The organism is Luteibacter anthropi (assembly GCF_023699965.1).
Classification (GTDB): Bacteria; Pseudomonadota; Gammaproteobacteria; order Xanthomonadales; family Rhodanobacteraceae; genus Luteibacter; species Luteibacter anthropi.
Map to the genome: position 1 here is coordinate 980,596 of NZ_CP077072.1, position 228,604 is coordinate 1,209,199.

Sequence of the window (228,604 nt, forward strand, 5' to 3'; positions counted from 1 at the left end):
TCGGTATATGCGCGATACCGGTGACAGGATGTACGTGTGCCACGACGCCATGGCTGCCCGCATACGATAAGCCTGTCGCGGCCAATCGTGAGAAGCTCGCGCACACCGACCGGATCCCCAGGAATCTCCCACCGAGGGTTTGCGCTAGTGCCAAACCCGGGTTACATGCGTTCGGGAACGCGGATGCCCAACAGATCCAGTGCTTTCCCCAGGACATGGCGTGTCAGCGCCACCAGTGACAGGCGTGATGCGCGCACCTCGGCGGAGCTGGCGGCCAGCACGGGGCACTCCGCGTAAAAGCGGCTGAATGCCTGGGCAAGATCATAGGCGTAGTCCGCCAGGTCGTTCGGTGCGTACCGGCGTGCAGCGGATTGCACGGCTTCAGGGAAGCGCGAGCACAACAGCACGAGCGTACGTTCACCGGCTTCGGCGATATCCATGGTGCCCATCGCTGCCGACTCCGCATCGGCCCTGGCCAGGATCGAAGTCACGCGCACGCATGCGTATTGCATATACGGCCCTGTACGACCTTCAGTGGCCACCATGCGCTCGGCGTCAAAGACGTAGCCCGAGGTGCGATAGGTGGAAAGGTCGGCGAACTTCACCGCCGCCACGCCTACGGCGTGGGCCAGTTCGGCACGGTCGGCGCGTTCGTCCAGACGACCGGCCGCGCGTTCGATGGCTTCGTCGAGTAATTCGTGAAGCTTCGCCACGCCGCCTTCGCGCGTCTTGTACGGCTTGCCGTCCTTGCCGTTGACGGTACCGAACCCGACATGCACCAGTTCGATGCCATCGGCATATCCGGCCTGCCGTGCGGCTCGGAATACCTGCTGGAAATGCAGTGCCTGGCGCTGATCCACCACGTAGACGATACGCTGCGGATGCAGGCGGTCGCGACGCTCAAGAATGGTGGCGAGGTCGGTGGTGGCATACAGCGCGGCACCATCGGACTTTTCCAGCAGCAACGGCGGCATCGGCGAGTCGTCGCTTTCTTTCGCCACTTCGACGATCAGCGCGCCTTCGCTGCGCTTCGCCACACCGCGCGTCGCAAGGTCTTCCACCATGCCCGGAATCAACGGCTGCACGAGGCTTTCGCCATTGAGTTCGTCGAAGTGGGCATCCAACGTGTGGAAGTCCGCCGTCTGCGCATCGAGCGATACGCGCCGGATGGTTTCCCACAGGCGCATATCGTCGGCGTTGCCAGCTTGCAGGCGCGCGGTGGCTGCGCGGGCTTCCGTCATGCGCCCTTCGTCAGCCTTGCACTCGGCGGCCACGCGGGGATAAATGGCCTGGAGATCGTTCATGGAGAACGGCGGATTCGCCGTCCACTCACCGTCGCTGGTCAGTTCAGGCCACAGGCGCGGCAGCTCGGAAATGAGCATGCCCATCTGCAAACCCCAGTCGCCCAGATGCACGTCGCCGATCACGCGATGCCCCTGCGCCAGCAGGATACGGCGCAGGCTTTCGCCCAGCACCAGCGAGCGCAGATGCCCAACGTGCAACGGCTTGGCAACGTTGGGACCGCCGAAATCGATGACGATGGTTTCCTGGGTTTCACCGGCGATACCCGCCTGCGGATCGGCCAGCTGTCGCGCGGCCTGCGCGGCCAGCAGCGCGGGCGACAGGCGCATGTTGATGAAACCCGGCCCGGCGATATCCACGCTGGTGAATTCCACATGCTCGCGCAGCAGGAGGGCCACGGCCTCGGCAATCTCACGGGGCGGTCGTTTTGCCGCGCCGGCCAGCGCCATCGCGGCATTGCATTGCAGGTCGGCGAGGTCCGGTCGCTGCGCCGGCACCGCGCGCACCCCCCGGCCTTCCAGGCCTGCGGCCTCGAACGCGGCGACGAGCAGGCGCTCGACATGGGTGGCAAGGGTGTCGCTGGACCGGATCTGCATGGGTTCTCCCTGGGTGAATGATCCGCCGTGCCCGGGCGGCCGGCAGATCATAAGGAAAGCGTGCGGGCTTGTAAGCATCGATCCGCCTGCACCGGTGCTAGGCTAGGGTCATGAAACCCAGGCTGGCACCCATCTCAGGAGAGATACAAGGATGTCGCAGTATGTGAAGTCACTGCTGTTTCTCTGCATGCTTTTAGTGCCCGCATTGACATCGGCAGAGGATGCCGATGCACAGCACAAGCGCATCGATGCCATCCATCACGATCATTCCCTCAGTGAAGCGGAACGCCGTGATGCCCTGCTGGCCGCCTACCCGGCGGATAACTATATGAGCAGGGAATCGCTTCACCGGATGCCGGAGAATGAGCTTCGCACCCGCTTCCGGACGGTGGACGGCGTGATGTACATCACGGCCGATCCACGCTATCTGCGCGACATGTACGCGATCGCGGATGAAATGCGCACCCGGGGCGTGCTGTCCGTGGACGAAGACCAGGGCATCTATCGTTCGCTGGTACAGCTTCGCCGCTTCAGCGAGGCGCGTACCTTCGCCGAAGGAAAAAAGGGCAGTTTCGAAGCCATACCCAGCGTGCACAACGTGAACGACGAACCGCTTCATCCGATGCGCTACTTCGCGCTGGCGGATGACGGGACATCGATGGACTTGAAGTCCGTGACCCTGAATGCGGATTACACCGTCATAGTCGTATCTCATCCGCTTTGCCATTTCTCGCGGAGAGCATCACGACAGATACCTGATCAACCGGATCTTGTGACATTGCTTGACGGTCACAGCCTGTGGCTTGAACCACCCGGTCAAGAACTGGACGTTCACCCGACGCTGGAGTGGCAGAAAGAGGCTCCAGGCATGCCCATCGGCATGATGTATGCCACGTCGGACTGGCCGATGTTCCGGTCGTTTGCCACTCCCAGCTTCTACGTCTTCAAGGGAAAATTGCTTGTCGGCATGAAAACAGGCTGGGGTGGTCCCGAGGACGGTGTAGAGCTGAAGGCCCTGATCGAGAAGGCAGCCAAACGGTGAATCAATGACGAGCGCATTAGTCGCTCATTTACATTGCGAACAACAGGCTGGGAGTGAGGCCCGTTCATTCACGCGATGAGCCTCTTCCCGTTACCTGAACGCTCCCCCGGACACGGGACTGGAATTCTGCCAGCACCCGCCCCATAATTGAGCGAGCACTCAGCTATATCAGGTTTGTCCGTGGCCCGCCCCCTTAGTCCCGAAAAACGCAAAGCCCTGCTGCTGTCCGCGGTGAATGCCGTGGCAGAGCTTGGCGTGCTCGCCAGCACGGCCAGCATCGCGCGGGGTGCCGGCGTGGCCGAGGGCACCCTGTTCACCTATTTCGAGACCAAGGAAGTGCTGCTCCAGGAGCTCTATCTGCATGTCAAGCAGGGGCTCGCGGATGTGGTGATGCCGGGTTACCCCCATAAGGCGGATTACCGCGATCGCGTGCAGCACGTGTTCCAGCGCTATGTGGACTGGGGCCTGTCGCACCGGGCGGAGCGGTCGGCCCTGGGCCGGCTTTCGGCCTCCGGCCTCATCCTGGAAGACACCCGGATCAGGGGCATGGAGTCCATGCAGACCATCGCCACGATGATGGAACAGGCCGTGGAAGACGGCGCCTTCATAGATGCCCCGATGGGCCTGCTTTCCTCGGTGATCGAGGACATCGCCGGGCGCACCATCGAATACGTCGAGCGCTTTCCCAAGGACACGGCACGTCACCGCCAGCTCGGTTTCCGCATGACATGGGAGGCCATCAAGGCCTGACTTTTTTTGTTTATTTAATTGCGTGCGTACTCACGCATCATAATGAGGACAGACAGATGTCGAAGCAGAAGTGGTTCATTACGGGTGCCTCCAGCGGTCTGGGGCTGGCATTGACGAAGAAGGTGCTGGAACAGGGCCACGGCGTGATCGCCGCCGTGCGCCGTGTCGAGGCCATGGATGCATTGAAGGAGGTTTACCCACAAGCGCTGGTGGTGGAGTCGCTGGACGTGACCGATCCGGTCGCCATCCGCAACGTCGCCGCGCGGCATACCGACGTCGATGTCGTGATGAACAACGCGGGCGGCGCGGTGATCGGCGCGATGGAAGAAATGAGCGAGGACGATATCGAGCAGCAGATCGCGCTCAACCTGCTGGCACCCATCCATGTCACGCGTGCTTTTCTGCCTGCCCTGCGCGAGCGCAGACACGGCACGCTGATCTATGTGAGCAGCATGGGCGGTCGCGCGGCCTTCCCCAGCGGTTCGCTCTATCACGCCGCGAAATACGGCCTGGAGGGCTTCGCCGAGTCGCTGAGCCAGGAGGTGGGCGGCTTCGGCATCCGCACCGTCATTATCGAACCGGGCTCCATCAAGACCGATTTCATCGCCAATATCCGCTGGACCACGCAGCACGACGCGTACAAGGACAGTGTCGTCGGCAAGCTGCGCGAGCAGATCCGTGAAATCGCTGACGAGCAGATCTCCGGCGACCCGGCAAAGATGGCCGACGCCATCTACACCGTCAGCCAACAGCCGGAACCGCCGCTACGCACGGCCCTGGGCAGCGATGCGTATGCCGTGCTGGAAGCCGGCTACGGCAAGAGCCTGGATGCCCTGCGCGCCCAGAAGGATCTGGCGCTTTCCGTGGGCATCGAAGGCAAGAGCGGCTTCAACCCTACGTAAGCCCCCCGTATCCCTCCCCTCTCCCAAGGCAGAACGATCATGTCAAAGACCTGGCTTATCACCGGCGCAGCCCGCGGGCTTGGCCGCTCCATCGTCGAAGCCGCATTGCAGGACGGCGGCAAGGTACTGGCAACGGCGCGCGATACGCGTGGCCTGGCCGATCTTCAGGCGCATCATGGCGATGCGCTCGCCACCTTCGCGCTGGATGTCACCCACGAAACGCAGGCACGCGATGCCGTCGCCGAAGCGGTGAAACGCTTCGGCCAGTTGGATGTGCTGGTCAACAACGCTGGCTACGGCCATATCCAGCCGTTCGAGCACGTGCCTTCCGATGCGTTCCGCGCACAGATCGAAACCAATTTGTTCGGCGTGGTGAACCTCACCCGTGCCGCCATCCCGGCGATGCGTGCCAGCGGAGGCGGGCATATCTTCCAGGTGTCGTCGGCCGGTGGCCGCATCAGCACGCCAGGGCTGTCGGCCTACCAGGCGGCCAAGTGGGCGGTGGGTGGTTTCAGCGATGTGGTGGGCAAGGAGGTGGCGCCGTTCGGCATCCACGTCTGCACGCTGGAACCCGGTGGCATGCGTACCGACTGGGGCCACGAAGCGCGTACCACGCTCGAACACCTGCCGGAAGGCTACGAGGCCTCGCTGGGCGAGTTCAAGGCGTTGATCGATGCGTATGCGGGGCATGAGGTGGGTGATCCCGAGCGCATCGCGAAGCTCATCGTCGCGCTCGCCTCGCGCACGTCGATTCCGTCGCGACTGGTGCTGGGCTCGGATGCGTGGCACGTGATCGAAGCGGAAGAGCGCCAGCGCCACGCGACGATGCAGCGTTGGAAGCCGGTCACGCTATCCACCGACTTCGATGCCGCACCTGCGGCGTGGCCCACCGAGTAACCCCGGCCCCATCTCCGGGCAGCAAGGTTCCGCTGCCCGGAGGTCGGGCTTGATTCCATCAAGACCGGCGTTTTCGCGCCGGATAGATTGCGCCCGGACTGTTTCCATCATCATGACGTGATACCGGGGGTCGCATGTTCGTTCGGCGGATGGGCCAGGCACTGGCCTGGGGCGTGGTGAGCATGGCGACCCAGGCAGCGACGCATGCCGATGGCGGCGATATCGCCGGCCATGTAGAGCTGGCGGCCAACCCCGGCCAGACCCTCGCCACGGGCGAAGTGACGGACACGGTGGTGTACTTCGTGCCAGCGGCCGGTGCGCCGCGCCTGCATCCGGGCGCCTATACGGTGAACTCGGTCGACATGGATTTCCGCCCGGGCGCCATGGTGGTGCCGGCCGGTAGCAAGATCAGATTCGCCAATCTCGACCAGGTGCTGCACAACGTTTATTCGTCCACGCCCGGCTCCGTGTTCGACTACCAGTTCCAGAGGGTGGGCGATGTGGTGGAGCGCCGTTTCACCACCCCGGGTCCGGTACTTGTGAGCTGCAACGTGCATCACTTCATGGAATTCGACCTGCTGGTGCTGCCCACGCCTTACGCAAGCTCCGTGGGTGCCGATGGAAGCTTCACCCTGCGGCATGTGCCTTCCGGTCCGGGCACGCTCTATTTCTGGAATCCGCGCACCCAGATCAGGACACAGGCTGTCACCGCGCATGGGCAGAACGTTACGCAGCGACTGGTTGCGATCAAGCCGCGTGTCACTACCGAGCTGCATCTGGGAGCCGGATCGTGAAGCTTGCGACGAAAGCCCTTTGCAAGGGCGTAGTGCTAGTGGTGGCCGGCGTGGCCATCGCCATGGCAGGTGTGTTGCTGAATGCGCAGCATGCCGCTCGCGAGCGCGCCCAGACGAACCTGCGCATGTCGAGCGAAGTGGTGCATGACTTCGCGGACCAGTCGTGGGAGCTGTTGCGCCTGCGCGGTCAGGTGCTGGCAGGCGATCCGGCCTTTGTTGATTACGTCACCCAGTCGCTGGTGCCCGACGCGAAGCTCGGAGGCGTGGTGGACAAGCTTTCCATCAGCCGGCTGCTCAACGAGCGCCGCCAGGGCGACGACATTCTCATGCTGCTCGATGCCGAGGGCATGGAAGTTACGGGCATCGGCGTGATCGGCAAGACGCCGGAGGTGATCCAGCACGATCCGCTGGTGATCGCAGCCATCAGTGAAGGCAAGACCGCGCAGGGCATCTGGCTCGATAACGGCGCCATGGCCTGGGTAGTGATCCATCCCTTGATGCGTGGTCGCACGCCGCAGGGCTATCTGGTGACGGCATCGCGTGCCACCGATGCTTCATTCGCGAAGCTTGCGCGGCTGGTGCATGGTGATGTTGCACTCCTGACGTCCCTCGCTTCGCATTCGCTTTATTCGGGCGGGCTCGATGCGCGTTACGTTGATCTTCTCGGTGCGCACCAGCGCGATGTGCTCGCGGTAAAGACCCCGACAGGCCAGGCACTCGCGCTGGACAACGAAGCGACCGCTATCGATACGTGGATCACGCCGTTCGACACGGCGCAGGGGCATGCCGCGTGGGTGGTGCTCAATTCACGTACCGGCTTCCTGCACAGCCTCGATACGGAAACGCTCCATCTTGTGCTGGGCATCGCATTCTTCGGCCTGTTCGCCCTGGCGTGCGTCATCGTGCAGTGGGCCAGCACATGGCGCCCCCTGGGCCAGCTTGCCGACGCCTACGACAGCGGTCGCGGCACGATCGGACGCGTGAAAGGCAGCGCCTTGCTGCGCGATGTGCGCGACCGCCTTGAACTGGCGAGCCGCACCCGCCGCTGAGGTGGTTCAACCGAGCGGCAAGGGACGCGGCGGCACCACCTCCTTCATGACCAGGGTGGAGGTCAGGCGTAACACGCCCGGCAACCCTGAAAGGCGCCGGTCGTAAAGACGCTGGAACGCGGCAAGATCCTCGGTCGCGACATGCAGCAGGTAATCCGGCTCGCCGAACAGGCGCTGCGCATGCACCACCTCGCGCACATCGGCCAGCGCTTCCTCGAACGCATGCACCGTGCGCTCCACGGTTTCCTTCAGCGTCACGAACAGCACCGCATAGAAACGCAGGCCTACGGCGTTCGGGTCGAGGTCGGCGTGGTAGCCGCGGATGACACCGGCGTCTTCCAGCGCGCGCAAGCGCCGGTGGCAGGGCGACAGGCTGAGCCCCACCCGCTCGGCTAGCTCGGTGACCGTGAGGCGTCCGTCGGCCTGGAGCTCAGAAAGAATCTTCTTGTCGAATTTATCCATGGGGAAGAATCTTCCAAAGAGATCATTCATAAGCGCCAATAATAGGCGAATGTCACCGCCACGAGGGACATAAGCTATGGGCCAGTCGCCGGGATGTACGCCCCGGCATGTCTCCATTCCCGGCGTCCCCGCGCCACTGGCAGCCCCCATGACCGCAACCGCACTCCTGGCCTTCTGGGCCGTGGCGATCCTCCTGATCCTCACCCCCGGCGCCGACTGGGCCTATGCCATCGCTGCCGGCATTCGCGGGCGAGGCATCCTCACCTCGGTCACCGGACTGATCCTGGGCCATCTCACCATGGTGACGGTGGTGGCCATCGGCGCAGGGGCCATGCTCAACGCCCACCCCTCGGCCATGTCGGCACTGACCTATGCCGGCGCGATCTACCTCATGGTGCTCGGCGTGCGGATCAGCCGGAGTCCCCCCGTACCCACTGCCGAGGATGGCGAACAAGCCACTTCGGCCAGACGCTGGCTCGTCGGCGGCTGGGGCGTAAGTGCGCTCAATCCCAAGGTCTTCCTGCTGTTCCTCGCCCTGCTTCCGCAGTTCGTGCTGGCCGACAGTCCGCTCTCGCCGGGCATGCAGATGATGCTGCTGGGCATCGTCGAAGTGGCGACGTGCATGGTGGTGTACCTGGCGGTGGGCTACGGCGCGAAGGCGATCCTGGGGTCGCGGCCAGCGGCAGCACGCTGGGTGGGCAGGGTGTCGGGGGTGCTGATGGTGGTGGTGGGTGTGTTGCTGGTGGTGCACCAGGCTCGGCACCTGGCTTGGCTTCTCACCTCAACGAGAGGATAAGGTGCATTAAAGCAGCCCTTATCTTAGTTAAGGGTCATTATGCCAAGATGGTCGTCGAGGCAGGCCGAATCATCGATGCTTTTTGCCAGGCGAAACGTGTAATCAAGCACGTGTTCGTCAGGCTTCCTTCCTGGCACTCGTCCAAACTCAGGAGCCAAGCCAGTAAACAGGATGTCCGGCAAGGTTGGAACGAGTTCGTCTACTTGAGCCGCTCGGACCTTGCTGAATTCCGTCCATGCTCCTTCTACTGCCCTTGATCTTCGCTCAAAACTGCATGTCGTAGTCGGCCTGTGCGGCCATTTCGCGCTTGATGACCTTGAGCCAGGACTTCAGTTTTCTGGGATCATCAAACACACGCAAGTCTTCTTCGAAAACGCGCACCCCGTTGCGCAGCTGGTTGATGTTCGTGTTCAACGCGTACTTGACGTTCCTTGGCGAAACGGGATGCCCTGGCCTCATACCGCTCCGTATCGCGTACTCGATCTTAATCTCGGACAGCTCCTGATCGAGGCCACGCAACTGCTCTTTCAGAATCTTGTTCCAGCGGTTGAGCCTCTCCTCGCTTACGCTTTCCAGTACGGACCGATCGATGTGTTCCAGCTCCAGCTGTAACTCGAGCAGGTCGAGGAGGCTCTTGTTGGCGTAAGCATGGTTGACCCGTTGCATCAGGACGGCCTTACGCTCCCGTTCGACGGGGTCGGGCTCGCGATCGGGATGAAGCAAGCTGGCCAGCTTGCGGTAGACCTCCCGGATCGACAGGTGCACCTCTGCCTCCTCGGCGCGTGCCCGCTCCTCGGCTGCTGCCTGCTTGGGTGACTGCTTGCGCTTCGCGTGGTGCGCTGCTTTCGCCTCATGACGGGCGCGTTCACGCTCCCCGTCCTGGCCCAGCTGCTCCTTAAAGTGGAGACGCATGTCGTCGATAGAAGCGAAGTTGACGTCATCCGGGATATCGACGCGGAGTACATCCTGTAGCGCATCGCGCATCATCTTGATCGCAGCCGCCTCTTCCTCGGCACTTGCCGCGTTGTAGCGCTGGAAGATTTCCTTGATAGCGGGGTCGTCGACGACGGCGAGTAAATCGCCGGCGACATGGGTGATCAGTTCCTCGACTATCTGTCGCTCTGCATTCGTCAGGCCTTTGGTACCGTGCGCCTGATCCAGGCGCTTCACCATCTGAATCCGCAACGTGTTGAAGCTGCCCCGCAACGGCAGCAGTTCGTCGTTGAATTTGCGCCGGAAGTCGGCACCGAAGGCTTCCCAGTCGGCCAGCGTCGCGCGGCGCTTCTCGATCTTCTCGATCAACCTGTTGAAAGCCTGTTGGCCCTTTGACGGGGTATGCGCGAGTTCGTGTCTCGCGATACCTAAAGGGCTAACGATATTCTTCGTCATGAAACAGATCTCTTGGGCGTAGAGGCATGGAGAGCGACTGTCAGCTTAAATAGCGCGAACCGGCCCGTCCTTCGGTCATTTACGGACCGCCCGAGACTCTGAGATACATCACTCGATATTCTGCACCTGCTCACGCATCTGCTCGATCAACACCTTCAGCTCCACCGCCGCATTCGTCGTACGGGAGTCCACCGACTTCGAACCGAGCGTGTTCGCCTCGCGGTTGAATTCCTGCATGAGGAAGTCGAGACGGCGGCCGATGGGCTCTTTCAGCGCCAGCACGCGGCGGGCTTCGAAGATGTGGGTGGCGAGGCGGTCGAGTTCTTCGTCTACGTCGATGCGGGTGACCTGGAGCACCAGTTCCTGTTCCAGGCGGCCCGGTTCCACCGGCTGGCGGATGTCGGCCAGGCGGGTTTCGAGGCGGGCGCGCAGGGCGGCGCGGATTTCAGGGAGCCAGCCGCGCACGTCGGAGACGATCTTCTCGATGCCGTCGAGACGTTCGCGGAGGATTTCTCCGAGCTTGCTGCCTTCGCGACCACGGGTGTCGGCCAGGGCATCCAGCGCGCGGTCGAGCACGTCGATGAGTGCGGCCTGGAGGGCGTCGGCATCCGATTCGGGCTGCTGGAGCACGCCGGGGAAGCGCAGCAGTTCGGTGAATTCGATGGACATGCGCGGGAAGCGCTGTTCCAGGTCGAGGGCCAGTTCGGACAGGCGCGAGAGCATCGTGCCGTTGATGCGCAGGGCATCGCCGGAGCCGGCTTCGCCGCGCAGGCGGACGGTCACGTCTACCTTGCCGCGCGACAGGCGGGTGGCGATGCGCTCGCGCAGGGCACTTTCGAAACTACGCAGATCGTCCGGCAGGCGCGGGCTGATCTCCAGGTAGCGGTGGTTCACCGTGCGGAGTTCGCAGGTCAGCGTGCCGGACGGGCCCGCGCTTTCGGCGGACGCGTAGGCGGTCATGCTACGGATCATGGGGAGGTCGCTCGCGCGGTGACTGGGGGCGCAATGGTAAACTGACCCACCGCCCGCGCCCAAATCAGGCCCACCCATGTCCTTTTCCCGTCCGAGCGGCCGCGCCGCCGACCAGCTGCGCACCGTCAGCATCGAACGCCACTTCACCCGCCATGCCGAAGGCTCCGTGCTCGTGAGCTATGGCGACACCCGCGTGCTCTGCACAGCCTCCATCGAAGAGCGCGTGCCGCCGTGGCTGCGCGGCAAGGGCGAGGGCTGGGTCACGGCCGAATACGGCATGCTGCCGCGGGCCACCAGCGACCGCACCCAGCGCGAAGCCGCCCGTGGCGGCCAGGGTGGCCGCACCATGGAGATCCAGCGTCTCATCGGCCGCTCGCTGCGCGCCTGCGTCGATCGTGCCGCCCTGGGCGAGCGCGTGATCACGCTCGACTGCGACGTGCTCCAGGCCGATGGCGGCACCCGCACCGCCGCCATCACCGGTGCCTATGTGGCGCTGGTGGATGCCATCGCCACCCTCACCCGTCGCAACGCCATCAAGCGCAACCCCATCCTGGGCGCCGTGGCCGCCGTTTCCGTGGGCATCTACGAGGGTGTGCCCGTGCTGGACCTCGACTATGCCGAGGATTCCAACTGCGATACCGACATGAATGTCGTCATGAACGACGGTGGCGGCCTCATCGAGGTGCAGGGCACCGCCGAAGGGCACGCCTTCCGCCGTGAAGAAATGAACGCCATGCTCGACCTGGCCGCCAAGGGCGTCGACGAGCTGGTGGCCGCGCAGCGCGCCGCGCTGGAGTCCACGCCATGACTGACGTGCGCCCGGCCACCGCCGCCGACCTCGATGCCATCGTGGCCCTGCACCACGCCGCCTTCGGCCGCCCGGCCGAGGGCGATCTCGTGCGCCGCCTCGTGGATGCCGGCAAGGCCAGCATCTCGCTGGTGGCCGTGGATGACGACGACACCGTGCTGGGTCACGTGCTGTTCTCGCCGGTCACGGTGGAGAACGGTGACGACGGCAAGGCCCTCGGCCTCGCCCCGGTCGCCGTGCACCCGGATCACCAGCGCCAGGGCATCGGCCGCGAGCTGATCGAGGAAGGCATCGGCGCCTGCTTCGTGGCCGATGCGCGCGCGATCTTCGTGCTGGGCTCGCCTGCCTATTACGCGGGTTTCGGCTTCGGCAAGGCCTCGGCGCACGATCTGCACGATGCCTTCGAAGGCGGCAATGCCTTCCAGGTGCTGCCGCTCACCATCGACGGCCTGGCGGGCTATGCCGGCCGCGTGGAATACGCCAGCGAATTCGCCGGGGGCCTGTGATGCGCATCGTTCTCGCGTCGAGCAATGCGGGCAAGGTGGTCGAGCTGGAGCAGCTCCTGGCCGGCAGCGGCGTCGAACTGCTGCCGCAGAGCACCTTCGGTGTCAGCGATGCCGATGAAACCGGGCTCACCTTCGTCGAGAACGCACTCATCAAGGCACGCCACGCCTCCCGTGCCACCGGCCTGCCCGCCCTGGCCGACGACTCGGGCATCTGCGTGGACGCGCTCAACGGCGCTCCGGGCCTGTATGCCGCGCGCTATTCCGGCGTACACGGCGACAGCCCCGCCAACAATGCCAGGCTGCTGCGCGAACTTGACGGCGTGCCGATGGAAAAGCGCAGCGCCTACTTCATCGCCGTGCTGGTACTGCTGCGTCATGCGGACGATCCGGCGCCGCTGATCGCCGAAGGCCGCTGGCATGGCCGCATCCTCGAAGCCCCACGCGGCGAGGGTGGTTTCGGGTACGACCCGCTGTTCCTGCCTGACGGCTCCGACCTGGGCGCCGCCGAGATCGAACCCGCCCTGAAAAACCGCATGAGCCACCGCGGCCAGGCCCTGGCCGTGCTCAAGGCACGCTTCGCCGAGCTGGCATGAGCCTTATCCCGCCACCGCTGTCGTTGTATGTGCACATGCCATGGTGCGTGCGCAAATGCCCGTACTGCGACTTCAACTCGCACGGCGTGCGTGGCACGCCCGAGTACGAACGCTACGTCGATGTGCTGCTGGCCGACATGGATGCCGACCTGCGCGACTTCGGCGATGCCATCGGTGGCCGCAAGATCGAAACAGTGTTCTTCGGCGGCGGCACGCCCAGCCTGTTCATGCCGGAGCTGATTGCGCGCTTCCTCGATGGCGCACGCGAACGCCTGCCGTTCGCGCATGGCGCGGAAATCACGCTGGAAACCAATCCCGGCACCGTGGAACACGGCCGTTTCGACGGTTACCTTGCTGCGGGCGTGAACCGCATCTCGTTCGGTGTGCAGAGCTTCGACAACGACAAGCTGCATCGCCTGGGCCGCATCCACTCGGCCAACGAAGCCGCCGATGCCGTGCGCCACGCACAGGACGCCGGCATCGAGAACATCAATATCGACTTGATGTACGCATTGCCGCAGCAGGATCTGGCCGGTGCGCTGAACGATGTCGATCGAGCGGTAGCGCTCTCGCCCACGCATATCTCGCATTACCAGCTCACGCTGGAACCGAACACGGCCTTTGCCGCCAACCCACCGCCGCTGCCGGACGACGACGCGGCATGGGGTATCCAGGAAGCCTGCCAGGATCGCCTGGCAGACGCCGGGTATGCCCAGTACGAGGTATCGGCCTACGCACGCGACGGACGCCGTTGCGCGCACAATCTCAATTACTGGCGCTTCGGCGACTACCTGGGCATCGGCGCCGGTGCCCACGGCAAGATCAGTGACGCCAACACGGTGCGCCGCCGCTGGAAGACCCGCCTGCCCGCCGCCTACCTTGCCACCTCGGGTGATACAAAGCGCATCGGTGGCGACTCCATCGTGGAAGCGGCTGACCTGCCCTTCGAATACATGCTCAATGCGCTGCGCCTGATCGACGGCGTGCCGATGGCGGATTTCACGGAGCGCACGGGGCTGAACCACTCGATCATCGAGCCGGCCCTCACGCAGTGCCTGCGCAAGGGCTGGATCGAAGACAATGCAACGTTGTTGCGTACCACTGCGCTCGGTCAGCGCTTTCTCAACGACGTGATCGAGGCGTTCATGGAGATCGCGCCGACCGGCGAATGATGGTCAGGCGCTGAGACGCGTCTTGCGACCGCCGCTGGCGAATGCCTCGAACAGGGCGACGATGGCGTGGTGTTCCCCGCGCTCGGCGTCCTGCACGGCGGAGTTGCCCCAGCGATCCACCCGGTCGAACTGGCCGCCGTTCTGCAGGATGTAGCGCACCGATTCCAGCTTGCCTTCCGACGCAGCGATGTGCAGTGCCGTACGGCCGTCGTAGTCGGCACCGTTGAGATTCACGCCACTGGCGACCAGGCGTTGCATTTCCTTGATGTCGCCGTGCATGGCGGCCCAGCACAGGTCCACATGACGCGCATTGTCGAGCGAGACATTCCGGCGCGTGGGGTCGATACGTTCGCTGCCGTCATGGCCGGTGACGATGTCGAAGTTGTGGAACGAGTACATCGAGGTGAGGCCCTTGCAGAACTCGATGCCGCGCACGCTGTTGCCGTTCTCGTCCAGCGGCGGCGACCACACGCAGAAGCCCAGCTTCTCGGGCACCACCACCATGATGCCGCCACCTACGCCCGACTTCGCCGGCACGCCGATGAGGAAGGCGAATTCACCCGAGAAGTCGTACATGCCGCAGGAATGCATCAACGACAGGCAGTGCTTCACCGTTCCCGACGAGAACACGCGTTCGTTGGTAAGCGGGTTGACGCCGCCATTGGCGAGCGTGGCAGCGACCACGGCCATGGAATCGCAGTTCATCTCGATGGAGCAGCACTGGAAGTAGAAATCCAGCGTCGCGGCCACGTTGGTCTCCTTGGAGAACGCGCCGTTCTCGCGAAGGAAATAGGCCAGCGCAAAATTGCGATCGGCCGAATCGCGCTCGGAGAGAAACACGGTGTTGTTGAACGATACCGCACCGTTGGCCGCCAGCTTCTTCCAGGTATCGAAGACATGCGAGAAACGCGCAGAGGCCGAATCCCCGGGCCGTATGAGCGAACAACTCACGATGGCACCGGCGTTGATCATCGGGTTATGCGGACGACGGCGGGGATCGAGCGTGATGGCATTGAACGAGTGGCCGCTGGGCTCGCGTCCGATGCGCTCATGTAGGCGCTCGTTGCCAGCTTCTTCCAGGGCGATGCAGTAGCTGATCGTCTTGGAAATGGACTGGATGCTGAACATCTCCTGCGCGTCACCGTAATGCGCGCGCTGGCCATCCACGCTGCACATGCTGAGGCCGTAGCGATCAGCCGGCACGCGCGCCAGTTCCGGGATGTACGCCGCCACCTTGCCGCCATTGCTGGAGCGGCGTTCGTTGAAGATCTTTCCCACCGAACGGGCGAAATCGCTCCACGCGGGAACCACCATGGAATCTTCCGCGATGCGCATGAACAGGCTTGGGTTCATGGCAAACACCACGGCGAACTCGGTCACCGACAGGCTGGTTTCGTTGCGCTGGCGTGCCTTGTCCAGGTAATCGTAGATACCTGCCGCGCGCGGGTCGTCGGCGAGAATGCCGGAACGGCGGAAATGTTCGCGCAGTTGCTCGGGAGAAAGACTGGTTTCACCCGGCTCCATCAACAGGTTGTAGAGGCGCGCCTCGTCGGGCACGAGCTGGACCACCGAGGGCCGGTCGTCGGCCGGAGCGGGGGAGTGTCGCTTTGACATGGGGCATGCTCGATAGAAGGAAGTGATGGCATCCCGGCCAGCGCGCAGCCATCTCCACCGCCGACTGCGAGCGCAACGTAACATTGGATATGCGCATCCATCTTGGACACAAACCCTGACTGAGCTGCCGTAAACGCGCGTCCGTTCATGTTTGTGATGACGAGCGTCACACATCGCCAAAGAACGATAGTCCGGTCCATAACCGTTTTCGTATGGACGTCCATATGCATATTCGCGCCATTGGCCGAATGTGCGCCATCCGCCATCCGGCGCAACGCGTACGCTGCCTCCAGACCCGGACCCGGTCCGGGGGAGGAACTGTCATCGATGAGCCCTGGCACATCGCCTCCGGACGAACGGACGGTCTCACCCACCGTGCCTGCCTCCCCGCGCGTGGAGCGCGAAGTACAGCAGGGTCTTTCGCTGTGCCTTGCGTGGCTGGATGCGCCACTGCGCGAAGCCCTGCGTGATACCGACCGCCGGCTCTTCGCCATCGCCGATGCCAGCCGCAACCATCTGGACCAGCAGCACTGCTTCGAAAGCCGGGCCATCCTGGAGCGCGAAGGGCCGGCCTTTCGCAATCGCTTTGCCGCCGGGGTGGCGGAACGCTTCCGGCGCCTCGGGGCGCATTCCGGCGTCCATCCCTCGCATGACGATCACCCCTCCCTGAGCCTGCTCGACGCCAGTGAGCAGGAGCAGGCTGCCACCTTGTCCAGCATGGCCTCGCGGGCCGAGTCGCGCAGCGCCGGCAGCCTGTTCGAGCTCGGCTATCGCATGGCGGTGCTGGCTGGCGCGGCGCCCCTGGAGGGAGCCGCGCTGCCCTTCGGTCCCCGGGCACTCGTGGCCGCGCTGGAGGACGCCGCCAAAGCGCTGACACTGCCGGCCGCGCATCGGATCATCCTGTACCAGGCCATCGACGCCCAGGTGCTGGCCCACAGTGAAACCTTCTACGAGGCCTTGAACGGGCACTACCTCTCCCACGGCATTCTTCCCGGCTTCCGGATCTACCCCACCGTTCGCGTGGTACAGCCGCCTGCCCTGCGGGCCACGGGGGAAGCCTCATCGGATACCCACCGGGCACATGACGCCACCAGCGTGCTCGAAGGGCTGCGCACGCTGCTCGCCGATCATGTGGAACACGACCACGGCACCCGCATACGTGCCCGGCTTGCGACGAGCGCCGAATGGCAGGCGGCGTTGCATGCTCTTCAAGGCAAGGCCATGCAGGGCAGCCAGGTCGAGCGTCGCGACATCCTCGATGCCCGCAGCCTGCACGATGAACTGCTGGCGGCGATCGACCGTACGCGCCCGGCCGGCGCCCCGCCCGCCAGCCTCACCGAGCTACAGGACGACACGGTCACCCTCGTCGCCCTGCTGTTCGACAACCTCGCCCGGGAGCTGCCCCGGCAAGGTCCTGCCCTGGCCGTGCTGGGCAGTCTGCAATGGTCCGTGCTGCGCTCTGCCATGGACGACCGGCGCTTTTTCGACGACCCGACCCATCCGGCACGCCAGTTGCTCGACACCGTGAGCCGGGCGGCCCAGCCGTGGCTCGACCCGGCGGAAGGCGAAGCGGACGAGGCACTGAGTGCAAGGCTGGAGCGCCTGGTGACCGATGCGGGACAGGCGCAAACCATCGATCCGGCCTGGCGCGAGGACATCGAACAGCATCTGGCCCAGCTCACCCGCAAGGCGCATGTCGCCGAGCGGCGGCAGATCGAAGCGATGGAAGGCCGCGACCGCCTGGAACGCGCGCGCCAGCACGCCACCGAGCTGATGGCCGAACGCATGACCGAACGGAACGAACCCCGCGGCGTGCTGCGCATCCTGCTGGAACGGACCTGGACGGATGTCCTTGCGCTTCACCTGCTGCGCGGTGGCGAAACAGGCGAATCCTTCCTGCACTGCCTCGGCATCACCGAGCAGTTGCTCGCAAAGCAGGGCGACCCGCAACGCCTTCGCCACGATATCGAACGCGGGCTGGAACACCTGGGCATGTCCACCTCGGAAGCCGCACAGGTGGTGGCCGGCGTTTTCGATGCGCCGGGCCAGGACACGCCCTCGCAGATGGATATCGCCATGCGCCTGAAGCAGAGGCCGCGCCTCGGTGAAGGCACGGCACATGGCGAACCGTTGCCGCCCGTGCAACCGGTTCCGCTCGATCCGGCCGCCCAGGCCATCTACGAGGGCTTTGCTCGCACGCGCTTCGGAACGTGGTTCGAGTTCCGCAGGCCGGACGGCCGCCCCGTGCGGCGCAAGCTGGCCTGGTTTTCCCCGCCCACGGCCCGCTGCCTGCTCGTGGATTCGCGTGGCGTGCGCGTGGACGACATGGACCTTACCCGCCTTGCCACGCAGATAGCGCGCGGTGATGCCCGCGAATGGAACGAACATCGCACACCGCCGGTTGATCGCGCATGGCGTGCCGTGGCCCGCCACCTGCGCCGCGACGGCGCACACTCGGCGGGCCACGCATGACACACGATGCCGAACAGCGCCGCTCGCCGCGCAAGCGTGTGACCAGTCCCATCACCGTCACCGATGCGATGACGGGCGTGGAACTGGGGCAGTTGTGCGACCTGTCGGTGGGTGGGCTCATGCTGCTTGGCGTGGGCGATACGGCTCCGGGCGCGGTGCGCCAGGTGCGTTTTTCATTGCCTGCCCTGCGCGAAAGGGAGCGGACGCTCGAAGTGGGTATCCACGAGCTGTGGCGCGAACAGGCGTCCTCGGCGACCCAGTGCTGGTCGGGACATCGCATCGTCGCCATCGTGGATGCGCATCTGCACCTCATCGAGGAATGGATCGGACCGCAGGCGGACTGAACGAATGACGTGACACGTGCTTTACGTAGACCGGCGCGCGCCTCACCATCCACCCATGAGCGATGCCACCACCATCCTGGTCGATTCACGACTCCAGCGCGACGACGCCGCAGCCGCAGCCACCGACCTGTACCTGCGTCTGGTCGGCAAGGGCGTGATCTCGCCACATCTGTTCGGCGCCGGTGAGCCGCGTTTCCGCACCATCGACGAGGACCTGCGCGAGCAAGGCATTCTCGCCATCGGCCTGCACGCCGCCGGCAATCGCTGGGTCGAGGGCGAGGAAGGCGCGTATCTCGTCGAAGGCGGCCCGGAAAACGGGATCTTCTGTCGTTACGACGCCGGATTCCGCATCCGCTGCCCCGATTGCCGCGCCGTGCTGGCCCCGGGCGAGGAAGGCAGCGATGCCCTGGAAGAAGCCCTGGCCGTGTGGTGCGATGCGCCGGACTCGGCCTATGTCGCCTGCCCCGCCTGCGCCAGCTGGACGCCGCTGGCCGACTGGCGCTCGCCCGATCACGACTTCGCCGTGGGGCATTTCGCCATCACCCTCTTCGGCGCCCACCTGCGCAGCCTGGCCGGTCACAGCGACCACAGTGCCACGGCACTGCGCCAGAGCCTGGGTGACCTCGCGGGTGACTTCGTACTGGTGTTTGCCCGCGCCTGATCCGGCGCGCGGGGTTGGCGTGGCGGCGGCATGAGCGCACCATTGGCGTTTCCCCCCGCCCCACTTCTCCCGGAGAACACCGATGAACGACGCGCTGGCAGCGCTTTATCCCCAGCACCTTGCCACCCTGCGCGAGCGCACGGACACGGCGCTGGCCCGGGGTGGTTTCGACCACCTGGTGATACCCGCCGGCCAGCCGATCACGAAGTTCCTCGATGACCAGGACTACCCGTTCGTGGTCAACCCGCATTTCAAGCACTGGCTGCCGCTGGTGGATGCCCCGGGCAGCTGGCTGGTGTACACCCCCGGGCACAAGCCCAAGCTGGTGTTCCTGCAGCCGCGCGACTACTGGCACGTGGTGCCCGAAGCGCCTACCGGCTACTGGGTGGAGCACTTCGATATCGTGATCGTGCGCAAGCCCGTCGACGCCCTGGCCGAACTACCGGCCATGCAGTCGCGCTGCGCGATCATCGGCGACACGATGCTGGATTCGGTGGTGCCGAACAATCCATCGGTAGTGGTCGATCACCTGCACTACCACCGCTCGTTCAAGACGCCGTACGAGCTGGAGCTGATGCGCGAGGCCAGCCGTCGCGGCACGCGTGGGCATCGTGCGGCCGAGCAGGCTTTCCGTGATGGCCAGAGCGAGATCGGCATCCACCAGGCCTATCTGGCGGCCGTGGGCCAGATCGACGCCGAGCTGCCTTATTCCAGCATCGTCTGTCTCAACGAGCATGGCGCCGTGCTGCATTACACGCACTTCGATCGCAGCGCCCCGGCGGAAAACCGCTCGTTCCTCATCGACGCCGGTGCCAGCGCCTCGGGTTATGCCAGCGATATCACGCGTACCTATGCGGGCAAGGATGCGGGTGAGTTCCAGGAGCTGATCGATGCCATGGACGCCGCCGAGCGTTCGTTCGTGGCGAAGGTGCGTGCGGGGCAGAGCTATCCCGAGCTGCACGTGCATGCGCACCATGTGATCGCGGGTGTGCTGCGCGAGCACGGGTTCATTCGCATGAGTGCGGAGAGTGCCGTGGAGTCCGGCGTGTCATCAGCCTTCTTCCCGCACGGCCTGGGTCATGGCATCGGTTTGCAGGTGCACGATGTGGCCGGCTTCCAGGCCTCGGAAACCGGTGGCACCATCGCCCGACCGGATGGTCATCCCTACCTCCGCCTCACCCGTCAGCTCGAACCGGGCATGGTGGTGACGATCGAACCGGGCCTGTACTTCATCGACATGCTGCTGGCCGAACTGAAGGACAAGCCGGTGGCTGCGGATATCGACTGGGCCAGGGTGGATCGCTTCCGCAAGTACGGCGGCATCCGCATCGAGGACGATGTGGTGTGCACCACGGGCGAGCCGGAAAACCTGACGCGGGATGCGTTCGCGCTGTTGAAGTAAGCGTCGCGCACATAGGGACGACGGCTGGCACGTTGGGAAAACGCCCCCGAAGCCGTCGTTCCAGCGAAAGCTGGAACCCAGCGCGGTGCAGACGGTTGTCGCGATAACACCCCCTACGCCAACGCCGATGCAACGCCCTCGCCGTGCTGGCAAACCGGGGCGCTGGGTTCCTGTTTTCACAGGAACGACGGGTAGGGAAGGTAACGACAACCCCGCCCGAAGCCGTCGTTCCAGCGAAAGCTGGAACCCAGCGCGGTGCAGCCGGTTGTCGCGATAACACCCCCTACGCCAGAGCCGATGCAGCGCCCTCGCCTTACTGGCAAACCGGGGCGCTGGGTTCCTGTTTTCACAGGAACGACGGGTAGGGGAGCTAACGCAACCCCGCCCGAAGCCGTCGTTCCAGCGAAAGCTGGAACCCAGCGCGGTGCAGACGGTTGTCGCGATAACATCCCCTACGCCAGAGCCGATGCAGCGCCCTCGCCTTACTGGCAAACCGGGGCGCTGGGTTCCTGTTTTCACAGGAACGACGGGTAGGGGAGCTAACGCAACCCCGCCCGAAGCCGTCGTTCCAGCGAAAGCTGGAACCCAGCGCGGTGCAGACGGTTGTCGCGATAACATCCCCTACGCCAGAGCCGATGCAGCGCCCTCGCCTTACTGGCAAACCGGGGCGCTGGGTTCCTGTTTTCACAGGAACGACGGGTGGGGAGGTGGCGGTCGCTTTACACCTTCAGGTAGATACGGCGGTGGTCCATCCAGCGGACCACCAGCCACCACACGGCGACAAACGCCACGCCCCAGGCGGCCGAGGGGACATACGGCCCGAAGAGCGGCGTCATCCATGACGCGAAGACCCAGTGGTACAACGGCTCGGTGATGCCCAGGGCGATCAGGATGTAGACCATCAGCCCGGACCCCGCATACGCCGCAATGGCATTCACGCCGAATGCCCGGCCCGGCAGTCGCCAGCCGCGACGGTCCACCAGCATGTGGGCTGCCGCCAGCAACAGGAACGACCAGCCCCCGGCCCACAGGACATAGCTCGGTGTCCACAGGTTCTTGTTGAGCGGCCACACTCCCTGCGCCAGCCAGCCTGCCGCCAGCAACACCACGCCAGCGATCACCAGCCGGCGGACCTCGCCCCGCACCAGCCACGCGCCCGCCCGCATACCCAGCAGGGTGCTGGCCAGCGCCGGCAGGGTGGCCAGTAGCCCCTCGGGGTCATGCCCGCGGCCGGTCGCCGGGTCGGTCATATAGACGAAGGGCCCGAACACGGCCGTATCCACCCGGCTGGGCAGGTTGGTCCATGGCTCCATGCCGCCGATCAACAGCAAGGCCCCATAGCCGGCCAGCAACCCCAGCGCCAGCAGGTCCCGGGTCCATGCCCCCACATGGATCGCCAGCAGCGATGCGGCGGCGAAACACAGGCCGATCCGTTGCAAGACCCCGGGCAGGCGCAGGTGCGCATCCGGTATGGCCAGCCACGCAACCACGTTCAACAGCAGCCCCAATCCGGCAATGCGCAGCGCGCGGCGTATCGCCGCATGCCGAATCGGTGCCTTCGGTGCGCCCGCTTCGACACGCGGCACGATGGCGAGCGAGACCGACACGCCCACGATAAAAAGGAACAGGGGAAAAACCAGATCGGTGGGAGTGAAGCCATTCCACCCGGCATGCTCCAGGGGCCACCAGACATGGCCCCAGTCTCCTGGATCGTTCACCAGCAACATGGCGGCGACGGTGATACCGCGTAGTACATCGACTGAGGCGTAACGCACTTTACTCTGGGTCATCGAAGCGTATGCTGTGGCGACAGGGGAAAACGCAAGGATACGCGGTCAGCCCGTTGCGACAATCGGCCATGGCTCGCGTCGGAACCGCCAGGCTTACGATGCCAGGCGAATATTCAAGGGAATTGCTGGAGTCGTACACATGGTTGACGACATTCCGACCAAACGCCGCCGATGGCGCGACAAACCACTAAAGAAGCTCGTTTTCGAGCTTTCGGTGATCGTCGTCGCCAAACTCGCGGTGCTCATGCTCATCTGGTACGTGGCCATACGCCCGCTGCCCCGGGCCGATGTTTCGCCCGCCGGCGTCAGCCGCGCACTCGCACCCGCTTCTGCCTCTACCCAGGGAACCCAGCCATGATTGTCGACCCCGATGTCGTCGGCTTATCGCGCCTGCAATTCGCGCTGACCGCGCTCTATCACTTCCTTTTCGTGCCACTGACGCTGGGCCTGGCCTTCATGCTTGCCATCATGGAAAGCGTGTACGTCATGACCCGACGCGAGGTATGGAAGCGCATGACCCAGTTCTGGGGCGTGCTCTTCGGCATCAACTTCGCCATGGGTGTCGCCACCGGCGTCACCATGGAATTCCAGTTCGGCACGAACTGGGCCTACTACTCCCACTACGTCGGCGACATCTTCGGTGCCCCGCTGGCCATCGAAGGCATGATGGCCTTCTTCCTCGAAGGCACCCTCGTCGGCCTGTTCTTCTTCGGCTGGGATCGCCTCTCGCCGCTGAAGCACATGCTGGTGACCTGGTTCCTCGCCCTGGCCACCAGCCTGTCGGCGCTGTGGATCCTCATCGCCAACGCATGGATGCAGAACCCGGTGGGCGCAGCCTTCAACGCCGAGACGATGCGCATGGAGGTCACCTCGTTCAAGGAGGTGATCTTCAACCCGGTCGCCCAGTCGAAGTTCGTGCATACCGTAAGCGCGGGCTACACCATGGGTGCGATGTTCGTGCTGTCGATCAGTGCGTGGTACCTGCTGCGCGGGCGCAACATCGACTTCGCCAAGCGCTCCATCACGGTCGCGGCCAGCTTCGGCCTCGCCGCCTCGTTGTCCGTGGTGGTACTGGGCGACGAGTCGGGCTACACCGTCTCGGAAAACCAGAAGATGAAGATGGCCGCCATCGAGGCCATGTGGGAAACCGAACCGGCACCGGCGGCGTTCACGCTGTTCGGCCTGCCCGACGTGAAGAACCACCAGACCCACGCGGCCGTGAAGATTCCCTGGGTGATGGGCCTGATGGGCACGCGCTCCATCGACGAGCCGATCCTGGGCATCGCCGACCTCGTGGACGATGCCAAGGTGCGCATCGCCGATGGCATCAAGGCCTACGATGCGATGCTGATCCTGCGCGAGAACAAGAACGATGCGCAGGCCAAGGCCATCCTCGCCGCGCACGACAAGGACATGGGCTACGCGCTGCTGCTGAAGCGTTTCATGGATGATCCGCGCAAGGCTTCGCCGGACGACATCCAGAAGGCGGCCGACAGCACCATCCCCAACGTGCCGGTGCTGTTCTGGTCGTTCCGCATCATGGTCGCCTGCGGTTTCTGGTTCATCTTCCTGTTCGGCTACGCGTTCTGGCGCGCCAGCAAGCGCCGCCTTGAAGGCCGCCGCTTCCTGCGCGTGGCACTGTGGAGCCTGCCGTTGCCATGGGTAGCGGCGGAGCTGGGTTGGATCGTGGCCGAGTACGGTCGCCAGCCGTGGGCCATCGAGGGCGTGCTGCCCACCGCATTGGGCGCCTCGTCGCTCACCAGCGGACAGGTATGGATCTCGCTCGGCGGCTTCGTGCTGTTCTACACCGCGCTTGCCGTGATCGACGGCTACCTCATGGTGAAGTTTGCCCGCAAGGGACCGGACGGCCTCGGCATGTGGCCGAAGAAGCCGGATGCCATTCCTACCACGGCGCAGACGGCGTAAAGGAGAACGACATGTTCGATTACGAAACCCTGCGCATCATCTGGTGGGCCCTGATCGGCATCCTGCTGATCGGCTTCGCCATCATGGATGGCTTCGACTTCGGCGTGGCCGCCCTGCTGCGCGTGCTCGGCAAGGACGAACACGAACGCGTGGTGCTACTGGAAACCATCGAGCCCACGTGGGAAGGCAACCAGGTGTGGTTCATTCTCGGCGGCGGCGCGGTATTCGCCGCGTGGCCGCTGCTCTACGCCGCCTCGTTCTCGGGGCTGTACGTGGCGATGTTCGTGCTACTGGTGGCCTTCATCATCCGACCGGTGGGCTTCAACTTCCGCGAGAAGGTGCACAACGCCACGTGGAAGGCCGTGTGGGACTACGCCCTGGTCGCATCGGGCGTCATCGTGATGCTGGTCTGTGGCGTGGCCTTCGGCAACCTGTTCCTGGGCCTGCCGTTCCACTTCGACGGCGACCTGCGCATGACCTGGGATGGCACGTTCTTCCAGCTGTTCCGTCCGTTCGCGCTGCTGAGCGGGCTGGTGAGCCTCAGCATGCTGCTGGCGCACGGTGCGGCATGGGCGGCGATGAAGGCCGACCACGTCATCGCCGAGCGCGCGGTGCGTGTTTCGCGTATCGCTTCGCTGGTGTACGTGGTGTTGTTCGTGCTCGCCGGCGTGTGGCTGGCCTACGGCATTCCCGGCTATGCGGTGGCCGGTCCGGTGGTGACCGATGGCGTGTCGAATCCGCTGGCCAAGCAGGTGGCCATGGGTGGCTCGTGGTTTGCGGGCTACCTGACGCACCCACTGTTCTGGGCCGCTCCCGTGATCGCCTTTGCCGGCGCGCTGGGTCTTCAGGTGTTCATCGGTCGTCGCGGCTTCATGGGTTTCTTCTGCAGCAGCCTGGCGGTGGCCGGTACGATCCTCTCGGCGGGCTTCGCGCTGTTCCCGTTCCTGATGCCATCGGCCACCAGCCCGACATCGAGCCTCACGGTGTGGGATGCCTCGTCGAGCGAAGGTACGCTGTTCCTGATGCTCTGCGTGACCGTGGTGTTCATGCCGATCATCCTGCTCTACACCGGCTGGGTCTTCCGCGTGATGCGCGGCCGGGTCACTCTCGAACACGTGCGCAAGTCGCACAGCATGTACTGAAGGAGCGCCGCCATGTGGTATTTCGCCTGGATTCTCGGCCTCGGCCTCGCCTGCAGCTTCGCCGTGCTGAATGCGATGTGGTACGAGGTGCATTCGGATGACGAGGCACATCGACGCAAGGATGTGCTGCCGAAGGGACCGTGAGATGAAAAGGCCGCCGTGAGGCGGCCTTTTTCTTTGCCACAGATCGCGATCACCTACTTCTGTAGGAGCGCGCCTGCGCGCGACCGGCTTTGCGATAATCCCGGTCGCGCGCAGGCGCGCTCCTACAGGGTGTCGGGGGACTTGGGGACGATCGCCGTCATCACTTCGGGGGTGCCGCGGGTGACGATCACGTCGTCTTCGATGCGGATGCCGATGCCACGCCAGCGTTCGGGTACCGTGCGATCGTCCGGTGGCACGTAGATGCCCGGCTCTACCGTGAGCACCATGCCCTCTTCCAGCACGCGCGGTTCGCCGTCGATGCGGTAATCGCCCACGTCGTGCACGTCGAGGCCGAGCCAGTGGCCCGTCTTGCTCGGGAAATACGGCTTGTAGGCGCCCTCGGCGATTACACGATCCACACTGCCCTTGATGAGGCCCAGTGCGCACAGCCCGCTGGCAATGACCCGCACCGCGGCCTCATGCGAGTCGGCGAACGAGCGACCGGGACGCACGGCGTCGATGGCCGCGAGCTGCGCTTCATGCACGATGTCGTACAACGCGCGCTGTTCTTTCGAGAAGCGACCACCTACGGGGAACGTGCGCGTGATATCGGAGGCATAGCACTCCACTTCCGCGCCCGCATCGATCAGCAGCAGGTCGCCATCGCGCAGCGTGGCGCGGTTCTGCTGGTAATGCATGATGCAGGCATTGGCACCGCCCGCCACCGTGGGCGGAAACGCAGGCACCGCACCACGACTGCGAATGGTGCGGAGGATTTCCCCTTCGATCTCGTATTCGGCGACACCGGGTCGCGCCATGGCCATGGCCGCAAGATGCGCGGCACCGGCCACCTCGGCCGCGCGGCGCATCAGGGCCAGTTCGTCGCGCGACTTGAACAGGCGCATGTCGTGCAGAAGATGACCCAGTGCCACCAGGTCCTTCGGTGCCACGCCACCGCCGCGCGCGGTGCGCAGCCGGCGCATCCAGGCCAGCAGGCGGGCGTCGAAGTCGGGCTCCTGGCCGAAATGGCAGTACACCCGCGAACGCCCTTCGATCATCCCGGGCAGGATGTCGTCGATATCGTCGATGGGAAACGCGTCGTCGAGTTTCAGCTCGCGTGCGGCACGATCCGTGCCCATGCGTTCGCCGTCCCAGCGCTCGCGTTCGGCGTCGCGCTCACGGCAGAACAGCACCGTCTCACCGTGCGCGCGACCGGGCAGCAGGGCCAGCACCGCCTCCGGCTCGCCAAAGCCGGTGAGGTAGTGAAAATCGGAGTCCTGCCGGTACGGCCACGGCGCATCGGCATTGCGCATGCGCTCGGGAGCGGCGGCGAGGATCAGTACCGCATCCTCGCCGACCATGCGCATGAGCTCCCGGCGCCGCCGGGCGTATTCGGCAGGCGCTATCAATGCAGCGTGTCGCTCGTGGGGTGCGGGCCCGTCGCCAGCTCCGCATGCAGCAGCATGGCGCCCGCGCGGACGAATTCTTCCAGCTCGATCAGGCTTTCGTCGTTCACGTCGTCGTCGGCGTCGAATTCGAATTCCGTGGCGGCGATGGCGGCCATGTCCTTCAGGATCTCCTTCGCGTCGTCGCTCATGTTCTGGTTGCGCGCGACCGAGCCACCGAGGCCCAGCCCGCCGAGGAAGCCGCGGATCCAGTCCGTCAGGCCATCGGCACGCTCGGCGATGGGGGCGTCGTCGTCCGGCAGCCAGGGAGAGAACGTAAGCTCCGGATCGGCGAGCCATTCCTGCGTCTGGTGGCGCAGGCGCACCAGCATGGCCGTCTCATCGGCGCTGGGAGCGGGATCCGGCTCCAGTTGCAGCGCGCCGAGCACGGAGTCGCCCGGGAAATGACCGCCCGAACTGATGAAGCCCACCAGGGAGCCGTGGAACTCGCTGACGTTGGTGGCAAGCTTGCAGCGCCCGATCAGCTCGGCGATGTCTTCTGGATCGACGGTGAGGTTGGCCGACATGACAGGGGCACTCCTTCAGGATACGACCATGAATTCTAATGCACCCGTCATCGCATCGGACCTGCCGGGCTGCCAACTCCCCTGTTATAGTCCGCCTCATGACGACCCCGGACGCCTTCAAGACCGAACTGGAAGCCCTGAGCGCTACGCTCGACCGGCTCGTCGATACCGTTCGCCGCCTCTCCGAGGAAAACCGCAGCCTGCGGCACAGCCAGGAACAACTGGCCGGTGAACGGGCCAGCCTCATGGCGCGCAACGAACAGGCGCGCAGCCGTGTGGAAGCGATGATCCAGCGCCTCAAGGCGCTTGAGAACACGGGCTGACAGACCAAGCATGAATGCCATGACCAGCGAACCGGTGGCCTTGCGCCTGCTCGATCGCGAATTCCATATCGCCTGCGCGCCCGATGAGCGCGCCGGACTCGTCGCCGCGGCCCAGTTCCTCGACGGCAAGATGCGCGAGTTGAAGTCAAACGCCAAGGTGCCCGGCTTCGACCGCATCGCCGTCCTGGCGGCCGTGAGCATCGCCCACGAGCTGCTTACGCTCCGAAAGGAGCAGACCTCGCAGGAACAGGTGCTGACCGACGGACTGGCCGCCCTGCGAAAGAAGCTTGATGCGCTCGTCGACGGCTCTGTAAAATAAGCGTCGGGCGTTCTCTGCGCTGTTCGACAGTGCACTTTACATTTGCCTTGTTCCTACATACGACCCCGGGTCGACCTTACGTGACGGTTGCGCATGTCCGCCAAGTGCGGAAAGCCTTGAAGTCACGTGGTTCTCCCACCTGATCCTTTGGATCAAGGTCGTTTGGTGCGCAACGGCAGGGCGGAGGACGCCTCCCTTTTCTTCGCCGGCCGGTCTCACGCGACCGGTCAGCGTTCCCTCCGCGGCACCGGAGGGAGCGGCTCGACGGCAATCCCGCCTGTGCCGTTCGGCTGAACCACCCATGTCAAAGCTCCCCGAGAGACGTGAACTGCGCGCGGACCTCGTCCAGCGGCGCCGTGAGCTGAAACCCGCCGAGCGCGTCGCCGCAGCCCAGGGCCTGCGTGCCTCGCTGGAACAGCTCCCCGAATTCCTTACCGACAAGCACGTGGCTGGTTACTGGGCCACGGGCGGCGAGCTGCCGCTGAACCTCGCCATCGCGCCGCTGGCCGAGCGCGGGCAGACCTTCTACCTGCCCATCGTCACCAAGGTGGGCGGCAAGCGCCGTCTGCGCTTCGCCCCGTGGACCACGGGCGAGGATGTGGAGGCCAACGAGCTGGGCATTCCCGAGCCGAAGGCCTCCGAGCGCATCATCGAGGCCGACAAGCTGGAGCTGGTGCTGGTGCCGCTGCTCGGCTTCGACCGTCGCGGCAATCGCCTGGGTTTTGGCGGCGGCTACTACGACCGCAGCTTCGAATTCCTCCGCGACAAGGAGCGCCCGGCCCAGCCCCTGCTGGTGGGCGTGGGGTATTCGTTCCAGGAAGTGCCTACCCTCGAAACCGCGGAGTGGGACATCGCCCTCGACTACGTGGCCACCGAGAAAGAGCTTATCGACTGCACGGGCGTGAAGGCATGAAGTACTGGCTCATGAAGTCCGAGCCGGACGCCTTTTCCATCGACGACCTGGAACGCAAGGGCACCGAGCCCTGGGACGGCGTTCGCAACTACCAGGCGCGCAACTTCATGCGCGACGGCATGAAGGTCGGCGACAAGATCTTTTTCTACCACTCCAATACCGACGTGCCGGGCATCGTTGGCCTCGCCACGGTGGCCTCCACGGCCTATCCGGACGAAAGCCAGTTCAACCCGAAGTCGAAGTACTACGACGAGAAGAGCAAGCGCGAAGAACCGCGCTGGTTCCTCGTGGACGTGAAATTCGAGCGCAAGCTCAAGCGCACCATCTCGCTCGACGAGCTGAAAGGTCGCGACGAACTGGTGGACATGCCGCTGGTGCGCAAGGGCAACCGCCTCTCCGTGATGCCGGTCGCCAAGGGCGACTGGGATTTCATCCTCACGCTGGAAAAACGATGAGCCAGGACAACGAGAAGCGACTTGCCGCCGAAACGGCTGCCCTGAAATACGTCGGCAACGGCGCGTTCAAGGGCGGTATCATCGGCGTCGGCACGGGTTCCACGGTGAATTTCTTCATCGACGAACTTGCGCAGTATCGCGACAAGATCAAGGCGGCCGTGTCCAGTTCCGAGGCCTCCAGCGAGCGCCTGCGCAAGCTGGGCATCGACGTGCTCGACCTGAACGCCGCCGGCCGCCTCGACCTGTACGTGGATGGCGCCGACGAGTGCGACCCGCACAAGCGCCTCATCAAGGGCGGTGGCGCCGCGCTCACGCGCGAGAAGATCGTCGCCGCGGCGTCCGACAAGTTCGTGTGCATCATCGATGCCACCAAGCAGGTCGATGTGCTGGGCAAGTTCCCGCTGCCCATCGAGGTGATCCCGATGGCGCGCAGCCTCGTGGCGCGCGAGATCGTGGCCATGGGCGGCCAGCCGGTGTGGCGCGATGGCGTCACCACCGATAACGGCAACTGGATCATCGACGTGCACGGCTGGCGCATCGCCGATCCCGTGGGCCTGGAAACCAAGCTCAACCAGATCACCGGCGTGGTCTGCGTGGGCCTGTTCGCCAGCCGCCCGGCCGACGTGGTCATCGTCGGCAACCGCGAAATCTAGTATCCCTGTAGGAGCGCGCCTCGCGCGCGACCGGTGTTCGCGATGATGTGAAGATTATCGCCATGCCGGTCGCGCGCAAGGCGCGCTCCTACAATATTTAGCGGGTAACCTTGGGGCATGACGCTCGAATCCCTTCTCCTTATCGCCCTTCTTGTCATCGCCCTGGCCTGCCTGGGCCTGCTGGTGGTATTGCTTACCCGCAGCCGCGCCACCGATGACGGCGCCGCTCGCTTCGACGCCCTGCGCGACGATTCCCGCCGCCTCGAAGCCGTGCTGCGCGAAGAACAACGCGCCGGCCGCAGCGAACTGGGCGACAGCTTCGGTCAGTTCCGTGGACACGTGCAGGAACAATTGCAGGCCGCTTCCACCCTGCAGCAGGAACGCATCGAAGGCTTCAGCCGTCGTCTCGACCAGCTCACCGAGCGCACCGACAATGGCCTGCAATCGCTGCGCATGGGCCTGGCCGACGACTCGCGCAAGACCCGCGAGGAATCCTCGCTCACGCTGAAGCATTTCGGCGAACGCATCGACCAGCGCCTGGCGGCACTCACCACGGATAACGAGAAGCGTCTCGCCGATGTGCGAGCCACGCTGGAAACCCGCCTCGCCGCCATCCAGCAGGACAACGCCGCCAAGCTGGAACAGATGCGCGCCACGGTGGACGAAAAGCTCCAGTCCACGCTGGAAACCCGCCTGGGGCAGTCGTTCCAGCTTGTTTCCGAGCGACTGGAAGCCGTGCAGCGTGGCCTGGGCGAAATGCAGGCACTGGCCGCCGGCGTGGGCGATCTCAAACGCGTGCTCACCAACGTAAAGACCCGCGGCACGTTCGGCGAAGTGCAGCTCGGCGCCCTGCTGGAGCAGATCCTTATCGCGGAGCAGTACGCGTCCAACGTGGCCACGGTACCCGGCTCGGCCGAGCGCGTGGAATACGCCATCCGCCTGCCCGGCACCGACGACGGCGAGCCCGTGTGGCTGCCGATCGACGCCAAGTACCCGGTCGAGGACTACCAGCGCCTGCTGGACGCCCAGGATGCCGCCGATGCCGATGGCATCCTCAGCGCCGGCAAGGCCCTGGAATTGCGTGTCCGCGAGGAAGCCAAGCGCATCCGCAGCAAGTACGTGGCCCCGCCGCACACCACCGATTTCGCCATCCTGTTCCTGCCCACCGAAGGCCTGTACGCCGAGGTGATCCGCCGGCCGGGCCTGTCCGACCAGCTCCAGCGCGAGCACCGGGTCACCGTGGCCGGCCCGACCACCCTCACCGCCCTGCTCAACAGCCTGCAGATGGGCTTCCGCACCCTGGCCATCGAGAAGCGTTCATCCGAGGTCTGGCAGGTGCTGGGGGCTGTGAAGAACGAGTTCGGCAAGTTCGGCGTGGTGCTGGAAAAGACCCGCAAACAGCTCGATACGGTGCGCAAGAGCATCGACGGCGCCGAGGTCCGCACCCGGGCCATCGAGCGCAAGCTGCGCGGCGTGGAAACCCTGGGCGGCGACGAGTCGCAGCGTGTACTCGACCTGGTGCCCGATGAGGAACCGGGCGAGGGCGATAGCGAGTCGGAAGGCCTCTAACCCCGTCGTTCCTGTGAAAACAGGAACCCAGCGCCCCGGTTGGCCAGTAAGGCGAGGGCGCTGCATCGGCTCTGGCGTAGGGATGTTATCGCGACAACCGCCTGCACCGCGCTGGGTTCCAGCTTTCGCTGGAACGACGGCTTCGGGCGGGGTTGCGTTAGCTCCCCTACCCGTCGTTCCTGTGAAAACAGGAACCCAGCGCCCCGGTTGGCCAGTAAGGCGAGGGCGCTGCATCGGCTCTGGCGTAGGGGGGTGTTATCGCGACAACCGGCTGCACCGCGCTGGGTTCCAGCTTTCGCTGGAACGACGGCTTCGGGCGGGGTTGCGTTAGCTCCCCTACCCGTCGTTCCTGTGAAAACAGGAACCCAGCGCCCCGGTTTGTCAGCATGGCGAGGGCGCTGCATCGGCTTTGGCGTAGGGGGGCGTTATCGCGACAACCGGCTGCACCGCGCTGGGTTCCAGCTTTCGCTGGAACGACGGGGGTGAGGTAATCGGGTGGTGGGCGGGCTACAATACGCGATTGTCTCTTGTAAGGAATTCGCCCCGATGAGCGACGAGTCCAGGTCCCGTCCGGTCACCCGCGAACAGGCCGAGGAAGCCGTGCGCACCCTGCTCCTGTGGGCCGGCGAGGATCCGAAACGCGAAGGCCTGCTCGATACGCCAAAGCGCGTGGTCAAGGCCTATGGCGACTGGTTCAAGGGTTACGACGAAGATCCGGCGGAATACCTGCGCCGCACCTTCGAGGAAGTGGCCGGCTACGACGAGATGATCGTGCTGCGCGACATCGAGTTCGAAAGCCACTGCGAACATCACATGGCCCCGATCATCGGCCGCGCTCATGTCGGTTACGTGCCTACCGACCGCGTCGTCGGCATCAGCAAGCTCGCCCGCGTGGTGGATGGCTTCGCCCGCCGCTTCCAGGTGCAGGAAAAACTCACCGCACAGATCGCCCACTGCATCGAAGACACCCTGCGTCCTCGCGGTGTCGGCGTGGTGATCGACGCCAGCCACGAATGCATGACCACCCGCGGCGTGCACAAGCGCGGCGTGTCGATGGTCACCAGCCAGATGCTGGGCAGCTTCCGGGAAGACCCGCGCACACGCGGCGAATTCCTCCGGTTCGTCGGCGTCGACCGCCGCTGAACTTGAACGGACCCACTGACACTACCGTCCACGACGAACGCCTGCAGGATATCTTCCGCGACGGCGTCGTCGCAGAGGATGTTCCCGAGTTTTTCCCGCTGCTGCGGGGGCGTCCCCTGCTGCGCACCTTCTCGGCGCTGTTCCACGGCACCGAGGAACAGGTGCTGCTGCGCCTGCTGGTGCTTCGCACGCTGGGCAACCGCCCGCATGCACCGGACTGGGCACCGCAGGAAATCCGCGACCAGTTCGCCTATGTCGAGCCGGTGAAGCTCGAAACGGTGGTGCAACGCCTCAAGGACCACGAGCTCATCGCGTGGGAAAACGAGACGATGCGCTACCGGATCAGCACGATCGGCCGCAAGGCGCTGGCCGCGCTGGCGACGATGCTGGAATTCGAGAACGGTGACGACGACGGCCTGGGCTACCTCACCGCCCAGCTCGCCGCCGGACAGGCCGTGGGCCGCATTTCCACCGATGAACTGGGTCACCTGCTCTCGCGCCTCACCGAGCTGAAGGACGACTTCGACCGCGCCGTGCTCTCCGGTTCCGAACACCGCATCCGCCGCGCCGCCGAGCGCCTGGAATCGGTGTGGACCTGGGTGGAGAAAGGCACGAGCGTCGTCGCGGCCATCACCGAGGGCGACGAGATGGAACCGGCCGCGCATCGCCTGGCCCAGGCCGTCGGTCGTGCGCAAAGTGCCCTGCTCCGCCAGGCCGGCACCTTCCAGCGCGAACTCAACAAGATCGACCAGCACCGCGTGCACCTGGGCCGTACCGGCCTGTCGTCGTCGGACCTGGTCGGCTGGCTGCGCGCACAGGATGCCGACACGCTGGCCGGCTTCGAGGACGGCCAGCTCCTGCTGCCCCTGCCCGCGCCCTTCATCCACGACCAGATCGCGCTCGACGTCGCGGAATTCGAACTGCTCGAACGCGAACGCCTGGCCGCCGAGGTCACCACCCTGCCGGGCGCGGAAGAACCGCCGGACACGGCCGACCTGCCCATGGGCGAGGAAGACCTTCGCCACCTCGAAGACTGGCACGCGGAACTGGCCGGCATCGCCGCGCCGCGCGAGCTGTCCGAGACCCTGATCGGCGACGACTACGCGCTGTCGGCCTACCGCCTGTCCCTGCTTGGCCTGCTCGGCGACCCCGAGTCGGCGGCGCTGGAAGGCGGCACGGCCGACCTCGCCCGCCTGCCGCTGGCGCTCGAAATCGAGCCCGTGCTGATCGATCCCGACCTGCCCCAGATCGCGCTGGTCAGCGCCGGACGCCTGCGTCCGCGCGGCGACGCGAAGGACACCACCGATGCATGACGATACCGCCAGCCTGGTAACCCGGCTGCTCGCCCAACGCTGGCTGCCGCGCGATGACGTACAGGCGCGCAAGGCGCTGCTCGACCCGGCGTACCGCGATGAACTGGACCGCCGCCTCGACGCCGTGGGCCTGCAACTGCGCGAGCACCCCTACGCCGCGTATATCGGCCTGGCCGTGGCGCGCAAGAGCGAACGCGCCGTGTTCGGCGGCAGCGACAGCTGGATCTCCAACACCTTGCAGCTCGACCGTGACGGCGTTGCCCTGCTCGTGGTGATCTGGGCGCTCATCGTGCTGCCCAAGCGCCAGCGCCAGGTGGAACGACAGGATGCCGATGCCGCCGCGTCGCAGAGCCAGATGTTCGCCGAAGAAAAACCCATCCCGCGCGATCCCACGCTGTCCCCGGTGATCGCCGAACGCACGCTCATCGCCGACTTCGCTGACAAGCTCGGCGGCAAGACGCGCGTGAACTTCAACCTGGGCACGCTGAACCGCCTGGGCTTCATCGTGCGCCGCAAGGGCGAAGTGGCGGAAGGTCCGCTGCTCGACCTCGCCTTCGACTACGAACGCACCGCCCGCCGCATCCTCGATGGCGCGCTGGGCGACCTGCTGGCCGATGCAGCCTCGCGCGCCGCATCCGCCGGCCCGGTAGACGACGCCGACGACGAGCCGCTGGACGACACCGGCGTGGAGGAACACACCGATGTTTGATTTCCGCAGCCTCGAAGTCGTCCACTGGGATTACTGGCAGCGTTTCAGCCTGCCGCTGGACACCAACATCGTCACCGTCGTGGGCCCCAACGGCTCCGGCAAGACGACCTTGCTCGATGCCCTGCGCACGCTGCTCACCATCGACTGCGCCGGCAACCGCGACTACAAGAGCTACCTGCGTCACAACGGCAAGCCCTTCGCGTGGCTGCGGGCCCGTGTCGGCAATATCCCCGGCCCCAACGGCGAGCGCCCGTTCTTCCCGATCATGGACCGCGAGGTCACCCTCGCCTGCCGCATCCAGAAGAAGGGCGGCGAGTGGACCCGCCAGTACGCCGTGCTCGGCGGCGACGTGAGCGTGGAAGAGATCGAGGCACGCAACGACTTCATGGGCCTGCGCGACTACCGCGTGCGTCTGGAAGGCGCGGGCCTGTCGCAGGCGATCCGCCGCGTGCTCACCCTGGAACAGGGCGCCACCGACAAGCTCTGCCAGCTGCCGCCCAAGGCGCTGCTTGATCTCGTGTTCGACGTGTTCGGCGACAAGGTGGTACTCGATGACTACCAGCGCGCACGCAACGAGCAGGACGAAGCCGACCGCGAGCAGCACGGCCTGGAACACCAGCTTTCGCTGATCGGCGTGAGCCTGCAGGAAGCCGAAGCGCGCGCCCGTTCCTTTCAGGAATGGAACGCACTCAAGAGCGAGCGCGTCACGCTGGTAGCCGATATCCTGCCGCGCACCGAGCTGGCCGATCTCGGTGCGAGCGTGCGTGGTGCGCGTCCGCAGCTCAACGGCGTAAAGCGCCGCGCCAGCGAGCTGGAACAGCGCGATGTCGAACTCACCCGCCAGCTGGCCGAGCTGGACGCCACCGGCGAAGCGCTGCGCGGCGAACAGCACGAAGCCGACATCGGCCGTCAGGCCACGCAGAAGAGCCTCGACGCCGCGCGTGCCGCGCTGGCCCAGAACGACCTGCTGATCCGCCAGGAAACCCGGTTGCGCGACATGATCGCCGCACAGGGCGGCGCCGATCACGAACGCCTGGCCGATATTGCTCGCGAAGCCCGCGCCAGGATCACGGTGCTGCAAGGCGAGGAAACCCACCTTCGCCAGTCGCTCACCACGCTCACCACGCAGCTCGCCGCATGGCGTAGCGGGCGCCGCTACACCCCGGATTTCGAAGCCGCGTTCCGTCGCGCGCTCGACGAGGCCGGCATCCGCCACAGCATGCTGAGCGAGATCGTCGAAATCGTCGAGCCGCGCTGGCAGCCCGCCGTGGAAGCCGTGCTGGCGGGGTATCGCCATGTCGTGCTGCTGGACGACCCGCGCGACCGCGAGAAGGCCTGGAAACTCGGCGAACAGCTGCGCTACAAGCATTTCGTGGTGGCCGACCGCGCGCCGGCCGATGCGGCCACGCGCGGCTCGCTGCTGGAAGTGGTGGAATTCTCCGCCGCCGCGCCTGACTGGCTGCTGCGCAATCTCGACCGCATCCGCCGCGTCGACGATATCGCCGAAGGCTCGAAGTTCGGTCGCGAGCAGGACTGGATCACGCCGCAAGGGTATTTCCGCGAACGCCGCGGCGGCCGCCACCTTGGCGTGGACGACATGTACTTCGGTGCAGCGGCACGCGATCGCCAGTTGCGCGATGGCGAAGCGAAACTGCGCGAGGTCGAAACCCGCCTGCGTGAGATCGCCGAAGAGCGCAAGCAGGCCATGGCCCAGGCCAGCGATGCCGAAGGCGTGCTGCGTGGCGCCAGCGCCAGCAGCCAGCTCGCCGATCGTGCCGATGAATTCAACGAAGCCCGCGAGCAGCAGCCGCGCTTGCAGGAAGACGTGCAGCGCACGGCCGACAGCCATGTGGCCGCCGAGCAGCATTACGAAGATGTGCGCGAGAAGCGCCTGAAGACGTCCAACGCGCGTGACAACGCCGCGCGTGAACAGCGTTCCGTGCAGAACCAGCTCGCCGAGGCGGTGCGCCAGCATCATCAGCTGCGCGGTGAGCAGGTGGATCGCCTGAAGGCTTTCCGCAGCAAGCGCAAGCAGGTGTCGCTTGCGCATCGCACGCGCACGGCCACCAGCGAATTGCGCGAGCGCTACGAATCACCGGCCGCGGTGCGCCGTGAAATCGACCGCATCGAGCGTCGTCTTGAAGAGGGCCACTGGGAACAGGATCCGAGCGTCGTCGCCCTGCGCGAAAAGCTCTGGGCCGATCATGAGGGCCTGAAACACGATCTCGACAAGCGTCGCCTCCATCTGGAACGCGCGGGCAAGATCACCCACGAAGCACGCGGCGCGTATATCCAGGTGCTGCGCAATACGGTGCGCCGTTACGCGAAGAACCTGAAGGTGCTCGCGGAGCTTGCGGGCATCGGCGTGGACGTGGACCTGCCGGAACTCAGCAACGACGACCTCGCGCTCGCATCCGCAGCGTTGCAGGTGCGTTTCGAGTTCGACAAGAAGGGCTGGATCGGCATGGACGACGGCGAGGCGTCGGGAGGCCAGCAGGTGATGAAGTCGCTGTTGCTGCTGGTGGCGCTGATGCGCGACGAGGATCGTCCCGGCGGCTTCGTCTTCATCGACGAACCGTTCGCGCACCTGGATATCTTCAACATCGACAAGGTGGGCGCGTTCCTGAAGTCCACCCGCGCGCAGTACATTCTCACCACGCCGGCTACGCACAACGTCAATGTATTCCAGCCGTCGGAACTGACGCTGGTGACGAGCAAGCGTCGCCCCGGGTCTACCTGGGCACAGCCATTGGCCGTACTACGCCGCCGCGCCGAAGTCGCCTGAGATCATTGTAGGAGCGCGCCTTGCGCGCGGCCGGTATATGCGAGGTGTATCGCATGACCGGTCGCGCGCAAGGCGCGCTCCTACAGGGTGTGGTTGGCGCGAACCGGGGTGTCAGCGCGTCGGATCGTATTCGTCGTAGACATCCTGCTCGGCGCGATGGCGACGGGCCAGAAGCCACGCGGCGGTGAGTGCCGCGATGCCCAGTCCTGCGCCGATGGCGATGCCGGTACGCGGGTGACGGCGGACCTGGGTCAACGCACGGCTGGCGACAACGCCGGCGTGGCCGGTGTACTGCCGGGCGGCGCCCTTCAGTTCATGCGTGCGGTTATGCGTGATGGAGCCCGCCAGGCGCTGCGCACGGCCGGTCAGTTCGCGGGTGAGGCTTTTGCGGAAGAGGGTCATGGCGTGTCTCCTTGAGGCATGGAGACCACCATGAAGCCCAGGGCGTGACGAAAACGCGTTGAGCACGTCACGGCTGCAGGAGCGTGCTGTGCGTGCGGGCACAGGGTGGGGGAGCGTACAGGTTGCTGTATCACCGGTCGCGCGCGAGGCGCGCTCCTACAAAGGCTTACGTTGCCCCGCGCCCCCCACAGAGGCTTGCCCTGCCCCTGTAGGAGCGCGCCTCGCGCGCGACCCCTGCCTGACGCCACGCACAAGTAAACGCAGCAGCGCCCCTCGCAAAGACCTCAGAGCGCGTTCAACCACTCATCATCAGAACCCTCATTCACCCCCTCGAAGAGGAAGGTGGAGAGATACCGCTCACCCGTATCGGGCAGCATCGCAAGAATAACGCTTCCCGCTTCAGCCGTCTCGGCGAACCTGAGCGCCGCCGCCACCGTGGCTCCCGCCGAGATGCCGACGAACAATCCTTCTTCCGACGCAAGGCGACGCGACGTATCGCGCGCCAGCACTTCATCCACCGGAAGATCGATATCGAACACCTTGCGATTCAGCACCTCGGGCACGAAGTCCGGTGTCCAGCCCTGGATCTTGTGGGGGTTGAATCCCTGCTCTTGCAACAGCTGCGCATTGACCGGTTCGGAGACGACGATCTTCACCTCGGGACGCGCCACCTTGAGCACCTCGCCCACACCGGTGAGCGTGCCGCCGGTGCCCCAGCCCGTGACGAAGGCGTCCAGCCGGCGCCCGGCGAAATCCTGGATGATTTCCGCTGCCGTGGTGCTGCGGTGATAGGCCGGGTTGGCGGGATTCTGGAACTGCCTCGGCAGGAACCAGCCGTGCTGCTTCGCCAGTTCTTCCGCACGGCGGACCATGCCGGTGCCACGCTCGGCGGCCGGCGTGAGGATCACCTTGGCGCCGTAGGCGCGCATCAGCTTGCGCCGCTCCACCGAGAAGGTCTCGGCCATCGTCGCCACGAACTTGTAACCTTTGGCCGCGCAGACCATGGCCAGTGCGACACCCGTGTTACCGGAAGTGGCTTCCACCACGGTGTCGCCGGGCTTCAACAGGCCCTTGGCTTCCGCATCGAGTATCACGCCGATCGCGAGACGGTCCTTCACCGAACCGCCCGGGTTGAACGATTCCACCTTCGCATACAGGCTGACGTGCGACGGTGCCACGCGATGCAGGCGTACGATGGGTGTACGACCGATCGTGTCGAGGATGCTTTCGTGGATCATGAGCGGTTCCCGTGACTGGAAAGGACAAGGGTTCAAAGGTACTCCCACCATGGCTGGCATCACAAACCCCCTTTCGGTGTATTCGCATGTTTAGACGTCCATATGGAATGCTTGCGGATGGACCTGAACCACGACGGCTACCTCGTGACCCACCCTCCCCTGTAGGAGCGCGCCTCGCGCGCGACCGGATCGAAGCGGGTGGTTCACGGCGTTGATCCGGTCGCGCGCGAGGCGCGCTCCTACACAAGGGAGTTGCGGTCTTGCCGGGTTCGCGCCGGTCGTGGCGGTTTCCGGCCTGATAATGGCCGGCCTGGGGGGAGGGAATTCCCGTCAGCACGAATGTCATGCCGGCCGGGCAGACTGGCCGGGCATACCTTTATCGCCGTATTGCACGGTGCCGAGCGTGGCGCCACGACCTGACTCACCCTACGACGGGAACGCCAAGGCCATCATGGACACGATCCTCCCCCGCCCCGCCCGCGCTGCCGCGGTGACGTTCATCTTCGTCACCATCCTGATCGACATCCTCGCCTTCGGCATCATCATCCCCGTGCTGCCGCACCTCATCGAGGAAATGGCCGGCGGTGGCGTCTCCCGGGCCGCGTGGTGGGTGGGCGTCTTCGCTACCGTCTTCGCGGCCATCCAGTTCTTCTGCGCGCCGATCCAGGGCGCGCTCTCGGACCGCTTCGGCCGGCGGCCGGTCATCCTGCTGTCCAACCTGGGACTGGGGCTGGATTTCATCTTCATGGCGCTCGCCCCGTCCGTGTGGCTGCTGATGGTCGGTCGCATCATCTCGGGCATCACCTCGGCCAGCTACACCACCGCCACCGCATATATCGCGGACACCACGCCGCCGGAGAAGCGCGCCGGGGTGTTCGGCCTGATGGGTGGCGCATTCGCCCTGGGCTTCATCGTCGGCCCCGCGCTGGGCGGCCTGCTCGGCGAGATCGACCTGCGCCTGCCCTTCTGGGTCGCGGCCGTCCTCGCCTTGCTCAACTTCCTCTATGGCCTGTTCATCCTTCCCGAATCGCTGCCGCCGGAGAAACGGGCCAAGCGTTTCGAGCCGCATAGCGCCCACCCCATCGGCGCGCTGAAGATGCTGCGCCGGCATCGTGAGGTGGCCGGCCTGGCCATCGTGATCTTCCTGTTCTATCTCGCACACTATGTCTTGCAGACGGTCTTCGTGCTGTACGCGGACTTCCGCTACGCCTGGGGGCCGCAGGCGGTGGGCCTGGTGCTCGGCCTGGTGGGCATCAGCGACGGTGTGGTGCAGGCCGTGCTCACCGGCCGGCTGACCGCGCGCTTCGGCGAGCGCCCCGTGCTTCTGGCTGGCATGTGTTTCGGCGTGGTGGCGTTCCTCATCTTCGGCCTCGCCCCGACCGGCTGGATGTTCCTGGTGGGTATTCCCATCATGTCGCTGTGGGGACTGGCCGGACCGCAGATCCAGGCGCTCATGACCCGTCACGTGGCCCATGACGAACAGGGCAAGCTGCAAGGCGCCATCGCCAGCCTGGGCAGCTTCGCGGGCATCTTCGGGCCGTTCCTGTTCGCCCAGATCTTCGCCTACTGGATCTCTCCCGAGCGCACGGTGCACCTGCCCGGTTTCCCCTTCCTGCTGGCCGCCTCACTCGTCGCGGTTGGCATCGTGGTGGCGGCCAGGGCTACCCACACGGATGCGGTCGCGGTAACGGAGCAGTAAGCCAAAACACCCTTTATCGGCGTAAGATGTGCCGGATTTCGGCATATCAATGCAACGGTGTTGGGGCAGGCGTTTGGACAACCCGCAGTGGGAAAGCAAGTATGTCGAGGCCGTCGAGCGGCTGCGCCGTGAAGAGGCCCAGTGGCGCGACGCCGAAGGCTTGCTGCGCGAGCTGATCGGCTGCCTGTCGCGTGTGGCCCTTGGCGCCAACGACGGCATCGATCCGCATATCGAACGACTCAATGGCGCCATGCAAGGTGCCTCCGAATCGCTTGAGCCACTCGTGCGCGAGCTGAGCGACGCCATCGACAATCTCGGCGCCCAGCGCGAGGGTGTCCGCGAAGCGCCTCCGATTCCCATCACCCGCCCCCAGCGCACGGAGCATGGTTCGTCCGTGCAGTCGTCGCTGAGCCGCCTGGTGGATCGCATCGTCGTACTGCCCAAGCTCGCCGACCGGGCCAACGACCTTCGCCACGACGTGGCCGATGCCGGCGACCTGGTGGCCCTGGCGGCCTGCGGCGACCGCCTCGCCGACCTGGTCAACGAGCAGCGCATCGGCCTGCAACGCGAGATCGACGCCCTCCAGGCCGTGCTGCGCCATGTCACCGGTCGCCTGGACGAGATGACCCAGTACATGTCGCGCGAGCTGGTCGACCAGTCCACCGGGGAAGCCAACGGCCAGGCACTGGATGCCTCGGTGGCGCACGAGATGCGCCTGCTGGGCGAAGCCGCGCTGGAGCTGGACGACGTGCACGACCTGCGCGAGCGCGTGAACGAAAGCCTGGAAACCATCTCCGAATGCTTCCGCGAGTTCCGCGACCGCGAAGGGGCGCGTCTTACTGCCTACCGCGAACGCGCGGAGGCGATGCGCCTGCGCGTGGAGCAGCTGGAAACCGAGCGCAATGCATTGCAGCGCTCGCTTGAGCGTGAGCACGAGCTGTCGCAGACCGACACCATGATCGGCATGCCCAACCGGCTGGCTTACGAAAAACGGATCGAGACGGTGTTCGAGAACTGGGTGGCCACCTCGCGCCCGCTCAGCATCGCGGCCATCGATATCGATCACTTCAAGAGCATCAACGATACCTACGGCCATACGGCGGGCGATGCCGTGCTGCGCATCATCGGACAGGCACTGGTGAAATACGTGCGACCGGTGGACTTCGTGGCGCGCTACGGTGGCGAGGAGTTCATCGTGATTTTCGACGGCGCCGACGAAACGGAATCGTTGCAGGTGTGCGAGCGGTTGCGCGGCAAGGTGCAGCATCTCAATTTCCACGCCGCGCGCCAGCCGGTGCGGGTAACCGCCTCGATCGGGCTGGCCCAGTTCCGGCCCGGCGACACGCCGCGCTCGGTGTTCGACCGCGCGGACCTCGCGCTCTATACGGCGAAGAACGGCGGCCGCAACCGCTGCGTCATCGGGTAGGAGCGCGCCTTGCGCGCGACCGGTCATCGCGAAAATCATCAACTCGCCCGTCACCCCGGTCGCGCGCGAGGCGCGCTCCTACAGTTAGACGCCGAAGAGGCGGCCTACCAGGGCGGTGAGCGCCATGGCACCTGCGCCCCAGAAGACGATGCGCAGGACCGAACGCGGCACGCTGCCGCCACCCATGCGGGCGGATGCCGCACCAAGGATCGCCAGGGCCACCAGTGAGACGGCCACGATGGCGACGGTGACGTAGTCGCGTGGCGCCAGTGCCGCTGCCAGGATGGGCAGCACCGCACCGCTGGCAAAGCTCACCGCCGAGGCGGCGGCGGCCTGCACGGGACGCGCGGCGGTTTCGTCCGACATGCCCAGCTCGTCGCGTAAATGCGCACCGAGGGCATCGTGCGCCATCAGCTGCGTGGCGACCTCGCGAGCGAGGTCGCGCTCCAGCCCGCGATGCACGTAGATTTCAGTGAGCTCCTTCAGCTCGCCCTTCGGGTCTTCGCGCAGCTCGCGCGACTCCAGTGTTCGCTCGGCGTGCTCGCTGTCGGCCTGCGAGCGCACGGAGACGTATTCACCCGCTGCCATCGACATCGCTCCGGCGACGAGGCCGGCAACGCCTGCGATCATGACGTTGGCGGGGTTGGCCTCGGCCGAGGCCACGCCCACCACGAGGCTGGCCGTGGACAGGATGCCATCGTTCGCCCCAAGTACGGCGGCGCGTAGCCAGCCCAGTCGTCCGACGCGGTGTACTTCACTGTGACGTGGATTCACGCCTGATCCTCTTCCTTCCGTTCCACCCGCTCTTCGAGGCGGGACACCAGCCAGCCGATGGCCAGCGCGCACAAGGTACCGAACAACACCTCGCCCAGTCGCCAGGCTGCCATTTCCCAGCGTGGCCCTTCGGCCGGCACCAGCAGGACAATGGCCGAGGTGATGCCGCCCACGCGCGCCGCCGCACCCGCGCCGGCCAGCCAGCAGGCCACCGTGACCAGGCACAGCGCAAGCAGGAAGGAAAACAGGTCGCCGGTACCGCCCACCCAAAGGCCGAGCAAGCCTGCGACGGCGCCGAACAGGGTACCAAGCACCCGGTCGTGCCCCGCCCCGCGGGTATCGCCGAAATGGGGCTGGGTCACCGCGATGGCGCTGATGGCGGCCCAGTAGGCCTGTCCGGGGTGCGCCAGCCAGCCCACGCCGTAGGCCAGGCCGGCCGAGGCCATGGTCTTGAACGCCATGAACAGGCCCAGGCGCGCGCGCCGTCGCAGGGGCAGGTCGCGGAACAGGTGATCGAGCAAACGCTGCGCGCGACGCAGGCGCAGGATGCGGATGGCATCGGAACGCGGGGTCTTCGGATCGGGTGGGCTCATGGACGACATCCTACCGTCGAAGGCCGTCGACGGGCCGCCAACGAGCCCCCACAATAGCCGCCTTCCGGCCATACCGGCCGTTCCCTCGCAGAGAGTCCCACCCATGTCCATCTCGATGTACCAGGTCTCCATCCCTGTCCTCGTCCGCGCGCTCAACAACCTGTCCGCCGTGCTGAAGAAGGGCGCCGAGCATGCGAAGGAGCGTCACATCGCCGAGGAAGTGTTGCTGCATACGCGCATCACTCCCGACATGTTTCCGCTGGTGCGCCAGGTGCAGATCGCCACCGACATGGCCAAGGGTGCCGGCTACCGCCTCGCCGGCCAGGACGTGCCGTCCATGGCCGATGACGAGACCACCTTCGAGCAGCTCCAGGCGCGCATCGAGAAGGTCATCGGCATGCTCAACGCCTTCACCCCCGCACAGATCGACGGCAGCGAGACGCGCGAAGTCGTGGTGAAGTCGCGCAGCGGCGAAACGAAGTTCAACGGCCAGGATTACCTGCTGGGCTTCGTGATGCCCAACGTGTATTTCCACTGTACGACCGCTTACGCCATCCTGCGCGGCGTGGGCGTGGTGCTGGGCAAGATGGATTTCATCGGCGCCCGCTAAACCGCATTTTCTGTAGGAGCGCGCCTTGCGCGCGACCGGATATCACGTCACGTCCGGTCGCGCGCAAGGCGCGCTCCTACAGTGAATCGTCAGGCTTTTAGTTTCCAGCCGGTGCGGAATATCCACCACACCACGGCCAGGCAGATGAGCAGGAAGGCCACCGTAGCGCCTGCGCTCACGATCACGTTAACGTCGGCCTTGCCGTAGAAGCTCCAGCGAAAGCCGTTCACCAGGTACACCACCGGGTTGAACAGCGTGATCTTCTGCCATACCGGCGGAAGCATCGAGATGGAATAGAAGCTACCACCCAGGAAGGTCAGCGGTGTGATCACCATCAGCGGCACCACCTGCAGCTTCTGGAAGTCATCCGCCCACAGGCCGATGATGAAACCGAACAGGCTGAACGTGATGGCCGTGAGCAACAGGAAGCCCACCATCCAGAACGGATGCATGATCTGGTACGGCACGAACAGTCGCGCCGTCACGAGGATCAACAGGCCCAGGATCACCGACTTGGTCGCGGCCGCCCCAACATAGCCGATCACCACCTCCACGTACGATACCGGCGCGGACAGCAGCTCGTAGATGGTGCCAGCCCACTTGGGCATGTAGATGCCGAAGGCCGCGTTGGAGATGCTCTCGTTGAGCAGCGACAGCATGATGAGGCCGGGAATGATGAAGGCCCCGTAGCTCACGCCGCCCACGTCGCCCATGCGCGAGCCGATGGGCGCGCCGAACACCACGAAGTACAACGAGGTGGAAAGCACCGGCGAGGCGATGCTCTGCATCAGAGTACGGAACGTGCGGGCCATCTCGAAACGGTAGATGGCGCGGATTGCGTGGATGTTCATCCGTGTCCCCTGACAAGGCTGACGAAAATGTCTTCGAGCGAGCTTTCGCTGGACCGCAGGTCCTTGAAGTCAACGCCCAGCTCGCCGAGCTTGCGCAGCAGTTCGGCAATGCCGGTGTCTTCGCCTTGCGTGTCGAAGGTGTAGACCAGGGTCTGGCCGTTGTCGGACAACTCCAGCGGCCAGCCTTCCAGTCCGGCAGGCACTGCCGCCAGCGGCGACTGCAACTGCAGCGAGAGCTGCTTCTTGCCCAGCTTGCGCATCAGCGTGTGCTTGTCTTCCACCAGCATCAGCTCGCCGCGCGCGATGACGCCGATGCGGTCGGCCATCTCCTCGGCTTCTTCGATGTAATGCGTGGTGAGGATGATGGTGACACCCGACTTGCGCAGGCGGTGCACCATCTGCCACATGTCGTGGCGCAGCTCCACGTCAACGCCCGCCGTGGGTTCGTCGAGAAAGAGCACGCGGGGTTCGTGGGCAAGCGCCTTGGCGATCAGCACGCGGCGCTTCATGCCGCCGGAGAGCGTCATGATCTTCGCGTCGCGCTTCTCCCACAGCGAAAGCTCGCGCAGGATGCGCTCCAGGTAGACCGGATTGGGCGCCTTGCCGAACAGGCCACGGCTGAACTTCACCGTGGCCCAGACGCTTTCGAAGGCATCGGTGGATAGCTCCTGCGGTACCAGGCCGATGAGTCCACGCGCCGCGCGATAGTCTCGCGCGATGTCGTGGCCATCGACGACGACCTTGCCTTCGCTGCCGTTGACGATGCCGCACACGATGCTGATGAGGGTGGTCTTGCCCGCCCCGTTGGGGCCGAGCAGCGCGAAGATCTCGCCACGACGGATATCGAGATCCACGCGCTTGAGTGCCTGGAAACCGCTCTTGTAGGTTTTGGACAGGCCACGTACCGAGACGATGGCGTCGGCGATCGGTTCGCTGGGAGTCATGGTTTCCGAAGGGGTCAGATGATGAGGGCCGATGGTAGTGTGGGGATCAACCGAGGGAAACCAACGGCACCGTGGTCTGCGCAGCACTCACGACCCGGGTGCTTCCGACGGGGGACAGGTGAATGCCAACCCAATGAAAAACAACGATTAACAGGTTTTTTAGCCCCTCGGGAGCAGGATGTTGACCAGGGGCCGCGCAAGCGGCCTTCCTTGTCAGGCCCACTCCACGTCAGCGAGGGTCCCATGGCTTCGAGTTCCGCCCAACTGTTCATTCCGTACAGCGAATCGACACAGGGACCGTGGATCGTCCGCCGTGCCGCCCGTCCCCTCGGCCGCTATGCCACGCAGGCCATGGCCATCGCCGCCGCCGAGCAGATGGCGCCCGGCCTGTCCGATCATCTCGGCCGCCCCGTGGAGATCCACGTGCAGCAGGCGGACGGCTCCTGGGAAGAGCACACCTTCGTCGTCGCGGGCCTCGTCGGCGGCGTCATGCCGCGCAACGGCATCCATCGCCACGCGTGAATGCCACGGGCAGAGACGGCGATAAGGTAACCTTGCAAGGTTACCTCTACCGCTTTCTGCCTGCCTGATGCTCACTGACGACACCAAAGCCGCGATCCGCGCCGCCTATGCGCGGCTGAAGGACGGACTCACGGGTTTTCGTGGGCGTTCGTCGCAGCTGAAGATGATTGCCGAGGTCGCCAAGGCCCTCGCCGAGCCCACGGGTGCCGCCGTGATCGAGGCGCCCACCGGCACCGGCAAATCCATGGCGTATCTCATCGCCGGCCTGGAAGTGGCGCGTGCGCAGAAGAAAAAGCTGGTGATCGCCACGGCTACCGTGGCCTTGCAGGAACAGCTCGTCCAGCGCGATATCCCGCAATACCTCACGTTGTGCGGCATGCAGGCGAAGATCGCCCTCGCCAAGGGACGTGCGCGCTATCTTTGCCCGCGCAACCTGCGTATGGCTGGCGCGGAACCTGCGGCGCAGACCGGTTTCGATTTCGATGCCGACCTCGCCCTGTGGTCGCGGCCGCCCGCCGAGCGCGATACCAAGGCCATCGAGATTCTTGGCAAGGCCTTCGAGGCGAAGACCTGGAACGGCGACATCGACACCAGCCCCGAGCCGCTGTCCGACCTGGTGCGCGGCATGGTGACCACCAGCGCCGGCGGCTGCACGGGGCGCAAGTGCGGTTCGTTCGCCGTATGTCCCTTCTTCGTGGCACGACGCGCCATCGGCGAGGCCGACATCGTGGTAGCCAACCAGGATCTCGTGCTCGCCGACCTCACCATGCCGCGCGACGAAGATACCTTCGGCGGCGTCATCCTGCCCAAGCCGGAGGACACGCTCTACATCTTCGACGAGGCGCACCACGTGCCCTCGAAGGCTATCGACCGTGGTGCCGCCGACGTCCACCTGGCCACGACCATGCGCCGCATGGGCCGCCTGCAGAACCAGATCCACGGCGCGTATTCGCTCACCGACAAGGAGAGCATCGGCAACCTCTCGCTGGAAGCCGGGGACGCGAAAATACTGGAGCTGTCCGGTGCGCTGGAAGAGATCGAGCGCGAGATACGGATGGGCTGGACACCCTCGTCCAGTGAAACCGAGCCGGTGTTCCGCGCATCGCTGGGCCAGTTGCCCGACAACTGGAAGATGCATGCGGAGCACCTGCATCTGCTCACCCGCGACATCCAGCGCTGGATCCGTACCGTGCGCCGCACCGTAGTGGAAATGGAAGCGGGAGGCCCCACGCAGGAGGCGCTGTCGCGCGAGCTTGGCGTGGCGCTGGAGCGCCTGGAGCGCCAGGTGCGCACCTGGTATGCGTGGTCTACCGACGATAGCGAAAACGGGCCGCCGCTTGCACGTTGGGTGAGCATGACACCGGAGCAGCAGCTGGTCTGCCACGCCTCCGCCGTGTCGGCGGGCGGGCTGCTGCGCAACGTGCTGTGGGACAACGCATCGGCCGTGGTGATGACCTCGGCAACATTGAGTGCCGGTGGCAATTTCCGTGGCTTCGCCGATTCGGTCGGCCTGCCCAACGAAGCCGTGACGATCAGCCTGCCCTCGCCGTTCGACCTGGAAAAACAGGCCACGCTCGCCGTACCGGCCCTGCGCACCCTGCCGGACGACCGTGAAGGGCACGCGCGCGAAGTCTCCGAATGGCTGGCAAAGCACCTGGATTGGGACAGCGGCAACCTCGTGCTGTTCACCTCGCGCGCCAAGCTTGACCGCGTGTTGCAGATCCTGCCCATCGAATACGTGCGCAAGGTTCGTGCGCAAGGCTCTCTGTCGAAGGCCCAGCTCATCGCCGAGCATTGCGCCGATATCGAGGCCGGCAAGGGCAGCACGCTGTTCGGCCTGGCTTCGTTCGGCGAAGGCCTCGACCTTCCCGGCAAGCTCTGCGAAACGGTGGTGGTCACTCAACTACCCTTCGCCGTGCCGACCGACCCCGTAGGTGCCACTTATGCCGAATGGCTGGAATCGCGTGGGCGCAATCCATTCATCGAGGTCAGCGTGCCGGATGCCACGCGCATCCTCACGCAGTACTGCGGCCGCCTGATCCGCACCGAGACCGATACGGGCCGCATCGTGCTGCTGGACCGTCGCGTGGTCACCAAGCGCTACGGCACCGGCATGCTACGGGCCCTTCCTCCCTTCGCACGAGATATCGAGCGCGTTGCATGAAGATCATCCGTTTCGACGAACTGAAGGCCGTGCCGTGGAAGAACGGCCTGGGCATCACGCGCGAGATCGCAGTGATCCCGGAAGGTGCTGGCATGGATGATTTCCTGTGGCGGGTGAGCATCGCCGACGTGGATACAGCATCGCCGTTCTCTACGTTTCCCGGCATCGATCGCACCATTGTCCTGCTGGAAGGCGATGGTTTCACGATGACACTGGATGGCGAGCGGGAGCATGCGCTGACCGTGCCTTGCGAGCCGTTTTCGTTTGCTGGTGAGGCAAAGGTCGAAGTGCGGCTGGCCGGTGGTGCCACGCGGGATTTCAATCTGATGGTGCGACGGGGGAAAGCGCGTGGCGAGGTGCGAGCCCTGCGCGGTGAGGCCGACGTGAGCCGTGCAACACTGGTGTACCTGAGCAGCGGGCACGGCACGGCTGACGGTGAGCCCGTGGTTGCCGGCGATACCGTGTTCGAAGCGACATCGCTCCAACTGAGCGCGGATGCCACAGCCCTCGTCGTCACCCTGACCCTGTAGGAGCGCGCCTTGCGCGCGACCGGTTATCGCGAAACCCTGGTCGCGCGCAAGGCGCGCTCCTACAAGGTGATGTGTCGGGTTGTCGCGATAACCGGTCGCGCGCAAGGCGCGCTCCTACAAGGTGGTGGCCGGGTTGTCGCGATAACCGGTCGCGCGTCAGGGGCGGTGCCAGAGGTCTATCGACGTGAGCTGGTAGGGTACCGACGGCACGGCATCCTGCCAGCGCTCCACGCCCGGAAATCGCTCGCGCAGATCCAGAATAAGCATCGCAAAACCCTTGTCCGTCTCCGCCACCACCAGCACATCCCCGTCATCCAGATGGAAGAACAGGAACACGGTGTCGTAAGACGCATCATCCCGGTTTCCTGCCTCCACGCGACGCACTGTGGACACGGCCACATGCCGCACGCTTAGCGGTCCGTTCACGTGAACGATGGTCTGCTCCACACCGTCAAAGCGCACGCTGGGTCGAGTCGTGAGGCGCTCGCGCAGCCTGCCGACCAGCCCGTGAGGATCGTTTCGCTGCATGTGTCCGATGCCCTCCCCGGCACGAAAACGATGGCGATTCAAACGAGGTTCACGCCTGAGCCGCATCGTAGGGGGTCGCCCGACAGGAATCCAGCCATGCGCGACGTTCATTTTTCCCTGCTTCACGCCATGACCAGCGGTCCCGTCGCCAGCGCGCCCGTGACCGCCGTGGCCCATCTGGACCTGGAGCGCTACGCCGGCACCTGGCACGAAATCGCCCGCCTGCCGATGTATTTCCAGCGCAAGTGCACGGGCGCCGTCACGGCGACCTATACACCGCGCCCGGACGAAACCGTCGCCGTGGAAAATCGTTGCGATTCCAGCGAAGGCCCGCTGGTTGCACAAGGGGTGGCGCGTCGGCCGGAACCATTCTCGCGCGGCAAGCTGGAAGTGAGCTTCGCTCCGCTCTGGTTACGCTGGCTTCCCATGGTATGGGCCGATTACTGGGTTCTTGCGCTGGATGAAGACTATCAATGGGCGATGGTAGGACAGCCGGGGCGCAAGTACCTCTGGATACTGTCCCGGATGCCGACCCTGTCACCCGAAGTCTTTGAATCGCTCAAGGAGAAAGCGCTTGCCATGGGATACAACCTGAGCACGCTGATCGTCGCTGCCGGGCAGGAATAACCGGGAAGATATTCGGGCACTGCGATAGGATCATGAGCTTTCGAAAGTGAGTGCTTCATGGCTGCCGATCGATCACTTCCCTGCCCTTGCGGCAGCGGCAAAACCATCACGGCCTGCTGTGGCCGCTGGCATGCCGGCGAGCCTGCACCCACGGCCGAGGCCTTGATGCGCTCACGCTACAGCGCCTATGTCCTCGGGCTGGAGAACTACCTGCTGGCCACCTGGCACATCAGCACGCGCCCGGCTTCGCTCGGACTGGCCGACCAGTCACCCCAGCCCGCATGGCTCGGCCTCACGGTAAAACGCCACGAAAACCCCACGGCGGAAACAGCCGTCGTGGAGTTCGTGGCGCGGATGCGCATCGGGGGTGGCAGCGCCCACCGCATGCACGAAGTCAGTCGTTTCGTGCGTGAGGATGGGCGCTGGTATTACATTGATGGCGTGGTGAGCTGAGGGTCAGAACACCTGGCGTGCGACACCGCCGTCCACACGCATCGCCGTACCGGTGGTGCCGGAGGCCTGTTCCGATGCGAGGTACACCGACGCATTGGCGACTTCGTCGACCGACAGCAGGCGCTGGATGATCGATGTCGGACGGTGGGTCTGGATGAAATCCTTCTCCACTTCGTTTTGCGTCTTGCCCTGTTCCTTTGCGATCTTGCCGAAGAACTCGCTCACGCCTTCGGAAAGCGTCGGGCCGGGCAGTACGGAATTCACCGTGACGCCAGTACCTGCGAGGGTTTCAGCCAGCCCACGCGCCACGGCAAGCTGCGCCGTCTTGGTCATGCCGTAGTGGATCATCTCCGTCGGGATCTGCAAGGCCGATTCGCTGGAAATGAACTGGATGCGGCCCCAGCCGCGATCCTTCATGCCTTGTGCGTAGTGACGCGAGAGGCGGATGCCGGAGTTGACGTTTACTTCGAAGAAGCGCGTCCACTCGGCGTCTTCGATGTCGAAGAAACCCTTGGGCTCGAAGATGCCGAGGTTGTTCACCAGGATATCGGTCTGCGGAACGGCCTTGATAAGGGCTGTGGCGCCTTCGGCCGTGCCGAGGTCGGCGGCCACGCCGGATAGCTTTGCTTCCGGCACATCCTTGCGGATCTCGGCGATGGCGGTATCCACGCGGGCCTGGGTGCGGCCGGTGATGACCACGCTGGCGCCAGCAGCGGCCAGCCCCTTGGCGATGGCAAGGCCGATGCCGGCCGTGGAGCCTGTGACGATGGCGCTGCGCTTGCTGAGGTCGATGTTCATGGGAGTTACTCCGGAAGGGAAAGTGATTCCCTCATCGTCGGGGCACCGGTCCTCGCGATCAATCGTCGCTCAGGCAAAAGACTTTCGCCCTAAGGCGAAAGATCAGATGGCGGCCAGGTCGAAGCGGGTTTCGCCTTCAGGGATACCGTTAGGTCCGAACCGGCGTTCGATGATCGTGGCGGCATCGTCGTAATCCACCAGGATCACGGTGCTGGCGCGGGTTCCATAGTGTTCGCCAACGATGAAGGCGCTGGAAAGGAAGCGCTCACGCTCGATGCCGATGCCGGTATCGGGCAGGAGATCGTCGGCCCAGCGGCCCTGGTCGGACACCATGTCGAACAGAGTGTCGATGCTTTCGTCTGCGCTTCTTACCCAGTGTTCCAGCTTGCCAACGAGTGCCCGGGTCTTGGGCCAGGGCGCGTTGAAGTCGGCGTTGGAAAGGCCGTGGACGCCGGGCATGACTTCCTGCTGCCTGGCTTCAGGGTGATTGCCCAGGTAGTAGGCATGGTCCTGGTCGAAGGTGAGCAGGTTGAACGGACGATAGTCTTTGGCCGTGGCGAGCAGTTCGCCGGCATGGGTGGCCGCTGAGACGTTGGAGCTGAGGTAGTCAGCTACCAGCAGGCCACGGGACAGGCCGCTGTGGTCAGCCGTCAGGTCGCGTACGTTGGTGATGACGCCTACCCGACCATGCGCCGCGAGACCGGCCCAGGTGCCACCGGCTTCAAGGTCGCGCCCGGCATGGACTTCGGGTGCTTCGTCCCAGGAGGCCAGCGGTGCGGTAGGACGGGTGTGGAATTCGTCGCGATTGCCGACGAGAACGAGACGCCAGCGCGGGTGCACGCGCCAGGCGAAGGCGATGAGGCACATAGGGCGGTGAGGCCTTGTGTGGGGGCATCGTCCTATTGTGCGCCTTCGGCTTGCGGCAGGCGAATGAACGCTTTCGGCGGGTTGGTGGACCGCCGGTGCGGGGTTCCTGCGTTCGCTGGGACGACTGCAAGATGGCGATTCCCTACCTGTCCCTCACGTCGTCCCTGCGAAAGCAGGGATCCAGTGCGGTGCAGCCGGTGTTTGCGAGAGGGTTACCTGCACACAAGCCGATGTAGCGTGGCTATGTTTACTGGTGAACCGGGGCGCTGGGTTCCAGCATTCGCTGGAATGACTGCAAGATGGCGATTCCCTACCTATCCCTCACGTCGTCCCTGCGAAAGCAGGGATCCAGTGCGGTGTAGCCGGGGTTTGCGAGAGGGTTACCTGCACACAAGCCGATGTCGCGTGGCTATGTTTACTGGTGAACCGGGGCGCTGGGTTCCAGCGTTCGCTGGAACGACGTGAGGGGTAACCGACGTCAGGCGGCTACCGTGGCGTCGTGTTTTTTTGCTGCGAGCATGCGTGCGATCGACGAGGCGGCTTCGCGGCCATCGTAAACTGCGCGCACCACGAGGTCTGCACCGCGCACGTTATCGCCACCGGCAAAAACCTGCGGGTGACTCGTCTGGTGCGGAAGGTTTCCCTCGGCGCCGGTCACGATGCGGCCGCTGCGATCACGGGCGATACCGAAGGCATCGCACCACGACGGCGGGCTTGGCTGGAAACCGAAGGCCTGGATCACAACATCGGCGCGCAGGTCGGTTTCGCTGCCTTCGACATTGCGCGGGCGCGGACGGCCGTCACCCTCATCGACCAGCTGCGTCTCGACGACACGCACCGCTTTGATCCGGCCGTTATCGCCCACCAGTGACATGGGCTGGCGCTGGAAGAGGAAACGCACGCCTTCCTCACGGCTGTAACCGACTTCGCGGCGCGAACCCGGCATGCTCGGTTCATCGCGACGATAAACGCAGGTCACGGAAGCCGCACCGAGGCGGATCGCCGTGCGGTTGCAGTCCATGCCCGTGTCGCCACCACCGAGCACCACGACATGCTTGCCGGCCAGATCGTATTCCGGTGCAGGTGCCTCGTCGCGCAGCAGTCGCTCGGTGTTGGCGATGAGGAAGGGCAGCGCATCGTGCACGCCACCCAGTTCGCGGCCTTCGAGCTGCCCATCGACATAGGTATAGGCCCCGGTGCCGACGAACACGGCGTCGTAATCGGCCAGCAACTCGTCGAATTCGATGTCGTGCCCGATCTCCACGCCCAGGTGGAAACGCACGCCCATGCCTTCGAGCACCATGCGGCGTGTCTTGACGACGTGCTTGTCGAGCTTGAAGGGCGGAATGCCGAAGGTGAGCAGGCCACCGATTTCATGCTGTCGGTCGAAGACATCGGCGGCGATACCCGCGCGGCGCAGGCGATCGGCACAGGCAAGCCCTGCCGGACCGGCACCCACGATGGCAACGCGCGCGCCGGTTTCCTTCACGCGGGAAAGATCGGGGCGCCAGCCCTGGCGGATGGCTTCGTCGGTCACCCAGCGCTCCACGCTTCCGATGGTGACGGCGCCGAATTCGCCCTGTTCCAGCGTGCACGAGCCTTCGCACAGGCGATCCTGCGGACAGACGCGGCCGCAGATTTCGGGAAGCGGATTGGTCTCGTGCATCAAGGTGGCGGCCTCGAAGAGGCGACCGTCCTGCACCAGCTTCAGCCAGTTCGGAATGTAGTTGTGGACCGGACAGGCATGCTCGCAATACGGGTTGCCGCAATCGATGCAGCGCTCGGACTGCTGGGCCGCCTCCGTGGAGGCGAAATCGCCGGAAATTTCACCATAGCCGAGCACGCGCACGGCCACCGGAACGGTGCGCGGCGTCTGCCGGGGTACTTCGAGGAATCGGAAGTCCTTCGCGCTCATGCCGCACTCCGCAGTTCTTCGGCCAGGGCATCGAGGCTGGCGGCCTTGGGCTTGACCAGCCAGAAGCGTTGCAGCAAACCACGGAAATCACCCAGCACGCGCTGGCCCCATGCACTTGCGGTGAGTTCAGCGTGGCGTGCGATAAGCTGGCGAAGGTGCTGCATGTAATGTTCCATGCCTTCGTGCGAAATGCGCACGATGTCGACAAGCTCGTGGTTGTAGCAATCGACGAAATTGCGCTCCAAGTCGAGCACGTAAGCGAAGCCGCCGGTCATGCCCGCACCGAAGTTCAGCCCGGTGCGTCCCAGCACGGCAACCACGCCGCCAGTCATGTATTCGCAGCAGTGATCACCGGCGCCTTCCACCACGGCCAGTGCGCCGGAGTTGCGCACGGCGAAGCGCTCACCGGCCTGCCCTGCGGCGAACAGCTCGCCACCCGTGGCGCCATAGAGGCAAGTGTTGCCGATGATCGACGCATCCTGGCTTTCGAAGGGCGAATCTTCCGGCGGACGCACCACGATGCGGCCACCGGCCATGCCCTTGCCCACGCCGTCGTTGGCCTCGCCGATCAGCTCGATATGCACGCCACCGGCATTCCACGCACCCAGGCTCTGTCCTGCCGATCCGGTGAGATGAAGGTTGAGGGGCTTGCCGGACATGCCTGCATCACCCCAGCGTCGCGCCACGTCACCAGACAGGCGGGCACCGATGGCGCGATCCGTGTTGGTGACCGGATAGCGGAAGGTACCGCCCAGTCCATCGGTGACGGGCTGGCGAGCGTCGGCGGAGATACGGCTGGCAAGCGTGGCCGGGTCGCGCATGGGATTGCGTGCGAAGGTGCACGCGAAGTCCACCTTTTCACCCAGTCCATCAGCGGTGACCAGGGGCGTGAGATCAAGGCGCTCCTGTACCGGCGTGACACCGTCGCGACGTTCCAGCTGGTGTGCCTGACCGATCAGCTCGGCCAGCGAACGCACGCCAAGGCGCGCGAGATGACGACGGACGTCTTCCGCGACGAAGCGGAAATAATTCATCACCATGTCCGGCAGGCCAAGGAAATGCTTCTGGCGCAGCACCGGATGCTGGGTGGCGACACCCGTGGCGCAGTTGTTGAGATGGCAGATACGCAGGTACTTGCAGCCCAGCGCCACCATCGGACCGGTGCCGAAACCGAAGCTCTCTGCACCGAGCATGGCCGCCTTGATCACGTCGAGGCCGGTCTTGAGGCCGCCGTCGGTCTGCAAACGCACGCGGCCGCGCAGGTCGTTGATGCGCAGTGTCTGCTGCGTTTCCGCCAGACCCAGTTCCCATGGCGTGCCGGAGTACTTGATGGAGGTGAGCGGGCTCGCACCGGTACCGCCATCGTGACCCGACACGGTGATGAGATCCGCTCCCGCCTTGACTACACCAGCGGCAACGGTGCCGACACCGGCATGGGAAACGAGTTTCACCGATACCAGCGCCTGCGGATTCACTTCCTTGAGGTCGTGGATCAGCTGGGCGAGATCTTCGATGGAATAGATGTCGTGGTGCGGCGGCGGCGAGATGAGGCCGATGCCGGGCTTGGCATAGCGCAGCCGGGCAATCGTCGCATCCACCTTGTGGCCGGGAAGCTGACCACCCTCGCCGGGCTTGGCGCCCTGGGCGATCTTGATCTGCAATACCTCGGCATTGACGAGATACGCAGGCGTGACGCCGAAGCGACCGGAGGCCACCTGCTTGATCTTCGAGGCCTTGTCGGTGCCATAGCGCGAAGGGTCTTCACCACCCTCGCCCGAGTTGCTGCGCGCGCCAAGGCGGTTCATGGCGATGGCAAGCGCCTCGTGGGCTTCCGGCGACAGCGCGCCGAGCGACATGCCAGCGGAGTCGAAACGCTTGAGGATGTCTTCGACCGGTTCGACCTCGTCGAGCGGTATGGACGTGCCGCCGCGCGGTACCAGAAGGTCGCGCAATGCCGATGGCGGACGCGCGTCGACGTGGTGCGCGTAGATTTCGTAGTCTTTCCACTCGCCCGTGCGCACCGCCACCTGGAGGCTGGCGATCACATCGGGGTTGTACATGTGGAATTCGCCGCCGTGCACATACTTGTACAGGCCACCGGCACGAAGCGACTGGGCTTCGTCCCAGGCCTCGGCAGCGAGCAGGCGTTGTTCGTGTTCGAGGTCGGCGAAGGTGGAACCGCCGATGCGCGACGGTGTGCCGGGGAAACAGATGTCGACGACGTCCTTCGACAGGCCCACGATCTCGAAGAGCTGGGCGCCGCGATAGCCGGCGACCGTGGAGATGCCCATCTTGGAGAGGATCTTCAGCAGGCCCTTGCGGATGCCGCGACGGTAGTTGCGGCCGATTTCACGCGGGGCGCCTTCGCCATTGCGGATATGTCCACTTCGGCCCAGGTCGAACAGGCTCTGGTAGGCGAGCCAGGGATAGATCGCGGTGGCGCCGAAGCCGAGCAGGCAGGCGAAGTGATGCGGGTCGCGCGGCGTAGCCGTCTCGACCATGATGTTGCATTGACATCGCAGGCCACGATCCACGAGGCGCGCATGCACGGCACCCGTGGCAAGCAGCGAATGAATGGGCAGCAGCTCACGGCGCGGGTAGCGATCGCTCAGGAAGACGATCCTCACGCCACCGCGCACGGCGGCCTCCACGTCGTCGCATATACGCGCCAGTGCCTGTTCCAGTGTCTCGTCCGCGCCGTACATGAGGTCGAAACGCGGCGTATCGGCGTAATCGGGATTGGCGAGGATCTGGCGAAGCTTGCGCTGGGAAAGGATCGGCGAATTGAGCAGGATCTGCTTCGCGTTCTCCGGGCCCAGGTCGAAGATGTTGCGCTCCTGGCCAATCTGCGTGACCAGTGACATCACCAGCCGCTCGCGCAACGGGTCGATCGGCGGATTGGTGACCTGCGCAAAACCCTGGCGGAAGCGGTCGAACAACGGACGGATCTGCCGTGAAAGCACAGCCATGGGCGTGTCGTCGCCCATGGAGCCGGTGGCTTCGGCTTCGGATTCGGCCAGCACCTTCAGCACGGACTCGCATTCTTCGCGGGAAAGACCGTAGAGCTTCTGGTAGCGGCGCAGTTCGTCGGCCGGCAGTGGTTCGGCCGCGAGGCTGGGGTCGATCAGATCGGATTCGAGGTAGGTGACGCCATCGCGCAACCAGTCGCGGTACGGTGCACGCGCCTTGTTGATCGCATCGATGTCGGCATTGCGCAGAAGGCGATGCTCACGGAAGTCGACGGCGATCATCTCGCCCGGAGCGAGACGCCCCTTGGCAACGATGCGCGACGAAGGGACGTCCCACAGACCCGCCTCGGAACCAACGATCAGGTGGTTGTCGTCGGAGAGCGCCCAGCGGGCGGGACGAAGGCCGTTGCGATCGAGCGTGCAGGCGGCGTAGCGCCCGTCACACATGACCAGGCCGGCTGGGCCATCCCAGGGCTCGCTATGCAATGCGTAGTATTCGTAGAAAGCCGCGAGGTCTTCGTCGATATCTTCGCGTGCCGCATAAGCCGGCGGCACGAGCACACGCATGGCCGTGATGAGATCCATGCCGCCCATGAGCAGCACTTCGAGCGCGTTGTCGAGGCTTTCCGAATCCGAGCCTTTCTGCCGCACCAGCGGACCGATATCCGACAGATCGACCTTGTCCGAACGCATGACCGAGCCACGCGCCTGCATCCAGCGCCGGTTGGCGCGGATGGTGTTGATCTCGCCGTTGTGAGCAAGGAAACGGAAGGGCTGCGCCAGCCGCCACTGCGGCGACGTGTTGGTGGAGAAGCGCTGGTGGAACACCACCGCGTCGGCGACAAGCGCCTTGTGGTGAAGATCGGGGTAGACGTCGCGCAGGCGACCCGGTGCGGCCATGGCCTTGTAGCCGATCACTTCGCCTGACAGCGAGACTACATAGAAATGCGGATCGTCGGAGAGACGAAGCTCGGCGCGACGGCGTGCGCGGAACAGTGCGGCCTCGAAGGATTCCGGCGACAGGTCGCCCGGTGCATCGACGAACACCTGGCGAACGCGTGGCATGGCAGCCGACGCGAGCGGACCGCAGGCGTCGCCATCCACGGCGACGTCGCGCCAGCCGGCCACACGCAGGTTCACGGCGGCCAGTTCGTCTTCAAGAACGGACGCAGCCGTGTCGTTTCCTTCCGGATCGAGAAAGACGACGCCAGCGGCGAAGTGCGTAGCCAGGGAGATACCGGATTCGGCGGCAAGCGCGCGCAACCATTCCACCGGACGGCGGAACAATACGCCACAACCATCGCCGCTTATGCCGTCGGCGTTGACGCCACCGCGATGCGACAGACGTGCGAGTGCGTCGAACGCGGTGTCGACGAGTTTTGAACTGGCGTGGCCATCTATCTGCGCGACGATACCGAAGCCGCAGCTGTCGTGTTCGAACGCCTCATCATAGAGGCGCGGAGTGCCTTGCTTCACCATCCGCCTCCTCGTGGCATTAGGTTGTGCTGGGTCGTGCGCGCACGTGTTCCCGCGGCCCAGGACGGGCCGACCTCACGTACACGCGGATAGGCATGCGCCCCACTTTAGACATAATTGCGGCGCTGCGTCAAAGGCATTCGGACGTCCATATGAAAATCCAACGGAATGGTTACAAACGGAACGATCGCCCATGCTGGCCGACGGCTGCCGTAACGCACGTGACTCGCGCAGGAGCGCGCCTTGCGCGCGAGCGTTCCAGACCGGGCGGCTCACCGTTCCGGCCCGGTCGCGCGCAAGGCGCGCTCCTACAGGGGGAGTGGGCGGATGGGTCATAATCCGGATCATGCGCCCAATCCGACTTCTGCCCGCCCTGCTCGCCACCGCCCTCGCCCTCGCCCCCCTCCCGGCCGCGCTCGCGGCCCAGGATGGCAAGGCCCGGACCGAGCAGGACCAGGCCCGGCAGAAACTGGACACCGTGCGCAAGGACATCGAGTCGCTCACAAAGGAACAGCGGGAAACGGCCAACACCCGCGACAGCGCCAATGCCGCCCTGGCGAAGCAGGCCGAACAGGTCTCTGCCGCCGCCCGCGCCGTGCGCGACACCGACACCGAGCTGGCCCAGCGCCAGCACGATCTCGACCAGCTCGGCCAGCAGAAGGCCGAGATGCAGCGGGGCCTGGACAAGCAGAAGGGCGCCCTCGGCGACCTGCTACGGGCCACCTATAGCCTTGGCCGCGGCTCCGACCTGCAATTGCTGCTGGGTGACGAAGATGTGAACCGCATCTCGCGTGCCCTGGCCTATTCGCGCTACTTCCAGGAAAACCGCGTCGACCGCATCAAGGGATTGCTCGCGGATCTTTCGAAGCTGCAGGAGGTCGAAACCGCCATTACCGCCGAACAGCAGAAGCTGGAGGCGACCCGGGCCGAGCGCAGCAAGCGGGCGGCGGAACTCGAAAAACAGCGTGGCGAGCAACAGAAGCTGGTGGCCGAAGCGAACTCCAGATACAAGGACCAGGCCCAGCGCATGGCCGCCCTGAAGCAGAACGAGCAGGACATGAATGCCCTGGTCGCCAAGCTGCAGAAGGTGATCGACGAGGCCGCCAAGGCCGCCGAACCGGCGCCGGCCCCGAAGGGTGCACCGCCCTCCGCGCCGATGGGCAACCTTCGTGGCAACCTGCCCTGGCCCGCCTCCGGTGCGGTGCACGCGTACGGCAGCGGCGTGATCATCGTCGCACCGCGAGGCAGCGAGGTGAAGGCGGTGGCACGCGGTCGCGTCGTCTTCGCCAACTTCCTGCGCGGCTACGGCATGATGATCATCGTGAACCACGGCAACGGCTTCATGAGCATGTACGGCAACAACGAAACGCTGCTGCACGGCGTGGGCGACATGGTGGAAGCCGGCGAAGCCGTCGGCACTGCGAGTGCCCCGGTCGGCGACAGCGGCGCGTATTTCGAGCTGCGCCAGGGTGGCAAGCCCATCGACGCGCGCGGCTGGCTCGGCAAACGGCATTGATCCTGGAGAAAGGCATGCGTCAGCACCCCCTTCGCCTCGCCCTCGCGCTGGTCTTCGGCGCCGTGGCGACCCTTCCCGCCCAGGCTCAGCAGAAGCCGCTCAAACAGCCCGATGCCCCCGCAGCGTCGTCGACCACGGCGGCAAAGGTCGTCAACGAGGCCGACGATTCGGTCGATCTGGACGATATCCGCAATTTCACGCGGGTGTACCACATCGTGCAGCAGGCCTATGTCGAGAAACTCGACAACAAGACCATCATGAAGGCCGCCATCAGCGGCATGTTGCAGAACCTCGATCCGCACAGCGAATACCTCGACAAGGACGGCCTGGCCGAACTCGACGAAGACACCACGGGCCAGTACGGCGGCCTGGGCATCGAGGTGTTGCAGGTGGATGGGTCGCTGAAGATCGTCGCGCCCATCGACGACACGCCGGCCTCGCGCGCGGGCATCAAGCCAGGCGACATCATCCTCAAGGTGGATGGCATGGTGATCGACGGCCAGAACATCGACGAAGCATTCAAGAAGCTGCGTGGCGATCCGGGGTCGAAGATCACGCTCACCATCCTGCACGAGAAATCCGACAAGCCCATCGACATGCCATTGGTGCGCGAGCGCATCAACGTCACCAGCGTGAAGGTGCGCCAGCTCGACCCGGGCTATGTGTACATCCGCCTCAGCCAGTTCCAGGAAGACACCTCCACGGATCTGGAAAAAAAGCTCGGTGATTACATCAAGAAGAACGGCGCGCCGAAGGGCGCGGTGCTCGACCTGCGCTCGAATCCCGGTGGCCTGCTGACCAGTGCCGTGGGCGTGGCCGATACCTTCCTGGACAGCGGCGGCATCGTGAGCACCAAGGGCCGCCTGCCCGATGCAAACCTCAATTTCGAGGCGCATCCGGGCGACCTGCTGAACGGTGCGCCGATGGTTCTGCTTGTCGACAATGGCACGGCCTCGGCCGCCGAGATCGTCTCCGGTGCACTGAAGGACAACCATCGCGCCCTCATCATGGGCCGGCGAACCTTTGGCAAGGGCGTGGTGCAGACCGTGCTTCCGCTGGACCAGGATCACGCGGTGAAGATCACCACGGCGCGTTATTACACGCCGAATGGCACCTCGATCCAGGCCGAAGGTATCAAGCCGGATATCGCGCTGGCCGATCTTGCCGTGAGCAAGGGAGATACCGCGCCGTCGCTGATCGGGTCGGAAGCCGATCTGCCGAATCATCTGGCCAATGAGAAGGCCGGCAAGGATGACGGCAAGGGTGGCTCGGATGACGATGGCAAGCTGGCCATCGAGGATTACGCGCTGTCGCAGGCGTTGAATGTGCTGAAGGGGTTGTCGCTGGTCAGGAAGTAACCGGCGAAGTTGGTCGCGCGCGAGGCGCGCTCCTACAGGGCTACGCTTGGGGTGGCCGGTGCCTTGTAGGAGCGCGCCTTGCGCGCGACGGGATCGCAGCCCTGAGCAGGTGACTACCCCTGCTCAGGCGCCTTCAGAAGAAACCGCACCGCCAGCAGGCCCAGCTCGTAGAGCAGGCACATCGGCACGGCCAGCATCACCATCGACAGCAGGTCGGGTGGCGTGATGAACGCCGCAATGGCGAACGCACCCACGATGGCGTAGCCGCGTCCCTTGCTCAGCTTCTGGGCATCCACGATGCCTATCGCCGCCAGGATTACCACGGCCACGGGCACCTCGAAACACAGGCCAAAGGCGAAGAACATCAGCATCACGAAATCGAGGTAATGCGTGATGTCCGTCATCATCGCCACGCCATCGGGCGTCACGGCATTGAGGAACTTGAAGGCCGCCGGCAGCACGACGAAGTAGGCAAAGGCGCAACCCGAATAGAACAGCACCAGCGAGGCCACCAGCAGTGGCCGGGCCAGGCGCTTCTCGTTCTTGTACAGGCCCGGGCTCACGAAGGCCCACAGCTGGTACAGGATCATCGGCATGCTGATGAACAGCGCCACGAAGAAGGCCAGCTTCAGCGGCGTAACGAAAGGACTCGCCACCTCGGTGGCAATCAGGTGCGCACCGGCCGGCATGCGCTCCACCAGCGGCTTGGCCAGCTCTGCATACAGATGGTTCGCCACCGGTACCAGGGCAAGCAGCACCAGCAACAGCACCACGATGGCCCGCAACAGACGCGAACGCAGCTCGATCAGGTGGGAGAACAGGCCCTCTTCGATGCCGCCCTCGGTGGACGGATCGGGGTCAGCTACGGTCATGCGGCTCGTTCCTGGGCGCCGGCGGGGTGTCGCTGGCGATGGCCGTGGTCTCGGCCTGCACCGCCGGAGCGGCGGGCTGGGTGTCGGTGAAGGTCTCGCGCATGCGCTCGCCCGTCTGGCGCATGTCGGCCCCGGTGGCGCGCAGGTCGTCGCGGACGCTGTCGTGGGCGGCGCGGGCGCTCTCGGCCGTCTCACGAATAGTGCGACGGATTTCCTCGGCCTGGATCTCGCGCTCTACCTCGGAACGGACGCTGTCCCAGCCGTTGCGAACCCGGCGAAGCAGCGCGCCCGCCGTGCGGGCGGCATGCGGCAGGCGCTCGGGACCGAGGACGATGAGCGCCACCAACGCGAGCAGCAGCAGTTTGCCGAAGCTGATCTCGATCATGGCGGCGCCAGGGTCACGGGTTGCGGTCGTGAGACTCGGCGTTCTCGCGCTGGGCGGTGGAGGCGGCGGCCGGCGGCGGGTCGGCGCGCAGCTTCTCCTCGCGGCGAGCGGCTTCTTCGTCGCCGCCGTCCATGCCCTTCTTGAAGTCGCGCATGGCACCGCCCAGGTCCGAGCCGATGTTACGCAGCTTCTTCGTACCGAAGATCAGCACGACGACGAGCAGCAGGAGGACGATATGGGTAATGCTCATGGAAACCTCGAAGGCCCGCTAAAGGCCGGTGGGACGGGGCGGCACCGGGAGGGCACCGTCACTTCTGAGTGTACTCTTCCAGTTTATCGCGGAAATTCACTACTTCGTTGGGTACATTCTCAACGCCGTTTTCAAAAATCCGCCGCGCCGTGACGCCCTTGCCGTACACGGCCTCGTTGTAATCGTCGTCGATGGCCAATCGGGCGCCATCCAGCGCGATGCCCGCGAACAGGCCCTTGCTGCGCGAATACGAGTAGATTTCGGCCTTCAGCTGGCCGTCGGTGGCCGCCGTGGCAGTGCGCCCGACCGGGCCGGCCGCCGCCGAGGCGTCGGCGCCGAGCGTGAATTTGCCGTTGACGATGTTGTCCACGCCGCGGGTGGTGCGGAACACCAGGATCACGTCGGTGGACGAGATGCCGGCCTGGAAGCCCACGCTGCCGCCGGTCATCGAGATGAAATTGGGGTTGGACCAGGTGCCGTCAGCCGACTTCACCGAGATGAGCCCATTGCCGTGGCGGCCGCCGAAGATCAGGCCCGCCTTGATCATGCTGGGGATGACCGCGATGGCCTTGGCGTTCTTGAGCAGGTCGGAAGGCAGCTGCTTGTCGGGCGCGCCATCCTTGGTGTTGAACATGTCGTCGAGCACACGGACCGCGTCGCCGGACTGGTTCAGGGCTTCCTGGCGGCGGGATTCGGCCTGCACCGCGAAAGCGGGCAGCAGGGCCACGAGGCCAAGGAGAAGCAGGCGGGCAGTACGTCGGGTCATCAGGGGCTCCTATCGGTAGCGAGGGGCATCGAAGGCTGCGGCAATGGATGCGAGCGGGGCCGCGCCACGCTGTGGCAGACTGCGGCGATCCCCCGCGAACAGCCGTCACGCCGATGCCAGGTACGCCCAACTATACCGGCCTTGCCGGGTATTCCCATGACATTCCCGCCCGCACGGGGGTGCTGCTGGTTAACCTCGGTACACCCGAAGCACCCACCGCGTCGGCATTGCGCCCTTATCTTGCCGAGTTCCTCGGCGATCCTCGCGTCATCGAGTATCCCAGGCTGCTGTGGAAAGCCATCCTGCACGGCGTGATCCTGCGGGTGCGCCCCAAGCGTTCGGCGCATGCCTACGCGAAGGTCTGGACCGAGCGCGGTTCACCCCTGCGCGTGGGCAGCGAAGCACTGGCGGCCGCGTTGCAGGCCGAGCTCGACCGTCGCCTGCCCGGCCCGGTGAGCGTCGCCCTGGCGATGCGCTACGGCCGGCCCAGCGTGCGCGACACCATCGTGCGCATGCAGAGCGAGGGCGTACGCCGCCTGCTCGTGCTGCCTCTGTATCCCCAGTATTCGGCGACGTCCACCGGCAGCGTGTTCGATGCCGTGGCCGACACCATCAAGACCCTGCGCTGGCCACCCGAGCTTCGCCAGGTCAACGATTACCACGCCGAGCCGGCGTACATCGCTGCGCTGGCCGACAGCGTGCGTTCCCACTGGGAACGCCATGGTCGGGGCGAGAAATTGCTCATGAGCTTCCACGGCATCCCCGAACGCTACCTGCATGCGGGCGATCCTTACTTCTGCCATTGCCATGCGACCGGCCGCCTGCTGCGCGAAGCCCTGGGGCTCACGGAAGACGAAGCTTCGCTGAGCTTCCAGTCCCGCGTGGGCCGCGAACGCTGGCTGCACCCCTATACGGACGAAACCGTGCGCGCCCTGGGCGCCAAGGGTGTGCGTCGGATCGACGTGATCAGCCCGGGCTTCGCCGTGGACTGCCTGGAAACCCTCGAAGAAATCGCCATGCAGAATGCCGAATTCTTCCGCGAGGCCGGTGGCGAAACGCTCAGCTACATCCCCTGCCTCAATGCCGATGCAGCCCATGTGCAGGCGCTGGCCGATCTCGTCGCTCGCCATACGCAGGGCTGGCCCGAAGCATCGCCCAGCTACGATCCTGCTGCGGCCGCCACGCGACTGGCTACCTCGCGCGAACGCGCGCGGCAGGTGCGTGCCGATGCGTGAGTTGCGCTTTGAGATTCCCGGCCTCGAACTGGCCGGGTTGACCTGGGGTCAGCCTGACGCACCGCCGCTGCTGCTCGTTCACGGCTGGCTCGACAATGCGGCCAGCTTCTCGCTGCTGGCACCATGGCTCGCCGACCGCTTCCATGTGATCGCGCTCGACCTGCCCGGTCATGGGCATTCGCAGCACCTGCCGCCCGGCAGCGTCTACCAGCATGTCGATTACGTGCGTGCCCTGCTCGCCGCCGTCGACAAGCTCGCCCTGCCCCGCTTCCACCTGCTCGGCCACTCGCTGGGTGCGGGTGTCGCGACGATGCTTGCCATTGCCGCGCCTGAACGCGTGCGCGCACTGGCCCTGATCGAGGGGCTGGGGCCGCTGGGCGACGATGGCTCGCGCACGCTGGAGCGTTTTCGCGAAGGACTTGCCTCCGCCAACGGCAATAACCGCCCGTTGCGCGTGTTCGCCAGCATCGAGGAAGCCGCACGGGCCCGTGCCATCGCCAGTGGGCTCGATGCCACCCTGGCACGTCCTATCGTCGAGCGGGGACTGCGTCAGGTCATCGGCGGACACAGCTGGCGGAGCGATCCGCGCCTGTCGCGTCCCACCGCAATCCGGCTGGCCGAAACCCAGGTGATGTCCCTCCTTTTGGGTCTCGGCGTGCCGACATCGCTGCTGCTCGCTCTTCCCCATGCGCCCTATCTGGAACCGGAAGCCATGCAGGTGCGCATCGACTGCGTGGACGACATCCGCGTCACCCATATGGACGGCGGGCATCACTTGCACCTGGAACACCCGCAGGCCGTCGCCGACTGGGTCCTGGCTGCCTTCTGACATGCTGCGAATCGTCACGCGCCTGTTTCCGCTGTGGGCCGTCCTCGTGTCGCTTCTGGCGTATATACGGCCGGGTGCTTTCCTGCCTGCCGCACCGTGGATCAGCCAGCTGCTCATGCTGGTGATGTTCGGCATGGGCGTGACCCTCAGCGTGGACGATTTCCGGCGCGTGCTGTTGCGTCCGGCGCCGGTGCTTGCCGGAACCTTCCTGCATTACCTGGTGATGCCGCTTGCCGCATGGGTGCTGGCGAAGCTGTTCCGCATGCCACCGGATCTTGCCGCGGGGATGATCCTCGTGGGCAGTGTCGCCAGCGGGACAGCATCGAACGTGATCATCTACCTGGCGAAGGGGGATGTCGCGTTATCGGTCACGCTATCTTCGGTATCGGCGCTGGTGGGCGTGATTGCCACGCCGCTGCTGACCCGATTCTACGTGGATACGCGCATCGCGCCCGACACCCTGGGGATGCTGCTCAGCATCGTGCAGATCGTGGCGCTGCCGATCGGCCTCGGTCTGATCGTGCATCACACGTTCGGGCGCATGGTGAAGCGTATCGAACCGGGGCTTCCGGTGTTTTCGATGCTTTGCGTGCTGGTATTGATCGGTATCGTCGTTGCCGGCAGCCAGCCATCCATTGCCTCGGTGGGGCTGGTGACCTTTGTTGCCGTCGTGCTGCATAACGGGATCGGTCTGCTGAGCGGGTACTGGGGCGGGAAGCTGTTTCGTTTCGACGAATCGACCTGTCGTACGCTGGCTATCGAGGTGGGCATGCAGAATTCAGGGCTCGCGGCGACACTGGGCAAACTGTATTTCTCGCCGCTGGCCGCATTGCCCGGAGCGTTGTTCTCCGTCTGGCATAACCTGTCAGGGTCGATGCTGGCCGGCTATTGGTCTGGCCGGCCCGTGACAGGATCTCGCGATGACCGGTCGCGCGCGAGGCGCGCTCCTACACGATAGCGGGGACACCAACGGCCCATTCGCCCTGTAGGAGCGCGCCTGCGCGCGACCGGGTTTCGCGATGAATGGCCACGCGCAAGGCGGACGGAGACACCAACGACCCGTTCGCCCTGTAGGAGCGCGCCTGCGCGCGACCGGATTTCGCGATGAATGGTCGCGCGCGCGGCGCGCTCCTACACGATGGGGTCGAAGCGCACGGGCAGGTGTACCGGCGGCTGCACCAGCCAGTGATCGGCCAGGAGGAAGGCGAACAACACCATCAGGTAGATGATGGAATAGTTGAACATCTTCATCGGGAAATAATCATCCGGCGGATTGAACAGCTTCACCGCGTACCAGAGGAACCCTGCACCGAGCACTACGGCGCCAAACAGGTAGATGAGCCCGTTCATGCCCGTGAGATACGGCAGCAGCGTCACCAGGAACAACAGCACCGTATAGAAGAAGATGTGCCAGCGCGTGAACTTCACGCCATGCGTCACCGGCAGCATGGGCACCTGCGCGCGGGAGTAATCATCCACGCGGAAGATCGCCAGCGCCCAGAAATGCGGCGGCGTCCACACGAAGATGATAAGCAGCAGCTGCAAGGCATACGGGTGCAGCGAATCGGTGACTGCCGTCCAGCCCAGCACCGGCGGTGCGGCACCTGCAAGGCCGCCGATCACGATGTTCTGCGGTGTGGCACGCTTCAGGTAGGCGGTGTACACCACCGCATAACCGATCAGCGAGAAGAACGTGAGCACCGCCGTGAGCATGTTCACCAGGAACACCAGGATCAGCATCGAGACGATACCCAACGTCATGGCGAACACGAATACCTGCATCGACGTGAGCTGCCCCGTCGCCAGCGGCCGGTGCGAGGTGCGGGCCATGAGCTTGTCGATACGCTGGTCGATCAGGTGGTTGAACGCCGCCGCCGAGGCGGAAGCCAGCCAGATGCCCAGCGCACCGAAAATGCCCGAATGCCAGGTCGGCAACACCCGCTGCCCGTCGGAGTCCACGGCGAGGAACATGCCGATCACGGCGCAGAAGACCAGCATCGCGACGACGCGCGGCTTGGTCAGTTCGAGGTATTGGCGAAACGTATTCACAGGGACTCCATCGTCCTGGGCAGGCGCTGCGTGCGGGCAAGCGCCATGAGCAGGGTAAACAGCAACAGGGCGGCCACGCCATTGTGCGCCGTGGCCACCGGCAACGGCAGGCCGAGATGCACATTGCCGATGCCCAGCAACACCTGGGCCACCAGCACCACGCCGATGGCGATGGCTGTGCCCCGCAAGCCGGCACGACCCAGGCGATGCGCCAGCCAGGCGAGATAGCAGAAGGTCACCAGCGCACCGATGCGGTGGGCGATCTGGATGGCGCTGCGCGCCGACATATCCAGCACGCCGCCCTCGTAATTCACGCCGATACCGCGCCAGAGCACGAAGGCCTGGTGGAAATCGGTCTCCGGCCACCACTGGCCGAGGCACTTCGGGAAATCCACACCGCAGGCCAGCGCCGCATAGTTGGAGCTGGTCCAGCCACCCAACGCGATCTGGCAGACCAGCACCACGATGCCGATGGACACCGGCGCACGCAGCGCGCGGTAGCGGTCGTCCGACGAACCGATGCGCCACCAGCGCAATGCGGCCCAGGCCAGCAGGGCAAACGTCGCCAGACCACCCAGCAGATGCCCCATCACCACGATAGGCTTCAGCAGCAGGGTGACCGTCCACATGCCCAGCATGGCCTGGAAGATGATCACGGCCAGCGCCACTACCCCGACTTTCCAAGCCCCGGGGCGATCCAGCGTCGCGGCAGCGATCAGCGGCAAGGCAATGGCAAACGCCGACAGCACGGACGACACCACGTGCTCGCCCCGCATGTACATCACGACACCCACCGCAGCGAAAACGGCCGCCAGCAACACCGCCATCACGGCCATCCGCCGGCGCCATGCCGAAATCAGGGCGATCGCCAGCACCATCACACCCAGGCTGCCGGCGAGGAAACGATGCACCTGCTCACGCCAGGCCTTGTGGGTTTCGTAGGGGCGATCCGGAAAGGCCTCGTTCGCCTGCGCGATGTCCTGCGCATGACCCGGCCAGGTGGCCTTGCCATAGCAGGTCGGCCAGTCGGGGCACGACAGGCCCGCATTCGACAGGCGGACAAAGGCACCGAACATCACCACGCAGAAAGCGAAGATCGCGGCGAGCAACGCCAGGGTGCGCAGGGCTTTCACTGCACGGGGAGACATCAACGGATCACCTTCTGGAGGTCCTTGCGCAGGCCGTTCGGATCGAATCCGGCCGGATACCAGGCCAGCGCGGTGGCATTGGACTCGACCAGCACGGCGGCCACGCTGTCGGGCTCGGTCGGACGGAATTCGGCGAAGGCGTTCGCGGCATCGCTGCCGGCGGCATAGTCGCCCATCACACCCGCCGCACCGGCCGGCGGCTCGCCGAGATACAGCAGGCGCAGGCGATCGGCATTGCGATTGAGCACGATGCGCGCGTTGCGCATCAGGCCCAGCGTTGCCACGCAGCGTGCGGCACAGGAAGGCCCCGGCAGCGCCACGAGTGTGAGACGCGGCTCGCTGTCCCGCCAGGCCCACGGCTGGCCGGCCACATCCACTCGCACATCGGCCACGCTGCGCTGCGGCACGATGGGCTGGCCGTTGCCCTTGCCATCGGGCTGCCAGCCGCTCAGCGTGAGCAACCCCGCCGCGACGATCGGCGCGAGGAAGACGAGCATGATGAGCACCAGCTTGAAGCGGCCGTTGCCAGGCCTGGCGTGCGGGGCTTTCGGTTCGGTCATGGAGCGGGGCCGTCCCTTATCGTCGTTTACGGTGCAGAAGCACGAAAATCACCAGCGCGGCCAGCGCGAAGGTGAACCATTGGAATGCGTACGCACGGTGGCGCGCCGGCGGCATCACCGCAGGCGTCCAGTCGCGCGCATAAAGGCTGGCGGGGTCGGCATCGAGCAACAGCACGCGCGGATACAGCCCATGCCCCAGATCGGCACCGATCTCCTTCAGGTCGACATAGACCATCGTTTTCTGCGGGCCCTTCTGCTCCGGCAGGCGATCGCCGCCCAGACGCACGCCCACGCCCGGCGGCGGCACGTAGAGCCCGCGAAGCGTCGTCTCGCCCACCGGCAGCGGAGGCAGCCGCGGCGTGGCACCGCCTTCCTTCGGTAAAAAACCGAGATCGACCAGCAAATCGCGATCATGCCCCTTCGCCGCGAACGGCACATAGACATGCATGCCCACCTGGCCACCATGCGACTGGTCGTCGAGCAGGTACTCGTGACCTTCGACATAGTGCCCGCGCAATTCAAGGCGCGGGTAGCGATCCGGCGGGGGCACCTCGGGAATCAGGCCGAAATCCTCCACGCCGGCCGATGCGGCCGCGGCATACCGCCGCAGCAGGTCTTCCTTCTCCGACGCGCGATCCAGCTGCCACATGCCCAGGCGCACGAACACCAGCACGCCCGCCACGGTGAGTGCGACAGCGAACCACGTCGGACGGCGCAGAAAGCTCATGCAATGAGCCTCGTGGCCGCCGCTATACTCGGATTGTCGCAATGGGGCGGAACGGTCACGTGGAAACCATCTATAAATACGCGCTGGTGATCCTGCTGCTGGTGGTTTTGTTCAACCTGGGGCAGGCGCTGTTCTTCATGATGACCGACAAGGGCCAGAGCAAACGCACCGTCTGGGCCCTCACCCGCCGTATCGGTCTTTCACTGCTGCTCATCGCCATGGTGGCGCTGGGCATCTTCATGGGCTGGCTGCACCCGCACGGAGTCGGTCAATTCTAGCGCGGCCCGGGGGCAGGCCAAGGCGCGGTGCGGCAATCGGTGCCGATGGGGGCATCCGGCGGCATTGCACCGCCCGGTAGCCTGTAGGAGCGCGCCTCGCGCGCGACCCGGGCCGAAGGCACGGCTATCGCCGCGCCTGTCGCATGCAGGAGTCGCGCGCGAGGCGCGCTCCTACAGCAGCCTTAGCGCTGTTGCTGGACGTAGCCGCGGCGGTACATGCAGTCGTCCACGATGGCATCGCGGGCGTCGCCGTTGAGGTCCTTATCCGAATAGACCGGATCGTGGTACGTGCCGCTCTTCTCCTTGCAGACCTGGGTGCCGTCGTCGCGCGTCTTGCACTTGGTCTCGCCCTTCTCGTAGTAGCCGTCGCTCGACATGTAGGACACGACATTCGGCGGAATGCGGTTGTAGCCATAGGCCTTGCAGCTGGCCAGGTCCGCATCGCGGGTCTGCGGGTCGGTGCCCGGGCGCACCCATTCGGTACAGCCGGCAAGGGAGAGCGAAGCCACCGCGACAGCGGCGAACAGAAGGGGTTTGAGCGACGCCATCATGGGACGCATTCCTGAAGACCAGTCCGTAGGAGCAACGGTGGCGACTCGCTGGCTTCGGGCCGGCACCGGGGGATGGTCGCAGTATCGTGCGAATCGCCTCACGCGGGATTGACGTTTCCCGGGGCTGTTCAGGATAGGGAAATGGATTTTTTAGCTGCGGGTCAGGTTGCGGGAGCGAGGTTGATCGCCAATGTGATCGGCTCTCGCACGTCGGCGGGGCCTGTCGCACACCATGATTCGACACCCAGCTACCGAAGGGGTGGGAACCGACCGCATCGGCGATGCCTGCGGAGCGATAGACACGCCTTCGCGAGCACCCATCGCGGATGCGATCCGCCCCCACCCCTTCGGCAGCACCGTTGCGTTGTAGGAGCGTGCTTGCGCGCGACCGGATGAATCGAAACGATGAACATATTCGCGACAACCGGTCGCGCGCAGGCGCGCTCCTACAAGATCACCGTGAGATCGGGAGAGGCGGCGGGGGCGGCCCTTGGCGCGACTTGATGGAGGTGAGGGGAGTGGGCGGACAAGGCCGCGAAGCGGGGCCGGCCAGGAAGGCCGGCCTTTTTCGCCGAGGCAGGAGCCGAGTCGAAAAACCCCGCACGCTCCCCCTGCCCGAAGGGGCGTAAGCCATAAGACACTGAGCCGCGCAGCGGCTCCTCCTTTCCCGAGGGACACCGCAGGCCGGCGCGCCAAGGGCCGCCCCCGTCGCCTCGTTCGCCGCCACGCTCACGCGCCGAGCGCGAGGCCGAAAGGCGAGCCCTTCCTACGGAGCGAAACCCTTCAGCGCCTCAAAGCACGTAAACGAACAGGAACAGCGCCAGCCACACCACGTCCACGAAGTGCCAGTACCACGCCACGGCCTCGAAGCCGAAGTGGTCGTCCTTCGTGAAATGCCCCTTGGCGCAGCGCACCCAGATGATCGCCAGCATGATCGTGCCCAGGGTCACGTGCATGCCGTGGAAGCCCGTGAGCATGAAGAAGGTGGCGCCGTACACGCCGCTGCCCAGGGTGAGGTTGAAGTGCTCGTACGCCTCGGCGTACTCGTGCGCCTGGCAGAACAGGAACAGGCAGCCCAGCAGCACCGTAGCGCCCAGGCCGATCAGCAGTGCCTTGCGATGGCCTGCCTTGAGCGCATGGTGCGCGATGGTGATGGTGACGCCCGACGACAGCAGGATCAGCGTATTGAGCAACGGCAGGCCCCAGGCCGCAATGGTCTGGAACGAACCGCCGATCTTGCCTGGACCGCCACCGCCCGATGCACCCCAGGCTGCGTTGTAGTTTTCCCAGATGAACTGGTGGGTGAGCACGCCGTGGCCCTCGCCGCCCAGCCAGGGCACCGAGAAGATGCGGGCGTAGAACAGCGCGCCGAAGAAGGCACCGAAGAACATCACCTCGGAGAAGATGAACCACATCATGCCCATGCGGAACGAGCGGTCCACCTGGTCGTTGTAGCTGCCGCTCAGCGATTCGCGGATCACTGAGCGGAACCATCCGAAGAACATGCCCAGGATGGCCACCACGCCCACCCAGAATATCGTCTCGCCGAAGCCGGCATCGCCCGGCTGGGCATTGAGCCAGTGCGCCGCACCGAACACGGTGACGAACATCGAGACGGCCGCGACGATCGGCCAATAGCTCTTGCTCGGTACGAAGTAGACGTCGTGTTGCTGCTGACCCATGGTGTCTTCCCGTGGATGTTCTGTTCGTTGGCGGCCTAGATCTTCAGCATCTGCACGATCGACATCACGAAGATGCCCAGCGCGATGCCACCCGCGATCATGGCGGTGCGCTTCGCCTGGCGGCGTCGCGTGGCAAGTTCGTCGGTGGACATCGTCGTCATCGATCAGTGCTCCGTATTGCCGTGGGCCAGTTCGTCGTCATGGATGACCGGCGGCACGTCGAAGGTGTGGAACGGCGCCGGCGACGGCACGGTCCACTCCAGGCCCCGGGCGCCTTCCCAGGAGCGGTCGGCGGCCTTCTTCTTCGAGAAGAACACGCAGTGGACCACCACGCCCAGGAAGATCAGCTGCGAGGCGCCGAACCAGAAGCCGCCGATGGAGCTGATCATGTTGAAGTTGGCAAACGCCACGTTGTAGTCCGGGATGCGGCGCGGCATGCCTGCCAGCCCCAGGAAGTGCTGCGGGAAGAACAGCACGTTGACCGAGATGACGCTCGACCAGAAGTGGATCTTGCCCCAGGTCTCGTTGTACATGTGGCCCGACCACTTCGGCAGCCAGTAATACGCGGCAGCCATGATCGAGAAGGCCGCGCCTGTCACCAGCACATAGTGGAAGTGGGCCACCACGAAGTACGTGTCGTGGTACTGGAAGTCGGCCGGGGCCAGCGCCAGCATGAGGCCCGAGAAACCACCGATGGTGAACAGGATCACGAAGGCGATCGAGAACAGCATCGGCGTCTCGAAGGTCATCGAGCCGCCCCACATCGTGGACACCCAGTTGAACACCTTCACGCCCGTCGGCACCGCAATGAGCATGGTGGCGTACATGAAGAAGATCTCGGCGCCCATCGGCAGGCCCACGGCGAACATGTGGTGGGCCCAGACGATGAACGACAGGAAGGCGATGGACGCGATGGCGAACACCATCGCGCGATAGCCGAAGATAGGCTTGCGGGCGAAGGTGGGGATGATCTCCGAGATGATCCCGAACGCCGGCAGGATCATGATGTACACCTCGGGATGCCCGAAGAACCAGAAGATGTGCTGGAACAGCACCGGGTCGCCGCCACCGGCGGCATTGAAGAAATTGGTGTGGAAATACTTGTCGGTGAGCAGCATCGTCACCGCACCGGCCAGCACCGGCATCACCGCGATCAGCAGGAAGGCCGTGATCAGCCAGCTCCACACGAACACCGGCATCTTCAGCAGGTCCATGCCCGGCGCGCGCATGTTGAGGATGGTGGCGATGATGTTGATCGCACCCATGATCGAGCTGATGCCCATCAGGTGGATCGCGAAGATCGTATAGGCGATCGACTCACCCTGCAGGGAAAGCGGCGGGTACATCGTCCAGCCGCCGGCCGGGCCGCCGCCGGGCATGAACAGCGTGGACAGCAGCAGGATGAACGCGAACGGCATGATCCAGAACGACAGGTTGTTCATGCGCGGCAGCGCCATGTCGGGCGCGCCGACCATGAGTGGGATCATCCAGTTCGCCAGGCCCACGAACGAGGGCATGATGGCGCCGAAGATCATCACCAGCGCGTGCATCGTCGTCATTTCGTTGAAGAAATACGGCTGCACGAGCTGCATGCCCGGCTTGAACAGTTCCGCGCGGATCACCATCGCGAAGGCGCCGCCGATGAAGAACATCGTCAGCGAGAAGATCAGGTAAAGCGTGCCGATGTCCTTGTGGTTCGTGGACATCACCCATCGCTGGAAGAATCCGGAAGGGGCACCGTGGTGATCGTGGTGGTCGTGGGTGGCTTCATGCGCCATGGACTTACACCTCTACACTAATGCTGCGTGGATTCGGTTAACCCTGGGGAGCCGGGGCGGGAGCGGCCTGCGCGGTCTGCGCGGCCTTCTCGACGTTTGCCGCGTCCTCCTGGGACGCCAGCCACTGCTCGAATTCAGCCTGCGGCACTGCCTTGACCACGATCGGCATGAAGCCGTGGTCCTGGCCGCAGAGTTCGGCGCACTGGCCGCGATAGACGCCCGGTTCCTTGATCTTGGCCCATGCCGCGTTGGCGATGCCGGGAATGGCGTCCATCTTCCAGCCCAGCGCCGGCACCCACCACGAGTGGATGACGTCGCCGCCGACGATCACGAAGCGGATCTTGACCCCCACGGGCACGACGAGCGGTTTGTCGACGTCGAGCAGGTAGGTGGGGTAGCCGTCGACCTTGATCTTTTCAGGGTCGAGGTTGGAACGGAGCTGGCGGGTGCGGTCGGAGGTTTCTTCCAGCTTGGACATGAAGCCCACCCGGTTGACGCCCTTGCCCTTGTAGTCGACGTAGTCGTAGCGCCACTTCCACTGGTAGCCGGTGACCTTGACGGTCATTTCCGAGCCCGTGGTGTCGGCGAAGGTGGTAAGGCCACCGGTGGCCAGGTGCGCGAGAAAGATGAGGATGATGACGGGGATGACCGTCCAGACGATTTCAAGCTTCGTGCTGTGCGTCCACTTCTCGGCGACGGCGCCGCGCGATTTGCGGAAGCGGAACATGGCGATGAACATGGCGCCGAACACCACGATGCCGATGACCACGCAGACCCACAACGCCACCATGTGCATCGCATAGGGCGACCATTCGCTGACGCCCTTGGTCATGTTCAGCTGGTTGGGTTCCGGATTGGCCCATGCCGCCGTCCCTCCCAGCAAAGCCGCGGCTCCCGCAGCCCACGTCGAAACCGATCGTCCGATGCCGCCAGATGTCATGTTTGCACCTTTATTGAACCTACCTGCGCGTCTGGCCGGATGGCTTCGGACAGCAGCACCATGAGTTTCCTTGAGGCCTCGACCCGTTCCTCTTCCCCAAGGAACGCGCCGATTTCGAGCTGATTGCCGTGCGACGCAAGCAAAAGGTGCTGACGCCCGTTTCGTTGGACCAGCCTTACCCTGACCCAGTATGTCTGGAAGCGCGACATCCTGCGACCGGGCCATACCCGGATTTCCAGAACATCCCCGTCGATGGCGATACGTTCACCCCTGTCGCCGGCCCGCCAGGCCGCGCCAAGCGCGAAACCCACCGCGAAGACCTCGATCAGCGCGAACAGGGGAGCAAACACATTCCCCTGCCATGCACCGAACGCCGCCGTCGCCAGGGCGATCGCCGCCAGACCGAGGATGAGCCCCCACAGACCGCGCTTTCCCAGCGCACGGTTGGGCCTGAGCCACAACACGCGCGGCTGGCCCGCGGCGGTCGGTCGAAGCACGATCATGGAGATCCTGGCGTGCCTGGAACGCTCGGATGATAGGGCGCTCAACAGGATGCGGCAAGGTTGTCACGTGACGGATTGTCGCAGTCCATGACCTCCCGCATAGCAACACACAAGAAACCGCGCCCTACCCTACAATGACCGGTCTCCCAGTCCCCAAGCCACCCAAGTGAATCCGTCCATCCTCCGTCCCGAACTCCCGACCGGCGCCGAGCCGGCTCGCGCTCGCATCACAGCCGCCTGGCTGCGCGACGAAACCGAGGCCGTGAACGACCTGCTCGCGCAGGCCAGTCTGCCTCCGACCGAACGCGAGCACGTCATCGACGTGGCCGCCGGCCTGGTGACCCGCGTCCGCGCGCGCGCCAAGGACCAGAGCGCCGTCGAATCCTTCATGCGCCAGTACGACCTCTCCTCCGAGGAAGGCGTGCTGCTGATGTGCGTGGCCGAAGCCCTGCTGCGCATTCCCGACAAGGGCACGGCGGACAAGCTCATCCGCGACAAGCTCGGCGACGCCAACTGGAAGAAACACCTCGGCCAGAGCGAATCCGTGTTCGTCAACGCCTCCACCTGGGGCCTGATGCTCACCGGCCACCTGGTGAACCTCGCCGAAGAAACCCGCAAGGACTTCACCTCCGGCCTTCGCCGCCTCGTCGGTCGCGCCGGCGAGCCGGTGGTGCGCCTCGCCGTGCGCCAGGCCATGCGGATCATGGGCCACCAGTTCGTGATGGGACGCACGATCAAGGAAGCCCTCGACCGCGCCGAGGAAAAAGAACACGCCGTTTATCGCTATTCGTACGACATGCTCGGCGAATCGGCGCTCACCCAGGCCACGGCCGAGCGCTACCAGCAGGATTACCGCGACGCGATCAACGCGCTGGGTGCCCGCGGTCCGTTCACCAGCAACCTCGAAGCGCCGTCGATCTCGGTGAAGCTCTCGGCGCTGCATCCGCGCTACGAAGTGCCCAACCGTGCCCGTGCCCGTACCGAATTGGGCGCCAAGCTGCTCGAACTCTCGCAGCTGGCTTTCAAGAACAACATCGCGCTCTCGGTGGACGCCGAGGAAGCCGATCGCCTGGAGCTGTCGCTCGACATCATCGGCGACGTCTTCGAGCATCCCTCGCTGGAAGGCTGGAACGGCCTGGGCATCGTCATCCAGGCGTACCAGAAGCGCGCGCCCTTCGTCATCGACTGGGTGACGGAAAAGGCCCGCGCCACCGGCCGCCGCTGGTTCGTGCGCCTGGTGAAGGGCGCCTACTGGGATGCCGAGGTCAAGCGCGCGCAGGAAAACGGCCTGTCGGGCTACCCGGTGTACACGCGCAAGCCGAACACCGACGTCAGCTACCTGGCCTGCGCCCATCGCCTGTTCAACGCCGGCAGCGACCTGATCTACCCGCAGTTCGCCACGCACAACGCGCACACCATCGCTGCGATCCACCATATCGCCAAGGGTCGTCCGTACGAGCACCAGCGCCTTCACGGCATGGGTGCCGACCTCTACGCGGAAGTGATCGGCAAGGACAAGCTCAACGTCCCCTGCCGCGTCTACGCGCCGGTCGGCAGCCATGAAGACCTGCTGCCCTACCTCGTCCGCCGCCTGCTCGAGAACGGCGCCAACACCAGCTTCGTCAACCGCGTGGTCGACGAGTCGGTGCCGGTGCGCGAACTCGTGGCCGACCCGTGCGAGACGGTCCGCGCCTTCGCCTCCATTCCCCACCCCCGCATTCCCCTGCCGGTCAATCTCTACGGCGAACTCCGGAAGAACTCCATGGGCATGAACTTCGCAAACGACAACGAGCTCAACGAACTCGCCGACGCCGTCAACCGCCACACCGGTCCGTGGCAGGCCGCCCCGCTGGTCGCGGGCGCCGCGTCTTCGGGCACCAAGGTGGAAGTCACCGATCCGTCCGACCGTCGCCGCATCGTCGGCACGGTGGAAAACGCCGACCAGGCCCTGGTCGAGCGTGCGCTGTCCGCCGCCGTGAGCGCCCAGCACGGCTGGGACCGCCTGCCGGCCGCCAGCCGCGCCGCCATCCTCGAGCACGCCGCCGAGCAGCTTGAGCACCGCCGCGCCGAGTTCATCGCGCTGTGCGTGCGCGAGGCAGGCAAGAGCCTGCCCGACGCCATCGCGGAAATCCGCGAGGCCGCCGACTTCCTGCGTTACTACGCCACCATGGCCCGCCGCCTGTTCGGCCAGCCGGAACAGCTCCCCGGCCCCACCGGCGAGAGCAACCAGTTGTTCCTCAACGGCCGTGGCGTGTTCGTCTGCATCAGCCCGTGGAACTTCCCGCTGGCGATCTTCCTGGGTCAGGTCGCAGCTGCGCTGGCCGCCGGCAATGCCGTCATCGCCAAGCCCGCCGAGCAGACCTCGCTCATCGGCCACCTCGCGGTGAAGCTGCTGCACGACGCCGGCGTGCCGGCCGACGTGCTCCAGTACCTGCCGGGCGACGGCGCCACGGTCGGCGCCGCCCTCACCCGCGATCCGCGCGTATCGGGCGTGGCCTTCACCGGCTCCACCGACACCGCCTGGGCGATCAACCGCGCCCTGGCCGCCCGCAACGCCCCGATCGCCGCGCTCATCGCCGAAACCGGCGGCCAGAACGCCATGATCGCCGACTCCTCGGCCCTGCCCGAGCAGATCGTCAAGGACGTGGTGGCCTCCGCCTTCCAGTCGGCCGGCCAGCGCTGCTCCGCCGCGCGCATCCTGTTCGTGCAGGAAGACATCGCCGACAAGGTCATCTCGATGCTGGCCGGCGCCATGGCCGAGCTGAAGATCGGCGACCCGGGCCTGCTCTCCACCGATGTCGGTCCCGTCATCGACGAGGATGCCCGCAAGATCCTGGTCGAACACGCCGCCCGCATGGATCGCGAAGCGAAGAAGATCGCCGAAGTCGCGCTGCCGGAAGCCACCGCCAACGGCACCTTCTTCGCTCCGCGCGCCTACGAGATCCCGTCGCTCGACGTGCTCACCCGCGAAGTGTTCGGTCCCGTGCTGCACGTCATCCGCTGGAAGGCCGCCGACCTGGAGAAGGTCGTCGACCAGATCAACGCCACCGGCTACGGCCTCACGCTGGGTATCCACAGCCGCATCGACGACACCATCGAGTTCATCTCCAGCCGCGCGCGCGTGGGCAACTGCTACGTCAACCGCAACCAGATCGGTGCGGTGGTCGGCGTGCAGCCCTTCGGCGGCGAAGGCCTGTCCGGCACAGGCCCCAAGGCCGGTGGCCCGCACTACCTGCTGCGTTTCGCCGGCGAGCGTACGCTCACCGTGAACACCACGGCGGCCGGCGGCAACGCTTCGCTGCTGACCATCGGCGAGTAATCACTAAGCTGATTCGGCACTCGCCGCACCAAGGCCGCGTTCCGCAAGGAATGCGGCCTTTTTCATGGGCCTGTTGCAGACAGGCGACCGGCCATACATTGAAGACCCTCATGGTCAAAAGGAGTTCGCCATGTACACGATCGCCACACCGATGTCCCAGGCGACAGCATCGACGCGCACGAAGGGATATCGCAAGACCCACCTCAATGCATCCATCGTCACTTTCAATTCCTTGCAGTCGGGCACGGTCTACGAGCCTGACGTGACCGGCAATACCATCCCCGGCGTACCGGAGCTGAAAGCATTCTGCTGTTTCGGCACCCATGGATATGTCGTCACACTGAACAGTAGTCAGTGCCACAGTTTCGTATGGGCAAAATCGAATCGAACATTCAGTGCTGCCGCATTCCAGTTCAGCCGGCTTTACAAATCCGTCGACCTGGGCGTATCGAACCCATCCGGCGGCGCCATCCAGGTTCGAATCACGGCATTCGCTAGTGAAAAACAAACAGCGAACGAATACGTCATGGTGTCAGCAGGGCAGAGCACGCTCGACATCACTTCGTTGTTCAAGGGAAAACTCGATGTTTTCGAGCAGGTGACACTCGACATCGTCACTACTGGTTATCTGGGAGTGGACTTCATATTGCTGGCGTGAGTAATGGCGATGCAAAGGATTTCCAACAGAGGCAAAGGAGCGCGATCCATGCAGCACGTTGATCCAAAAACTGCGTCGCTTATGTGCATGATGATTCTGCTGGCGGCATGCCAGACCCGGAATGCACGGGAGCCTCTTCCCGCTACGACATCGAGTATCGGCGTCAGCGCCGCAGGAGTTTCGAACACGCCGCAATCCTGGGGCTACGAAACGGCAACCGCCATGACCCGGCGTTATAACGATACGAGCAGTTACTGCCCTGCAAGCGGACCAGTATTTCGCTGCACTGGCATCCTGTTCCGCGCTACGACGAATCCCGCCGGCACACACGCATGGGACCCCAGCCCCGAATCCATCAAAAGCGGCGGGGTATCATTTTCTTTCCTGCGCAAGGATGCCACGTTCCGATCGCTCGCCCCCTTGTACAGTCATGGATTCGTGTTCTACCCCTACGACGATGCGCCAGCGGGCCGCACGCTTCCCCGCGTGCTGTGTGCGTTTCCGCTGGATGCAGGCACGACGGGACGGGATATGGCCGGATGCGGCAAGCAAGTGGGTTTCTCGGTACCCGCACCGGCCAAGAGTGCGCCCTGCCAAAGCCAGAACATCACGACGGGCACACAGTGGGCCGCGCATTTCAATGCACTGGGTGGAAATGGCGACGTCAAGCGGCACGGCCAGTGCGGTTTCGACCTCGGCAGTGGTGCAACCGCCGCCTTCAACGCGACCATCGATGCCATGGCATCGATCAGCTCCTGGCTGAACTCTCTCAGCAATGAGTTGCGCCTCGCCACATGGAGCAACGGTATTGGCGCGAAGCTACCGATCGAAGGTTTTTTCTATACATCGCTCTCGGGGCTGCCGATCGCGCAACTGGATCAGAAGGACTACTGGAACAGCACGGGCATAAAACTGCCCGTCATAAAGCTCACCTTACCGACGGGCAGTGCACCGGCACGCTTCGATTACGTGCAGGGTGATCAGGCCGTACCGCCGCCGGATACGGGCCCTCTCCCCGTACCCCAGCTGAAACCTGCCGTGGTGGAAGCCACCGGCAGCGGCGGAACCCTGCTCAAGCTCGATGATTTCCGCAACCTGGACAAGGTGACCGTAAAGGTACCGCCGTACGCTGGCATGGCAGCCGGAGACAAGGCCAGGGTCCAATGGCAAAGCTCCCAGCCCTACGTAACGGCATGGCACACCGTTGGCAGCCCTGGAAGCATTAATTTCGATATTCCCCGCGTCGAGGTCGTTGATGCGATCGGACAACGCTTCAACGTGACGTTCGATGTGCAGCATCAAGGGAACACTGATAGATCGAGTGCATTGTCACTCTCGGTGGAATCCCAGACGCTCACCCTGCCGGCTCCCACCTTCAACTCGAATCGCAACGAGGTGACCGTGTCCTATCCGGGGCTCGCGAGCGGGCACAAGGTCACCGTCCGCCTGACCGGCATCGCCAAGCGCGATACCGAAGAAAAGCGGGCCAGCGGTGCATCACCCCTGGTGTTCGCCATACCCGCGGCATGGATAGCGGAAAACCAGGGTAGCCCGTTCTTCATCAATTACAGCGTTATTCCGAGAACAGGAGACCGGCGCGAATTTTCCCGGTACCTGCGACTCGGCACGAACCAGACAGGGCAATAATGTAGGGAGTACAGGGATGTTGAACTTATCCTCCAACCCACGAACGTTTCGCTTTCTGATGACGTTTTTCGGCATGCTTGCCTCGGGCTGCAACAACCACCCTGATCATGCGGCTGACCAGATAGCCGAAACACGTGGCGGTGCCGTCCTGGAACTGAACTGCAGCCCTTACATAAAGGAAGGGGTATGGATACTTCGATCCGATGGCGATAATGCGGGACAGTTGAGTCTCAAGCTGACACCAACAGCATGCGGACGCCAGATTACGCGAACCACGGAAGTCGATCACATGTTCGCGGAAATCGTACGGAAATACGGTGACGAAAGATACTTCAGCAACCCACGGGGCATGCTTCACCAGCTCCAGTGCCATCTCGACAACGCAAGTAACAACGAGACCTGGAATCTGGAGCCACATCGTCCGGACGTGGGCCTGACGGCCACGAAAGCTGCTCTGTGCAATCCGAATCAAGCCTTCCCGTTCGAACCGCCGGGCTGATCGCCCCCTCCCCCGGGCCTATTGCAATTGCGCCCGATTGGATCAAAAGTATTACCCGCAAGACAACCTACGTCGGCCGGTACCCGACGCCCACCCACCCAGGGAGGAATGCGACATGACGTCGCTACCGGCCGTTCGACTTGTCACCAGCAACCCGTCATACCCATCCAATGTATCCGCGCCCGGAAGAGCCAGGGCGCCGGCAATACCGCCTAGAACTCCGTCAAAGCCCAGACGTGGTGCAGATGACGAAACTCGCCTGCGGTCCCTGTTGGCCGAAGGCCGTGGCGCGCTCGGCACATCTGCGGTCGACATCCATTTCAACTCACTCGACTGCCGGACGCTGGACAAGCAAGGCATCTATGTCATGGATGAATTCATCATCGACACCCGCGGCTCCGCGTTGCTTATCGAGCAGCTCGACAACGAGCGGGTGCTCACCGGGGTCGGCGGCCTTCACATCGATTGCCGCATCCTGTTCCGCCGGGCCTATGGAAAAATGATCTGCCGGCTTGGCGTAGACCGGATCACCGCCGACACGTATATAGGACTCATCGAAAGCCGCAGCCTGAAGGAAGTGCAGTCCTTCAGCTTCTCGCGGCCACGGCACGTGGGACACGATGGCGGCGGATCGCTCTGGACACACCTTGAATACCGGTCAAGTCCGTTGAATGAAATCCAGGGCATCACCTGGCGTGGTGGGTCGCTACGGCTTGCCAGTATCACCCTGACCCCATGAAAACGAAGGCCCGGCATCTTTTGCAAGATGCCGGGCCTTATTGCGTCACCGGGTTATGGCGGCTTACTTCAAGCCACGATCCTTCAGCATCGGCTCGATGCTGGGCTCCTTGCCGCGGAAGTCGTGGTAGAGCTTGCCCAGTTCTTCCGTATTGCCGCGCGAGAGGATCTTGTCGCGGAATATCTGGCCGTTTTCGCGAGTCAGGCCACCGTGCTCCTTGAACCACTCGAAGGCATCGGAATCGAGCATCTGCGTCCACAGGTAGGCGTAGTAACCGGCGGCGTAGCCGTTGCCCCAGATGTGCTGGAAGTAACTCGAACGGTAGCGCGGCGGTACCTGCGGCAGGGTGAAGCCTGCCTTCTTGAGGGCTTCGGCTTCGAACTTGTCCACGTCCTGCTTCGGCGCGTCGGCCGGCAGCATGTGCCACTGCATGTCGAGCAGCGCGGCCGAGATGAGTTCGCTCATCGCATAGCCCTGGTTGAAGCTCTTCGCCTTCTTGATCTTGGCGACGAGTTCATCCGGCATCGGTGCGCCGGTCTGGTAGTGCTTGGCGTAGTTGGCGAAGACCTTCGGATCCGACGCCCACTGCTCGTTGAACTGCGACGGGAATTCCACGAAGTCGCGTGCCGTATTGGAACCGGACAGCGACACGTACTTGGTGTTGGCGAACATGCCGTGCAGCGCATGGCCAAACTCGTGGAACATGGTGGTGACGTCGTCGAACGACAGCAGCGCCGGCTGGCCCGGTGCCGGCTTGGTGAAGTTCGCCACGTTGTACACGACCGGCTTGGTACCGAGCAGCGTCGACTCGTCGACGAAGTTGCTCATCCAGGCGCCGCCGTTCTTGTTGTCACGCTTGAAGTAATCGCAGTAGAACAGCGCCATGGAGGTGCCGTCCTTGTCGAACACTTCGAACACGCGGACGTCCGGCTGGTATACCGGGATGTCCTTGCGCTCCTTGAAGGTGATGCCGTAGAGCTGGTTGGCGGCGTAGAACACGCCGTTCTGCAGCACGTTGTCCAGCTCGAAGTACGGCTTGACCTGCGATTCGTCGAGGTCGTACTTGGCCTTGCGCACCTTCTCGGCGTAGTGGTCCCAGTCCCAGGCCTGTACCTGGAAACCGCCCTTGTCCTGGTCGATGGCGGCCTGGATGTCCTTGGATTCCGACTTGGCACGGGCGACGGCGGCCGGCACCAGGCGCTCCATGAACTTCTCGGCGGCCTCGGGCTTCTTGGCCATCTGGTCGTCGAGCTTCCATGCGGCGTAGTTCGGGAAGCCGAGCAGCTTGGCCTGTTCGGCACGGACTTGCGCGATGCGCGTGATGATCTCGCGCGTGTCGTTGGCGTCGCCGTGCTCGGCGCGCTCCCACGAAGCCTTGAACAGCTTCTCGCGGGTGTCGCGGTTGTTCATGCCCTGCAGGGCCGGCTGCTGCGTGGTGTTCTGCAGGGTAACGACGTACTTGCCGTCGAGCTTGCGATCCTTGGCGGCCTGCGCGGCGGCCTGGATATCGGCATCGGACAGGCCGTCGAGCGCTTTCACGTCGTCTACCGTCAGGGCGCCGGCCTTGGTGGCGGCGAGCAGCTGGTTGGTGAACCTGGTGCTGAGCGTGGAGGACTCCTTGTTGAGTTCCTTCAGCTTGGTCTTGTCGGCTTCGGACAGCTTGGCACCGGCGTGCACGAAGTCGTCGTACTTCACTTCGAGCAGGCGGGCGGATTCCGGATCGAGGTTCAGCGAATCGCGCTTGTCGTACAGCGCCTTCACGCGCTGGAACAGCTTGTCGTTGAGGTAGATCGCGTCGCTATGCGCGGCGAGCTTCGGGGATTCCTCTTCCTCGACCTTCTGCAGCGTGTCGTTGGTGTTGGCGCCGGTAAGGCCGCTGAACACGCTCATGGCGCGGCGCAGCAGCGCACCGGACTTCTCCATCGCGACGATGGTGTTGTCGAAGGTGGGCTCTTCCGTCGAATTGGCGATGGCGTCGATTTCGGCCAGTTCCTGCTTCATGCCCTCTTCGATGGCGGGCTGGAAGTCGGCATCGACGATCTTGTCGAAAGGCGGCGCCTCGAACGGCAGCTCGCTCTTGGTCAGCAGCGGGTTCACGTGGGCGGCAGGTGCGGCGGCAGCGGTCGCGGCCGGGGCGGGAGCCGCCGTGCCGCTGGCGGCCGGGGCCTGGGCCTTGTCGGCGTCGTTCGACGACGAGCAGGCCGTGGTGAGTGCGATCGAGGTGGCGATCACGAGCGTGCGTACCTTCATGGACGGAGGGTCCCCTGGCGGTTGGTCAAACCAGGGACTCTAGCGGCCGCGTCCGGTCGGGGACAACCACCGGAAGTAACCCCGTAGGAGCGCGCCTTGCGCGCGACCGCTACGGAGCCATGTATCGCGGGCTTCGTAGCGGTCGCGCGCGAGGCGCGCTCCTACGGGGCCTTAGCGGGTGTCGCGTAGTTCCCAGCTGTTGCCGATCAAGAGGTTGAGGCGGTGCTTCACGATGCGCATCGGCAGGCTGGTGGTGAGTTTGACGTCGGTGCGGTCGTTCGACAATTCGCCCGTGGCGCTCGCGCTGGCATCGGTCACGCCGAGGCTGTCGTCCACTTCGTCCGGCTCCGGCTGCTTTGCGCGCCAGCGCTGGAACAGGTTGTCGCTGCGCATGGCGTTGGCGATGTCTGCCGCGAGCTTTTCCGGGCCGATGCCTTCGAAGGCCAGGTCCGGGTCCGGGCCCCTGGCCTTGCTCATGTCCTTGACGGAGAGGAAGTAGGTAGTCATGGCGAATTCTTTACGTCGGTGCTCGTGAAGGCGCTGTCAGGTCAGGGGACGGAGGTCGAGCAGGCGTGCGGCTTCGGCAGGCACGAGGCCATGTGGCAGCACGCCCAGCAGGGGTGCATCGAGGTGTTCACGCAAGGTGGTGATGTTCTCGTCGGCCAGCGGCATGTCCGGATCCACGCGATTGGCGATCCAGCCGGCCAAGCGGCAGCCATCGGCCTCGATGGCACGTGCGGTGAGACGTGCATGGCTGATGCAACCCAGGCGCACGCCCACCACGAGCACCACGGGGAGGTTCCAGCGCCGGGGAATGTCCTCGGCGGACATGTCCTGCGCCAGCGGCACCAGCCAGCCGCCGACGCCTTCCACGATCACTCGCTGGTGGCTCCGTGTCAGCGACTCGAACGCGGCGTCCAGTGGCTCCCAGCGCAAGGCCACGCCTTCCTGCACGGCCGCCAGGTGCGGCGCCACGGCAGCCTCCATCGCCAGCGGATTTACCAGGTCATAGGCGGGACGCGGCTCGCTGGCCGCCTGCAAGGCCAGTGCATCCTCGTTGCGCAGTCCGTCCGGCGTGCGCAACGAGCCGCTGGCGACCGGCTTCATGCCGGCCACGCGCTCGCCCGCCAGGCGGAAGGCATGCACCAGCGCCTGGGCGCCATGGGTCTTGCCGATGCCGGTGTCGGTGCCGGCGACGAAGAGATGACGGGACATGGAACGGCCTTGCATGCGTGGGGACGTGGCACCATACACGGCTTCCCTCCCCGATTCCGCCGTGGAAACCGCCATGTACGAAGCCAAGGCCATCGCTGCCGACGACAAGGCCACTCTTTATGCCGAACTGGTTCAGCAGGCCGAGGGCCTGATGCATGGCGAGTCCAACGCCATCGCCAATGCGGCCAATTTCGCTGCGCTGGTCTATGACGTGCTGCCCGATCTCAATTGGGCCGGTTTCTACCTGTTCGACGGCAACGAGCTCGTGGTGGGCCCCTTCCAGGGCAAGCCGGCCTGCATTCGCATCGCCCTCGGGCGAGGCGTCTGCGGCACGGCAGCGCAGAGCCGGCAGACCCAGCTGGTGCGCGACGTGCACGAGTTCGAAGGGCATATCGCCTGCGACGCGGCATCCAATTCCGAGATTGTCGTGCCGCTGGTGAAGGGCGACGGCAGCCTGTTCGGCGTGTGGGATGTGGACAGCCCGGTGGTGGGGCGTTTCGACGACGAAGACCGCAAGGGCATGGAAGCGCTTTGCGAGGCCTTCATGAAGGCTATCGCTGGCTGATCGGTTTCCGCATATGCCGGTCGCGCGCAGGCGCGCTCCTACCCCCTGCCCTGTAGGAGCGCGCCTGCGCGCGACCGGACCGGAGCGGCGTCTGTAGGAGCGCGCCTCGCGCGCGAATCAGGACACGGCGGCGAAGCCGCAACCTCGGAACGCGCCTTGCGCGCGACCGGACGGGCGAAAAGGCCGGCCCTGGCGCAGCCGATGTCTTACAGCTCGTGCGGTCGCGGCGTATGCAGCAATTCGATGATGCGTGCCCGCGCTTCCTCGACACCGGTCTTCGCCAGCGACGAGAAGACCTGCGCCGTACCCGCCACGCCCTGCGTGCGGAACTCCTTGCGCAGCGCTTCGAGCGCCTTGGACGCCTGCCCGCGCGAGATCTTGTCCGCCTTGGTCATCAGCACATGGCAGGGCAGCTCCGTCGCCGCGCAGAACTCGATCATCGTGCGGTCGAAGTCCTTCAGCTCATGGCGGATATCCACGATGAGCACGATGCCACGCAGGCTGCGGCGCATTTTCAGATACGCGTCGATCTCGCCGCGCCAGTGCGCGCGCATGGCCTCGGGTACCTTGGCGTAGCCGTAACCGGGCAGATCGACCAGGCGTGCCTCCAGTGGCGGCGTGCCCTCGGGCCCCTTCAGCGGCGGCAGGTCGAATACCACCATGAGCTGCGTGCGACCCGGTGTCTTCGAGGTGCGCGCCAGCCCGGTGTGGCCCGTGAGCGCGTTGAGCGCACTGGACTTGCCCGCGTTGGAGCGACCGGCGAAGGCGACTTCCGCACCCTGGTCGTAGGGCAGCTGGGTGATTTCATTCGCGGCCAGCACGAAGCGGGCGCCGTTGAGCGTATTGGAGGACATGGCGTCGATACGGGTGACACGTGGCCGGGCAGTGTATGCGATATGGCCCCTGGCCACTTGAGCTGCCGTTTGACCGGGCTCCGAACACACCCCCATAATCATTTGGATGAGGCGTGGCAGGGAGCACGCCCGGTCATGAGAAGTATCCCCTTACGGAGACGCTTATGAAGTTCCGGCACGCCGCCGCTGCCATGTTCGCGACGCTCGTCATGAGCGCCGCTGTTGTTGCCCAGTCCACCGATCCAGCCAAGCCGACCAGCGCGCCCGCGCCAGCCGGTACCGCCGCCAAACCGGGCGCCAACGCAGCCGCCGATCCGGCCACGCCGGGTATGCCGAAGACCGACGCCGCCACCGCTTCCGCCCCATCGGGCGAAGCCACGGTCGCCACCAAACCGGGCGATGCCACCGCTGGCCAGGGCAAGGCCGCCGCCTGCGGCGCATGCCACGGCATGGATGGCAACTCCACCGATCCGCAATACCCGAAGCTGGCCGGCCAGAGCGAGCAGTACATCGCCGCCCAGCTGGCCGACTTCAAGTCGGGCAAGCGCTCCAACCCGATCATGGCCGGCTTCGCCGCCGCGCTGTCCGAGCAGGACATGCACGATGTCGGCGCCTACTTCGCCACCAAGGCCGCCCTTCCGGGCGTGGCCGACCAGAAATACGTCGACGCGGGACAGAAGCTCTACCGCGAGGGCGACGTCGATCACGGCATCCCCGCCTGCATGGCCTGCCATGGCCCCGACGGGCGCGGCAACCCGGGGGCGCACTATCCGCAGCTCACCAGCCAGCACGCCAATTACATCGAGGCGCGCCTGAAGGCATGGAACGATTCGTCGCGCGACGCGTCGAAGGACGGCCCACACGTCAAGATCATGGCTGCCGTAGCGCAAAAGCTCTCGCAAGAGGACATCGGCGCCGTGGCGAGCTACATCGAGGGACTGCACAGCGCCGAGCCCGCGGCGCCTGTCGCACCCGCGTCGCCCTGAAGACGGTAAAGTTGGGAGATCGAACGGGCCCCTCGTCGGGCCCGTTCTCATTTCGATGGCACGAAAAAAAGGATACGAATCCGATGCGTATGCGCCTTCCCCTACTCTGCGCGGCCCTGATCGGCCTTGCGGCCTGCGGTTCCGGCAACAGCGATGGCGGCACCACCCCGCCTCCGGCCGCCTCCACGGCCGCCAGCGCACCCGCGGCTCCGGCCAGCGCACCGGCAGCGACGCCGGCCCCGGCATCCACGGCAAACACCGCGCCGGCCGCATCGGGCAGCAGCGCCTCGGCCGCACCGGCTCCTGCCGCAGCCGCCGACCCGGACGACGCCAAGCGCCCGGACGTGAAGCCGTTCGTCGATGAAGGCAAGTGGGTGGAAGGCAAGCAGTATTTCCGCATCGATCCGGCCCAGCCCACCAGCAGCCCGGGCAAGATCGAAGTCACCGAGGTGTTCTCGTACGGCTGCCCGGCCTGTTTCCAGTTCCACGGCGTGGTCGACGAGCTGGCCAAGAGCCTGCCCAAGGGTGCGGTGATGACCTACACCCCGGCCTCGTTCCGCCCCGATGAAAACTGGCCGCTGTTGCAGCGCGCCTACCTCACCGCGCAGGCCCTGGGCGTGGACAAGCAGACTCACGACGCCATGTTCGATGCCGTGTTCAAGAGCGGCGAACTGGGCATCTTCGACATGAAGACGCAGAAGCCGAAGCCGCAGTCCGCCTGGCCCACCATCGACGACGTGGCCAGGTTCTACGCGCAGCACGGCGTGAAGGCCGAAGACTTCGTCGCCACGGCCAACTCCTTCACCATCAACACCAAGATGAAGCGCGCCGATGAACTGATCCGCGCCTACGAGGTCGATAGCACGCCCACCATCGTCGTGAACGGCAAATATCGTTTCACCCCGGGCTCGGCCGGCGGCTATCCGCAGGCGGTCGAACTCGCCCAGTGGCTCATCAGCAAGGAAGCCGCGGGCAAGTAACCGCGTACCACGAAACCCCACGGAGATTCCCATGTTCAAGCGTCTCTCGCTGCTGCTCGTCACCCTGGCCATGGCCACGGCATGCAGCGCCAAGCCCGCCGAAGGTGCGGCCCAGCCCAGCTTCACCGATGGCACCGAATACGTGTCCATTCCGCAAGCCGGCCAGAAGCGCCTGTCGAAGGAAGGCAAGGTCGAGGTCGTCGAGGTGTTCTCGTTCGGCTGCATCCACTGCGCGCACTACGAAGACTACGTCGAGAAGCTCCAGAAGGATCTTCCGAAGGACGTCACGTTCCATCGCATCCCGGCCGCCTTCAATGACGCGTGGTTGCCGTTCGCGCAGGCCTACTACGCCGCTGAGAAGCTTGTTCCCGCCGGCAAGCTCGACGAGTCCACCGACAAGCTGTTCAAGGCCAAGTGGGATCAGCACATGCCGCTGAACGCCATCGAAGAAATGGCCGACTGGTACAAGCAGAACTACAACGTCGACAGCGCGAAGTTCGTCGCCGTCGCCACCGGCCCGGAAGTGAAGGCGCAGATCGTCGCCGACACCAAGCTGATCCAGGCCTGGGGCATCGACGGCACGCCGACGATCGTCGTCGACGGCAAGTACCGTAGCAACAAGATCAGTGACTTCGACCAGCTCAACGGCGTGGCGAAGTACCTGGTAGATCGCGAGCTCAAGGGCGGCAAGTAATCCGCGCACCGGGCCGATGCCCCCCGTTCACGCGACGGGGGGCATCCTCTGCCGCCTCGGCCCGAAGAGACCTGATTCCCCTTTCGTCATGACCCGCTCCTCGCCGCCATCGCCCGCCGCACCCGAGCGCACCCTGCGCCTGCTGAGCTGCAATATCCTCGCCGGCGCGAGCGTCCAGCGGTACAGCGACTACGTCACCCGTAGCGTCAACGCCGTGCTGCCCGGTTCGTCCAAGCTCGCGAACCTCGATTCCCTGGCCGCCCTGCTGCACGAGTTCGACGTGGTGGGCCTGCAGGAGGCCGATGCCGGCAGCCTGCGCTCGGGTTTCCTCAACCAGACCCGCTACATCGCCGAAGCCGCCGGCATGCCGTTCTGGAGCCACCAGCCGAACCGGCCGATGGCCCGTGTCGCGCATTCGGCCAACGGCCTGCTGAGCCGCATTGAACCCAGCGAAGTCATCGACTACCCGCTGCCGGGCCGCATCAAGGGCCGTGGCGCACTGTTCGTGCGTTTCGGTGAGGGTCCCCATGCCCTCGTGGTGGTAATTGCCCACCTGTCGCTTGGCGCCGCCGCGCGCATGGGTCAGCTGGGTTTCATTGCCGAACTGCTCGCGCCGTATCCGCACGCGGTGCTGATGGGCGATCTCAACACCGAGCCCTCCAGCCCGGAAATGCGTTTGCTTTTCGAGCGCACCGCCCTGCAGATGCCCACCATTGCCACGCCCACCTTCCCCAGCTGGAAGCCACGGCGTGCGCTCGACCATATCCTCACCTCGGCTGACATCGCACTCGATCGCACGTGGACATTGCCCCGCGCCTTCTCCGATCATCTGCCGCTTGCCGCCGAAATCCGCCTGCCGCTGTCGCTTGCCGAGGCGATAGGCACGGCTTCACCGAGATAGATCCATGAAACCCAGCCTGCGCGCTGCCCTGCCCTGGGTCGCCATCCTCATCGTCGCCATCGGCGCCGCCGTGCTCCGGTATGGCTTCATCGAGCCGTCCGACGCCGCGCATGCCTGCGAGGGCAAGGCTGGTCCGTGGTGGTGTGGCGTGCGCGAGCTGATCGTGCAGGGGTTTCTTACCTATGCCTATGGGTACGCCGCTATTGTCGTGGCGCTGCTGGCACTGTTCTGGCGCGGTGTCGGCACGGCTGTGCTGGCGGCATGCCTGGGGGTGATCGCCTTGCAGTTGTATTGCTACGAGGGTGGTGCACTGGCGCTGCTGATCGGGGCGTTGCGGCTGGTGCGGGTGCAGTACGAGCGCTGGGAAGCTGTCGCTGCGGCTTGATCGGAGCGATTTGCCGCGGCGGGGCGGCCGGGTGCGTTTCGCCTTGGTGCGGTCGCGCGCAAGGCGCGCTCCTACAGGTAGCTCGTTGCTTCGTGCCGGTCGCGCGCGAGGCGCGCTCTTACAACGCAGCTTGCGCGCGGCCGGGTACCTGTAGGAGCGCGCCTCGCGCGCGACCGGTACGAAGCGAATACCGAATTACCGCCGCGCCCGCTTCCACGCCGTAAGCACCGGGATCGCCAGCGCCAGGTTGAGCAGCAGCCAGCCCCAGGACACCACGTTGGCGCCGATCTCCTGCACCACCACGGCCGCACCGAGCAGCACCAGCCACACGGCGAGCAGGCGCTCCTCGACCAGCGGCATGAGGACATCCTCACGCGTGCGCAACAGACCCAGCAGGAAAAACCCGATGCACGGCAACGCGAACAGCCCGATGGGGAAATCACGGTAACGGCCGTTGAAGACCAGCAGGATGCCGTAAAGCGTCAGCACGAACATCCAGAAGAAACGCTGCGGCGTAAATGCATCGGACCAGGTGATGCCCAGGCGGCGACGCTCCTGCGGTGCCGGCGCGACGGCCGCCGGGTTCACCGGTGATGCCAGGCGCGAAGCAACGGCGCGCGCCAGCGAGAGCGAGGTGAGCAAGCCGACGATGCCCACGCCGATGCCCGTCGCCCATTCGATGTTATTGCGGCAGGCAAACAGCAGAAGGCGCGCATGGGCCGCCAGCGCCGTGCCCACGGCAAAACCCGAAAGCAGCAGGGCGAGCCAGCCCTGCACGCCGTGCCAGCGACGGCCGAAGGCACCTGCCAGCAGGAAGACAACGGCACCGATGCCACCCGCTGCGATGGCCCAGGTCCAGCGCGGCTCTTCCACCACGGGGCCGGTCATGGCGAACTTGGGCTTCGCATCCACGTCGAAGATGCCCCAGTAACCGCCGACGGTGCCTTCCAGATCACGCTTCCACGGCTGGTCGAAGGCTTCGATGACGTTGTAGGGCATGTCCACCGTGGCCGCGTAGTTCAGGAACTCGCGCAGGTAACGTGCCTCGTTCACCAGGCTTGCACTGGCGTCGCGGCGCGTGCGCCCTTCGCTGGGCCAGCCGGTTTCGCCGATCATGATGCGCTTGCCGGGGAATTCGGCCTTCATGCGCTGGTAGACGTCGGCGACGTGATGCACGGCCCGCTCCGGGGACACCGGCTCGTCTTCCCAGTACGGCAGGATATGGATGGTGAGGTAATCCGTGGCCTCGGCAAGACGCGGATGCTTCTGCCAGAACTCCCACACATCGGCGTAGGTCACCGGCACATCGGTGGCATCGTTCACCCGGCGGATATAAGCCGCAAGCGCCTTCTCGGACAGCTCGCCGCGCAGCAGCACCTCATTGCCCACCACGATGCCGCGCAGGCTGTCGTGGTCACGACGGGCCGCCTCGATCCCCAGCTTGATCTCGCGCTCGTTGGCCACCGGATCGCGACCGAGCCAGATGCCCATCAGCACCTTCATGCCATAACGACCGGCGATATCCGGTACGGCACCCAGCCCCTGCCCCATCGAATACGTACGCACGCAATCGAAGCGGGTGGAGAGGGCTTTCAGGTCTTCCTCGATCCGCTCGGGCGGAATAAAGGCGTTGACGTCGAACGGGGTCTCGCCCTTCAGCCGGAAAGGCGCATAGGACACGCAGGCGATCTTCGCCGTAGGCGAATCAGGCAAAGGGATCGGGCGACCCAGCTGCCACCAGTAGCCGGCGCCGAACAGCGCGGCGGCGATAAGGATGATCCATGCGAGCGGTCGCGCGAACCGCGCGTAGGGGCTGAGAGGCGGCATGCCGTTCCAGTAACGAAATCGAAGAGGCGAACCGGACTAGCTTAACGGCCCGCAGGCGACAGGGCGATTCCCCTGGAACGGGCCGTTCATCCGGTTTACGCGCGGGTTTCCTACAATGATGGGTACGTCCCCGTGAAGGAATCCCGATGGCCCCCTCCAAGGCATCGCGACGCATCCCCCGTCCGCTCCGCTTTCTCGCCGGCCTCGCCCTGGTCGTCTGTGTCATCGCCCAGTCCCCGGGCGCCGCCGCCGAAGGCACCGACGCGCAGCGCATGCGTTTCCGCCAGGCCTATGCGGCGGCCAGCCAGCAAGGTGGCGATGCCTGGCGCACCCAGGCCACCGGGCTGGAGAACTATGTCCTGTTCCCCTACCTGGAAGCCGCGGCGCTCACGCACGACCTGCGCACGCTGGACCGCGCCCGGGTCGACGCCTACCTCAACCGCTATCCGGGGCTGATCCCTGCCGCCGACCTGCGCCGCGATTTTCTCGGCGAACTTGCACGCCGCAAGGACTGGACCACGTTCGCCGCGATGTACCAGCCCGGCCTCGGCGATTCGCTGGCCTGCTACGCCCTGCAGGCGAAGCTGTCGCGCAACGAGCCGCTGGTGTTCGAGCGCGACCTTGCCGACCTGTGGAAGAAACCCAGCCTGCCCAACAGCTGCGACCCGGTGCTCTCCGCCGCGCACGATGCCGGCCTGCTCACCAGCGAACGCCTGTGGGCCCGCATCCAGGTAGCGGCCGACGCCGGCAAGGGCGGCACCATCGCCTCGCTGGCACCGTGGCTGCCGACGTCCGACGCATCGGCCGCGCAGCGCATCGCGCTGGCGCTGAACGACCCGGCCACCGCCCTGCGCCAGGCCGCCGACTGGCCCGATACGCCGCGCCATCGCCAGGCCGTCACGCTGGCCCTGCAACGCATGGCCCGTCGCCAGTCCAGCGTGGCCGACGGTGCATGGACCACGCTCGCACCGAAGTTCACCCTGAGCGAGCAGCAGAAGGGTGCCGTGCTCAACGCACTGGCCCTCTTCCACGCCACCGACTTCGACGAGTCGGCACTCGACCGCCTCGCCGCCCTGCCCCTTTCCGCACAGACCGACGCCAGCCGCGAATGGCGCGTGCGCGTTGCCCTGGCCCGACAGGACTGGCCGGCTGCGCTCACTGCGCTGGACGCCCTGTCGCCCACGCAGAAGGATGATGGCGAGTGGCGTTACTTCCGCGCCCTGGTCCTCGGCAAGCTGGGTCGCAACGACGAAGCAAAAAGGCTCTACCAGTCGGTATCGCAGGAAGCCACGTACTTCGGCTTTCTCTCGGCCGACCGCATCGACACCGCCTACGCCATCTGCCCGGTGACGATGCCCACCGATGAGCGTCGCGAAGCCGCACTGCTCAACGACCCGGGCCTCGACCGTGCTTTCGAGCTGTACGCCGTGGGCCTGCAGAAATACGCCCGTCGCGAATGGTCCTCCGCACTGACCGGCCGCGACGCGGACACCCAGCGCCTTGCCGCCGACCTCGCCTTCCGCAAGGGCTGGTACGACCGCGCCGTGTTCGGCCTGTCGTCCGGCGAAGCGCTGCGCCTGTACGAACAGCGCTTCCCGCTCGCCCGCCAGGATGGCGTGGTGGAACAGTCGAGCCAGGCTGGCATCGAGGCGCCATGGGCGTACGCGATCATCCGCGCCGAGAGTGCCTGGATGAGCGACGCCCGCTCCGGCGCCGATGCCCGTGGCCTCATGCAGCTGCTGCCCGCCACGGCGGCGAACGTCGCCAAGCGCAACGGCCTGTCGTGGGGCGGCGGCGAGAGCCTGTACGACCCCAGCACCAACATCGTGCTGGGTACTCGCTATCTCTCGCAGATGGCGGCCCGCTTCAACGGAGCCCCGTGGCTTGCCAGTGCCGCCTACAACGCCGGCCCGAACAAGGTCGACCAGTGGCTGTCCGCCCGCGGCACCCTTGATCCGGATCTCTTCGTGGCCAGCATTCCCTACAAGGAAACCCGCGAATATGTCGCGCGTGTCATGGCCTTTGCCGTGATCTACGACTGGCGCCTCAACGGCAATGCGCTGTCCATCGGCTCGCGCATGACCCGCATCGGCAGCACTTATTCACTGCCGTCGTCGGGTGCCGTGCGCAAGCCGGTGAGCTGCCCGGCCCCGGTCGTGAGCAAGCCCTCGCCGCCGGCCACCCCGGCTGTCGCGGAACCTGCACCTGCCGAGGCCTCCTCGGTACCCACGCCGGAGGAGCCCCAGCGCTGATGCTTGGCGGCGCGGTCCGCAGCGCCTACGCTCGGACCGACGCCGCCAGACAGGGGACCCCATGAAAGCCCAACGTATCGTCATCCTCGGTGGCACCGGCTTCGTCGGCGGCAGCCTCGTGCCCCGTCTCGCCGCGGACGGCCATTCGATCCTGCTGCTGTCGCGCAACCGACAGACCCGTCGTCACGCCACCGTCGGGCGCAACGTCAGCGTCGTCACGGCCGACGTCTATGACCCACCGACCCTGCGCCGGCATATCGCCGGCGCCGATGCCGTCATCAACCTTGTCGGCATCCTCAACGAAAGCCGTCGCGATACGTTCGAACGCGTGCATGCCACGCTCACCCGGCTGGTGGTGGATGCCTGCCGTGACACCGGCGTGCATCGCCTGCACCAGATGAGCGCGATGAAGGCAGGCCAGGGACTGTCGAAATACCTGCGCACGCGCGGCGAAGCCGAAGCCCTGGTGAAATCCTCCACGCTCGACTGGACGATCTACCAGCCCAGCACGATCTTCGGCCCCGGCGACGGCCTGGTCACCCGCTTCGACACACTGCTGCGCTTCGCACCGGTCATGCCGCTACCGCGACCCAAGGCGAAGATGGCACCGGTCTACGTCGGTGATGTGGCCGACGCCATCGCACGGGCCGTGGCAAACCCTTCGATCTCGCTACTGCAAACCTTCGAGTTGTACGGCCGAGAGACCTGGACGCTGCTCGACCTCGTACGCGCCATTCGCGATACGCGCGGCCGACGCCGCCTCGTGCTGCCCATGCCCGACTCGCTCGGTCGTCTCCAGGCCGAACTGGCCCAGTTCGCCCCAGGCAAGCCGTTCACACCGGACAACTTCCGCACGCTGCGCACCGACTCCGTCGGCAAGGTCGACGGCCTCGCGCAGCTCGGCATCCAGCCGCAGCTGCTGTCGGCATGGCTGCCCCGCCTGCTCGGCCATTCCGAACACCAGCGACGCCTCGACGAGGCGCGCGCCAAGCGGCGCCCCTGAAGGACACCATGGATATCTACCTTGTCGGCGGTGCCGTACGCGACAAACTGCTGGGCCGCCCCGTCGTCGATCGCGACTGGGTCGTCGTGGGTGCCACGCCGGAAGACATGGTTGCCGCCGGCTACAAACCCGTAGGCAAGGATTTCCCCGTCTTCCTGCACGGCGACACCAGGGAGGAATACGCCCTCGCCCGCACCGAACGCAAAACCGGTCGCGGTTATCACGGGTTCGCTTTCCACGCCGATCCGGGTGTCACCGTCGAGCAGGATCTCGAACGCCGCGACCTCACGATCAACGCCATTGCGCAAGCGAAAGACGGTCGCCTCGTCGATCCGTTCGACGGTGTGCGCGACATCGAAACACGCACGCTGCGCCATGTATCTCCCGCCTTCGCGGAAGACCCGGTGCGCCTGCTGCGTGTCGCACGTTTCGCCGCACGCTATGCGCCGCTGGGCTTCACCGTCGCCAGCGAAACCATGGCCCTCATGCGCCGCATGGTCGAAGACGGCGAAGTGGATCACCTCGTGCCGGAACGCGTGTGGGCAGAAACCCGCAAGGCACTCGCCGAACCAATGCCGCAGGTCTTCGTGCAGGTGCTGCGGGAAAGCGGCGCACTGCGTGTACTGTTCCCGGAAGTAGACGCCCTCTACGGCGTGCCGCAACGCCCGGAATACCATCCGGAAGTAGACACCGGCATCCACATCGAGCTGGTATTGCAGGCCGCCGCAAGACTCGCGCCCGGCGACGCGCTGGTGGCCTGGTGCGCACTGACGCACGACCTCGGCAAGGCACTTACTCCTGCCGACGTGCTGCCGCGCCACATCATGCACGAACAACGCGGCATCGAACCGGTACGCGAAATCTCAGCGCGCCTGAAAATCCCCACCGAATACGCCTTCATGGCCGAGATGGTCTGCAGGCACCATCTCAACGCCCACATGGCCTTCGAACTGAAACCGGCAACGATCCTCCGCCTGCTCGAATCCCTGGGCGCACTGCGCCGACCCGAACGCCTCGACACCGTCCTGCTCGCCTGCACCGCCGACAAACGCGGCCGCCTCGGCAGCGACGACGCCGACTACCCGCAGGCCGATTACCTTCGCGCCTGCCGCGAAGCCGCCGCCGCCATCACGTCCAAACCCTTCGTCGACCAGGGCCTCGAAGGCCCCGCCATCGGCGAAGCCATGAAGAAAGCCCAGACCGCCGCCATCGCCCATGTAGGAGCGCGCCTTGCGCGCGACCGATGATGAGACTCGCTAGCCGCCCATGGCAGGCCCCCTGCCGAACGGACAGGAGCCGATCGCAAGGCCATCAACCTCACGACACCGTATCCCTGTAGGAGCGCGCCTGCGCGCGACCGTTTGGATCGAAACGATGAGGGTATCGCGACAACCGGTCGCGCGCAGGCGCGCTCCTACAAGGGCACGGTGGTGCGGCAGGGTTTTCCACACGATCACCGTGAGATGGAGCGAGGCAACGGGCGCAGCCCTTGTCGCGATCAGTCGTCGGAGTGGGACCAGTTGCCACGGCGGGGTTTGCCCGGGTGCTTGGGCACGGTCTTGCGGCGGAGCTTTGCTTCCAGGGTGGCGGCCTGTTCTTCGCGCTCATCGTGGAGCTTCAGGTAATTGCGCCAGCGTTGCGTCGAGAGCTCGCCCGTCGCCAGCGCAGTCTGGATCGCGCAGCCGGGTTCGTTGGTGTGTCCACAGTCGGCAAAGCGGCATTGCGCGGCGAGGGTTTCGATGTCCGCGAACAGGTCGAGGTTTTCCTCGCCGGTGAGTTTCAGTTCGCGCATGCCAGGCGTATCGATGAGGCAGCCGCCCGTGGGCAGGCTCAGCAACGCACGATGCGTGGTGGTGTGGCGGCCGCGGCTGTCGTGCGAGCGCACGGCGCTGGTCGCCATGCGTTCCTCGCCCAGCAAGGTGTTCGTGAGCGTGGACTTACCTGCACCCGACGAGCCCACGAGCACGGCGCTGGAACCCGGGCCGAGGTAGGGCTCAAGCAACGCCACCGTGGCCGGGTCCTTGCCGTTGATCGCATGCACCGCGGCTTCGGAAGGAAGGCGTTCGCGCAGGGCGGTGACCGCCGCATCGACGTCCACGCCGGTGTCCGCCTTGCTGAGCAACACCACGGGGAGTGCGCCCGAACCTTCGACCAGCGTGAGGTAACGCTCGATGCGGGCGGGATTGAAGTCGCCATCGAGGCCGGTGAGCACCAGCACGTAGTCGATGTTGGTGGCGATGATCTGTCGCTCGTAGCGCTCGCCGGCCGCCGCGCGGGTGAGCGTGCTGCGCCGGGGCAGCACGGCTTCGATCACCGGGTGGTTCGCATGATCGAGGAAGACAAAGTCGCCCACGGCAGGCCGCAGTGACGGGTCGAGGCCCCGCTTCAGGAACTGTCCGGCCGGCTGCGCGTTGAATGCCGACGCCCCGTCGTGCACCTCGTAACCGGCACGATGCTGGGCCACCACGCGCGCAAGTCGGCGTGGGTCGTCGGGCAGGCCAGGCTCGCGCCAGCCGATACGGCGCAGGCGCGCCAGGTCCGCAGGGTCGGTCATGGCCGCGATTATGCCCGCTCGGAGACCGATTTCCGCCTCGCGACACCATGACGACGCTGTTAGGATCGGGACAGACCGCCGGGAAAGGGCCTGGCGGCACCTACCGGAAGTCTCGCGAAGTGTCCTCGATCAAGCCCAGCGCGCACCTGGCGGAAGTGCGCTACGAAATCCGCGGCGCCCTCACCCGACGGGCCCGCGAACTGGAGGCCGCCGGCCGGCCGATCATCAAGCTCAATATCGGCAACCCCGGTCGCTACGGCTTCACCACGCCGGCCCACCTGCGCGAAGCCATCGCCAGCCGCCTGACCGACAGCGAAGCCTACGGTCACGAGCAGGGCCTGGAAGAAGCCCGCGAGGCCATCGTCGCCCAGCAGCGCGCCCGTGGCGCCATCGGTGTCGAGGTGGAGCGCGTGTTCGTCGGCAACGGCGTGAGCGAGCTGATCGATCTTTCCCTGCGCGCCCTGATCCAGCCGGGCGAGGAAGTGTTGCTGCCCAGCCCGGACTACCCGCTGTGGAGCGCTGCGACGATCCTCAACAACGGACACCCGCGCTATTACCGCTGCCTCGCCGAGAACGGCCACCTGCCCGACCCGGACGAGATGGAATCCCTGATCGGCCCGCGCACCCGCGCCATCGTGCTGATCAACCCGAACAACCCCACCGGTGCCGTCTATCCGAAGGCGTTGCTGGAGCGCATCGTCGGCGTGGCGCGCAAGCACAACCTGCTGCTGCTCTGCGACGAGATCTACGACGAGATCCTTTACGACGGCACGCCGTTCCAGCCGCTGGCGGCCGTAGCCGGCGATCACCCCTGCGTGAGCTTCGGCGGTTTGTCGAAGGTGCATCGCGCCTGCGGTTACCGCGTGGGCTGGATGAGCCTGTCGGGCGATCCCAAGCGCACCGTGGATTACCGCGAAGCGCTCCAGTTGCTGTCGGCGCTTCGACTGTGCGCCAACGTCACCGCGCAGTGGGCCGTAAAGCCTGCCCTGCTCGACAAGCCCACCATCACCGAGCTGACTTCACCGGGCGGCCGCCTGCACGAGGCGCGCCGGCTCATCCTCGACCAGGTGAAGGCAAGCCCCTACTTCGACCTGGTCGCTCCGGGCGGCGCCATCTACGCCTTCCCCTGGGTGCGTGCCGACGCCGTGCCGCATTTCGACGATACGGCCTTCGCCCTGCGCCTGCTGGACGAGGAAAACGTACTGGTCGTGCCCGGCACCAGCTTCAACCTGCCCGCCAGCCGCCACCTGCGCCTGACCCTGCTGCCGGAGCTGGCCCAGCTGGGCGAGGTGTTCGCGCGCATGGATCGTGTGCTCGGCCGCATGGCCGCCGAAGACCGGCCGCTCGCCAGCGCGGTCGCCTGACGATGACGGCACCGACGTTCCTGGCCCTCGGCGATTCGTACACGATCGGCGAGGGCGTGGCCGAGGCCGGCCGCTGGCCCGTGCAGCTGGTCGCGCGTCTGCATGACGACGGCGTGGCCGTGGGCGAACCGCGAATCATCGCGACCACGGGCTGGACGACCGACGAGTTGTCGGCCGCCATGGATGCCGCGCACCTGACGCCCGGCTATGGCCTGGTCACCCTGCTGATCGGGGTGAACAACCAGTATCGCGGGCGCCCGGCCACGGAGTATCGCGAGCAGTTTCTCGCGCTGCTTCATCGGGCGATCGGGCTCGCCGGCGATGCGCGACGCGTCGTGGTGGTGTCGATTCCCGACTGGGGCATCACCGCCTTTGCCGAGGGGCGTGATCGCGCGGCCATCGGCAAGGACATCGATACGTTCAACGCCATTGCGAAGGATGAAACCCTGCGCGCCCATGCCCGCTGGGTGGATGTGACGCCAGCCTCGCGGCAGGCCGGCGCGAAGCCGGGCATGCTGGTGGACGACGGGCTGCATCCGTCGGCGAAGCAGTATGGGCTGTGGGTCGATGCCATCCTGCCGGAGGCGCGGGCTGCGTTGCGGGAATTGCCGGCGAGGTAGAGGGTCGCCGGTGGGCCGATGCATCAGCCCGTCGCGCGCAGGCGCGCTCCTACAGGTGTTGCTCTGGAGCGGGTCGCGCGCGAGGCGCGCTCCTACAGGGGGTGCTGTGCTTGTGTAGGAGCGCGCCTTGCGCGCGACCGGTACAACGTGAAACCACCCAGCCAGCAGCCACCCCCAGCTGAAACATAGGCTTACCCCCGAAACCTCACTGAAATACCCACGCCACGACGCGGTTACGTCTCAAGCAGACACTGGCGCCCCGGGACAGCCCCGGAAACCGACGCCATGGCCAAGATCACCTGCCGCAGCGCCTTCATCTCCGACGTGCACCTCGGCACGCCCGACTGCAAGGCCGCCTATCTGCTCGACTTCCTCCATCACCTGGATTGCGAGCGCCTGTACCTGGTCGGTGACATCGTCGACCTGGAAGCACTCGCCAAGCGCCACTGGTGGCACCCGGACCACAGCGCGGTGATCGCCGAGATCATCGCCATCGCCGCGCGCGGGGTCGAGGTGATCTATATCCCCGGCAACCACGACTTCCAGATGCGCGGGCTCGCCGGCTCCACCATCGCGGGCATCCGCGTGGAGCTGGACGCCCTGCACGAAGGCGCCGATGGCCGCCGCTACCGGGTGAGCCACGGCGACGAGTTCGACCCCGAGCACATCGGCAAGCGCTGGCTCACGGTACTGGGCGATGCCATGCACCGCGTCATCTGCTGGGCCAACCGGCGCATGCACGCAGTGCGCCGCCGCCTCGAACTGCCCTACCTGCCGCTGTCGATCATCATCAAGTCGCACATCCGCCTGGCCATGGAATACATCCGTGGTTACGAACAAAGAGTGGCCAAGGATGCAAAGGAGCGCGGGCTGGACGGTCATATCTGCGGCCATATCCACTTCGGCCACATGCGCCCCATCGACGGCATCCTGTACCTCAACGACGGCGACTGGGTGGAGCACTGCACGGCGCTGGTCGAGGACTTCACCGGCGCCATGGAGCTGATCCACTGGACCGAGCGGTACACGCCGTTAGGTCGCGCCAGCCGTGAGACCGTGTTGCCCTCCCCCGAGGCGGTACTCAGTTTTGCCCCGCTGGCGGACTGCCGGGCCGACCTGTCGACCCTGCGTGCCGAGGTGTCGGTAGCGGGTTGAAACGGACAGGGCCGAGCCCATGTAAAATGGGCTCCTTTCCCCACCCGCGGTGAACCAGAATGGCCCTTGATACCCCCACCCGCGAGCGCATCGAAGCCCTGCTCGCCCAGCACGAGGTCGTGCTGTTCATGAAGGGCACGCGCCAGCAGCCGATGTGCGGCTTTTCCGCCGCCGCCACCAACACGCTCAACGACGTGGTCGACCAGTACCACACCGTGAACGTGCTGGAAGACCCGGAAATCCGCGAGGGCATCAAGGAATACGGCCAGTGGCCGACCATCCCGCAGCTGTACGTGAAGGGCGAGCTGGTAGGCGGCTCGGACATCATCCGCCAGCTCTACACCAGCGGTGAGCTCTACACCCTGTTCGGCTCCAGCCCGCCGGACCGCACGCCGCCGGAAATCACCATCACCGACAAGGCCGCCGACGCCATCCGTGGCGGCATGGCCAATGCGCAGGACATGGCCCTGCACCTGGAGATCGGTCCGGACCACAGCGCCGGCTTCCAACTGGCCCCGGCCGGTGATTTCGACATCGTCACCGTGGCCAACGGCATCGAAGTGCATTTCGACCCGGGCAGTGCCCAGCGCGCCAAGGGCATCGTGATCGACTGGGTCACCACCGTGCAGGGTGAAGGCCTCAGCCTGAAGTTCCCGGGCGCCGTGGAGATCGGCACGCTGTCGGTGCACCAGCTGAAGGATCGCCTGTCTGCCGGCGACATCGTGCTCGTGGACGTGCGCCCGGCGCACGGTCGCGCCATGGCCGCGCCGCTTGCCGGTGCGCGCATCCTCGAAGACGAGGGCTACGAGGCCCTGGCCTCGCTGCCGAAGGACACGGCGATCGCCTTCATCTGCCACCACGGCATCTCCAGCCGCGCCGCGGCCGAGCGCTTCGCAGCGCATGGCTTCACGCAGCTGTTCAATGTGGAAGGCGGTATGGATGCGTGGGCCCGCGAGGTCGATCCGAGCGTCGCCCGGTACTGAGCCTGCTGCATTTTTATAAGGAAACGGCGCCCTGGGGCGCCGTTTCCTTTTGTAGGAGCGCGCCCTGCGCGCGACCACATCGTGGCGTGATGCACGATATTTCATAGGCTGTCGCGCGCAAGGCGCGCTCCTACAACAGCACGCTTGTGCCATGTCACGGCGCCCGCAGGGACGGGTCGCGCGCAAGGCGCGCTCCTACAACAGCACGCTTGCGCCATGTCACGTCGCCCGCAGGGACGGGTCGCGCGCGAGGCGCGGTCCTGCATGTCGGTCGCGCCAGCGGAGGAAGGGGCGTTCTATCGCGTAGTGCAGCACCGCGCCGCCTGCCAGCGTGGCGACGGTGAAGATGGCGAAGCGTACGAAGCGGTGGTCATCCAGCGATTCGCCGATGGCATGGTCCACGAGGGTGAAAACGCCCTTGTGGCTGAGATAAAGACTGTAGGAGGCCCGGGCCAGCCAGCCGGCGCCTGGGATGCGCAGCGTGCCGAACCATGTTGCTCCGGATGCCGCCGCGACGAACAACGCCATCGACAACGCTACAAGCGGATAACCCAGCACGCACGGCCAGAAATCCACTCGCGCCCTGTCGAACAACACGATCGACGCACCCAGGCACACCAGGCCACCCACGAAGACCATGCCGGCATGCGCATGTATGCGTGCCATAAGCACCGGCCGGTAGACCGTGATCGCGGCGATGAGCACACCGGCCAGCAGACCGTCGCAGCGCGACCAGGTGGGGTAATAGAGATAGCGCAGGTATTCAACGCCCGGCCTTTCACCCGCCGCGACGATCGGGTGGATGAAATGCGACCAGAGCCATGTGCGCAGCAGGATGCCGCCGACCAGCACCAACGAGCACGTCAGCGCAAAACCACGCACTGAAGGACGTCGCGACAGCGCGAACGCCAGAAAGGGGAACACCAGGTAGAACTGCTCTTCCACGCATAACGACCACACGTGCGAGAACGCGTAGTTGTCGCCATTGTCGTAAAGCAGGTTGAAGGTGAAGGTCGCGAACTGCCATAAGGGTTGCATGCCCGGTGTTTCCCGCCATGCGGGCCAGAAGGCATACAACGCCAGCACCACGAAGAAGGCTGGCAGGATGCGGATCATGCGGCGCTTGTAGAAGCCGGGGAAATCGACGTGTCCCGTGCGCTGCAACGAAGCCAGCACCTGCCGGCCGATCAGGAAACCGCTCAGCACGAAGAACAGATCCACGCCCATCCAGCCGGATCGTTCCAGCATCCCGAAGCCTTCGCCCAGCCCGCCGACGAGATAGCTGTGAAACAGCATCACCCATGCAATGGCAACGGCGCGCAGGGTATCGAGGCCGGGCTGGCGGTCCATGGAACGTCCTTGGGATGGATCGTGACAATCTGGGCCGCGCCCGTGGCGCGGCCGGGGTGGAAAAATGGCCGGACGCAGGCAGCGTCAGAAATTGCTGGAATAGAGCATCGCCACGATCTTCCAGCCATCGTCGGTGCGCAGCATCTGCCAGGTTTCGGCACCGTGGTTCTGCACCTTGCCGTCCATCAGGAAGTCGAAATCGAAATACACCGTGCCGATCGCACCGTCCGTCTGGATGCGGACATTGTGGAAGCGCTCCTCGATCGGCCCCTTCGCCTTGCCCACGAAATCGGTGAATTCCTGCCAGCTGCCGGGCTTGTAGCGCGGTACGTCCTTGCCCGGATGCTCCTTGCGGACTTTGACCAGCGAGGCTTCGCCGAGCGCCGTATACCAGCCCTTGCTGTCGGCCACGAAGAGCGAGCCGAGCGTTTTCGCGTCATGGGCCTTCAGCGAGGTCTGGAACGTATCGACGACTTTCTGGATATCGGCCCGTGCATCGTCAGCCAGCACCGGCAACGGCAGCAGGAGGGCAAGGGCGAACAGGCAGGGACGAAGGTTCATCAGGGCGACTCCGTTGACCAGGGAGGCCCAAGGACAGCAAAGCAAAGGCCCGCCGCATAGCAGGATGCGGCGGGCCGTGGACTTGTCGCGACGAACCGGTGGCTTACACGAGGCAACCGACCAGGCTGTCGTAGATGGACAGCCGCGAGCCCGGCAACTTCGTTTCCAGCGGATGCTCGCCTTCCAGCACCTTGTAGAAGTCTTCCACCGGGGTGTCCTTGGCGAGGGTGAGCTTGCACTTGTACAGCTTGGCGTTGACCTGCACCGCGCCCGACTTGCCGTTCACGCCGGCGTAGCTGCCGGCGAAGGTCCAGACACATTGCTTGACGCTGGCCTTGGTCGAGTCGACCGAACAGCGCAGCTGCAGGGGCCGGAGGTTGGCGTAATCGCCTTCGCAGAAGGTATCGCCGCAGACCTTGTCGAAAGCGGTACCGAGGCGAGCCTCGGCGCTGAAGAAGCGATCCATGCCGGCTTCGGACACCGGCCAGTCGGTGGCGTCGACATAACGTGCCGGAGCGGGTGCCGGGTTGGGCGCAGTCTGCGCAAATGCCGTGGCGGAAACGGTGAACAGGACGGCGACGAGGGCGGTTCGGATCATCGGGTGACTCCTTGGTTAGGGAGTCGATATCTCACCGTCAAAGGCGCCACGGGTCTGTCCCGTGGCGCCGGAAGTGACGTGTAGTCCCGTCGCGCCTGGGGTTATAGCCAGCGCCCGTAACGACGGATGTAAATCGTCTTCATCACCTGGGTCAGCACGCAGTAGCAGGCCAGGGTCAGCGCCAGCCAGGCGAAGTAGATGCCCGGCAGAGGCTGCATGCCGATGCGTGCGCCCAGGCCCGAGTAAGGGATGAGCATGCCCACGATCATGATCGCGCTGGTCAGCGCCAGCACCGGCGCGGAGGCCACGCTGCGAAGGAACGGAATGCGGCGTGTGCGGATCATGTGCACGATCAGCGTCTGCGACAACAGGCCCTCGATGAACCAGCCGGACTGGAACAGCGACTGGTGCTCGGGCGAGTTGGCGCCGAAGTAATGCCACATCAGCCAGAAAGTGGTGATGTCGAATACCGAGCTGACCGGACCGATCCACACCATGAAGCGGCCGATGTCGCCGGCATCCCACTTCTGCGGCGAGCGCAGGTATTCCTCGTCCATGCGATCGAACGGAATCGACAACTGGGAGAGGTCGTAGAGCAGGTTCTGCACAAGGATCTGCAAGGGCATCATCGGCAGGAACGGCAGGAAGGCGCTCGCCACCAGCACGCTGAACACGTTGCCGAAGTTGGAGCTGGCCGTCATCTTGATGTACTTCATGATGTTGCCGAAGGTGACGCGCCCTTCGAGCACGCCCTCCTCCAGCACCATCAGGTTCTTTTCGAGCAGGATGATGTCGGCCGACTCCTTGGCGATATCGGTGGCGGTATCCACCGAGATGCCCACGTCGGCGTCGCGCAGCGCAGGCGCATCGTTGATGCCGTCGCCCAGGAAGCCCACGGTATGGCCGCGGCGCTGAAGCGCCTTCACCACGCGGGCCTTCTGCACGGGCGACATCTTCGCGAACACGGTGGTCTTCTCCACCATGGCGTCGAGCGCATCGTCGTCGAGCAGTTCGATATCGCGCCCCTGCGCCGAGGCGGTGACGTCCAGGCCCACTTCCGAGCAGATCTTGCGGGTCACGGCCTCGTTGTCGCCCGTGATCACCTTCACCGCCACGCCGTGGTGGTTCAGCGCGCGGATCGCCGTGGCGGCGGAGTCCTTTGGCGGATCGAGGAAGGCCAGGCAACCCACGGCGGTAAGGCCCGCCTCGTCGGCCACGCCGTAGGCGCGGTCGCCCGTCGGGTCGCGGCGTACGGCCACCACCAGCACGCGCAGGCCGTCTTCGTTGAGACGACGGGTCATCGCGCGGATCTCGCGGCGCTTCTCGTCGGTGAGCGGCTCCACGACGTCGCCAGTGCGCGCCTCGGTGCAGATCTGCAGCATTTCCTCCACGGCGCCCTTGCAGATCAGCAACTGCTCGTCGCGGCCGTCGGTGACCACCACGGACATGCGGCGGCGCTGGAAGTCGAAGGGGATCTCGTCGACGATGCGGAAGCGGCTCGCCACGGCTTCGAGGTCGCGGTGGGTGAGCACGGCCTTGTCCATGAGGTTGCGCAGGCCGGTCTGGAAGCGGCTGTTGAGATAGCCCCACTCCAGTGCTTCGTCGGAATCCTCGCCCGCGAGGTCGACATGGCGTTCCAGCACGATCTTGTCGAGCGTGAGGGTGCCGGTCTTGTCCGTGCACAGCACGTCCATGGCGCCGAAGTTCTGGATGGCGTTGAGGCGCTTGACCACCACCTTGCGCTTCGACATGGCGATGGCGCCCTTGCCGAGGTTGGCGGTGACGATCAGCGGCAGCATTTCCGGTGTGAGGCCCACGGCCACCGACAGGCCGAACATGAAGGCGCCCAACCAGTCGTGCTTGTCGATGCCGTTGATGAGGAACACCACCGGCACCATCACCGCCATGAAGCGGATCAGCAGCCAGCTTACCGAGGAGATGCCACGGTCGAAGCTGGTCTGCACACGCTCGCCGGACAACGTGCGCGCGAGCGAGCCCAGGTAGGTGCGGGCACCGGTGGCCAGCACCACGGCCGTGGCCGTGCCGGAGACCACGTTGGTGCCCATGTAGCAGACGGTGGGCAGGTCGAGCGGGCCGCTGGAATCCACCGCCTGGACGTGACCGTTGGGCGCCGCCTTTTCCACCGGCAGGGATTCGCCGGTAAGGATGGCCTGGCTGATGAAGAGGTCCTTGGCCGCCAGCAGGCGCAGGTCGGCCGGGATCATGTCGCCGGCGCCCAGGTGGACGATGTCGCCCACCACCAGTTCTTCCACCGGCACTTCGATGCGCTCGGCGTGCCCGTCTTCCGCACGGCGGGTGACGGTGGCCGTGTTGCGCACCATCGCCTTGAGCTTCTCCGCCGCCATCGAGGAGCGGTACTCCTGGGTGAAGGAGAGCAGCACGCTGATGCTGACCATCACGCCGATGATCACCGGGCCGGTGAGGTCGTCGGGGTCGGTGAACAGCTGCACCACCGCCAGCACGAGCAGCACGATGATGAACGGGTTGCGGAAGGCGCGCAGCAGCTGGATCGACCAGTGCGCCGGCTTCTCGTGGCCCACCTCGTTGATGCCGTCGCGGTCCAGCCGCTCGGCAATGGCTTCTTCGTCGAGGCCGTCCGTGCGCGAGTCGAGCGAGCGCAGCAGCTCATCCGCCGGACGGTATGCGTCCGCCGTGGCGTTGGTGAAGGTCTTGGCGGCGACGGCCGCCGGCGAGGTGTGGTTCTTCATGGCTCGCTACCTTTCCGGACGCAGACTCCGGCGGCGCGAGCGGCTCTCAGCAGGTGGCTGACAGCAGGCGCGCCGGCAGGGGCCGACGGACGGTATTCCGGGTGGTCGTGACGAAGGACGGCGTGGGCCGCGCCGTACTGTCTATATCGCTGTTCATGGCTGTGACAGTTTGCCTTCCGCCCGTTTCAAAGAGCTTTCAGCGGCTTCCAGGGAACGCGGCACGGTGATCGTGCGCTTGGCGGGCACGGTGCTGGTGTTGCGGCGACGGGCAAGAGCGAATGCGAGACGGCGGCCGAACATGAGCGGACCGGTCTTTTCGAGCAGGAGGTTCATGGCTCAATCCTCGAATAACGGAAGCTCACGGCTTCCGTCGAGGTGAGCCGGACTTTCCCTAGTGAAGGAAAGCGCCGGCCGACCGGGTACGGTCGCCGCGGGCGATTTTATTTTTCAACGCCAGTACCCGATGCTTGCGGATGCTGGCGCGTCGACTAGGGTGTACGTCCATATGCCTGGATAAGCTAAGGAGGGTGCCATCCGGGCACTGAAAGCCGCTCGGGTAGCCGGCGAATTGTCGCGCCGCAACGTAGATGGGTCAAGCCCGGAAATACGGTTTGGTGGCGGGGATGTGAGGGGGCATGGCGGGCGGGCAGATGCCGCCCTGGACCGGTCGCGCGCAAGGCGCGCTCCTACACAATCCGCCCTGTAGGAGCGCGCCTGCGCGCGACCGGCCCGAAGCGGCGTTTGCAGGAGCGTGCCCTGCGCGCGAACAAGAACACGGCGGCGCAGCCGCAACCTCGAAACGCGCCTCGCGTGCGACCGGCCTGGAGCAACACCACTCAGGCCGGCAGCGGCCCGCCCTCCACCAGCCCCGCCTCATACACCGCCGCCTCGGCCAGCAGCCACTCGCGGAACTTGGTCACTCCGCAATGCAACTCGGAGCGCTTCGGGTAGGCCAGGTAATACGCCTCCGACACCCGCATGCGCTCCTTGCACAGCACCGTGAGCGCCCCGCACTCGATCAGCGAGCGGGCCATCACCAGACGCCCCAGCGCCACGCCCAGCCCCTCCAGCACGGCCCGCTGCAGGCTCTCCGTATTGTCGAAGCGCGCCACATAGCGCGACGGCAGCGGCATGCCGAATTCGGATGCCCAGTCCTTCCAGCGCCCCGAGGGATCGCCCAGCAGCGGCCAGCCCTGCAATGAGGTATCCGGCAGGCCGCCCATGCGGCGGACCAGCGAAGGACTGGCGATGGGCACGATGTATTCGCCGAAAAGACGCTCGGCCTTCGTGCGCGGCCACACGCCCAGGCCATAGCGGATGGCGCAGTCGATGGTGGGCTCGCGGTCGAAATCGACCACCTCGGCCGAGGAATGCAGGCTCAGTTCCAGCTCGGGGTGCGCGGCCACCAGCCGGGGCAGGCGCGGCACCAGCCAGCTGGACGCCACGGACGGCAGCATGCTGAGGGTGACGGCGTCCTGGTGGCGGTTCTGGTAGCGCCCCAGGGCCTGCTCGATGCCCTCGAAATGGTGCCCGATGGCATCCAGCAGTTGTGCGCCATCGGCCGTGAGCGTGACGCCGCGTGGACCGCGGTCGAACAGCGAACGCCCCAGCCGCTCTTCAAGATTGCGAATCTGGTGGCTGAGCGCGCTGACGGTCAGGTTCAGCTGCTCGGCGGCACGCGAGAACTTGCCCGAGCGGGCGACGAGGACAAATCCCTGGAGCAGGCCGAGCGGCAGACGGGACATATGAATTTTCCTCAAGTCCTGCTTGCAAACATATCGCTTTTACGGGGCCTGTGAAAGGCGCAGCCTTTAGCTCACTGAAAGTCGCAAGGCATTGCGGCGATATCTCATGGGAGGGCGTCATGGCTTCGATCTTCACCGGCCTGGCAGTACTGCACGGCCATATCGTGGACCGGGAACTGCTGTTCCGGCTGGCCCGCACGGAAACGCGCCCGGCCGCCACGGAAAAACCTGACAAGGCCCTGAAGGAATGCCCACGCCCGGAGCCGGCCGCGCCGTTGTGCCCGTCCTGTGTACCGGGCACCTGCTGACGCATCACGCCAGGGCAACCCGCCGGAAGCGATCATAGGGATTTGATCCTTCCGGAGACTCCCGCATGAATCATCGTCAACTCGGCCGCTCGTCACTTCAGGTGGCCCCTCTCGCATTCGGCGGCAACGTCTTCGGCTGGAGCGTGGACGAAGCGCGTGCCTTCGAGTTGCTGGACGCCTTCGTCGACCACGGCTTCAACCTGGTCGACACCGCCGACGTCTACGAAGCCTGGGTCCCGGGCAACGAAGGTGGCGAGTCGGAAACCATCATCGGCAAGTGGCTGAAGCGAAGCGGCAAGCGCGACAAGGTGCTGGTTGCCACCAAGGTGGGCAAGTGGGCGCGCTATCCCGGCCTGTCGCCCACGAACATCCACGAAGCGGTGGATGATTCCCTGCGACGCCTGCAAACCGACTACATCGATCTCTACCAGTCGCATACCGACGACCCGAAGGTGCCACTGGAAGAAACCCTGCGCGCCTTCGACGATCTGGTGAAGTCCGGCAAGGTGCGCGTCATCGGCGCGTCCAACTACGATGCCACGCGACTGGCCGATGCACAGTCCATCAGCGCGGCAAAGGGGCTCGCCCGCTACGAATCGCTGCAGCCGGAATACAACCTCATGGACCGGCGGGGTTTCGAGGAAGCCTTGCAGCCCGTGTGCGAGAAGGAACAGATCGGCGTCATCAGCTACTACTCGCTGGCCAGCGGATTCCTGAGCGGCAAGTACCGCAGCGAGGCCGATCTCGACAAGAGCAAGGCACGCGGTGCGAAGGTGAAGAACTATCTCAATCCACGCGGTCTACGCGTGCTCGATGCACTGGATACCGTGGCGAAGCATCACGGTGCGACCCCCGCACAGGTATCGCTGGCATGGGTGATGGCACAGCCCTCCATCGCTGCAGCCATTGCCAGCGCCACCACGGTGGAACAACTGCGGGACATCGCAAAATCCGCCACGCTGGCCTTGACCGATGCAGAGCTTGCCCGTTTGCAGGAAGCAAGCGCCCAGTAATCCCCTACATCGCCTGCGTTGCAGGATGACAAGGTTGCCGGGTTTCCCCTGCTGCCATCGAAGGGGTATCGGACGAAGATGCGCGGGCCGGAACGATCCGGCCCCCATCCCCAAGGAGGTTCCTCATGTCCAGGAAAGGACGCAAGCTCGCCGCCGCCTTCGCGTGTGCGGCATCCCTGCTCACGAGCACGGCCGTATTCGCACAGGCTCCCTTCGCCGACACCCATACGGCGACGCTACGTTGCCTGTACCAGGATCTCACTGATCCCACTGGCGCACGTACCGGCGAAATCGAAGCGCCCGGATCCATCGCCGGCACCTGGCGATATCCGAAAGTGTGGTCGTGGAGCAAGTTCTTCACCACCTACACACCGCAGGCCGAGGTGGACGCACTCTGCGAAAAGGCCGTCGCGGGGCTGCCGGACGCACGCTACGTACAAGCGCGTGTCGCCGGCACCGGGCTGCTCCAGCTTTCGTACCAGATCTGGTACACGGGCGACGTCAAGCCGGATGCGCCCATCGAACGCATCGTCTCCTTCGGCGACAGCCTGACCGACACCGGCAACATGTCCACCGTGTCGCAGACTTTTCTCAGTTTCTTCGGTGGCGCGCTCCCCAGCTCCACGTGGTTTGCCGGGCGCTTCAGCAACGGCCCGAGCTGGGTCGAATACCTGGCCTCGCGCAACGCGCTCACCCATAACAGCTGGGCGGTGGGCGGCGCCCAGACCGAAGATGCGCAGTTCGGCCTGATCAACGGTATCGAGTCGCAGATCAAGAGTTTCTTCGACAGCGTGGACGTCATCCCGGATTACAAGCCGGAACGCACCTTGTTCACCTTCCTCGTCGCCGGCAACGACTTCGTCAACGACAGCAAGTACGCCACGGACATCGTCCGCCTGCAGCGCGAAGCCCTTAACAACCTCGTGGATGGCGGTGCGCGGAAAATCCTCGTGGTGGAACTGCCGAACGTCAGCGTCGCTCCCGTGTTCGACATGGGACGCAAGGACAGGGAGGCCGTCCATCAGCGGGTGTACACCTATAACAGCGGGCTGGACGGCATCATCGCCAATGTGAAGAAGCGTGCGCAGGAGCAAGGCATCCTCGACCTGGAAATCCGCAAGGTGCCCGCCTATGCGAAGTTCGACCAGGTACTCCGCTCACCAGCCAGCTACGGTTTCGACAACATCAAGAACTCCTGCCTGGAGATCGATTCGGACAGCTTCTTCAACTACATCAAGACGCCGAAGCCACGCGACTACTGCGTCGCGGACCGCTTCATGTTCTGGGACACCCTGCATCCCTCGACGAAGATGCACGAGGTGATGTCACGCTGGGCGACGGAATACGGCGCACCGGCCTGGGAGCTGAAATAACGAGACAGGGCCACCCTCGCGGGTGGCCCTTACAGGACACATGGCGATGGACGACATAACCGCCGGGCATGCCCGACTGTCGTCCAGGTGGCTTCCGACGAAGATGAGCGGGCCGGAACACCCGGCCCCCATCCCCAAGGAGGTTCACCATGTCCAGGAACGGACACACACTCACCGCCGCATTCGTCTGTGCGGCAACCCTCTTCACGGCTGGCAACAGCCTGGCGCAGACCTACGAAAATCCCTTCGATCGCCCCATCACGGCCCAGCTCCGCTGCTGGTACAAACAGTCCGCAGGCCAGGCCAACCTCGCTACCGGTTACGTCGACGCCAGCGACTTCGCCCTCAGGGGACGGTGGCAAGGCATCAGCACCATTCACGAAGGCGCCCTGTTCTTCACCTTGCAGGAGCCTGAAGAGGTCAACCAGGCCTGTCGCCGCGCACTGGATGCGGCGGGCAAGGACACACTCGTACAGGCCAGCGCCGCCGGCGGTCCGTGGGGCAAGAACTTCCAGATCTGGTACGACGGCGATGTCGCGGCCTACCGCGGGCGACCCGTGGAACGCATCGTGTCGTTCGGCGACAGCCTGAGCGATACGGGCAACATCTACAATGAATTCAGGCAGACCTTCCCCATCCACACGTCGTGGTTTCTCGGCCGCTTCAGCAACGGCCCGGTGTGGACGGAATACCTCTCCCGCCGCACGGGTCTCCCACTCAACACCTGGGCGACAGGCGGCGCCCAATCGGACAATGCCTACGGCATCATCAACGGCGTGAAGTCCCAGGTGGACTCGTTCATCGCCTACACGCGCCGCAACGTGAACCGCTACGACATCGGGCGCACCTTGTTCACCGTGTGGATCGGTGGCAACGATGCCATGAACGGCCGACAGGCCAGGGACGTCGTGGCTGACCTGGACACCGCACTCAATGATTTGGTTGATCATGGTGCACGCAAGATCGTTCTCCTTGGCGTGCCCGACCTCACCCGGGCACCGGCCTTCCGCTCCATCGATGGCATGGACGGCACCGGGCGCCATGACAGCGACGAGGTCTATGCCACGGTGGCGCAGCTCAACGAAGCGCTACCGCGGCTCGCACAACGCGTATCCGAAAGGACGGACGCGCAGGTCGTCTGGATCGATGCCGCAAAACACTTCGACAACGTCCTGGCCGATCCGGGCGCCTACGGCTTTGCGGACGTGACCCGTCCCTGCCTGGACCTGCGTTCGCAGGGCTCGCAGGTTTATCTTTCGACGCAATCCGTGCGCAAGGACTGCACCCCGGAGCGCAACGTTTTCTGGGACATGGTCCATCCCACCACCCGCATGCATGAACTGATGTCACGCTGGGTACTGGCCGACCTGCCTTCGGCCTGGGATCTGCGCTAAAAAAAAGGGCCGCCCATGGGGCGGCCCTTTTTCATCGATGGCGACAGCGGATCAGCGCAGACCGTCGATCACGGCATTGAACGTAGCACTCGGGCGCATCGCTGCGCTGACAAGGGCCAGATCCGGGTGGTAGTAACCCTTGATCTCCACCGGCTTGCCCTGGGCGCCGTTGAGCTCGCCCACGATCTTCGCCTCGTTTTCCGTCAGTGCCTTCGCCACGGGAGCGAACTTTGCCTTGAGGTCGGCATCGTCGTCCTGCGCGGCAAGCGCATCGGCCCAGTACATGGCCAGATAGAAATGGCTGCCACGGTTGTCGATCTCGCCCACCTTGCGCGCTGGCGACTTGTTGCTGTCGAGGAAGCGGCCGTTGGCCTGGTCGAGGGTCTTCGCCAGCACGCGGGCGTGCTTGTTGTCGTAGCGCTCGCCCAGGTGCTCAAGCGAAGCGGCCAGGGCAAGGAATTCACCCAGCGAATCCCAACGCAGGTAATCCTCCTCCACGAACTGCTGCACGTGCTTCGGGGCCGAACCACCCGCACCGGTCTCGAACAGGCCACCGCCGGCCATAAGCGGCACGATGGAGAGCATCTTGGCCGAGGTACCCAGCTCCATGATCGGGAACAGGTCGGTGAGGTAATCACGCAGCACATTGCCGGTGACGGAGATGGTGTCCTCGCCCTTGCGGATACGCTCCAGCGAGTGCTTCGTGGCATCCACCGGCGAGAGGATGCGGATATCGAGACCCGAGGTGTCGTGATCCTTGAGGTAACGCTCGACCTTGGCGATCACCTGTGCATCGTGTGCACGCTGCTTGTCCAGCCAGAACACGGCCGGGGTCTGCGACAGACGGGCACGCTGCACGGCAAGCTTCACCCAATCCTGGATCGGCGCATCCTTGGTCTGGCACATGCGCCAGATATCGCCCTGCTCCACCGCATGCTCGAACACCACCGAGCCGTCGTCGGCGAGCACGCGCACGGTGCCATTGGCGGGAATCTGGAAGGTCTTGTCGTGCGAGCCGTATTCCTCGGCCTTCTGCGCCATCAGGCCCACGTTGGGCACGCTGCCCATGGTGGCCGGATCGAACGCGCCGTGGGCGATGCAGTCTTCGATCACCGCCTGGTACACGCCGGCGTAGGAGCGATCGGGGATGATGGCCTTGGCATCCTGCAGCTTGCCTTCGGCATTCCACATGCCGCCGGAGTCGCGGATCATCGCCGGCATCGACGCATCGACGATCACGTCGCTGGGCACGTGCAGGTTGGTGATGCCCTTGTCGGAGTTGACCATGGCCAGCGCCGGGCGCTGTGCGTACTCGGCCTTGATGTCGGCTTCGATGGCATCGCGGGTAGCGGCATCGAGCTTGTCGAGGCGCGCGTAGAGATCGCCGATGCCGTTGTTGGCATCGAAGCCCACCTTCGCCAGCGCATCGGCGTGCCTGACCAGCACATCCTTGTAGAACTCGCGCACCACGATGCCGAACATGATGGGGTCGGAAACCTTCATCATGGTGGCCTTCAGGTGAAGCGAGAACAGCACGCCTTTGGCCTTCGCATCGACGATCTGCGCATCAATGAACGAGGCCAGCTTGTTCTTGCTCATGACGGCCGCGTCGACGATCTCGCCGGCCTTCACCGCCACCTTGTCCTTCAGCACCTTCACGGCGCCATCGCTGCCGGTGAATTCAATGCGCAGGCTGCCAGCCTTGTCGAGCGTGGCCGACTTTTCGCTACCGTAGAAATCGCCGCCATCCATGTGCGACACATGCGACTTGGATTCCGACGACCACTTGCCCATGCGATGCGGGTGCTTGCGGGCGTAGTTCTTCACCGAAAGCGGCGCACGACGATCGGAGTTGCCTTCGCGCAGCACTGGGTTCACGGCGCTGCCCATGGCCTTGCCGTAGCGGGCATTGCTTTCCTTCTCCGCGTCGGTGGACGGCGCATCCACGTAGTCGGGCAGATCGTAGCCCTGGGACTTAAGTTCGCGGATGGCCGCCTTCATCTGCGGCACCGAGGCGCTGATGTTGGGCAGCTTGATGATGTTGGCTTCCGGCGTGGTGGCCAGCTCACCCAGTTCGGCAAGGTGGTCGCCGATACGCTGGGTATCGGTCAGGCGCTCGGGAAACTGGGCGAGGATGCGGCCGGCGAGCGAGATGTCGCGCGTCTCCACCGCAACGCCTGCGCTACCCGCGAAGGCCTCGATGATCGGCAGGAACGAAGCCGTGGCGAGGAACGGGGCTTCGTCGGTGAGCGTATAGATAATCTTGGGCGACTTGGACATGATGCGGCGAGCCTTGTGCTTGAGTGGGCCAGGTCATGGGGCCGGCCAGCGCAGGCCACAAGGGCGCACCGGCAGGCGGACAACCCGTCCATTGTGGCCCGGATGGGCCGGCAGGGGAAAGCGAGGGTGCAGCAAGACTCCCTTGACACCCTGTAGGAGCGCGCCTCGCGCGCGACCGGCTGAAACGGTGCGCTCCGTAGTAAAGCAGCCCATGTGGTGTTTCGCTCCGTAGGAAGGGCTCGCCTGTCGGCCTCGCGCTCGGCGCGTGTGGCGTGGTCGCTTAGAGGCGACGGGGGCGGCCCTTGGCGCTCCGGCCTGCGGTGTCCCTCGGGAAGGGAGGAGCCGCTGCGCGGCTCAGTGTCTTATGGCTTGCGCCCCTTCGGGCACGGGGAGCGGGCGGGGTTTTTCGACTCGGCTCCTGCCTCGGCGAAAAAGGCCGGCCTTCCTGGCCGGCCCCCTTCGGGCCTTTTCCGCCCACTCCCCTCACCTCCATCAAGTCGCGCCAAGGGCCGCCCCCGCCGCCTCTCCACACGTCGCGGCAGCTTGTTGTAGGAGCGCGCCTGCGCGCGACCGGTTGTCGCGAACACCATCATCGTTTCGATACCACCGGTCGCGCGCAAGCACGCTCCTACAGAGATGCGGTGTCGCAAGACGGATCGCCGATGCGACCGGTGCCTCCTCACGACTAACCTGGCGTAACTACAGTCATGTAGGAGCGCGCCTCGCGCGCGACAGCACCCTAGCGAAAGCACCGCTACCAAAGGGGTGGGAGCCGATCGCATCGGCGATAGCGTTTCGCGAAATGAGCCGATAAAAAAGCCGATGCAGGGAGGAGCCGCTGCGCGGCTCAGTGTCTTATGGCTTGCGCCCCTTCGGGCACGGGGAGCGGGCGGGGTTTTTCGACTCGGCTCCTGCCTCGGCGAAAAAGGCCGGCCTTCCTGGCCGGCCCCCTTCGGGCCTTTTCCGCCCACTCCCCTCACCTCCATCAAGTCGCGCCAAGGGCCGCCCCCGCCGCCTCTCCACACGTCGCGGCAGCTTGTTGTAGGAGCGCGCCTGCGCGCGACCGGTTGTCGCGAACACCATCATCGTTTCGATACCACCGGTCGCGCGCAAGCACGCTCCTACAGAGATGCGGTGTCGCAAGACGGATCGCCGATGCGACCGGTGCCTCCTCACGACTAACCTGGCGTAACTACAGTCATGTAGGAGCGCGCCTCGCGCGCGACAGCACCCTAGCGAAAGCACCGCTACCAAAGGGGTGGGAGCCGATCGCATCGGCGATAGCGTTTCGCGAAATGAGCCGATAAAAAAGCCGATGCAACGTCATCGCGCTTACTGGCAAACCGAGGCGCTGGGTTCCTGCATGCGCAGGAACGACGAGCGTGTGGTGACGATTTTTCAGAATCCTTCCATATCCAAACGCGTGCGCAATTTGGTACGGTGTGCGCGTTGTCTGCTCGTTCGTTGATGGCTCGGCAGACAACCATCGCTCGACGTATCGAGAAAGACGCGGAACAGGGGTGCTGAAGACACCCCTGCCCGCTAACCAAAACCAACCTCAGGAGTTGATATGGCTGTGCCAAATCTTAAGGCATTCTCACACCCACCGTCTGTCTCGGACGGTCCAGGGACGTCCTAAACACCTGTCAGGACGCGGCTAACGCCCGCCTTCGTCCTGATTTCTCACCGTTTCTGGCTCTGCCGTCCTACCCGGCGCGTAGCGCCCTGCCTGTGAGAAAACCGGACAAAACGCGGGAATCGTGAGATCTCGTCGCCCGAGTCGATGAGGGGCACGGCCCTTGGCGTGCCCCGCTCGGAAGGCGGCGCATCAGGGAAAAACCAAACCATGAGTGATCCGAAAGACGAAGGCGTCCTCGGCGAGGGGAGCTTTGGCCTGAATGTCGAGGCCAGCATGGATACGTTGATGAATGACGCGACCGCATGGCAGGCGTATGCCGAGGCGATGCAGTCGGTGCTGACCGAATACATGGCGGAAACCGAATTGCCGAATCAACGCTGCGTGGCCCGGGCGATGTCGGGCGTCAATGTGCTGTATCGCATGGGTCTGCAATGTACGAAGCAAGCAAACGTCAGGCGCATGTGGGACGAGGTGCGCGCGCTGGGAGGGGCGAAATGATCGTGGGGCTGTGGGAAGTGGGCGTCGCGCTGGTGTTGCTGGTGGTGAACCTGCTTGTCTACATAAGCAGTTATGGCCAGAGCTGTTCGCTGGCGACGGGGGCGCGGATGTTTTCGGTGTTGTCGTTTGTGGCGTTTATCGCCGGGTCGTTTGCCGTGGGGGATATGGCGGCGCATGGATGTTTGCTGCCGCGGGAGGTATGGCCGGGGATGGTGTTTGAAGCAGCCAGTGCGGGATTGGTGGGCGCGTCGCTGGGGGCGGTCTGGCTTTGGGGGATGTCGCGGTAGCGATGCGCCTGGCGACACCGTATCCCTGTAGGAGCGCGCCTTGCGCGCGACCGGATGCATCGAAACGATGAAGATGTTCGCAACAACCGGTCGCGCGCAGGCGCGCTCCTACAAGATCACCGTGAGATCGGTAGAGGCGGCGGGGGCGGCCCTTGGCGCGACTTGATGGAGGTGAGGGGAGTGGGCGGAAAAGGCCCGAAGGGGGCCGGCCAGGAAGGCCGGCCTTTTTCGCCGAGGCAGGAGCCGAGTCGAAAAACCCCGCCCGCTCCCCGGGCCCGAAGGGGCATAAGCCATAAGACATTGAGCCGCGCAGCGGCTCCTCCTTTCCCGAGGGACACCGCAGGCCGGCGCGCCAAGGGCCGCCCCCGTCGCCTCGTTCGCCGCCACGCTCACGCGCCGAGTGCGAGGCCGGAAGGCGAGCCTTTCCTACGGAGCGACGCACCACAAGGGCTGCTTTACTACGGAGCGCAACATCGCCGATGTGATCGCCCCCTTCGGTAGGGAGGCATCTTTCAACGGGCGACGCAGCGTTTCAACCGGTCGCGCGCAGGCGCGCTCCTACAACGGGGGGTCAGGTGCGGAGGGCTTTGCGTTCCTGGCGGCGGGCCTTGCGGGCCTTCCAGCGGTCGGAGAGGCACGCGAAGATCACGTACAGGGCCGGGGTGGAGAGGAGCGTGAGGCTCTGGGAGATGAGCAGGCCGCCGATCATCGCGATGCCCAGCGGGCGACGCAGTTCGGAGCCTTCGCCCAGGCCGATGGCGAGGGGCAGCGCGGCAAGGATGGCGACCATGGTCGTCATCATGATCGGGCGGAATCGGACCAGACAGGCTTCGCGGATGGCTTCCTTCGGCGGCAGGTGATGTTCGCGCTGCGCCACCAGGGCGAAATCGATCATCATGATGGCGTTTTTCTTCACGATACCAATCAGGAGCACCAGTGCGATCATCGCCACGACCGATAGCTCGGTATCGGTGATGACCAGGGCCGCCAGCGCGCCGACACCCGCTGCCGGTAGTGTCGAGAGAATCGTCACCGGGTGGATCAGGCTCTCGTAGAGCATGCCCATCAGCAGGTATACGGTGACGATGGCGGCGAGGATCAGCAGCGGCATGTCGCTCTGCGACTGCTGGAAGCGGCGGAAATCGCCGCCGGCTTCCAGCCGGATATCACCTGGCATGCGCAGGCCGTCGATGGTTTTCTGGATGACCACCATCGCCTCGCCCATGCTGGCGTTCGGCGCGAGGTTGAAGCTCACGTCCATCGTCGTGTACTGGTCTTCGTGCACGATCTGCACGGGTGCAAGACCCGGAATCTGCCGCGCCAGTGCCGACATGGGCACCATCGCGCCGGAGGTGCTCGACTTCACGTAGAGCTGATTCAGCGCTTCGGGCGTCGCTGCCATCTGCGGCAACGAGTTGACGATGACGCGGTACTGGTTGATATCCGAGTAAATGGTGGACACCGCACGCTGGCCGAACGCGTTGTACAGCGCGCCGTCGATATCGCCGATGCCTACCCCGAGACGCGCGGCCGTGTCGCGGTCGATCACGATGTTCTGGCGAAGACCAGCTGCATCGATATCGCTGCCGACATCCTTCAGCACCTTGCTCTTCTTCAGTGCATCGACGAGCTTCGGCAGCCACACCTGCAATTCGCCGACATCATTGCCCTTGAGCGACACGGAGTACTGACCACCCTGCGACGAACCACCGCCGCCACCGGTCGGCAGGTCCTGGATGGGGCGCAGACGCAGGTTGAGGTCTGGATACTGGTTGGCCTTGGCCGACAGACGCGCCAGCGCATCGAACGTGGTATCCGTGCGCCCCTCCGCCATCGTCTTCAGTTCGATGTTGAAATTACCGGTGGAACCGGTACGACTGGTGCCCAGGCGCGAGCCGACGGCTTTCACGTCCGGATCGGCCAGTAGCATGTCGGTAAGGCGCGCCTGGCGGCTCATCATTTCGCCGAACGACACCGTGGAGCTGGCCGTAGCGCGCGCGGCGATCAGGCCCGTGTCCTGCGGCGGGAAGAAGCTGCCCTTTACCATGCCGAACAGGAAGAAGGTGATGACGATGAGGCCCAGCGGCGTCAGCGCCATGAGCAGGGCATGGCGCAAGGTCCAGTCGAGCGCCGTGGCATAGGCCTTCACCATGCGCTCGTGCATGCGCTCCAGTGTGCGGCCCAGCTTCGATTCCGGTTCGTCGTTCTTGTGCGAGGTGAGGAAATGGCCGCACAGCGATGGCGTGAGCGTCAGCGAGACGACGGCCGATACGGTGATGGCCGCAATCAGCGTGACGGTGAATTCCTTGAAGAACATGCCGATGATGCCGGGCGCCAGCAGCAACGGAATGAACACGGCCACCAGCGAACCGGTGATGGAGACGATGGTGAAGCCGATTTCTCGCGCACCAAGCAAAGCCGCCTCGAAGCGAGGGATGCCTTCGTCCATGTGACGGATCACGTTCTCGATGACCACGATGGCATCGTCCACCACGAAGCCGATCGCAATCACCAGCGCCAGCAGGGTGAGGTTGTTCAGCGTGTACCCGAACGCGTACATCACCACGAAGGCACCGGCCAGGGACAACGGCACGGCAAGGCCGGCGATCACGGTGGGTGCGAGGCGACGTAGGAACAGTGCCATGGTCATGATGACCATCGCCAGGCTGATGAACAGCGTGGCCTGCACCTCGTGCAACGAAGCGCGGATGGTGGGCGTGCCGTCGAAGAAGGAATGCAGGCGCGCGCCTTCGGGCAGCCAGCTCTGCATGGTGGGCATGAGTGCCTTGACGCGGTCCACCGTGTCGATGACGTTCGCGTCCGACTTGCGGTACACATACATCAGGATGCCAGGGCGGCCGTTGAACCAGGCGGCCTGGTAGGCGTCCTGCTGGCCGTCGTAGACCTTGGCCACGTCCGACAGCCGCACCGGCACGCCGTTCTTGTTGGCGATGACCAGTTTCGCGAACTGGTCGGCCGTGTACAGCGAATCATTCGCCGTGACGGCGATATTGGTGTTGCCGTCGGTGAGGAAGCCCTGCGGCGACGTAACGTTGGCGGCGGTGAGCGCGTTGCGCAGCTGGTCCGGCGACAGGCCCATGGCGTTCAGCGCGCGCAGGTTCACATCGACGCGAATGGCCGGCGTGGCGCTGCCGGCGATATCCACCGTGGCAATGCCCTCCTGCTGGCGAAGCCGCTGCGCGAGGATGGAATCGGCGACGTTATAAAGATCCGTGCGCGCCATCGTGTCCGAGGTGAGCGCGAGCACGATGATGGGGTCATCGTTCGGGTTGGCCTTCGTGTACGACGGCGCATTGAGCAGGCCCGTCGGCAGGTCCGGCTGTGCGGAGTTGATGGCCGACTGCACGTCGCGTGCCGCCGAATCGATGTTCACACCGTTCTGGAAGAACAGCAGCACGAAGGTGGAACCTTCCGAGCTGTTGGAACGCATCGACTCCACGCCCGGCACCTGGCCCAGGTGTCGTTCCAGCGGCGCAGCCACCGTGGACGCCATCGTGCTGGCATCCGCGCCCGACTGCTGGGCCTGCACGAAGATGGCGGGAAACTGGATGCCCGGCAACGCGGCCACGCCAAGCAGCGAATAACAGATAAGCCCCACGACAAAGATGCCGATGGCAAGCAGGGACGTGCCGATCGGGCGGCGGATGAAGGGGCCGGAAATATTCATCGGGGACGCTGGGTGGGGAACGGGTGGGTACGCATCACGTTCCTACGAACGCACCAGTCGCAAAAAGGTTTCGCCGGGTGCTTGCGCACCCGGCGAGAAGGTCAGGAGTCTGGTCTCGGCGCCTTGCGCCATCAGCTCGCCGTCCGCGGCTCGGCGTGCGCCAGCGCTCGTCGGCGCTTGCGTTCTGCCAGCCAGTCGGAGAACCGCTCCATGTACAGATAGATGACGGGCGTGGTGTACAAGGTGACCAGCTGCGAGAGCAGCAGGCCGCCCACGATGGATACGCCCAGCGGCTTGCGCAGCTCCGAGCCGATGCCGTTGCCGAGTGCCAGCGGCAGTGCGCCGAGCAAGGCGGCCGCCGTGGTCATCATGATCGGACGGAAACGCAGCAGGCAGGCGCGGCGGATGGCATCGGTGGCGTTCATGCCGGTGCGCTTCGCCTCGATGGCGAAGTCGATCATCATGATCGCGTTCTTCTTCACGATACCGATCAGCAGCACGATACCCACGATGCCGTCCACCGACAGCGTCATGCCGCACATCAACAGGGCCAGCAGCGCGCCCACACCGGCCGGCGGCAGGGTGGAGATGATCGTCAGCGGGTGGATGTAGCTCTCGTAGAGCACGCCCAGCACGATGTAGATCACGATGATCGCGGCCAGCAGCAGGAGCACTTCGTCACCCACCGACGTGGAGAACTCGGCGGCCTTGCCGATGAACTGGCCACGCACCTGCGGCGGGAAGTTGAGGTCCTTCTCCACTTCGTGGATGGCGGTCACGGCTTCCGACAGCGAGTAGCCCGGCGCCAGGTTGAACGAGATCGTCACGGCGGGCAGCTGCTGGAGATGGCTCACCACCAGCGGTGCCGTGGTGACCTTGGCACTGGCCAGCGACGCGATGGGAATGGTGCCGCCACCACCTACCTGGAAGCCTACGTTGCCCGTGTTGCCGATGCCCGATGGCGTGGCCGAGTTGCTCGATGCCAGCTGGCCGAAGCTGGTGGCATTGGAACCGGTGAGCGCTCCGTTGCCGTTGCCGCGCACGGTGAGCTTGTTGAGCAGGTCGGCGCTAGAGCGGAACTCCGGCGACACCTCAAGCACCACGCGGTACTGGTTAAGCTGGGTGAAGATCGTGGAGATCTGGCGCTGGCCGAAGGCGTCGTACAGCGTGTCGTCGATGGTCTGCACCGGTACGCCGAGACGGCTGGCCGTATCGCGGTCGATGGTGAGCTTGAGGGCGGTACCCTGGTCGGCGAGGTTGTTGTCGACGTCGGCCAGTTCCTTGCGCTTGCGCATCGCGGAGGTCATCTGCTGCGCAAAGCCCGCCACTTCCGTCGAGTTCACGTCGGAGAGCGAGTACTGGTATTCCGTGGCGGATACCTGGCTGTCGAGGGTCACGTCCTGCACCGGCTTCAGGTACAGGGCCACGCCGGCAATGTTCGACACGGCCTTCTGCAAACGCGGCAGTACCTTGTCGAGGCCATCGCGGTCGCTGCGATCCTTCAGCACTAGCGAGATCTGGCCCTGGTTGAGCGTGGGGTTCACCGAACCGGCGCCGATGAAGGCAGCCACGCCGGCCACGTCAGGGTCTTTCGCCAGCGCATCGGCCACGGCCTTGGTGCGTTGTTCCATCTGCGGGAAGGCGACGTTCTGGTCGGCCTGGACCACCGCCGTGATGAGACCCGTGTCCTGCTCGGGCAGCAGGCCCTTGGGGATCACGATGTAAAGCACCACGGTGAGCGCCACGGTCAGGGCCGCCACCAGCATGGTGAGCGGGCGATGGTCCAGTACCCAGTCGAGACTGCTGCCGTAGCCTTCGACGATGCGCGACCACGTGGTGTGCTTGCCCGCCGCAATGGCGTGCTCGTGGGCGTCTTCGGCTTCCGGCAGCTGGTCGGCCTTCAGCAGGTAGGCGCACATCATCGGGGTGAGGGTCAGCGAGACCAGCATCGAGATCGCCACCGCGATCGTCAGCACCCAGGCGAATTCGTGGAACAGGCGACCGGTAACGCCCGGCATCAGCAGCAGCGGCAGGAACACCGCGATCAGCGAGACGGTGAGCGAGAGCACCGTGAAGCCGATTTCCTTCGCGCCGATCTCGGCGGCCGTCTTGCCGTCGTAACCCTGCTCGATGTAGCGGACGATGTTCTCGATCATCACGATCGCGTCGTCCACCACGAAGCCGGTGGCCACCGCCAGCGCCATCAGCGAGAGGTTATCGAGCGACATGCCCGCGAAGGCCATGACACCGAAGGTGCCCATCAGCGACAGCGGCACCGCCACCGACGGAATCACGGTGGCCCACAGGCGACGCAGGAAGACGAAGATCACCGCCACGACGAGGCAGACCGTAAGGATCAGCGTGAACTGCACGTCCTCCACCGACGCGCGGATGGTGATGGTGCGGTCGGCGAACACCTTCAGGTGCACGTCGGCCGGCAGCACCTTCTGCAGGTCGGGAATGGTGGCGCGGATCTGCTTCACCGTCTGCACGATGTTCGCGCCGGGCTGGCGGCGGATATCGAGCAGCACGGCGGGCTTGCCGTTGGCCCAGGCGGCGAGCTGGTCGTTCTCCACGCCGTCGACCACGTTGGCCACGTCGGACAGACGCACCGGCGCGCCGTTCTTGTAGCTGATGATGGTGCCCTTGTAGTCGGCGGCATCGGCCAGCTGGTCGTTGGTGCCGATCGAATACGACTGGGTCTTGCCGTTCAGCGTGCCCTTGGGCGCGTTGACGTTGGCCTGGGTGAGCGCGCTGCGCACGTCCTCCATGGTGAGGCCGAGGTTTGCCAGCTGCGCGGGGTTGATCTGGATACGCACGGCCGGACGCACGTTGCCGGCGATGGACACCAGGCCCACGCCCTGAACCTGCGACAGCTTCTGCGCGAGGATCGAGTCGGCGTAGTTGTTGACGTCACGCAGCGGCAGGCTGTCCGAGGTGAGCATCAGCGTCATGATGGGCGCGTCGGCCGGGTTCACACGGTTGTACACCGGCGGATACGGCAGGTTGTTCGGCAGGGTGCCGCGCGCCTGGTTGATCGCCGCCTGCACGTCCTGCGCCGCGATGTCGATGTCGCGGTCCATGTTGAACTGCAGCACGATCGTCGACAGGCCCGCCGACGAGTCGGAGCTCATCATGCTGAGGCCGGAGATCTGGCCGAAGTTGCGTTCCAGCGGCGTGGTGACCAGCGCGGCCATCGTGGTGGCGCTGGCACCGGGATACTGGGTGGTGACAACGAGGCTTGGCGCGTCGATTTCCGGCAGCGCCGAGACCGGCAGCTGGCGGTAACCGAGGATGCCCAGCAGCAGCACCGCCACCATGAGCAGCGAAGTTGCGATAGGTCGGCGAATGAAGAGTGTCGAAAAGCCCACGTTCTGGTCCTGGTGTGGCGGGTCCCTTGGGACCCGTGGGCGGCGCACCCGTGCCGGGCGCGCCGCGCGCTATCAGCCGCCGCGGCGTCCGCCCTGGCGCTTCTGGCCGTCCTTCGCCTTCTGCAGTTCCTCCGCCGTGGGCGCGGCCGGCACCTGGCCCGGCGCCAGCGGCTGCACCTTCGAGCCCGGCTTCAGGCGGAACTGGCCTTCCGTGACCACCTTGTCGCCGAGCTTCAGGCCCTTGCTGATCATGACGTGGCTGTCGCCGACCTCGGTGGCGGTTTCCACGGTCTGCATCTTGACCGTGTTGTCGCCCTGCACGAGGTATACGTAGTCGCCATCGGGACCACGCTGCACGGCCTGTGCCGGCACCACGAGACCGCCCTTCACCGTGCGTACGCGCAGCTGCACGTTGACGAACTGGCCCGGCCACAGCTGGGTCTTCTCGTTGTCGAACAGCGAGCGCAGGCGGAAGGTGCCGGTGGTGGTGTCGATGGTGTTGTCGAGCACATCGAGGTGACCGGTGGCCATCACATGCGCATCCACACGATCGAGCGCCTGCACTTCGAGCGACGACACCGACTCGTTACCGTCCGAGGAAGCGGACCGCACCATGTCGAGATTTTTCTCAGGCAGGAAGAACATCACGTAGATCGGATGCAGCTCGGTCAGCGTGACGATGGAATCGGTGGTGGCGACGATGTTGCCCACGTCCACGGCACGGATACCGGCGAGGCCGTCGATGGGCGCGATCACCTTGGTGAAACCCAGCTGCACCTGCGAGGCGCGGATCGCGGCCTGATCTGCCACGACGGTGGCGTTGGCCTGGTCGAGCGTATTCTTCAGGTTGTCGAGGTCCTGCTTCGACACGTACTGCTGGCCGCCCTTGCTGACCAGGTTCTGCGAACGGTCGAGGTTGTTCTTCGCCGTGGCCGCGGAGGCCTGGTCCTGCTTGAGCTTGGCCACCGACTGGTCGTACTGCGACTGGATGGTGCGCGGATCGATCTCGGCGATGACATCGCCCTTTTTCACTTCCTGGCCTTCCTTGAAGTTCAGCTTCATCAGCTGACCGCCGACCTGCGGCTTCACGGTGACCGTATTACGTGCCTGCACCGTGCCCAGCGCGGTGAGATAAACCGGTACGTCCTGGCTCACCGCCGGAACGACGGTGACCGGTACGGGTGGCTGATCCTTGCCCTGCCCTTCGCCATTGGCCTTGCCTTGTGCATCGGCCGCAGCCTCGCCATGCCCCTTGCCGCCGTGCAGGCGGGGAACGACGACGATGCCTGCGATCACCACTACCACGATGACGGCCAGCGCGATTTTCCAGAAACGCGACATGAAACACTCCCAGATGAATAACCGGTCGAACGCGGCGGTGAGGACCGGGGCGCGCCGTGCGCCATGGGTTTATACCCGTAATACGTCAGGATTCCACGGCGCCAATATAGGTGTAGGGGAACGGGATTGAACAATGCCGGTTGACAGGGGTACACCATGACTGACGACATGTTTCCCCGGGCTTCTCCCCGTCTGATTCAGCGCCCGTTCCCAGACCGCTGACGTACGCCGAGGTTCCGCTATACTCGGGAAGGTTCGATCGCCGCATCGCGGCTTGCAGGCACGCCGGTCCCCGGGGAGGGGGACGGCACACCCAAACCCAGTGGAGTGAATGCGTGAGCGGTTCTCCAAGCAAGTCCGACCAGAACTTCATGCGCCAGTTTTCCTGGCTGACCGCCGGCCTCAGCGTGCTGGCCATTGCCTTGATGGTGCTTGCATACACCATCTACAGCCACATCCCCAAGGAGCAGGACCCGGCCGTTGCCAAGCGCACCGAGGCCCGTATCGCTCCCGTGGGCGGTGTCTACGCGGGCGATACCGGCCGTGCCGCCATGCAGGCCGCCCAGGAAGCCGCGGCCAAGGCCGCTGCCTCGCAGGTGGCCTACGGTGGCAGCACCGACGGCAAGACCATCTACGACAACCTCTGCCACAGCTGCCATACGGCGGGCGTGGCCGGTGCGCCGAAGCTCGGTGACAAGGGCGCCTGGGGCTCACGTATCGCCGAAGGTGCCGCTGTCCTCGTCAAGCACGCCATCGAGGGCTATACGGGCCCCGACGGCAACCACATGCCCGCGAAGGGTGGCAATCCGGCCCTCACCGACGAACAGGTCGGCAACACGGTCAAGTGGATGATCGACCAGGCGAAGTAACGCACGGCAACATTGCAGGAAGGTTGCCTTGCCGAAAAACGCCGGAAGGCCGCGAGCGATCGCGGCCTTTTTCGTGCCCGGTCCCACCCTGTAGGAGCGCGCCTTGCGCGCGACCGGCACAGGGCGACGCGTGTCAGGGTGGATATCGCGATCCCGGTCGCGCGCAAGGCGCGCTCCTACAAGGGTCTGGATGCCTCGCTCGTGCCGGTCGCGCGCGAGGCGCGCTCCTACAAGGGTCTGGATGCCTCGCTCCGTGCCGGTCGCGCGCAAGGCGCGCTCCTACAAGGGGTGGGTGGCGATCCAGTGGGCGGCGAAGGCGCGCAGGTCGGGGAAGAAGCGTTCGAAGGTGCCGCGCAGGGCCTCTTCGTCGGCCAGTAGTACCGGCATGGCGTCGGCCACCGGATTGGCACGGGACAGGCGCGACGACAGCCCGGCCAGCGCATGCTCCACCCGCTCCAGCCGTGCATAGCCCGCCGGCAGGTCATGGGTATCCATATATATAAGGAACCGCTTCAGCCGCTCCGGCAGCAGGGGCATGGCCGCATGCAGCTCGGCACGGTAGCGGTCGGAGAATGCCGCCAGCGGCTCGTCGCTCCAGCGTGCGAAATCCCTCGCCAGGCAGTGATCGAACCACATGTCGAGCAGGATGCCGCCGTAGCGACGAAACCCCGCAGGCAGGCGCTCGCGCGCCGCACGTACCTCATCATGAGAGTCGGTGAAGCCATCGATGGCCCGATGCAGGTAAATCCCATCACGCACGCGTGCCGGCAATGCCTCATCGGGCGTGCCATGGGTGAAGTCGCCGAGGATGCCGCCCAGGCGCAGGGCCGCGTCGTCACCCGCCAGCAGGGCGTGGGCGAGCACGTTCATGGTGCGCGCCCGGCGCGGGGTCCCGGGGCAGCGGTTATCATGGTGGGCATGAGCGATCTACTACCTGATGCGCCGGAACACTTTCCGGCCGAAACCCTGAGCTTCGCGCTCGCCGGCCCCGCGGGCAAGCTCGAATGCGAAGCCAAGCCCGCCACCGAAGGCCGACGCAACGCCGTCGCCGTCATCTGCCATCCGTTGTCCACCGACGGCGGCAGCATGCACAACAAGGTGGTGACCATGATCGAGCGCTCGCTGCGCGAGTCCGGCCTCGACACCGTCATCTTCAATTTCCGCTGCGTTGGGCGCTCCGAAGGGGCCTTCGACCATGGCAACGGCGAAAGCGACGACCTTGCCGCCGTCGTGGCCTGGGCGCGCAAGGTGCGGCCCGGTGCGAAGCTCTGGCTCGCCGGCTTCTCCTTCGGCAGCTATGTGAGCTTGCGCAATGCCGTGGCGCTGAAGGCCGATGCCCTCATCAGCATCGCGCCGCCCGCCGCCGGTCGCGGCTGGGACTTCTCGCCCATCGCGCTGCCCTCCTGCCCCTGGCTGGTGGTGATGGGCGATGCGGATGAAATCGTCGAACCGCAGGCGGTGTACGACTGGGTTGCCGCCCTGCCCGAGGGCCACAAGCCCAACCTGGTGAAAATGGAAGAAACCAGCCACTTCTTCCATCGCCGCCTCATGGACCTGCGCGGCGTCATCAAGCACGCCGTGCTGCACTGGCCACCTGCTCCGGAACACGCATGACCTGTAGCGAATCCACGCCGGGCGAGCGTTATCGCGACGGCATCGCGGGCCACCGCTGGGAGTCCGACCCCGCCCAGCTCGGCGTCATTGCCGAGTTCGATCGCATGCATGCCGCGCTGTGCACCGCGGAGCCCACGAGTGGCAGTGGCCTGTTCGGCCGCCTGCGCAGCATGCTCGGCAACGAACAGCGCAAGGCCGTGCAAGGCCTCTACCTGTGGGGCAGCGTTGGTCGCGGCAAGACCTTCCTGATGGATCTCTTCGTATCCAGCCTGTCGCCGGGCCTCGCACTGCGCCGGCATTACCACCGCTTCATGCAGGAGATCCACGCCACGCTGCGCGAGCTGAGCGAACGCCAGAACCCGCTCGACGAAGTGGCTGCGCGGCTCGCCGCGAAATGCCGCGTGCTCTGCCTCGACGAGTTCCTGGTCACCGATATCGGCGACGCCATGATCCTCTCCGGTCTGCTCGACGGACTGTTCCAGCGTGGCGTCACGCTGGTCACCACCTCGAACACGCCGCCGCAGAACCTCTACAAGGATGGCCTCCAGCGCGCCCGCTTCCTGCCGGCCATCGCCGCCATCGAGCAGCATTGCGTGGTGCACGAGATGGTGTCGCCGCGCGACTGGCGCCTGCGTGCGCTCAGCCAGGCGTCGGTCTACCTCGTGCCGCCGGGCCAGGAGTCCGAGCGCTCGCTGGCGAAGATCTTCAGCGGACAGGCGCAGGGCAATGTGACCGAAGGTGGCAGCCTGCACGTCAATGCGCGCGATATCCCCGTGCGCAAGCGCGCGGAGAACATCGTGTGGTTCGACTTCGCCGCGTTGTGCGAGGGCCCGCGCGCGGTCACCGACTACATCGAACTGGCCAGGGCCTTCCCGGCAGTCATCATCTCCAACGTGCCGCAGTTCACCGTGTACAGCGAGAACGAGGCCAAGCGCTTCGTGTTGCTGGTGGACGAGTTCTACGACCGTCACGTCAAGCTCGTGCTGTCGGCCGCCGCACCCATCACCGAGCTATACGACGGCAGCAAGGTACGCGCCGAGTTCGGCCGTACCGAGTCACGCCTGATCGAAATGCAGAGCGAGGACTACCTCGGTCGTGACCACAAACCCTGAAGGACATGGCAAGGGGATGGCTGGTCGTCCACCCCCGGTTTCCATCATGCTTGCCGGGCGGGTATCCCGCGCCATCCCACGAGGTACGCCATGGAACATTGCGAACTGATTCCCGGCCGCGGCATCCGCCGGGGCGACACCGATATCTTCTTCGGCATGCGGCGCAAGGCACTGCGCGATGCGCTGGGCTACAAGAGCGCCGGCGACAGCATGTGGGACGACGAAGACGAATACGCCGACAGCCATGGCGATGACTGGCTTCTTCTGCGCTTCCTCGACGACAAGCTCTGCGACATCGAAGTGCGCGGCGGCCATCTCGTGCATGAAGGCATCGAGCTGAAGAACACCGACGTCAATCTGCTGAATGCCGCGCTGAAAAAGACCGGCATGGAACTGGAGAAAACCCAGTGGCTGTCCGAGGGACGCGACTGCGTCGACCTCCAGGTGGTGGTCGCATCGAAGGAAGACGCCGGCGACGTCGGCGACGAGATCGAATGGGTCATCGCCAGCAGCGACTTCAAGGTCGAGTGAGTCGACAGGCCATGGCACTCCTGCGCGCATTTCGCTTCGGCATCGTCGCCACGCTGCTGCTCGTCCTGGCGGGCTGCGCCAGCGCGCCCCTCAAGGCACCCCAGCGCAGTGCCCTGGCCCAGTGGTCACCGTCGCCGAACTTCAATGCACGCAAGGCGCAGTTCATCGTGCTGCACCATACCTCCACGGTGAATGCCGCGGAGGCACTCAAGGTGCTGAAGAGCCGCAACAGCGGCGGCCCGGTGAGTGCGCACTACCTGGTCGAAGCCAATGGCCATATCGACCAGCTGGTGGACGACGCCGATCGCGCCTGGCATGCCGGCGCGGCACGATGGGGCGACCAGACCGACCTCAATTCGTCGTCCATCGGCATCGAGCTGGACAACGACGGCGTGGCGCCCTTCACCCAGCCGCAGATCCAGGCACTCATCAGCCTGCTCAACGATCTCACCACGCGGCTGGGCATTCCGAAGCAGGCGGTCATCGGGCATGGCGACATCGCACCCGGACGCAAGACCGATCCGAGCGTGCGCTTTCCGTGGGCGACGCTGGCGCGCTATGGCTTCGGGCTCTGGCCCGACCAGCCGCTGATCCCTGCCCCGCCGGGCTTCGACAGCCTAGCGGCGATGCGGCTGGTGGGTTACGACGTGTCCAACCCGCGCGCCGCCATCGTCGCTTTCCATCGCCACTACCGGGCGATGGAAAGCGACACGCTGGACGAACAGGACGCCTCCATCCTCTACGCCCTCCAACGAAAACTGATGGCCCCCCTGTAGGAGCGCGCCTGCGCGCGACCGGTGTTCGCGAAAACCATCAACCATTTCGCAAAACCCGGTCGCGCGCAGGCGCGCTCCTACAGGAAAGATCGATTCTTCACCTGGGATCGCGCATCATCGTCGGCATGATCACCATCGTCATGGGCGTCTCCGGCAGCGGCAAGAGCACGATCGGCGAAGGGCTGGCCACGCGGCTGGGCATTCCCTTCATCGACGGCGACAGCCTTCATCCCCAGGCCAATCGCGACAAGATGGCCCGTGGCATTCCCCTCGACGATAACGATCGCCAGCCCTGGCTCGCAGCCATCGTGGCGGAGATGGACCGCCACCGCGCCAGCGGCCAGTCGCTCGTGCTGGCCTGCTCGGCGCTGAAGAAACGCTATCGCGATTTCCTGCGCAAAGGGCATGACGACGTGCGCTTCGTCTATCTGCACGGCACGCGTGACTTGCTGGCCGACCGCCTGGGCCATCGCAGCGGTCACTTCTTCAACCCCGCCCTGCTCGACAGCCAGCTCGCGACGCTCGAAGAACCCTCGCGCGACGAAGCGCTATGGGTGGACATCGGCGACTCACCCACCGACACCATCGAAAGCGTGATCCGCCGTGGCTGCGCTCAGGCGCGCGGCACCGCATCGCGATAAGTGCTGGGCGCACGGCCGAGGGCACGACGAAACATCGTCGAAAAACCCGTGGGGTTCTCATACCCCAGATCCATGGCGATATCCGTCACCGGCTCGCCTGCCGACAAGCGTGGCAAGGCATGCAGCAGGCAGGCCTGCTGACGCCACTGCGCAAAGCTCATACCCGTTTCGCGGCGGAACAACCGGGTGAAACTGCGACGGTGCATGGCGAGATCGTCAGCCCACGTATCGATATCTTCGGTCACCGTCGGGCGTTCAAGGAAACGCGCGCAGCGCCTGGCCAGTGCCGCATGCTTCGGCAGCGGCAAGGCCAGCGGCACTGTAGCGGCCCGACCGATCTCGGCGATAAGCAAGCCCATCAGCAGCCCGTCGCGTCCCGCCGGGTCGTATTCGCGCGGCACGTGCTGCGCCTCGACCAGCAAGGCGCGCAGCAGGGGCGACACGGCCAGCACCCGGCAGGCATCGCCCAGCATCGCCGTCACCGCCGGCTCCAGATAGGCACTGCTCGTGGTCACCACGCCGATCATGCGCACCGAATGCGGCATCGTCGGTGGAATCCAAACGGCACGCTCCGGCGGTGCGATCCAGGCTCCCAGCGGCGTGGTCACCGCCACGGTGCCCTGCGAGGCATATAGCAGCTGCCCCCGCCGGTGCTGGTGGGTGGCCAGCTCATACGAGGCGGCATAGACGCTGGCCCGCGTGACCACGGGCCGGGCCACCGAATCGAAGGCATCTGGGCCGTTGGAAGCCATGATTGTCCCGTTTGCGAAGGGTTTTGACCCATATCCTAGCGCGGGACAGCTTTGCGCATGTTCTCATATTGCATCCCGAGCCTTTCCCCAGGACCGTCCATGCAAGCTCCCACCACCAGCGCCGCGGTGGAGACCCCTCGCGCCGCCACGCCCACCGTCTACGGCGTGATCTTCGCCATCAGCTTCTGCCACCTGCTCAACGACATGATGCAGTCGCTGCTGCCCGCCATCTATCCGGGCCTGAAGGCCGGATTCCACCTCGACTTCGGGCAGATCGGCCTGATCACGCTGACCTACCAGATCACCGCGTCGATCCTGCAGCCGCTGGTCGGCCTGTACGCCGACCGTCGGCCCACGCCGCTGGCGCTGCCCGGCGGCACGCTCTTTTCCCTGGCCGGCCTGATGGTGCTGTCGGTAGCGCACACCTACGGCATGTTGCTGGTTGGCGCCGCCCTGCTGGGCATGGGCTCGTCGGTGTTCCATCCCGAATCCTCTCGCGTGGCGCGCATGGCCGCCGGTGGCCGGCATGGCCTGGCGCAATCGCTGTTCCAGGTGGGCGGCAACGCCGGCCAGGCGCTCGGCCCGCTGGCCGCCGCCGTGGTGGTGGTGCGCTGGGGCCAGTCGAGCCTGGCCTTCTTCGCACTGCTGGCCCTGCTTTCCGGCGCCATCCTGTGGAACGTGGGCCAGTGGTATCGCCACCACGGCCTCACCCGCCTCAAAACAGGTGGCGGCAGCCATGACATCACCCCGCCCAGCAGTGCGGAAGCGCGTCGCGGCATTACGGTGCTGCTGGCGCTGATCTTCTCGAAGTATGTGTACTTGGCCAGCCTCACCAGCTATTTCACCTTCTACCTGATCCATCGCTTCGGCGTGTCGGTGGAAAACGCGCAGCTGCACCTGTTCGTGTTCCTGGGTGCGGTGGCCGTCGGCACGATCCTCGGCGGCCCCATGGGCGATCGCTTCGGCCGCAAGCACGTCATCTGGTTCTCCATCCTCGGTGCCCTGCCCTTCACCCTGCTGCTGCCGCACGCCAGCCTGTTCTGGACGGCGCCGATCACCGTCGCCATCGGCCTGATCCTTGCCTCGGCATTTCCCGCCATCGTGGTCTTCGCCCAGGAGCTGGTGCCGGGCAAAGTGGGCATGATCTCCGGCCTGTTCTTCGGCTTTTCCTTCGGCATGGGCGGCCTCGGTGCTGCGGGCCTTGGCGAACTGGCTGACCATATCGGCATCGAGGCGGTGTACCAGATCTGCGCGTTCCTGCCACTGATCGGATTGCTCGCGGCCTTCCTGCCGAACCCACGACGCAAGAAAGCCTGACGACGAAAGTACCGGCGTGATACCCGCACGCCCCTCACCCCCGCTTGTTGTAGGAGCGCGCCTGCGCGCGACCATTCAAGGCGATGAGTTCAAGGCTTTCGCGATAACCGGTCGCGCGCGAGGCACGCTCCTACAGGAAAAGCGTCATCGCCAGGTTGACCCATCCGTTGTAGGAGCGCGCCTGCGCGCGACCGGTGGAACGGGAACGGTGATGTACATCGCCATGAACGGTCGCGCGCGAGGCGCGCTCCTACAGGGAAAGCGTCATCGCAGGTTGACCCGTCCGTTGTAGGAGCGTGCTTGCGCGCGACCGGTGGAACGGGAACGGTGATGTGCATCGCCATGAACGGTCGCGCGCAGGCGCGCTCCTACAACACGCCACGATCACGTGGGTAGAGGCGGCGGGGGCGGCCCTTGGCGCGACTTGATGGAGGTGAGGGGAGTGGGCGGATAAGGCCGCGTAGCGGGGTCGGCCAGGAAGGCCGGCCTTTTTCGCCGAGGCAGGAGCCGAGTCGAAAAACCCGCGCGCTCCCCGTGCCCGAAGGGGCGTAAGCCATAAGACATTAGCCGCGCTAGCGGCTCTCCTTTCCCGAGGGACACCGCAGGCCGGAGCGCCAAGGGCCGCACCCGCCGCCTCGTCCACCGCCACGTACCAGCGCCGATGCGAGGCCGGAAGGCGAGCCCTTCCTGCAGAGCGAAACCCGACAAGGGCCGCGTTCCTACGGAGCGCAACATCGCCGATGCGATCAGCTCCCACCCCTTCGGTAGGGAGCATCCTTCAATCGGAGACGCCACGTTTCAGACGGTCGCGCGCGAGGCGCGCTCCTACAGGGGGGCGTGGGGTTATTTGGGGAGGGCGTAGGCGATGACCCAGTCGCCTTGTTTCGTGCCCAGCGAACCATGGCCGCCTGCGGTGACCAGGATGTACTGGCGACCGCTGGCATCCGCGTAGCTCATCGGCGTGGCCTGTCCGCCTGCCGGCAGGCGGGCCTCCCATACCTTGCGGCCGGTGCGGACGTCGTAGCCACGGATGTAGTAATCCAGCGTGCCACTCAGGAACGTGACACCGCCGCCCGTGGTGAGCATGCCGCCGAGGCTCGGCACACCGAGCGGCATCGGGATCGGCAGCGGTGCGCTGTCGATGATGGTGCCGTTGCGGTGACGCCACATCATACGGCCCGTGCCCAGATCCACGCCCGCTACGTAACCCCACGGCGGTGCCTGGCAGGGGATGCCCAGCGGGGAGAGGAACGGCGACAGCTCGATGGCATAGGGAATGCCCTTGGCCTGCTTGATGCCTTCCGTTTCGCTCTTGGATTCTTTTACTTCCATCTTCGCCAGCTCATCCTTGGGGATCAGCTTCGACTGGAAGGCCATGTAGCTCGGATTGAGCAGCAGCAGCTGGCGCGTGGGATCGACCGAGATGCCGCCCCAGTCGAACACGCCGAAGTTGCCCGGAAACACGAGCGAGCCCTGCAACGACGGCGGGGTGAACATGCCGTCGTAACGCAACGAGCGATAACGGATGCGGCACCACAGCTGATCCAGCGGTGTCGTGCCCCACATATCTTTCTCGCGCACATCCGGCGGTGCGAAGTTCAGGTCCGACAGGGGCTGCGTGGGCGAGGTATGGTCGCCATCCACCGCACCCTGCGGCCGCTCCACCTCGCGGATCGGCACGATGGGCGTACCGTCGCGACGATCGAGTACATAGATGCTGCCCTGCTTCGTCGACGCCAGCAGCGCAGGCTTCATGCCGTCGGCCGTCTTCATGTCCATCAGCGTCGGCTGGCCACCCACGTCCATATCCCACAGGTCGTGATGGGTGAACTGGTAATTCCACTTCACCTTGCCGGTAGCGATATCCAGTGCAACGACACCTGCGCCGTATTTCTCCGAGGTGGGGGTACGGCCGCCGGCAAACTGATCCGGTGTCTGGTTGCCCATGGGCAGGTAGACCATGCCCAGGTTTTCGTCGACGCTGAAAATCGACCACACGTTCGGCGAGTTGCGCGTATAGACCTCGTTCGGGCCGATGGGCGCGGTGTCATCCGGCTTGCCCGGGTCCCAGTTCCACACCAGGTGGCCATCGTGCACGTCGTAGGCGCGGATCACACCCGACGGCTCGTCGGTGGATTCGTTGTCGGTAACGTGGCCGCCGATGATGACCAGGTCGCGGGTCACGGCCGGCGGCGAGGTGGAGTAATAACCGCCCGGCGTGAACGGACCGATGTTGGTGCGCAGGTCCACCGTGCCGTCCTTGCCGAAGTCCGTGCAGGGCTTGCCGCTGTCCGCGTCCAGCGCAATCAGCCGAGCGTCGGCGGTGGGCAGGAAGATCCGGCGCGGGCAGGTGGCAGAAGCCATGGCCGGCGGCGGCAGCGGCGCGGTGGAAGCCACGGCCGGTGCACCGGCCGCCGTGGTGGCGGGCGCGGGAATCACGGCCGACGCGTACTTCGTATCGTCGTGATAGGACACGCCACGGCAGGTCATGTGCTCCCAGTGCTTGAAGCCCACGGGGCTCTGCAGCTTCGGATCGAACTCCCAGCGCTTCTGGCCGGTGGCGGCATCCACCGCGATGACGCGGCTATGGGGTGTGCACAGGTACACCGTATTGCCGATCTTCAGCGGCGTGTTTTCCGCCGTGGTCTCGGTCGGATCGTCCGGGCCAGGCACGTCACCGGTCTGGATCTTCCAGGCCACCTGGAGCTGGCCCGCGTTGTCGGGGGTGATCTGGGTGAGCGGCGAATAGCGCTGGCCGTACGGCGAGCCGCCGTAGTCGGTCCAGTCGCCATCCGGACGCATGGCGCGGTCGCCCTGCGGACCGGTCACGTCGGCCATCGGTAGTTCACCGGGGATATCGCGCTCAGGACGCAGTGCACCCGCCACACTCACCGCCGCCATGACCAGCAAGGCAAGAAACAGGACACCACCACCGGTGCCGCGTGCGCTGGCGTAGTAGCGCTCGCGATTCAGGCCGCGACGCGGCCAGGGCAGCAACAGCCACAGGCCCAGGGCAAACCACAGATCGAGCCGAGTCAGCAGCTGCCACCAGTCCAGGCCCACTTCCCAGAAGGCCCAGCCCGTGGTGCCGATCAGCAGCAAGGCGTAGATCGTTACCGCCGAGCGTTGCCGCAGCAGGAGCAGCAAGGCCACCAGCAAGGTGATCACGCCGGCCACGATGTAGTAGACAGAGCCGCTTTGCCGGAGCAGCACGATGCCACCCCAGGTCAGCGCGGCACCGTACAGTGCGAAGACGAACGCGGAAAACAGCGTCGCCGGATGGAAACTCCTGGTTCGATTCATGGCCTCACCTTGGAACGGCCCACCCCTGGACGAAAGGTTGGCGGTCGGGGCGTGAACCCCAGGTGGAGAGCCGGGCCCGTCAGCCTGTCGCGTTTCCGGCCAGTTCCGCGGCCATGGCTTCACGCATCAGGTATTTCTGCACCTTGCCGGTGACGGTCATCGGGAAGTCGTGCACGAAGCGCACATAGTGCGGCACCTTGAAGTAGGCAAGGTGATGGCGGCAGTAATCCTGGATGCCACCCTCGGTGACGGCGGCCCCATCGCGCAGGCGGATCCAGGCGCAGACCTGCTCGCCCAGGCGGCGATCCGGCACACCGAAGACCTGCACGTCCTGGATGTCGGGATGACCGTAGAGGAATTCCTCGATCTCGCGTGGATAGATGTTCTCGCCACCGCGGATGATCATGTCCTTCAGGCGACCCACGACGCGGCAGTAGCCGTCGTCATCGAGCGTGGCGAGGTCGCCCGTGTGCATCCAGCGTGCCGCGTCGAGGGCGGCATGCGTGGCGGTTTCATCGCCCCAGTAACCGCGCATCACCGAATACCCACGCGTGAGCAGTTCGCCGGTTTCGCCGCGCGGCACGATGAGGCCGTTCTCGTCCACGATCTTCACCTCGACATGCGGATGCACGCGACCCACCGTGGATACGCGCATGTCCAGCGGATCGTCCGTGACGGTCTGGAAGCTCACGGGGCTGGTCTCGGTCATGCCGTAGGCGATGGTCACCTCGGCCATGTGCATCTCGTCCACCACGCGGCGCATGATCTCGATGGGGCACGGCGAGCCGGCCATGATGCCGGTGCGCAGGCTCGACAGGTCGAACTCGCGGAAACGTGGGTGTTCCAGCTCGGCGATGAACATCGTCGGCACGCCATGCAGGCCCGTGCAGCGTTCCTCGGCTACCGTTTCCAGCGTGGCGAGCGGATCGAAGCCCTCGCCCGGGATCACCATGCAGGCGCCGTGCGTAACGCAGGCGAGGTTGCCCAGCACCATGCCGAAGCAGTGGTAGAACGGCACGGGGATGCACAGGCGGTCTTCTTCCGTGAGGCGCATGGCTTCGCCGATGAAGAAACCGTTGTTGACGATGTTGTGGTGGGTGAGCGTGGCGCCTTTCGGCGAGCCGGTGGTGCCGGAGGTGAACTGGATGTTCACCGGGTCATCGAAGGTAAGGCCGCGTGTCACCGCCGCGAGCCTGGCACGTGCCGCATCGTCGGCGGTGATATCGGACCAGCGCAGCGTGCCGGGTTCGGCGGTGTCGTCGAGCAGGATCACATGACGCAGGTCGGGCAGGCCCGGCTTCACCGAGGCGAGTACGTCAAGGTAATGCGAGCTTTTGAAGGCGCGCGGCAGGATCAGTGCGCGGCAGCCGACCTTGTCCAGTGCGTAGGCCAGCTCGTGCGAGCGGTAGGCGGGGTTGATGTTGACCAGCACGAGGCCGGCTTTCGGTGCGGCAAATTGCGTGACGACCCATTCGGCACGATTGGGTGCCCAGATGCCCACGCGATCGCCCGGCTCCAGTCCCAGCGCCAGCAGCCCGGCGGCGATGCGTTCCACTTCGGCATGGAATTCGCGGTAGGTCCAGCGGATGCCCTGCTGACGGACGACGAGCGCAGGGCGTTCCGGCCAGCGGGTGGCGACGCGGTCGAGCAGTTCGCCAACGGTTTCGCCGAGCAGCGGGGTGGCGCTGGCGCCGTGGACGTAGCTGGGGGCGTGGGGCATGCAGGGCATCCTGGGGGCGATGCCTTGAAGATACTGATTCGGGGGTGGAGGTGCAGGGGGTGCGGAAGGGGGCGGTTTCGCCGGTCGCGCGCAGGCGCGCTCCTACAACAGCCTCGCTCGCGCAGGGCGGCTTGTGTAGGAGCGCGCCTGCGCGCGACCGGCGAAGCCCCAGAACCCTCAGCGAGCCACCAGCTCCGCCACCACTGCATCCACACCCGTCTCGCCCTTAATCGACGTCGTGCCGAAATCGATCCAGCCTTCGTTGAACCCGTCGATCATCCGCATTCGCGGACCGGGATGACGCATGCCCTGTGCCTGGAAACGCGCTTCCCACGTGTCACGTGGCACCACGCGGGCCACCACGTCGCGACCGAGCGCACGCGAGAACGCTGCCGCCAGGTCGTTCGGGCTGGTGCGCACCGGCCCTTCCAGTTCGACGATGCGCACGCCGTCCCACGACTCGCCCAGCAGCTTCGCGGCAAGGCGGCCGACATCCCGCGTGGCAACCATCGCAATGGGACGATCGAGCGGATCAAGATAGCTGTCGATCACACCGCTCTCGCGGGCCGATGTGACGTCCCACTGAGAGTTTTCGAAGAACCAGCCCGCGCGCAGGAAGGCGACGGGCATCGGCAGCGTGCCCAGCTTCTTCTCCATGCGGCCGAGCTGGGAAAGCAGGTTCTCCTCGGTGGCTTCGGCGCCGATCGTGGAGAGCACCACCACCCGCTGCGGCCGTGCGGCAAGCAAGGCTTCATGAATCGAGGTGATGGTGCGGTTCGATTCCGGGAAACCCGGGGATGGATCGAACACGGGCGGCAGCAGCACGAAAACGGCCTCGCAGCCGCGGAACGCCTCCGTGAGGGCGGCCGTATCGTCGAGTTCGGCCACGGCGAGCGTGGCACCGCGCTCCAGGAAAGCACGTGCTTTCTCAGGGTTGCGCACGACGGCGCGGAAAGGGCGACCGGCGGCGAACAGCGCCTCGGCGAGCGAGGCACCGACCTGGCCGGTGATTCCTGTGATGGCGTACATGGCGTGTCTCCATTGGGGGATGGAGAAAGGCTACGCAGTCGTCATTCGTGACTGAAGCGACGGGTGGTAACGGGATTTATGATCTTTTGTCACCACTACCCCGCCGACATACATCTCCATAACAAGCGTGGCGGTATTTGTTGGCCCACCTCACCACCGGAGCCACCGTCATGAAGACCCGCTTTGCCGCCGGCCTCGCCTTTGCCCTCACCCTCGCCGCAGGCAGCGCCTCCGCCGGGCAGCTGGACAAGCTCGGCGGAATGCTGGGCGGAGGGGGTGGCTCGTCGCTCACGTCCGGCAGCATGGGCAACGCGGCCGGCATCATCCAGTACTGCCTCAACAACAACTATCTTGGCGGCGAAAGCGGCGCCAGCGGCGTGAAGGACCAGCTGATCTCCAAGCTCGGCGGCGATTCGAAGCAGAAGCAGGACATGGGCTTCGTGGAAGGCCAGCGCGGCCTTCTCAACGACGACAAGGGCAAGACGATCCTGGACCTGGGCAAGGAGAACAAGGGCGGCGGCGACCTGAAGGCGCAGCTCACCACCAAGGTGTGCGATGCCGTGTTGAAGCAGGGGAAGAAGTGGGTGGGGATGTAGTTCTCCCTCACATTCCGGCTTCGCCGGTCGCGCGCAGACGCTTCCCTTGTAGGAGCGCGCCTTGCGCGCGACCGCTTATCGCGAAAACGTTTCTGCGTTGACGTTCCAACCGGTCGCGCGCAAGGCGCGCTCCTACAGGGGGTTTTGGTTACGGGCGGGTGATCCTTGCCAGGGCTTCCGTCAGTTCCGCCACGCCGTACGGCTTCACGATGATCGCCGTACGTGCGTCGCGGCGGATGTCGTTCGCCGTGTGGTCGCCGGTGGCGTAGATGACCGGCAGGTCGGGTCGGGTCTCGCGTGCGCGCTCCACCACTTCCACACCGCTCATGCCGGGCAACGCCACGTCGGCCAGCATCACGTCGATGGTCTCGGCGGCGAACACGCGTAGCGCCTCGTTGCCGTCGGCCGCCTCGAACACGGCATGCCCACGGCTCTCCAGCATCTCAGCGATGGACAGCCGGATCAGCGCATCGTCTTCCAGCACCAGTACGCGCAACGGACCATGCCGCGCCGGCAGCGGCACGGCCGGGGCGGAGGCGTCGGTGGAAGGCACGCGCGGCACGCGGCCGGACAACACATGGCGAACCCGCCGCGCCAGCGCCTCACGAGTGTAGGGCTTGCTCAGCAGTTCCACGCCTTCGTCCAGGCGGCCGCCGTGGACGATGGCGTTTTCGGTATAGCCGGAGGTGAACAGCACCGCGATGCCCGGCTGGCGCTCCACGGCCTTGCGCGCCAGCTCGGGGCTGCGCAGGGGGCCGGGCATCACCACGTCGGTGAACAGCATGTCGATCGCGATACCGCTTTCGATGATGGACAGCGCGCTTTCGGCATCGCGCGCCCGCAAGACGCGGTAACCCAGGTCGGCGAGCATGCCGACCACGGTCTCGCGCACGGCGTCGTCGTCCTCGGCCACCAGGATGGTCTCGTCGCCACCGCGCACCTCGCCCACGTCGAGGGCCACGATGCGGTCCTCGGTCTGCGTCGAGCGCGGCAGGTAGATGCGCACGGTGGTGCCGTGACCGGCCTCGCTGTAGATCTTCACGTGGCCGCCGGACTGCTTCACGAAGCCGTAGACCATCGACAGGCCCAGGCCCGTGCCCTGCCCCTCGGGCTTGGTCGTAAAGAACGGCTCGAACACATGCGGCAGGACCGCCGCCGGGATGCCGCTGCCGGTGTCGGTCACCGCCAGCATCACGTACTGACCGGCGCGCAGGTCGCCGTGGGCCGCCGCATAGGCGTCGTCCAGCAAGGCGTTGCCGGCCTCGATGGTGAGCTTGCCCTGCCCGTCCATGGCATCACGCGCGTTGATGGCAAGGTTGAGCAGGGCGTTCTCGACATTGGTCGCGTCGATCAGCGTGTTCCACAGGCCGCCCGCGATGACGGTTTCGACCTCGATCGCCTCGCCCAGGGCACGGCGCAGCAGCTCGTCCATGTCGCGGACGAAGCGGCCGATGTTGACCACCTTGGGTACCAGCGGCTGGCGCCGGCCGAAGGCCAGCAGCTGCGCCGCCAGGCGGGCCCCGCGGGTGACGCCCGCCATGGCGTTGGCCACGCGCCGCTCGGCGCGGGGATTGCCGCTGACGTCGGCGGCGAGCAGTTGCAGGTTGCCCCCGATCACCTGGAGCAGGTTGTTGAAATCGTGCGCGACCCCGCCCGTGAGCTTGCCGATGGCATCCATCTTCTGCGCCTGGCGCAACTGGTCCTGGGTCATGTCGATGGCTGGGTCCAGCGACTGGGCAGGTGGCGAGTGGTCCTGCGGCTCGAGGGGATGGCGCATCTAGCCTGGTGTCCTGTGGGTGGCCGCAGAGTCTAGCCTCGCTCGAAGACCAACTTTGTGTAGACGATCTTCACAAAATCTTGACCGCCGAGGGTGTTTGCGGGTGTCCGAGGGGGCCTTCCACCCGGCTGTCACGGTGTCAGCCCCTGCGATCAAGGACATACGAACGTACCCTACATATTGTGTTGACCTACCCCCTCCCCGCCTATATCGTGTGTCTCGCTGGTCACCGACGGAACGCTATTTTCCGCCGGACGAGAGGGAATCCGGTGCAAATCCGGACTGCTCCGCAGCGGCGAGTGGAATCGACCCTTCGTGCACCGCACCTTCCCGGGGGGGAAGGCGTCGCGTCCGACGGACACGCTCCATGAAGGCCGATCCCCATACCAGTGTGCGGTGGCGACTTCCGTGGGAAGGCGCGTCGCGGACCCGGTGGCCCCCTGTCGCCCCCGTGCCCCGACCCATCCGCGGCGCCACCGCGTCGAGCCCCGTTTTCAGTAACGGGGGGTTTGGAACAGGCCCTGGGGCATGCCACATATGACCACGATGGATTCCGCAGCGCGCGAGCGCACCGAGACGGCCGCCGAGACGACCGCCACCCCCAACCCCACCGCCGAGAAGGCGCCCGCTGCCGGCTACCGCAATGACGCCCCGCCGGCGTTCACCCTGACTCCTCCCCACAACCCCGGCCAGATGCGCGTGAAGAAGCGCAACGGCGGCCAGGAAACCGTTGACGTCAACAAGATCGTGCGCGCGGTGACGCGCAGCGCCGATGGCCTGTTCTCGGTCGATCCGATGCGCGTGGCGCTGAAGACGATCGGCGGCCTGTACGACGGTGCCACCACCCAGGAACTCGACCAGCTGTCGATCCGCACCTCCGCAGCGCTCACCGCCGAAGAGCCGGAATACGGCCAGCTCGCCGCGCGCCTGCTCTCGGCCTTCATCGACAAGGAAGTGGCCGGCCAGGAGATCCAGTCGTTCTCCCAGTCGATCGCCACCGGCTCCGAGCTGGGCATCCTGAACGAGCGCCTGCGCGACTTCGTGCAGACCAACTCGCGCAAGCTCAACGACGCCATCGACACCAACGCCTCGCGCCGCTTCGAGTACTTCGGCCTGCGCACGGTGTACGACCGTTACCTGCTGCGCCACCCGACCAAGCGCTTCGTCATCGAGACGCCGCAGTACTTCTTCATGCGCATCGCCTGCGCGCTCGGCGGCAACGATGTCACCGAGACGCTTGAGCTGTACCGCATGCTCTCGTCGCTGGAATACCTCGCCAGCTCGCCGACCCTGTTCAACGCCGGTACGGCGCATGAGCAGCTGTCGTCGTGCTTCCTGCTCGACTCGCCGCAGGACGCGCTGGAATCCATCTACGCCAAGTACGGCGACGTGGCCCAGCTGTCGAAGTTTGCCGGCGGTATCGGCCTGGCCTACTCGCGCATCCGTTCGCGCGGTTCGCTGATCAAGGGCACCAACGGCCACTCCAACGGTCTCGTGCCGTGGCTGAAGACGCTCGACGCCTCGGTCGCCGCCGTGAACCAGGGCGGCAAGCGCAAGGGCGCGGCCTGCGTGTACCTGGAAAGCTGGCACGCCGACATCGAGGAATTCCTCGAACTGCGCGAGAACACCGGCGACGACGCACGCCGCACGCACAACCTGAACCTTGCCAACTGGGTACCCGACCTCTTCATGCGCCGCGTGGAGACCGACGGCGACTGGTCGCTGTTCGATCCGAAGATCGTGCCGCACTTCGTCGACACCTGGGGCGCCACCTTCGACGCCGCCTATGAAAAGGCCGAAGCCGAAGGCCTGGCCGTGAAGTCGATCAAGGCACGCGAGCTCTACGCCCGCATGCTGCGTTCGCTGGCCCAGACCGGCAACGGCTGGATGACCTTCAAGGATCGCTCCAACGCCACCAGCAACCAGACCGCGCGTCCGGAAAACGTCATCCACCTGTCGAACCTGTGCACCGAGATTCTCGAAGTCACCAACGAGAACGAGACCGCGGTGTGCAACCTCGGCTCGGTGAACCTCGCCCGCCACGTGGTGGACGGCGTGTTCGATTTCGACAAGCTCGCCACCACGGTCCGCACGGCCGTGCGCCAGCTCAACCGCGTCATCGACCTCAACTTCTACCCGATCGCCACGGCGAAGACGGCCAATGTGAAGTGGCGCCCGGTGGGCCTGGGCGTGATGGGCCTGCAGGACGTCTTCTTCAAGCTGCGCCTGCCGTTCGATTCCGACGAAGCCCGCACGCTGTCCACGCGCATCCAGGAAGAGATCTACTTCCACGCGCTGTCGCAGTCGAACGAGATCGCCGAGCGTGACGGCGCCCACCCGGGCTTCGACGAGAGCCGTGCCGCCAACGGCGAGCTCCAGTTCGACTACTGGCCGGCCGCCACCCCGAACGGCAAGGACGAGCGCTGGGCCGAGCTGCGCGCGAAGATCAAGCAGCATGGCCTGCGCAACTCGCTGCTCATCGCGATCGCGCCCACCGCCACCATCGCCTCGATCGCCGGTTGCTACGAGTGCATCGAGCCGCAGGTGTCCAACCTGTTCAAGCGCGAAACGCTCTCGGGCGACTTCCTCGTGGTGAACCGCTACCTCGTCGACGAACTGAAGACGCTGGGCCTGTGGACCGCCGAAGTGCGCGACCAGATCAAGCTGGCCGAAGGTTCGGTGCAGGGCGTGACCGCCATCCCGGCCCAGCTGCGCCTGGTGTACCGCACCGTGTGGGAGCTGCCGCAGAAGGCGCTGATCGACCTCGCCGCCGCCCGCGGTGCATACATCGACCAGAGCCAGTCGCTGAACCTGTTCATGGAAAACCCGAACATCGGTCAGCTGTCGTCGATGTACATGTACGCCTGGAAGTCGGGTGTGAAAACCACCTACTACCTGCGTTCGCGTCCGGCCACCCGCATCGCCAAGACCACGGTCAGCGCTTCGGTGTCCGCACCGGTCGCCCCGGTGGTCGATGCCCAGGAAGAAGCCACCGCGGCGGTCTTCTGCTCGCTCGAAAACCCCGAGTACTGCGAAGCCTGCCAGTAACACGCTGTTGTAGGAGCGCGCCTCGTGCGCGACCCGCCCCGGAGCGGAGCCACCGCTCCGGGGCCACTTCAAGATCCACCCTTCGATAGCGCTGTCGCTACACCCCATTCGATGCAGGCGCGCCTCTCGCGCCGCTCATTCCAAGAGGTACCCTCCATGTCCGCCGCCCCCATCACCCGCGATGCCCATCTCCTCGACCCCGGCTTCGAACTGACGCTGCGCCCGATGCGTTACCCGAAGTTCTACGAGATGTACCGCGCTGCCATCCGCAACACCTGGACGGTGGAAGAAGTGGACTTCTCGCTCGACGTCACCGACCTGAAGTCGAAGATGTCCGATGCCGACCGCCACCTCATCCATCGCCTCGTGGCCTTCTTCGCCACGGGCGACACGATCGTGTCGAACAACCTGGTGCTCAACCTGTACCAGCACGTGAACTCGCCCGAAGCGCGCATGTTCCTTTCGCGCCAGCTGTACGAAGAAGCACTGCACGTGCAGTTCTACCTCACCCTGCTCGACACCTACATTCCGGAACCGTCGGAGCGCAACAAGGCCTTCGCCGCCATCGAGAGCATCCCCTCGATCCGCCAGAAGGGCGAGTTCTGCTTCAAGTGGATCGACTCCATCCAGGGTCTCAACCGCCTGGAAACCCGCGAGCACCGTCGTCAGTTCCTGCTGAACCTCATCTGCTTCGCCGCGTGCATCGAAGGCCTGTTCTTCTTCGCCGCCTTCGCCTACGTGTACTACCTGCGCTCGCGCGGCCTGCTGCACGGCCTGGCCTCGGGCACCAACTGGGTGTTCCGCGACGAGTCCGGCCACATGGCCTTCGCTTTCGACGTGGTGCGCACCGTGCGCGAGGAAGAGCCGGACCTCTTCGACGAAGAAATGCGCATGCAGGTCGAGGAAATGCTGGAAGACGCCATCGCCTGCGAAACGCAGTTCGCGCAGGACGTGCTCTCCGGTGGCGTGGCCGGCCTGTCGGTGAACGACATGCGCCAGTATCTCGAATACTGCGCCGACCAGCGTCTCGTGCAGCTCGACATGCCGAAGAAGTACGGCGCCAAGAACCCGTTCGACTTCATGGACCTGCAGGACGTCCAGGAACTCACCAACTTCTTCGAGCGCCGCGTCTCGTCGTACCAGGTGGGCGTGCAGGGCGAAGTGGCATTCGACCAGTCGTTCTGATCCACGACAAAACCCTGTAGGAGCGCGCCTTGCGCGCGACCGGATTGGCAACGCCCTGCGACTTGTGCGCGGGGCGTTGTTTTATTTGGGACGGCCTCGTTCTTCCGGTCGCGCGCGAGGCGCGCTCCTACAGGGGATCGGGTCATGCGGCGGTGCAGCATCCGGGATAGAATGGGCGTTACCATGTCCGACCAATCCCCCATGCTCCCCATCGCACGTCCCACCGAGGCCCGTCTCCTCGAAATCGTCTTCCCCGACCACACCAACCACCTGGGCACGCTGTTCGGCGGCCAGGCGCTGGCGTGGATGGACAAGGCCGCCTTCCTCGCCGCCTCGCGCTACTCGCGCAAGGTGGTGGTCACCGCCCGCTCCGAGCAGGTGGATTTCCACGTACCGGTGCGTACCGGCCAGATGGTGGAACTGATCGCCACGGTGCTTTCCGTGGGCCGCACGTCGATGAAGGTCGACGTGGCCATGTACACCGAGGATCTCATCACGGGTGAGCGGGAGCTGTGCACGCGCGGCACGTTCGTGATGATTGCGCTGGGCGCAGACCACAAGCCGACGCCGATCGACCAGCCGGCCTGATATTCCCCGGTCGCGCGCAAGGCGGCCTCCTGCAAACGCCGCTTCGGGCCGGTCGCGCGCAGGCGCGCTCCTACAAATGCTGCTTGGGGGCCGGTCGCGCGCAGGCGCGCTCCTACGGGGCGGTTTGTGTAGGAGCGCGCCTGCGCGCGACCGGTGCAGGGCCTCCCTCGCCCTTCGATCATCTCGATCCCCCCCTGTTGACTTAGAGCGCACTCGAAGGCGTACGCTTTCGTGCATGCCCATCGCACTCACCATCGCCGAGGCCGCGCAAAGCAGCGGCCTTACCGCGTATACGTTGCGCTACTACGAGCAGATCGGCCTGATCGATCCCGTGCCGCGACGTAGCGGACAACGTGTCTACGGCGATGCCGAGATGCGGCTCATCACCTTCGTGCAGTGCCTGCGTGCCACCGGCATGCCCATGCGCGACATCCAGGAATACATGCGCCTGCGCCGCCTCGGCGACACACAGGAAAGCATCCGCCTGCGCGGTGAACTGCTCGGCCACCACGCCGCCCACCTGCGCAATGAACTGGTCCTGCTTACGGAAACCATCGAGCGCCTCGACGCCAAGATCGCGCGCTACCACGCACGCTACGAGAGCGACGTACCCCCTGTTGCCTCCTGCCAGACCACCGGCACATCCCCCTCGAAACGAAGGAGAAACGCATGAAGACCCGCAAACTCGGCAAACACGGTCCGGAGGTTTCGACCCTCGGTCTCGGCTGCATGGGCATGAGCGAGTTCTACGGCCCGGGCGACGAGAAGGAGAGCATCGCCACGCTTGAGCGTGCGCTGGAGCTGGGCATCACCTTCTGGGACACCTCCGACGTCTACGGCCCGCACACCAACGAGGAACTGCTCGGTCGTGTCCTGCAAGGGCGTCGCGACAAGGTCTTTCTCGCCACCAAGTTCGGCATCGTGCGCGATGTGAACGATCCCTCCGTGCGCGGCGCCAACGGCCATCCGGATTACGTGCGCAAGTCCATCGAGGGCAGCCTGCGCCGCCTGAAGACCGATCACGTGGACCTTTATTACCAGCATCGCGTGGACCGCACGGTACCCATCGAGGACACCGTGGGTGCGATGGCCGAGCTGGTGAAGGAAGGCAAGGTTCGTTACCTGGGCCTTTCCGAGGCCAGCGCCGACACCATCCGCCGCGCGGCGAAGGTGCATCCGATCACCGCCCTGCAAAGCGAATACTCGCTGTGGACACGCGATCCGGAAACCACCGGTTCCCTCGCCGCCTGTCGAGACAACGGCATCGCCCTGGTGGCCTACAGTCCGCTGGGCCGTGGCTTCCTCACCAGCGCCATCACGAAGCCCGACGACTTCGCCGAAGACGACTATCGCCGCAATAACCCGCGTTTCATGGGTGAAAACTTCACGAAGAACCTCGCCATCGTGGAGAAGGTGAAGCAGTTCGCCGCCGACAAGGGCTGCACGGCAAGCCAGCTTGCGCTGGCGTGGGTGCTGGCCAAGGGCGACGACATCGTTCCGATTCCCGGCACCAAGCGCGTGAAATACCTGGAAGAAAACGCCGGGGCGGTCGATGTCGTGCTCAGCGCGGCCGAGGTGGCCGAGATCGACGCGGTATTCCCCGCCGGCTCCACCGCCGGCGAGCGTTACCAGCCGCACATGATGGGCTCGATCAACGCTTGAGCCCAGGCGACCTATAATGGCGGTTTGTTGCCAGCAGCAAACCGCCATGTCGTCTCCCGAACACTCGCCCCTGGGCAAGACCACCGTCTACGCCGATCGTTACGACCCCAGCCTGCTCTTCCCGATTCCCCGCCAGGGCAAGCGCGACGAGATCGGCGTCACCACCGGCACCATGCCCTTCCACGGCGTGGACCTGTGGAACGGCTACGAGCTGTCCTGGCTCGATCCACGCGGCAAGCCCATGGTGGCCGTGGCCGAGTTCCGCTTTCCGGCGACCACGCCGAACATCATCGAATCCAAGTCGTTCAAGCTGTACCTGAACAGCTTCGCCCAGGAGACCGTCGCCTCCATCGACGCCCTGCGTGACACGCTGGCCCGCGACCTGTCCGCAGGCGCTGGTGGCCCGGTGGAAGTCACCCTGCACACGCCCGAGGCCCTGCGCGGCACGCCTATCGCCGAGCCGGAAGGCATCCTGCTCGACACCATGGAGCTGGACTTCGACAGCTATGGTCCGCCGCGTGCCGATTTCCTCGGTGCCCACGAGGGCGAAGTGCGTGAAGTGCTGGTCTCGCACCTGCTGCGCTCCAACTGCCCGGTGACCGGCCAGCCCGACTGGGGTAGCGTGCAGATCGCCTACACCGGCCGGCCGATCGACCGCGCCGGGCTGCTGCGCTACCTGGTGTCCTTCCGCAGCCACACCGAATTCCACGAGCAGTGCGTCGAGCGGATCTTCATGGACCTGACTGCGCGCTGTGCGCCGGAAAGCCTCACGGTCTACGCGCGTTACACCCGTCGCGGCGGCCTGGATATCAACCCGTTCCGCAGCACCGACGCCTCCCTGCGCCCGGAAAATCCACGCGGCGCCCGCCAATGATGAACGGCGCATTCATGCGCTCTTCATTGGTCTTGCCTTTAGTTGTGTAGCCTGTAACCTGCCGCGGCGAAGGGGAATCGGCCCCGCGCCACCCTCCTGATACTGACAAGCACTTTCCGGAATCCAGACATGAAGCTTTCCATGCGTTCGTCCGTCCTCGCCTCGGCCACCGTCGCCGGTCTGCTGGTCCTCACCGCCTGCGGCAAGAAGGACGAACAGCAGAACGCCGCTCCGGCCCCGGCCTCCACCGCCCCGGCCGCTGCTCCGGCTCCGGCATCGACCGCTCCGGCCGCCCAGGCCCCGGCAGCTGCCGGCACCGCCGCCGCCGCTCCCGCCGCCCAGCCGGCCGCTCCGGCTCCGGCTGCCGCGCCCGTTGCTGCCGCCGAATCGCTGAAGGTCGGCTCGGTCACCCTGGGCAACGCCGTGGGCGCCGACAAGAAGGTCGCCAAGGCCAAGACCGCCTTCGCCCCGAACGACAAGACGATCTACGCCTCGGTCGCCACCGAAGGCAGCACGGCCGGTGCCACGCTCGCCGCCAAGTGGACCTACCAGGACGGCGACACCGCCACCACGGTCAGCGACATCAGCCAGTCGATCAGCACCGACGGCCCGGCCGTCACCACCTTCAAGGTGCAGAACCCGAACGAATGGCCGGAAGGCAAGTACAAGGTCGTGATCTCGCTCAACGGCCAGGCCGTGGGCAACGAGGCGTTCGAAGTCAAGAAGAAGTAATGGTAGGAGCGCGCCTGCGCGCGACAGCCTATAAAACGGTGAAGCGGGATACCTAACCCGCGACACCAGGAAAAAGGCGCGGCCCAGGCCGCGCCTTTTTCTTTACGTCTCCTTGTAGGAGCGCGCCTCGCGCGCGACCGGGTGCTCGCGAAAACCGGTCGCGCGCAAGGCGCGCTCCTACAGGGGGCTATCGAATGTTTGTGAGGAAGTCGCATAGGGCCGGTGAGATAGCGTCTCACCGCTCACAGACACCGCCTTCAACCGCCCGATGCTCGAATGGCACCGCACCCGGACAACCGGGCTGCCCCATCATCCACCGGAGACCTCGCCATGCTGCATTGGGCCGTCATCTTCTTCGTGATCGCCATCATCGCCGCGATCTTCGGCTTCACCGGCATCGCTGCCGGCGCCGCCAGCATCGCGAAGATCCTGTTCGTCGTGTTCCTGATCCTGTTTATCCTTTCGCTGCTGTTCGGCGGTTTCCGTCGCGGCCCACGCGTATAGCGCGAAAGACACCGAGTGACAGGAGAAACGCCCCGGCCCCAGACCGGGGCGTTTCTTCATGTGTCATCCGCGCAGCTTTTCGCGGAAGAACGCACGCGTGCGCGCATTTGCACGAGCAGCGTCATCTGCATGGAAATGTGCACCGTTGGGGCGGGCGAACGCGTGATCGCGACCTTCGTACACATGGATCTCGACATTCGGGTTGGTATCTAGACCATCGACGATCCGTGCGATCGCTGCCTTGTCCATGAACTTGTCTTCGCCTGCCAGATGAATGAGCAGCGGCGTTTTCGAGTCCTTCGCACGGTCGACGAATTCATCCGTACGGCTGCCGTAATACTCGGCGGCAGCGTCTACCTTGCCACGGGCCGCCGTGATAAAGGTCAGCAGACCGCCGAGGCAGTAACCCGTGACACCGACGCGTTCGCCGGCTCCAGGCAGGTTGCGCACGGCGTCGATGGTGGCTTCGATGTCATCGGCTGCCTTGTCGAGATCGAGGCGCAGGTAATAGTCGAGCGCCTGCTTCCAGTCTTCCTCGCTGTGTTCCGACAGCAGGATGCCCGGCTTGAAGCGCCAGAACAGGTCGGGCGCCACGGCAAGATAGCCTTCGCGTGCCCAGCCATCCGCGATGCTGCGGATGCCTTCGGTCAGGCCGAAGATCTCCTGGATCACGATGACGACCGGGGCGGGCGTGATCGCCGGGCGGGCCACGTAGGCGTGGAAGGCACCGTCGGGGGTGGAAATGGTGAGTGAATCGCTCATGGCAGGCTCCGGGTAATGTGACCGGCCCCCAAAGTAGACCTGCATGGCCCTTCCCGCAGTTGGCTAAACTGACGCCATGCATGGCAAAACTGACAACGTCGCGACCGAGGTGGGGCTGGTGCTCTATCCGGGCGCCCAGGAAGCGGCCATCCGCGGGCTGACCGACCTGTTTCTCATCGCCGACCGCCAGACGCGTCGAGGTGATACCGATGCGCCACCGGCGCTTCGCGTGAGTCACTACGATAGCGATGCAAGGCGGGCCTTCGATTCGGCCCCGCGCTCGCGCGGAACACCCCGGGCGCTCGTGCTTCCGCCAAGCGTCGAAGATCCCCTGGCCGCGCGATTCCATCCGCCCATGGCGACATGGCTGCATGCAAGACATGGCGATGGCGCCCTGCTGGCAGGCGTCTGCTCGGGCGTATTTGCGCTGGCGTCGTCGGGGGCGCTGGGTGGCCGGCTTGTCACCGCGCATGGCATGTATGCACAGGAACTGGCGCGACGACATCCCGATATCCGGGTGGAGGCAGATCGCGGACTGCTGGATGACGGCCCCGTTGTAACCGGGGCCGGCTTGATGTCATGGACCGCCGTGGGCCTGCGTCTTGTAGAGCGCCTGCTCGGCTCTCAGGTGATGCTGGATACCGCGCGATATATGCAGGTGGACCCGCCGGGCGTCAGCGACACCGAACAGCATGTGTTCGCTCCCGGTTTCGATCATGGCGATGCCGCCGTACTCCGCGTGCAGCACCGGCTGCATCGCGCCGGTACGCAGTGGGCCTCCATCGCCACCATGTCGGGCGAAGCCGGTCTGGGAGAGCGTACGTTTCTGCGTCGCTTCCAGAAGGCCACCGGCATGAGCCCCACGGCGTACTGCCAACACCTGCGCGTGGCGGAAGCATGCTCCATGCTGGGCAGCACCCGCTGGCCCATCGACCGCATCGCATACCTGGTGGGTTATGAAGACACCGGATCGTTCCGCCGCATCTTCCTGCGCATCACCGGCAAGTCCCCCGGCGACTACCGCCGCCAACCCTCCATGTAGGAGCGCGCCTGCGCGCGACCGGTATAGCGAAAATACTGAAATCTTTCGCGATAACCGGTCGCGCGCGAGGCGCGCTCCTACAGGAGGGTTAGGGTGGCTGTCAGGCCGCCGCCTTGGCGGTTGGCGAGTTTGAGGTCGCCGCCCGTGGAGCGGATGAGCTGGGTGGCGATCGCGAGGCCCAGGCCGGCGCCGCCCGTATCGCGATTGCGGGAGCTTTCCAGGCGGTAGAAGGGTTGCAGCACGTCTTCCAGTTTGTCTTCGGGGATGCCGGGGCCACGGTCGGATACCGTGATGCGCAGGCCGTCCTTGCCGTTGCGTTCCAGGCCCACTTCCGCGGCGCCTGCGTACTTCAACGCATTGTCGATGAGGTTGCCCAGCACGCGACGCAGGGCCTGCTGGCGAACCGTGGCCGTGCCTTCGATGCGACCGGTGAGCGTCACATCCTGACCCACGTCCTGATAATCGAAGACGAGACTTTCCAGGAAGTCCGACGGATCGATACGCACCGGCACTTCCGAGCCGCCGTGTGCACTGCGCGCATAGGCCACGCCTTCGCGCACCAGATGCTGCATTTCCAAGAGGTCGTTGAGCAGGCGATCGCGTTCGGGCGTGCACTCCAGCGACTCCGCACGCAGGCGCATGCGCGTGATCGGCGTTTGCAGGTCGTGCGAGATGGACGCCAGGATATGCAGGCGCTCCTTCAGATAAAGGCTGATGCGATCCTGCATCTCGTTGAACGCCGTGGCCGCCTGCGCCACTTCCGTGGGCCCTTCCTGGCTCATGCGTGGACCGTCCGTGCCAGGACGGATCGATTCCGCCGCCTGTGCGAGATACGCCAGCGGACGCGTGGCCAGACGCACGGCCAGCCAGGTGAATACCAGCAGCAGGATCATCTGCAAGATGAAAACGAAAGGCAGCCAGTCGGCGACCGGCACACCACGCGGCATCACCAACAAGGTAAGCGCCGAACCATCGTGCAGGGTGAAATGCACCTGATAACGCTCGGGCTTCGTCGAGATGGTGTCGCCGTAAACCTTGTAATCCGGCCCAACCTCCTTCTCGATCATCCGCGTGATGTCGCGCGATCGCTGCGATACCAATGGTACGCCATGTTCGCCGGGGCCGATGAGAAACCGGTAATTGTCGCGCGCCAGCCGCCCCACCCACACCGGACGCTCGCTGGCCGGAAGGCGGTCGAACATCGCCACCGACGTGCTCACCTCATGTTCGAGCGTGTCGAGCATCACCGTAGTAGCACTCGTATATCGCTCGTAGAACATCAGCCCGAACGACAGCACATGCGCCAGCAACAGGCCGGAGAAGATGATCAGGTAAAGCCGCGACGCCATGCTGCGCGGCCACCATGGGCGACGGGCCGGTGTCACGCCACGTCTCCGTGCACCGTGACCGGCATGCAGAAGACATAGCCTTCGCTGCGCACCGTCTTGATATAGCCCTGGTCCTTCGCGTCATCGCGCAGACGCTGGCGAAGGCGGCTCACCAGCAGATCGATGGAGCGGTCGAACAGCTCCGCATCGCGGCCCTGCGTGAGGTTGAGCAGCTGGTCGCGCGAGAGCACGCGCTGCGGATGATCCAGAAACACACGCAACAGGCGGAACTCCGCACCGCTCAGCGCGACCACCGTGCCGTCTTCATCCAGCAGGTGACGCGCCGTGGTATCCAGGCGCCAGCGGCCGAACGACAGCGAGTGCGTGGTCTCGGTGATGCGCAGGTTCGGCGGCAGCATGCGCGTGCGGCGGATCACGGCCTTGATGCGTGCCAGCAGCTCGCGCGGCGAGAACGGCTTGGTGACGTAGTCGTCGGCGCCCATCTCCAGGCCAATGATGCGATCGGTCTCGTCATCGCGCGCGGTGAGCAGCAGCACCGGCACCGCGCGATGGCGTCCGCCACGCAGGTTGCGGCACAGCACGAGGCCGTCGTCGCCCGGCATCATGATGTCGAGCACCACGAGGTCGAAGGCCGAGGTGTCCAGCTGCGCCATCATCTCGCGACCATCGGCGGCGGGCGTGGCGCGAAGGCCGTTCTTGCGCAGGTATTCCACCACGCCGGTACGGATGCCATGGTCGTCGTCGACGACGAGGATGTAGTCAATGTGTTCCAAGTGCTGATTCCCCATCTATGGCGCGGACCGGTCAGGCCTTGCGCAGCAGTTCGCGGACCCAGGCTTCGGTGTCCTCGTAGTTTCCTTCACCCACGTGCCGGTAAACAATGTTGCCGTCGCGATCGATCAGGTACTGGGCCGGCCAGAAGCGATTGCCGAAGGCGTCCCAGGTGCGATAACCGTTGTCGGTGGCCACCGGCCAGGTGATGCCGAAGCGGCGGATGGCCGCCTGCACGCCGGCCGGCGCACGCTCTTCGTCGAATTCGGGCGTGTGTACGCCCACCACCACCAGGCCGTCCTTCGCATAGCGCTCGTAGAGCGCCTTGACGTGCGGCGTGACGTGCGCGCAGTTGATGCAGTCCCACGTCCAGAACTCCACCAGCACCACCTTGCCGCGCAGACCAGCCATGGTGAGCGGTTCGGAGTTGAACCAGCGATCGATGCCGACGAACTCCGGCGCCTTCGTGACGGGCACCGGGTCGCTTGCACTGGCGAAGCCCACGGGCCACGCGGCCGAAACGGCGATGAGCAGGGCCACCAGGGCCACGGCGATGCGATAGGGAGTCATGGCGGTTCCTCGAAGAAAGGGCCGGCACGGGCCGGGATGCTGCCATTGAAGCCCCGGGGCTTGTCCCGGGCATGTCCTCGCGCATGGGGTTTTGTATCGGTTTGTACACGTCACCGGCGGCCCATCCGGGGCCTTTGTGTATCCGAATGTGTACGAAGCGCCCCGCTACACAGTCCGTTGCCGTTTCGGCCTGATCGCGACACAGCCGGGATACGCCGTGGCGTTGTCATGTCCATACCGGCCGATCCGAGGCCGACCACCCCAGACCTTACGCAACGGAGACCCCGACCATGGCCCAGATCGACAACGTCCTTTACACCGCCAGGACCCGCACCACCGGCGGCCGCGAAGGCGAAGCGCGCAGCTCCGACCTGCGCCTCAACGTGAAGCTCTCCACTCCCGGCTCGAACGGCCTGGGCACCAATCCGGAGCAGTTGTTCGCGGCCGGCTGGTCGGCTTGCTTCATCGGCGCCATGGGCTTTGCCGCCCGCGAACGCCACGTGGCGCTGCCGGCCGACACCGCCGTGGACGCCGAAGTGGATCTCGGCACCGGCGACAACGGCTACTCGCTGCGCGCCCGCCTCACCGTGAGCCTGCCGGGCCTGGATCGCGAGCTGGCCGAAGCCATCGTGCAGGCCGCGCACGGCACCTGCCCGTACTCGAAGGCCACCCGCGGAAACATCGACGTCGAACTGTTCGTTGCCTGACCCACACCTACGCCACGGAGATACCCATGAACCGCAAGTACAGCGCCATCGCCGCCACCCTCGCCCTCGGTCTCGCCGCTCTCGCCACGAACGCCCAGGCCGACGAAGCAAAGAAGCCCATGGAGAAGTGCTACGGCGTAGCCCAGGCCGGCAAGAACGACTGCGCCGCCGGCCCCGGCACCACCTGCGCCGGTACGGCGAAGAAGGATTACCAGGGCAATGCCTGGGTACTCGTCGACAAAGGCACCTGCACCAGCATCAAGACCCCGAAGGGCCACGGCACGCTTGAGGCCCAGCCGTGAGCGCGGCGGCGCGGGACGCGACGAAAGCCTCGCCGCTCGCGCGCCTGGCGGAACGCATGCCGGATGCGTTCCTGCTGCTGGTGGCACGCCTTGGCATCGCCGCCGTGTTCTTCCAGTCCGGCCGGACGAAGGTGGAAGGGTTTCTGACCATCAAGCCCTCGACCTACGACCTGTTCTCCGCCGAGTACGCCCTGCCGTTGATTCCCCCCTCGGTGGCCGCCCATCTGGCGACGTATGCCGAGCACCTGTTCCCCCTCCTGCTGGTGCTCGGGCTCATGACGCGCGTCTCGGCGCTGGCCCTGCTCGGCATGACGACGGTGATCGAGGTGTTCGTCTATCCGGACGCATGGCCTACGCACCTCTCGTGGGCCGGCCTGCTGCTGCCGCTGCTGGCGCGCGGTGGTGGGAACTGGTCGCTCGACCGCGTCCTGCGCCGCCGCTGATCCATCACCCCTTTCTCTTTCCGACCTCTACAGGACGTCCGCCATGCGCAAGCTGCTTCTCTCCCTGACCATCGCCGCCCTCGCCCTGGGCGGTGCCACCGCCAGCGTCGCCGCCGACGCTCCCACGCCGCCGGGCGTCCACAACATCGTGATCGTGCCGGGCGCCTTCGTGGACGGTTCGGGCTGGCGTGTGGTGCACGACATCCTCATCCACAAGGGCTACACCGTGACCGTGGTGCAGCCGCGCATCGAATCGCTGCCCGACGACGTGGACCTCGTGCTGGACCGCCTGCGCAAACAGGATGGCCCCACCCTGCTGGTGGGCCATAGCTACGGCGGCATGGTGATCACCCAGGCCGGCGCACGCGACAAGGTGAAGGGACTGGTCTATGTCTCGGCACTCGTGCCCGAAGTGGGCGAGACGCTGAGCCAGCTGCTGGGCTCGATGCCCTCGCCGAGCAATGACGTGCAGCCGACCCGCGAAGGGCGCCTCTACATCGCTCAGGCGAAGTTCGCCGAGGACGTGGCCGGCGACTTGACCAAGAACCGCACCGACTTCATGGCGATCTCGCAGGTGCCGGGCACCACGAAGGCCTTCGGTGCCACGACGCTCGCCGCCGCATGGCACAACAAACCGGTGTGGGCGATCGTCTCCACCGAAGACCACGCCCTCAGCCCCGACCTGCAGCGCTGGATGTACAAGCGCGCCAACGCCAGGGTCACCGAGATCGCCGGCAGCCACGTCACCTACATCTCCCAGCCGGAGAAGGTCGCGGCCGTGATCGAAGAAGCCGCGCGCGAAGCGAAGTAAGACACCGCCACCACCGACCCAACGGTCCGTGAGGACCACCCCACTCCAGGAGAAACATCATGTCCGTCGCCACCAAATCCCGCACCGGCTTCGCCGCTGCCGCCGCCCTCGTCGCCCTCGCCGTCGCCTCCATCGGTTCGCCCGTGCAGGCCGCCGACAAGGGCGCCAGCACCGAGCAGCCGGGCCGCTGCTACGGCGTCAACAGTTGCAAGGGCCAGAGCCTGTGCGCCACCGCCAAGCACGATTGCAAGGGTCTCAACGATTGCAAGGGCCAGGGCGTGGTCGTGAAGACGCCCAGCGAATGCAAGTCCCTGGGTGGCACCACCACCGAGCCGGCCGGCGCCTGATCGTCACGAGGGGCCGCATGGCGCGGCCCCTTTCCCTTGCCGAGGAATCCCCATGCATACGCCTCCCGCCACGTTCTCCGGCTACGGTCTCGGCCTGCGCCGCGAGCATTACCGCGACTTTCTCGACACCGAGGTGCCGGTGGATTTCGTGGAAGTGATTTCCGAGAACTTCATGGTGGACGGCGGCCAGCCGCTGCACATCCTGCGTCAGGTGCGCGAGCGGCATCCGGTGATCCTGCATGGCGTGTCGATGTCCATCGGCTCCGCCGATGGGCTGGATCGCGATTACCTCGTTCGCCTGCGCAAGCTCGCCGATGCGATCGATCCGCTGTATGTGTCGGATCACCTCAGCTGGTCACGCGTGGCCGGCTTCAGTTCGCACGACCTGCTACCCGTGCCCTACACCGATGAAGCACTGACGATGGTCTGCCGCAACATCGACATGGCCCAGGATATCCTCGGCCGCGCGATGCTCTTCGAAAACCCGTCGAGCTATGTCACCTTCGACGGCGCAACGATGGACGAATGGGCATTCCTCGCCGAGATGTCGAAGCGCACCGGCTGCGGTCTGCTGCTGGACATCAACAACGTCCATGTCAGTGCCATGAACCATGGATTCGACGCCCGCGCCTTCCTGCGCGGGATACCCGCCGAGCGCGTGCGGCAGATCCACCTGGCCGGGCACACGCAAGGCCCCGGCATTCTCATCGACACGCATGACCAACCGGTATGCGACGACGTATGGGCACTGTACGCCAAGGCCGTCGCCCTGCTCGGCCCGGTCGCCACCATGATCGAACGCGACGACGATATTCCGCCGCTGACCGACCTACTGGACGAACTCGCCATCGCACGCGGCATCGGCCAGCGTATCAAGGAAGCCGCATGAGCCTCGCATCGTGGCAGAACGACTTCCGCCGATGGCTTCTGCGTGGCGATGTGGAAGACGCGCTCGCATTTGGTGAAAAGGCTGCTATCGGCCTTAACGTCTATCAGAACAACTACCGAACGCAACTCGTCCGCTGTCTCGAAGTGAGCTATCCGGCCACGGCACGCTGGCTCGGCGAGGGCGCGTTCCGTGAAGCCGCAATCGCACACATCGATGCGCATCCACCCCATGGCTGGACACTCGACACCTACGGAAAGGATTTCGAAAACACATTGTTCCAGCTCTATCCCCATAACCCCGACATGCACGAACTGGCCTGGATCGAATGGTCGCTATCGGAAGCCTTCGTCGCCAGCGATGCCAACCCCATGACGCGTGATGCCTTATGGAGAGTGGATTGGGAGGGGGCGTGCCTCCAAATCACACCCAGCTTGCGCTTGCGCTCCGCCACCACGAATGCCGACGTTCTCTGGCATGCATTGCAAGGTGAAGGCATGCCCTCACCCGAAGGCGAACTGCTGGACGCCCCCGGCGGCTTTCTTGTCTGGCGTCGCGAATATACCTCTCGCGTTCTTCGGATAGATGCCATCGAATATGCGTCACTGCGTGCACTCCAGGCCGACCCGCACTTCGAAACGATGTGCGAAGCCCTGGTCACCCGCCTGGGCGAAGAAGCCGGCATTGCACGTGCCGGCACCCTTCTGGCCGAGTGGCTGGACGGCGGCATCGTGATAAACACCTTCCATGCCCTGTAGGAGCGCGCCTTGCGCGCGACCGGGCCATTTGGAGAATCAGTCGCGCGCAAGGCGCGCTCCTACCAGGACTTGCCTGCCTCCTGAGATACCTTTCGATGCGGCATAATTGCCTTTCACTTCAGCAGGAAGGGACACCCTTTGAAGTTGATCGGCCATCCGCCTGCCGGCTACCTTGCGCTTCTTCGCCGGAATGGCAACTTCCGTAATCTCTGGTTCGGTGAAGTCGTAAGCAACTTCGGCGACTGGTTCAATCTCATTGCCTCGGCCACCCTCATCGGTAGCCTGGGCCGCTCCGGTCTCGAGCTTGGCGGTCTGTTCGTGGTGAGAATGGTGGCGCCATTCCTTGTCAGCCCCGTCGCGGGTGTCGCAGCCGACCGGTACAATCGCAGGCACCTCATGATTGCCGCCGACGTACTACGTGCACTCGTGGTGTGCGGATTCCTTCTTGTAAGCAGCCCGGCGGATATCTGGCTTCTCTACACGCTCTCGGCCCTTCAGGCCGCGCTCAGCGGTTTCTTCACCCCTGCACGCAATGCGCTGTTCCCCGACATCGTAGATGAGCGCGAGCTGGGCCCCGCCAATGCGCTCAGCGCCAGCACCTTCGCCGTGATGCTCGCCGTGGGGGCAGCGGCCGGCGGGTTCGCCGCCGGCCTGCTCGGAGTCTATGAAACCTTTCTCGTTGACGCCGCGAGTTACGGCGTATCGGCGCTGCTCATCGCCTCGGTAAAGACGACGCACCAGCGAAGCGCGGCACGCGTGAGCCTCGGCTACTTCTACCAGCAATATGCTGATGGCCTGGCCTACCTCAGGCGGCATACCGAAATCGCTTTCCTCGTGATGCACAAAGGATTGAATGCCTTCTTCATCACTGGGGGCCTCAACGTACTTACCGCCACTATTGCCGCCCGGGCCTTTCCTTTGGGTGAAGGCGGCGGTCTCAGCATGGGTGTGCTCTATGCCGTGACCGGGTTGGGTACGGGCTTTGGCCCATTGCTGGCACGACGCGTCACCGGCGACGACGAAAGGCGGATGCGCCAGGGCCTCGTCGCGAGCTACCTGATTAGTGCGTTGGGCCTGGCGATCGCCGCGCCACTGCATAGTTTCACCATGGTAGCCATCGGCCTATGCATTCGCGCCATGGGCGGGGGACTGAACTTCGTCTATTCCACGCAGCTGCTCATGACGCGTGTGCCCGGAGCTTACCGCGGGAGAGTCTTCGGCACGGAGTACGCTATCCGTACCTTGCTCAACGCACTGGGTACGCTGGGCATCAGCCTTTGCCTCGACCGATGGTTCGACGCGGGTGGAATGCTGGTCGTCACCGCCATACTGGCGCTGGTGCCTGCCCTGGCCTGGTGGTGGTGGCTACGCAAATATCCCCTGTAGGAGCGCGCCTTGCGCGCGACCGGGCCACCGCGAAAACCGGTCGCGCGCAAGGCGCGCTCCTACAGGGGGATCGGGTGAGACACGATCGACACCGGTAAACGGCTCCGAAGGGCACCTGCAACGTACGCCCAAGTTCGGTGATGGCATACTCGACCGCTACCGGTGAAGTCGCCAGGACTTCGCGTGTAATGAGGCCGTTGCGCTCCATGCGACGCAGGGCCTCGGTGAGCGTCTTGTGCGTGACGCCCTCCATCCGGCGGCGCATTTCGATGATCAAGCGCCATCACGGCGCGACGGCCGAACAGCCCGATGGAAAGAACTAGCGCTCCATCAGGCTGGCATGCTAGAGAGCGACTCTTGCACCGTCGGTGACTCACCCGGATCACCTGATGAGAAGACGATCCTTCCGTCGATAATGTGTATATGACGCTGTGCGCGCGCTGCCAGCGATGCATCATGGGTTACCAGGATGATGGTTGCACCCTCCTTATGGATATCGTCGAGCAACGCCATCACGCCTTTGGCCATGTCGGAATCCAGGTTTCCGGTGGGCTCGTCTGCCAGGATCAGGCGGGGCGACCCGGCCAGGGCCCGCGCTATCGCAACGCGCTGCTGCTGCCCTCCGGAAAGCTGAGAAGGGAAATGGCGCTTTCGCGACGATAGACCGACGCGCTCCAGCGCCCCTTCAACCCTTGCCGCGCGTTCCTGGGCTTTCATACCACGATAACGGAGCGGTACGTCGACGTTGTCAAACACGCAAAGGTCGGGAATCAGGTTGAATGCCTGAAAGATGAAACCTATTTTTTCGTTGCGAACGGCCGAACGCGCATCGTCGTCGAGATCACGTACGTTGATCCCATCAAGCAGGTAGTCGCCACTAGTGAAGGATTCGAGCAGGCCGGCGATGGCGAGGAAGGTGCTTTTCCCCGAACCCGATGGCCCCGTGACGGCGACGAATTCGCCCTTGGCCACCTCGATGTCCAATGCGTCCAGTGCTGTCGTCTCCACCGACGCTGTGCGGTAGATCTTTCCCAGATTTTGCATCCTGAGCATGGCATATCCGTTGGCCCCAACACCGGCCATACATAACGCAAACTACGTGTGGATACCATATCGCAAGTACTTGTTGCCGATTATGTGTAATCCGGTCCTTATTTATTTGTAGGCGATCCCCTACACGCCAGAGCATCCGGGGCAGTCCGTCATAAGCAGGCCGCCAATTGATGAGAAAACGCAACGTTTTTTCTGGAGCGAAGGGTGGACGGCAACACGAACAGGTGATTGACATCTTTGCAGGGCGAGGCCTACTTTTCTTTAATCGGGTGACGGACATCTTCGCGGTGGGGGAGCACTGCACGATATCGTCACTCAGCAACAGGGGAGATTACGTGTTCGCATACTATCTTTCGCTTGCGCTGCGAAGCTTTCGCCGCAATGTCGGGATGACCCTTCTCATGATAATCACCATCGCCTTCGGCGTTGGCGCTTCCATGACGACATACGCGGTTTTTCGTGCCGTATCAGGCGACCCCATACCCTGGAAGTCAGGGGCACTTTTCGTTCCACAGATCGACATCTGGGGGCCTGACCAGCGCGGCACGCCCGGCGAGCCGCCGCCAGCACTCGATTACCGCACGGCCACGGATTTTCTTCGGGATGCCCGGGCGGAAGCCCAGACGGTCATGTACAAGATCTCTCCCGCCGTATCGTCCGCAACCGCGGGCACTCATCCAGCCAATGTCGATGGCCATGCGGTGTCATCCGATTTCTTCGGCATGTTCGATGTCCCATTCCAGAACGGAGCCGGCTGGAGCCGGGAAGATGATGCACGACATGCCCGGGTGGCCGTCATTGGCGCGCGGCTCGGAAGCAAGCTTTTCCATGGCGAGAACCCTGTGGGGCGCGACATCGCCATCGATGGACGCTCGTATCGGGTCGTTGGCGTAACCCAGCCGTGGAATCCGCAGCCGCGCTTCTACGATGTGGTGAACACCGGCGGATTCTCGACGGCCAGCGAGGATATTTTCGTGCCTTTCGCCACAGCGATCGATGCATCGATAACGAACACCGGAAATACCGATTGCGTGAAAACTCCGGAGGAATCCGGCATCCGGGGTCTCACAGGATCGAACTGTGCCTGGCTGAGCTACATGGTGCAATTAGGTGATCGCGAGCGCGAGCATGCCTACCGGCAATACCTCGATGGGTACGCGGCTCAGTTGCATGCGAGTGGTGCCGTGTCGTGGCAGCCCGCGGTTCGTCTACAAAACCTCCCGGACTGGCTGGACTCGCGCCATGTCGTTCCGCCGGATACCGGCGTCTCGTTGCTTGTGGCTCTCGGTTTGCTTGTTGTATGCCTCGTGAATACGGCCGGCCTCCTGCTGGCCAAGTTCCAGCGTCGCGGCGCAGAGATCGGTGTACGCCGTGCCATCGGTGCGTCGCGCAAGGACATCTACGCACAGTTCCTCATCGAGTCAGGCATGGTCGGCGCCGCCGGCGGCATCGCAGGCCTCCTGCTCACATTTGCAGGAGTGGCGTGCGTGCACGCCTTGCTTCCGCCTGAAATCGCGTCGCTCGCCCGTTTCGATGTCAGCCTGCTCCTGACCACTGTCGTTCTTGCTATCGCATCGACCATCGCAGCAGGTGCCTACCCAACCTTCCGTGCCACGCTCGTCCAGCCCACCCTGCAGTTGAAGTCGACATGAAAAATCCTTCCCTGCACCCTCTCATATCGGCACTCTCCAGGCACAAGGCCGGCGTGCTACTGATCATTCTCCAGGTGGCGATCACCCTAGCGATCGTGTGCAATGCCGTGTTTATCATCAGTACCCGCATGGACAGGGTGACGCGCCCTACGGGCATCGCAGAGGACGACCTCTTCGTCGTTACCCAGCAGTGGTCCGGCATAGACACGAGCAAGGCCGATGCGAATGAAACGCTGGATGCCATGCAACGTGAGGACCTGGCCACAATCCGCGAATTGCCCGACGTGCTCTCCGCCACGCCGATGAACTCGCTTCCCCTGATGAACTCTGCTGCCTGGAATGGCGGCCTCGGCCTGGCTCCCTCGCAGCCGGAACCGACGGCGCGCGTCAGCTACTACTTCACCGACGCAACAGCCCTGGCAACGCTTGGCGTCCCACTGGGCTCGGGAAGGCAGTTCACCATGCCAGAGGTGGGACATGTCGCCATGGGCAATCCTGCGACACCACCCGCGATCATCGTGACCGATGCAGTGGCTCGAAAGCTCTTCCCTGCTGGCGATGCGCTGGGTAAGCCCGTATTCCTCGACGGGGCAACCGCGCCAAGCACGGTCGTCGGTGTGATTCCCCGCTTGCAGACGCCGGGCATCAATGAATTCAGCAGCAGCTTCGCCTACAATTCGATCCTGGTGCCATCGCGCATCAATGCAACCTTCTCCAGGTATGTCATAAGGGCTCGTCCGGGCAGACTCGGCGCAGCACTACGCTCTGTTCCAGAAGCGCTATACCGCACCAACGCCGCACGGGTAATCGCCGACGACGGCATCCAGACTTTCCACGATATCCGGCAACAGGCCTATCGCGCCGATATGGGCATGGCAGCGCTGATGGGGGGAGTATCGATCATCCTTCTTGTCGTGACGGCCACTGGCATCTTTGCCCTCACGAGCTTCTGGGTCGAGCAGCGCAAACGCCAGATCGGTATCCGCCGTGCGCTTGGCGCGCGACGCCGGGACATCCTTCGTTACTTCCAGATCGAGAATCTTGTGATCGTCACCGCTGGTGCGACACTCGGGCTCGTCATGGCCGTAGCCCTGAACATCGCGCTGATAGCGCGGTACGAGATGGCTCGCCTTCCCGTGCCCTATGCGTTGGTTGGTCTGTTCGTCGTCGTAGTACTGAGCCAGGTTTCGACGTGGCTTCCTGCGCGCAGGGCATCGCGCGTCGATCCAGCAATAGCCATCAGGGAAGCCTGATGGTGCGCCTTCGGGCGCGAAGGGGAAAACAAAAGAGTATCCATCTCGCGCCACCATCGGCGGCGCGCCCACGGTAGCCAGCTTCAGATTCCAGCGACATGGGAGGTTGTGATGGTTTCGAGCACCGATATTCTGGCCAGGTCTCCACTGGACCGCATTCCGATTACGCTGATTGACGATAGCCCGACCCCACCGAAAACGGGCCGCCAGTACAAGCCATCGCGCTTCAACGTGCAAGCCACCACAAGCGAGGGATGGCTTCTGCTGTGGAATACCTACAGTGGATCGATGAACGCGTTCCGTCCCGAACAACATGACGCCGTGCGGGACCTCATCAGCCAGAAAACCGTAGCAAGCGATGCGTCGAAAATCGCACGCTATCTCGCGGAACGGGGATTCCTCGTTCCTTCGGGCGCCGATGAACTGAGGCGGGTGCAGATGGCCTTTGGCGCCGACATCCATCGCACCGACCGGCTCGAATTTATCCTGCTCGCCTCCGAGGACTGTAATTTCCGCTGTACGTACTGCTATGAGGATTTCCGTCGCGGTACGATGCAGCCCGACGTGCGCGAGGGCATCAAGAACCTGGTCCGATCGCGCCTGGGCTCCCTTCGGGAGTTGAGTGTTTCGTGGTTCGGCGGCGAGCCGCTCTACGGCATGGCCGCCATCGACGACCTCGGGCCATTTTTTTCCGAGGTGGCCGCCGAGGCCGGCCTGCGCTACGACACCCACATGACGACCAACGGCTATCTTCTTACCAAAGAAGTGGCCGACAAGCTGCTCAGCTGGAAGATCAACGATTTCCAGATCACTCTCGACGGGTTACCCGATGATCACGATCGTCATCGTGGTGGTCGTGATGGGAGCGGCACTTTCCAGGTGATCTTCAAGAACCTGTGCGCACTGGCCGCGAGGGATGATCATTTTACGGTAGTCATCCGGGTGAACTTCGACCAGCAGAACGCGCCGGGCCTGGATAGCTTCCTGCTCATGCTTGAAGAGCGATTTGCTCACGACGACCGCTTCATCCTTGCGTTTCATGCGGTTGGCCAGTGGGGCGGTGCCAATGACGCGAACCTCGCCGTTTGCGGCACCGACGAGTCGTATGCGGTACGCAAACGACTGACTGCGGCAGCACGGAAACTTGGGCTTCACGTAACAGGTGGCTGGCGACCCGGACTCGGTGCCGGAGAGGAGGTGTGCTATGCCGCTCGCCCATACAATTTCATCGTGGGTGCCCACGGTGACCTAATGAAATGCACCATCGACCTGGACAAGGCCGACCACAATATCGTTGGGAAAATCCGCCCCGATGGCACGCTTGATCTCGACACCGACAAGATGGCGCTATGGACCGAGCCGGCATTCGAACGGGACACCGGGTGCCAGGGATGTCACATGCTGGCTGCCTGTCAGGGCGTGCACTGCCCGAAGATCCGCATCGATTCAGGAGAGCGGCCGTGTCCGGGCATCCGCAGGACGGCAAAGCAGGAGATGGTGGCTTTCTTCGAGGTGTCCAGGCCCGCAGCGAAACCTGTCGACAAGGCGGCACCGGCTGCCATCGAGGAGCTCACGACATGAGCGCGCCTTTGCTGGGCGCATGGCTGGCTTCGGATGACATCCCACCGGAGGATATGAGGCAAGCGCTGGATGAACTGTCGGATGAGGAGCTCTGCCACTACGGACTTCGTGCCTACCGGATGAATCTCCTGGCTCTACTGGGCAACCGGCGGAGCACGACGGACATCATGGGCCTTGCGCGCGAGGCCGCCATCAGCAAGCTTTGGCTTGGCTGGCTGTATCACCATCACACACTACCCCGGCTCACGACGGAAGCGCCACCGCCGATCGTTGCCGATCTGCCCCTTCAGACCATTCGCGATACGCAGGCACAGGGCCGCGGAATAGTGGTCGTCACGTTTCATATCGGGCATATGCGGCAACTGACATCTGACCTGGCCCATGCCGGCATCGAAGTCCTCGTGCCCCTGGCCGCAGATGCCTATGGAAATTACGAGTCGGCACGCGAAGCCAACCCGACGGCTGCGTTATGGCGATATTTCCGGCATGTGTGCGTAGAGGCGCCTGGCGGGGCACTGGCACTGGCACGGGGCCTCGCGCGCGGCGCATGCATCGTTTCCACGATCGATGGGAACACGGGTATCGATGGGCCACGCGGTGACCACCGGAGGCAATCCGTACGCATGCTCGATACCGGCGTGAAAGTGAAGAACGGCCTGATCGCCATGGCGGCCCGCTTCGGCGCCGCGATTCTCCCCGTCGTTGCACTGATGCGCGACGGCCGGCCGCAATGCCGTTGCCTGTCGCTGCTGGACCCGACTCGCCCCCTGCAAGGCGATGCTGCAGGGGCTTTCGTTACGGAGACCACAGAGCAGCTCTACGCGTGGTTCGGTGAGCTTCTCCTTGAGTCTGCCGGGGAATGGTGCGGCGGCGACCTCTTCCACCAGTGGCGGCTACCGCACAGGCAACCGGAGCGCCAGCCCACCGATGTCGAAGACGAACTGGTTCGTACTCTGGACCGCGGCGATGGGCTGGCACTCGATACCTCGCGCGTCATGGAGCTGCCAGGCGATGGCGAACGTGTCCTGGTCGATGTGCAATCCACCCGCTGCTACCGTTTTGCCCAGGATGATGCCGCTTTCGTGGCGCAGGTATCCGGCCCTGGTGGTATCGACCAGGCATGGCTGGACGAATGCAACGGCGTGCAGCGGGAAAAAGCGTGGCGACTGCTCCGCATGCTTTTCTCTCGCCACGCCGTTGTTGCCGTTCGGTCCAATGCCCTGGCCTGAACGGCCATGCACATGGGAATTACCACCTGTCGATGTACCAGGTGGTGGTGATCGTTGATTGTCGAGTACATCACGCGCGCGGCGGGGGAGGCCTGCTGCGTTGAATGCTCAACCAACAGAGGATAAGTACCGTGCCCAACACCATCGAGACGAAGGAAGAATCGCTGCTCATCGACGAGTTCGAGATCATCGAACTGGAAGACCGCCTTGAACTCTCTGATCGCTGCAATGGTCGTTGCAACGGCAAGGGCAGTTCGCAGGCGTCGTAACCTACCTTACTGAAACGGAGATCATCATGAGCAACAACATTGAAACAAAGGACGAGACCCTTCTGATCGACGAATTCGAAATCATCGAACTGGAGGATCGTCTCGAACTGTCGGACCGTTGCAACGGCCGCTGTGACAAGTCCAAGGCGCAGTAAACGTCGCCTGGTTGCCGTACGTACCCCGCCAGCGCTCGCGCTGGCGGGGTATCCCGATGCAGCGAAGACATGAGCGATTCGATGGCACCTATCGTCAACCCCCTGCTTGAAGTCTCGGATTTCGATTCCGATGCGGAACGGCCGATGAAGCTTTGCATGCTGCCGCGAGCCGACGGACAGGGTGACGTGCGCTTCGCTATACCGGCAGATTACCTGGTACTGGCGGGAAGTTTCGACGGCGAGCGCTCCATTCAGGAGGCGATCAGTGACTACCGGGCACGTCACGATGCATCGCGGGATGCTGAATGGTTGCGCAAACTCATAGAGCAGTCCCTGCTCCCTCGCGGCATCCTGATCCACCCCGACCAGGACCCCGCCCGGGCCGCCCATAGTGCGCAATCAGCGCGCTCCTTCCTGCATGTCAAATTGCCGATCATCAAGGCCTCGGTAGTTGCCCCCGTGGCACGCCGGCTTTCGTTCCTGTTTCGCAAGCCAGCCATGCTTGCCGGCCTGCTGATGTTCCTGGCCATGCATGTCTACGTGTATGCCTTCCTGCTCAAGGGAAACCAGTTCGACTTCAACCAGCTGGATATCACCAGCATCCTGTGGCTGATGCTCATCTCGACGCTCGCCACGTTGTGCCACGAATTCGGCCATGCCAGTGCGGCGTCCCACTTCGGGTGCCGCGACATGACCATCGGCTGGGGGGTTTACCTCGTCTATACCGTGTTGTGGACAAATGTTTCCGATGCGTGGAAGCTTCCGCGACGGCAGCGTGCCATCATCGACATCGGTGGGGTCTATTTCGAATCATTCTTCCTGGCCGCACTGGTGGCTGCCTATCTGGTAACGCATCACCCGATTTTTCTTTTCGGTTTCGTTTTTGTCGATCTTTCCATCGCGAACACTTTCAACCCGTTCCTTCGCATGGACGGCTACTGGCTCGTCAGTGACCTGTTCGGCATCGTCAATCTTCGCAAGCAGCAGGAGGCGTGGTGGCAGGAACTCGCCACAAGCCTTCGAGGTAAGCGTGACTCAGCGCGTACGACGCTGAGCCGTCGTGCGCGCTGGGTACTTGGCCTGTACACGATCGTGGGCACGCTATTCATCGCGTTCGTCCTCAAGACCATGTTCGAAGTGGTCGTGCTCAACGTGCTGCGCAACCTTCCGTCATTCGTCGCCGGGCATGTACACGCCATCACTACGGAACCATCGGCGCTGAACATTGCTCATGCCTTCATGGAGACGGGCTGGCGTCTGGTCGTGGTGGTGGGCGCGACCATGACCTTCTGGAACATCGGCCGGGGCCTGTTGAAAGCCATGCGTCGGTTGGCATCCCCACGGGACGCTGGACAAGGGAGCCTGGGATGACGCCGGAGACGCTGGACAGTGTCACCTCAGTGGACCCGATAATGCGGATGCCGCGACTGATCGTCCAGGCTCATGGCCTGATGATCGAATCGCATGCTGGCACGCATGTGCTTATCGTGGATACGGCTTCGGGCCGGCGTACACGCATTGGTCGTGGAGCTTACGAATTGCTCTGTCGCTTCGCCAGGCCAGCACCGCTGGAGGCGGGTGTCGTCGCAGACGCGGGCGCTGGGATCGAGAGGAGCATTCACGCATTACTAGCGCGAGGCCTCCTGGCGGATGCTGAGAAACCACGGGTGGATGTACCAGCGCCCCGACGACCGGTGCCGCTACGATTCTGCCACGCGCCGGCAGCCAACGCCGGTCAGGACGCGGATATTACGGTGCTTGGCATCCCTTACGACCTCGGCGGCCGGGGCAACCATCGTGACGCCCCGGCTCTCATCCGAATGAAGTCACAGGATTACGCCTATTTCGTGGATTTCGATTCACGCCTGCCACTGGGGTGGCATGATGCGGCGGCCGGGCACCGAATCATGGCTGGCGTAAGCCTGTGTGATGCGGGCGACGTACCGGTGCACTTCGGCGAGGAGCAGTCCACATCGATGGATCGCATCACGGAAGCCCTTGCGACGCTTCCTTCTGCAACCTCGGTTTGCGTCATTCTCGGGGGTGATGCCACCTCCACATACGCTGCCGTTCGGCAGGCGGCAAAGTCGGGGCCTCTCAACGTCGTAAGAATGGCACTTTCCGTCGACGAAACTGCATCGGACGGCGAGCTGATATGTGTCGCGAACCTCGATCAGCATCTCGCTCGGCTGTCCGGAGTGCTCGGGGTATCGAACCTGTGCGAGACACATGCGCAACAAACACTTCCCACGGGGAACGTATACCTGGCCATCGACCTTGGCGCCATGGATCTCACCGTGCCGCAGCTCAACAAAGGGCTGTCCATCGATGAAGCTAACGCGCTGGTGGCCGCCGTGGCGGAATCAGGCCGATTGGTCGGCATAAGCATGACCGGACTGGACATGGACCGCCCCGAGGCTCCTCTGGCCGCCATCGCGGCATGCCACGTGCTCCTGCGCGCCATGCATCGAGCGATGCTGTCCCGGAGACGAGCATGAGCGCGACGACGCTCTTTGGCTGGCCCACGCACGAAGAACGCATTACTGGCCCTGGCCGCTTTCGCGTGCTTGGCGTTCCTTCCGATCATGGCAATGGTGTCTCGCGAGGAGCAGCGCTGGGACCTTCCACCATCCGTCGGCTCTCGCACCACCTCACCACACCGTTACCCGCGGGTTGTGATGGCGGGGACATCGCGGTACCCGCGGGCCTCTCCGTGGGCGGCCTGCTTGAGCGGGTCTACCACGCCATCACCGCATGCCTGGAAGATGGACATCGTCCGCTAGTGATCGGTGGCGACCACTCTCTGAGCTTTGCGCCCATCGACGCTCTGCAGCAGCGACACCCGGTAGGCGTGGTGTGGTTCGACGCGCACACGGACTTCAGTCCCTGGCAAGGTACTCGCGGTCACAGCCACAAGCAGGTGCTGCGAAGGGTGGAAACTTTGCCGGGCGTGAAACATATCGTGCAGGTGGGATACCGTGGTTTCACGGCCGGCGACGAGACCTGCCTGGGAAACAAGGCGCAGGTGATTACCACGGCCGAAGCAGCGCAGATGCACGTATCTGCGCTATTGGATCGGATGGATAGGGACCTGCCCTGGTACATCTCGATAGATATCGATGTCGTCGACCCCTTCCGGGCACCGGGTACGAGCGCGCCCGTACCCGGTGGCCTCATGCCTGAGCGCCTCGTCGAACTGGTCGCGGCGATTGCCCGGCACAGGCAGGTTTGCGGTGCCGATGTCGTCGAGGTCAATCCTCGTCTGGATGTGGAAGACATGACATCGGCAGTTGCCGCATCCGTGCTGCATGTCCTGGCTGACACCGCCCAACACTAACCCATCTGCGCGTAACCGAGGAGGCCTGGCCATGGACGCAAAAGAGATTCCCGTATGTTCCGCCGCTGCGTTTCAGGAAATGATCCGGCAAGACCCTGCCATCCTCTCCTCCACACCGTTTGTCATCAAAGACCACGTGGAACAATGGCCGGCGTGGACGCGCTGGCGCGACCACAACCTGCTGCGCGAGCGATTCGGCCATCTTCCTGTCACTGCCGGAGCACCCCAGTTCACTACGCATCGCGATACACGGATGTGCCAGGTCCGCACCCATTTCGCCACGTATCTCGATTATGTGGACTCACCCGGCTCGATCGACGAGCTATTTGCCGGCTGCTGGACACGTGGCGATGCCGCATTACTGAAAGAGCTCGGTCTGCCACTGTATTGCGGCAACCTGCAACTTGTCCGGCATGCGCGTGATGCCGTATTCGATGATATATCGCCTTCGGTTCCAGCCGGCCTGGATTGCCTTAACCATGAGATCCCCTACTATTACCAGTCCGGTAACCATGTATGGCTGTATGTAAGCCTACGTGGTGCGTTGACTCCATTGCATCAGGACAACAATGCCGTCATCGCCTACCTGGGCCAGCTGAAAGGCGAGAAGGAAGCCATTCTCTATCCGCCCACTGACAAGGCGCATTTCTACTGCGCAGGGGTCGGCTATCTCGATCCACATCGTCCGAACGATGCTGATTTTCCCACCTGGCGACAGGCGACCCCATGGCGCGGTCGCCTTGGACCAGGCGATCTGCTGATCTGGGGGCCGAACTGGGCGCACCATGTGGTAACGCTTTCCGATTCCATCACGGTAAGCCATGACATGGTCAGCCCGCTGAACCTGGCCGATTATGCCGGTTCCAGCGATTGGCGGGTCGAATTGGGCCACTTTGCGCAAAAGCATGCCGACCTGGTACGTACACGCTCCGCCGACAAGCGGCTCCATGCCCTTCTTGAAGAAGGCGACCTGGAAGACATCGGCCAGGGCTTGATGACTGTTGTCCTTGCCAGCGCACTCAAGGGCGACCTGTCGCCGCGTTCGCGTGCAACGAAGCAAGCGTTGCTTGACATGCTCGATGCACAGGCCCTGGTGTAGATGGACGGCAGGGCAAACATGGCAGCTGCCGGGAACATCGACATCGATACCCACATCCCCCTGGTTCTCGCGCCGGGGTTCGCGGTGGAGTCACTCGACGACAGGCAGGTCACGATCTGCCTGCAAGGCGTGGGTACCCGGTTGAGCCTGCCGGTCGCACTGCATGCGCTGCTCATGCAGTTCATGCAACCGTCGACGCTGGCCGCGGTGGCAGGGTCACCCGGAACCGCGGCATGGCGTGCACTGGATCAACTCCGTACGCGTGGTTTCCTCGTTCCGCCAGGTACGCCAGCAGCCTCCCGGTTACTGACAGATCCGCCGGTGCGCTTATTCGATGGGCCGGCAGCCAGACTGGTTGCCAGCGACGCCGATATCGTCTTCCTGGGCTTTCCCTGGGATTTCGGTGATCCCGACGCAGCGGGAGCCAGGCGAGGCCCCGTGGCCCTGCGCGAGACATCCTTGCAGCTGTTGTACAACGTCGATCCGGTGACGGGCCATGCTATCGGCTGGTTCGATGCCGACGAGCGTCTCGCGATCCTTCGCGGCGTCGCCATGGCCGATGCAGGCGATGTACTCGTTCGCCACGGCGAGCCTGTCGGGAATGTTTTCCAGCGGGGCGGCGAAGCCTGGCGCATCCTTACGGACAAAGGCGCCATGGGCATCATGCTGGGCGGTGACAGCAGTACTGCCTTCGTGCCGATCAGCGCGTGCGCCGCGCATGGCCAGACCGACGTCGTACGCGTGTGTACTGGTGATAATCACGCCATGCAGGACGGCGCGGTGCCCACCGCTGCAACGCTGGCTTCGCACGCACTCGCCTTGCCTGGCGTACGGCATTACTACGACGTGGTGCCATGGGGTGCATCATCCGGACTATCGGGCAGGTACCGCCGTGTGACTCCCCGGGGCCGGGATGCTTCATGGCTGGAACCCGCCGATGTACCGGTTCACCTGGGTATCGATATGACGGCCCTGGCGTCGGCCACATCTCCAGGCTTCGACTACCGGACGGTGCGAGCTCTCATTGACGATGTCGCTGGCCGTCGGCGGATCGCATCCATCGACCTGTGCGGGTTGAACCCCAGCCACCCCTGCTGGGGAGCCCTTGCCATGACGGCACTTCACCTGCTCATTGCAGCAGCATCGGCTGCCAGGAAACCTTCATGACACTCCTTTGCGCGCAACCCACCACGCTTTTCGGATGGCCACGTGCTCCTCGCCATGTGCAGGAAGCCGCCATCGCGGTCATCGGTGTTCCTTCCGACTATGGCAACGCCTACGTATCGGGGGGGCGCCATGGCCCGGCCTCGATACGTGCAGCCAGCATGGGGCTGGATGTGGCGGCGGCGGGCTTCGATCATGGCAACATCATTGTAAGCGACGGCGTGGACTGGCCTGGCATCGTAGAGCGGACACAGGAAGCCGTCCTCGCCTGCCACGTGGCCGGGAACATCCCCCTGCTGCTTGGTGGCGACCACGCCGTGTCCTATGGCGCCATCGCCGCCATTGCTTCGCGTACACCTATCGATATCGTGTGGTTTGACGCACACACCGATTTTTGTCCGTGGAGCGAGGTACTTCCGCACAATCACAAACAGGTACTTCGCCGCATTGCCTCCTTGCCCGGCGTGGGGCGGATGCTCGTGGCAGGTCATCGGGGCATGACGTACTTCGACGAATCGACCCAGGATCCACGTCTCGATGTCATGCGGATGGATGAAGGTCCCATCGCCTTGCCCCACGCTTGGTCATGCCCTGGCGCACCTGTCTATGTGTCGGTCGACATCGACGCTCTCGACCCCACCATCGCGCCGGGAACGGGGCATCCGGTACCCGGGGGCCTCACTGTCCTCGAAGTGCTGGGTCGCATCGAGGACATTGCGGCCCGACGACAGATCGTTGGATTCGACCTCACCGAGGTGAACCCTCTGCTCGATCACGATGGTATGACCGCCCGTGCGGCGGCCACGATCCTGGCCTATGTCGCCGGGCTCGTCGCCTCGCAGTTACAGGCAGGCGGATATCCACTGCACAGCTGCCAGGGAGCTACCGCATGAAGGCACGCACCATCCCCGTGATAGACGTTGCCGAATTCGCCAGGCTGCACCGCGAAAACCCAAGGCTTCTCCACGACAGTCCATGGATCATCTCCGGATACATACAAGACTGGCCAAGCTACGCGGCATGGCAGGACCTTGGTGTACTGAGGCAACGTTTTGGCCATATCGACGCGTTTGCAAAAGCACCCAACTTCGTAACGCATCGCCGCGCCAACCTCGTGAGCGTCGAGACCGATTTTTCCCGCTATCTCGACTACATTGAACAACCAGGCCGCGTCAGGGAGCTCTACGAAGGACGCTGGCTCGATGGCTCGTACGAAGCATTCGCCGCACAGGATCTTCCCTTGTACTGCGGCACCCTTCGATTTGTGCATCGCGCGGATGATCCCACCTTTGCCGAAGTGTCGCCGCTGGTTCCACCACCCTTGCGACCACTCAACCATGCACTTCCCTATTACTACTCGCTGTTCAACCACCTGTGGTTACTGGTGAGTCTTCCTGGTGCGCTGACGCCGCTGCATGTCGATAACAACGGCACGATCGCCATGATCGCCCAGCTACGCGGCCGCAAGCGCGCAACGCTCTATTCTCCCGCCGACCTGGCGCACGTCTACCAGCCAGGCATAGGGTTCATGGACCCGGAAGCCCCGGACGACAGTGAGTTCCCGACGTGGCGACAGGCCACGGCGTGGCACGCGGAACTCCAGCCAGGACAAGTACTTTACGTCGGGACGGAATGGGCCCACCACGTACGGACGCTGGAGACATCGGTCTCTGTAAGTTTCGATTTCGTTGATGAGACCAATCTTGCCAGCTACGCAACCTCGCCGGACTGGGCAACCGTACTCGGTCAGCGAGTGAAGGCCCGTCCCGATACGCTTCTGCAAAAACTGGATAGCCACCTGCACGCCACTGACCCGGCAACCCTTCCGGCGGTGGAGCTTGGACGCAAGGTCATGAGGGCGATCCTCGCTTCGTCGCTGCCGGCAACGAAAGATGGCCACCTGGCGGCCGTCCGCGCATCCTACCTGCGCCATCTCGATAAACTGATGATGCAGGGGGCGGCATGATCGAGCAAACCGTATTGCTTGTGGCAGGTGCCGAGCCTGTGAAGGTACCCCCGACACACAGGCTGATCGTCATCAAACCGACCGGTTCTGCATCGACCGTCGAGACCGATGGTGACATGGAGGCGATCCACGCCACCGAAATGACGCTTGCCGGTGTCCTGGCAGCGCTGGACCAGGCAGGCGTACGCCACCTCATCACCCGTGTCGCCTGTATGGATGAACAGTACGTGCTACTGGCGGCGAAGATACGCGAGGCACTCGAGCTGCCAGGACAATCCTTCCTGAGCGCACGTGCATTCCGCAACAAGTTGTTCATGAAGGAATACCTGCGAACCGCAGGTTCGTTCAAGTTGCCGGCCTTCTGGTCCCCCCTTCAGCGACGCTCACGCGAGGAGGTCTTTCCGGCCGCAGGGATCGGGCCTGTCGTCCGCAAGCCGTTGCTGGGATCGGGGGGCATCGAGGTACGCATCTTTCCGGGTATAGAGGACGTCGATCCGGTCGCACAGGATGAAATGCTTGAGGCCTTCATCGACTTACCCATGTTGCATGTCGATGGCCTGGTTGTCGATGGCGAGCTCAGCTTTTTCGCCGTGTCGCGTTATATCAATTTCTGCCTTTCCTTTACGAATTTCACGTACGTGGCTAGCGAGTTCTCTCATGATGCGGAACTCAATCGGCGCGTGGAAGCCGCCATGCGCGAAGTGTTCCGATTGCTACCCGCATTCCAGGATGGCGCCTTTCACCTGGAGATGTTCTATTCCGATACGGAGCTTTATTTCTGCGAAATAGCCAGCCGTCCAGGCGGCATCGGCATCGTCGCGGCGATAGAGGCGGCTTACGGCGTCAATCTCTATCAAGCTTCGTATGCGGCGCAATGTGGAGCACCGTCGCCGCTGCCCAGAGCGCGTCGGGCAGAAACCTCGTGGCTGCTCGTGCCGCATGGCGTACCGCTATCGGTGGATCGGGCATACCTGCGCACGCTTCCATGGATCGTCGAATGCTTCGTGGACGACTCGGGTGAGCGAAGCCAGAGCGCTCATTGCGCAGATGGCCAGTTCAAGGCGGTGCTGCGCGGTGACACGCTTGCCGAAGTCACCGAGCGGCGCGAAGCCCTGCTCGCATCCATCGGATATTTCCATCAAACAGGCAGGACGACGCATGAATACATCAATCAGTGATCGCCCGAAGTTACTCACTGCCGCCGGCCGGTCACTCACCGAGATCGATGACGAATCCGTCTGGAACGATCTCGCCCGACATGGAGCCGTCGTGTTTCGAGGCTTTTGCATCGATGCTGATGCATTTCATGCCTATGCGTCGCGATTCAGCCGAGGTTTCCTGCTGTCTCCGTTCGGTGACAGGAAGCCTGCAAGCGGTCGCAATGAACTGCAGACGGTGACGATCGGTCAGGCGGCCCTCGATCTGCACTTCGAATACGGGAACAGCCCATTGCGCCCGGACCTGCTGTGGTTCTACTGCCGCCGGGCCCCACGGGAAGGTTCGGGAGGCGAAACCCTCGTCGCCGATGGTGCGGCGATTCTCGAGAAACTTTCGCCCGCCACCCGCGACATCCTGGCACGGCGTCGTATTCGATTCCGCAACTATGTTCCGCCGGAGGCGTTCGATGCCATCCTGGTGGGAAACCCGGTGGTGCATCGATTACTGGGAGGTGCCGTGGAACCGGCTCTTGCCCGCCGTGGCGTAAGTGTTACCGAGCGCAGCGATCGCCGCGTCGTTTTCGAGTTCGCTGCAGAGGTGCTGGCTCCCGTGCACGACTCCGGGCAGAAGGCCGTAAGCCAGAATGTTTTCACGCAAGCGTACAAGCGCCCCGACCATGAAGACGCCGAAGGGTCGTTCAGCACCCAGGTCACGTGGGAGGATGGTAGTGAAATAGATCCAGACTTGTTGCAGGAGCTTCGCCAGGCCGCCCGGTCGCTCACACGCGGCATCCGCTGGCAAACCGGTGATTTCGTGTTGATAGACAATTACCGGGTGTTGCACGGCCGTAACCAGACCAGCGACCCTGAGCGCGATCTGGTGATGCTCTGTTCGTTCAGTACCCGCTTCGATACAGGACAGGGGACCATGCGCTGATGGGCAACCCTGCATAAGAGCCCATGCTCGCCGTGAGCCCCACAAATCGTTAGCACCTTAAAGTGGATCTGTCGATGGTTCGATGCGGGTGGGATGCTGATCGTCACCGCCAAACTGGCGCTGGTGCCTGGCCTGGCCTGGTGGTGGCGGCTACGCAAATATCCCCTGTAGGAGCGCGCCTTGCGCGCGACCGGGCCATTGGGAGAGCCGGTCGCGCGCAAGGCGCGCTCCTACAGGGGAATCGGGTGAGACGCAGGCGCCATGAATTGAGTGGGATGCGCGTTCATGCGCTCGCCGCGCCGATTCAAACTGAGCTCCCTTCAACCGGAGCATTTGTCATGACCCGTACGTTCCACGATGCGTTAGTCCTTTTCGTCCGCACCGAGCGTGCCGGCCCTGTCCTCATGCGCCTTGCCATCGCTATTGTCTTCATGTGGATCGGTGAGCTGAAATTCGTTCCATATGAAGCAGACAGCATCACGCCCTTCGTGGCCAACAGTCCCGTCATGTCGTTCTTCTATAACCACCCCGAGGAATACAAGGCGCATCTCACGCATGAAGGTCAGCTCGTGCCCGAGCAGCGTGCCTGGCAGAGGGCGAACAACACCTACGGCTTTTCGACGGGACTCGGTATCGTCGAGTGGACGATTGCCCTTCTGGTGCTCTCCTATCCGCTGTCGAAGCGACTCGGGCTGCTGGGAGCGTTTCTTTCCTTCGGCACGACGCTGGTGACCTTATCGTTCCTTATCACCACCCCGGATGCGTGGGTGCCGGCGCTGGGAGATGCGCAGCATGGGTTTCCTTATCTTTCGGGTGCGGGAAGGCTGGTGATCAAGGACACGATGATGCTGGCAGGTTCATGGATTATCGGCGTGGACGCAGCCAAGGCCATTCTTGCGGACAAATGATCTTGTAGGAGCGCGCCTTGCGCGCGACCCGGGGGTTACCGTGACTACCGGTCGCGCGCAAGGCGCGCTCCTACAGCTGGCGCTCGGAAAGATTGGAAAAACGAAGGAGAGCTGCGCACGGAGGTATGGAAGACGCGCACCATCACGAACCCTGCACTACAGGGCGTCGATCCACTGGGTAACCGCATGATTAACGTCATCGACGCGGTCCTGCATGATCCAGTGACCTGCATCGGTCCACACATCCACCTTCGATCCGGCGGCCGTGAACCATGGACGCATGCGATCCGCCTGCACAGGGTCGCGGCATAAGTGGTACACCGGTACCTTCAGGGTCTTGCAGAATTCCCCGCTGGCCTCACCCACGCCCACCTGCGCAGGGCCAACGAAAAGCGGACCGAAGGATTCGCGCACCACGTGCGCCGGCATGCCCTGCACACGCCGCGCATGCCAGCGCTTCCATGCCGGGTTGGTATGCTTGTCGTAGACCGGCCGGAGGAACGCAGGCACGACGACGGCGGGATCACCGCTCACAAGGGCGCGAGCAGCCTTTGCAAACAACATCCCCACCTCGTCGGAAAAGCCCAGGGCGCCGTCAATGGACACCAGTGCACGCACCAGGTCAGGTCGCGTTGCCGCCAGGCGGGCGCCGATCTGCCCTCCCATCGAGTGACCGGTCACGACGAATTTTTCGCCAGGATAACGACTGGAGATAAGCCGTTCGACATCACCCACGTAGTCCGATGGGTTATATGCTCCTGAAGGCGGAACATCGGAACGACCGTGGCCTCTGAGGTCCACGGCAACCACGCGATATTTTGATTCGAGCAACGGAAGCTGCCAGCTCCAGTCGTGTGAGTCGCATGTCCATCCGTGCAGAAGCAGGACGTTGGTGCCCTTGCCAACGTCCGTAAAGAACAGCCTTGGATGCGAGCGCGGCGTCCCGTGTGCTTGCGTGGGGTTTATACCTATCGTTGCAGCCGCTGCCGCGATGCCGGCGAGCTTTATCAAGTGGCGGCGATCCTTATCGAATTCACGGGTGCTCATGAGGGTGTCCTGGTGTGTGACGGCGTCTCTTCGAGATCGCTGCGAGACATCATGGCTTGATGAAATGGGCCAGGACAAAATGATATGGGCACGATATCCAGCGTCAATTACGCAACTTAAGGTGCCTAGATATACTCATGTATATCGCCACCCGGATTCAGCGGCGGATAACCAGCATTGCGCTGGCATATCCTGGTGGAAGATCGCTTTAATCAACGTCTGGGGATAAATGTACTTGATCGATAGATCGCCCATCATAGGTGGCGCGCGCCTGTTCGATTTCATGCAGATGATGGATCGACCACTCGTAGACGGCGCCGAAGGGCACCTGCAACGTACGACCCAGCTCGGTGATGGCGTACTCGACGGCTACCGGTGAAGTCGCCAGCACTGCGCGTGTAATGAGCCCGTTGCGCTCCATGCGCCGCAACGCTTCGGTAAGAGCCTTGTGCGTGATGCCTTCCATGCGCCTGCGCATTTCGTTGAATCGTGTCGGCCTGTCCGTGAGGATGGTGAGGATCATCACCGACCATTTGTTGGCCACCTGATCGAAGAACGAACGGGCTGCGCAGTCTGCGAAAAAAAGCGGATCTACCTGGCATGACATGGCGACATCCTCGTGTGCATCGGCGCAACCTGGCTTGCGCTATTGATGCGGCAAGTCTAGCGGCATCGTGGATACCGGGCGTGGCACGTTGCGTGGGTCGGCGTCGGGTCAGGTGGTCGCCATGACCGTCGCGCGCGAGGCGCGCTCCTACAGAGGATGTCGGGCAATAAAAAACCCCGCGTGGCGGGGTTTTGGCAAGCTGGCGCGCCCGGAGGGATTCGAACCCCCGACCAATGGCTTCGGAAGCCACTACTCTATCCGGCTGAGCTACGGGCGCTTATGAAGCGAACGGGGATTGTAGCGGGAATGGGGGCGGCGGCCTAGCCTCATGCTTGCGGGTGTCCGTCAGGCGGGGCATCCGCCGCGTGTAGCTCATCGCGCAGCTGGCGGTAAGCCTCGACCAGGGCATTGAGTGAGAAGGCGCGGTTGCGCCCGCTGGGATTGGGCAGCACCCAGACACGGGCGCCTTCCAGCAGCCCGGGCTGTGCGCCCCATGCCGGGTCGCGCGTCCCCGACAGCGCCGCGTAGGCCATCTTGCCCAGAAAGGTGACGTATCTCGGCGCGTATGACGCGATCCGTTGGCGGAATGCTTCGGCGTCAGCCACGATTTCCATTGCTGACAGATCGGCGGCACCCGCCGTGGGACGGCCCGCGACGGTCGTCAGGCCATATCCATAGCTGAGGATCGAGCGGTCTTCTTCGGCGCGCAGCTGATGCGGGGTAAAGCCCGCCAGATGCAGCACCCGCCAGAAGCGGTTGCTGTGCCCGACGAAGTGATGTCCCGACGCCGCGGCCGACAGGCCCGGGTTGATGCCGCAGAAGATGACATCCAGTCCCCGCGTGGCGATATCGGGCAGGCTTTCCGTCATGCGCTCACCCGCCGCAGATCGTGTCCACGGCGCGGCGGGCCATGGCCTGCAGTTCGGCGCGTGGGGTGCCGGTGCGCGCACGTACGGCGATGCTGTGCATGGTCGCGGTGGCCAGCAGCGCCAGCGTGACCGCGTCGCTGCCCTCAGGCAGTTCGCCGTCGGCCACGGCACGTGTGAGGCGCTTCTCGAAACAGGCATCCAGCGTGCGGAAGCCATCGGCCACCATGCGTTGCACATCCGGATCGCTGTTGGCTTCGGTGATGGCCGTACCGACCACGAAGCAGCCGCGCGCCGGTCCATCGCCCATGAAATAGACGGCAAGCGATGCCTCGTAGACCTTCATCAGGCTGTCCGTCAGGCGTTCGTCGCCGTCCAGCGCCTTGTGCATCAGCTCGAACTTGCGGGCCCAGTAATCGGCCAGCGTCCGCAGGTAGAGCTCGCGCTTGTCGCCGAAGGCCGCGCGCAGGCTGGGGCGGTTCATGCCGGTAGCGCTGGCGATGTCATCCAGCGAGGTGCCGGCGTAGCCCGCCTTCCAGAACGCTTCGGTGGCCTGCGCGAGGGCGGCTTGGGAGTCGTAGGCCTTTGGCCGGCCCCGGGGCCGTTTCTCCGCCGCATCAATTTTTGTTCTGTTCGGCATAAAAATACTGGACCTCCGCTTCTCGGCAGGAATATTATCCGAGTCCGAACAAAATTATCTGCCGGAGTACCTCACCATGCACGCCTCCCCGTCCCTGCGGGACATCCGGATTGCGCTCAACCACGGCGACGGCCAGATGCCGGCCGTGGGTTTTGGCACCCTCATCGCCGACGGCGGCCGGGCACGGCAGGCGTTCAAGCTGGCGCTGGAGGCGGGCTACCGGCATTTCGACTGCGCCGAGCGCTACCGTAACGAGGCCATCGTGGGCTGCGCCTTCGCCGAGGCGATGGCCTCCGGCGTGGTGCGCCGGAAGGATCTCTTCGTCACCACCAAGCTATGGAACACGAACCACCGCCCGGAGCGGGTGGAGCCCGCGCTGGACGCCAGCCTGGAGCGGCTGGGCATCGCCTATGTGGACGCGTACCTCATCCATACGCCGTTCGCCTTCCAGCCGGGTGACGAGCAGGACCCTCGCGACGAACACGGCCAGCCGGTCTACGACACCGGGGTGACCCTGCTCGACACCTGGCACGCGATGGAGCAGTTGGTGGACAAGGGCAAGTGTCGCGCCATCGGCCTGTCGGACATCACGCTCGACAAACTAAAGGAGATCGTCGCAGGCGCGCGGATCAAGCCGTCCGTGGTGCAGGTCGAATGCCATCCCTACCTGCCGGAATGGGAGATGCTTGAGTTCTGCCAGCTGCACGGCGTCGTGCTGCTGGCCTTTGCGCCGCTGGGTCACGGCATGGAACCGCGCATCACCGAGGACGCCACGATCTGCCGTATCGCGGAACATACGGGCATGACGCCGGCGCAGGTCGCCTTGTCGTGGGCCGCGCAGCGCGGAACGGCCTTCCTGACCACCTCGACGAGCTCCGCGCACATCGTGGAAAACATCGGCATCGCCACCCTGCCCGACGATGCCATGCACGACATGCGCGACGGCATCACCATGCGGGTGCGCTTGAACAACGTGGTGAATACCGGCGTGCCGGGTTTCATTCCGCGCAAGACGGCCTGAGCCTCCCGGCTCAGGCCCGGGCCGCCAGAGGCTCGGCACCGGTCGCGGCGGCGCGCAGGCTTTCCCGGTAACGGCGGCTGCATGGCAACTGCGAGCCGTCGGCCATGTGCAGGCGTGCATCGCCTGCATCCAGCGGCTCGATCGAGGTGACCTGCGCCAGCCGCACCACGTAGCTGCGATGCACGCGGACGAACAGCGCCGGATCGAGCCGTGCTTCCAGCGCGGCGAGGGTGCTGCGCAGCGGATAGTCGCGTCCGCGCACACGCAGGTTGACGTAGTTGCCCGAGGCCTGCGCCCATTCGATGTCGGCCGTGGCCACGAGGAAATCCTGGCCGAGCTTGCGGACGAGAAAACGCTCGGGGCGGTCCACGGGCTCCACCGGCGGACCTTCCTCCGGCGCGGCGAGCAGGCTCGCCTCACCTTTCAGCCGACGGCCGAACCACTCCACCAGATGTTCCACGGCCACGATCATGAAGAAGGTGCGCACGTCCTTCAGGTATTCGTAGATCGCCAGCAGGCCGATGCTGCCCGGGTCGTACTGCATGCCCTTGAGGTGAAACACGCCCATGCGGATGAGGTTCATGCCGGTCACATGGAATGCGCACCAGGCCACGCTACCGAGAAAATAAAGCGGCAGGCGGCGACGCCACGTATCCGCATGCAGGGGCCAGCGGTCGCAGGCGATCAGAAGAAAGGGCAGTGCCAGCAGCGACACCACCGCGCTGCTGAACTCGAACGTGGCGAGCTGCCAGGCGGCGAAGGCCACGTGGTAGCGCTCGGCATCGATGCCATTGGTGATGGTGCCGCTGACCGCTGAGCTGCCAAAGAGCACGAGCCAGAAGGCCACCACGAACCAGCGGCGGCGGCGATGGTCGCGTGCGAGGTCGTGGCCGGGCGGGAGGGGCGTCGAAGTCATGTCCCTATGCTACCGGCACGGCAGCGGGGGCCGTTGGCCTTCGTCACTCCATGACCACCGTTCGTCCCAGGGAGGGCGGATTCCGGCCCCTGCCGCTGGCGACGGGGTCATGCCGCCGCGCATCGTAATCCCCGCTACCCAGGGGGACACACATGGACCGGACACGCCGTTACGACATCGACGCCCTGCGCGTCTTCGCCTTTGCCTTCCTGATCCTGTACCACACGGGCATGGTCTACGTGGGGGACTGGGGCTTCCATATCAAAAGCAACTACACGGCCGAGTGGCTGCAATGGCCGATGATCTTCCTCAATCGCTGGCGGATGAGCCTGCTGTTCCTGATCTCCGGCATCGCCATCGCGCTGGCCGCCCCGGAAGGACGGCTGCTCCGCTTCACCCGCGAGCGGGCGTGGCGACTCCTGCTGCCGCTGTTCTTCGGCATGTTCGTGGTGGTGCCCATCCAGCCCTATTGCGAGGGCGTGGCCAGCGGGCACCTGCAGCCGGGGTTCTGGCGATTCCTGGTGGCCTACTGGCAGGTGCATCCCTGGCCGAGGGGCAGCTTCTCCGGCTGGGAATACGGAATCACCTGGAACCACCTGTGGTACCTGCAATACCTGTGGACCTACACCGTGGGCCTGGTGCTCCTGATGCCCCTGCTGAACCGGCCTGCCGTGCACTGGGCCGTGGGTCGCTTCGCCCGCTCGCCGGCCTGGGTGCTGCTGGGTGTCCCCGCCGCCTTGCAGGTGCTTTACCTGTGGGTGCTGGCGCCGCGGTTCCCGCCCACCAACGCCTTCTTCGGCGACTGGTTCCAGCATGCGAAGTACGCCACCGTGTTCCTGTCCGGCTACCTGCTGGCCCGGGAAGCCTCGTTCTGGGACCGCGTGGTGGCAGCACGTCGCAGCACGCTGGTGATCGCGCTGGCCTCGGTCACGGTCTACCTGGGCCTGCGCTACCTGAGCATGAAGGTGGGCGATCATCCGCCGGCCTGGGCGCAGCAGGTGCCCGGCGCGGTATGGACGGCGATCTCCCATGGCTCCCAGTGTCTCTACCTGTGGGTGGCCCTGCTGACGATCCTGGGCTGGGGCAAGGTCTGGCTCGACCGGCCTTTCCGCTGGCTGCCCTACTGCACCGAGGCGGTGTACCCCTGGTACATGCTCCACCAGAGCCTGATCATCCTGTTGATCTTCCTGCTCAAGCCGCTGTCCCTGGGCCCCTGGCTGGAGCCGGCCATGGTGCTGGGCGGCACCGTTGCCGGCTGCCACATCCTCCATGAATACGGCATCCGCCGGGTGGGCTTCCTGCGTCCCCTGTTCGGGCTGAAACGTCCGAAAGCCTCCCCTGCCACCCTGCCCGCCGGAGCTGTCGCAAGTTCGCCATGATTCCCATGACACCGGGCATTCATCCCCTTAACGTTCGGCGAGCGATGATCGGCTCCCAGGTGTTGAAGGAGCTCCCGGGCGGGGGTGCAGATGGACCAGTGCTGGCTTAACCACTACGACGAGAACTTCACGACCGCCGAGAACATCGGCCACGGCATGGTCGCGACCCGCTACACCCGCTGGACCGGTACCCAGGACGACTGCCTCGCCCTGACCCACGATGCCGGGGAAGCCACCCAGCTGGTGGCAAAGCTTGATGACCAGGGCTCGCTGGACATGCTGATGGAGCTGGGTGAAGGCGAATGCCAGTTCGTGCTCCAGTACTCCAGCGAAGGGCTGGAACAGGACGCCGAGCTGGTGGCCTTCTACCGCAACCACCAGCGCGGACCGGTGGTGACCATCCGCCGGGGCGTGCGCGACGGCGTGCTGGTGTGTCCCTTCCCCGACGAACCGCCGCACGATCCGCTGGCCAACGAGATCCGCTTCGAGAAGCTGCGCGGCAAGCTGGTGATCCGGCGCGTGTCGATCGTCAGCCGCTGAAAAAAGGGCGCCCTCAGGCGCCCTTTTTTCTTACCTGGTCTTGTACAACTCGCCCAGCCAGTCGGGCTTGCTCTTGTCGCGCTCCAGGTGCGGGTACTTCAGACCTTCGTGGTAGTCCACCTTGATCGTCTTGTACTGGTCGAAGTTCTTCACCAGCAGTTCGATCGGGGCCTTGCCGGTCTTCGCATCGGTGACGGCATCCTTCAGCACGTCGCCGCTGAATTCCTTGTTGTTCACCGCCACGATGTGCATGCCCGGCGAGAGGCCGGCATTGAAGGCCGGACCATCCCAGCGCACGTCGGAGATGTCACCCTTGGCCGACACTGCAAAGCCTGCCGAGTAGGTGAGATCGGTGTAGCCCCGCTTGGACTCGAACATCTTCACCACGTCGGAGGGCTTGTCGTTGTAGACCAGCTTCCAGCCGCCGCGCTCGATGCCTTCGATGTCGCCCTTGTGCCCGTAGACGCGATCCTTCAGGTAGGTAGCCCAGTCGTACGGCGCGATGCCGTTGAGCGTGCTGGCCACGTCGTCGAAGGTGTACGGATTGACCTTCCAGTCGCCGTCCTTCATGCCGAAGAATGCCTTGGCGAAATCGTCGAGCGAGCGCTTGTTCTTCGTGAGCTCACGCAGCTTGGTGTCCACGTCGAGCCAGATCATCTGGCCGCCCGAATAGTAGTCTTCGCTCATCTGGTAGTTGCGGTACGAGAGCGGACGACGCTGGGCGATGGTCGGATCGTTCGTGGTGTCGCCGATGGTGCGCCAGGACAGGCCCGGGCGACCCTGGTCATACGTGGCGGCGACAAAGGCGAGCAGTTCGCGCGCCTGGTCCTGCGAGACAAGGCCCGCACGCGCGGCCACCACATTGCCCCAGAACTGCGTCTGGCCTTCGTACACCCACAACAGGCTGTCGCCCATCGGCACGTTGAAGCTCGGCGTGGCGAGATCGGCACCGCGACGATACTTGCCGTCCCAGGAGTGGTTGTACTCGTGGGCGAGCAGGTCGCGACCGAGCCAGTTCTTGTCCCATTCGGTGAAGTAGCCCGGTGCAGCGCTGTTCTCGGACGAGCGATGGTGCTCGAGACCGATGCCGCCGAGCTGGGTGGTGAGCGCCAGCAGAAAGTCGTAGTGGTTGTAGTGGCGCGCGCCGTAGAGCTTGTCCATCTGCTGGACGAGCTTGCGGTGGATCTCCAGCGCCTCGGGCTTGATCTCCAGCGACTTGGCATTGTCGGCCACGATATTCAGGTGCACCGGCGAGCGACCATTGGGATCGAGGTCCACGCGCTTGAAGTAGCGACCGGCGAAGATCGGCGAATCGACGAGGTTGTCGAAGTCGATGGCCTTGAAGGTGACGGTGTCCCCGTCCTTGCTGGACTGCTCGAGCGCGGTGCCGAACTGGAAACCGGCCGGCAGCTTCACCGACGGCTCCACCTGCACCTTGTCGGCGCGGTAACCCGCCGGGTACAGCGCCACCTGGTTCCACTGCACGTTGACGATGTCGTTCGTCATCACGATGCGGCCTTGGCGCGGGTCCTGCGGCGTGAGGGTTTGGAATTCCACGTCGACCTGGGTGGCACCGGCCGGCACGTCGATGTGGAAGGCATAGACGTTGTACTCGTCGCGCTTCCATTCGATGCGCTTGCCACCGGCATGCACGATGAGGCCGGCGAACTGGTCGATCGGGCCCGTGGGCGAATGGTGGCCCGGGATCCACTCCGGGAACAGCAGGGTCAGCGGACCGGCCTGCGCGGGAATGGATTCCTTGACGCGGATGATGCGGCGGTCGAGATCGGTGGCGTCGACGTTGAGCTTCAGGGTGCCGTTGAACGGCGCGTCCTGGATGGGCGGAACGTCGTCCGCGCGGACGGCGGTAGCGCCGACACCGGCCAGGGCGGCCAGCAGCGCGGAGGCAAGAAGGGTGGATTTCACTACAGTCTCCCGGAAAACAAATGGGCGCCCGGCCGTCCTTGCGAGCAAATCGGCGCGCTCCCCTGTGGATTGCGCAAGACACCGATGCTAGCTCTCGTTCAGGGAGAGGCCCTATGCCAGAGGTCACGGGTGGGCGGAATGGCCCTTGTCAGGAAAGGAGAACGTGTTCGCAGGTTTCCACGACGGCATGCGGATATGCCCTGCGGCTATATCGCAGGATTCATATAATACTGCGCCCGGCCAGCATGCAGACCGGCGACGGGATCAGGACTTCTAGGGATCAAGGAACCAACATGCACAACACCATGCTCCGCACGGCCATCGCTGCCGTGCTGCTCGCCGCACCGCTCGCCGCCACGGCTGAATCGTCGTCCGCCTCTGTTTCGCAGACAGGTCCCTTCATCTCGGTGACGACCGGCGCATCGCGCTTCGATATCGACCATCGCCCGACGAGCGACGTGAACTACAAAAAAGAAGATCGCAGCAGCACCGGCTTCGGCATACTCGGCGGCTATCGCTGGGTGGTGTCGCGCCCCTTCTCGCTTGGCGTGGAAGCTGGGTATGTGAATCTTGGCAAGGCCACGTGGCGTAACGATCGCGGTGGACTTTCCACGCGTTACGCCCTGCGCGAAGAAACCAGGAGCGATGCCATCGTCGTCGGTGTCAATGGCAAGTGGGATCTCCCGTATGACCTGCGCCTCACCGCACACCTGGGCGTGGCGCACCTTCGCACCCGTTCCGAAGGCAGCGAGGAATTCAGCTATATCCAGGTCTACGACAACACGGTGCGCTATCGTCACACCTCGTTCGATAACCGTATCTACGGTGGCATCGGCGTGGGTTACGACTTCAGCGAGAACATCGGGCTGGCATTAACGTTCGATCGATATACGTTCAAGCCCAATGGCAAGGGCGACAACGGCAAGACGGCCCATGTGAACCTGGTTGGCCTGACCGCCGAATATCGGTTCTGGTAAGACGAACATAGGAAGCGGCATCGCATCGATCAACGGGATGCCGCTTTACCATCCAAAAAGCTGCTTATATCGCCAACCTGGATACAAACTGTCATAAAGCGCATTCAAAGCGTCCGCCTTCTGATACATGGGATCACATTCTGGACGCACATTGATTTGCGTACTGTACGTAACAATTCCCCTGGTTTCCCAGACACGGTTTGGTCCGTCATGGGCACGATAATCCCATGACCATCCGGGCTGAGGATGCGTCGGCACCTGATGATTGACAACGCCCCCAGGACAGGGGTCGACGCCTCTCGCCTTAACGCCGAATGGCGGAAATAACGTCGTCAACGCAAGCAAGAGCACTGTCATCGAGCAGACCGACCGGGCCTTTCCCAAACCCATACCCATCTCACCCTCCTTCTCATCGGAGGCGCCGTGGTAGCCCTAGTAATCAGCGAAGATGCATGCGGCGTGGAAGATCCATGGATTCCACATGTATGCCCTATTCGCCAAAGGCAACTAACGCGCATAGTGCTTGGCTTGATTCTTACCCATCAAGACATCCACACCAACGTCACTCAACTCGAAATGATGCATGACCAAGACGCCTAAATATCAACACTGGCGCACAAACAACGCAATGAAGTCTAGCGGCTGTTTCGGCACATGATAGGATGTCGCCGTACCGCTTGTCATTACGACCAGCTGAACGCCGCATTGCTCGATATCATCAACTTGGCCTGCATCGCCGGCGGGCTTAAGTAGTAGCGTTAACAGGCTCTAGAACTCACAATAACTCTTTCTCGTGTGTATCGCTGAAATATAATAATGTAGCTTCGTTCCTGGTGCGTAGACATCCCTGAAAGCAGCAAGAGCATCCCTAGATGATTCACTAGCACGAAGCTCCAAGGCCCAATCCGTATCTGACGCCTTATTTGCTGACTTGTAACCCTGTGGAACATAGGGCTTATCCCCAGGCATCCCCCCATAGGTTGCAGTGCCGTTTCCACTCGGGCACAGCCCCGAACCCTCGTAATGCACGGTTACCGCTGATGCAGGCATTATCGATAATCCATTTACGACAAAAACGATCACGCTCACCCACAACCGAAGCGATGATGACTTATGCACGACACCACTCCCAATAGACATTCAAAATTTCGCAGCGAGCCACTCACAACCCGCCTGTTTATTACACTTGAGGTCGATGAGCCCATGCCGACAAGCAAGCCTCCTAATCACCTCAAAAACCTGCTCCAACGTAAAACAACGACATCTCAATGACACCAAAACTATGGCTAACATCCGCCAAACTAGTGACTCACTGAGCTCTGCATCAGCCAGATCAAGGCAACGTAATAGTCACCGCATCATCTGTATGCGTGCTGTCCTCGGCACTACCAGCACCCTTGCTTCCATCTTGCGATAGCACCGAAATAACCGCATGCGTGCCTCCCGCCAGGAATGGCGCCAGCGCCTCGGTCAGTGATCCATCAGCATTGAACAGAGCCGGATGGGCATAGCCGTTGCTATCCTGCCCCATAAGCGCAATGGCATTATTGTTGGCAAAGCCGGTCGCCACGATACCTGTACCTGAGGTTTCGGGAGGAACAAGCGTTGTCACCGGATTGCTCATCCCAGAACCAACGGCGACGTACGCTACGCCCGAATGTCCATCGGTGCGCTCGTAACTCATCACCATATTTCCATTGTCATTGATCGCCGTACCAGCGTTGTTGAGTAGACTTTCATTCGCAAGCAACGAGAGCACGGTCGGCATGGAAGTGGGTGTTGGCCAGAACACCATCTTCGTGATCGTTACCGCAGGCGTTACGGTGGTGTCGGGAAGGTAGACACAAGTACCCACTGTGTTCCTGGATATGTTGATCCCCGATACCGAGCACTGAACGGCACCCGTGGGCAGCGCCAGATTCTGCAACGTGTAGCTGGTTGAGGACGCCGGCAATGCCACGACCGCCTGATTGCCTCCATCGGACGTCCTGGGGCAGTTCATTGCCACGGAAGGAAGGCTCGATGAGGGCTCTGTGATATCCGCGACACTGCAGTTGTCGTAGTCAAGCCCCAGAATTCCTCCCAATAGATTCGACGCTACAACGACGGGGGATGTGCTGCCTTTTGGCCACACCACCACGGTGGAGGATCGGCTACCCGCGACGCTGTAGCCCGCGGCATCGCCATTCTGGTTGTAGGCCGACAGCCTGGCAATGACTCCGTTCGACAGAAGCGCCGAGCGTGGCGAAAACTTGACGGGAGATGCGTTTGGTGAACCCCAGGAGACCGCTTGAAACTGGCCATTGGTATCCATGCATGTGCCGAATATCACACGAACGTTCGTAACCCCCATCGCGGCGCATGGCTTACCCGGCACGAGCGTTGCCAATGCTGCCTGATTGCCGCCCGATGGGGCATACCATGCCACACCCGCACCTGACGGATTGCTGGACGTACACCCACCCACCGTATCGCCACCGTTGTTGATGTCACTGACACCGCATTGCTTACCTACCGGCGATGGAACAAGCGTAAACGTGGCGGCTGACGATGCCGTTGCATAAGCAGACAGAAGACAAGCAACGACAAGCGGGCCACAGATGATGGCGCGTGATTTCATGACGGCAATCCCCAGTTCGCAAATGAAAAGGAAGTGGCTCGCAAGCTAGTACGGTGCCGATGGCAAAGGCATATCACCTTTGGTGTAGGTAAAAACCGATAAATGGAAGAAAATCAGCAAGTCATGCATGCCCTACCCGATTAGACCCATCACTTCCGATTTTGCTTATTTGCTAGGTCATACTGGTCACTGTCGCCAGCGTGAAAGCACCCAGAGCGCTACAGCGGCCGATGTGGCAAAACCCATGCCACTCATCGCTGCGCGAAAGATCAGGAAGGTCGTCTCATCCTTCGGGTGGATCCATACCTGGATCATCAGGTGTTGAACGGCCATCAGGGCCACGATGGCGCTGGCGAAGGCGGCAACGGCAAAGCCGCGTGCACCTTGCGTGGCCGCCGTCACGCCATGGCGGCCATCGATGAAGACGAGGACGTTGACGAGCATCAGCAGAAGCGCCAGCGTGATCTGAAAAATTTCGATGCCCATCATGGTGTCACCTCACTGGCCACGCACGACAAAGGTCCATCGAACAGCACCTGCGTGTTAGCGCGACGGATGCAGAGGTCGCCGATGGCGACGAGCGCGGCGATGCCGCCCAGGGCCAGCGACAGTTCGTTGCCGTTGCCTTCGTCGTCGCCTTCGCTAAACCATTCCGCCAGCAGGCTGGCGGTGCCGCGTGCGTAGGCGAGCCATTCGTGGTTTTCGTTGAGGAGGGCGTCGGTGGAGGCGTCGTCGTCTTCCAGAATCCGGTGGGGGGGTGGTGTCTTTCATGGCGTGCTCGTTGTGTCGGGCTTTCGCTTCGTGACGGTCGCGCGCGAGGCGCGCTCCTACAGTGGGTTTCGGCACGGTGCGGGGTTCGGCGCGGGGTGCGTGGGTACAACGAGCATACCTGCCGCGACAAACCCACCTACCGTCGTTCCAGCGAACGCTGGAACCCAGCGCGGTGCGGAGGGTTTTCGCGAACACGTTTCCTACGTAAAGCACGATGCGATGTGGTCGCGTTGCTGGTGAACCGGGGCGCTGGGTTCCTGCGTTCGCAGGAACGACGTGAGGGGTAGTTGCGTTGGTTGGGACCGACTGCGTGACTATCTGTGTGGCTTCATCAGGGCAACGTAGTGAGCACCGCGTTGTCGTTGTGCCCGGCATCCTGCGCTACGCCTGCGGCGTAGCCGCCCAGCCGCGAGATCGCCTTGAGTTCGCTGTTCGTGCCGCCCGGCAACTGTGCAATGGGAGCGACCGTGCCCGATGATGGGTCGAACACGGCGGACTGTTTGTTGCCTGTCGCGTTGTCGCCCACGACGATGATGCGGTCGTTATCCGCGAAGCCTGTCGCCGTGAGACTCGCACCCGTGACGATGGGCGGTAGCAGCACAGGCATGTTGCTCAGTGAATCCAGATAGCCGACGCCGTCCTTGCCATCGTCGGTCTGATACGCGAACACGATATGGCCGGCGCTGTTGATGAACACGCCACCGTTGCGCTTGCCAATGACGTCACCCGCGAAATTGGGCAACACCATCAGCGACGGCGTGGCGGTCGCACTGGCCCAGATCGCCGTCTGGCTGAAGGGTGAGGACGGATAGATGCACGAGCCGACGACCTGCCCGGCACTGTTGAGTCCTGCGCCGACGCAATAGGCACTTCCTGGGGCGATGGCCAGTGGTTTCAGGTCATAAGTGCGTAGTGCGCCGGTCGGCGTGGCGAGCTTCGTGATGGACTGGCCGTTAGGTGCTGGGCAATTGAGCAATATGCTGGGCAATGCACCGCCTACGGTATCGTTGATGGCGGCCACCTGGCAGTTATCGCTGGAGGCGGATACCAGCAGCGCGGTGCCGCTGCCCGGGCTCCACAGCGAGGCCGTGGAACTGCCATCGAAGGCCACACTCTGGCCCGCTACATAACCTGACTGATTGAACGCTTTCGGTATCGTGCGCACGTGGGCATCAATACCGAGCAGGCCTGCCAAAGGTGCGAGCTTCAGCGGCACGATGGATGGCCCGCTCCACACCACACCGAACGGTACGCTCGTCTGGTCGAGGCAGCTGCCGACGACCGTGCCATTGTTGGCGATGCCGAGCACGCTGCACGAAATGCCTGCGGACAAACCGGCCAGACCGGTCTGGAGGTTCCGCACCATCATCCAGGGAATCGGCGCACCGTTGTTGGTACCAGGAACGCAGGTACCTGCTGCCGTCCCCAGGTCGTTGACACCCGTGGCGCGACACTGCGCACCGATGTTGTGGCCAAGGTTGGTGAGCGTGGCGGATGCCGCCGGCGCGGCATGCAGCGCAAGTGAAGCGATAACAAGAAGCGACAGAGGAGCGAACGACGCATGGTTCATGGCGAACTCCTTGATCTGCGAACAACGGGGCACGACACCCCGTTACCGCGATCAGGAGTTACACGAAATTTCAGTGCGGATTCTCATATTTTTGGAAAACCGGCCGTTTCCGCGCCTAATTTCCAGCAACAGCGAAAAAACGGCACGATGCTCATGATCGCGCGGGGATTTTCAGCCCCTGCTATACCGCCGCCGGCGCAAGACCATATTCAAGTCATGCGTCAAAAATCGCTTGTTTATCATCGACGCCCCCCAGACTTGCCGGGTTTTCATGATTCCCCCTACAACGCATGTCTTATTCAATCATGACGATAAGACATGCTCTGATGGCAGGACACCCACATCAACAGGAGGTTGATATGAATGACCAGAAGAAAAACGCCGTCAACGAACACTGGCTTGAAAGGTTCAGCCAGCATGGTCCAAGCCTTGTCCGAGAGCCTCTCGTCGGCGACGTAACTCGCTGGACTACCTATACCAGCGATGGCACGGAAGACAGCATGTTCATGCTTTATGATTGGTCTATGCTCCATCCCAACGACGCGAGCATGACATTCCCTGTCGTGGATTGGATCACCTATGAGGACTCCAACCCAACCTCTCTAGAAGTTCACCTTCTAAATGGAAAACATGCGCAGATTGCAACCGTTATTGCATGCGATTCCTACTCTGATCGCGCCGTACTCCAGTTTCTTCTTGATGGAGCAAATGCGGGTAATCCGATTGAGATGCACAATAGGGAAAACAACCCAAGCGAGATGCAAATCATCACCAATCATCCGGGCACGCTTGTTAATGGCTTTCGCATTACCGCCCATGGCATCTACACGCCGATAGTGGGTGGGGTATCCTTCGGTGCACCCGAAGTGTCCGGGTCACCACACCCACATCATCTCAAGGCACGTGATGACTGGCGGAAGAAGGCACGGCTTCGTTCTCCGAAGCGGTGACATCGAAACATGGGGAGCCTGCCTGTCATGGCCGGCTCCTTTCCGTATTACACCCTGGCAGGAATCTTCAGCCCTCGCCGCACCGCCGGACGCGCAAGGCCACGTTCAAGCCATGCCTTGACGTGATGATACTCGTCGAAACCGACCAGTTCGCGTGCTTCATAGAAGGTGATGAGGTTGTTCACCCAGCCGATCGTGGCGATGTCGGCAATGGTGTATTCGTTGGCGGCAATCCACTCACGACCTTCCAGGTGCCTGTCCAGCACACCGAGCAGGCGCTTTGCTTCCGCCACATAACGATCACGCGGTCGCTTGTCTTCGTACTCACGGCCAGCGAACTTATGGAAGAAACCGAGCTGGCCGAACATCGGACCGATACCGGCCATCTGGAAATACAGCCACTGGATGGTTTCCCAGCGACCCGCCGCATCGGCAGGAAGGAAGCGACCGGTCTTCTCGGCCAGGTATTGCAGCATCGCACCGGATTCGAACAGGCCCAGCGGTTTGCCGCCCGGGCCGTCGGGATCGATCATGGCCGGGATCTTGCCGTTGGGATTCAGCGATTCGAACTCGGGCAGCTTGCTCTCGTTCTTGCCGATGTCCACGAGGTGCACCTCGTAGGGCAAGCCAAGCTCTTCGAGCATGATCGATGCTTTGACCCCGTTGGGCGTGGGCAGCGAATACAGCTGGATGCGATCCGGATATGCCGCCGGCCAGCGGCGGGTGATGGGAAAAGCGGACAGATCGGCCACGCGGCGGCTCCTTTGAACATTCAAGGAGCAAATACTGGAGACACAATCCTTTCGATTCAATACACCCCGGCGAGGATCGGGGCGGCCAGGAGGCTCGCCCCGTCCCGGGTCCGTCACTCGCCCGGCGGATTCAGCTTGCTGTGGCGCGCGCCATAGGCGAAATACACCACCAGGCCGATCACCATCCAGATGGCGAAACGCTCGAAGGTGATCCACGGCAGGCCGGCGATGAGGGCCAGCGAGAACAGGATGCCGAGCGGCGCCGTGAACCACACGAACGGCGTGCGGAACTTGCGCTCAAGATCAGGCTTGCGCTTGCGCAGCACCAGCACCGAGGCGCAGATGAGGATGAAGGCGCTGAGCGTGCCGATGTTGACCAGTTCGGCGACTTCGCCGATGGGAAGCAGGCCGGCGACCAGGGCGGTGAACACGCCAAGAATCATCGTTGGGCGTGCCGGCGTGCCGAAGCGCGGGTGCACGCGCGAGAACCAGGCAGGCAGCAGGCCGTCGCGTGACAGGGCGAACCAGATGCGTGCCGCGCCAAGCATGAAGGCGAACAGCACGCTGATCACGCCGATGACGGCGGCCGCGGCGATGACGTTACCGATCCACGGCAGGCCGATGGCATTGAAGGCGTCGGAGACCGAGGCATCACCGCTCAGGTGCGAGTACGGCACGATGCCGGTGAGCACCAGCGAGACGGCGATGTAGAGCACCATCGCCACGAGAAGCGAAAGCATCACGGCGCGCGGAAGATCGCGCTGCGGATTCTTCGCTTCCTCTGCCGCCGTGGTGAGGGTGTCGTAACCGAACACCGCGAAGAACACGACGCTGGCGCCCGTGAGCACACCCTGCCAGCCGAAGCGGCCCACGCCCTTGTCGTCGAATACGCGCTCGGGAATGAACGGGTGCCAGTTGGAAACGTCGATGTAGAAGGCGCCCACGCCGATCACCAGCGCCACGCCGATGACCTTGATGGCGACGATGAAGGTGTTCAGGCGTGCGCCCCACTCCGTGCGCACCGAGAGCATCACGGCCACGAGCAGGCAGATGGCGGCGGCGATGACGTTGAAGCGATGGTGTTCGGTGGGCGCGGCAACCGGGTGCGCGGGCTGGATGCCCACGGTGCCCAGGAACTGCTGCCAGTACCAGGTCATGGTGTCGGCGCTCATGCTCTTCTGCGCCCATTCGGGCAGGTGCACACCGGCGCTGGCGAGCAACACCTGCACATAGCCGGACCAGCCGATGGCTACCACCGCCACTACCAGGGCGTATTCGAGCAGGAGATCCCAGCCGATGATCCAGGCCGTGCCCTCGCCGAGCACCGCGTAACCGTAGGTGTAGGCGCTGCCGGTGACCGGGATGAGGCCGGCGAACTCGGCGTAGCAGAGCGCCGCGCAGGCACTGCCCAGGCCGGCGATGATGAAGCTGAGCGCCACGGCCGGGCCGGCGTTCATGGCGGCCTGCTGGCCGGCGAGCACGAAGATGCCCACGCCGATGATGCCGCCGATACCGATGGCGGTGAGCTGCCACAGGCCGAGCACGCGCCGGAAATCCCGGCGCTGGCCGACCTCCGCCTGCAGTTGTTCGACGGATTTGTGGCGTAGGAACCTGGCGAGCGACATCGATGGAATCCCTGGGGGCACAGCAGTGGCCCGGGATCATAACGCGTGTCGTGTAGGAGCGCGCCTGCGCGCGACCAGGGGTGGCGAAAACCCGGAGATGGCGATTTCGTTCGGCCGGTCGCGCGCGAGGCGCGCTCCTACAGGGTCAGCGGGCGTCTACGGCCTTGCGGCCCAGGGCCGGGTCGTCGGTGAAGAAGGCATCGATGCCCGTGGCGAGGTAGGCGCGGATTTCCTTCACCGAACCCTCATCGTTGCGCGCCGCATCACCCGCATCGTTGCGGAAATCCGCAGCGAGGAAGTGGTTTTCCGGGCGGAAGGTGTACGGATGCACCTCGAGGCCAGCTTCGTGGGCGTCGTGGACCAGCGGGGCCACGGGAGCCAGTTTGCCGTCCTTGCCGAGCGGGATGATGCTGCGCGTGGCCGGGCCGATGGCGTCCGCATAGGTAGCCACGGCCTTCAGGCCCTTCGGCGACATCATCTGGCCGTAGGTCATGTCCGGCTGGTCGGGCACGTGGTCCGTCTCGCCGCCCATCAGCTGGAGCAGGCGCACGTTCGGGTGCGACTTGCCCAGCTTCTCGTGGATGTACTTGAGGTTGCCGATCTCGAAGGACTGGATCTCCACCGGTGCCGTGCGCGTGTAAGCATGGGCGGCGAGAACCGCCAGCAGCTTGTCTTCCATGGGCAGGCCGATGCCGCGGAAATACGTGGAGTGCTTGATCTCGGGAATCATGCCGATCACGCGACCGTGTGCCGACGATTCGGCCGCCACGAACTCGATCATTTCCTCCAGCGTCGGCACGGTGAACTGGCCGTCGTAGGCCGTGTTGGCCTTGCGGATGTCCGCAAGGCGTTCACGTGCACGCAGGGTCTTCAGCTCGGCGAGCGTGAAATCCTCGGTGAACCAGCCGGTGATCTTTACCCCGTCTACCGTCTTGGTGGTGCGGCGGCTGGCGAACTCCGGATGCTGGGCCACGTCAGTGGTGCCGCTGATCTCGTTCTCGTGACGCACCACCAGCACGCCGTCCTTCGTGGAGACCAGGTCGGGCTCCACGAAATCCGCGCCGTCCTTGATGGCGACGGCATACGAGGCCAGCGTGTGCTCGGGCCGCAGCGCGCTGGCGCCACGGTGACCGATCACCAGTACCCGGGCCGCGAGCGGCCGGGCTTGCTCAGCATGGATGGACATCGACAGCGCTCCGAGCGAAAGGGCCAGGGCGCAGGATAGAGCAAGCGTCTTCATCAGAAGTCGGCCGACAGGGTGACGAAGCTCTGGCGCGGGGCGCTGGCGTGGAAGGCCAGGGCGCGGCCCTGCGGGTCGGTGGCACCGAACGCCGTGAGGTTCGAGGCGTAGCGGTGGTCGGTAAGGTTGGTCACGTTCAGCGCAAGGGTCAGGGCCTTCAGCTGACCGAGCTGGCCGAAGTTATAGCTGGCGCCGAAGTCGAACGAGGTGGCACCGGCCACGCTCTGGTCATTGGTGTAGGTGTAGTAACGCTTGCCGGTGTACTTGCCGCGCAGGCTGGCCGACCACGGGCCGTAGGTGTAGCTGATTTCGCTGGAGAACAAGCGCTTGGGCGTGTCCACCGTGGTCTTGTTCTTCACCGGAACCACCTGGCCGTTGGCGATGTAGTTGTCATCGTAGGTCGAATCGTTGAACGAGGCCGAGTTGTACCACTGGAAGCCGTGGAACGGCTTCCAGATGAAGGTGAACTCCGCACCCTGGCTGCTCACCGAGCCCACGTTCACGAACGCGGTATTGCATCCCGGGCGCGTGTTCTGCTCGATGCTGGGGCAGGGGTTAAGCGATAGCAGGCGGTTGTTGAACTTGACGTCATACAGCGCGACTGACGCTTCGTACCAGTCGCCAACGCTGCGGAAACCGCCGTCGATGCTGCGCGACTCTTCGGGACGCAGGCTCGACTTGGTCTGGTCAAACGCCGCCTGGGTCACCAGCAGCGGACCGCTCGCGCCGCCACCCTGGAAGGCCGCGATGTTCTTGGCGTACGACAGGAAGAACTCCTGGCCCGGAGCAACCTGATAGGCCAGGCCGACCTGCGGCAGGAACGACTTGCTGGCCTTCAGCGTGCCATTGGCGAGCGGGCCTTCCACGCTCACACCTGGGGTTTCACGTGCCGTCATCGTCGTGTGCGGGCTCTTCACGCCCACGTCCACGGTGAGGCGATCGTCCAGTGCCTTGAAAGTGTCCTGGATGTAGGCCTGCTTGGTGGTGATGGTGTAATCCTGCGAGAACAGGCGACGGTCCGGGTTGGACAGGAAGCGATCGTCGCTGATCGGGCCGGTGATGTAGTAGAAGTTGCGCTCGACGTGGTGGTCGTTCTTCTCGTACCACACACCGCCTTCGATGTGATGGTTGCCCAGATCCCAGGCCAGCGATGCGATGGCACCGTTGCGGTTGATCGTGTAGTTGGTGCTGCGGATCGAGATCGGCAGCTCCTGGGCCGTACCCGGGTACGACTTCTGTCCCGGCGCCCACCAGTGGCCCTGGCCTTCGTCTTCGTGGTGATAGACCTGGGTATGCAGCGTGGCGCCCTCAGCCACGGTGAAGTCGCCAGCGAGGTAGTACAGGTCGTCATTGCGCAACGCGCGGCTCTGGTAGTAGGCGTCGTCGATGTTGTCCACGCCGCCGGAGAAGCCGCAGCGCGGGTCCTTCACGTTGCCCTTGGTGTATGCCGGTGCACAGTAAGCGGCGGCAAGGGCGCGGTTCCAGTCCGGCGCGTAGAGGTTCCAGTCCCAGCCCAGGCCGCGCTGCATGCCGCTCTTGGACAGGTACGCATAGTCGGCCTGGCTCGTGCGTGAGGTATCGGCAAAGCCGGTAATGCGGTTGCCGTCACCGAACTCGAACACGGCCTTGCCGTTGAACTGCTTGGTGCCGGTGTCCGAATGCGGCTGGGCCCACATGTCGGCGTTGGCCTTGGCGCCCGACAGGTACATCGAGAAGCCCTTGTAGTCGCCGGTATCGATGCGGGCATAGGTGCGACGGTTGTGGTCGCTGCCGAAGGTCTGCGCCACCTTGCCGCCGAAGGTCTTCGACGGGTCGGACGAGAAATACTGGATGGCGCCGCCGAGGTTGCTGGTGGAAGCGGTGCCCAGGGCACCGATGCCTTCGGACAGTTCCACGGTGGACATGTTCTCGGCGATGAGGGCGCGCGAGATGTTCAGGCCGTTGTAGTTGCCGTAGGCGTTGTCGCCCAGCGGCAGGCCGTCGAGGGTGTAGCCCAGGCGGGTGGTGTTGAAGCCGCGCAGGGTGATGGTCTGCGATTCCTCGTTGGCGCCAAAGGCGTCGTTGGACTGCACCGACACGCCGGGCAGGCGGTTGAGGATCTTCTGCGGGCTGGTGCCCGGCGGCAGCACCTTTTCGTCGTCCGGCACGATGCGCTGCACCTGGCGGGTCTCGCCCTGGCCGATGACGGAGACGGCTTCCAGGTCCTGCGTCTTCGGCGGCGGGGCGTCGTTGTCGGCAGCGTGGGCCTGGAAGGCAAGCGCGGAGGCAAGCGCGAGGAAGATGGCGCGGCGGGAATAAGTCATCGACAGACGAGCTCGTCGGGGAGGGGAAGCCGCCAAGCGTGAAGATTTTGTATGTAGGTTTTCTTACGATTCGATGATTTAAGACGAATTATCCGTTTCTATCGCAAATTGCCGGAATGTAGTCGTCCCTTAACTGCAACATCGCGGCAGCACCATGGCAGGCTTTTGACACCGGGGAATCCTTCGATCATGCGCCGTCTTGCCCGCCTTGCCGCCCTGCTGCTCACGACGCTTGCCGCCGAAGCCCACGCCCATCGGGTGATCGTGTTCGTCTGGGACGGCATGCGCCCCGACGCCATCAGCGAAGAGGACACCCCCAACCTGGCAGCGCTGGCAAAGCGCGGCAGCTTCTTCGCCGACAACCATGCCACCTACCCCACCTTCACCATGATCAACGCGTCGAGCTTCGCCACGGGCTCGTTTCCGGGGACGATCGGCTTCTTCGGTAACCGCTTCTGGGCGCCGGGGGCGAAGGGTTTCGATGCCAAGGGGGCAGCCAGTGACTTCGCCGCGCCGGTGTTCACCGAAGACTACGCGGTGCTGCGAGCGCTGGACGATCACTACCACCACGACCTGCTCGAAGCCCCTACCCTGCTCGAACGCGCCCGCAAGGCTGGGCTGAAGACGGCGGTGATCGGCAAGTCGGGGCCGGCCTTTCTCCAGGATATCCACGAAGGCGGGCTGATTCTCGACGAGAACGTGGCGTTGCCATTGGCATTTGCGAAGAAACTCGCGAAGGCGGGGCTGCCGTTACCTGCGAATACCGTACAGGCTTACGACCCGGATCACTTCCATCTTGAGCCCGACAACGGCGTGCCGACGGCACAGCTGCCGCTGGTGATGTTGAAGGATGGCGCCAGCTCGGATGCGTCGGACGGTGCGGGCGCACCGCCCACGGCATCGAACGAATACCTGATGAATGCATTCCTGTCGTACGTGCTGCCGGTGGAAAAGCCCGACGTCAGCTTCGTATGGCTGCGCAATCCGGATTCCACCGAGCATGCCTATGGCGTCGGCTCGCCCAATTTCCACCTCGCCATCCAGGCGCAGGATGTGCTGCTGGGCAAGCTCCAGGCGAAGCTGAAGGAACTGGGCATGGACGCCGATACCGATCTGGTCATCGTGTCGGATCATGCGCATAGCAATGTATCCGGGCCGCTGGACATGTTCCCCTTGCGCACGATCGGTGACGGACGCGTTGGTCGTCCCGATGCAGACTGGGGTTACTCCGTGTCCGGTGGCATTCGTCTTGCGGATGAGATGACCCGCGCAGGCTTCACGGCGTTTGACGGCTTCGGTTGCGTGTATGCACCGGTAATGTCGGGCATTCGTGCCGATGGTACGCAGCTGCATCCCACCCGCTTCGACGATGACGGTCGCGTCTGCGGCAAGCCGGGGCCGTATACGACACCTTCCTACAAGGTACCTGTCGATCTGCCATCGCAGGCTTTCGTGATCGCTCCCAATGGCGGCAGTGAATATCTCTACCTTCCGTCGCATGATCGCAAGAAAATCGTCGATGCCGTGCGTTTCCTGCAATCACACGAAATGTTCGGGGCGATCTTCGTCGATGCGCGCTACGGAAAGATTCCGGGCACGTTGCCACTGTCGTCGGTGCATCTGGAAAACAGCCGCTCGCCGGACATCATTGCCAGCTATGATTTCAATGCCGATGCCGTGGTGCAGGGATTCAAGGGCACGGTCTACAACAGCATGTCGAACGAACGCGGCATGCATGGCAGCTTCAGCCCGGTGGATGTGCACAACCTGCTGATCGCGAGCGGACCGGATTTCCGACAAGGCTTCCGTAACGAACTGCCCAGCGGCAATGTGGATCTCGCGCCCACGCTGGCTTCGGTGCTGAAGCTCGATCTCGGCAAGACGGACGGTCGCGTGCTGCGTGAAGCGGTGGCCACCCGTAATGCAGATGGCCTGTCGGCGAAGCCGGCCGATATCGTCACCGATACGGCCACCGGGCTCGATGTCCGTCGCGTGGATGGCTCGTCGATGGGGCGCAGCAGCTACCGCTTCGTGCTGAAGACCAGACAGCTTGAAGACAACGGCAAGACCTACACCTACTTCGACCAGGCCAAGGCCGAACACCTGTAGGAGCGCGCCTGCGCGCGACCGATGGTGCCAAGCAACACTGTAGGAGCGCGCCTTGCGCGCGACCGATATGGGCGAATGCCATCATGATGCGCCATCGTTTACCCCGGTCGCGCGCAGGGCGCGCTCCTACAAAGGCGGTTTTCTGGTAGTTTTCCGCGCGCATTCAACGAAACCGGACACCCTACGATGTTCAAGCCCCTCGCACTGGCCACGCTCTCGGCCGCCCTGCTCGCCGCCTGTGCCGGCACGCCCGCCGCGAAGACCGGCAAGCCCGCCACGCTGGCCGATGGCGCGACGCTGGACCTCGCCATCCTCGAAACCACCGACGTTCACTCGAACATCCTTTCCTACGACTACTACAAGCAGAAGGAAGACCCGAGCTTCGGCTACGAGCGCGTCGCGACGCTGATCCGCCAGGCTCGCAAGGAATTCCCGAACACGGTGCTGTTCGATAGCGGCGATACGATTCAGGGCAGCGTGCTGGCCGACTACCAGGCACTGGTGAAGCCGGTGGGCTGCGATACGGAACTGGGCATCTACAAGGCGATGGATGCCCTGGGCTACGACGGAGGTACCGCCGGCAACCATGAATTCAACTACGGCCTGCCTTTCCTTGCGCAGGTGACGAACACCGCGATGAACGTCGATGGCGTGACGCCGCACCAGTGCGCCGGACCGAAGTTCCCGCTGGTGCTTTCCAACGTCTACAGCGCACGCGACGGCAAGCCCATCTTCAAGCCCTGGACCATCGTCACCAAGACGGTGAACGTGAAGACGGCATCGGGCCAGACCGTACCCACCGAACTGAAGATCGGCATCATCGGCTTCACGCCGCCGCCGATCATGGACTGGGACAAGCGCAACCTCGCCGGCAAGGTTACGGTGGATGGCGTGGTCGAAGCGGCACAGAAGTACGTGCCCGAAGTGCAGGCGCAACACCCGGACCTTATCGTGGCGATCCTGCATGGTGGCCTGAACACCGCGCCGTATACGCCGCAGATGGAGAACGGCGGCTGGTATCTTGCCGGCGTGCCGGGTATCGATGCCATGTTGCTGGGTCACTCGCATACCGAATTCCCGGGGCCCGGTTTCGCCACCATGAAAGAGGTGGATGACAAGCGCGGACTCGTACGTGGCGTGCCTGCCGTGATGGGTGGCTTCTTCGGCAAGGATCTGGGCGTCATCAACATGACGCTCAAGCGCTCCGATGGCCGCTGGGTGGTGCAGAAGGACCTGAGCCATAGCCAGGTGCGTCCGATCTGCGTGAAGAAGGGGCAGTGTGTCGAGGCGGATCCGGCCATCGCACCGCTGGTGCAGGAAGCGCACGAAGCCGCCGTGGCTTACGTCAATACGCCGATCGGTGCCACCGATCACGACCTGTCGAGCTACTTTGCCGATGCCGGAAACATGACGGCAATCGCCGTGGTGAATGCCGCGCAGATCGAGTATGCGCGTGACGAGCTTTCGCGTTCGCGCCCGGACCTGAAGGATGTGCCGGTTCTTTCGGCGGCGTCGGCGTTCCGCAACGGTTTCGGTGGTCCGGATGATTTCACCGATGTACCGAAGGGTCCGCTGACGATCCGTAGTGCTTCGGATCTGTATTTCTATCCGAATACGCTGGCTGCCGTGAAGGTGGATACGGCTGGCCTGAAGGCGTGGCTGGAGAAGTCGGCTACGCGTTTCAACCAGATCGATCCGTCGAAAGAGGGCGAGCAGAATCTGCTCGGGAAGATGCCTGGGTACAACTTTGATCAGATCCAGGGCGGCATCACCTACACCATCGACATCTCGAAGCCGGAAGGCCAGCGCATCGCGAACCTGCGTTACAAGGGCAAGCCGGTGAAGGACGGCCAGCCGTTCATCGTGGTGACGAACAACTACCGTGCCAATGGGGGCGGTGACTTCCCGGGCATGGGTGGCGATTCGGTGGTGTTGAACGCACCGGATGGCAATCGTGAAGTGGTGATCAAGTGGGTGCAGGAGCACAAGACGATCACGTCGAAGGATGTCGATGGTCGCTCCTGGCATTTCGCGCCGTTGAAGACGAAGGGTGCGGTGACGTTTACTTCGGCCTCCGGCAAGGATGACGTGGCGAAGTCGCTCGGCCTGCCGATTCATCAGCTGCGTGATAACGGCGATGGCACGGCGGTGTATGCCGTGGATCTTTCGAAGAAGTAAGCATGCCCGATCCCGCTGGAACGACCTCACCGTCGTTCCAGCGGAAGCTGGGACCTGGCGCGGGGCAATCGGTTGTCGCGAGGGTGTCTCCAGCGCCAAAGCTGATGGGACGCCTCCGCCGTGCTGGTGAACCGGGGCACTGGGTTCCTGTTTTCACAGGAACGACGGGTAGGGAGGTTTCGGTTACCCCGCCCGAAGCCGCCGGGTGGGGAAACGACGATAACCTCACCCGAAGCCGTCGTTCCAGCGAAAGCTGGAACCCAGCGCTGGGCAATCGGTTGTCGCGAGGGTGTGTCCTACGCCAAAGCTGATGGGACGCCTCCGCCGTGCTGGTGAACCGGGGCACTGGGTTCCTGTTTTCACAGGAACGACGGGTAGGGAGGTTTCGGTTACCCCGCCCGAAGCCGCCGGGCGGGGAAGTTTCGGTAACCCTGCCCGAAGCCGCTGGGTAGGGAAGCGACGACAACCTCACCCGAAGCCGTCGTTCCAGCGAAAGCTGGAACCCAGCGCTGGGCAATCGGTTGTCGCGAGGGTGTGTCCTACGCCAAAGCTGATGGGACGCCTCCGCCGTGCTGGTGAACCGGGGCACTGGGTTCCTGTTTTCACAGGAACGACGGGTAGGTGGGGTGTCGCATCGTGACGCCGACACCCCTCTTGACACACCGCACAAAACGGGCATACCGTCGGCAACATGTATTCCACCTCGCCAGCGCTGATGTCCCGAACGGCCGTCCATACGGCCCGCGCGCTTGCGTCCATGACCACCACCGCGACTACGACCACTACGACCATTATCATGGTCGGAGGATCGGAGACCGCGCGCGCTTAAGTTCTTGTCGCTGCCGGCCCGACCTCCCGCAGGACGGGACGGGCGCCGGAGAACCTAAGGCAAACTTCCCAACCTGACGCGAACGAAGGGCCTCAAACTGGAGGCTTTGCTCGTGTCCATCGCTGACGTCTTACCCCATTCGCCCCTGCGTGCAGCGCCCTTGCGCCTGCCCGCAGGCCCCCTCGTCGTCGACCTGGGCGTGATCGGCCCTGGCAAGGTAGGCAGTGCGCTGCTTACCCAGCTACGCCTGGCGGCGCCCCGCCTGCTGCGCGAGTGCAACCTGCAACTGCGCTTGCGTGCCGTCAGCGATAGTCGCCACATGTGGCTGGACTGCGACGACGACGCTCTGAACAGCCGTATCCACGGCGCCCAGACCTGGCGCCCCACCGCCCTCAACGAGTTCGCCGCCTACGTGGCCGGCCGCGGCGACAACGTGGCGGTCCTCGCCGATTGCAGCGCCAGCGACGCGGTAGCCGAACACTACGCTGGCTGGCTCGGTGCCGGCATCCATGTGGTGACCCCGAACAAGCGGGCCGCCAGCGGCCCCCTCGACCGCTGGCATCGTATCGCCCAGGCCTCCAACGCCAGCGGCGCGCGCCTGCACTATGAAGGCACGGTCGGCGCCGGCCTGCCAGTGGTGCAGACGCTGCGCGACCTGATCGACACGGGCGACGAACTGCTCTCCGTGGAAGGCATGCTCTCCGGCACGCTGGCCTGGCTGTTCAACCGTTTCGACGGCTCGCAGCCGTTCTCCGCCCTGGTCCGCCAGGCCCACGAGATGGGCTATACCGAACCGGACCCGCGCGACGATCTTTCCGGCGTGGACGTAGCCCGCAAGCTGGTGATTCTGTCCCGCGAGGCCGGCCTGCCGCTGTCGCTGGAAGACGTTGACGTGCGCAGCCTGATCCCGGCCTCCCTCACGGACTGCGACCGCGCGGAATTCATGGACCGGCTGGACGAGCTCGACGCCCCCATGGCCGCCCTGCTGACCGAAGCCCGCGCCAGCGGCGGCGTGCTGCGCCATGTGGCCCGCCTGCACGAAGGCCGCGCCAGCGTGGGCGTGCAGGTGCTGGGGGCGGATCATGCCTTCGCCCATGCACGGCTCACGGACAACGTCGTGCGTTTCGCTACCCGTCGTTACTGCGACAATGCGCTGGTCGTACAGGGGCCGGGTGCCGGCCCCGAGGTCACGGCGGCGGCGGTCTTCACCGACCTGCTGCGCGTGGCCGGTGCCATGGGAGTAAAACGATGCGCATGATGAACGAAGTTTCCACGCCCCAGGCCCGCACGGATATTGCGCAGGCCGAGGCTTATGCCAGTGTCGGCAACGTCGGCATCGGCTTCGATATCCTGGGTCACTGCGTGGCCGGTGCGGGCGATCGCGCGGAAGTGCGCCGCATCGCCGAACGTGAGGTGCGCATTGCCGGCATCCACGGCGTGATCACCGACCTGCCCCTGACCGCCCCGGACAACACTGCCGGCGCGGCACTACTGTCGCTGCGCAACGCGCTCGACCTGCCCTTCGGTTTCGAAATCACCCTGCACAAGGGCATCGCGCTCGGCTCGGGCATGGGCGGTTCGGCCGCATCGTGTGTCGCCGCGCTGGTAGCCGCCAACGCACTGCTCGACGAACCGCTGTCCCGCGAGGCGCTGTATCCCTTTGCCCTCGACGGCGAAGTGGTGGCCAGCGGCAGCCGGCACGGCGACAACTTAGGTCCCATGCTGCTGGGCGGCCTGGTGCTCTCCACTGACAAGCGCCTGGTTCGCGTGCCCGTGCCGGCCGAATGGCATTGCGCGCTGGTCCATCCGCATGTGGTGCTGGAAACCCGCAAGGCCCGCGCTGCGCTCGCCGGGCACTACGCACTGGGCGAGTTCGTGGCGCAGAGCGCCAACCTCGCGATGGTGCTGGCCGGTTGCTATCGCGGTGAGGCCGCGCTGGTTCGCGAAGGGTTGTCCGATGTACTCGTGGAACCGCGCCGCGCACCGCTGATTCCGGGCTTCGGCCGCGTGAAACAGGCCGCGCTCGACCATGGCGCCATGGGCGCCAGCATCTCCGGCGCCGGTCCCAGTGTGTTCGGCTGGTTCGAGGATCGCGCTTCGGCCGAAGCCGCATCGCGCGCCATGCGCGGGGCCTTCGCCGACGAAGGCCATGCCGCCGACGTGATCGTGGCGCCCATCGATGGCCCTGCGGCGAAGGTGGTCTGAGCATGCGTTACGTCAGTACGCGCGGCCAGGCCGCACCGGCCTCCCTGTCGCAGGCCATCGCCGCGGGCCTCGCGCCCGATGGCGGGCTCTATGTCCCCGAGGCCATGCCGAAGGTGGGCGCCCTGCCCCGTGACAGTTACCTCGCCACCACCGCTTCGCGCATGCTCGCGCCGTTCTTCGCGGGGGATCCACTGGCCGCCGAACTGGATGCGATCTGCGCCGAGGCCTTTGCTGCCCCTGCGCCGCGCCGCGAGCTACGCATCGACGGAGGCCATCTGCTTGAGCTGTTCCACGGCCCGACCGCCGCGTTCAAGGACTTCGGCGCGCGCTTCCTCGCCGCTTGCCTGACCCGCCTGCGCCGCGATGAAAAACATCCGCTGACGATCCTCGTCGCCACCTCGGGCGATACCGGCGCAGCCGTGGGTGCCGCGTTCCACGAGGTACCGGGAGTTCGCGTGGCGATCCTCTATCCCGATAACCGTGTCTCTCCGCGCCAGGCCCATCAGCTGGGCAGTTTCGGCGGCAATGTGCGCGCATTGCGCGTGGAAGGCAGCTTCGACGACTGCCAGCGGCTGGCGAAAGGTGCCCTCGGCGATGCGACCCTCCAGGTCGATCTGCCGATGTCCTCGGCGAACAGCATCAGCCTGGGACGCCTGCTGCCGCAGATGGCCTATTTCGGTCATGCGGCGCTGCAGGCGGCCTCGCCCATGAACACCATCGTGCCCACCGGCAACCTCGGCAACGCCGTGGCCTGCCTGTGGGCGAAGCAGACCGGCCTGCCCATCGGCGAGGTGGTGTTCGCCTGCAACGCCAACGAGACGCTGCCGGAGTTCTACGCCGGACAGCCCTATCGCGCGCGTGATGCGGTGCCGACCATCGCCAACGCGATGGACGTGGGCGCTCCCAGCAATTTCGAACGCCTGCGCCACCTGTTCGGCAACGAGGACGAGGCCCGTCGCCACGGACACGCCGAGCGCGTGGACGATGCGGAGATCCGCGACACCATCCGCCGCCATGCGGCCAGCGATGGCGAGGTGTTCTGCCCGCATACTGCCACGGCGATCCGGGTGTTCGAGCGCCTGCGCCTGCGTGGTGATACCCGCGCCTGGACCATGGCTTCCACCGCGCACCCGGCCAAGTTCGACACCATCGTCGAGCCGCTGGTGGGCAAGCGCGTTGAGGTGCCCGACCCGCTGGCGATCATGCTGGCCCGCAGTGCCAGCGCCGAGCCCATGGCCGCCGACGGTCGGATCTTCGCCGACTGGCTGCGGCACTGGTGAGCCGGACGATCAGAAGCGGTAGCTGATCATCAGGCGGTTGTAGGTCCAGGGCAGGTTGGCGGGGTTCAGGCCGTTGCTGCCGCCGACGGTGCGTTCCCAGCGATTGCGGATCTGGAGGCCCTTCACCCAGCGGTCGAGCTTCCAGATCACGTCGAAGTAGAGATCGTGGCTGCGGCCCCGCCAGCGGGTGTCGTACTGGGCATAGGCGGCGGCCAGCTGAAGCTCGCCGTCGAAGAAACCGTAGCCGGCGCGGGCCTTCCACGCCCGGCCCGGGCCCTGCTCCACAAGGCCGCGAAGCATCGAGGTGGTGAACAGCGGGTCGGTGGCGTAGCCGTTGCTGTAGGGCGAGATGATTGCACCGCCGCCCACCGCGCCCTGCTGGCCGCCCAGCCGGTTGTAGGCCAGCCCGAAACTCGCCGCGCCCAGCTTCGCCCCGGCCTCGACACCCCAGGCCCGGGCATCCACCCGGTCACCCGCGACGCCGTTCACGCGGGTTTTCGTCTCCACCAGCACGTTGTCGCCGCTGCTGCCGGTCTGGCGCAGCACCTGGGCGCCGACATAGGGCACGAGGCGGCCGATGGCGGGAAAGGTATAGGAGGCATCCGCGTAACCCATCCGGCCGAAGCCGCGGAAGTCGTAGTACCAGGTGCGGGATTTCCACGGGCCGGCCGCATAGGTGCTGCCGATGGCCGTGGTGCCGCTGGTGGCCCGGGCCGTGACCGGCAGCGTGCCGTTCTGCCCGTACATGGTGTCGCCGCGCCAACGCGAGGGGTAATAGACGTTGTCGGCCAGGAAGCCGTCGGAGGTGCGGCTCTTCCAGCGGATGGTGCGGATCGCCTGGAGCGTCCAGCCGGGTGAGACCTCCATCGAGAGGTTGAGCGCCCGGTACGAGGCCGGGATCACCCGGGAATCGGAGGGGCCCATCCAGGGGGTGTCCAGGTACTGGTCACCCGCGCGCACGGTGACCCCGTGCCCCGCGTATTCGGCATAAGCCTGGGAGAAACCGCTCAGCGAAGGCCCCAGGGCCATCAGCGAGGCATCGATCCGGGAGGGTAGATCGGAGCGGGTGCCCAGCGATTGCGCCGAGAACCCGGTGGCCGCGAGGCGGAATCCGCCGACGCTGCCGCTCTTGACCGTGAACAGGCCGGCCAGCGACCAGGCCCGCTCGTCGTGGGCGTTACCCGAATCGAAGACCCGGTCGAAGCGATACAGGCGCAATTCGCCGTCGAAGCGGCCGTCACCGATGAAATCCTCGGCCTGGACGCCGCCCGTGGCGCAGGCCAGCGCCATGGCAAGAGAGGCACGCCGACGCATCAGCGGCCCCCTTGCGTTGCATTCACCGTCGCCATCACGCCCCGACTCCATGACAGAAAAAAGACGCCGAAGGTAGCACGGGAAGAACTTGCGGAGGCGTTGGGCCCGTTCATCTTCAGCGTGTCCGCTGCCGATTCGGAGTGGATGACGACCGCACGTCTTTCATGACGAACATGAGACATGGATCACACGCCGTGACGAGACCGGGCGTCTAGCCGTCCAAACGAAATAAAAAAGTTTCTTTGGAAAGTGTTGACAGGCTCGCATGTCATCGCATACGTTCGACAACATGACGCAGCGCAACAGCCATCGCCGCAACGCCCTCGACCTCCTTACGGCGGTAACGGGCAAGCTGCGTCTCGGCGGCGGACTCCTTCTTATTAGCCTTGTACTTATTACCTGCGGAGGTGCGGGCTAAGGGCAAGTGTCCAGGTAAACAGAAAACGACCTGAAGACTCCCAAAGAACCCCGCACCCGACAACGGATGCGGGGTTTTTTATTGCCCGGCCCGCCTCACACACGAGCGGAGCCAGACATGAATCCAGCAAACCAGGGCAGCACCGACGCCGTCGACAGCGACGTAGGCGGACGCGTGCGCATCTTCGACACCACCTTGCGCGACGGCGAGCAGGCCCCCGGCTTCTCGATGGATCGTCGTGCAAAACTGCGCATGGCACAGGCCCTGGAAGAACTGGGCGTCGACATCCTGGAGGCCGGGTTTCCGCAGGCCTCACCCGACGATTTCGCCGCCGTGGCGGAGATCGCGAGGACGTTGAAGACGCCTACGATCGCCGCACTGGCAAGATGTCAGGCGGCGGACATAGATAGTGCGGGCAGGGCCCTGGAAGGCGCCCGACATTCACGGATACATGTTTTCCTCTCCACCTCTCCCCTGCATCGCGAACACAAGCTGGGGAAAAGCAAGCAAGAAGTCATCGACATCGCCGCAACGGCGATCCAGCGTGCGAAAGCCCTGGCACATGAGGTCGAATTCTCCGCCGAAGACGCCATGCGCACCGAGCCGGAGTATCTCGCCGAGATCTTCTCGGTTGCCGTCGAAGCCGGCGCTACCACCCTCAACGCACCCGACACCGTCGGCTACGTCACCCCCAATGAAATCTTCGACATGTTCACCTATCTGCGCGCCCACGTGCGCGGCGCGGACAAGGTGACGTTCTCCTCGCACTGCCACGACGACCTCGGCATGGCCGTGGCGAACAGCCTCGCCGCCGTGGCGGCCGGTGCACGCCAGGTGGAATGCACCATCAACGGCATCGGCGAACGCGCCGGCAATGCTTCGCTGGAAGAAATCGTGATGGCGCTGCATACGCGCAGGCCGCTGTTCCGCGTGGACACCGGCATCGTCACCCGACACCTGTTCCCCACCTCGCGCCTGCTGGCCGAAGTGACGGGACAGAAAGTGCCGCGCAACAAGGCCATCGTGGGCGACAACGCCTTCGCGCACGAATCGGGCATCCACCAGCACGGCATGCTGAAGCACCGCGGCACCTACGAAATCATGACGCCGCAGGACGTGGGCGCGAAGACCTCGCTGGTGCTGGGCAAGCACTCCGGCAAGCACGCACTGCGCCAGCGCCTGTCCGAACTCGATTACCAGCTCGACGACGACACGCTCGCCGTCGTGTTCGATCGCTTCAAGGTGCTGGCCGATCGCCAGCGCTCGGTCACCAACGACGATCTCGTGGCGCTCATGGCGGCTTACGACGACGAAACCCAGACCGCCACCGCGGTCCAGTCCTGAAGGAGGATCCATGGAAGCCCCGTCCCATCTCTGGCACAACGGCCGCATCAAGGCCTGGGCGGAAGCCACCGTCCACATGGGCGCACACGCGCTGCATTACGGATCCTCGGTGTTCGAAGGCGTGCGCGTGTATGCCACGCCTGACGGCCCGCGCTACTTCCGCCTTGATGACCACACCGAGCGCCTGTTCCATTCCGCGCGGGTGTATGACCTGCCGATGCCGTACGACGCGGCCACGATCAACCGCGCCTGCCGTGAGGTGATCCGTGCCAACGGGCTGAAGTCCGCCTATGTGCGCCCCATCGTGCTGCGCAGCGGCTTCACCTTAAGCATCGCGCCGCCTGCCGAGACCGCCGTGGATGTGGCCGTGATCGCCCTGCCCTGGGGCGCCTACCATGGCGCCGACGCGCTGGAGAAAGGCGTGGATGTCTGCGTGTCGTCGTGGAACCGTGCCGCGCCCAATACCTATCCCAGCGGGGCAAAGGCCGGCGGCAACTACCTCAACAGCCAGCTGATCGCGCGTGAAGCGGCGAACGGCGGTTATGCCGAAGGCATCGCCCTGGGCACCGACGGGCTGCTCAGCGAAGGCGCGGGCGAAAACCTGTTCGTTGTGCGCAAGGGCACCATCTACACGCCGCCGGCCGCCTCAGCGATCCTGTGTGGCATCACCCGCGATTCGTTGCTGACCCTGGCGCGTCTGCGTGGCTACGAAGTGGTGGAACAGCCGCTGCCGCGCGAGATGCTGTATTTCGCCGACGAAGTGTTCATGACCGGCACGGCCGCCGAAATCACCGCCGTGCGTTCGGTGGACCGCAAGCCGGTGGGCAGCGGTCGCCCGGGTCCCATCACGCGACAGTTGCAGGCTGACTTCTTCGGTCTGTTCGACGGCCGCACCGAAGACGTCTGGGGCTGGCTCACGCCCATCGAAGAACAGGTCGAAGGGAGGGTGGCCGCATGACGCCGCGCACGCTGTTCGACAAACTGTGGGACGCGCACCAGGTGAAGGCCGAAACGGCCTCGACGCCGGGCGTGCTCTACATCGACCTGCACATGGTGCACGAGGTGACCTCGCCGCAGGCTTTCGACGAGCTGCGCTCGCGCGGCCTGAAGGTGCGTCGTGCCGACCGCACGCTGGCGACGCTGGATCATTCCACGCCGACGCTGCCGCCTGATGCGGATGGCAGGCGTCCGTACTACACGAAGGAAGCCGAAGCCCAGGTCGCGAAGCTCGAAGCCAACGTGCGCGAGTTCGGCATCGACCTCATGGGCTGGGACAGCCCGCAACGCGGCATCGTGCACGTCGCAGGCCCCGAAGTGGGCGCCACGCAGCCGGGCATGACCATCGTCTGCGGTGACAGCCACACCGCCACGCATGGTGCGTTCGGCGCATTGGCCTTCGGCATCGGCACCACCGAGGTGGGCCACGTGCTCGCCACGCAGTGCCTGCTCCAGCGCAAGGCCAAGTCGCTGGCGATCCACGTCGATGGCGCCTTGCAGCCGGGCGTGACCGCGAAGGACCTGATCCTGCACATCATCGGCACGATAGGCATCGGCGGCGGCACCGGCTACGTCATCGAGTACACCGGCGAGGCCGTGCGCGCCCTGTCGATGGAAGAACGCATGACCGTGTGCAACATGTCGATCGAAGCCGGCGCACGCGCCGGACTCATCGCACCGGACGAAACCACGTTCGCGTGGCTGAAGGGCCGTGAGCGCGTGCCGAAGGGCGAAGCCTGGGAACGCGCCGTCGCCGCGTGGCGCAAGCTGCCCACCGACGAAGGTGCTCGTTACGACCGCGAAGTGCGCATCGACGCATCGTCGATCCAGCCGTCGGTCACCTATGGCACGCATCCGGGCATGGTCGTGTCGATCCATGCGCCGGTGCCTGCTGCGGCCGATGCGGTGGAACAGCGTGCACTGGACTACATGCAGGTCACCGCCGGCAAGCCGATGGCCGGTGAAGCCGTGGACGTGGTCTTCGTCGGCAGCTGTACGAACGGTCGCCTGTCCGACCTGCAGGCCGCCGCCAGCATCCTGCGCGGACGTCGCGTGGCCGATGGCGTACGCATGCTGGTCGTGCCCGGCTCCGAACAGGTGCGCCGCGATGCCGAGCGCGAAGGCCTGCACGAAGTGTTCCGCGCCGCCGGTGCCGAATGGCGCGAGCCGGGCTGCTCCATGTGCATCGCCATGAACGGCGACCTCGCCCAGCCGGGCCAGCTCGTCGTCGCCACCAGCAACCGCAACTTCGAGGGACGCCAGGGCAAGGGTGCGCGCACCGTGCTCGCCAGCCCGCTCGTGGCCGCCGCCTCCGCCGTGGCCGGCCGCGTCGCCGATCCGCGCGAGTACATGACCCAGGAAGCCGCCGCATGAGCCAGACCAGCCAGCCGCTCACCTACGTGCATTCGCGCACGGCCGTGCTGCGCAATGAAAACATCGACACCGACCGGATCATCCCGGCGCGCTTCCTCACCACCACCGAGCGCACGGGCCTGGGCAAGCATTGCTTCGAGGACTGGCGCTATGCCGCCGACGGCAGCGACGACCCGGCCTTCCCGCTCAACCAGCCCGCTGCGCGTGGCTGCGCGATCCTGGTGGCCGGCCACAACTTCGGTTGCGGCTCGTCGCGCGAGCACGCGCCCTGGGCCCTGCTCGACTACGGCATCAAGGCCGTGATCTCCAGCGAGATCGCCGACATCTTCCGCGGCAACTCGCTGAAGAACGGCCTGCTCGCCATCGTGCTGAGCGAGGCCGAACACCGCTGGCTGCTGGACAACCCCGGTGTGGAACTGCGCATCGACGTGGCCGAAAGCACGATCCGCCTGCCCGATGGCGGAACCATCCGCTTCGAACTGGACGCGTTCTCGCGTCACTGCCTGCTCAACGGCGTCGACCAGCTGGGCTTCCTGCTCCAGCAGCAGGATGCCATCGCCGCCTATGAAACCCTTGTGGAGAAAGCTGCATGAAGGCCCAGATCGTCGTACTGCCGGGTGACGGCATCGGTCCCGAAGTCGCCGCTGCCGGCGTTGCCGTGCTGCGCCAGGTGGCCGAGCGCTTCGGCCACGACTTCACCTTTACCGAGCACGCCATCGGCGGTGATGCCATCGACCGTTTCGGCGATCCGCTGCCGCCGGCCACGCGCGAGGCCCTGCTGGCCTGCGACGCGATCCTGCTGGGCGCCGTCGGCGGCCCGAAGTGGTCCGACCCGGCGGCCAAGGTGCGGCCGGAACAGGGGCTGCTGGCGATGCGCAAGCTGCTGGGCGTGTTCGCGAACATCCGCCCGCTGAAGCTGCACCCGCGCACCGCCGAGCTGTCGCCGCTGAAACCGGAACGCACGAAGGGTGTGGATCTTGTCTTCGTGCGCGAGCTGACCGGAGGCATCTATTTCGGTGCAAAGACCCGCAGCGAAGACGACGCCACCGACGAATGCCGATACAGCGTGGCGGAAGTGGAGCGCGTAGTGCGCCACGCTTTCGACCTGGCCCGCTCGCGCAAGCAGAAGGTCACCTCGGTGGACAAGGCCAACGTGCTGGAGACCTCGCGCCTGTGGCGTTCGGTGGCCACGCGCATCGCCGCCGATTACCCGGACGTGGAACTGGAACACCAGCTGGTGGATTCCATGGCAATGCACCTGCTGACGCGCCCGGCCGATTACGACGTGATCGTCACCGAGAACATGTTCGGCGACATCCTCACCGATGAAGCCTCGGTGCTGGCCGGTTCGCTGGGCCTGTCGCCGTCAGCCTCCGTGGGCGGACCGGGCGCGGGCGTCTACGAACCGATCCATGGTTCCGCACCGGACATCGCCGGCCAGGCGCTCGCCAATCCGCTGGGCACGATCCTCTCCGCCGCCATGCTGCTGCGTGACTCGCTCGGCCTCGCCGAGGAAGCCGACGTAGTGGAAGCCGCCGTCGAAGAAGTGCTCTCGCACGCCAACCTCACCCGCGACCTGGGCGGCACCGCCGATACGCATGCCGTGACCGCTGCCGTCCTGGACGCCGTCCAAGCCAAAGCGGAGGCCGCATGAACAGCCGAAAGATCCCGCTGCGTACGTTGCGCAGCGATGCCATCAAGACCGGTCCCGACCGCGCGCCTGCGCGTGCCATGCTGCGTGCCACCGGCCTCGACGACGACGCCATCGCCCGGCCGATGGTCGCCATCGTGCACAGCTGGTCGAACGTGTCGCCGTGCAACCTCAACCTGCGCGAACTGGCCGAAGCCGCCGCCGAAGGCGTGCGTGCGGCAGGCGGTACGCCCGTGGAGTTCAACACCATTGCTGTCACTGACGGTATCGCCATGGGTACGTCGGGCATGCGTTCGTCGCTGGTCAGCCGCGAGCTGATCACCGATTCGATCGAGCTGGCCGTCGATGGCCACTGCCTCGATGCGATGGTGGTGCTGTGCGGTTGCGACAAGACCATTCCCGCCGCCGCGATGGCGCTGGCCCGCCTGAATATCCCGGGCGTGGCCCTGTACGGCGGCAGCATCGACCACGGCAGCCACAACGGTTGCCCGATCACGGTGCAGGAAGTATTCGAAGCCGTGGGTGCCCATGGCGCCGGCAAGATCAGCGATGCGGAACTGGACGACGTGGAACGCCACGCCTGCCCAGGTGCCGGCGCCTGCGGCGGCCAGTTCACCGCCAACACCATGGCGATGGTGCTGACGACGCTGGGCCTGTCGCCCGTGGGCCTGAACGACATCCCGGCCACGGCGAAGGACAAACGTGCCGCCGCCTACCGTTGCGGCGAGCTGGCCATGGAATGCCTGGAGGCCAACCGCCTGCCGCGCGACGTCATGACCCGCACGGCCTTCGACAATGCCGCGCGCATGGTCGCTGCCACCGCAGGCTCAACCAATGCCGTGCTGCATCTGCTGGCCATGGCCAACGAGGCACGCGTGCCGCTGTCCATCGAAGACTTCGAGCCTGCATCCGCGCACACGCCCGTGATCGCCGATCTCAAGCCTGGTGGTCGCTATAGCGCCGTGGAACTGACCGCTGCCGGTGGTACCGCCGTCGTCGCACGCGAACTGCGCAAGGCCGGCATGTTGAAGGACACGCCCACCGTCACCGGCCGCTCGCTGTTCGCCGAACTGGACGCAGCACCGGAGGCCTCCGAAGGCCAGCAGGTGGTGCGTCCGGTCAGCGCACCGCTGAAGCCACGCGGTGGGTACAGCATCCTCTACGGCAACCTGGCGCCCGAGGGTTGCATCCTGAAGCTCGCCGGTCACGGCCGCACCAGCCACGCCGGCCCGGCACGCGTGTTCGAAAGCGAGGAAGACGCCTTCAACGCCGTGCAGGCCGGACGCATCCGTGCCGGCGACGTCGTGGTGATCCGCAACGAAGGACCGGCCGGTGGCCCGGGCATGCGCGAAATGCTGGCGGTCACTGCCGCGCTTGTCGGTCGTGGCCTGGGCAACGATGTGGCGCTGATCACCGATGGCCGGTTCAGTGGCGCCACGCACGGCTTCATGGTGGGCCACATCGCACCGGAAGCGGCGCGCGGTGGTCCCATCGGGCTGATCCGCGAAGGCGACGCGATCTTCATCGATGCCAGCTCGCGCGAACTGCGCACCGATGCCGACCTCGCCACGCGTCGTGCCGGCTGGCGTGCGCCCACACCGAAGGTCACCCGTGGCGTGCTGGCGAAGTATGCACGCCTGGTGGGCTCCGCCGCTGAAGGTGCGGTGACGCAGGCTTTCGACGATGCGCCCGTCACCGCCGCGCGGGTACGCCGTGAAATCGAAGACGAGGACCTGAGCCAGGAACTCATCGGCAACTGAATCCTGTAGGAGCGCGCCTCGCGCGCGACCGGCCCGAACAGGCCGTATCGCGGACGTCAGCACCTCCTTCAGGCCCTGATTTATCTCGCACCATCTCTTGTTCCTGCTTCACCGTTTCATTGGCTTTCGCGCGCGAGGCGCGCTCCTACATTTTTTTCTATTACCCGAGGATGAGACCCATGACCGACAAGCAAGCCACTACCGCCCCGCTTCAGAACGCCCGCATCGCCGTGCTCGGTTACGGCAGCCAGGGTCGCGCGCATGCGCTCAACCTCAAGGACTCCGGACTGGATGTCGTGGTCGGCCTGCGTCCGGGTGGTCCGTCGTGGCACAAGGCCTATGTCGATGGCTTCGCCGTCGCCGAGCCGGCCGAAGCCGTGCGCAATGCCGACCTGGTTGCCGTGCTCACGCCGGACATGACCCAGCCGGGCATCTACAAGGACGCCATCGAGGCCAACATCAAGCCGGGCGCCACGCTGCTGTTTGCACATGGCTTCAACGTGCATTTCGGACAGATCCAGCCGCGCAAGGACATCGACGTGGTGCTGGTCGCGCCGAAGGGCCCGGGTGCCCTGGTCCGTCGCGAGTATGAAATCGGCCGTGGCGTGCCCTGCCTGTACGCCGTGCACCAGGATGCCACCGGCCACGCCTCCGAGCGTGCCCAGGCCTATGCGGCCGGCATCGGCGGTGCGCGCGCCATGCTGATCGAAACCGACTTCAAGGAAGAGACCGAAACGGATCTCTTCGGCGAACAGGCCGTGCTGTGCGGCGGCGCTTCCGAGCTGGTGATCAAGGGCTTCGAGACCCTGGTGGAAGCCGGCTACCGTCCGGAGATCGCCTACTACGAAGTCATGCACGAGCTGAAGCTCATCGTCGATTTGTTCTATGAAGGCGGCCTGGCCCGCATGCTGGAATTCATCTCCGAGACGGCGCAGTACGGCGATTACACCCGCGGTCCGCGCGTGGTCGACGACAGCACCAAGGAGCGCATGAAGGCGGTGCTCAAGGACATCCAGGACGGCACCTTCGCCCGTGAATGGACGGCCGAGTACCAGGCCGGCCTGCCCAACTACAAGGCCTTCAAGCAGCGCGACCTGGAGCACCCGATCGAGAAGGTCGGCGCCCAGCTGCGTGCGCGCATGCCGTGGCTTTCGGCCAACCAGCCCAAGCCTGCCGAGGAGGCCGCCAAGAGCGCCTGAGGCCCCCGTTGCCGGAACGCGTCCTCCTTCCGCCTGCGCCTCCCCCTCATGCGGGGGAGGACGCGTTCCGCATCCTACGCATAAGGAACCTATCCCCGTGAACGCGCAACTGGATACCGTCGGCGACACTCGCCGCGCCACCTCGAACCACCCCCTGACCGGCTGCTCGCTGAGCGGCGCGGACATCGTCGTGCAGGTACTCGCCGACGAGGGACTCGACGTACTCTTCGGCTATTCCGGCGGCGCCATCCTTCCCGTATACGACGCCATCTTCCGCTACAACGCGGAACACCCGCGCGATGACGGTGCCGAAGCGCTGCCCCTGATCGTTCCCGCCAACGAACAGGGTGCCTGCTTCATGGCCGCCGGCTATGCGCGTGCCTCCGGACGCGTGGGCGTGGCCCTGGTCACCTCCGGTCCCGGCGCCACCAATGCGGTGACGCCCGTGCGCGATTCCATGGCGGATTCGATCCCCATGGTGGTGATCTGCGGCCAGGTGCCCACCGGCGCCATCGGCACCGATGCGTTCCAGGAAGCACCGATCAGCACGATCATGGGCGCCTGTGCGAAACATGTGTTCCTGGTGACCGACGCATCCACCCTGGAAGCCACCTTGCGTACCGCATTCCAGATCGCCCGCAGCGGCCGCCCCGGGCCGGTGGTGATCGACATTCCCAAGGACGTGCAGAACGCACCGCTGACCTTCCATGGTTCGCGCGAGCTGGCCGTGCGTGGTTATCGCTCGCGCCTGCATGCCGTGCAGTCGGCCACCATCGACGACGATGCCTGCGCCGCCCTGTTCGCGGCCCTGGCCCGCGCGGAGCGTCCGCTCATCTATGCCGGTGGCGGCGTCATCGCCGCCGAGGCCGCCGATGCGCTGCGCGACTTCTCCCACACCTACGGCATTCCCGTGGTCACCACCTTGATGGGTATCGGCGGTTTCGACACCACCGATCCGCTCGCGCTGCACATGCTTGGCATGCATGGCGCGGCATATGCCAACTACGCGATGGACGACTGCGATTTCGTCTTTGCCCTGGGTGCCCGCTTCGACGACCGCGTGGTCGGCGTACCGGCACAGTTTGCGCCGAAGGCACGCACCATCGCCCAGATCGACATCGACCCCGCCGAGATCGGCAAGGTGAAGTCGGTGCACTGGCATCACGTCGGCGAACTGGGATCGTCCCTGCGTCGCCTGGCCGACTATGGCCGGGAAACGGACTTCCGGCCCGACTACAGCGCATGGCATGCGCATGTGGCGAACCTCAAGGCCACCCACCCGATGAACTTCTGCCGCGAAAGCGATCTTATCCAGCCTTGCGCCGTGATCGAGGCGATCAACCGCATCACCGATGGCCGGGCGATCATCAGCACCGGCGTCGGCCAGCACCAGATGTGGGCCGCGCAGTACTTCGATTTCCGCGAACCCCGTCGCTGGCTCACCTCCGGCTCCATGGGCACGATGGGCTTCGGCCTGCCCGCCGCCATCGGTGCTCAGTTCGCCCGCCGCGACCTGACCGTGATCGATATCGACGGCGACGCCAGCATCCGCATGAACATCGGCGAACTGGAGACCGTGACCACCTATGGCCTGCCAGTGAAGGTGGTCGTGCTGAACAACAGTGGCGACGGCATGGTGCGCCAGTGGCAGAAGCTGTTCTTCAAGGGACGTTTCTCGGCCACCGACAAGAGCCTGCACAAGAAGGACTTCGTACGTGCCGCGCAGGCCGATGGCTTCGAGTGGGCGCGCAAGCTGGATGACGTTTCGCAGCTGGAATCGACCATTGCCGAATTCCTCACCTTCGCCGGACCGGCCTTCCTGGAAGTGGTGATCGACCCCGATGCCGGCGTCTATCCGATGGTAGGCCCCGGTGCTTCCTATGCCGAGATGATCACAGGCGACTGGATTCCCAGCCGCGACGCACCCGTGGCCCGCGAGGCCGCGCCCACAGGGATGTTCTGACGATGCGCCATCTGATTTCCATGCTGCTCCAGAACGAGGCCGGCGCGCTGGCACGCGTCGCCGGCCTGTTCGCCTCTCGCGGCTACAACATCGAATCGCTCACCGTCGCCGCCACGCACGATGAAGAAGTCTCGCGCCTGACCCTCACCGTGTATGGCGACGATGCCACGGTGGAGCAGGTCGTGAAGCAGTCGGCCAAGCTCGTGGACGTGATCGAGATTGCCGAACTGACCCGCCGCGAGCATCTGGAACGCGAGCTTTCGGTGGTGCGCGTGGAGGCCGAAGGCCACGTGCTGGATGCCTTCCTGACGCGCGTGGGTGCACGCCTGCTCGAACGCATCGGCACGCAGTCCGTGGTGGAGTTCACCGGACGCACGGATGAGGTGGACGGATTCATCGATGGCCTGCGCGGCGTGGCGGGCATCACCGACCAGGCACGCAGCGGCGTAGCCGCGGTAGAACGCACCGCCCTACCCGTCTGAAACGTGTAGGAGCGCGCCTTGCGCGCGACCGGTTGGAACGGTGCGCTCCGTAGTAAAGCAACCTTTGGAGTTGTCGCTCCCCTGTAGGAGCGCGCCTGCGCGCGACCGGTTGAATCGAAACCATGATGATTTTCGCGACAATCGGTCGCGCGCAGGCGCGCTCCTACAGAATGCGATGGTTGCGTTTGGAAATGAAACCAACGGGCGTTCTTGCGAAAGCGTGGCGTGCTGCGCACTCCCTTGCGTTACATAGTCACATGATGCATGTCCTTCCAACAGGATGTACCGACATGCACAGACGCAAGCTGATCGCCCTGCTCACCGCCGGCCTGCTCGCCTTCGGGGCTCATGCCCAGAACGTCGACACCAGCACCATGAACGACCACGTGTTCGCCGCCTACCAGGGCTGGTTCCACTGCCCGGGTGACCCTGGCGACAACAGCAACTGGTTCCACTGGTCGTACATCTCGCAGCTGGTGCCGGATGCGAAGATGGTGAGCATCCCCAACTTCCCCATCACCGACGAATATCCGGCCGAATCGCGCTGCCCCGTGCCCGGCCTCACTGTGAATGGCCAGCAGGCGTATTTCTTCACTTCGCTGGCCCTCGGCACCGCGGAACTGCATTTCCGCTGGATGAAGGAATACGGCATCGACGGTGCCATGCTCCAGCGCTTCCTGGGCTCGACGGACTCCTACTACCAGGAGAACGACATCGTGCTGCGCCACGCTTTCCAGGCCGCGCAGGACAACGGCCGCACGATCATGATCGAGTACGACATGAGCGGCAATTTCAACAACACCCAGACCCAGGCCGACGAAGACGCCATCTTCAACCACATCACCTCGGACTGGACGCATCTGGTCAACGACCTGCACGTACTCGACAACCCGATGTATCAGCAGCACAACGGCAAGCCGGTGATCAGCCTGTGGGGCATGGGGCGGCCAGCCGATGAGCTGTGGGGTGTGAAGCCAGCGCTCGCCAGCCGCGTCATCGACTGGTTCAAGAACACCCAGCACATGACCGTGATCGGTGGCGTCAGCCCCTTCTGGATGGAGCTGCCGGAATGGAAGGACGTGCTGGCGAAGCTTGATGTGATCCAGCCCTGGAACGTCGGTGCATTCGGCGGCGATTCCGACCTGCCGTGGCAGTTGCAGAACCGCATCGAGCCGCAGCTTGCCGCAACGCAGGCGGCGGGCCAGCTCTATATGCCGACGGTATTCCCGGCATCGTCCGGCCGTGACCAGAACAACGGCAACCAGCCGACGGAGGGTGCCGCATCGCTGGGCGGCGCGTTCTTCTGGCACCAGGCATTCGATGATCGAAGCGCAGGTGTGCGGACGATCAAGATCGCGATGTTCGACGAACTGGGCGAAGGTACGTCCCTGTTGAAAACAGCGCGCAATGCGTCAGAGACACCGTCGCAGATGGCGTGGCTGAATCTCGATGTAGATGGTTACAGCCTGCCGCATGACTGGAACCTGCGTATCGCTCATGAAGTGGTGAACCTGTTCCATGGCGGCACGGGATATACGCGCAATACGCCCACCGATCCGGGCCCGTTCGATACATCGATTCCGGAATGCGGTGTGCTGGGCCCCAACCAGGTAGTGACCGTGGCGCAACCGGTCGTGTCATGCGATGGGCATACCAGCCTGCGCCAGCAGGCCGACGGCAGCGCCGGGCTCTATCGCGATGGCGTGCAGACCGCGACGATCGGCAAGACCGGCGGCACGCAGGGCACGCTGATCATGCAGGGCGACGGCAATTTCGTGAGCTATGGCGCCGACGGCAAGCCGGAATGGGCCACCAGCACGGAGAACCATGGCGGGGCGTATCTGTATGTGCGCAACGATGGCGGCGTGCAGGTGATCTACCAGGGTGCCCCGATCTGGAATTTCCCGACCCCGTAACCCTGTAGGAGCGCGCCTCGCGCGCGACCGGTAACGCGACAATCCACACACATTCGCGATATCGGTCGCGCGCGAGGCGCGCTCCTACATTGGAGGGTGTCGGTTACCAGACCTTGTAGACCTGCCCTGTCTGGCGGCCTTCCACGCTTCGCGAGAACGCCAGGGCGGCGCGTGCTGCCGGCACTGGATCGAAACCCCGGAAGAACGGCCCGTAGCTGTCCATCGCTTCGGTCAGCACGTTCGGGCTCACCACGTTGATGCGCAGGCCGCGCGGCAGTTCGATGGCGGCGGCACGCACATAGGCCTCCACCGCGCCGTTGACCATGCTCGCGCAGGCGCCGGCCACGATGGGCTGCTCGGTAAGGATGCCGGTGATGAGGGTAAACGAGCCGCCGTCGCGCAGGCGCGGCGTGCCGGCGACCACCAGGCGTACCTGGCCCAGCAGCTTGTCCTGCAGGCCTTCGAGGTACTGCGCCTCGCCCAGTTCGGCCAGCGGCTTGAAGGGCACCTTGCCCGCGGCGCAGACCACGGCATCCAGTTCACCGACCTGCTGGTACATCGCCTCGACGCTGGCGGCATCGCGCAGGTCGACGCGCACGTCGCCACCTGAGCGGCCGGCGCGGATGATCTCGTGACGCTGGCCCAGCTCGGTCGCGACGGCCTCGCCCAGGGTGCCACTGGCTCCGACGATAAGAATCTTCATGTTGCGGGGTTCCTTGGTGGTTGCATACGGGAAAGAGTACGCTCGATCGCATGAATCGTCGCGCCGCCCTCTCGCTGCCGCCGCCCATGGCCGATACCTCGGCGCTCGGCCGTGAGCAGGATCTGCTGGGCCTGTCCGACGAGCCGACGATCCACTATCTCGACCACGGCTCGCGCAGCCGGCTGATCCGCTGGCATTACCACCCGGCCTACGAGCTCCACCTGATCGTCGCCACCGAAGGCACGGCCTATGTCGGCGACTACACGGGCCGCTTCGCGCCCTACACGCTGATGCTCACGGGCCCCAACGTGCCGCACAACTGGGTCACCGACGACACCTGCGAACCGGTGGCGCTGCGTGACCGGGTGATCCTGTTCTCCGAGGCGTTCGTACGCCGCTGCATCGAATTCTTCCCCTCGGCACGGCACGTGCGGTCGCTGCTGCTGGAAGAAGCCCGCCATGGCATCGCATTCTCCAGCGAACTGGGGCGCCAGCTGGAGCCGCATTTTCGCCGTGTATCCGACCACGGCGGCCTGCGCCGCGTCGCCAGTTTCTTCGAGATGGTGGAAGCCCTGGCGGAAGACGACACACGCAAGCCACTGAGTAGCCGGCCGTTCCAGGCCGCATCCGATCCGGCACAGTCCGTGAGGCTGCATCGGGCCGTCACCTACATCGAACGCCACTATGCCGGCGATATCTCGCTGAAAGCGGTCGCCGACCGCCTGGATATGTCCGAGAGCGCGTTCTCGCGATTCTTCCACCAGCACACGGGCTACCGGTTCATCGACTACGTGAACCAGACCCGCGTGCAACATGCCTGCGAACGATTGTCCGGTTCGGACGCCCCCATTACCGACATCTGCTACGACGTCGGCTTCAGCAACCTGTCGAACTTCAACCGGCGCTTCCTGATCCTTACCGGCATGACGCCCCGCGAGTATCGGATGCGACATCGCGGGCCTGCGCCCCAGACGTGATGCGGCGCCGCCGCAGCGGCCCGGGCGAACGCGTTCATTTACATACTTTATTGCTCTGGTTGAACCATGCTGCTTCGCAGCAAAAACACGTGCTCCCGGGGATTCACGTTGCCCCTGCCTGCAAAAAAGTATCTGTTTTCACCGCAAAACGACGCCCGCCGTATTGGTGACGACCGTGCGCAAACACCTATAACGCTGAACCACGACGCGACGACATCCAGCCGGCGCAACGGCCCGCCGCAATGGGAGGCACGATGAATCATCGACGGAAATGGCAGGGGAAACTCGCCCGGCGGGCGTGCTGTCTTGCACTACTTGGTGCATCGGGCGCCGCCTTCGCCGATACGACGCTGACCATCGGCACGGTGAACAACGCCGACATGGTGCGCATGCAGGCCTTGTCGCCGGAGTACGAACGCACGCATCCTGGCGTGCATCTGAACTGGGTGGTGCTCGAAGAAAACACGCTTCGCCAGCGCCTCACCACCGACATCGCCACGCATGGCGGGCAGTTCGACGTGGTGACCATCGGTGCCTACGAGGCGCCGTTGTGGGGTGCCCAGAAGTGGCTGGCGCCTTTGGACAACCTGCCCACCGATTACGACGTCAACGACCTGTTCAAGAACGTGCGCGAGCAGCTCACCGTAGATAACCATCTTTACGCCGTGCCGTTCTACGCCGAAGCCAGCATCACCTATTACCGCACCGATCTTTTCGCGCACGCCAACCTGACGATGCCCCCGGAACCCACCTGGGACCAGATCCGCGGTTTTGCGCAGAAACTGCACGACCCGGCGCATGGCGTCTATGGCATCTGCCTGCGCGGCAAGGCCGGCTGGGGCGAGAACATGGCCTTGCTCGGCACCATCGTGAACAGCTGGGGCGGTCGCTGGTTCGACGAGCAATGGCATCCGCAGATCGACACGCCCGAATGGCATGGGGCGGTGAATTTCTACGTGGATCTGCTGAAAAACTATGGACCACCCGGTCCGTCGGACAACGGCTTCAACGAAAACCTCGCGCTGTTCGCCGGTGGTCGCTGTGCAATGTGGGTGGATGCCAGCGTCGGTGGCGGCACGGTGTCCAATCCGAAGGAAAGCCAGGTCGCCGGCAAGGTAGGCTTCGTGCGCTCGCCACACGAAGTCACGGACAAAGGCTCGTCGTGGCTGTGGGTCTGGTCGCTGGCCATTCCCGCCAGTTCGAGACAGGCCGATGCCGCGCGTGACTTCATCCTCTGGGCCACGTCGAAGCCCTATCTGCAACTGGTGGCAAAAAAGTACGGCGAGGAATCCACGCCGCCGGGCACGCGCGAGTCAACGTATGCGAATGCGGCCTATATCAAAGCCGCCCCCTTCGCAAAGGTCACCTACGACTCGCTGAAGGCCGTGGACCCGGCCCATCCCACGCTGAAACCCGTGCCTTACAAGGGCATCCAGATCGTCTCGATTCCGGAGTTCCAGGCCGTGGCGACCCTGGTCGGCCGGCAGATTGCCGGTGCGCTGGCCGGGCGCGGCA

The 228,604-nt window shown here is 64.6% G+C and carries 206 protein-coding genes, 1 tRNA gene, 1 other RNA gene and 1 pseudogene (1 of these 209 cut by a window edge); 132 read left to right on the plus strand and 77 right to left on the minus strand.

Annotated features, from left to right (window positions below; all coding sequences use genetic code 11):
- Positions 1-161 precede the first annotated feature (161 nt).
- On the minus strand, positions 162-1,898 hold the full coding sequence (gene argS, locus KR767_RS04540; RefSeq protein ID WP_250878262.1) for an arginine--tRNA ligase: 1,737 nt from the start codon (positions 1,896-1,898) through the stop codon (positions 162-164).
- A 163-nt stretch (positions 1,899-2,061) separates the two neighbouring features.
- On the opposite strand from argS, the gene KR767_RS04545 reads away from it, so the two are divergent.
- The 6 genes from KR767_RS04545 (at position 2,062) to KR767_RS04570 (ending at position 7,332) form a co-directional block, all read left to right on the plus strand.
- Positions 2,062-2,940 (plus strand): hypothetical protein, encoded by an 879-nt coding sequence (locus KR767_RS04545; RefSeq protein WP_250878263.1) that lies wholly within the window; start codon positions 2,062-2,064, stop codon positions 2,938-2,940.
- A gap of 180 nt (positions 2,941-3,120) precedes the next feature.
- Positions 3,121-3,690, plus strand: a complete 570-nt coding sequence (locus KR767_RS04550) for a TetR/AcrR family transcriptional regulator (RefSeq protein WP_250878264.1) — start codon at positions 3,121-3,123, stop codon at positions 3,688-3,690.
- A gap of 56 nt (positions 3,691-3,746) precedes the next feature.
- Positions 3,747-4,592 (plus strand): SDR family NAD(P)-dependent oxidoreductase, encoded by an 846-nt coding sequence (locus KR767_RS04555; protein ID WP_250878265.1) that lies wholly within the window; start codon positions 3,747-3,749, stop codon positions 4,590-4,592.
- A 39-nt stretch (positions 4,593-4,631) separates the two neighbouring features.
- Positions 4,632-5,489: an SDR family NAD(P)-dependent oxidoreductase gene (locus KR767_RS04560; RefSeq protein WP_250878266.1), complete on the plus strand. Its 858-nt coding sequence runs from the start codon at positions 4,632-4,634 to the stop codon at positions 5,487-5,489.
- A gap of 134 nt (positions 5,490-5,623) precedes the next feature.
- Positions 5,624-6,283 (plus strand): cupredoxin domain-containing protein, encoded by a 660-nt coding sequence (locus tag KR767_RS04565; RefSeq protein ID WP_250878267.1) that lies wholly within the window; start codon positions 5,624-5,626, stop codon positions 6,281-6,283.
- On the plus strand, positions 6,280-7,332 hold the full coding sequence (locus KR767_RS04570; protein WP_250878268.1) for a hypothetical protein: 1,053 nt from the start codon (positions 6,280-6,282) through the stop codon (positions 7,330-7,332). The genes KR767_RS04565 and KR767_RS04570 overlap by 4 nt, the downstream gene beginning before the upstream one ends.
- A gap of 6 nt (positions 7,333-7,338) precedes the next feature.
- Here KR767_RS04570 and KR767_RS04575 read toward each other — a convergent pair whose 3' ends face one another.
- Positions 7,339-7,794 carry an Lrp/AsnC family transcriptional regulator gene (locus tag KR767_RS04575; protein ID WP_250878269.1) on the minus strand — a complete coding sequence of 152 codons (456 nt, stop codon included), beginning with the start codon at positions 7,792-7,794 and terminating at the stop codon, positions 7,339-7,341.
- Positions 7,795-7,942: 148 nt separating this feature from the next.
- Between KR767_RS04575 and KR767_RS04580 the strand changes: the two genes are divergently transcribed.
- Positions 7,943-8,590: a LysE family translocator gene (locus KR767_RS04580; protein WP_250878270.1), complete on the plus strand. Its 648-nt coding sequence runs from the start codon at positions 7,943-7,945 to the stop codon at positions 8,588-8,590.
- A gap of 264 nt (positions 8,591-8,854) precedes the next feature.
- Here the strand turns inward: KR767_RS04580 and KR767_RS04585 are convergent, their stop codons facing one another.
- Both KR767_RS04585 and KR767_RS04590 read right to left on the minus strand, forming a co-directional pair.
- Positions 8,855-9,979 carry a J domain-containing protein gene (locus KR767_RS04585; protein ID WP_250878271.1) on the minus strand — a complete coding sequence of 375 codons (1,125 nt, stop codon included), beginning with the start codon at positions 9,977-9,979 and terminating at the stop codon, positions 8,855-8,857.
- Positions 9,980-10,087: 108 nt separating this feature from the next.
- Positions 10,088-10,951 carry a YicC/YloC family endoribonuclease gene (locus tag KR767_RS04590; RefSeq protein WP_250878272.1) on the minus strand — a complete coding sequence of 288 codons (864 nt, stop codon included), beginning with the start codon at positions 10,949-10,951 and terminating at the stop codon, positions 10,088-10,090.
- 76 nt (positions 10,952-11,027) lie between these two features.
- Here KR767_RS04590 and rph point away from each other — a divergent pair, with 76 nt between their 5' ends.
- From rph to hemW, 4 genes are read left to right on the plus strand one after another with little or no spacing between them, the layout of a single operon-like run.
- The gene (gene rph, locus KR767_RS04595; RefSeq protein WP_166952037.1) at positions 11,028-11,759 is read left to right on the plus strand and encodes a ribonuclease PH; all 732 of its coding nucleotides are present in this window, start codon (positions 11,028-11,030) and stop codon (positions 11,757-11,759) included.
- A complete protein-coding gene (locus KR767_RS04600; protein WP_250878273.1) occupies positions 11,756-12,265 on the plus strand; it encodes a GNAT family N-acetyltransferase in 510 nt (169 codons plus the stop codon). The genes rph and KR767_RS04600 overlap by 4 nt, the downstream gene beginning before the upstream one ends.
- On the plus strand, positions 12,265-12,858 hold the full coding sequence (gene rdgB, locus KR767_RS04605) for an RdgB/HAM1 family non-canonical purine NTP pyrophosphatase (RefSeq protein WP_166952041.1): 594 nt from the start codon (positions 12,265-12,267) through the stop codon (positions 12,856-12,858). The genes KR767_RS04600 and rdgB overlap by 1 nt, the downstream gene beginning before the upstream one ends.
- A complete protein-coding gene (gene hemW / locus KR767_RS04610; protein ID WP_250878274.1) occupies positions 12,855-14,030 on the plus strand; it encodes a radical SAM family heme chaperone HemW in 1,176 nt (391 codons plus the stop codon). The genes rdgB and hemW overlap by 4 nt, the downstream gene beginning before the upstream one ends.
- A 3-nt stretch (positions 14,031-14,033) precedes the next feature.
- Here the strand turns inward: hemW and glsA are convergent, their stop codons facing one another.
- On the minus strand, positions 14,034-15,644 hold the full coding sequence (glsA, locus tag KR767_RS04615; protein ID WP_250878275.1) for a glutaminase A: 1,611 nt from the start codon (positions 15,642-15,644) through the stop codon (positions 14,034-14,036).
- 327 nt (positions 15,645-15,971) lie between these two features.
- Here glsA and KR767_RS04620 point away from each other — a divergent pair, with 327 nt between their 5' ends.
- From KR767_RS04620 to pepQ, 4 genes are all read left to right on the plus strand, one after another.
- Complete coding sequence (locus KR767_RS04620) at positions 15,972-18,116, plus strand: DUF1631 family protein (RefSeq protein ID WP_250878276.1); 2,145 nt, start codon at positions 15,972-15,974, stop codon at positions 18,114-18,116.
- Positions 18,113-18,460, plus strand: a complete 348-nt coding sequence (locus KR767_RS04625; protein ID WP_166952049.1) for a PilZ domain-containing protein — start codon at positions 18,113-18,115, stop codon at positions 18,458-18,460. Before KR767_RS04620 ends, KR767_RS04625 begins: the two co-directional genes overlap by 4 nt.
- A gap of 55 nt (positions 18,461-18,515) precedes the next feature.
- Positions 18,516-19,121, plus strand: coding sequence for a hypothetical protein (locus KR767_RS04630; RefSeq protein WP_166952051.1), 606 nt, complete (start codon positions 18,516-18,518; stop codon positions 19,119-19,121).
- Positions 19,122-19,203: 82 nt separating this feature from the next.
- Complete coding sequence (gene pepQ, locus KR767_RS04635) at positions 19,204-20,523, plus strand: Xaa-Pro dipeptidase (protein ID WP_250878277.1); 1,320 nt, start codon at positions 19,204-19,206, stop codon at positions 20,521-20,523.
- A 719-nt stretch (positions 20,524-21,242) separates the two neighbouring features.
- On the opposite strand, the gene KR767_RS04640 is transcribed toward pepQ, so the two are convergent.
- Positions 21,243-22,313, minus strand: a complete 1,071-nt coding sequence (locus KR767_RS04640) for an acyltransferase family protein (RefSeq protein ID WP_250878278.1) — start codon at positions 22,311-22,313, stop codon at positions 21,243-21,245.
- A 139-nt stretch (positions 22,314-22,452) separates the two neighbouring features.
- Here KR767_RS04640 and cydP point away from each other — a divergent pair, with 139 nt between their 5' ends.
- Genes cydP through cydX form a run of 4 tightly spaced genes read left to right on the plus strand, consistent with a single transcriptional unit; the run spans position 22,453 to position 25,525 of the window.
- Positions 22,453-22,671, plus strand: a complete 219-nt coding sequence (gene cydP, locus KR767_RS04645) for a cytochrome oxidase putative small subunit CydP (RefSeq protein WP_166952060.1) — start codon at positions 22,453-22,455, stop codon at positions 22,669-22,671.
- Complete coding sequence (locus KR767_RS04650; RefSeq protein ID WP_250879119.1) at positions 22,671-24,239, plus strand: cytochrome ubiquinol oxidase subunit I; 1,569 nt, start codon at positions 22,671-22,673, stop codon at positions 24,237-24,239. The genes cydP and KR767_RS04650 overlap by 1 nt, the downstream gene beginning before the upstream one ends.
- An 11-nt stretch (positions 24,240-24,250) precedes the next feature.
- Positions 24,251-25,381 carry a cytochrome d ubiquinol oxidase subunit II gene (gene cydB, locus KR767_RS04655; RefSeq protein WP_166952066.1) on the plus strand — a complete coding sequence of 377 codons (1,131 nt, stop codon included), beginning with the start codon at positions 24,251-24,253 and terminating at the stop codon, positions 25,379-25,381.
- A 12-nt stretch (positions 25,382-25,393) separates the two neighbouring features.
- On the plus strand, positions 25,394-25,525 hold the full coding sequence (gene cydX, locus KR767_RS04660; RefSeq protein WP_166952069.1) for a cytochrome bd-I oxidase subunit CydX: 132 nt from the start codon (positions 25,394-25,396) through the stop codon (positions 25,523-25,525).
- Between the two features lie 122 nt (positions 25,526-25,647).
- On the opposite strand, the gene KR767_RS04665 is transcribed toward cydX, so the two are convergent.
- Positions 25,648-26,892 carry an aminopeptidase P N-terminal domain-containing protein gene (locus tag KR767_RS04665; protein WP_250878279.1) on the minus strand — a complete coding sequence of 415 codons (1,245 nt, stop codon included), beginning with the start codon at positions 26,890-26,892 and terminating at the stop codon, positions 25,648-25,650.
- A gap of 38 nt (positions 26,893-26,930) precedes the next feature.
- Positions 26,931-27,497 (minus strand): UPF0149 family protein, encoded by a 567-nt coding sequence (locus tag KR767_RS04670; RefSeq protein WP_243853337.1) that lies wholly within the window; start codon positions 27,495-27,497, stop codon positions 26,931-26,933.
- 98 nt (positions 27,498-27,595) lie between these two features.
- On the opposite strand from KR767_RS04670, the gene KR767_RS04675 reads away from it, so the two are divergent.
- The 11 genes from KR767_RS04675 to KR767_RS04725 all read left to right on the plus strand — a co-directional run bounded on the left by KR767_RS04675 (position 27,596) and on the right by KR767_RS04725 (position 37,679).
- Entirely contained in the window at positions 27,596-27,820 is a 225-nt protein-coding gene (locus KR767_RS04675) for a TIGR02449 family protein (protein WP_166952074.1), read from the plus strand.
- A gap of 10 nt (positions 27,821-27,830) precedes the next feature.
- Positions 27,831-28,139: a cell division protein ZapA gene (locus KR767_RS04680; protein ID WP_166952076.1), complete on the plus strand. Its 309-nt coding sequence runs from the start codon at positions 27,831-27,833 to the stop codon at positions 28,137-28,139.
- An 8-nt stretch (positions 28,140-28,147) separates the two neighbouring features.
- A non-coding RNA gene (gene ssrS, locus KR767_RS04685) (6S RNA) lies at positions 28,148-28,330 on the plus strand.
- Between the two features lie 110 nt (positions 28,331-28,440).
- Positions 28,441-29,052 carry a 5-formyltetrahydrofolate cyclo-ligase gene (locus KR767_RS04690; protein ID WP_166952078.1) on the plus strand — a complete coding sequence of 204 codons (612 nt, stop codon included), beginning with the start codon at positions 28,441-28,443 and terminating at the stop codon, positions 29,050-29,052.
- Positions 29,049-29,507: an EVE domain-containing protein gene (locus KR767_RS04695; RefSeq protein ID WP_166952079.1), complete on the plus strand. Its 459-nt coding sequence runs from the start codon at positions 29,049-29,051 to the stop codon at positions 29,505-29,507. The genes KR767_RS04690 and KR767_RS04695 overlap by 4 nt, the downstream gene beginning before the upstream one ends.
- Positions 29,504-30,160: a ribose-5-phosphate isomerase RpiA gene (gene rpiA / locus KR767_RS04700; RefSeq protein WP_250878280.1), complete on the plus strand. Its 657-nt coding sequence runs from the start codon at positions 29,504-29,506 to the stop codon at positions 30,158-30,160. Before KR767_RS04695 ends, rpiA begins: the two co-directional genes overlap by 4 nt.
- A gap of 117 nt (positions 30,161-30,277) precedes the next feature.
- Positions 30,278-31,729 (plus strand): DNA recombination protein RmuC, encoded by a 1,452-nt coding sequence (locus KR767_RS04705; RefSeq protein ID WP_166952082.1) that lies wholly within the window; start codon positions 30,278-30,280, stop codon positions 31,727-31,729.
- A 546-nt stretch (positions 31,730-32,275) separates the two neighbouring features.
- Entirely contained in the window at positions 32,276-32,872 is a 597-nt protein-coding gene (gene folE, locus KR767_RS04710) for a GTP cyclohydrolase I FolE (protein WP_166952084.1), read from the plus strand.
- Between the two features lie 2 nt (positions 32,873-32,874).
- On the plus strand, positions 32,875-34,185 hold the full coding sequence (locus KR767_RS04715) for a hypothetical protein (RefSeq protein WP_166952087.1): 1,311 nt from the start codon (positions 32,875-32,877) through the stop codon (positions 34,183-34,185).
- On the plus strand, positions 34,178-34,894 hold the full coding sequence (locus tag KR767_RS04720; RefSeq protein WP_250878281.1) for a hypothetical protein: 717 nt from the start codon (positions 34,178-34,180) through the stop codon (positions 34,892-34,894). Before KR767_RS04715 ends, KR767_RS04720 begins: the two co-directional genes overlap by 8 nt.
- Positions 34,887-37,679: an AAA family ATPase gene (locus KR767_RS04725; RefSeq protein WP_250878282.1), complete on the plus strand. Its 2,793-nt coding sequence runs from the start codon at positions 34,887-34,889 to the stop codon at positions 37,677-37,679. Before KR767_RS04720 ends, KR767_RS04725 begins: the two co-directional genes overlap by 8 nt.
- A gap of 111 nt (positions 37,680-37,790) precedes the next feature.
- Here the strand turns inward: KR767_RS04725 and KR767_RS04730 are convergent, their stop codons facing one another.
- Positions 37,791-38,081: a hypothetical protein gene (locus tag KR767_RS04730; RefSeq protein ID WP_166952094.1), complete on the minus strand. Its 291-nt coding sequence runs from the start codon at positions 38,079-38,081 to the stop codon at positions 37,791-37,793.
- A gap of 284 nt (positions 38,082-38,365) precedes the next feature.
- Positions 38,366-39,319: a cysteine synthase A gene (gene cysK, locus KR767_RS04735; RefSeq protein ID WP_166952096.1), complete on the minus strand. Its 954-nt coding sequence runs from the start codon at positions 39,317-39,319 to the stop codon at positions 38,366-38,368.
- Positions 39,320-39,770: 451 nt separating this feature from the next.
- Here cysK and KR767_RS04740 point away from each other — a divergent pair, with 451 nt between their 5' ends.
- The gene (locus KR767_RS04740; protein ID WP_250878283.1) at positions 39,771-41,018 is read left to right on the plus strand and encodes a TCR/Tet family MFS transporter; all 1,248 of its coding nucleotides are present in this window, start codon (positions 39,771-39,773) and stop codon (positions 41,016-41,018) included.
- A 73-nt stretch (positions 41,019-41,091) separates the two neighbouring features.
- A complete protein-coding gene (locus tag KR767_RS04745; RefSeq protein ID WP_250878284.1) occupies positions 41,092-42,444 on the plus strand; it encodes a GGDEF domain-containing protein in 1,353 nt (450 codons plus the stop codon).
- Positions 42,445-42,528: 84 nt separating this feature from the next.
- On the opposite strand, the gene KR767_RS04750 is transcribed toward KR767_RS04745, so the two are convergent.
- Positions 42,529-43,218 carry a VIT1/CCC1 transporter family protein gene (locus tag KR767_RS04750; RefSeq protein ID WP_250878285.1) on the minus strand — a complete coding sequence of 230 codons (690 nt, stop codon included), beginning with the start codon at positions 43,216-43,218 and terminating at the stop codon, positions 42,529-42,531.
- Positions 43,215-43,811, minus strand: a complete 597-nt coding sequence (locus KR767_RS04755) for an FUSC family protein (RefSeq protein ID WP_250878286.1) — start codon at positions 43,809-43,811, stop codon at positions 43,215-43,217. Before KR767_RS04755 ends, KR767_RS04750 begins: the two co-directional genes overlap by 4 nt.
- 103 nt (positions 43,812-43,914) lie before the next feature.
- Between KR767_RS04755 and KR767_RS04760 the strand changes: the two genes are divergently transcribed.
- Complete coding sequence (locus tag KR767_RS04760; protein WP_166952109.1) at positions 43,915-44,421, plus strand: DUF1993 domain-containing protein; 507 nt, start codon at positions 43,915-43,917, stop codon at positions 44,419-44,421.
- Between the two features lie 89 nt (positions 44,422-44,510).
- Here the strand turns inward: KR767_RS04760 and KR767_RS04765 are convergent, their stop codons facing one another.
- Positions 44,511-45,272 (minus strand): ABC transporter permease, encoded by a 762-nt coding sequence (locus tag KR767_RS04765; protein WP_250878287.1) that lies wholly within the window; start codon positions 45,270-45,272, stop codon positions 44,511-44,513.
- On the minus strand, positions 45,269-46,216 hold the full coding sequence (locus KR767_RS04770) for an ABC transporter ATP-binding protein (RefSeq protein WP_166952113.1): 948 nt from the start codon (positions 46,214-46,216) through the stop codon (positions 45,269-45,271). The genes KR767_RS04765 and KR767_RS04770 overlap by 4 nt, the downstream gene beginning before the upstream one ends.
- Before the next feature lie 243 nt (positions 46,217-46,459).
- Here KR767_RS04770 and KR767_RS04775 point away from each other — a divergent pair, with 243 nt between their 5' ends.
- The 3 genes from KR767_RS04775 (at position 46,460) to KR767_RS04785 (ending at position 49,432) form a co-directional block, all read left to right on the plus strand.
- Positions 46,460-46,738 (plus strand): DUF2188 domain-containing protein, encoded by a 279-nt coding sequence (locus KR767_RS04775; protein ID WP_166952116.1) that lies wholly within the window; start codon positions 46,460-46,462, stop codon positions 46,736-46,738.
- A 67-nt stretch (positions 46,739-46,805) separates the two neighbouring features.
- Positions 46,806-48,902 (plus strand): ATP-dependent DNA helicase DinG, encoded by a 2,097-nt coding sequence (gene dinG / locus KR767_RS04780; protein ID WP_250878288.1) that lies wholly within the window; start codon positions 46,806-46,808, stop codon positions 48,900-48,902.
- Positions 48,899-49,432: a HutD/Ves family protein gene (locus tag KR767_RS04785; RefSeq protein WP_250878289.1), complete on the plus strand. Its 534-nt coding sequence runs from the start codon at positions 48,899-48,901 to the stop codon at positions 49,430-49,432. The genes dinG and KR767_RS04785 overlap by 4 nt, the downstream gene beginning before the upstream one ends.
- Before the next feature lie 156 nt (positions 49,433-49,588).
- On the opposite strand, the gene KR767_RS04790 is transcribed toward KR767_RS04785, so the two are convergent.
- Complete coding sequence (locus tag KR767_RS04790; protein ID WP_250878290.1) at positions 49,589-49,960, minus strand: hypothetical protein; 372 nt, start codon at positions 49,958-49,960, stop codon at positions 49,589-49,591.
- Between the two features lie 96 nt (positions 49,961-50,056).
- On the opposite strand from KR767_RS04790, the gene KR767_RS04795 reads away from it, so the two are divergent.
- Positions 50,057-50,587, plus strand: coding sequence for a lipocalin family protein (locus KR767_RS04795; protein WP_250878291.1), 531 nt, complete (start codon positions 50,057-50,059; stop codon positions 50,585-50,587).
- A 57-nt stretch (positions 50,588-50,644) separates the two neighbouring features.
- Complete coding sequence (locus tag KR767_RS04800) at positions 50,645-51,040, plus strand: YchJ family protein (protein ID WP_250878292.1); 396 nt, start codon at positions 50,645-50,647, stop codon at positions 51,038-51,040.
- A 3-nt stretch (positions 51,041-51,043) separates the two neighbouring features.
- Here KR767_RS04800 and KR767_RS04805 read toward each other — a convergent pair whose 3' ends face one another.
- From KR767_RS04805 to gltB, 4 genes are all read right to left on the minus strand, one after another.
- Entirely contained in the window at positions 51,044-51,838 is a 795-nt protein-coding gene (locus tag KR767_RS04805; protein ID WP_250878293.1) for an SDR family NAD(P)-dependent oxidoreductase, read from the minus strand.
- Between the two features lie 102 nt (positions 51,839-51,940).
- Positions 51,941-52,705 carry an NRDE family protein gene (locus tag KR767_RS04810; protein WP_250878294.1) on the minus strand — a complete coding sequence of 255 codons (765 nt, stop codon included), beginning with the start codon at positions 52,703-52,705 and terminating at the stop codon, positions 51,941-51,943.
- A 478-nt stretch (positions 52,706-53,183) separates the two neighbouring features.
- Positions 53,184-54,620, minus strand: coding sequence for an FAD-dependent oxidoreductase (locus tag KR767_RS04815; RefSeq protein WP_250878295.1), 1,437 nt, complete (start codon positions 54,618-54,620; stop codon positions 53,184-53,186).
- Positions 54,617-59,068: a glutamate synthase large subunit gene (gltB, locus tag KR767_RS04820; RefSeq protein ID WP_250878296.1), complete on the minus strand. Its 4,452-nt coding sequence runs from the start codon at positions 59,066-59,068 to the stop codon at positions 54,617-54,619. The genes KR767_RS04815 and gltB overlap by 4 nt, the downstream gene beginning before the upstream one ends.
- A 343-nt stretch (positions 59,069-59,411) precedes the next feature.
- Between gltB and KR767_RS04825 the strand changes: the two genes are divergently transcribed.
- Together KR767_RS04825 and KR767_RS04830 are read left to right on the plus strand one after the other, a co-directional pair.
- Complete coding sequence (locus KR767_RS04825; RefSeq protein ID WP_250878297.1) at positions 59,412-60,581, plus strand: murein hydrolase activator EnvC family protein; 1,170 nt, start codon at positions 59,412-59,414, stop codon at positions 60,579-60,581.
- 14 nt (positions 60,582-60,595) lie between these two features.
- Complete coding sequence (locus KR767_RS04830; protein ID WP_250878298.1) at positions 60,596-61,939, plus strand: S41 family peptidase; 1,344 nt, start codon at positions 60,596-60,598, stop codon at positions 61,937-61,939.
- 113 nt (positions 61,940-62,052) lie between these two features.
- Here KR767_RS04830 and tatC read toward each other — a convergent pair whose 3' ends face one another.
- The 4 genes from tatC to KR767_RS04850 are packed head-to-tail and all read right to left on the minus strand — an operon-like array spanning position 62,053 to position 64,212.
- Entirely contained in the window at positions 62,053-62,811 is a 759-nt protein-coding gene (tatC, locus tag KR767_RS04835; RefSeq protein WP_166950099.1) for a twin-arginine translocase subunit TatC, read from the minus strand.
- Positions 62,798-63,196 (minus strand): Sec-independent protein translocase protein TatB, encoded by a 399-nt coding sequence (tatB, locus tag KR767_RS04840; protein ID WP_250878299.1) that lies wholly within the window; start codon positions 63,194-63,196, stop codon positions 62,798-62,800. Before tatB ends, tatC begins: the two co-directional genes overlap by 14 nt.
- 13 nt (positions 63,197-63,209) lie before the next feature.
- The gene (gene tatA / locus KR767_RS04845; RefSeq protein WP_166950102.1) at positions 63,210-63,446 is read right to left on the minus strand and encodes a twin-arginine translocase TatA/TatE family subunit; all 237 of its coding nucleotides are present in this window, start codon (positions 63,444-63,446) and stop codon (positions 63,210-63,212) included.
- Positions 63,447-63,504: 58 nt separating this feature from the next.
- Complete coding sequence (locus KR767_RS04850) at positions 63,505-64,212, minus strand: lipid-binding SYLF domain-containing protein (protein ID WP_250878300.1); 708 nt, start codon at positions 64,210-64,212, stop codon at positions 63,505-63,507.
- Positions 64,213-64,325: 113 nt separating this feature from the next.
- On the opposite strand from KR767_RS04850, the gene hemH reads away from it, so the two are divergent.
- Genes hemH through panS form a run of 3 tightly spaced genes read left to right on the plus strand, consistent with a single transcriptional unit; the run spans position 64,326 to position 67,234 of the window.
- A complete protein-coding gene (gene hemH / locus KR767_RS04855) occupies positions 64,326-65,447 on the plus strand; it encodes a ferrochelatase (protein WP_250878301.1) in 1,122 nt (373 codons plus the stop codon).
- Positions 65,440-66,276 carry an alpha/beta fold hydrolase gene (locus KR767_RS04860; protein ID WP_166950108.1) on the plus strand — a complete coding sequence of 279 codons (837 nt, stop codon included), beginning with the start codon at positions 65,440-65,442 and terminating at the stop codon, positions 66,274-66,276. Before hemH ends, KR767_RS04860 begins: the two co-directional genes overlap by 8 nt.
- Before the next feature lies 1 nt (position 66,277).
- The gene (gene panS, locus KR767_RS04865; protein WP_250878302.1) at positions 66,278-67,234 is read left to right on the plus strand and encodes a ketopantoate/pantoate/pantothenate transporter PanS; all 957 of its coding nucleotides are present in this window, start codon (positions 66,278-66,280) and stop codon (positions 67,232-67,234) included.
- A gap of 173 nt (positions 67,235-67,407) precedes the next feature.
- Here panS and cyoE read toward each other — a convergent pair whose 3' ends face one another.
- Genes cyoE through KR767_RS04885 form a run of 4 tightly spaced genes read right to left on the minus strand, consistent with a single transcriptional unit; the run spans position 67,408 to position 70,760 of the window.
- A complete protein-coding gene (gene cyoE, locus KR767_RS04870; protein WP_243853278.1) occupies positions 67,408-68,274 on the minus strand; it encodes a heme o synthase in 867 nt (288 codons plus the stop codon).
- A gap of 47 nt (positions 68,275-68,321) precedes the next feature.
- Positions 68,322-69,473 (minus strand): COX15/CtaA family protein, encoded by a 1,152-nt coding sequence (locus KR767_RS04875; RefSeq protein ID WP_250878303.1) that lies wholly within the window; start codon positions 69,471-69,473, stop codon positions 68,322-68,324.
- Entirely contained in the window at positions 69,473-70,033 is a 561-nt protein-coding gene (locus tag KR767_RS04880; RefSeq protein WP_250878304.1) for a hypothetical protein, read from the minus strand. The genes KR767_RS04875 and KR767_RS04880 overlap by 1 nt, the downstream gene beginning before the upstream one ends.
- A gap of 16 nt (positions 70,034-70,049) precedes the next feature.
- Positions 70,050-70,760, minus strand: a complete 711-nt coding sequence (locus tag KR767_RS04885) for an SURF1 family protein (protein WP_250878305.1) — start codon at positions 70,758-70,760, stop codon at positions 70,050-70,052.
- Between the two features lie 41 nt (positions 70,761-70,801).
- On the opposite strand from KR767_RS04885, the gene KR767_RS04890 reads away from it, so the two are divergent.
- Entirely contained in the window at positions 70,802-71,038 is a 237-nt protein-coding gene (locus KR767_RS04890; protein ID WP_072322441.1) for a twin transmembrane helix small protein, read from the plus strand.
- Between the two features lie 182 nt (positions 71,039-71,220).
- Here KR767_RS04890 and KR767_RS04895 read toward each other — a convergent pair whose 3' ends face one another.
- The 6 genes from KR767_RS04895 to KR767_RS04915 form a co-directional block, all read right to left on the minus strand.
- Positions 71,221-71,589, minus strand: a complete 369-nt coding sequence (locus KR767_RS04895) for a hypothetical protein (protein ID WP_166950120.1) — start codon at positions 71,587-71,589, stop codon at positions 71,221-71,223.
- A 791-nt stretch (positions 71,590-72,380) separates the two neighbouring features.
- Positions 72,381-73,271, minus strand: coding sequence for a cytochrome c oxidase subunit 3 (locus KR767_RS04900; protein WP_166950122.1), 891 nt, complete (start codon positions 73,269-73,271; stop codon positions 72,381-72,383).
- A 35-nt stretch (positions 73,272-73,306) separates the two neighbouring features.
- Positions 73,307-73,432 (minus strand): hypothetical protein, encoded by a 126-nt coding sequence (locus KR767_RS21310; RefSeq protein ID WP_279588217.1) that lies wholly within the window; start codon positions 73,430-73,432, stop codon positions 73,307-73,309.
- Positions 73,433-73,435: 3 nt separating this feature from the next.
- Positions 73,436-75,049, minus strand: coding sequence for a cytochrome c oxidase subunit I (ctaD, locus tag KR767_RS04905; RefSeq protein WP_166950123.1), 1,614 nt, complete (start codon positions 75,047-75,049; stop codon positions 73,436-73,438).
- Between the two features lie 37 nt (positions 75,050-75,086).
- Positions 75,087-75,989, minus strand: coding sequence for a cytochrome c oxidase subunit II (coxB, locus tag KR767_RS04910; RefSeq protein WP_166950125.1), 903 nt, complete (start codon positions 75,987-75,989; stop codon positions 75,087-75,089).
- Entirely contained in the window at positions 75,986-76,492 is a 507-nt protein-coding gene (locus KR767_RS04915; RefSeq protein WP_250878306.1) for a DUF2244 domain-containing protein, read from the minus strand. Before KR767_RS04915 ends, coxB begins: the two co-directional genes overlap by 4 nt.
- A 166-nt stretch (positions 76,493-76,658) precedes the next feature.
- Here KR767_RS04915 and putA point away from each other — a divergent pair, with 166 nt between their 5' ends.
- The 5 genes from putA (at position 76,659) to KR767_RS04940 (ending at position 83,354) form a co-directional block, all read left to right on the plus strand.
- Positions 76,659-79,811 carry a bifunctional proline dehydrogenase/L-glutamate gamma-semialdehyde dehydrogenase PutA gene (gene putA / locus KR767_RS04920; RefSeq protein WP_250878307.1) on the plus strand — a complete coding sequence of 1,051 codons (3,153 nt, stop codon included), beginning with the start codon at positions 76,659-76,661 and terminating at the stop codon, positions 79,809-79,811.
- 130 nt (positions 79,812-79,941) lie between these two features.
- On the plus strand, positions 79,942-80,469 hold the full coding sequence (locus KR767_RS04925) for a hypothetical protein (RefSeq protein ID WP_250878308.1): 528 nt from the start codon (positions 79,942-79,944) through the stop codon (positions 80,467-80,469).
- Positions 80,470-80,517: 48 nt separating this feature from the next.
- Positions 80,518-82,116 carry a hypothetical protein gene (locus tag KR767_RS04930; protein WP_250878309.1) on the plus strand — a complete coding sequence of 533 codons (1,599 nt, stop codon included), beginning with the start codon at positions 80,518-80,520 and terminating at the stop codon, positions 82,114-82,116.
- A 16-nt stretch (positions 82,117-82,132) separates the two neighbouring features.
- Complete coding sequence (locus tag KR767_RS04935; RefSeq protein WP_250878310.1) at positions 82,133-82,615, plus strand: DUF2599 domain-containing protein; 483 nt, start codon at positions 82,133-82,135, stop codon at positions 82,613-82,615.
- Positions 82,616-82,886: 271 nt separating this feature from the next.
- Positions 82,887-83,354: a hypothetical protein gene (locus KR767_RS04940; RefSeq protein WP_250878311.1), complete on the plus strand. Its 468-nt coding sequence runs from the start codon at positions 82,887-82,889 to the stop codon at positions 83,352-83,354.
- Between the two features lie 63 nt (positions 83,355-83,417).
- On the opposite strand, the gene dcp is transcribed toward KR767_RS04940, so the two are convergent.
- From dcp to bioD, 3 genes are all read right to left on the minus strand, one after another.
- A complete protein-coding gene (gene dcp / locus KR767_RS04945) occupies positions 83,418-85,604 on the minus strand; it encodes a peptidyl-dipeptidase Dcp (RefSeq protein ID WP_250878312.1) in 2,187 nt (728 codons plus the stop codon).
- Positions 85,605-85,775: 171 nt separating this feature from the next.
- Entirely contained in the window at positions 85,776-86,111 is a 336-nt protein-coding gene (locus KR767_RS04950; RefSeq protein WP_250878313.1) for a hypothetical protein, read from the minus strand.
- A gap of 36 nt (positions 86,112-86,147) precedes the next feature.
- Positions 86,148-86,819 (minus strand): dethiobiotin synthase, encoded by a 672-nt coding sequence (gene bioD, locus KR767_RS04955; protein ID WP_250878314.1) that lies wholly within the window; start codon positions 86,817-86,819, stop codon positions 86,148-86,150.
- A 73-nt stretch (positions 86,820-86,892) separates the two neighbouring features.
- On the opposite strand from bioD, the gene KR767_RS04960 reads away from it, so the two are divergent.
- Positions 86,893-87,384 carry a GAF domain-containing protein gene (locus tag KR767_RS04960; RefSeq protein WP_243853279.1) on the plus strand — a complete coding sequence of 164 codons (492 nt, stop codon included), beginning with the start codon at positions 86,893-86,895 and terminating at the stop codon, positions 87,382-87,384.
- A gap of 206 nt (positions 87,385-87,590) precedes the next feature.
- Here KR767_RS04960 and yihA read toward each other — a convergent pair whose 3' ends face one another.
- Positions 87,591-88,238, minus strand: coding sequence for a ribosome biogenesis GTP-binding protein YihA/YsxC (gene yihA / locus KR767_RS04965; protein ID WP_250878315.1), 648 nt, complete (start codon positions 88,236-88,238; stop codon positions 87,591-87,593).
- A gap of 164 nt (positions 88,239-88,402) precedes the next feature.
- On the opposite strand from yihA, the gene KR767_RS04970 reads away from it, so the two are divergent.
- The 5 genes from KR767_RS04970 to KR767_RS04990 all read left to right on the plus strand — a co-directional run bounded on the left by KR767_RS04970 (position 88,403) and on the right by KR767_RS04990 (position 92,184).
- The gene (locus tag KR767_RS04970; RefSeq protein ID WP_243853273.1) at positions 88,403-89,224 is read left to right on the plus strand and encodes a c-type cytochrome; all 822 of its coding nucleotides are present in this window, start codon (positions 88,403-88,405) and stop codon (positions 89,222-89,224) included.
- Positions 89,225-89,313: 89 nt separating this feature from the next.
- Complete coding sequence (locus KR767_RS04975) at positions 89,314-90,204, plus strand: thiol:disulfide interchange protein DsbA/DsbL (protein ID WP_250878316.1); 891 nt, start codon at positions 89,314-89,316, stop codon at positions 90,202-90,204.
- A gap of 31 nt (positions 90,205-90,235) precedes the next feature.
- On the plus strand, positions 90,236-90,898 hold the full coding sequence (locus KR767_RS04980; RefSeq protein ID WP_250878317.1) for a thiol:disulfide interchange protein DsbA/DsbL: 663 nt from the start codon (positions 90,236-90,238) through the stop codon (positions 90,896-90,898).
- Positions 90,899-90,986: 88 nt separating this feature from the next.
- Positions 90,987-91,799 (plus strand): endonuclease/exonuclease/phosphatase family protein, encoded by an 813-nt coding sequence (locus KR767_RS04985; RefSeq protein ID WP_250878318.1) that lies wholly within the window; start codon positions 90,987-90,989, stop codon positions 91,797-91,799.
- 4 nt (positions 91,800-91,803) lie between these two features.
- Positions 91,804-92,184, plus strand: coding sequence for a hypothetical protein (locus KR767_RS04990; protein ID WP_250878319.1), 381 nt, complete (start codon positions 91,804-91,806; stop codon positions 92,182-92,184).
- Positions 92,185-92,379: 195 nt separating this feature from the next.
- On the opposite strand, the gene KR767_RS04995 is transcribed toward KR767_RS04990, so the two are convergent.
- Positions 92,380-94,011 carry a glycoside hydrolase family 17 protein gene (locus KR767_RS04995; protein WP_250878320.1) on the minus strand — a complete coding sequence of 544 codons (1,632 nt, stop codon included), beginning with the start codon at positions 94,009-94,011 and terminating at the stop codon, positions 92,380-92,382.
- Between the two features lie 146 nt (positions 94,012-94,157).
- On the opposite strand from KR767_RS04995, the gene KR767_RS05000 reads away from it, so the two are divergent.
- The 3 genes from KR767_RS05000 (at position 94,158) to KR767_RS05010 (ending at position 98,513) form a co-directional block, all read left to right on the plus strand.
- Positions 94,158-96,263 carry a transglycosylase SLT domain-containing protein gene (locus KR767_RS05000; RefSeq protein WP_250878321.1) on the plus strand — a complete coding sequence of 702 codons (2,106 nt, stop codon included), beginning with the start codon at positions 94,158-94,160 and terminating at the stop codon, positions 96,261-96,263.
- 61 nt (positions 96,264-96,324) lie between these two features.
- Positions 96,325-97,266: a complex I NDUFA9 subunit family protein gene (locus KR767_RS05005; RefSeq protein ID WP_250878322.1), complete on the plus strand. Its 942-nt coding sequence runs from the start codon at positions 96,325-96,327 to the stop codon at positions 97,264-97,266.
- A gap of 8 nt (positions 97,267-97,274) precedes the next feature.
- Positions 97,275-98,513, plus strand: coding sequence for a multifunctional CCA addition/repair protein (locus tag KR767_RS05010; protein ID WP_250878323.1), 1,239 nt, complete (start codon positions 97,275-97,277; stop codon positions 98,511-98,513).
- Positions 98,514-98,764: 251 nt separating this feature from the next.
- Here KR767_RS05010 and rsgA read toward each other — a convergent pair whose 3' ends face one another.
- Complete coding sequence (rsgA, locus tag KR767_RS05015; RefSeq protein ID WP_250878324.1) at positions 98,765-99,820, minus strand: ribosome small subunit-dependent GTPase A; 1,056 nt, start codon at positions 99,818-99,820, stop codon at positions 98,765-98,767.
- A gap of 119 nt (positions 99,821-99,939) precedes the next feature.
- On the opposite strand from rsgA, the gene KR767_RS05020 reads away from it, so the two are divergent.
- From KR767_RS05020 to grxD, 4 genes are all read left to right on the plus strand, one after another.
- Positions 99,940-101,184, plus strand: coding sequence for an aminotransferase class I/II-fold pyridoxal phosphate-dependent enzyme (locus tag KR767_RS05020; protein WP_250878325.1), 1,245 nt, complete (start codon positions 99,940-99,942; stop codon positions 101,182-101,184).
- Between the two features lie 2 nt (positions 101,185-101,186).
- Positions 101,187-101,804 carry an SGNH/GDSL hydrolase family protein gene (locus KR767_RS05025; RefSeq protein ID WP_250878326.1) on the plus strand — a complete coding sequence of 206 codons (618 nt, stop codon included), beginning with the start codon at positions 101,187-101,189 and terminating at the stop codon, positions 101,802-101,804.
- Positions 101,805-102,089: 285 nt separating this feature from the next.
- Complete coding sequence (locus KR767_RS05030) at positions 102,090-102,959, plus strand: UDP-2,3-diacylglucosamine diphosphatase (RefSeq protein ID WP_166950164.1); 870 nt, start codon at positions 102,090-102,092, stop codon at positions 102,957-102,959.
- 59 nt (positions 102,960-103,018) lie between these two features.
- On the plus strand, positions 103,019-103,942 hold the full coding sequence (gene grxD / locus KR767_RS05035; RefSeq protein WP_166950166.1) for a Grx4 family monothiol glutaredoxin: 924 nt from the start codon (positions 103,019-103,021) through the stop codon (positions 103,940-103,942).
- 219 nt (positions 103,943-104,161) lie between these two features.
- On the opposite strand, the gene KR767_RS05040 is transcribed toward grxD, so the two are convergent.
- The 6 genes from KR767_RS05040 to KR767_RS05065 all read right to left on the minus strand — a co-directional run bounded on the left by KR767_RS05040 (position 104,162) and on the right by KR767_RS05065 (position 110,925).
- Positions 104,162-105,292, minus strand: a complete 1,131-nt coding sequence (locus KR767_RS05040; protein ID WP_250878327.1) for an acyltransferase family protein — start codon at positions 105,290-105,292, stop codon at positions 104,162-104,164.
- Positions 105,293-105,376: 84 nt separating this feature from the next.
- Positions 105,377-105,853 (minus strand): nuclear transport factor 2 family protein, encoded by a 477-nt coding sequence (locus tag KR767_RS05045; RefSeq protein ID WP_166950170.1) that lies wholly within the window; start codon positions 105,851-105,853, stop codon positions 105,377-105,379.
- A 103-nt stretch (positions 105,854-105,956) separates the two neighbouring features.
- Entirely contained in the window at positions 105,957-106,451 is a 495-nt protein-coding gene (locus KR767_RS05050) for a hypothetical protein (RefSeq protein WP_250878328.1), read from the minus strand.
- A 101-nt stretch (positions 106,452-106,552) separates the two neighbouring features.
- Positions 106,553-109,180 (minus strand): magnesium-translocating P-type ATPase, encoded by a 2,628-nt coding sequence (mgtA, locus tag KR767_RS05055; protein ID WP_250878329.1) that lies wholly within the window; start codon positions 109,178-109,180, stop codon positions 106,553-106,555.
- A gap of 153 nt (positions 109,181-109,333) precedes the next feature.
- Entirely contained in the window at positions 109,334-109,513 is a 180-nt protein-coding gene (locus KR767_RS05060; protein WP_166950176.1) for a hypothetical protein, read from the minus strand.
- A gap of 503 nt (positions 109,514-110,016) precedes the next feature.
- On the minus strand, positions 110,017-110,925 hold the full coding sequence (locus tag KR767_RS05065; RefSeq protein ID WP_166950178.1) for a LysR substrate-binding domain-containing protein: 909 nt from the start codon (positions 110,923-110,925) through the stop codon (positions 110,017-110,019).
- A gap of 119 nt (positions 110,926-111,044) precedes the next feature.
- On the opposite strand from KR767_RS05065, the gene KR767_RS05070 reads away from it, so the two are divergent.
- The 4 genes from KR767_RS05070 (at position 111,045) to KR767_RS05085 (ending at position 115,013) form a co-directional block, all read left to right on the plus strand.
- On the plus strand, positions 111,045-111,233 hold the full coding sequence (locus KR767_RS05070) for a hypothetical protein (protein ID WP_250878330.1): 189 nt from the start codon (positions 111,045-111,047) through the stop codon (positions 111,231-111,233).
- Between the two features lie 65 nt (positions 111,234-111,298).
- Complete coding sequence (locus KR767_RS05075) at positions 111,299-112,246, plus strand: aldo/keto reductase (RefSeq protein ID WP_250878331.1); 948 nt, start codon at positions 111,299-111,301, stop codon at positions 112,244-112,246.
- A gap of 125 nt (positions 112,247-112,371) precedes the next feature.
- Entirely contained in the window at positions 112,372-113,619 is a 1,248-nt protein-coding gene (locus tag KR767_RS05080) for an SGNH/GDSL hydrolase family protein (RefSeq protein WP_166950184.1), read from the plus strand.
- Positions 113,620-113,768: 149 nt separating this feature from the next.
- Positions 113,769-115,013 carry an SGNH/GDSL hydrolase family protein gene (locus KR767_RS05085; protein ID WP_250878332.1) on the plus strand — a complete coding sequence of 415 codons (1,245 nt, stop codon included), beginning with the start codon at positions 113,769-113,771 and terminating at the stop codon, positions 115,011-115,013.
- Between the two features lie 51 nt (positions 115,014-115,064).
- Here the strand turns inward: KR767_RS05085 and KR767_RS05090 are convergent, their stop codons facing one another.
- Entirely contained in the window at positions 115,065-117,293 is a 2,229-nt protein-coding gene (locus tag KR767_RS05090; RefSeq protein WP_250878333.1) for an NADP-dependent isocitrate dehydrogenase, read from the minus strand.
- 1,804 nt (positions 117,294-119,097) lie between these two features.
- Here KR767_RS05090 and KR767_RS05095 point away from each other — a divergent pair.
- On the plus strand, positions 119,098-119,430 hold the full coding sequence (locus KR767_RS05095) for a hypothetical protein (protein ID WP_250878334.1): 333 nt from the start codon (positions 119,098-119,100) through the stop codon (positions 119,428-119,430).
- The gene (locus KR767_RS05100) at positions 119,427-119,717 is read left to right on the plus strand and encodes a hypothetical protein (RefSeq protein WP_250878335.1); all 291 of its coding nucleotides are present in this window, start codon (positions 119,427-119,429) and stop codon (positions 119,715-119,717) included. The genes KR767_RS05095 and KR767_RS05100 overlap by 4 nt, the downstream gene beginning before the upstream one ends.
- Positions 119,718-120,288: 571 nt before the next feature.
- On the opposite strand, the gene KR767_RS05105 is transcribed toward KR767_RS05100, so the two are convergent.
- The 3 genes from KR767_RS05105 to KR767_RS05115 form a co-directional block, all read right to left on the minus strand.
- Positions 120,289-123,405, minus strand: a complete 3,117-nt coding sequence (locus KR767_RS05105; protein WP_250878336.1) for an efflux RND transporter permease subunit — start codon at positions 123,403-123,405, stop codon at positions 120,289-120,291.
- A 131-nt stretch (positions 123,406-123,536) separates the two neighbouring features.
- The gene (locus tag KR767_RS05110) at positions 123,537-126,776 is read right to left on the minus strand and encodes an efflux RND transporter permease subunit (RefSeq protein WP_166950196.1); all 3,240 of its coding nucleotides are present in this window, start codon (positions 126,774-126,776) and stop codon (positions 123,537-123,539) included.
- Between the two features lie 72 nt (positions 126,777-126,848).
- Complete coding sequence (locus tag KR767_RS05115) at positions 126,849-128,117, minus strand: efflux RND transporter periplasmic adaptor subunit (protein WP_166950198.1); 1,269 nt, start codon at positions 128,115-128,117, stop codon at positions 126,849-126,851.
- A gap of 371 nt (positions 128,118-128,488) precedes the next feature.
- Between KR767_RS05115 and KR767_RS05120 the strand changes: the two genes are divergently transcribed.
- On the plus strand, positions 128,489-128,986 hold the full coding sequence (locus KR767_RS05120; protein ID WP_166950387.1) for a c-type cytochrome: 498 nt from the start codon (positions 128,489-128,491) through the stop codon (positions 128,984-128,986).
- Positions 128,987-129,265: 279 nt separating this feature from the next.
- On the opposite strand, the gene KR767_RS05125 is transcribed toward KR767_RS05120, so the two are convergent.
- On the minus strand, positions 129,266-129,856 hold the full coding sequence (locus tag KR767_RS05125) for an acyl carrier protein phosphodiesterase (RefSeq protein WP_166950200.1): 591 nt from the start codon (positions 129,854-129,856) through the stop codon (positions 129,266-129,268).
- A gap of 48 nt (positions 129,857-129,904) precedes the next feature.
- On the opposite strand from KR767_RS05125, the gene KR767_RS05130 reads away from it, so the two are divergent.
- The 5 genes from KR767_RS05130 to KR767_RS05150 all read left to right on the plus strand — a co-directional run bounded on the left by KR767_RS05130 (position 129,905) and on the right by KR767_RS05150 (position 133,660).
- Entirely contained in the window at positions 129,905-130,600 is a 696-nt protein-coding gene (locus tag KR767_RS05130) for an alpha/beta hydrolase (protein ID WP_250878337.1), read from the plus strand.
- Positions 130,597-131,712 (plus strand): cell division protein ZapE, encoded by a 1,116-nt coding sequence (zapE, locus tag KR767_RS05135; protein WP_250878338.1) that lies wholly within the window; start codon positions 130,597-130,599, stop codon positions 131,710-131,712. The genes KR767_RS05130 and zapE overlap by 4 nt, the downstream gene beginning before the upstream one ends.
- Positions 131,713-131,802: 90 nt before the next feature.
- Positions 131,803-132,243 (plus strand): hypothetical protein, encoded by a 441-nt coding sequence (locus KR767_RS05140; RefSeq protein WP_250878339.1) that lies wholly within the window; start codon positions 131,803-131,805, stop codon positions 132,241-132,243.
- An 11-nt stretch (positions 132,244-132,254) separates the two neighbouring features.
- A complete protein-coding gene (locus tag KR767_RS05145; protein WP_250878340.1) occupies positions 132,255-133,019 on the plus strand; it encodes an N-acetylmuramoyl-L-alanine amidase in 765 nt (254 codons plus the stop codon).
- A gap of 125 nt (positions 133,020-133,144) precedes the next feature.
- On the plus strand, positions 133,145-133,660 hold the full coding sequence (locus KR767_RS05150; RefSeq protein ID WP_250878341.1) for a gluconokinase: 516 nt from the start codon (positions 133,145-133,147) through the stop codon (positions 133,658-133,660).
- Here KR767_RS05150 and KR767_RS05155 read toward each other — a convergent pair.
- Entirely contained in the window at positions 133,633-134,412 is a 780-nt protein-coding gene (locus KR767_RS05155; protein WP_250878342.1) for an AraC family transcriptional regulator, read from the minus strand. The two genes, KR767_RS05150 and KR767_RS05155, sit on opposite strands and share 28 nt — an antisense overlap.
- Before the next feature lie 99 nt (positions 134,413-134,511).
- Here KR767_RS05155 and KR767_RS05160 point away from each other — a divergent pair, with 99 nt between their 5' ends.
- The gene (locus KR767_RS05160) at positions 134,512-135,729 is read left to right on the plus strand and encodes an MFS transporter (RefSeq protein ID WP_250878343.1); all 1,218 of its coding nucleotides are present in this window, start codon (positions 134,512-134,514) and stop codon (positions 135,727-135,729) included.
- An 843-nt stretch (positions 135,730-136,572) separates the two neighbouring features.
- On the opposite strand, the gene KR767_RS05165 is transcribed toward KR767_RS05160, so the two are convergent.
- The 3 genes from KR767_RS05165 to KR767_RS05175 form a co-directional block, all read right to left on the minus strand.
- Positions 136,573-139,032, minus strand: a complete 2,460-nt coding sequence (locus tag KR767_RS05165; RefSeq protein WP_250878344.1) for a membrane-bound PQQ-dependent dehydrogenase, glucose/quinate/shikimate family — start codon at positions 139,030-139,032, stop codon at positions 136,573-136,575.
- 79 nt (positions 139,033-139,111) lie between these two features.
- A complete protein-coding gene (locus KR767_RS05170; protein ID WP_250878345.1) occupies positions 139,112-140,752 on the minus strand; it encodes an AMP-binding protein in 1,641 nt (546 codons plus the stop codon).
- Between the two features lie 177 nt (positions 140,753-140,929).
- Positions 140,930-141,781, minus strand: a complete 852-nt coding sequence (locus tag KR767_RS05175; protein WP_250878346.1) for an NmrA family NAD(P)-binding protein — start codon at positions 141,779-141,781, stop codon at positions 140,930-140,932.
- Between the two features lie 170 nt (positions 141,782-141,951).
- Between KR767_RS05175 and KR767_RS05180 the strand changes: the two genes are divergently transcribed.
- On the plus strand, positions 141,952-142,377 hold the full coding sequence (locus tag KR767_RS05180) for a DUF2501 domain-containing protein (RefSeq protein WP_166950222.1): 426 nt from the start codon (positions 141,952-141,954) through the stop codon (positions 142,375-142,377).
- A 148-nt stretch (positions 142,378-142,525) separates the two neighbouring features.
- Here KR767_RS05180 and KR767_RS05185 read toward each other — a convergent pair whose 3' ends face one another.
- Positions 142,526-144,154, minus strand: a complete 1,629-nt coding sequence (locus KR767_RS05185; protein WP_250878347.1) for a response regulator — start codon at positions 144,152-144,154, stop codon at positions 142,526-142,528.
- Positions 144,155-144,691: 537 nt separating this feature from the next.
- On the opposite strand from KR767_RS05185, the gene KR767_RS05190 reads away from it, so the two are divergent.
- The 8 genes from KR767_RS05190 (at position 144,692) to KR767_RS05225 (ending at position 152,747) form a co-directional block, all read left to right on the plus strand.
- Positions 144,692-147,202 carry a ribonucleoside-diphosphate reductase subunit alpha gene (locus KR767_RS05190; RefSeq protein ID WP_166950389.1) on the plus strand — a complete coding sequence of 837 codons (2,511 nt, stop codon included), beginning with the start codon at positions 144,692-144,694 and terminating at the stop codon, positions 147,200-147,202.
- A gap of 156 nt (positions 147,203-147,358) precedes the next feature.
- Positions 147,359-148,387: a ribonucleotide-diphosphate reductase subunit beta gene (locus tag KR767_RS05195; RefSeq protein ID WP_166950226.1), complete on the plus strand. Its 1,029-nt coding sequence runs from the start codon at positions 147,359-147,361 to the stop codon at positions 148,385-148,387.
- A 183-nt stretch (positions 148,388-148,570) separates the two neighbouring features.
- On the plus strand, positions 148,571-148,975 hold the full coding sequence (locus tag KR767_RS05200) for an acyl-CoA thioesterase (RefSeq protein WP_243853274.1): 405 nt from the start codon (positions 148,571-148,573) through the stop codon (positions 148,973-148,975).
- Positions 148,976-149,210: 235 nt separating this feature from the next.
- Complete coding sequence (locus KR767_RS05205) at positions 149,211-149,648, plus strand: MerR family transcriptional regulator (protein WP_250878348.1); 438 nt, start codon at positions 149,211-149,213, stop codon at positions 149,646-149,648.
- Positions 149,645-150,637 (plus strand): aldo/keto reductase, encoded by a 993-nt coding sequence (locus KR767_RS05210; RefSeq protein ID WP_250878349.1) that lies wholly within the window; start codon positions 149,645-149,647, stop codon positions 150,635-150,637. The genes KR767_RS05205 and KR767_RS05210 overlap by 4 nt, the downstream gene beginning before the upstream one ends.
- A gap of 46 nt (positions 150,638-150,683) precedes the next feature.
- Positions 150,684-151,511 carry an NADPH-dependent 7-cyano-7-deazaguanine reductase QueF gene (gene queF / locus KR767_RS05215; protein ID WP_250878350.1) on the plus strand — a complete coding sequence of 276 codons (828 nt, stop codon included), beginning with the start codon at positions 150,684-150,686 and terminating at the stop codon, positions 151,509-151,511.
- 141 nt (positions 151,512-151,652) lie between these two features.
- Positions 151,653-152,243, plus strand: coding sequence for a hypothetical protein (locus KR767_RS05220; protein WP_250878351.1), 591 nt, complete (start codon positions 151,653-151,655; stop codon positions 152,241-152,243).
- Between the two features lie 330 nt (positions 152,244-152,573).
- Positions 152,574-152,747 (plus strand): DUF1328 domain-containing protein, encoded by a 174-nt coding sequence (locus tag KR767_RS05225; protein WP_166950235.1) that lies wholly within the window; start codon positions 152,574-152,576, stop codon positions 152,745-152,747.
- A 63-nt stretch (positions 152,748-152,810) separates the two neighbouring features.
- Here the strand turns inward: KR767_RS05225 and KR767_RS05230 are convergent, their stop codons facing one another.
- Positions 152,811-153,509, minus strand: a complete 699-nt coding sequence (locus tag KR767_RS05230; protein WP_250878352.1) for a dienelactone hydrolase family protein — start codon at positions 153,507-153,509, stop codon at positions 152,811-152,813.
- Between the two features lie 76 nt (positions 153,510-153,585).
- On the opposite strand from KR767_RS05230, the gene KR767_RS05235 reads away from it, so the two are divergent.
- A complete protein-coding gene (locus tag KR767_RS05235) occupies positions 153,586-154,551 on the plus strand; it encodes a GlxA family transcriptional regulator (protein ID WP_250878353.1) in 966 nt (321 codons plus the stop codon).
- Positions 154,552-154,628: 77 nt separating this feature from the next.
- Here the strand turns inward: KR767_RS05235 and KR767_RS05240 are convergent, their stop codons facing one another.
- The 3 genes from KR767_RS05240 to KR767_RS05250 are packed head-to-tail and all read right to left on the minus strand — an operon-like array spanning position 154,629 to position 157,241.
- Complete coding sequence (locus tag KR767_RS05240; protein ID WP_250878354.1) at positions 154,629-155,936, minus strand: sensor histidine kinase; 1,308 nt, start codon at positions 155,934-155,936, stop codon at positions 154,629-154,631.
- A complete protein-coding gene (locus KR767_RS05245; RefSeq protein ID WP_250878355.1) occupies positions 155,933-156,673 on the minus strand; it encodes a response regulator in 741 nt (246 codons plus the stop codon). The genes KR767_RS05240 and KR767_RS05245 overlap by 4 nt, the downstream gene beginning before the upstream one ends.
- Before the next feature lie 31 nt (positions 156,674-156,704).
- Positions 156,705-157,241, minus strand: coding sequence for a redoxin family protein (locus tag KR767_RS05250; protein WP_250878356.1), 537 nt, complete (start codon positions 157,239-157,241; stop codon positions 156,705-156,707).
- A 290-nt stretch (positions 157,242-157,531) separates the two neighbouring features.
- Between KR767_RS05250 and KR767_RS05255 the strand changes: the two genes are divergently transcribed.
- From KR767_RS05255 to KR767_RS05290, 8 genes are all read left to right on the plus strand, one after another.
- A complete protein-coding gene (locus KR767_RS05255; protein ID WP_166950244.1) occupies positions 157,532-157,948 on the plus strand; it encodes an organic hydroperoxide resistance protein in 417 nt (138 codons plus the stop codon).
- 26 nt (positions 157,949-157,974) lie between these two features.
- Entirely contained in the window at positions 157,975-158,250 is a 276-nt protein-coding gene (locus tag KR767_RS05260; RefSeq protein WP_166950246.1) for a BufA1 family periplasmic bufferin-type metallophore, read from the plus strand.
- Positions 158,251-158,306: 56 nt separating this feature from the next.
- The gene (locus KR767_RS05265; protein WP_250878357.1) at positions 158,307-158,693 is read left to right on the plus strand and encodes a DoxX family protein; all 387 of its coding nucleotides are present in this window, start codon (positions 158,307-158,309) and stop codon (positions 158,691-158,693) included.
- Positions 158,694-158,736: 43 nt separating this feature from the next.
- On the plus strand, positions 158,737-159,504 hold the full coding sequence (locus tag KR767_RS05270) for an alpha/beta fold hydrolase (RefSeq protein ID WP_250878358.1): 768 nt from the start codon (positions 158,737-158,739) through the stop codon (positions 159,502-159,504).
- A 59-nt stretch (positions 159,505-159,563) separates the two neighbouring features.
- Positions 159,564-159,851, plus strand: coding sequence for a BufA2 family periplasmic bufferin-type metallophore (gene bufA2, locus KR767_RS05275; RefSeq protein ID WP_250878359.1), 288 nt, complete (start codon positions 159,564-159,566; stop codon positions 159,849-159,851).
- Positions 159,852-159,903: 52 nt separating this feature from the next.
- Positions 159,904-160,740, plus strand: coding sequence for an MNIO family bufferin maturase (gene bufB, locus KR767_RS05280; protein WP_250878360.1), 837 nt, complete (start codon positions 159,904-159,906; stop codon positions 160,738-160,740).
- Positions 160,737-161,495: an HvfC/BufC N-terminal domain-containing protein gene (locus tag KR767_RS05285; RefSeq protein WP_166950254.1), complete on the plus strand. Its 759-nt coding sequence runs from the start codon at positions 160,737-160,739 to the stop codon at positions 161,493-161,495. Before bufB ends, KR767_RS05285 begins: the two co-directional genes overlap by 4 nt.
- Positions 161,496-161,633: 138 nt before the next feature.
- Complete coding sequence (locus KR767_RS05290) at positions 161,634-162,881, plus strand: MFS transporter (RefSeq protein ID WP_250878361.1); 1,248 nt, start codon at positions 161,634-161,636, stop codon at positions 162,879-162,881.
- On the opposite strand, the gene KR767_RS05295 is transcribed toward KR767_RS05290, so the two are convergent.
- Complete coding sequence (locus KR767_RS05295) at positions 162,814-163,146, minus strand: winged helix-turn-helix transcriptional regulator (RefSeq protein WP_345779899.1); 333 nt, start codon at positions 163,144-163,146, stop codon at positions 162,814-162,816. The genes KR767_RS05290 and KR767_RS05295 overlap by 68 nt on opposite strands.
- 65 nt (positions 163,147-163,211) lie before the next feature.
- A complete protein-coding gene (locus KR767_RS05300; protein ID WP_250878362.1) occupies positions 163,212-163,934 on the minus strand; it encodes an ABC transporter ATP-binding protein in 723 nt (240 codons plus the stop codon).
- A 335-nt stretch (positions 163,935-164,269) separates the two neighbouring features.
- Between KR767_RS05300 and KR767_RS05305 the strand changes: the two genes are divergently transcribed.
- The 16 genes from KR767_RS05305 (at position 164,270) to rclC (ending at position 180,641) form a co-directional block, all read left to right on the plus strand.
- Complete coding sequence (locus KR767_RS05305) at positions 164,270-165,586, plus strand: ABC transporter permease (protein WP_250879121.1); 1,317 nt, start codon at positions 164,270-164,272, stop codon at positions 165,584-165,586.
- Positions 165,583-166,839, plus strand: a complete 1,257-nt coding sequence (locus KR767_RS05310) for an ABC transporter permease (protein ID WP_250878363.1) — start codon at positions 165,583-165,585, stop codon at positions 166,837-166,839. The genes KR767_RS05305 and KR767_RS05310 overlap by 4 nt, the downstream gene beginning before the upstream one ends.
- A gap of 111 nt (positions 166,840-166,950) precedes the next feature.
- On the plus strand, positions 166,951-168,420 hold the full coding sequence (locus KR767_RS05315; protein WP_250878364.1) for a radical SAM/SPASM domain-containing protein: 1,470 nt from the start codon (positions 166,951-166,953) through the stop codon (positions 168,418-168,420).
- On the plus strand, positions 168,417-169,649 hold the full coding sequence (locus KR767_RS05320) for a lysophospholipid acyltransferase family protein (RefSeq protein WP_250878365.1): 1,233 nt from the start codon (positions 168,417-168,419) through the stop codon (positions 169,647-169,649). The genes KR767_RS05315 and KR767_RS05320 overlap by 4 nt, the downstream gene beginning before the upstream one ends.
- A 131-nt stretch (positions 169,650-169,780) precedes the next feature.
- Positions 169,781-169,918 (plus strand): hypothetical protein, encoded by a 138-nt coding sequence (locus tag KR767_RS05325; RefSeq protein ID WP_250878366.1) that lies wholly within the window; start codon positions 169,781-169,783, stop codon positions 169,916-169,918.
- Positions 169,919-169,944: 26 nt separating this feature from the next.
- Positions 169,945-170,073: a hypothetical protein gene (locus tag KR767_RS21315; protein ID WP_284732871.1), complete on the plus strand. Its 129-nt coding sequence runs from the start codon at positions 169,945-169,947 to the stop codon at positions 170,071-170,073.
- Positions 170,074-170,142: 69 nt separating this feature from the next.
- Positions 170,143-171,444 carry a hypothetical protein gene (locus KR767_RS05330; protein ID WP_250878367.1) on the plus strand — a complete coding sequence of 434 codons (1,302 nt, stop codon included), beginning with the start codon at positions 170,143-170,145 and terminating at the stop codon, positions 171,442-171,444.
- The gene (locus tag KR767_RS05335) at positions 171,441-172,571 is read left to right on the plus strand and encodes an arginase family protein (protein WP_250878368.1); all 1,131 of its coding nucleotides are present in this window, start codon (positions 171,441-171,443) and stop codon (positions 172,569-172,571) included. The genes KR767_RS05330 and KR767_RS05335 overlap by 4 nt, the downstream gene beginning before the upstream one ends.
- The gene (locus tag KR767_RS05340; protein ID WP_250878369.1) at positions 172,568-173,410 is read left to right on the plus strand and encodes an arginase family protein; all 843 of its coding nucleotides are present in this window, start codon (positions 172,568-172,570) and stop codon (positions 173,408-173,410) included. The genes KR767_RS05335 and KR767_RS05340 overlap by 4 nt, the downstream gene beginning before the upstream one ends.
- A gap of 31 nt (positions 173,411-173,441) precedes the next feature.
- On the plus strand, positions 173,442-174,509 hold the full coding sequence (locus tag KR767_RS05345) for a cupin-like domain-containing protein (protein WP_250878370.1): 1,068 nt from the start codon (positions 173,442-173,444) through the stop codon (positions 174,507-174,509).
- An 18-nt stretch (positions 174,510-174,527) separates the two neighbouring features.
- Positions 174,528-175,676 (plus strand): arginase family protein, encoded by a 1,149-nt coding sequence (locus tag KR767_RS05350; protein ID WP_250878371.1) that lies wholly within the window; start codon positions 174,528-174,530, stop codon positions 175,674-175,676.
- Positions 175,673-176,566, plus strand: a complete 894-nt coding sequence (locus tag KR767_RS05355; protein WP_250878372.1) for an arginase family protein — start codon at positions 175,673-175,675, stop codon at positions 176,564-176,566. The genes KR767_RS05350 and KR767_RS05355 overlap by 4 nt, the downstream gene beginning before the upstream one ends.
- Positions 176,563-177,639, plus strand: coding sequence for a cupin-like domain-containing protein (locus KR767_RS05360; protein WP_250878373.1), 1,077 nt, complete (start codon positions 176,563-176,565; stop codon positions 177,637-177,639). The genes KR767_RS05355 and KR767_RS05360 overlap by 4 nt, the downstream gene beginning before the upstream one ends.
- Entirely contained in the window at positions 177,636-178,817 is a 1,182-nt protein-coding gene (locus KR767_RS05365; protein WP_250878374.1) for an ATP-grasp domain-containing protein, read from the plus strand. Before KR767_RS05360 ends, KR767_RS05365 begins: the two co-directional genes overlap by 4 nt.
- Positions 178,798-179,733, plus strand: a complete 936-nt coding sequence (locus tag KR767_RS05370; RefSeq protein ID WP_250878375.1) for a TauD/TfdA family dioxygenase — start codon at positions 178,798-178,800, stop codon at positions 179,731-179,733. Before KR767_RS05365 ends, KR767_RS05370 begins: the two co-directional genes overlap by 20 nt.
- Before the next feature lie 338 nt (positions 179,734-180,071).
- A complete protein-coding gene (rclC, locus tag KR767_RS05375) occupies positions 180,072-180,641 on the plus strand; it encodes a reactive chlorine resistance membrane protein RclC (RefSeq protein WP_284732872.1) in 570 nt (189 codons plus the stop codon).
- A gap of 156 nt (positions 180,642-180,797) precedes the next feature.
- On the opposite strand, the gene KR767_RS05380 is transcribed toward rclC, so the two are convergent.
- The 5 genes from KR767_RS05380 to KR767_RS05400 form a co-directional block, all read right to left on the minus strand.
- Entirely contained in the window at positions 180,798-181,688 is an 891-nt protein-coding gene (locus KR767_RS05380) for an alpha/beta fold hydrolase (RefSeq protein ID WP_250878376.1), read from the minus strand.
- A gap of 208 nt (positions 181,689-181,896) precedes the next feature.
- Positions 181,897-182,211, minus strand: coding sequence for a winged helix-turn-helix transcriptional regulator (locus KR767_RS05385; protein WP_208392632.1), 315 nt, complete (start codon positions 182,209-182,211; stop codon positions 181,897-181,899).
- A gap of 284 nt (positions 182,212-182,495) precedes the next feature.
- Positions 182,496-182,572 (minus strand) — tRNA-Arg (locus tag KR767_RS05390).
- A 49-nt stretch (positions 182,573-182,621) separates the two neighbouring features.
- Positions 182,622-183,164, minus strand: coding sequence for a G/U mismatch-specific DNA glycosylase (gene mug, locus KR767_RS05395; RefSeq protein ID WP_250878377.1), 543 nt, complete (start codon positions 183,162-183,164; stop codon positions 182,622-182,624).
- Positions 183,165-183,168: 4 nt separating this feature from the next.
- Positions 183,169-183,801, minus strand: a complete 633-nt coding sequence (locus KR767_RS05400) for a TetR/AcrR family transcriptional regulator (RefSeq protein WP_250878378.1) — start codon at positions 183,799-183,801, stop codon at positions 183,169-183,171.
- A 76-nt stretch (positions 183,802-183,877) separates the two neighbouring features.
- Here KR767_RS05400 and KR767_RS05405 point away from each other — a divergent pair, with 76 nt between their 5' ends.
- Positions 183,878-184,822 (plus strand): aldo/keto reductase, encoded by a 945-nt coding sequence (locus tag KR767_RS05405; RefSeq protein WP_250878379.1) that lies wholly within the window; start codon positions 183,878-183,880, stop codon positions 184,820-184,822.
- Between the two features lie 10 nt (positions 184,823-184,832).
- On the opposite strand, the gene KR767_RS05410 is transcribed toward KR767_RS05405, so the two are convergent.
- Complete coding sequence (locus tag KR767_RS05410) at positions 184,833-185,738, minus strand: LytTR family DNA-binding domain-containing protein (protein ID WP_166950272.1); 906 nt, start codon at positions 185,736-185,738, stop codon at positions 184,833-184,835.
- Between the two features lie 152 nt (positions 185,739-185,890).
- Between KR767_RS05410 and KR767_RS05415 the strand changes: the two genes are divergently transcribed.
- Entirely contained in the window at positions 185,891-187,117 is a 1,227-nt protein-coding gene (locus tag KR767_RS05415; RefSeq protein ID WP_250878380.1) for an acyltransferase family protein, read from the plus strand.
- Between the two features lie 84 nt (positions 187,118-187,201).
- Positions 187,202-187,657, plus strand: a complete 456-nt coding sequence (locus tag KR767_RS05420; protein ID WP_166950274.1) for a hypothetical protein — start codon at positions 187,202-187,204, stop codon at positions 187,655-187,657.
- A 30-nt stretch (positions 187,658-187,687) separates the two neighbouring features.
- On the opposite strand, the gene KR767_RS05425 is transcribed toward KR767_RS05420, so the two are convergent.
- On the minus strand, positions 187,688-189,583 hold the full coding sequence (locus tag KR767_RS05425) for a M61 family metallopeptidase (RefSeq protein ID WP_166950275.1): 1,896 nt from the start codon (positions 189,581-189,583) through the stop codon (positions 187,688-187,690).
- A gap of 293 nt (positions 189,584-189,876) precedes the next feature.
- On the opposite strand from KR767_RS05425, the gene KR767_RS05430 reads away from it, so the two are divergent.
- Complete coding sequence (locus tag KR767_RS05430; protein ID WP_250878381.1) at positions 189,877-190,560, plus strand: outer membrane protein; 684 nt, start codon at positions 189,877-189,879, stop codon at positions 190,558-190,560.
- Between the two features lie 1,333 nt (positions 190,561-191,893).
- Here the strand turns inward: KR767_RS05430 and KR767_RS05435 are convergent.
- The 3 genes from KR767_RS05435 to KR767_RS05445 form a co-directional block, all read right to left on the minus strand.
- Complete coding sequence (locus tag KR767_RS05435) at positions 191,894-193,180, minus strand: hypothetical protein (RefSeq protein WP_250878382.1); 1,287 nt, start codon at positions 193,178-193,180, stop codon at positions 191,894-191,896.
- Between the two features lie 186 nt (positions 193,181-193,366).
- Entirely contained in the window at positions 193,367-193,669 is a 303-nt protein-coding gene (locus KR767_RS05440; protein WP_250878383.1) for a hypothetical protein, read from the minus strand.
- A 613-nt stretch (positions 193,670-194,282) separates the two neighbouring features.
- A complete protein-coding gene (locus KR767_RS05445; RefSeq protein ID WP_250878384.1) occupies positions 194,283-195,521 on the minus strand; it encodes a hypothetical protein in 1,239 nt (412 codons plus the stop codon).
- A gap of 359 nt (positions 195,522-195,880) precedes the next feature.
- Here KR767_RS05445 and KR767_RS05450 point away from each other — a divergent pair, with 359 nt between their 5' ends.
- On the plus strand, positions 195,881-196,471 hold the full coding sequence (locus KR767_RS05450; RefSeq protein ID WP_250878385.1) for a hypothetical protein: 591 nt from the start codon (positions 195,881-195,883) through the stop codon (positions 196,469-196,471).
- 47 nt (positions 196,472-196,518) lie between these two features.
- Here the strand turns inward: KR767_RS05450 and KR767_RS05455 are convergent, their stop codons facing one another.
- The 4 genes from KR767_RS05455 to KR767_RS05470 form a co-directional block, all read right to left on the minus strand.
- Complete coding sequence (locus KR767_RS05455) at positions 196,519-197,223, minus strand: glutathione S-transferase N-terminal domain-containing protein (RefSeq protein ID WP_250878386.1); 705 nt, start codon at positions 197,221-197,223, stop codon at positions 196,519-196,521.
- A gap of 113 nt (positions 197,224-197,336) precedes the next feature.
- Positions 197,337-198,848: an amino acid permease gene (locus KR767_RS05460; protein ID WP_166950287.1), complete on the minus strand. Its 1,512-nt coding sequence runs from the start codon at positions 198,846-198,848 to the stop codon at positions 197,337-197,339.
- A 145-nt stretch (positions 198,849-198,993) separates the two neighbouring features.
- Positions 198,994-200,034 (minus strand): glycerophosphodiester phosphodiesterase, encoded by a 1,041-nt coding sequence (locus KR767_RS05465; protein WP_166950289.1) that lies wholly within the window; start codon positions 200,032-200,034, stop codon positions 198,994-198,996.
- Positions 200,035-200,087: 53 nt separating this feature from the next.
- The gene (locus tag KR767_RS05470) at positions 200,088-202,391 is read right to left on the minus strand and encodes a TonB-dependent receptor (RefSeq protein ID WP_250878387.1); all 2,304 of its coding nucleotides are present in this window, start codon (positions 202,389-202,391) and stop codon (positions 200,088-200,090) included.
- 189 nt (positions 202,392-202,580) lie between these two features.
- Between KR767_RS05470 and KR767_RS05475 the strand changes: the two genes are divergently transcribed.
- The 5 genes from KR767_RS05475 (at position 202,581) to thrC (ending at position 210,992) form a co-directional block, all read left to right on the plus strand.
- Entirely contained in the window at positions 202,581-204,500 is a 1,920-nt protein-coding gene (locus tag KR767_RS05475) for an alkaline phosphatase family protein (RefSeq protein ID WP_250878388.1), read from the plus strand.
- A 186-nt stretch (positions 204,501-204,686) separates the two neighbouring features.
- Positions 204,687-206,678: a bifunctional 2',3'-cyclic-nucleotide 2'-phosphodiesterase/3'-nucleotidase gene (locus KR767_RS05480; protein ID WP_250878389.1), complete on the plus strand. Its 1,992-nt coding sequence runs from the start codon at positions 204,687-204,689 to the stop codon at positions 206,676-206,678.
- 935 nt (positions 206,679-207,613) lie between these two features.
- A complete protein-coding gene (locus tag KR767_RS05485) occupies positions 207,614-208,765 on the plus strand; it encodes a homoserine dehydrogenase family protein (protein WP_425602727.1) in 1,152 nt (383 codons plus the stop codon).
- Complete coding sequence (locus KR767_RS05490) at positions 208,762-209,712, plus strand: homoserine kinase (protein ID WP_425602728.1); 951 nt, start codon at positions 208,762-208,764, stop codon at positions 209,710-209,712. The genes KR767_RS05485 and KR767_RS05490 overlap by 4 nt, the downstream gene beginning before the upstream one ends.
- A 2-nt stretch (positions 209,713-209,714) precedes the next feature.
- Positions 209,715-210,992, plus strand: a complete 1,278-nt coding sequence (gene thrC / locus KR767_RS05495; RefSeq protein WP_250878390.1) for a threonine synthase — start codon at positions 209,715-209,717, stop codon at positions 210,990-210,992.
- Positions 210,993-211,001: 9 nt separating this feature from the next.
- Here the strand turns inward: thrC and KR767_RS05500 are convergent, their stop codons facing one another.
- Entirely contained in the window at positions 211,002-212,306 is a 1,305-nt protein-coding gene (locus KR767_RS05500; RefSeq protein WP_250878391.1) for an OprD family outer membrane porin, read from the minus strand.
- 265 nt (positions 212,307-212,571) lie between these two features.
- Between KR767_RS05500 and KR767_RS05505 the strand changes: the two genes are divergently transcribed.
- From KR767_RS05505 to KR767_RS05555, 11 genes and pseudogenes are all read left to right on the plus strand, one after another.
- Positions 212,572-212,724 (plus strand): hypothetical protein, encoded by a 153-nt coding sequence (locus tag KR767_RS05505; protein ID WP_250878392.1) that lies wholly within the window; start codon positions 212,572-212,574, stop codon positions 212,722-212,724.
- Between the two features lie 117 nt (positions 212,725-212,841).
- A pseudogene (locus KR767_RS05510) lies at positions 212,842-214,038 on the plus strand (2-isopropylmalate synthase); the annotation flags it as partial.
- 40 nt (positions 214,039-214,078) lie between these two features.
- Entirely contained in the window at positions 214,079-215,026 is a 948-nt protein-coding gene (locus tag KR767_RS05515) for a branched-chain amino acid transaminase (protein WP_250878393.1), read from the plus strand.
- Complete coding sequence (leuC, locus tag KR767_RS05520; RefSeq protein ID WP_250878394.1) at positions 215,023-216,438, plus strand: 3-isopropylmalate dehydratase large subunit; 1,416 nt, start codon at positions 215,023-215,025, stop codon at positions 216,436-216,438. The genes KR767_RS05515 and leuC overlap by 4 nt, the downstream gene beginning before the upstream one ends.
- Positions 216,435-217,031 carry a 3-isopropylmalate dehydratase small subunit gene (gene leuD, locus KR767_RS05525; RefSeq protein ID WP_250878395.1) on the plus strand — a complete coding sequence of 199 codons (597 nt, stop codon included), beginning with the start codon at positions 216,435-216,437 and terminating at the stop codon, positions 217,029-217,031. The genes leuC and leuD overlap by 4 nt, the downstream gene beginning before the upstream one ends.
- Positions 217,028-218,092, plus strand: a complete 1,065-nt coding sequence (leuB, locus tag KR767_RS05530) for a 3-isopropylmalate dehydrogenase (RefSeq protein ID WP_250878396.1) — start codon at positions 217,028-217,030, stop codon at positions 218,090-218,092. The genes leuD and leuB overlap by 4 nt, the downstream gene beginning before the upstream one ends.
- A 26-nt stretch (positions 218,093-218,118) precedes the next feature.
- Entirely contained in the window at positions 218,119-219,849 is a 1,731-nt protein-coding gene (gene ilvD, locus KR767_RS05535) for a dihydroxy-acid dehydratase (RefSeq protein WP_250879125.1), read from the plus strand.
- 179 nt (positions 219,850-220,028) lie between these two features.
- On the plus strand, positions 220,029-221,048 hold the full coding sequence (ilvC, locus tag KR767_RS05540) for a ketol-acid reductoisomerase (protein WP_166950310.1): 1,020 nt from the start codon (positions 220,029-220,031) through the stop codon (positions 221,046-221,048).
- A gap of 97 nt (positions 221,049-221,145) precedes the next feature.
- Entirely contained in the window at positions 221,146-223,011 is a 1,866-nt protein-coding gene (gene ilvB, locus KR767_RS05545) for a biosynthetic-type acetolactate synthase large subunit (RefSeq protein WP_250878397.1), read from the plus strand.
- 2 nt (positions 223,012-223,013) lie between these two features.
- Positions 223,014-223,493 carry an acetolactate synthase small subunit gene (ilvN, locus tag KR767_RS05550; protein ID WP_250878398.1) on the plus strand — a complete coding sequence of 160 codons (480 nt, stop codon included), beginning with the start codon at positions 223,014-223,016 and terminating at the stop codon, positions 223,491-223,493.
- A 290-nt stretch (positions 223,494-223,783) separates the two neighbouring features.
- A complete protein-coding gene (locus KR767_RS05555; RefSeq protein ID WP_250878399.1) occupies positions 223,784-225,409 on the plus strand; it encodes a hypothetical protein in 1,626 nt (541 codons plus the stop codon).
- A gap of 103 nt (positions 225,410-225,512) precedes the next feature.
- Here KR767_RS05555 and KR767_RS05560 read toward each other — a convergent pair whose 3' ends face one another.
- The gene (locus KR767_RS05560; protein WP_250878400.1) at positions 225,513-226,112 is read right to left on the minus strand and encodes a short chain dehydrogenase; all 600 of its coding nucleotides are present in this window, start codon (positions 226,110-226,112) and stop codon (positions 225,513-225,515) included.
- A gap of 50 nt (positions 226,113-226,162) precedes the next feature.
- On the opposite strand from KR767_RS05560, the gene KR767_RS05565 reads away from it, so the two are divergent.
- Positions 226,163-227,089 carry a helix-turn-helix domain-containing protein gene (locus tag KR767_RS05565; RefSeq protein WP_166950325.1) on the plus strand — a complete coding sequence of 309 codons (927 nt, stop codon included), beginning with the start codon at positions 226,163-226,165 and terminating at the stop codon, positions 227,087-227,089.
- Between the two features lie 254 nt (positions 227,090-227,343).
- Positions 227,344-228,604 carry the 5' portion of an ABC transporter substrate-binding protein gene (locus KR767_RS05570; protein WP_250878401.1) on the plus strand. The gene runs 107 nt beyond the window's last position, so the window shows 1,261 of its 1,368 coding nt (coding positions 1-1,261); it begins with the start codon at positions 227,344-227,346; the stop codon falls past the right edge of the window.

What these genes read in the sequence shown, in the direction of transcription:
- argS (WP_250878262.1), bottom strand. Translation starts at nt 1,898, where the DNA reads ATGCAGATCCGGTCCAGCGACACCCTTGCCACCCATGTCGAGCGCCTG.
- KR767_RS04555 (WP_250878265.1), top strand. Translation starts at nt 3,747, where the DNA reads ATGTCGAAGCAGAAGTGGTTCATTACGGGTGCCTCCAGCGGTCTGGGG.
- KR767_RS04560 (WP_250878266.1), top strand. Translation starts at nt 4,632, where the DNA reads ATGTCAAAGACCTGGCTTATCACCGGCGCAGCCCGCGGGCTTGGCCGC.
- KR767_RS04565 (WP_250878267.1), top strand. Translation starts at nt 5,624, where the DNA reads ATGTTCGTTCGGCGGATGGGCCAGGCACTGGCCTGGGGCGTGGTGAGC.
- KR767_RS04575 (WP_250878269.1), bottom strand. Translation starts at nt 7,794, where the DNA reads ATGGATAAATTCGACAAGAAGATTCTTTCTGAGCTCCAGGCCGACGGA.
- KR767_RS04580 (WP_250878270.1), top strand. Translation starts at nt 7,943, where the DNA reads ATGACCGCAACCGCACTCCTGGCCTTCTGGGCCGTGGCGATCCTCCTG.
- KR767_RS04585 (WP_250878271.1), bottom strand. Translation starts at nt 9,979, where the DNA reads ATGACGAAGAATATCGTTAGCCCTTTAGGTATCGCGAGACACGAACTC.
- KR767_RS04590 (WP_250878272.1), bottom strand. Translation starts at nt 10,951, where the DNA reads ATGATCCGTAGCATGACCGCCTACGCGTCCGCCGAAAGCGCGGGCCCG.
- rph (WP_166952037.1), top strand. Translation starts at nt 11,028, where the DNA reads ATGTCCTTTTCCCGTCCGAGCGGCCGCGCCGCCGACCAGCTGCGCACC.
- KR767_RS04600 (WP_250878273.1), top strand. Translation starts at nt 11,756, where the DNA reads ATGACTGACGTGCGCCCGGCCACCGCCGCCGACCTCGATGCCATCGTG.
- rdgB (WP_166952041.1), top strand. Translation starts at nt 12,265, where the DNA reads ATGCGCATCGTTCTCGCGTCGAGCAATGCGGGCAAGGTGGTCGAGCTG.
- hemW (WP_250878274.1), top strand. Translation starts at nt 12,855, where the DNA reads ATGAGCCTTATCCCGCCACCGCTGTCGTTGTATGTGCACATGCCATGG.
- glsA (WP_250878275.1), bottom strand. Translation starts at nt 15,644, where the DNA reads ATGTCAAAGCGACACTCCCCCGCTCCGGCCGACGACCGGCCCTCGGTG.
- KR767_RS04620 (WP_250878276.1), top strand. Translation starts at nt 15,972, where the DNA reads ATGAGCCCTGGCACATCGCCTCCGGACGAACGGACGGTCTCACCCACC.
- KR767_RS04625 (WP_166952049.1), top strand. Translation starts at nt 18,113, where the DNA reads ATGACACACGATGCCGAACAGCGCCGCTCGCCGCGCAAGCGTGTGACC.
- KR767_RS04630 (WP_166952051.1), top strand. Translation starts at nt 18,516, where the DNA reads ATGAGCGATGCCACCACCATCCTGGTCGATTCACGACTCCAGCGCGAC.
- pepQ (WP_250878277.1), top strand. Translation starts at nt 19,204, where the DNA reads ATGAACGACGCGCTGGCAGCGCTTTATCCCCAGCACCTTGCCACCCTG.
- KR767_RS04640 (WP_250878278.1), bottom strand. Translation starts at nt 22,313, where the DNA reads ATGACCCAGAGTAAAGTGCGTTACGCCTCAGTCGATGTACTACGCGGT.
- cydP (WP_166952060.1), top strand. Translation starts at nt 22,453, where the DNA reads ATGGTTGACGACATTCCGACCAAACGCCGCCGATGGCGCGACAAACCA.
- cydB (WP_166952066.1), top strand. Translation starts at nt 24,251, where the DNA reads ATGTTCGATTACGAAACCCTGCGCATCATCTGGTGGGCCCTGATCGGC.
- cydX (WP_166952069.1), top strand. Translation starts at nt 25,394, where the DNA reads ATGTGGTATTTCGCCTGGATTCTCGGCCTCGGCCTCGCCTGCAGCTTC.
- KR767_RS04665 (WP_250878279.1), bottom strand. Translation starts at nt 26,892, where the DNA reads ATGCGCATGGTCGGCGAGGATGCGGTACTGATCCTCGCCGCCGCTCCC.
- KR767_RS04670 (WP_243853337.1), bottom strand. Translation starts at nt 27,497, where the DNA reads ATGTCGGCCAACCTCACCGTCGATCCAGAAGACATCGCCGAGCTGATC.
- KR767_RS04675 (WP_166952074.1), top strand. Translation starts at nt 27,596, where the DNA reads ATGACGACCCCGGACGCCTTCAAGACCGAACTGGAAGCCCTGAGCGCT.
- KR767_RS04680 (WP_166952076.1), top strand. Translation starts at nt 27,831, where the DNA reads ATGAATGCCATGACCAGCGAACCGGTGGCCTTGCGCCTGCTCGATCGC.
- KR767_RS04690 (WP_166952078.1), top strand. Translation starts at nt 28,441, where the DNA reads ATGTCAAAGCTCCCCGAGAGACGTGAACTGCGCGCGGACCTCGTCCAG.
- KR767_RS04695 (WP_166952079.1), top strand. Translation starts at nt 29,049, where the DNA reads ATGAAGTACTGGCTCATGAAGTCCGAGCCGGACGCCTTTTCCATCGAC.
- rpiA (WP_250878280.1), top strand. Translation starts at nt 29,504, where the DNA reads ATGAGCCAGGACAACGAGAAGCGACTTGCCGCCGAAACGGCTGCCCTG.
- KR767_RS04705 (WP_166952082.1), top strand. Translation starts at nt 30,278, where the DNA reads ATGACGCTCGAATCCCTTCTCCTTATCGCCCTTCTTGTCATCGCCCTG.
- folE (WP_166952084.1), top strand. Translation starts at nt 32,276, where the DNA reads ATGAGCGACGAGTCCAGGTCCCGTCCGGTCACCCGCGAACAGGCCGAG.
- KR767_RS04720 (WP_250878281.1), top strand. Translation starts at nt 34,178, where the DNA reads ATGCATGACGATACCGCCAGCCTGGTAACCCGGCTGCTCGCCCAACGC.
- KR767_RS04725 (WP_250878282.1), top strand. Translation starts at nt 34,887, where the DNA reads ATGTTTGATTTCCGCAGCCTCGAAGTCGTCCACTGGGATTACTGGCAG.
- KR767_RS04730 (WP_166952094.1), bottom strand. Translation starts at nt 38,081, where the DNA reads ATGACCCTCTTCCGCAAAAGCCTCACCCGCGAACTGACCGGCCGTGCG.
- cysK (WP_166952096.1), bottom strand. Translation starts at nt 39,319, where the DNA reads ATGATCCACGAAAGCATCCTCGACACGATCGGTCGTACACCCATCGTA.
- KR767_RS04740 (WP_250878283.1), top strand. Translation starts at nt 39,771, where the DNA reads ATGGACACGATCCTCCCCCGCCCCGCCCGCGCTGCCGCGGTGACGTTC.
- KR767_RS04755 (WP_250878286.1), bottom strand. Translation starts at nt 43,811, where the DNA reads ATGAGCCCACCCGATCCGAAGACCCCGCGTTCCGATGCCATCCGCATC.
- KR767_RS04760 (WP_166952109.1), top strand. Translation starts at nt 43,915, where the DNA reads ATGTCCATCTCGATGTACCAGGTCTCCATCCCTGTCCTCGTCCGCGCG.
- KR767_RS04765 (WP_250878287.1), bottom strand. Translation starts at nt 45,272, where the DNA reads ATGAACATCCACGCAATCCGCGCCATCTACCGTTTCGAGATGGCCCGC.
- KR767_RS04770 (WP_166952113.1), bottom strand. Translation starts at nt 46,216, where the DNA reads ATGACTCCCAGCGAACCGATCGCCGACGCCATCGTCTCGGTACGTGGC.
- KR767_RS04775 (WP_166952116.1), top strand. Translation starts at nt 46,460, where the DNA reads ATGGCTTCGAGTTCCGCCCAACTGTTCATTCCGTACAGCGAATCGACA.
- dinG (WP_250878288.1), top strand. Translation starts at nt 46,806, where the DNA reads ATGCTCACTGACGACACCAAAGCCGCGATCCGCGCCGCCTATGCGCGG.
- KR767_RS04785 (WP_250878289.1), top strand. Translation starts at nt 48,899, where the DNA reads ATGAAGATCATCCGTTTCGACGAACTGAAGGCCGTGCCGTGGAAGAAC.
- KR767_RS04790 (WP_250878290.1), bottom strand. Translation starts at nt 49,960, where the DNA reads ATGCAGCGAAACGATCCTCACGGGCTGGTCGGCAGGCTGCGCGAGCGC.
- KR767_RS04795 (WP_250878291.1), top strand. Translation starts at nt 50,057, where the DNA reads ATGCGCGACGTTCATTTTTCCCTGCTTCACGCCATGACCAGCGGTCCC.
- KR767_RS04800 (WP_250878292.1), top strand. Translation starts at nt 50,645, where the DNA reads ATGGCTGCCGATCGATCACTTCCCTGCCCTTGCGGCAGCGGCAAAACC.
- KR767_RS04805 (WP_250878293.1), bottom strand. Translation starts at nt 51,838, where the DNA reads ATGAACATCGACCTCAGCAAGCGCAGCGCCATCGTCACAGGCTCCACG.
- KR767_RS04810 (WP_250878294.1), bottom strand. Translation starts at nt 52,705, where the DNA reads ATGTGCCTCATCGCCTTCGCCTGGCGCGTGCACCCGCGCTGGCGTCTC.
- KR767_RS04815 (WP_250878295.1), bottom strand. Translation starts at nt 54,620, where the DNA reads ATGAGCGCGAAGGACTTCCGATTCCTCGAAGTACCCCGGCAGACGCCG.
- gltB (WP_250878296.1), bottom strand. Translation starts at nt 59,068, where the DNA reads ATGGTGAAGCAAGGCACTCCGCGCCTCTATGATGAGGCGTTCGAACAC.
- KR767_RS04825 (WP_250878297.1), top strand. Translation starts at nt 59,412, where the DNA reads ATGCGCCCAATCCGACTTCTGCCCGCCCTGCTCGCCACCGCCCTCGCC.
- KR767_RS04830 (WP_250878298.1), top strand. Translation starts at nt 60,596, where the DNA reads ATGCGTCAGCACCCCCTTCGCCTCGCCCTCGCGCTGGTCTTCGGCGCC.
- tatC (WP_166950099.1), bottom strand. Translation starts at nt 62,811, where the DNA reads ATGACCGTAGCTGACCCCGATCCGTCCACCGAGGGCGGCATCGAAGAG.
- tatB (WP_250878299.1), bottom strand. Translation starts at nt 63,196, where the DNA reads ATGATCGAGATCAGCTTCGGCAAACTGCTGCTGCTCGCGTTGGTGGCG.
- tatA (WP_166950102.1), bottom strand. Translation starts at nt 63,446, where the DNA reads ATGAGCATTACCCATATCGTCCTCCTGCTGCTCGTCGTCGTGCTGATC.
- KR767_RS04850 (WP_250878300.1), bottom strand. Translation starts at nt 64,212, where the DNA reads ATGACCCGACGTACTGCCCGCCTGCTTCTCCTTGGCCTCGTGGCCCTG.
- hemH (WP_250878301.1), top strand. Translation starts at nt 64,326, where the DNA reads ATGCCAGGTACGCCCAACTATACCGGCCTTGCCGGGTATTCCCATGAC.
- KR767_RS04860 (WP_166950108.1), top strand. Translation starts at nt 65,440, where the DNA reads ATGCGTGAGTTGCGCTTTGAGATTCCCGGCCTCGAACTGGCCGGGTTG.
- panS (WP_250878302.1), top strand. Translation starts at nt 66,278, where the DNA reads ATGCTGCGAATCGTCACGCGCCTGTTTCCGCTGTGGGCCGTCCTCGTG.
- cyoE (WP_243853278.1), bottom strand. Translation starts at nt 68,274, where the DNA reads ATGCTGGTCTTCTGCGCCGTGATCGGCATGTTCCTCGCCGTGGACTCC.
- KR767_RS04875 (WP_250878303.1), bottom strand. Translation starts at nt 69,473, where the DNA reads ATGTCTCCCCGTGCAGTGAAAGCCCTGCGCACCCTGGCGTTGCTCGCC.
- KR767_RS04880 (WP_250878304.1), bottom strand. Translation starts at nt 70,033, where the DNA reads ATGACCGAACCGAAAGCCCCGCACGCCAGGCCTGGCAACGGCCGCTTC.
- KR767_RS04885 (WP_250878305.1), bottom strand. Translation starts at nt 70,760, where the DNA reads ATGAGCTTTCTGCGCCGTCCGACGTGGTTCGCTGTCGCACTCACCGTG.
- KR767_RS04890 (WP_072322441.1), top strand. Translation starts at nt 70,802, where the DNA reads ATGGGGCGGAACGGTCACGTGGAAACCATCTATAAATACGCGCTGGTG.
- KR767_RS04895 (WP_166950120.1), bottom strand. Translation starts at nt 71,589, where the DNA reads ATGATGGCGTCGCTCAAACCCCTTCTGTTCGCCGCTGTCGCGGTGGCT.
- KR767_RS04900 (WP_166950122.1), bottom strand. Translation starts at nt 73,271, where the DNA reads ATGGGTCAGCAGCAACACGACGTCTACTTCGTACCGAGCAAGAGCTAT.
- KR767_RS21310 (WP_279588217.1), bottom strand. Translation starts at nt 73,432, where the DNA reads ATGACGACGATGTCCACCGACGAACTTGCCACGCGACGCCGCCAGGCG.
- ctaD (WP_166950123.1), bottom strand. Translation starts at nt 75,049, where the DNA reads ATGGCGCATGAAGCCACCCACGACCACCACGATCACCACGGTGCCCCT.
- coxB (WP_166950125.1), bottom strand. Translation starts at nt 75,989, where the DNA reads ATGACATCTGGCGGCATCGGACGATCGGTTTCGACGTGGGCTGCGGGA.
- KR767_RS04915 (WP_250878306.1), bottom strand. Translation starts at nt 76,492, where the DNA reads ATGATCGTGCTTCGACCGACCGCCGCGGGCCAGCCGCGCGTGTTGTGG.
- KR767_RS04925 (WP_250878308.1), top strand. Translation starts at nt 79,942, where the DNA reads ATGTACACGATCGCCACACCGATGTCCCAGGCGACAGCATCGACGCGC.
- KR767_RS04930 (WP_250878309.1), top strand. Translation starts at nt 80,518, where the DNA reads ATGCAGCACGTTGATCCAAAAACTGCGTCGCTTATGTGCATGATGATT.
- KR767_RS04935 (WP_250878310.1), top strand. Translation starts at nt 82,133, where the DNA reads ATGTTGAACTTATCCTCCAACCCACGAACGTTTCGCTTTCTGATGACG.
- dcp (WP_250878312.1), bottom strand. Translation starts at nt 85,604, where the DNA reads ATGAAGGTACGCACGCTCGTGATCGCCACCTCGATCGCACTCACCACG.
- KR767_RS04950 (WP_250878313.1), bottom strand. Translation starts at nt 86,111, where the DNA reads ATGACTACCTACTTCCTCTCCGTCAAGGACATGAGCAAGGCCAGGGGC.
- bioD (WP_250878314.1), bottom strand. Translation starts at nt 86,819, where the DNA reads ATGTCCCGTCATCTCTTCGTCGCCGGCACCGACACCGGCATCGGCAAG.
- KR767_RS04960 (WP_243853279.1), top strand. Translation starts at nt 86,893, where the DNA reads ATGTACGAAGCCAAGGCCATCGCTGCCGACGACAAGGCCACTCTTTAT.
- yihA (WP_250878315.1), bottom strand. Translation starts at nt 88,238, where the DNA reads ATGTCCTCCAATACGCTCAACGGCGCCCGCTTCGTGCTGGCCGCGAAT.
- KR767_RS04970 (WP_243853273.1), top strand. Translation starts at nt 88,403, where the DNA reads ATGAAGTTCCGGCACGCCGCCGCTGCCATGTTCGCGACGCTCGTCATG.
- KR767_RS04975 (WP_250878316.1), top strand. Translation starts at nt 89,314, where the DNA reads ATGCGCCTTCCCCTACTCTGCGCGGCCCTGATCGGCCTTGCGGCCTGC.
- KR767_RS04980 (WP_250878317.1), top strand. Translation starts at nt 90,236, where the DNA reads ATGTTCAAGCGTCTCTCGCTGCTGCTCGTCACCCTGGCCATGGCCACG.
- KR767_RS04985 (WP_250878318.1), top strand. Translation starts at nt 90,987, where the DNA reads ATGACCCGCTCCTCGCCGCCATCGCCCGCCGCACCCGAGCGCACCCTG.
- KR767_RS04990 (WP_250878319.1), top strand. Translation starts at nt 91,804, where the DNA reads ATGAAACCCAGCCTGCGCGCTGCCCTGCCCTGGGTCGCCATCCTCATC.
- KR767_RS04995 (WP_250878320.1), bottom strand. Translation starts at nt 94,011, where the DNA reads ATGCCGCCTCTCAGCCCCTACGCGCGGTTCGCGCGACCGCTCGCATGG.
- KR767_RS05000 (WP_250878321.1), top strand. Translation starts at nt 94,158, where the DNA reads ATGGCCCCCTCCAAGGCATCGCGACGCATCCCCCGTCCGCTCCGCTTT.
- KR767_RS05005 (WP_250878322.1), top strand. Translation starts at nt 96,325, where the DNA reads ATGAAAGCCCAACGTATCGTCATCCTCGGTGGCACCGGCTTCGTCGGC.
- KR767_RS05010 (WP_250878323.1), top strand. Translation starts at nt 97,275, where the DNA reads ATGGATATCTACCTTGTCGGCGGTGCCGTACGCGACAAACTGCTGGGC.
- rsgA (WP_250878324.1), bottom strand. Translation starts at nt 99,820, where the DNA reads ATGACCGACCCTGCGGACCTGGCGCGCCTGCGCCGTATCGGCTGGCGC.
- KR767_RS05025 (WP_250878326.1), top strand. Translation starts at nt 101,187, where the DNA reads ATGACGGCACCGACGTTCCTGGCCCTCGGCGATTCGTACACGATCGGC.
- KR767_RS05030 (WP_166950164.1), top strand. Translation starts at nt 102,090, where the DNA reads ATGGCCAAGATCACCTGCCGCAGCGCCTTCATCTCCGACGTGCACCTC.
- grxD (WP_166950166.1), top strand. Translation starts at nt 103,019, where the DNA reads ATGGCCCTTGATACCCCCACCCGCGAGCGCATCGAAGCCCTGCTCGCC.
- KR767_RS05040 (WP_250878327.1), bottom strand. Translation starts at nt 105,292, where the DNA reads ATGGACCGCCAGCCCGGCCTCGATACCCTGCGCGCCGTTGCCATTGCA.
- KR767_RS05045 (WP_166950170.1), bottom strand. Translation starts at nt 105,853, where the DNA reads ATGAACCTTCGTCCCTGCCTGTTCGCCCTTGCCCTCCTGCTGCCGTTG.
- KR767_RS05050 (WP_250878328.1), bottom strand. Translation starts at nt 106,451, where the DNA reads ATGATCCGAACCGCCCTCGTCGCCGTCCTGTTCACCGTTTCCGCCACG.
- mgtA (WP_250878329.1), bottom strand. Translation starts at nt 109,180, where the DNA reads ATGAAGAACCACACCTCGCCGGCGGCCGTCGCCGCCAAGACCTTCACC.
- KR767_RS05060 (WP_166950176.1), bottom strand. Translation starts at nt 109,513, where the DNA reads ATGAACCTCCTGCTCGAAAAGACCGGTCCGCTCATGTTCGGCCGCCGT.
- KR767_RS05065 (WP_166950178.1), bottom strand. Translation starts at nt 110,925, where the DNA reads ATGTCCCGTCTGCCGCTCGGCCTGCTCCAGGGATTTGTCCTCGTCGCC.
- KR767_RS05070 (WP_250878330.1), top strand. Translation starts at nt 111,045, where the DNA reads ATGGCTTCGATCTTCACCGGCCTGGCAGTACTGCACGGCCATATCGTG.
- KR767_RS05075 (WP_250878331.1), top strand. Translation starts at nt 111,299, where the DNA reads ATGAATCATCGTCAACTCGGCCGCTCGTCACTTCAGGTGGCCCCTCTC.
- KR767_RS05080 (WP_166950184.1), top strand. Translation starts at nt 112,372, where the DNA reads ATGTCCAGGAAAGGACGCAAGCTCGCCGCCGCCTTCGCGTGTGCGGCA.
- KR767_RS05085 (WP_250878332.1), top strand. Translation starts at nt 113,769, where the DNA reads ATGTCCAGGAACGGACACACACTCACCGCCGCATTCGTCTGTGCGGCA.
- KR767_RS05090 (WP_250878333.1), bottom strand. Translation starts at nt 117,293, where the DNA reads ATGTCCAAGTCGCCCAAGATTATCTATACGCTCACCGACGAAGCCCCG.
- KR767_RS05100 (WP_250878335.1), top strand. Translation starts at nt 119,427, where the DNA reads ATGATCGTGGGGCTGTGGGAAGTGGGCGTCGCGCTGGTGTTGCTGGTG.
- KR767_RS05105 (WP_250878336.1), bottom strand. Translation starts at nt 123,405, where the DNA reads ATGAATATTTCCGGCCCCTTCATCCGCCGCCCGATCGGCACGTCCCTG.
- KR767_RS05115 (WP_166950198.1), bottom strand. Translation starts at nt 128,117, where the DNA reads ATGTCGCGTTTCTGGAAAATCGCGCTGGCCGTCATCGTGGTAGTGGTG.
- KR767_RS05120 (WP_166950387.1), top strand. Translation starts at nt 128,489, where the DNA reads ATGCGCCAGTTTTCCTGGCTGACCGCCGGCCTCAGCGTGCTGGCCATT.
- KR767_RS05125 (WP_166950200.1), bottom strand. Translation starts at nt 129,856, where the DNA reads ATGAACGTGCTCGCCCACGCCCTGCTGGCGGGTGACGACGCGGCCCTG.
- KR767_RS05130 (WP_250878337.1), top strand. Translation starts at nt 129,905, where the DNA reads ATGAGCGATCTACTACCTGATGCGCCGGAACACTTTCCGGCCGAAACC.
- zapE (WP_250878338.1), top strand. Translation starts at nt 130,597, where the DNA reads ATGACCTGTAGCGAATCCACGCCGGGCGAGCGTTATCGCGACGGCATC.
- KR767_RS05140 (WP_250878339.1), top strand. Translation starts at nt 131,803, where the DNA reads ATGGAACATTGCGAACTGATTCCCGGCCGCGGCATCCGCCGGGGCGAC.
- KR767_RS05145 (WP_250878340.1), top strand. Translation starts at nt 132,255, where the DNA reads ATGGCACTCCTGCGCGCATTTCGCTTCGGCATCGTCGCCACGCTGCTG.
- KR767_RS05150 (WP_250878341.1), top strand. Translation starts at nt 133,145, where the DNA reads ATGATCACCATCGTCATGGGCGTCTCCGGCAGCGGCAAGAGCACGATC.
- KR767_RS05155 (WP_250878342.1), bottom strand. Translation starts at nt 134,412, where the DNA reads ATGGCTTCCAACGGCCCAGATGCCTTCGATTCGGTGGCCCGGCCCGTG.
- KR767_RS05160 (WP_250878343.1), top strand. Translation starts at nt 134,512, where the DNA reads ATGCAAGCTCCCACCACCAGCGCCGCGGTGGAGACCCCTCGCGCCGCC.
- KR767_RS05165 (WP_250878344.1), bottom strand. Translation starts at nt 139,032, where the DNA reads ATGAATCGAACCAGGAGTTTCCATCCGGCGACGCTGTTTTCCGCGTTC.
- KR767_RS05170 (WP_250878345.1), bottom strand. Translation starts at nt 140,752, where the DNA reads ATGCCCCACGCCCCCAGCTACGTCCACGGCGCCAGCGCCACCCCGCTG.
- KR767_RS05175 (WP_250878346.1), bottom strand. Translation starts at nt 141,781, where the DNA reads ATGTACGCCATCACAGGAATCACCGGCCAGGTCGGTGCCTCGCTCGCC.
- KR767_RS05180 (WP_166950222.1), top strand. Translation starts at nt 141,952, where the DNA reads ATGAAGACCCGCTTTGCCGCCGGCCTCGCCTTTGCCCTCACCCTCGCC.
- KR767_RS05185 (WP_250878347.1), bottom strand. Translation starts at nt 144,154, where the DNA reads ATGCGCCATCCCCTCGAGCCGCAGGACCACTCGCCACCTGCCCAGTCG.
- KR767_RS05190 (WP_166950389.1), top strand. Translation starts at nt 144,692, where the DNA reads ATGACCACGATGGATTCCGCAGCGCGCGAGCGCACCGAGACGGCCGCC.
- KR767_RS05195 (WP_166950226.1), top strand. Translation starts at nt 147,359, where the DNA reads ATGTCCGCCGCCCCCATCACCCGCGATGCCCATCTCCTCGACCCCGGC.
- KR767_RS05200 (WP_243853274.1), top strand. Translation starts at nt 148,571, where the DNA reads ATGTCCGACCAATCCCCCATGCTCCCCATCGCACGTCCCACCGAGGCC.
- KR767_RS05205 (WP_250878348.1), top strand. Translation starts at nt 149,211, where the DNA reads ATGCCCATCGCACTCACCATCGCCGAGGCCGCGCAAAGCAGCGGCCTT.
- KR767_RS05210 (WP_250878349.1), top strand. Translation starts at nt 149,645, where the DNA reads ATGAAGACCCGCAAACTCGGCAAACACGGTCCGGAGGTTTCGACCCTC.
- queF (WP_250878350.1), top strand. Translation starts at nt 150,684, where the DNA reads ATGTCGTCTCCCGAACACTCGCCCCTGGGCAAGACCACCGTCTACGCC.
- KR767_RS05220 (WP_250878351.1), top strand. Translation starts at nt 151,653, where the DNA reads ATGCGTTCGTCCGTCCTCGCCTCGGCCACCGTCGCCGGTCTGCTGGTC.
- KR767_RS05225 (WP_166950235.1), top strand. Translation starts at nt 152,574, where the DNA reads ATGCTGCATTGGGCCGTCATCTTCTTCGTGATCGCCATCATCGCCGCG.
- KR767_RS05230 (WP_250878352.1), bottom strand. Translation starts at nt 153,509, where the DNA reads ATGAGCGATTCACTCACCATTTCCACCCCCGACGGTGCCTTCCACGCC.
- KR767_RS05235 (WP_250878353.1), top strand. Translation starts at nt 153,586, where the DNA reads ATGCATGGCAAAACTGACAACGTCGCGACCGAGGTGGGGCTGGTGCTC.
- KR767_RS05250 (WP_250878356.1), bottom strand. Translation starts at nt 157,241, where the DNA reads ATGACTCCCTATCGCATCGCCGTGGCCCTGGTGGCCCTGCTCATCGCC.
- KR767_RS05255 (WP_166950244.1), top strand. Translation starts at nt 157,532, where the DNA reads ATGGCCCAGATCGACAACGTCCTTTACACCGCCAGGACCCGCACCACC.
- KR767_RS05260 (WP_166950246.1), top strand. Translation starts at nt 157,975, where the DNA reads ATGAACCGCAAGTACAGCGCCATCGCCGCCACCCTCGCCCTCGGTCTC.
- KR767_RS05265 (WP_250878357.1), top strand. Translation starts at nt 158,307, where the DNA reads ATGCCGGATGCGTTCCTGCTGCTGGTGGCACGCCTTGGCATCGCCGCC.
- KR767_RS05270 (WP_250878358.1), top strand. Translation starts at nt 158,737, where the DNA reads ATGCGCAAGCTGCTTCTCTCCCTGACCATCGCCGCCCTCGCCCTGGGC.
- bufA2 (WP_250878359.1), top strand. Translation starts at nt 159,564, where the DNA reads ATGTCCGTCGCCACCAAATCCCGCACCGGCTTCGCCGCTGCCGCCGCC.
- bufB (WP_250878360.1), top strand. Translation starts at nt 159,904, where the DNA reads ATGCATACGCCTCCCGCCACGTTCTCCGGCTACGGTCTCGGCCTGCGC.
- KR767_RS05285 (WP_166950254.1), top strand. Translation starts at nt 160,737, where the DNA reads ATGAGCCTCGCATCGTGGCAGAACGACTTCCGCCGATGGCTTCTGCGT.
- KR767_RS05295 (WP_345779899.1), bottom strand. Translation starts at nt 163,146, where the DNA reads ATGCGCCGCCGGATGGAGGGCGTCACGCACAAGACGCTCACCGAGGCC.
- KR767_RS05300 (WP_250878362.1), bottom strand. Translation starts at nt 163,934, where the DNA reads ATGCTCAGGATGCAAAATCTGGGAAAGATCTACCGCACAGCGTCGGTG.
- KR767_RS05310 (WP_250878363.1), top strand. Translation starts at nt 165,583, where the DNA reads ATGAAAAATCCTTCCCTGCACCCTCTCATATCGGCACTCTCCAGGCAC.
- KR767_RS05315 (WP_250878364.1), top strand. Translation starts at nt 166,951, where the DNA reads ATGGTTTCGAGCACCGATATTCTGGCCAGGTCTCCACTGGACCGCATT.
- KR767_RS05320 (WP_250878365.1), top strand. Translation starts at nt 168,417, where the DNA reads ATGAGCGCGCCTTTGCTGGGCGCATGGCTGGCTTCGGATGACATCCCA.
- KR767_RS21315 (WP_284732871.1), top strand. Translation starts at nt 169,945, where the DNA reads ATGAGCAACAACATTGAAACAAAGGACGAGACCCTTCTGATCGACGAA.
- KR767_RS05330 (WP_250878367.1), top strand. Translation starts at nt 170,143, where the DNA reads ATGAGCGATTCGATGGCACCTATCGTCAACCCCCTGCTTGAAGTCTCG.
- KR767_RS05335 (WP_250878368.1), top strand. Translation starts at nt 171,441, where the DNA reads ATGACGCCGGAGACGCTGGACAGTGTCACCTCAGTGGACCCGATAATG.
- KR767_RS05340 (WP_250878369.1), top strand. Translation starts at nt 172,568, where the DNA reads ATGAGCGCGACGACGCTCTTTGGCTGGCCCACGCACGAAGAACGCATT.
- KR767_RS05345 (WP_250878370.1), top strand. Translation starts at nt 173,442, where the DNA reads ATGGACGCAAAAGAGATTCCCGTATGTTCCGCCGCTGCGTTTCAGGAA.
- KR767_RS05350 (WP_250878371.1), top strand. Translation starts at nt 174,528, where the DNA reads ATGGCAGCTGCCGGGAACATCGACATCGATACCCACATCCCCCTGGTT.
- KR767_RS05355 (WP_250878372.1), top strand. Translation starts at nt 175,673, where the DNA reads ATGACACTCCTTTGCGCGCAACCCACCACGCTTTTCGGATGGCCACGT.
- KR767_RS05360 (WP_250878373.1), top strand. Translation starts at nt 176,563, where the DNA reads ATGAAGGCACGCACCATCCCCGTGATAGACGTTGCCGAATTCGCCAGG.
- KR767_RS05365 (WP_250878374.1), top strand. Translation starts at nt 177,636, where the DNA reads ATGATCGAGCAAACCGTATTGCTTGTGGCAGGTGCCGAGCCTGTGAAG.
- KR767_RS05370 (WP_250878375.1), top strand. Translation starts at nt 178,798, where the DNA reads ATGAATACATCAATCAGTGATCGCCCGAAGTTACTCACTGCCGCCGGC.
- rclC (WP_284732872.1), top strand. Translation starts at nt 180,072, where the DNA reads ATGACCCGTACGTTCCACGATGCGTTAGTCCTTTTCGTCCGCACCGAG.
- KR767_RS05380 (WP_250878376.1), bottom strand. Translation starts at nt 181,688, where the DNA reads ATGAGCACCCGTGAATTCGATAAGGATCGCCGCCACTTGATAAAGCTC.
- KR767_RS05385 (WP_208392632.1), bottom strand. Translation starts at nt 182,211, where the DNA reads ATGATCCTCACCATCCTCACGGACAGGCCGACACGATTCAACGAAATG.
- mug (WP_250878377.1), bottom strand. Translation starts at nt 183,164, where the DNA reads ATGACGGAAAGCCTGCCCGATATCGCCACGCGGGGACTGGATGTCATC.
- KR767_RS05400 (WP_250878378.1), bottom strand. Translation starts at nt 183,801, where the DNA reads ATGCCGAACAGAACAAAAATTGATGCGGCGGAGAAACGGCCCCGGGGC.
- KR767_RS05405 (WP_250878379.1), top strand. Translation starts at nt 183,878, where the DNA reads ATGCACGCCTCCCCGTCCCTGCGGGACATCCGGATTGCGCTCAACCAC.
- KR767_RS05410 (WP_166950272.1), bottom strand. Translation starts at nt 185,738, where the DNA reads ATGACTTCGACGCCCCTCCCGCCCGGCCACGACCTCGCACGCGACCAT.
- KR767_RS05415 (WP_250878380.1), top strand. Translation starts at nt 185,891, where the DNA reads ATGGACCGGACACGCCGTTACGACATCGACGCCCTGCGCGTCTTCGCC.
- KR767_RS05430 (WP_250878381.1), top strand. Translation starts at nt 189,877, where the DNA reads ATGCACAACACCATGCTCCGCACGGCCATCGCTGCCGTGCTGCTCGCC.
- KR767_RS05435 (WP_250878382.1), bottom strand. Translation starts at nt 193,180, where the DNA reads ATGAAATCACGCGCCATCATCTGTGGCCCGCTTGTCGTTGCTTGTCTT.
- KR767_RS05440 (WP_250878383.1), bottom strand. Translation starts at nt 193,669, where the DNA reads ATGATGGGCATCGAAATTTTTCAGATCACGCTGGCGCTTCTGCTGATG.
- KR767_RS05445 (WP_250878384.1), bottom strand. Translation starts at nt 195,521, where the DNA reads ATGAACCATGCGTCGTTCGCTCCTCTGTCGCTTCTTGTTATCGCTTCA.
- KR767_RS05450 (WP_250878385.1), top strand. Translation starts at nt 195,881, where the DNA reads ATGAATGACCAGAAGAAAAACGCCGTCAACGAACACTGGCTTGAAAGG.
- KR767_RS05460 (WP_166950287.1), bottom strand. Translation starts at nt 198,848, where the DNA reads ATGTCGCTCGCCAGGTTCCTACGCCACAAATCCGTCGAACAACTGCAG.
- KR767_RS05465 (WP_166950289.1), bottom strand. Translation starts at nt 200,034, where the DNA reads ATGTCCATCCATGCTGAGCAAGCCCGGCCGCTCGCGGCCCGGGTACTG.
- KR767_RS05470 (WP_250878387.1), bottom strand. Translation starts at nt 202,391, where the DNA reads ATGACTTATTCCCGCCGCGCCATCTTCCTCGCGCTTGCCTCCGCGCTT.
- KR767_RS05475 (WP_250878388.1), top strand. Translation starts at nt 202,581, where the DNA reads ATGCGCCGTCTTGCCCGCCTTGCCGCCCTGCTGCTCACGACGCTTGCC.
- KR767_RS05480 (WP_250878389.1), top strand. Translation starts at nt 204,687, where the DNA reads ATGTTCAAGCCCCTCGCACTGGCCACGCTCTCGGCCGCCCTGCTCGCC.
- KR767_RS05490 (WP_425602728.1), top strand. Translation starts at nt 208,762, where the DNA reads ATGATGAACGAAGTTTCCACGCCCCAGGCCCGCACGGATATTGCGCAG.
- thrC (WP_250878390.1), top strand. Translation starts at nt 209,715, where the DNA reads ATGCGTTACGTCAGTACGCGCGGCCAGGCCGCACCGGCCTCCCTGTCG.
- KR767_RS05500 (WP_250878391.1), bottom strand. Translation starts at nt 212,306, where the DNA reads ATGCGTCGGCGTGCCTCTCTTGCCATGGCGCTGGCCTGCGCCACGGGC.
- KR767_RS05505 (WP_250878392.1), top strand. Translation starts at nt 212,572, where the DNA reads ATGTCATCGCATACGTTCGACAACATGACGCAGCGCAACAGCCATCGC.
- KR767_RS05515 (WP_250878393.1), top strand. Translation starts at nt 214,079, where the DNA reads ATGGAAGCCCCGTCCCATCTCTGGCACAACGGCCGCATCAAGGCCTGG.
- leuC (WP_250878394.1), top strand. Translation starts at nt 215,023, where the DNA reads ATGACGCCGCGCACGCTGTTCGACAAACTGTGGGACGCGCACCAGGTG.
- leuD (WP_250878395.1), top strand. Translation starts at nt 216,435, where the DNA reads ATGAGCCAGACCAGCCAGCCGCTCACCTACGTGCATTCGCGCACGGCC.
- leuB (WP_250878396.1), top strand. Translation starts at nt 217,028, where the DNA reads ATGAAGGCCCAGATCGTCGTACTGCCGGGTGACGGCATCGGTCCCGAA.
- ilvC (WP_166950310.1), top strand. Translation starts at nt 220,029, where the DNA reads ATGACCGACAAGCAAGCCACTACCGCCCCGCTTCAGAACGCCCGCATC.
- ilvN (WP_250878398.1), top strand. Translation starts at nt 223,014, where the DNA reads ATGCGCCATCTGATTTCCATGCTGCTCCAGAACGAGGCCGGCGCGCTG.
- KR767_RS05555 (WP_250878399.1), top strand. Translation starts at nt 223,784, where the DNA reads ATGCACAGACGCAAGCTGATCGCCCTGCTCACCGCCGGCCTGCTCGCC.
- KR767_RS05560 (WP_250878400.1), bottom strand. Translation starts at nt 226,112, where the DNA reads ATGAAGATTCTTATCGTCGGAGCCAGTGGCACCCTGGGCGAGGCCGTC.
- KR767_RS05565 (WP_166950325.1), top strand. Translation starts at nt 226,163, where the DNA reads ATGAATCGTCGCGCCGCCCTCTCGCTGCCGCCGCCCATGGCCGATACC.